185 protein-coding genes and 4 pseudogenes (2 of these 189 only partly in view) are annotated in these 230686 nt (G+C 71.0%); 94 read left to right on the forward strand and 95 right to left on the reverse strand.

Going from position 1 to position 230686, the window contains the following annotated elements; genetic code table 11:
- On the forward strand, positions 1-116 hold the 3' portion of the coding sequence (gene paaK / locus ACIHFB_RS03095; protein ID WP_365269182.1) for a phenylacetate--CoA ligase PaaK. The gene continues 1183 nt to the left of window position 1, outside the view; the window shows 116 of its 1299 coding nt (coding positions 1184-1299); its start codon lies off the left edge, out of view; the stop codon is at positions 114-116.
- On the opposite strand, the gene ACIHFB_RS03100 is transcribed toward paaK (ACIHFB_RS03095), so the two are convergent.
- A complete protein-coding gene (locus tag ACIHFB_RS03100; RefSeq protein ID WP_365269185.1) occupies positions 113-1606 on the reverse strand; it encodes an acyl-CoA synthetase in 1494 nt (497 codons plus the stop codon). The genes paaK (ACIHFB_RS03095) and ACIHFB_RS03100 overlap by 4 nt on opposite strands.
- A gap of 95 nt (positions 1607-1701) precedes the next feature.
- On the opposite strand from ACIHFB_RS03100, the gene ACIHFB_RS03105 reads away from it, so the two are divergent.
- Entirely contained in the window at positions 1702-4116 is a 2415-nt protein-coding gene (locus ACIHFB_RS03105) for a penicillin acylase family protein (protein WP_365269187.1), read from the forward strand.
- Between the two features lie 99 nt (positions 4117-4215).
- On the opposite strand, the gene ACIHFB_RS03110 is transcribed toward ACIHFB_RS03105, so the two are convergent.
- The gene (locus ACIHFB_RS03110; protein WP_365269190.1) at positions 4216-5757 is read right to left on the reverse strand and encodes an acyl-CoA synthetase; all 1542 of its coding nucleotides are present in this window, start codon (positions 5755-5757) and stop codon (positions 4216-4218) included.
- Positions 5754-6881, reverse strand: a complete 1128-nt coding sequence (locus ACIHFB_RS03115; RefSeq protein WP_365269193.1) for a nitronate monooxygenase — start codon at positions 6879-6881, stop codon at positions 5754-5756. The genes ACIHFB_RS03110 and ACIHFB_RS03115 overlap by 4 nt, the downstream gene beginning before the upstream one ends.
- Positions 6882-7050: 169 nt before the next feature.
- Between ACIHFB_RS03115 and ACIHFB_RS03120 the strand changes: the two genes are divergently transcribed.
- Entirely contained in the window at positions 7051-8832 is a 1782-nt protein-coding gene (locus ACIHFB_RS03120) for a serine hydrolase (protein ID WP_400125011.1), read from the forward strand.
- Positions 8833-8853: 21 nt separating this feature from the next.
- Here the strand turns inward: ACIHFB_RS03120 and ACIHFB_RS03125 are convergent, their stop codons facing one another.
- The 8 genes and pseudogenes from ACIHFB_RS03125 to ACIHFB_RS03160 all read right to left on the reverse strand — a co-directional run bounded on the left by ACIHFB_RS03125 (position 8854) and on the right by ACIHFB_RS03160 (position 17150).
- A complete protein-coding gene (locus ACIHFB_RS03125; RefSeq protein ID WP_400125012.1) occupies positions 8854-10419 on the reverse strand; it encodes a phytoene desaturase family protein in 1566 nt (521 codons plus the stop codon).
- 54 nt (positions 10420-10473) lie between these two features.
- On the reverse strand, positions 10474-12711 hold the full coding sequence (locus tag ACIHFB_RS03130) for a tetratricopeptide repeat protein (protein WP_400125013.1): 2238 nt from the start codon (positions 12709-12711) through the stop codon (positions 10474-10476).
- A gap of 116 nt (positions 12712-12827) precedes the next feature.
- Complete coding sequence (locus tag ACIHFB_RS03135; RefSeq protein WP_400125014.1) at positions 12828-13673, reverse strand: oxygenase MpaB family protein; 846 nt, start codon at positions 13671-13673, stop codon at positions 12828-12830.
- 9 nt (positions 13674-13682) lie between these two features.
- On the reverse strand, positions 13683-14861 hold the full coding sequence (locus tag ACIHFB_RS03140; protein ID WP_400125015.1) for an acyl-CoA dehydrogenase family protein: 1179 nt from the start codon (positions 14859-14861) through the stop codon (positions 13683-13685).
- A 105-nt stretch (positions 14862-14966) separates the two neighbouring features.
- On the reverse strand, positions 14967-15335 hold the full coding sequence (locus tag ACIHFB_RS03145) for a ferredoxin (RefSeq protein ID WP_365269210.1): 369 nt from the start codon (positions 15333-15335) through the stop codon (positions 14967-14969).
- Between the two features lie 94 nt (positions 15336-15429).
- On the reverse strand, positions 15430-15897 hold the full coding sequence (locus ACIHFB_RS03150; RefSeq protein WP_400125016.1) for an RpiB/LacA/LacB family sugar-phosphate isomerase: 468 nt from the start codon (positions 15895-15897) through the stop codon (positions 15430-15432).
- Positions 15898-15907: 10 nt separating this feature from the next.
- Positions 15908-16118: pseudogene (locus tag ACIHFB_RS03155) on the reverse strand (PPOX class F420-dependent oxidoreductase); the annotation flags it as partial.
- Positions 16119-16145: 27 nt separating this feature from the next.
- Positions 16146-17150, reverse strand: coding sequence for an alpha-L-glutamate ligase (locus ACIHFB_RS03160; RefSeq protein ID WP_365269216.1), 1005 nt, complete (start codon positions 17148-17150; stop codon positions 16146-16148).
- A 474-nt stretch (positions 17151-17624) separates the two neighbouring features.
- Between ACIHFB_RS03160 and dhaK the strand changes: the two genes are divergently transcribed.
- Genes dhaK through ACIHFB_RS03175 form a run of 3 tightly spaced genes read left to right on the forward strand, consistent with a single transcriptional unit; the run spans position 17625 to position 19667 of the window.
- The gene (gene dhaK / locus ACIHFB_RS03165; protein ID WP_365269219.1) at positions 17625-18617 is read left to right on the forward strand and encodes a dihydroxyacetone kinase subunit DhaK; all 993 of its coding nucleotides are present in this window, start codon (positions 17625-17627) and stop codon (positions 18615-18617) included.
- Positions 18618-18664: 47 nt separating this feature from the next.
- The gene (gene dhaL / locus ACIHFB_RS03170) at positions 18665-19264 is read left to right on the forward strand and encodes a dihydroxyacetone kinase subunit DhaL (RefSeq protein WP_365269222.1); all 600 of its coding nucleotides are present in this window, start codon (positions 18665-18667) and stop codon (positions 19262-19264) included.
- Positions 19257-19667 carry a PTS fructose transporter subunit IIA gene (locus ACIHFB_RS03175; RefSeq protein WP_365269225.1) on the forward strand — a complete coding sequence of 137 codons (411 nt, stop codon included), beginning with the start codon at positions 19257-19259 and terminating at the stop codon, positions 19665-19667. Before dhaL ends, ACIHFB_RS03175 begins: the two co-directional genes overlap by 8 nt.
- Positions 19668-19731: 64 nt before the next feature.
- Here ACIHFB_RS03175 and ACIHFB_RS03180 read toward each other — a convergent pair whose 3' ends face one another.
- Positions 19732-20370, reverse strand: a complete 639-nt coding sequence (locus ACIHFB_RS03180) for a TetR/AcrR family transcriptional regulator (protein ID WP_365269228.1) — start codon at positions 20368-20370, stop codon at positions 19732-19734.
- A gap of 153 nt (positions 20371-20523) precedes the next feature.
- On the opposite strand from ACIHFB_RS03180, the gene ACIHFB_RS03185 reads away from it, so the two are divergent.
- Entirely contained in the window at positions 20524-21285 is a 762-nt protein-coding gene (locus ACIHFB_RS03185; RefSeq protein ID WP_400125017.1) for an SDR family NAD(P)-dependent oxidoreductase, read from the forward strand.
- A gap of 7 nt (positions 21286-21292) precedes the next feature.
- On the opposite strand, the gene ACIHFB_RS03190 is transcribed toward ACIHFB_RS03185, so the two are convergent.
- A complete protein-coding gene (locus tag ACIHFB_RS03190; RefSeq protein WP_400125018.1) occupies positions 21293-21997 on the reverse strand; it encodes a glycoside hydrolase family 75 protein in 705 nt (234 codons plus the stop codon).
- 398 nt (positions 21998-22395) lie between these two features.
- Between ACIHFB_RS03190 and ACIHFB_RS03195 the strand changes: the two genes are divergently transcribed.
- The gene (locus tag ACIHFB_RS03195; RefSeq protein WP_400125019.1) at positions 22396-23385 is read left to right on the forward strand and encodes a fibronectin type III domain-containing protein; all 990 of its coding nucleotides are present in this window, start codon (positions 22396-22398) and stop codon (positions 23383-23385) included.
- Positions 23386-23409: 24 nt separating this feature from the next.
- On the opposite strand, the gene ACIHFB_RS03200 is transcribed toward ACIHFB_RS03195, so the two are convergent.
- Both ACIHFB_RS03200 and ACIHFB_RS03205 read right to left on the reverse strand, forming a co-directional pair.
- Positions 23410-24399, reverse strand: coding sequence for a CU044_5270 family protein (locus tag ACIHFB_RS03200; RefSeq protein ID WP_400125020.1), 990 nt, complete (start codon positions 24397-24399; stop codon positions 23410-23412).
- Entirely contained in the window at positions 24392-24940 is a 549-nt protein-coding gene (locus tag ACIHFB_RS03205; RefSeq protein WP_365269241.1) for a sigma-70 family RNA polymerase sigma factor, read from the reverse strand. The genes ACIHFB_RS03200 and ACIHFB_RS03205 overlap by 8 nt, the downstream gene beginning before the upstream one ends.
- A gap of 106 nt (positions 24941-25046) precedes the next feature.
- Between ACIHFB_RS03205 and ctaD the strand changes: the two genes are divergently transcribed.
- The 3 genes from ctaD to ACIHFB_RS03220 all read left to right on the forward strand — a co-directional run bounded on the left by ctaD (position 25047) and on the right by ACIHFB_RS03220 (position 27771).
- Positions 25047-26684, forward strand: a complete 1638-nt coding sequence (gene ctaD, locus ACIHFB_RS03210) for a cytochrome c oxidase subunit I (RefSeq protein WP_400125021.1) — start codon at positions 25047-25049, stop codon at positions 26682-26684.
- Positions 26685-26689: 5 nt separating this feature from the next.
- Complete coding sequence (locus ACIHFB_RS03215) at positions 26690-27016, forward strand: hypothetical protein (protein ID WP_400125022.1); 327 nt, start codon at positions 26690-26692, stop codon at positions 27014-27016.
- Between the two features lie 221 nt (positions 27017-27237).
- The gene (locus ACIHFB_RS03220; protein ID WP_400125023.1) at positions 27238-27771 is read left to right on the forward strand and encodes a hypothetical protein; all 534 of its coding nucleotides are present in this window, start codon (positions 27238-27240) and stop codon (positions 27769-27771) included.
- Positions 27772-27877: 106 nt separating this feature from the next.
- On the opposite strand, the gene ACIHFB_RS03225 is transcribed toward ACIHFB_RS03220, so the two are convergent.
- Together ACIHFB_RS03225 and ACIHFB_RS03230 are read right to left on the reverse strand one after the other, a co-directional pair.
- Positions 27878-28246 (reverse strand): hypothetical protein, encoded by a 369-nt coding sequence (locus ACIHFB_RS03225; protein ID WP_365271008.1) that lies wholly within the window; start codon positions 28244-28246, stop codon positions 27878-27880.
- A 105-nt stretch (positions 28247-28351) separates the two neighbouring features.
- Entirely contained in the window at positions 28352-29227 is an 876-nt protein-coding gene (locus ACIHFB_RS03230) for a hypothetical protein (RefSeq protein ID WP_400125024.1), read from the reverse strand.
- A 304-nt stretch (positions 29228-29531) separates the two neighbouring features.
- Here ACIHFB_RS03230 and ACIHFB_RS03235 point away from each other — a divergent pair, with 304 nt between their 5' ends.
- Together ACIHFB_RS03235 and ACIHFB_RS03240 are read left to right on the forward strand one after the other, a co-directional pair.
- Positions 29532-31598, forward strand: coding sequence for a SpoIIE family protein phosphatase (locus tag ACIHFB_RS03235; protein WP_365271011.1), 2067 nt, complete (start codon positions 29532-29534; stop codon positions 31596-31598).
- A gap of 130 nt (positions 31599-31728) precedes the next feature.
- Complete coding sequence (locus tag ACIHFB_RS03240; RefSeq protein WP_400125025.1) at positions 31729-32502, forward strand: hypothetical protein; 774 nt, start codon at positions 31729-31731, stop codon at positions 32500-32502.
- Positions 32503-32509: 7 nt separating this feature from the next.
- Here the strand turns inward: ACIHFB_RS03240 and ACIHFB_RS03245 are convergent, their stop codons facing one another.
- Positions 32510-33295, reverse strand: coding sequence for a putative protein N(5)-glutamine methyltransferase (locus tag ACIHFB_RS03245; protein ID WP_400125026.1), 786 nt, complete (start codon positions 33293-33295; stop codon positions 32510-32512).
- Positions 33296-33608: 313 nt separating this feature from the next.
- Here ACIHFB_RS03245 and ACIHFB_RS03250 point away from each other — a divergent pair, with 313 nt between their 5' ends.
- Positions 33609-34088 (forward strand): MarR family winged helix-turn-helix transcriptional regulator, encoded by a 480-nt coding sequence (locus ACIHFB_RS03250; protein ID WP_400125027.1) that lies wholly within the window; start codon positions 33609-33611, stop codon positions 34086-34088.
- Positions 34089-34109: 21 nt separating this feature from the next.
- On the opposite strand, the gene ACIHFB_RS03255 is transcribed toward ACIHFB_RS03250, so the two are convergent.
- Positions 34110-34871: a GNAT family N-acetyltransferase gene (locus tag ACIHFB_RS03255; protein ID WP_365269260.1), complete on the reverse strand. Its 762-nt coding sequence runs from the start codon at positions 34869-34871 to the stop codon at positions 34110-34112.
- A gap of 261 nt (positions 34872-35132) precedes the next feature.
- Between ACIHFB_RS03255 and ACIHFB_RS03260 the strand changes: the two genes are divergently transcribed.
- On the forward strand, positions 35133-35738 hold the full coding sequence (locus tag ACIHFB_RS03260) for a sulfite oxidase-like oxidoreductase (protein WP_365269263.1): 606 nt from the start codon (positions 35133-35135) through the stop codon (positions 35736-35738).
- Complete coding sequence (locus tag ACIHFB_RS03265; RefSeq protein WP_400125028.1) at positions 35731-36486, forward strand: ferredoxin reductase; 756 nt, start codon at positions 35731-35733, stop codon at positions 36484-36486. The genes ACIHFB_RS03260 and ACIHFB_RS03265 overlap by 8 nt, the downstream gene beginning before the upstream one ends.
- Before the next feature lie 54 nt (positions 36487-36540).
- Here the strand turns inward: ACIHFB_RS03265 and ACIHFB_RS03270 are convergent, their stop codons facing one another.
- Positions 36541-37923: an 8-oxoguanine deaminase gene (locus ACIHFB_RS03270; protein WP_365269268.1), complete on the reverse strand. Its 1383-nt coding sequence runs from the start codon at positions 37921-37923 to the stop codon at positions 36541-36543.
- A 103-nt stretch (positions 37924-38026) separates the two neighbouring features.
- Between ACIHFB_RS03270 and ACIHFB_RS03275 the strand changes: the two genes are divergently transcribed.
- The 3 genes from ACIHFB_RS03275 (at position 38027) to ACIHFB_RS03285 (ending at position 41141) form a co-directional block, all read left to right on the forward strand.
- A complete protein-coding gene (locus tag ACIHFB_RS03275) occupies positions 38027-38995 on the forward strand; it encodes an acetylxylan esterase (protein ID WP_365269270.1) in 969 nt (322 codons plus the stop codon).
- Between the two features lie 104 nt (positions 38996-39099).
- Entirely contained in the window at positions 39100-40266 is a 1167-nt protein-coding gene (locus ACIHFB_RS03280; RefSeq protein WP_365269273.1) for a serine hydrolase domain-containing protein, read from the forward strand.
- 131 nt (positions 40267-40397) lie between these two features.
- A complete protein-coding gene (locus ACIHFB_RS03285) occupies positions 40398-41141 on the forward strand; it encodes a GntR family transcriptional regulator (protein WP_365269276.1) in 744 nt (247 codons plus the stop codon).
- On the opposite strand, the gene ACIHFB_RS03290 is transcribed toward ACIHFB_RS03285, so the two are convergent.
- Both ACIHFB_RS03290 and ACIHFB_RS03295 read right to left on the reverse strand, forming a co-directional pair.
- Positions 41119-42093 carry a sensor histidine kinase gene (locus ACIHFB_RS03290; protein WP_365269279.1) on the reverse strand — a complete coding sequence of 325 codons (975 nt, stop codon included), beginning with the start codon at positions 42091-42093 and terminating at the stop codon, positions 41119-41121. The genes ACIHFB_RS03285 and ACIHFB_RS03290 overlap by 23 nt on opposite strands.
- Entirely contained in the window at positions 42090-42983 is an 894-nt protein-coding gene (locus tag ACIHFB_RS03295) for an MEDS domain-containing protein (RefSeq protein WP_365269282.1), read from the reverse strand. The genes ACIHFB_RS03290 and ACIHFB_RS03295 overlap by 4 nt, the downstream gene beginning before the upstream one ends.
- 104 nt (positions 42984-43087) lie before the next feature.
- Here ACIHFB_RS03295 and ACIHFB_RS03300 point away from each other — a divergent pair, with 104 nt between their 5' ends.
- The gene (locus ACIHFB_RS03300; protein WP_365269285.1) at positions 43088-45163 is read left to right on the forward strand and encodes an AAA family ATPase; all 2076 of its coding nucleotides are present in this window, start codon (positions 43088-43090) and stop codon (positions 45161-45163) included.
- 117 nt (positions 45164-45280) lie between these two features.
- On the opposite strand, the gene ACIHFB_RS03305 is transcribed toward ACIHFB_RS03300, so the two are convergent.
- The 6 genes from ACIHFB_RS03305 to ACIHFB_RS03330 all read right to left on the reverse strand — a co-directional run bounded on the left by ACIHFB_RS03305 (position 45281) and on the right by ACIHFB_RS03330 (position 49987).
- On the reverse strand, positions 45281-46009 hold the full coding sequence (locus tag ACIHFB_RS03305) for a class I SAM-dependent methyltransferase (protein ID WP_365269288.1): 729 nt from the start codon (positions 46007-46009) through the stop codon (positions 45281-45283).
- Between the two features lie 76 nt (positions 46010-46085).
- Complete coding sequence (locus ACIHFB_RS03310) at positions 46086-46667, reverse strand: hypothetical protein (protein ID WP_365269290.1); 582 nt, start codon at positions 46665-46667, stop codon at positions 46086-46088.
- Between the two features lie 138 nt (positions 46668-46805).
- A complete protein-coding gene (locus tag ACIHFB_RS03315) occupies positions 46806-47498 on the reverse strand; it encodes an MFS transporter (RefSeq protein WP_400125589.1) in 693 nt (230 codons plus the stop codon).
- A 184-nt stretch (positions 47499-47682) separates the two neighbouring features.
- Positions 47683-48936, reverse strand: a complete 1254-nt coding sequence (locus tag ACIHFB_RS03320) for an RNA polymerase sigma factor (protein WP_400125029.1) — start codon at positions 48934-48936, stop codon at positions 47683-47685.
- Positions 48933-49274 carry a YciI family protein gene (locus ACIHFB_RS03325; RefSeq protein WP_365269295.1) on the reverse strand — a complete coding sequence of 114 codons (342 nt, stop codon included), beginning with the start codon at positions 49272-49274 and terminating at the stop codon, positions 48933-48935. The genes ACIHFB_RS03320 and ACIHFB_RS03325 overlap by 4 nt, the downstream gene beginning before the upstream one ends.
- Positions 49271-49987: a YciI family protein gene (locus tag ACIHFB_RS03330; protein ID WP_365269298.1), complete on the reverse strand. Its 717-nt coding sequence runs from the start codon at positions 49985-49987 to the stop codon at positions 49271-49273. Before ACIHFB_RS03330 ends, ACIHFB_RS03325 begins: the two co-directional genes overlap by 4 nt.
- Before the next feature lie 129 nt (positions 49988-50116).
- Here ACIHFB_RS03330 and ACIHFB_RS03335 point away from each other — a divergent pair, with 129 nt between their 5' ends.
- The 3 genes and pseudogenes from ACIHFB_RS03335 to ACIHFB_RS03345 form a co-directional block, all read left to right on the forward strand.
- On the forward strand, positions 50117-50944 hold the full coding sequence (locus ACIHFB_RS03335) for a class I SAM-dependent methyltransferase (protein WP_400125030.1): 828 nt from the start codon (positions 50117-50119) through the stop codon (positions 50942-50944).
- Positions 50945-51236: 292 nt separating this feature from the next.
- Positions 51237-52379 carry a transcription termination factor Rho gene (rho, locus tag ACIHFB_RS03340; protein WP_365269304.1) on the forward strand — a complete coding sequence of 381 codons (1143 nt, stop codon included), beginning with the start codon at positions 51237-51239 and terminating at the stop codon, positions 52377-52379.
- Positions 52380-52466: 87 nt separating this feature from the next.
- A pseudogene (locus ACIHFB_RS03345) lies at positions 52467-53294 on the forward strand (D-alanyl-D-alanine carboxypeptidase family protein); the annotation flags it as partial.
- Positions 53295-53377: 83 nt separating this feature from the next.
- Here the strand turns inward: ACIHFB_RS03345 and ACIHFB_RS03350 are convergent.
- From ACIHFB_RS03350 to ACIHFB_RS03420, 15 genes are all read right to left on the reverse strand, one after another.
- Entirely contained in the window at positions 53378-54730 is a 1353-nt protein-coding gene (locus ACIHFB_RS03350; protein WP_365269307.1) for a glycosyltransferase 87 family protein, read from the reverse strand.
- The gene (mptB, locus tag ACIHFB_RS03355; RefSeq protein ID WP_400125031.1) at positions 54727-56127 is read right to left on the reverse strand and encodes a polyprenol phosphomannose-dependent alpha 1,6 mannosyltransferase MptB; all 1401 of its coding nucleotides are present in this window, start codon (positions 56125-56127) and stop codon (positions 54727-54729) included. The genes ACIHFB_RS03350 and mptB overlap by 4 nt, the downstream gene beginning before the upstream one ends.
- A gap of 165 nt (positions 56128-56292) precedes the next feature.
- On the reverse strand, positions 56293-57213 hold the full coding sequence (locus ACIHFB_RS03360; protein WP_400125032.1) for a glutaminase: 921 nt from the start codon (positions 57211-57213) through the stop codon (positions 56293-56295).
- 45 nt (positions 57214-57258) lie between these two features.
- The gene (gene aspA / locus ACIHFB_RS03365) at positions 57259-58668 is read right to left on the reverse strand and encodes an aspartate ammonia-lyase (RefSeq protein ID WP_365269314.1); all 1410 of its coding nucleotides are present in this window, start codon (positions 58666-58668) and stop codon (positions 57259-57261) included.
- Positions 58669-58788: 120 nt separating this feature from the next.
- Entirely contained in the window at positions 58789-59805 is a 1017-nt protein-coding gene (locus ACIHFB_RS03370) for an asparaginase (RefSeq protein ID WP_365271018.1), read from the reverse strand.
- 32 nt (positions 59806-59837) lie between these two features.
- Entirely contained in the window at positions 59838-61280 is a 1443-nt protein-coding gene (locus ACIHFB_RS03375; RefSeq protein WP_365269317.1) for an amino acid permease, read from the reverse strand.
- Positions 61277-61954, reverse strand: a complete 678-nt coding sequence (locus ACIHFB_RS03380) for a FadR/GntR family transcriptional regulator (protein WP_365271021.1) — start codon at positions 61952-61954, stop codon at positions 61277-61279. Before ACIHFB_RS03380 ends, ACIHFB_RS03375 begins: the two co-directional genes overlap by 4 nt.
- Positions 61955-62113: 159 nt before the next feature.
- Complete coding sequence (locus tag ACIHFB_RS03385; RefSeq protein ID WP_400125033.1) at positions 62114-62950, reverse strand: undecaprenyl-diphosphate phosphatase; 837 nt, start codon at positions 62948-62950, stop codon at positions 62114-62116.
- 72 nt (positions 62951-63022) lie between these two features.
- Positions 63023-63397, reverse strand: coding sequence for a fluoride efflux transporter CrcB (gene crcB, locus ACIHFB_RS03390; protein ID WP_400125034.1), 375 nt, complete (start codon positions 63395-63397; stop codon positions 63023-63025).
- Positions 63394-63774: a DUF190 domain-containing protein gene (locus tag ACIHFB_RS03395; protein ID WP_400125035.1), complete on the reverse strand. Its 381-nt coding sequence runs from the start codon at positions 63772-63774 to the stop codon at positions 63394-63396. Before ACIHFB_RS03395 ends, crcB (ACIHFB_RS03390) begins: the two co-directional genes overlap by 4 nt.
- The gene (gene crcB, locus ACIHFB_RS03400; RefSeq protein WP_365269328.1) at positions 63771-64220 is read right to left on the reverse strand and encodes a fluoride efflux transporter CrcB; all 450 of its coding nucleotides are present in this window, start codon (positions 64218-64220) and stop codon (positions 63771-63773) included. Before crcB (ACIHFB_RS03400) ends, ACIHFB_RS03395 begins: the two co-directional genes overlap by 4 nt.
- A 140-nt stretch (positions 64221-64360) precedes the next feature.
- Complete coding sequence (locus tag ACIHFB_RS03405) at positions 64361-65323, reverse strand: SMP-30/gluconolactonase/LRE family protein (RefSeq protein WP_365269331.1); 963 nt, start codon at positions 65321-65323, stop codon at positions 64361-64363.
- 35 nt (positions 65324-65358) lie between these two features.
- Positions 65359-65646 (reverse strand): helix-turn-helix domain-containing protein, encoded by a 288-nt coding sequence (locus ACIHFB_RS03410; protein ID WP_365269334.1) that lies wholly within the window; start codon positions 65644-65646, stop codon positions 65359-65361.
- A gap of 181 nt (positions 65647-65827) precedes the next feature.
- Positions 65828-67387 carry an arabinogalactan endo-1,4-beta-galactosidase gene (locus ACIHFB_RS03415; RefSeq protein ID WP_365269336.1) on the reverse strand — a complete coding sequence of 520 codons (1560 nt, stop codon included), beginning with the start codon at positions 67385-67387 and terminating at the stop codon, positions 65828-65830.
- Positions 67388-67505: 118 nt separating this feature from the next.
- On the reverse strand, positions 67506-69527 hold the full coding sequence (locus ACIHFB_RS03420) for a beta-galactosidase (protein WP_365269338.1): 2022 nt from the start codon (positions 69525-69527) through the stop codon (positions 67506-67508).
- A gap of 182 nt (positions 69528-69709) precedes the next feature.
- Here ACIHFB_RS03420 and ACIHFB_RS03425 point away from each other — a divergent pair, with 182 nt between their 5' ends.
- The 6 genes from ACIHFB_RS03425 to ACIHFB_RS03450 all read left to right on the forward strand — a co-directional run bounded on the left by ACIHFB_RS03425 (position 69710) and on the right by ACIHFB_RS03450 (position 74826).
- Positions 69710-71038, forward strand: a complete 1329-nt coding sequence (locus tag ACIHFB_RS03425) for an extracellular solute-binding protein (RefSeq protein ID WP_365269340.1) — start codon at positions 69710-69712, stop codon at positions 71036-71038.
- On the forward strand, positions 71035-71958 hold the full coding sequence (locus ACIHFB_RS03430) for a sugar ABC transporter permease (RefSeq protein ID WP_365269342.1): 924 nt from the start codon (positions 71035-71037) through the stop codon (positions 71956-71958). The genes ACIHFB_RS03425 and ACIHFB_RS03430 overlap by 4 nt, the downstream gene beginning before the upstream one ends.
- Positions 71955-72860 carry a carbohydrate ABC transporter permease gene (locus ACIHFB_RS03435; RefSeq protein ID WP_365269345.1) on the forward strand — a complete coding sequence of 302 codons (906 nt, stop codon included), beginning with the start codon at positions 71955-71957 and terminating at the stop codon, positions 72858-72860. The genes ACIHFB_RS03430 and ACIHFB_RS03435 overlap by 4 nt, the downstream gene beginning before the upstream one ends.
- Entirely contained in the window at positions 72857-73888 is a 1032-nt protein-coding gene (locus ACIHFB_RS03440) for a LacI family DNA-binding transcriptional regulator (protein ID WP_365269348.1), read from the forward strand. The genes ACIHFB_RS03435 and ACIHFB_RS03440 overlap by 4 nt, the downstream gene beginning before the upstream one ends.
- 144 nt (positions 73889-74032) lie before the next feature.
- A complete protein-coding gene (locus ACIHFB_RS03445; RefSeq protein WP_365269350.1) occupies positions 74033-74383 on the forward strand; it encodes a VOC family protein in 351 nt (116 codons plus the stop codon).
- A 53-nt stretch (positions 74384-74436) separates the two neighbouring features.
- The gene (locus tag ACIHFB_RS03450; protein ID WP_400125036.1) at positions 74437-74826 is read left to right on the forward strand and encodes a MarR family winged helix-turn-helix transcriptional regulator; all 390 of its coding nucleotides are present in this window, start codon (positions 74437-74439) and stop codon (positions 74824-74826) included.
- Between the two features lie 34 nt (positions 74827-74860).
- On the opposite strand, the gene ACIHFB_RS03455 is transcribed toward ACIHFB_RS03450, so the two are convergent.
- Positions 74861-75709, reverse strand: coding sequence for a LysR family transcriptional regulator (locus tag ACIHFB_RS03455; protein ID WP_365269356.1), 849 nt, complete (start codon positions 75707-75709; stop codon positions 74861-74863).
- 335 nt (positions 75710-76044) lie between these two features.
- Here ACIHFB_RS03455 and ACIHFB_RS03460 point away from each other — a divergent pair, with 335 nt between their 5' ends.
- Genes ACIHFB_RS03460 through ACIHFB_RS03500 form a run of 9 tightly spaced genes read left to right on the forward strand, consistent with a single transcriptional unit; the run spans position 76045 to position 84793 of the window.
- Positions 76045-76761: a lysophospholipase gene (locus ACIHFB_RS03460; protein WP_365269359.1), complete on the forward strand. Its 717-nt coding sequence runs from the start codon at positions 76045-76047 to the stop codon at positions 76759-76761.
- Complete coding sequence (locus ACIHFB_RS03465; RefSeq protein WP_365269362.1) at positions 76758-77597, forward strand: sulfurtransferase; 840 nt, start codon at positions 76758-76760, stop codon at positions 77595-77597. The genes ACIHFB_RS03460 and ACIHFB_RS03465 overlap by 4 nt, the downstream gene beginning before the upstream one ends.
- Positions 77594-78484, forward strand: coding sequence for an ABC transporter permease (locus tag ACIHFB_RS03470; protein WP_365269365.1), 891 nt, complete (start codon positions 77594-77596; stop codon positions 78482-78484). Before ACIHFB_RS03465 ends, ACIHFB_RS03470 begins: the two co-directional genes overlap by 4 nt.
- A gap of 4 nt (positions 78485-78488) precedes the next feature.
- Complete coding sequence (locus ACIHFB_RS03475; protein ID WP_365269368.1) at positions 78489-79205, forward strand: ABC transporter ATP-binding protein; 717 nt, start codon at positions 78489-78491, stop codon at positions 79203-79205.
- A complete protein-coding gene (locus ACIHFB_RS03480) occupies positions 79202-80170 on the forward strand; it encodes an ABC transporter substrate-binding protein (protein ID WP_365269371.1) in 969 nt (322 codons plus the stop codon). Before ACIHFB_RS03475 ends, ACIHFB_RS03480 begins: the two co-directional genes overlap by 4 nt.
- Positions 80171-80210: 40 nt before the next feature.
- Positions 80211-81308, forward strand: a complete 1098-nt coding sequence (locus ACIHFB_RS03485) for an LLM class flavin-dependent oxidoreductase (protein ID WP_365269373.1) — start codon at positions 80211-80213, stop codon at positions 81306-81308.
- Between the two features lie 10 nt (positions 81309-81318).
- The gene (locus ACIHFB_RS03490) at positions 81319-82320 is read left to right on the forward strand and encodes an ABC transporter substrate-binding protein (RefSeq protein WP_365269376.1); all 1002 of its coding nucleotides are present in this window, start codon (positions 81319-81321) and stop codon (positions 82318-82320) included.
- Positions 82317-83423 carry an acyl-CoA dehydrogenase family protein gene (locus ACIHFB_RS03495; RefSeq protein WP_365269379.1) on the forward strand — a complete coding sequence of 369 codons (1107 nt, stop codon included), beginning with the start codon at positions 82317-82319 and terminating at the stop codon, positions 83421-83423. Before ACIHFB_RS03490 ends, ACIHFB_RS03495 begins: the two co-directional genes overlap by 4 nt.
- Entirely contained in the window at positions 83420-84793 is a 1374-nt protein-coding gene (locus tag ACIHFB_RS03500; RefSeq protein WP_400125037.1) for an FAD-binding oxidoreductase, read from the forward strand. The genes ACIHFB_RS03495 and ACIHFB_RS03500 overlap by 4 nt, the downstream gene beginning before the upstream one ends.
- A gap of 13 nt (positions 84794-84806) precedes the next feature.
- Here the strand turns inward: ACIHFB_RS03500 and ACIHFB_RS03505 are convergent, their stop codons facing one another.
- The gene (locus tag ACIHFB_RS03505) at positions 84807-85205 is read right to left on the reverse strand and encodes an SseB family protein (protein ID WP_365269383.1); all 399 of its coding nucleotides are present in this window, start codon (positions 85203-85205) and stop codon (positions 84807-84809) included.
- Positions 85206-85301: 96 nt separating this feature from the next.
- Positions 85302-86543, reverse strand: a complete 1242-nt coding sequence (locus ACIHFB_RS03510) for an acyl-CoA dehydrogenase family protein (RefSeq protein WP_400125038.1) — start codon at positions 86541-86543, stop codon at positions 85302-85304.
- 267 nt (positions 86544-86810) lie between these two features.
- On the opposite strand from ACIHFB_RS03510, the gene ACIHFB_RS03515 reads away from it, so the two are divergent.
- The 3 genes from ACIHFB_RS03515 to ACIHFB_RS03525 are packed head-to-tail and all read left to right on the forward strand — an operon-like array spanning position 86811 to position 90388.
- A complete protein-coding gene (locus ACIHFB_RS03515; RefSeq protein ID WP_365269392.1) occupies positions 86811-88232 on the forward strand; it encodes a family 2B encapsulin nanocompartment shell protein in 1422 nt (473 codons plus the stop codon).
- A gap of 5 nt (positions 88233-88237) precedes the next feature.
- Positions 88238-89476 (forward strand): family 2 encapsulin nanocompartment cargo protein terpene cyclase, encoded by a 1239-nt coding sequence (locus tag ACIHFB_RS03520; protein ID WP_365269395.1) that lies wholly within the window; start codon positions 88238-88240, stop codon positions 89474-89476.
- 42 nt (positions 89477-89518) lie between these two features.
- Complete coding sequence (locus tag ACIHFB_RS03525) at positions 89519-90388, forward strand: geranyl diphosphate 2-C-methyltransferase (RefSeq protein WP_365269397.1); 870 nt, start codon at positions 89519-89521, stop codon at positions 90386-90388.
- A 40-nt stretch (positions 90389-90428) separates the two neighbouring features.
- Here the strand turns inward: ACIHFB_RS03525 and ACIHFB_RS03530 are convergent, their stop codons facing one another.
- On the reverse strand, positions 90429-91301 hold the full coding sequence (locus tag ACIHFB_RS03530; protein ID WP_400125039.1) for a helix-turn-helix transcriptional regulator: 873 nt from the start codon (positions 91299-91301) through the stop codon (positions 90429-90431).
- A gap of 175 nt (positions 91302-91476) precedes the next feature.
- Between ACIHFB_RS03530 and ACIHFB_RS03535 the strand changes: the two genes are divergently transcribed.
- From ACIHFB_RS03535 to ACIHFB_RS03555, 5 genes are all read left to right on the forward strand, one after another.
- Complete coding sequence (locus ACIHFB_RS03535) at positions 91477-92400, forward strand: alpha/beta hydrolase (protein ID WP_400125040.1); 924 nt, start codon at positions 91477-91479, stop codon at positions 92398-92400.
- A 57-nt stretch (positions 92401-92457) separates the two neighbouring features.
- Complete coding sequence (locus ACIHFB_RS03540; protein WP_400125041.1) at positions 92458-93426, forward strand: RNA polymerase sigma factor; 969 nt, start codon at positions 92458-92460, stop codon at positions 93424-93426.
- Positions 93427-93510: 84 nt separating this feature from the next.
- Complete coding sequence (locus ACIHFB_RS03545) at positions 93511-94443, forward strand: alpha/beta fold hydrolase (protein ID WP_400125042.1); 933 nt, start codon at positions 93511-93513, stop codon at positions 94441-94443.
- An 82-nt stretch (positions 94444-94525) separates the two neighbouring features.
- On the forward strand, positions 94526-95215 hold the full coding sequence (locus ACIHFB_RS03550; protein WP_365269412.1) for an alpha/beta hydrolase: 690 nt from the start codon (positions 94526-94528) through the stop codon (positions 95213-95215).
- A 119-nt stretch (positions 95216-95334) separates the two neighbouring features.
- Positions 95335-96177 carry a GNAT family N-acetyltransferase gene (locus ACIHFB_RS03555; RefSeq protein ID WP_400125043.1) on the forward strand — a complete coding sequence of 281 codons (843 nt, stop codon included), beginning with the start codon at positions 95335-95337 and terminating at the stop codon, positions 96175-96177.
- Here the strand turns inward: ACIHFB_RS03555 and ACIHFB_RS03560 are convergent.
- Genes ACIHFB_RS03560 through ACIHFB_RS03575 form a run of 4 tightly spaced genes read right to left on the reverse strand, consistent with a single transcriptional unit; the run spans position 96167 to position 103090 of the window.
- Complete coding sequence (locus ACIHFB_RS03560; RefSeq protein WP_400125044.1) at positions 96167-98995, reverse strand: ATP-binding protein; 2829 nt, start codon at positions 98993-98995, stop codon at positions 96167-96169. The genes ACIHFB_RS03555 and ACIHFB_RS03560 overlap by 11 nt on opposite strands.
- A gap of 39 nt (positions 98996-99034) precedes the next feature.
- On the reverse strand, positions 99035-100351 hold the full coding sequence (locus tag ACIHFB_RS03565; RefSeq protein WP_400125045.1) for an amidohydrolase family protein: 1317 nt from the start codon (positions 100349-100351) through the stop codon (positions 99035-99037).
- Positions 100352-100359: 8 nt separating this feature from the next.
- The gene (locus ACIHFB_RS03570) at positions 100360-100851 is read right to left on the reverse strand and encodes a hypothetical protein (RefSeq protein WP_400125046.1); all 492 of its coding nucleotides are present in this window, start codon (positions 100849-100851) and stop codon (positions 100360-100362) included.
- Positions 100844-103090, reverse strand: coding sequence for an MMPL family transporter (locus ACIHFB_RS03575; RefSeq protein ID WP_400125047.1), 2247 nt, complete (start codon positions 103088-103090; stop codon positions 100844-100846). The genes ACIHFB_RS03570 and ACIHFB_RS03575 overlap by 8 nt, the downstream gene beginning before the upstream one ends.
- Positions 103091-103238: 148 nt before the next feature.
- On the opposite strand from ACIHFB_RS03575, the gene ACIHFB_RS03580 reads away from it, so the two are divergent.
- On the forward strand, positions 103239-104183 hold the full coding sequence (locus ACIHFB_RS03580) for an AraC family transcriptional regulator (RefSeq protein WP_400125048.1): 945 nt from the start codon (positions 103239-103241) through the stop codon (positions 104181-104183).
- Here the strand turns inward: ACIHFB_RS03580 and ACIHFB_RS03585 are convergent.
- On the reverse strand, positions 104164-105102 hold the full coding sequence (locus tag ACIHFB_RS03585; protein WP_400125049.1) for a phosphotriesterase: 939 nt from the start codon (positions 105100-105102) through the stop codon (positions 104164-104166). The two genes, ACIHFB_RS03580 and ACIHFB_RS03585, sit on opposite strands and share 20 nt — an antisense overlap.
- 232 nt (positions 105103-105334) lie before the next feature.
- Positions 105335-105973 (reverse strand): HD domain-containing protein, encoded by a 639-nt coding sequence (locus tag ACIHFB_RS03590; protein WP_400125050.1) that lies wholly within the window; start codon positions 105971-105973, stop codon positions 105335-105337.
- 104 nt (positions 105974-106077) lie between these two features.
- Here ACIHFB_RS03590 and ACIHFB_RS03595 point away from each other — a divergent pair, with 104 nt between their 5' ends.
- Positions 106078-107046: a GlxA family transcriptional regulator gene (locus tag ACIHFB_RS03595; protein ID WP_400125051.1), complete on the forward strand. Its 969-nt coding sequence runs from the start codon at positions 106078-106080 to the stop codon at positions 107044-107046.
- 19 nt (positions 107047-107065) lie between these two features.
- Here the strand turns inward: ACIHFB_RS03595 and ACIHFB_RS03600 are convergent, their stop codons facing one another.
- Both ACIHFB_RS03600 and ACIHFB_RS03605 read right to left on the reverse strand, forming a co-directional pair.
- A complete protein-coding gene (locus tag ACIHFB_RS03600; protein WP_400125052.1) occupies positions 107066-108298 on the reverse strand; it encodes a glycoside hydrolase family 88 protein in 1233 nt (410 codons plus the stop codon).
- Positions 108299-108481: 183 nt separating this feature from the next.
- Positions 108482-111856 (reverse strand): pyruvate carboxylase, encoded by a 3375-nt coding sequence (locus ACIHFB_RS03605; RefSeq protein ID WP_400125053.1) that lies wholly within the window; start codon positions 111854-111856, stop codon positions 108482-108484.
- 177 nt (positions 111857-112033) lie between these two features.
- On the opposite strand from ACIHFB_RS03605, the gene ACIHFB_RS03610 reads away from it, so the two are divergent.
- The 12 genes from ACIHFB_RS03610 to ACIHFB_RS03665 all read left to right on the forward strand — a co-directional run bounded on the left by ACIHFB_RS03610 (position 112034) and on the right by ACIHFB_RS03665 (position 128476).
- Positions 112034-114109 carry a SpoIIE family protein phosphatase gene (locus ACIHFB_RS03610; protein ID WP_400125054.1) on the forward strand — a complete coding sequence of 692 codons (2076 nt, stop codon included), beginning with the start codon at positions 112034-112036 and terminating at the stop codon, positions 114107-114109.
- Between the two features lie 197 nt (positions 114110-114306).
- On the forward strand, positions 114307-116757 hold the full coding sequence (locus ACIHFB_RS03615) for a SpoIIE family protein phosphatase (RefSeq protein ID WP_400125055.1): 2451 nt from the start codon (positions 114307-114309) through the stop codon (positions 116755-116757).
- Positions 116758-116886: 129 nt separating this feature from the next.
- On the forward strand, positions 116887-118422 hold the full coding sequence (locus ACIHFB_RS03620; protein WP_400125056.1) for an AMP-binding protein: 1536 nt from the start codon (positions 116887-116889) through the stop codon (positions 118420-118422).
- 125 nt (positions 118423-118547) lie between these two features.
- Positions 118548-119849 (forward strand): phenylacetate--CoA ligase PaaK, encoded by a 1302-nt coding sequence (gene paaK, locus ACIHFB_RS03625; RefSeq protein ID WP_400125057.1) that lies wholly within the window; start codon positions 118548-118550, stop codon positions 119847-119849.
- Positions 119850-119904: 55 nt separating this feature from the next.
- The gene (locus ACIHFB_RS03630) at positions 119905-121053 is read left to right on the forward strand and encodes a GAF domain-containing protein (RefSeq protein ID WP_400125058.1); all 1149 of its coding nucleotides are present in this window, start codon (positions 119905-119907) and stop codon (positions 121051-121053) included.
- Entirely contained in the window at positions 121050-121670 is a 621-nt protein-coding gene (locus ACIHFB_RS03635; RefSeq protein WP_365269458.1) for a response regulator transcription factor, read from the forward strand. Before ACIHFB_RS03630 ends, ACIHFB_RS03635 begins: the two co-directional genes overlap by 4 nt.
- A gap of 120 nt (positions 121671-121790) precedes the next feature.
- Complete coding sequence (locus ACIHFB_RS03640) at positions 121791-122648, forward strand: ABC transporter ATP-binding protein (protein ID WP_400125059.1); 858 nt, start codon at positions 121791-121793, stop codon at positions 122646-122648.
- Positions 122645-123409, forward strand: coding sequence for an ABC transporter ATP-binding protein (locus ACIHFB_RS03645; protein WP_400125060.1), 765 nt, complete (start codon positions 122645-122647; stop codon positions 123407-123409). Before ACIHFB_RS03640 ends, ACIHFB_RS03645 begins: the two co-directional genes overlap by 4 nt.
- A complete protein-coding gene (locus ACIHFB_RS03650) occupies positions 123406-124281 on the forward strand; it encodes a branched-chain amino acid ABC transporter permease (RefSeq protein ID WP_400125061.1) in 876 nt (291 codons plus the stop codon). The genes ACIHFB_RS03645 and ACIHFB_RS03650 overlap by 4 nt, the downstream gene beginning before the upstream one ends.
- Entirely contained in the window at positions 124274-125362 is a 1089-nt protein-coding gene (locus ACIHFB_RS03655) for a branched-chain amino acid ABC transporter permease (protein ID WP_400125062.1), read from the forward strand. The genes ACIHFB_RS03650 and ACIHFB_RS03655 overlap by 8 nt, the downstream gene beginning before the upstream one ends.
- Positions 125359-126606, forward strand: a complete 1248-nt coding sequence (locus tag ACIHFB_RS03660; protein ID WP_365269473.1) for an ABC transporter substrate-binding protein — start codon at positions 125359-125361, stop codon at positions 126604-126606. The genes ACIHFB_RS03655 and ACIHFB_RS03660 overlap by 4 nt, the downstream gene beginning before the upstream one ends.
- A gap of 76 nt (positions 126607-126682) precedes the next feature.
- On the forward strand, positions 126683-128476 hold the full coding sequence (locus ACIHFB_RS03665) for a CocE/NonD family hydrolase (protein ID WP_400125063.1): 1794 nt from the start codon (positions 126683-126685) through the stop codon (positions 128474-128476).
- Positions 128477-128586: 110 nt separating this feature from the next.
- On the opposite strand, the gene ACIHFB_RS03670 is transcribed toward ACIHFB_RS03665, so the two are convergent.
- Together ACIHFB_RS03670 and ACIHFB_RS03675 are read right to left on the reverse strand one after the other, a co-directional pair.
- Positions 128587-129327, reverse strand: a complete 741-nt coding sequence (locus ACIHFB_RS03670; RefSeq protein WP_400125064.1) for a dienelactone hydrolase family protein — start codon at positions 129325-129327, stop codon at positions 128587-128589.
- Between the two features lie 292 nt (positions 129328-129619).
- A complete protein-coding gene (locus ACIHFB_RS03675; RefSeq protein WP_400125065.1) occupies positions 129620-132886 on the reverse strand; it encodes a family 78 glycoside hydrolase catalytic domain in 3267 nt (1088 codons plus the stop codon).
- Between the two features lie 468 nt (positions 132887-133354).
- Between ACIHFB_RS03675 and ACIHFB_RS03680 the strand changes: the two genes are divergently transcribed.
- Entirely contained in the window at positions 133355-136360 is a 3006-nt protein-coding gene (locus ACIHFB_RS03680; protein WP_400125591.1) for a family 16 glycoside hydrolase, read from the forward strand.
- A 168-nt stretch (positions 136361-136528) separates the two neighbouring features.
- Complete coding sequence (locus ACIHFB_RS03685; RefSeq protein ID WP_400125066.1) at positions 136529-137917, forward strand: MFS transporter; 1389 nt, start codon at positions 136529-136531, stop codon at positions 137915-137917.
- Between the two features lie 95 nt (positions 137918-138012).
- Here the strand turns inward: ACIHFB_RS03685 and ACIHFB_RS03690 are convergent, their stop codons facing one another.
- The 4 genes from ACIHFB_RS03690 to lnt all read right to left on the reverse strand — a co-directional run bounded on the left by ACIHFB_RS03690 (position 138013) and on the right by lnt (position 143038).
- Positions 138013-139959 (reverse strand): helix-turn-helix domain-containing protein, encoded by a 1947-nt coding sequence (locus ACIHFB_RS03690; protein WP_400125067.1) that lies wholly within the window; start codon positions 139957-139959, stop codon positions 138013-138015.
- 76 nt (positions 139960-140035) lie between these two features.
- Entirely contained in the window at positions 140036-140836 is an 801-nt protein-coding gene (locus ACIHFB_RS03695) for a 3-hydroxybutyrate dehydrogenase (RefSeq protein WP_365269490.1), read from the reverse strand.
- A 54-nt stretch (positions 140837-140890) separates the two neighbouring features.
- Positions 140891-141370 (reverse strand): NUDIX domain-containing protein, encoded by a 480-nt coding sequence (locus ACIHFB_RS03700; RefSeq protein ID WP_365269493.1) that lies wholly within the window; start codon positions 141368-141370, stop codon positions 140891-140893.
- Between the two features lie 57 nt (positions 141371-141427).
- Complete coding sequence (gene lnt, locus ACIHFB_RS03705) at positions 141428-143038, reverse strand: apolipoprotein N-acyltransferase (RefSeq protein WP_400125068.1); 1611 nt, start codon at positions 143036-143038, stop codon at positions 141428-141430.
- A 240-nt stretch (positions 143039-143278) separates the two neighbouring features.
- Here lnt and ACIHFB_RS03710 point away from each other — a divergent pair, with 240 nt between their 5' ends.
- Positions 143279-144346 carry a hypothetical protein gene (locus ACIHFB_RS03710; RefSeq protein WP_365269498.1) on the forward strand — a complete coding sequence of 356 codons (1068 nt, stop codon included), beginning with the start codon at positions 143279-143281 and terminating at the stop codon, positions 144344-144346.
- 31 nt (positions 144347-144377) lie between these two features.
- On the opposite strand, the gene ACIHFB_RS03715 is transcribed toward ACIHFB_RS03710, so the two are convergent.
- Together ACIHFB_RS03715 and ACIHFB_RS03720 are read right to left on the reverse strand one after the other, a co-directional pair.
- Positions 144378-144923, reverse strand: coding sequence for a hypothetical protein (locus ACIHFB_RS03715; RefSeq protein ID WP_365269500.1), 546 nt, complete (start codon positions 144921-144923; stop codon positions 144378-144380).
- Between the two features lie 106 nt (positions 144924-145029).
- Complete coding sequence (locus tag ACIHFB_RS03720) at positions 145030-145815, reverse strand: aspartate/glutamate racemase family protein (protein WP_365269503.1); 786 nt, start codon at positions 145813-145815, stop codon at positions 145030-145032.
- A 39-nt stretch (positions 145816-145854) separates the two neighbouring features.
- Between ACIHFB_RS03720 and ACIHFB_RS03725 the strand changes: the two genes are divergently transcribed.
- Positions 145855-147048, forward strand: a complete 1194-nt coding sequence (locus tag ACIHFB_RS03725; protein WP_400125069.1) for a glycosyltransferase — start codon at positions 145855-145857, stop codon at positions 147046-147048.
- Positions 147049-147055: 7 nt separating this feature from the next.
- Here the strand turns inward: ACIHFB_RS03725 and ACIHFB_RS03730 are convergent, their stop codons facing one another.
- Positions 147056-148297, reverse strand: a complete 1242-nt coding sequence (locus tag ACIHFB_RS03730) for a TerD family protein (protein WP_400125070.1) — start codon at positions 148295-148297, stop codon at positions 147056-147058.
- A 302-nt stretch (positions 148298-148599) separates the two neighbouring features.
- Between ACIHFB_RS03730 and ACIHFB_RS03735 the strand changes: the two genes are divergently transcribed.
- The 4 genes from ACIHFB_RS03735 to ACIHFB_RS03750 all read left to right on the forward strand — a co-directional run bounded on the left by ACIHFB_RS03735 (position 148600) and on the right by ACIHFB_RS03750 (position 153291).
- Complete coding sequence (locus ACIHFB_RS03735) at positions 148600-149034, forward strand: DUF6643 family protein (protein WP_400125071.1); 435 nt, start codon at positions 148600-148602, stop codon at positions 149032-149034.
- Between the two features lie 43 nt (positions 149035-149077).
- Positions 149078-149905: an MOSC domain-containing protein gene (locus tag ACIHFB_RS03740; protein ID WP_400125072.1), complete on the forward strand. Its 828-nt coding sequence runs from the start codon at positions 149078-149080 to the stop codon at positions 149903-149905.
- Positions 149906-150088: 183 nt separating this feature from the next.
- Positions 150089-150694, forward strand: coding sequence for a hypothetical protein (locus tag ACIHFB_RS03745; protein WP_365269518.1), 606 nt, complete (start codon positions 150089-150091; stop codon positions 150692-150694).
- Between the two features lie 161 nt (positions 150695-150855).
- On the forward strand, positions 150856-153291 hold the full coding sequence (locus ACIHFB_RS03750; protein WP_365269521.1) for a right-handed parallel beta-helix repeat-containing protein: 2436 nt from the start codon (positions 150856-150858) through the stop codon (positions 153289-153291).
- Here ACIHFB_RS03750 and ACIHFB_RS03755 read toward each other — a convergent pair.
- Positions 153261-155609 carry a hypothetical protein gene (locus ACIHFB_RS03755; RefSeq protein ID WP_400125073.1) on the reverse strand — a complete coding sequence of 783 codons (2349 nt, stop codon included), beginning with the start codon at positions 155607-155609 and terminating at the stop codon, positions 153261-153263. The two genes, ACIHFB_RS03750 and ACIHFB_RS03755, sit on opposite strands and share 31 nt — an antisense overlap.
- A gap of 330 nt (positions 155610-155939) precedes the next feature.
- On the opposite strand from ACIHFB_RS03755, the gene ACIHFB_RS03760 reads away from it, so the two are divergent.
- Complete coding sequence (locus ACIHFB_RS03760) at positions 155940-156770, forward strand: DeoR/GlpR family DNA-binding transcription regulator (RefSeq protein WP_365269527.1); 831 nt, start codon at positions 155940-155942, stop codon at positions 156768-156770.
- A 64-nt stretch (positions 156771-156834) separates the two neighbouring features.
- A complete protein-coding gene (locus ACIHFB_RS03765; RefSeq protein WP_400125074.1) occupies positions 156835-157308 on the forward strand; it encodes an SRPBCC family protein in 474 nt (157 codons plus the stop codon).
- 1 nt (position 157309) lies between these two features.
- Here ACIHFB_RS03765 and ACIHFB_RS03770 read toward each other — a convergent pair whose 3' ends face one another.
- The gene (locus ACIHFB_RS03770) at positions 157310-158434 is read right to left on the reverse strand and encodes a PLP-dependent cysteine synthase family protein (RefSeq protein ID WP_400125075.1); all 1125 of its coding nucleotides are present in this window, start codon (positions 158432-158434) and stop codon (positions 157310-157312) included.
- Between the two features lie 368 nt (positions 158435-158802).
- Between ACIHFB_RS03770 and ACIHFB_RS03775 the strand changes: the two genes are divergently transcribed.
- Positions 158803-159126, forward strand: coding sequence for a hypothetical protein (locus ACIHFB_RS03775; RefSeq protein WP_365269534.1), 324 nt, complete (start codon positions 158803-158805; stop codon positions 159124-159126).
- A 206-nt stretch (positions 159127-159332) separates the two neighbouring features.
- Positions 159333-159872, forward strand: a complete 540-nt coding sequence (locus ACIHFB_RS03780) for an ATP-binding protein (RefSeq protein ID WP_365269537.1) — start codon at positions 159333-159335, stop codon at positions 159870-159872.
- A 69-nt stretch (positions 159873-159941) separates the two neighbouring features.
- Here ACIHFB_RS03780 and ACIHFB_RS03785 read toward each other — a convergent pair whose 3' ends face one another.
- Genes ACIHFB_RS03785 through ACIHFB_RS03795 form a run of 3 tightly spaced genes read right to left on the reverse strand, consistent with a single transcriptional unit; the run spans position 159942 to position 163536 of the window.
- Entirely contained in the window at positions 159942-162503 is a 2562-nt protein-coding gene (locus tag ACIHFB_RS03785) for an ABC transporter permease (RefSeq protein ID WP_400125076.1), read from the reverse strand.
- Complete coding sequence (locus ACIHFB_RS03790; protein ID WP_400125077.1) at positions 162500-163249, reverse strand: ABC transporter ATP-binding protein; 750 nt, start codon at positions 163247-163249, stop codon at positions 162500-162502. Before ACIHFB_RS03790 ends, ACIHFB_RS03785 begins: the two co-directional genes overlap by 4 nt.
- Positions 163246-163536: an SHOCT domain-containing protein gene (locus tag ACIHFB_RS03795; RefSeq protein WP_365269546.1), complete on the reverse strand. Its 291-nt coding sequence runs from the start codon at positions 163534-163536 to the stop codon at positions 163246-163248. The genes ACIHFB_RS03790 and ACIHFB_RS03795 overlap by 4 nt, the downstream gene beginning before the upstream one ends.
- Positions 163537-163699: 163 nt before the next feature.
- On the opposite strand from ACIHFB_RS03795, the gene ACIHFB_RS03800 reads away from it, so the two are divergent.
- The 5 genes from ACIHFB_RS03800 to ACIHFB_RS03820 are packed head-to-tail and all read left to right on the forward strand — an operon-like array spanning position 163700 to position 166582.
- The gene (locus tag ACIHFB_RS03800) at positions 163700-164272 is read left to right on the forward strand and encodes a TetR/AcrR family transcriptional regulator (protein ID WP_400125078.1); all 573 of its coding nucleotides are present in this window, start codon (positions 163700-163702) and stop codon (positions 164270-164272) included.
- 14 nt (positions 164273-164286) lie between these two features.
- Positions 164287-164676 (forward strand): cupin domain-containing protein, encoded by a 390-nt coding sequence (locus ACIHFB_RS03805; RefSeq protein WP_400125079.1) that lies wholly within the window; start codon positions 164287-164289, stop codon positions 164674-164676.
- 13 nt (positions 164677-164689) lie between these two features.
- Positions 164690-165274, forward strand: a complete 585-nt coding sequence (locus ACIHFB_RS03810; protein WP_400125080.1) for a DUF4865 family protein — start codon at positions 164690-164692, stop codon at positions 165272-165274.
- Complete coding sequence (locus ACIHFB_RS03815) at positions 165271-166191, forward strand: phosphotriesterase (RefSeq protein ID WP_400125081.1); 921 nt, start codon at positions 165271-165273, stop codon at positions 166189-166191. The genes ACIHFB_RS03810 and ACIHFB_RS03815 overlap by 4 nt, the downstream gene beginning before the upstream one ends.
- Before the next feature lies 1 nt (position 166192).
- Entirely contained in the window at positions 166193-166582 is a 390-nt protein-coding gene (locus ACIHFB_RS03820) for a tautomerase family protein (RefSeq protein ID WP_400125082.1), read from the forward strand.
- On the opposite strand, the gene ACIHFB_RS03825 is transcribed toward ACIHFB_RS03820, so the two are convergent.
- Complete coding sequence (locus ACIHFB_RS03825) at positions 166579-168048, reverse strand: ketol-acid reductoisomerase (protein ID WP_365269559.1); 1470 nt, start codon at positions 168046-168048, stop codon at positions 166579-166581. The two genes, ACIHFB_RS03820 and ACIHFB_RS03825, sit on opposite strands and share 4 nt — an antisense overlap.
- Before the next feature lie 88 nt (positions 168049-168136).
- Between ACIHFB_RS03825 and ilvY the strand changes: the two genes are divergently transcribed.
- On the forward strand, positions 168137-168994 hold the full coding sequence (gene ilvY / locus ACIHFB_RS03830; RefSeq protein WP_365269561.1) for an HTH-type transcriptional activator IlvY: 858 nt from the start codon (positions 168137-168139) through the stop codon (positions 168992-168994).
- 4 nt (positions 168995-168998) lie between these two features.
- Here ilvY and ACIHFB_RS03835 read toward each other — a convergent pair whose 3' ends face one another.
- Complete coding sequence (locus ACIHFB_RS03835; RefSeq protein ID WP_365269563.1) at positions 168999-169706, reverse strand: SDR family oxidoreductase; 708 nt, start codon at positions 169704-169706, stop codon at positions 168999-169001.
- Between the two features lie 101 nt (positions 169707-169807).
- On the opposite strand from ACIHFB_RS03835, the gene ACIHFB_RS03840 reads away from it, so the two are divergent.
- Positions 169808-170647: a helix-turn-helix transcriptional regulator gene (locus ACIHFB_RS03840; RefSeq protein ID WP_365269566.1), complete on the forward strand. Its 840-nt coding sequence runs from the start codon at positions 169808-169810 to the stop codon at positions 170645-170647.
- On the opposite strand, the gene ACIHFB_RS03845 is transcribed toward ACIHFB_RS03840, so the two are convergent.
- Together ACIHFB_RS03845 and ACIHFB_RS03850 are read right to left on the reverse strand one after the other, a co-directional pair.
- Positions 170633-171877 (reverse strand): ROK family protein, encoded by a 1245-nt coding sequence (locus ACIHFB_RS03845; protein ID WP_365269568.1) that lies wholly within the window; start codon positions 171875-171877, stop codon positions 170633-170635. The two genes, ACIHFB_RS03840 and ACIHFB_RS03845, sit on opposite strands and share 15 nt — an antisense overlap.
- A 36-nt stretch (positions 171878-171913) precedes the next feature.
- Positions 171914-172555 carry an alpha-ketoglutarate-dependent dioxygenase AlkB gene (locus ACIHFB_RS03850; RefSeq protein WP_365269570.1) on the reverse strand — a complete coding sequence of 214 codons (642 nt, stop codon included), beginning with the start codon at positions 172553-172555 and terminating at the stop codon, positions 171914-171916.
- Between the two features lie 67 nt (positions 172556-172622).
- On the opposite strand from ACIHFB_RS03850, the gene ACIHFB_RS03855 reads away from it, so the two are divergent.
- Both ACIHFB_RS03855 and ACIHFB_RS03860 read left to right on the forward strand, forming a co-directional pair.
- A complete protein-coding gene (locus ACIHFB_RS03855) occupies positions 172623-173753 on the forward strand; it encodes a methyltransferase (RefSeq protein ID WP_400125593.1) in 1131 nt (376 codons plus the stop codon).
- Positions 173754-173764: 11 nt separating this feature from the next.
- A complete protein-coding gene (locus ACIHFB_RS03860) occupies positions 173765-174541 on the forward strand; it encodes a class I SAM-dependent methyltransferase (RefSeq protein WP_365269575.1) in 777 nt (258 codons plus the stop codon).
- Here the strand turns inward: ACIHFB_RS03860 and ACIHFB_RS03865 are convergent.
- Together ACIHFB_RS03865 and ACIHFB_RS03870 are read right to left on the reverse strand one after the other, a co-directional pair.
- Positions 174516-175370, reverse strand: a complete 855-nt coding sequence (locus ACIHFB_RS03865) for a class II fructose-bisphosphate aldolase (protein WP_365269578.1) — start codon at positions 175368-175370, stop codon at positions 174516-174518. The genes ACIHFB_RS03860 and ACIHFB_RS03865 overlap by 26 nt on opposite strands.
- Before the next feature lie 11 nt (positions 175371-175381).
- Positions 175382-176263 carry an SIS domain-containing protein gene (locus tag ACIHFB_RS03870; RefSeq protein ID WP_400125083.1) on the reverse strand — a complete coding sequence of 294 codons (882 nt, stop codon included), beginning with the start codon at positions 176261-176263 and terminating at the stop codon, positions 175382-175384.
- A 126-nt stretch (positions 176264-176389) separates the two neighbouring features.
- Between ACIHFB_RS03870 and ACIHFB_RS03875 the strand changes: the two genes are divergently transcribed.
- Entirely contained in the window at positions 176390-177169 is a 780-nt protein-coding gene (locus ACIHFB_RS03875) for a DeoR/GlpR family DNA-binding transcription regulator (RefSeq protein ID WP_365271030.1), read from the forward strand.
- A gap of 180 nt (positions 177170-177349) precedes the next feature.
- On the forward strand, positions 177350-179182 hold the full coding sequence (locus ACIHFB_RS03880) for a glycoside hydrolase family 15 protein (RefSeq protein WP_365269584.1): 1833 nt from the start codon (positions 177350-177352) through the stop codon (positions 179180-179182).
- Between the two features lie 30 nt (positions 179183-179212).
- Here ACIHFB_RS03880 and ACIHFB_RS03885 read toward each other — a convergent pair whose 3' ends face one another.
- Both ACIHFB_RS03885 and ACIHFB_RS03890 read right to left on the reverse strand, forming a co-directional pair.
- Entirely contained in the window at positions 179213-180874 is a 1662-nt protein-coding gene (locus ACIHFB_RS03885) for a carboxylesterase family protein (RefSeq protein ID WP_365269587.1), read from the reverse strand.
- 173 nt (positions 180875-181047) lie between these two features.
- Complete coding sequence (locus ACIHFB_RS03890; protein ID WP_400125595.1) at positions 181048-182334, reverse strand: lysine N(6)-hydroxylase/L-ornithine N(5)-oxygenase family protein; 1287 nt, start codon at positions 182332-182334, stop codon at positions 181048-181050.
- Positions 182335-182432: 98 nt separating this feature from the next.
- On the opposite strand from ACIHFB_RS03890, the gene ACIHFB_RS03895 reads away from it, so the two are divergent.
- A complete protein-coding gene (locus tag ACIHFB_RS03895) occupies positions 182433-183419 on the forward strand; it encodes a methionyl-tRNA formyltransferase (protein WP_400125084.1) in 987 nt (328 codons plus the stop codon).
- A gap of 127 nt (positions 183420-183546) precedes the next feature.
- Positions 183547-184554 (forward strand): iron-siderophore ABC transporter substrate-binding protein, encoded by a 1008-nt coding sequence (locus tag ACIHFB_RS03900; RefSeq protein WP_365269596.1) that lies wholly within the window; start codon positions 183547-183549, stop codon positions 184552-184554.
- A gap of 50 nt (positions 184555-184604) precedes the next feature.
- On the opposite strand, the gene ACIHFB_RS03905 is transcribed toward ACIHFB_RS03900, so the two are convergent.
- From ACIHFB_RS03905 to ACIHFB_RS03945, 9 genes and pseudogenes are all read right to left on the reverse strand, one after another.
- The gene (locus ACIHFB_RS03905) at positions 184605-188105 is read right to left on the reverse strand and encodes an amino acid adenylation domain-containing protein (protein ID WP_400125085.1); all 3501 of its coding nucleotides are present in this window, start codon (positions 188103-188105) and stop codon (positions 184605-184607) included.
- Positions 188106-188117: 12 nt separating this feature from the next.
- Entirely contained in the window at positions 188118-196016 is a 7899-nt protein-coding gene (locus tag ACIHFB_RS03910) for an amino acid adenylation domain-containing protein (protein ID WP_400125086.1), read from the reverse strand.
- Positions 196013-200539: an amino acid adenylation domain-containing protein gene (locus ACIHFB_RS03915; RefSeq protein ID WP_400125087.1), complete on the reverse strand. Its 4527-nt coding sequence runs from the start codon at positions 200537-200539 to the stop codon at positions 196013-196015. The genes ACIHFB_RS03910 and ACIHFB_RS03915 overlap by 4 nt, the downstream gene beginning before the upstream one ends.
- Positions 200536-203706, reverse strand: coding sequence for an amino acid adenylation domain-containing protein (locus tag ACIHFB_RS03920; protein ID WP_400125088.1), 3171 nt, complete (start codon positions 203704-203706; stop codon positions 200536-200538). The genes ACIHFB_RS03915 and ACIHFB_RS03920 overlap by 4 nt, the downstream gene beginning before the upstream one ends.
- A complete protein-coding gene (locus ACIHFB_RS03925) occupies positions 203706-203924 on the reverse strand; it encodes an MbtH family protein (protein WP_400125089.1) in 219 nt (72 codons plus the stop codon). The genes ACIHFB_RS03920 and ACIHFB_RS03925 overlap by 1 nt, the downstream gene beginning before the upstream one ends.
- A 3-nt stretch (positions 203925-203927) precedes the next feature.
- Positions 203928-204374, reverse strand: coding sequence for an aspartate 1-decarboxylase (gene panD, locus ACIHFB_RS03930; protein WP_400125090.1), 447 nt, complete (start codon positions 204372-204374; stop codon positions 203928-203930).
- 41 nt (positions 204375-204415) lie between these two features.
- A pseudogene (locus ACIHFB_RS03935) lies at positions 204416-205238 on the reverse strand (alpha/beta fold hydrolase).
- 14 nt (positions 205239-205252) lie between these two features.
- On the reverse strand, positions 205253-206530 hold the full coding sequence (gene entS, locus ACIHFB_RS03940; protein ID WP_400125091.1) for an enterobactin transporter EntS: 1278 nt from the start codon (positions 206528-206530) through the stop codon (positions 205253-205255).
- Positions 206531-206538: 8 nt separating this feature from the next.
- Positions 206539-207873: a salicylate synthase gene (locus tag ACIHFB_RS03945; RefSeq protein WP_400125092.1), complete on the reverse strand. Its 1335-nt coding sequence runs from the start codon at positions 207871-207873 to the stop codon at positions 206539-206541.
- Between the two features lie 209 nt (positions 207874-208082).
- Here ACIHFB_RS03945 and ACIHFB_RS03950 point away from each other — a divergent pair, with 209 nt between their 5' ends.
- From ACIHFB_RS03950 to ACIHFB_RS03960, 3 genes are read left to right on the forward strand one after another with little or no spacing between them, the layout of a single operon-like run.
- Positions 208083-209714 (forward strand): (2,3-dihydroxybenzoyl)adenylate synthase, encoded by a 1632-nt coding sequence (locus ACIHFB_RS03950; RefSeq protein WP_400125093.1) that lies wholly within the window; start codon positions 208083-208085, stop codon positions 209712-209714.
- A complete protein-coding gene (locus ACIHFB_RS03955; RefSeq protein WP_400125094.1) occupies positions 209701-210765 on the forward strand; it encodes a FecCD family ABC transporter permease in 1065 nt (354 codons plus the stop codon). Before ACIHFB_RS03950 ends, ACIHFB_RS03955 begins: the two co-directional genes overlap by 14 nt.
- Entirely contained in the window at positions 210762-211835 is a 1074-nt protein-coding gene (locus ACIHFB_RS03960; RefSeq protein WP_400125095.1) for a FecCD family ABC transporter permease, read from the forward strand. The genes ACIHFB_RS03955 and ACIHFB_RS03960 overlap by 4 nt, the downstream gene beginning before the upstream one ends.
- 13 nt (positions 211836-211848) lie before the next feature.
- On the opposite strand, the gene ACIHFB_RS03965 is transcribed toward ACIHFB_RS03960, so the two are convergent.
- Positions 211849-212775 (reverse strand): hypothetical protein, encoded by a 927-nt coding sequence (locus tag ACIHFB_RS03965; protein ID WP_400125096.1) that lies wholly within the window; start codon positions 212773-212775, stop codon positions 211849-211851.
- A 153-nt stretch (positions 212776-212928) separates the two neighbouring features.
- Here ACIHFB_RS03965 and ACIHFB_RS03970 point away from each other — a divergent pair, with 153 nt between their 5' ends.
- Together ACIHFB_RS03970 and ACIHFB_RS03975 are read left to right on the forward strand one after the other, a co-directional pair.
- Positions 212929-215151: a heavy metal translocating P-type ATPase gene (locus tag ACIHFB_RS03970; protein WP_400125097.1), complete on the forward strand. Its 2223-nt coding sequence runs from the start codon at positions 212929-212931 to the stop codon at positions 215149-215151.
- Between the two features lie 118 nt (positions 215152-215269).
- Positions 215270-216337, forward strand: coding sequence for a glycerophosphodiester phosphodiesterase family protein (locus ACIHFB_RS03975; protein ID WP_400125098.1), 1068 nt, complete (start codon positions 215270-215272; stop codon positions 216335-216337).
- A gap of 49 nt (positions 216338-216386) precedes the next feature.
- Here the strand turns inward: ACIHFB_RS03975 and ACIHFB_RS03980 are convergent.
- A pseudogene (locus ACIHFB_RS03980) lies at positions 216387-217476 on the reverse strand (DegT/DnrJ/EryC1/StrS family aminotransferase).
- Between the two features lie 71 nt (positions 217477-217547).
- The gene (locus ACIHFB_RS03985) at positions 217548-218660 is read right to left on the reverse strand and encodes a GNAT family N-acetyltransferase (RefSeq protein WP_400125099.1); all 1113 of its coding nucleotides are present in this window, start codon (positions 218658-218660) and stop codon (positions 217548-217550) included.
- Positions 218661-218843: 183 nt separating this feature from the next.
- Here ACIHFB_RS03985 and ACIHFB_RS03990 point away from each other — a divergent pair, with 183 nt between their 5' ends.
- Both ACIHFB_RS03990 and ACIHFB_RS03995 read left to right on the forward strand, forming a co-directional pair.
- Complete coding sequence (locus ACIHFB_RS03990; protein ID WP_400125597.1) at positions 218844-220298, forward strand: glyceraldehyde-3-phosphate dehydrogenase; 1455 nt, start codon at positions 218844-218846, stop codon at positions 220296-220298.
- A 42-nt stretch (positions 220299-220340) separates the two neighbouring features.
- Positions 220341-221021, forward strand: a complete 681-nt coding sequence (locus ACIHFB_RS03995) for a DUF4328 domain-containing protein (protein ID WP_400125100.1) — start codon at positions 220341-220343, stop codon at positions 221019-221021.
- Between the two features lie 99 nt (positions 221022-221120).
- Here the strand turns inward: ACIHFB_RS03995 and ACIHFB_RS04000 are convergent, their stop codons facing one another.
- The 3 genes from ACIHFB_RS04000 to ACIHFB_RS04010 form a co-directional block, all read right to left on the reverse strand.
- Positions 221121-221534, reverse strand: a complete 414-nt coding sequence (locus tag ACIHFB_RS04000) for a VOC family protein (protein WP_365269646.1) — start codon at positions 221532-221534, stop codon at positions 221121-221123.
- Between the two features lie 105 nt (positions 221535-221639).
- Positions 221640-222311 carry a class F sortase gene (locus ACIHFB_RS04005; protein ID WP_365269648.1) on the reverse strand — a complete coding sequence of 224 codons (672 nt, stop codon included), beginning with the start codon at positions 222309-222311 and terminating at the stop codon, positions 221640-221642.
- A gap of 117 nt (positions 222312-222428) precedes the next feature.
- Positions 222429-223013 (reverse strand): hypothetical protein, encoded by a 585-nt coding sequence (locus ACIHFB_RS04010; protein WP_365269651.1) that lies wholly within the window; start codon positions 223011-223013, stop codon positions 222429-222431.
- A gap of 362 nt (positions 223014-223375) precedes the next feature.
- On the opposite strand from ACIHFB_RS04010, the gene ACIHFB_RS04015 reads away from it, so the two are divergent.
- Positions 223376-224089 (forward strand): FAD binding domain-containing protein, encoded by a 714-nt coding sequence (locus ACIHFB_RS04015; protein ID WP_365269654.1) that lies wholly within the window; start codon positions 223376-223378, stop codon positions 224087-224089.
- A 7-nt stretch (positions 224090-224096) separates the two neighbouring features.
- Here ACIHFB_RS04015 and ACIHFB_RS04020 read toward each other — a convergent pair whose 3' ends face one another.
- The 3 genes from ACIHFB_RS04020 to ACIHFB_RS04030 form a co-directional block, all read right to left on the reverse strand.
- Positions 224097-227279: an amidohydrolase family protein gene (locus tag ACIHFB_RS04020; protein WP_400125101.1), complete on the reverse strand. Its 3183-nt coding sequence runs from the start codon at positions 227277-227279 to the stop codon at positions 224097-224099.
- 116 nt (positions 227280-227395) lie between these two features.
- On the reverse strand, positions 227396-228037 hold the full coding sequence (locus ACIHFB_RS04025) for a Rid family hydrolase (protein WP_400125102.1): 642 nt from the start codon (positions 228035-228037) through the stop codon (positions 227396-227398).
- A complete protein-coding gene (locus ACIHFB_RS04030; protein WP_400125103.1) occupies positions 228034-229644 on the reverse strand; it encodes a flavin monoamine oxidase family protein in 1611 nt (536 codons plus the stop codon). The genes ACIHFB_RS04025 and ACIHFB_RS04030 overlap by 4 nt, the downstream gene beginning before the upstream one ends.
- A gap of 226 nt (positions 229645-229870) precedes the next feature.
- Here ACIHFB_RS04030 and ACIHFB_RS04035 point away from each other — a divergent pair, with 226 nt between their 5' ends.
- Positions 229871-230686 carry the 5' portion of a serine/threonine-protein kinase gene (locus tag ACIHFB_RS04035; protein ID WP_400125600.1) on the forward strand. It continues 630 nt past the right edge of the window, so 816 of the gene's 1446 nt are visible here — the first part of the coding sequence; its start codon is at positions 229871-229873; its stop codon lies off the right edge, out of view.

Here is a 230686-nt window from a genome sequence, read left to right on the forward strand (position 1 = left end):
GGGCGGCCGTCAAGGACGGTATCGGCGTGTCGGTCGCCGTCGAGATCGTGGCCCCGGAGTCGCTGGAGCGGTCCGTGGGCAAGATCAAGCGGATCGTGGATCTGCGCACCGCCTAGGCGAACCGGTCCCTCAGCTCCCGCTTGAGGATCTTCCCGCTCGCGTTGCGCGGCAGCTCGTCCACGAACAGGACCCGCTTCGGGGCCTTGAAGTGGGCGAGCTTCTCGCGGGCGTGCTCCATGAGGTCTTCCTCCGTGACCTGACCCCGGCGCACCACGACCGCCGTGACGGCCTCGATCCAGCGCTCGTCGGGCAGGCCGATCACGGCCACCTCGGCGACCGCCTCATGTGTGTACAGCGCGTCCTCGACCTGACGTGACGCGACCAGCACACCACCGGAGTTGATGACGTCCTTCACCCGGTCGACGACGGTGAAGTAGCCGTGCGCGTCCCGCACGGCGAGGTCGCCGGAGTGGAACCAGCCCTCGCGGAAGGCGTCCGCGGTCTCCTCCGGCTTGTCCCAGTAGCCCTCGCACAACTGCGGGGAGCGGTAGACGATCTCACCCGGCGTGCCGTCGGGCACGTCCTTGCCGTCCTCGTCGACCACCCGGGCGTCGACGAACAGGACGGTACGGCCACAGGAATCCATCCGGCCCTTGTGCTCGCCGGGTCCGAGGACGGTGGCCAGGGGGCCGATCTCGCTCTGCCCGAAGCAGTTGTAGAAGGCCAGCTTCGGGAGCCGCTCGCGCAACCGCTCCAGTACGGGCACCGGCATGATCGACGCCCCGTAGTACGCCTTCCGCAGCGCGCCGAGGTCACGGCGGTCGAAGTCGGGGCGGTTGGCGAGGCCGATCCACACGGTGGGCGGGGCGAACAGGCTGTCCACACGGCCCGCTTCGATCAGGTCGAACAGCCGGTCGCCGTCGGGCGCGTCGAGGATGATGTTCGTGGCCCCGACCGCGAGGTACGGCAGCAGGAACACATGCATCTGCGCCGAGTGGTACAGCGGCAGCGAGTGCACGGGGCGGTCGCCCGCGCTGAGGTCGAGGGCGGTGATCGCGCTGAGGTACTCGTGCACCAGCGCCCGGTGCGTCATCATCGCGCCCTTGGGCAGGGCTGTGGTGCCGGATGTGTAGAGCAGCTGCACCAGGTCCTCGGAGCGCGGCTCCGGGCCGTCGTATGCGGGGGCCTGCGCCAGCCGCTCCGGCAGCGAGTCGGGGGCGTCGCGCAGCGGCATCGTACGGACGCCGTCCGGGAGCCGGTCGGCCAGGCCGGGGTCGGTCAGGACCAGGGCGCTGCCGGACTGGCCGACGATGTAGGCGAGGTCGTCGCCGCTGAGGTTCTGGTTGACGGGTACGTGCACCAGGCCCGCGCGGGCGCAGGCCAGGAAGCCGATGAGGTAGGCGTCGGAGTTGTGGCCGTAGGAGCCGACCCGGTCGCCCGGGGCGAGGCCCTGGTCGAGCAGCACGCTCGCCGCCCGCGAGACGGCGTCGTCGAGTTCCTCGTAGGTCCAGGATCGCTCGCCGTATTCGACCGCGATGCGCGCCGGGGTGCGCCGGGCGCTGCGTCGCAGGATCCCGTCAACCGTGCTGCCGTGTCCAGGCGTCATGACAGATGATCCTGGTTGTGGCGCTGACGGAGGTCAAGGCACATACCCGTCGGTACGCTCAACCGCCCCTTCCCTCAATGACGTTGGGAGGCACGATGCGCACCCGCCTGAGACGGCTCGCCGTCGCGGCCGTCGCCCTGATCACCGCGACCACCGCCCTGCCGGCGGCCGCGGCAGAACGCCAGAGCCCACAGCAGCATCCCTCGCACGGCGGACTGTCCGCCGTGATCCGGTACACCGAGTACGGAATTCCGCACATCGTCGCGAAGGATTACTCGAACCTCGGCTTCGGCACGGGGTGGGCACAGGCCGCCGACCAGGTGTGCGTGCTCGCCGACGGTTTCGTCACGCTGCGCGGCGACCGCTCGCGCTACTTCGGGCCCGACGCGGCCACCGACTTCTCGCTCTCCGACGCCTCCGACAACCTCTCCAGTGACCTGTACTTCCGCGGGGTGCGGAAGACGGGAACGGTCGAGCGGCTGCTCGCACAGCCTGCGCCCCAGGGCCCGAGCCGTGCGGTGCGGGACCTCATGAAGGGCTGGGCGGCCGGTTACAACGCATGGCTGAAGCAGAAGCGGATCACCGACCCCGCCTGCGCGGGCGCCGCCTGGGTACGCCCCGTCACCACGCTCGATGTCGCCACGCGCGCGTACGCGCTGGCCGTCCTCGGCGGCCAGGGCGGCCTCGTGGACGCGATCACCGCCGCGGGACCGCCGACCGCTGCCGCCGCCGGCACCGAAGCCCGCGTCCCGGACGCCCGGTCGGCAGCCGCCGGCGCGCGCGAGCTGTTCGGCATCACCGACATGGGCTCGAACGCCGTGGCGTTCAACGGCAGTACGACGGCAAACGGGCGCGGCCTGCTGCTGGGCAACCCGCACTACCCGTGGCAGGGCGGACGCCGGTTCTGGCAGGCGCAGCAGACGATCCCGGGTGAACTGAACGTCGCCGGGGGCTCGTTGCTGGGCTCACCGACGATCTCCATCGGCTACAACGCACATGTGGCATGGAGCCACACCGTGTCGACCGGCACGCCGCTCAACCTCCATCAGCTGAAGCTGGATCCGGCCGACCCCACGACCTATCTGGTGGACGGCAAGCCGGAGCGGATGACCCGGCGGACCGTGACGGTCCCGGTGCAGGACGGCGCCCCGGTGACCCGCACCCAGTGGTGGACCCGGTACGGCCCCGTCGTCGTGTCACCCGGCGGCGAACTCCCGCTGCCCTGGACCACGACGACGGCGTACGCGTTGAACGACCCGAACGCGCTGAACCTGCGCTTCTTCGACGCCTCCCTCGGCTTCGGCAAGGCGCGCGACACGGACGGCGTCGTCGAATCGCTCGGCCGGAGTCAGGGCATCCCCTGGGTGAACACGGTCGCCGCCGACTCCTCGGGGCACTCGCTGTTCGCCCAGTCGCAGGTCCTCCCTCGGATCACCGACGAGTTGGCGACGCGCTGTTCGACGCCGCTCGGCAAGGTCACCTATCCGTCGGCGGGGATCGCGATCCTCGACGGCTCGCGCGCGGACTGCGCACTCGGCAGCGACCCGGACGCCGTACAGCCCGGTATCTTCGGACCCTCGCGGATGCCGACGCTGAAGGACGCTCCGTACGTCGAGAACTCCAACGACAGCGCGTGGCTCACCAACCTCGACCAGCCGGTCACCGGCTATGAACGGGTCTTCGGTCCGGTCCGTACGGCCGCCTCAACGCGGACCCGCGGTGCCGTCGCCGATGTCGCGGCCCTTGCGGCGAAGGGCGGGCTCACCGTCGAGGATCTCCAGCGGCAGCAGTTCGCGAACCACTCGACCACGGGCGAGCTGGCCGCGGGCGACGCGGCCCGGGCGTGCGCGGCGCTGCCCGGAGGAACGGCAACCGGCAGCGACGGCAAGGCGGTCGACGTCAGCGAGGCCTGCGGTGTGCTGAAGTCCTGGGACCGCACGATGAACAGCGACAGCCGGGGCGCGCTGCTCTTCGACCGGTTCTGGCGCAAGGTGCGCGGCGCCGTGCCCAGCGCGCAGATCTGGAAGGTCCCGTTCTCGCCCACCGACCCGGTCGGCACGCCGAACACGCTCAACACCGACACACCCGGTGTCGTCACGGCCCTCGCCGACACGGTGACGGAGCTGCGTGCGGCGGGCATCGCGCTGGACGCCCGGCTCGGGGACCACCAGAACGTCGTACGGAACGGGCAGCGCCTGCCCGTGGGCGGTGGCACCGAGTCCCTGGGGGTGTGGAACAAGATCGAGCCCGTCTGGGACACGGCCAAGGGCGGCTACCGTGACGTCTCGTTCGGCTCCAGCCACATCCAGGCCGTGGGCTGGGACGGCAGCCGCTGTCCGGTGGCGCGCACGCTGCTGACGTACTCCCAGTCCTCGAACCCGGGCTCACCGCACTTCAGCGACCAGACCCGGTTGTTCTCGGGTGAGAAGTGGGTGACCGCCCGGTTCTGCGAGAAGGACATCTCCTCCTCGCCGGCACTGCGCGTGGTCCGGGTGACCGAACACCGGTGACGGTGGTGTGGGCCCGTCCCACATGGGGCGGGCCCACATGGGGCGAGCTCACATAGGGCGAGCTCACACATCGCCTCACGCCGGTATGGGCGTCGCCGCTCACACCTGCCGCGTCCGCCCCTCCCAATACGGATCCCGCAACCGCCGTTTGTAGAGCTTCCCGTTGGGATCCCGCGGCATCTCCGCGATGAAGTCCACGCTCTTGGGCCGCTTGTAGCCGGCGAGTTGCTCGGCGCAGTGGTCCAGGATCGCGGCGGCGAGGTCGGGGCCGGGTTCGTGGCCGGGTGCCGCTTCGACGACGGCCTTGACCTCCTCGCCCCAGTCGTCGTGCGGGATGCCGAAGGCGGCGGCGTCGGCGACGGCGGGGTGCGCGAGCAGGGCGGACTCGATCTCGGCCGGGTAGATGTTGACCCCGCCCGAGATGATCATGTCGATCTTGCGGTCGCGGAGGAAGAGATAGCCGTCCTCGTCGAGGAGGCCGAGGTCGCCGACGGTGAAGAAGTCGCCGATGCGGTTCTTGCGGGTCTTGGTCTCGTCCTTGTGGTATGCGAAGCCACCCGTGGTCATCTTCATGTAGACGGTGCCGAGTTCGCCGGGCGGCAGCCGGTTGCCGTCGTCGTCGAAGATCGCGAGTTCGCTGATGGGCCAGGCCTTGCCGACCGTGCCGGGCTTCTTGAGCCAGTCCTCGGCGGTAGCGAAGGCCCCGCCGCCCTCGCTGGCCGCGTAGTACTCCTCCACACAGTCGCCCCACCAGTCGATCATGGCCCGCTTGACGTGGTCGGGGCAGGGCGCGGCGCCATGGATCGCGTGCCGCATGGACGACACGTCGTAGGACCGCCTGGTGTGGTCCGGCAGGGCGAGCAGCCGGTGGAACTGTGTCGGGACCATATGGGTGTGCGTGCACCGATGGGTGTCGATCACACGGAGCATCTCCTCCGGCGTCCACTTGTCCATCAGGACCAGGCTGTGGCCGATGTGCAGGGACGCTCCGGCGAATTGCAGCACGGCGGTGTGGTAGAGCGGCGAACAGACGAGGTGCACGTTGTCGTCGAAGGGCCGGATGCCGAAGATGCCGAGGAAGCCGCCGAGGTAGGACTCCTCCGGGACCTTGCCGGGCAGCGGGCGGCGGATGCCGCGGGGGCGGCCGGTGGTGCCCGAGGTGTAGTTCATGACCCAGCCGAGGGTGCGGTCCGAGGGCGCCGACTCCGGCTGTCCGTCGAGGAGTTCGGCGTACGGCCGGAAGCCCTCGACCGTGCCGACCGCGTACCGGTGGGAGGGCGGCAGGCCTGCCTCGTCGGCGGCCTCACGCGCGGGACCGGCGAACCGCTCGTGGGCGAGCAGCACCTTGGCCCCGGAGTCGGCGACGATCCAGGCGATCTCGGGGCCGACGAAGTGGTGGTTGACGGGGACGAGGTAGAACCCGGCCTGGGATGCGGCCAGATACGCGGCGAAGAACTCGGGCCCGTTGGGCAGCACGACCGCGAAGGCGTCGCCGCGCTCCAGTCCGGCCGCACGCAGACCGTGGACGAGTCGGTTGGCGGCGGCGTGCAGGCGGCCCGCGGTCCATGGCTCGCCGTCCGGCGCGATGAGGACCGTGCGGCCGGGGTCTTCGGCGGCCTGGGCCCAGAATCCGGTGGTCACGACTGTCCGCTCCTTCCGGCGATGCGGTTGATGCGGTCCACGGCCTTCTCGAAGCCTCGGGTGAGGTCGTCGAAGACGGCCTGGACGCTGCGTTCGCTGGTCATCCGGCCGACGATCTGGCCGACGGGCGTGCCCAGCAGCGGTTCGACCTCGTGCTTCTGGATGCGTGAGACGGCCTCGGCGACGAGCAGCCCCTGCAAGGGCATGGGCAGGGTGCCGGGACCGTCCGCGTCGTCCCAGGCGTCGGTCCAGTCGGTGCGCAACTGGCGCGCGGGCTTCCCGGTCAGCGCGCGGGAGCGGACGGTGTCGCCGGAGCCGGCGGCGAGCAGTTTGCGGGTGAGGGCCGCCGAGTGGAGGTCCGCTTCTGTGGTGGTCAGCCATATGGAGCCCAGCCACACACCCTGGGCCCCGAGCGCTAGTGCGGCCGCCACCTGCTGCCCGCTGCCGATACCGCCGGCGGACAGCACCGGCAGCGGGTCGACGGCCTCGACGACCTCGGGCGTGAGGACCATGGAGGCGATCTCGCCAGTGTGGCCGCCCGCCTCGTAGCCCTGCGCCACGACGATGTCGATGCCACCCTCCTGGTGCTTGCGGGCATGGCGGGCGCTGCCCGCGAGGGCGGCCACGAGCACATCCTGGTCGTGGGCTCGGGCCACCACGTCGGCGGGCGGGGAGCCGAGGGCGTTGGCGAGCAGCTTGATCGGGTAGTCGAAGGCGACATCGAGCTGGCTGCGGGCGACCTGTTCCATCCACCCGGTGATGCGCCAGCCGGACACCTCGCCCTCGGCCAGCTCCGGCACCCCGTACTTGGCGAGGGTGTCCTGGACGAACTGCCGGTGCCCCTCGGGGATCATCGCCTCGACGTCGGCCTCGGTCAGTGTTTGATTTTTCGGGGCCTCGACCTTCTTGGCGGGCATGACGACGTCGAGGCCGTACGGCGCGCCGTCGACGTGCGCCTCGACCCAGTCGAGGTCGCGTTTGAGGTCGTCGGGGGCTGTATAGCGGACCGCGCCGAGCACTCCGAAGCCGCCGGCCCGGCTGATGGCCGCGGCGACGGCGGGGAACGGCGTGAAGCCGAAGACGGCGTGCTCGACTCCCAGTTTCTTGCTCAGCTCCGTCTGCATGGGCGCAGGATGCCGCAGTCCTCCGGACGACGGAAGACCTTTTCTGACGTTCCGTCAGATCTTTTGGGCCCGACGCCCGGTTGACAGCCGACACGCCTGACACAAAAGTTTCACCCCGCAAGGGCAATCCGGAAAGATACTTTCAGGTGGCTCAGCGGGAGGCATGTCGATGACCGAAGACGCAGTGCCCGACAGACGACGTGGACTGACCCGCCGTCAACTGGCCCGACGGACACTCGCCGTGGGCGGCGCGCTGGCCGTCGCCCCGTTCCCCGCCGGACCCGCGACAGCCGCCGCATCCCACGGCCACCCCACCCTGCGCCCCGGCTCCCCCGAGCGCGCCGGCCTGCTCTCCGCCCACCTGCGTCAACTCGTCACCGACGCAAAGGCTTTCCTCGGCCCCTCCCCCAAGTACCCCTGGTACGCGGGCGCCGTGCTGCTCGCCGGGCGTGGCGGCACAGTGGCCCTGCATGAGCCGATCGGCATGGCGGTGCGCTACGCGGCGTACGACGAAAAGACCGACACCGGCGTCGAGTTCCCGGCCGAGCAGCAGATCCCCATGGCCGAGGACACCGTCTTCGACCTGGCCTCCGTCTCCAAGCTGTTCACGTCGATCCTCGCCGTGCAGCAGATCGAACGGGGCGCCCTGGAGCTGGAGGCGACGGTCGCCTCGTACCTCCCGGAGTTCGGCGCCGCGGGCAAGCAGGACATCACGGTCCGTCAACTGCTCACCCACACCTCGGGGTTCCGCCCCTGGATCCCCCTCTACAGCGCACCGACGTACGAGGAGAAGCTCCAGCTCATCTGGGACGAGGCGCCGCTCAATCCACCGGGCACCACCTACCTCTACTCGGACCTCAACCTGATCTCGCTCCAGCTGATCCTGGAACACCTCACCGGCCGTGGCCTCGACACCCTCCTCCGCGAGGAGATCACCGCGCCGCTCCGCATGCACCGCACCCGCTACAACCCGCCCGCCTCCTGGAAGCCGAAGACCGCGGCCACGGAGGACGCGCGCGCACCGTGGTCGGGGCTGGACCGGGGGCTGGTGTGGGGCGAGGTGCACGACGAGAACGCCTTCAGCCTGGGCGGAGTCGCCGGCCACGCCGGGGTGTTCTCGAACGCGTGGGATCTCGCGATCCTCGGCCGGACCCTGCTCAACGGCGGCACCTACGGCCGCTCGCGCATCCTCCGTCCGGAGTCGGTGGAGCTGATGTTCACCGACTTCAACACCGACTTCCCCGGTGACGAGCACGGCCTGGGCTTCGAGCTCTACCAGCACTGGTACATGGGCGCGATGGCCACCCCGCGCACCGCGGGCCACACCGGTTTCACCGGCACCTCGCTCGTGCTGGACCCGACGACCGACTCGTTCCTGGTCGTGCTCGGCAACTCGGTTCACCCGGTGCGCAGTTGGCGCTCCGGCTCGGCACCCCGGGTGGCCGCCGCCAACGACCTGGCCCGCGCCGTGGCCGTCCGCCCGGCACACGGACGTACGGCCTGGTTCTCGGGCATGGCGAGTCTCACGACCGCCACCCTCGCCCTCCCCGCGCTCGACACCGACGCGGGTGCCCAGCTCGGCTGTGCGCTGTGGTGGGACACCGAACCCCGTTCGGACAACCTGTTCCTGGAATCCACGACGGACGGCGGCGCCACCTGGCAGCCCGTCCCGTTCAGCACCGAACGCCACGACGAGCAGCCGCAGCAGCACCCGGCGGGTTCGGTCACCGGCTGGTCCGGCCGCGTCTGGCACCGCCTGACCGCCGACCTGCCGCCCGCCCGACAGCTCACCCTGCGCTGGCGGTACGCCACCGACCGGCTGTACGTCGGCCGCGGAGCGTACGTCGACACACTGAGCGTCCGGACGGCCAAGGGCGTCCTCTTCGACGAGGCACGCCCGGCGGACGCGGCCCGCATCGAGGCGACGGGCTGGACCAGGTCGGCCGACTGACGCCGGCTCAGCCCGGACAGGTCAGCCGTCGCACCCCTGAAGGACCGCCATGGCTGCGTTGTGCCCGGGAACGCCGCTCACCCCGCCGCCGCGCACCGCGCCGGCCCCGCACAGCAGGACGTTCGCGTGCGCGGTCTCCACACCCCAGCGGCCGACGCCTTCCTGGGCGTACGGCCAGGCGAGGTCGCGATGGAAGATGTTGCCGCCCGGCAGCCGCAGGTCGCGCTCCAGATCCAGCGGCGTCTTCGCCTCGATGCACGGCCGTCCCTCCGCGTCGGTCGCGAGGCAGTCGGCGAGCGGTTCGGCGAGGTGGGCGTCCAGCTGGGCCAGCGTGGACTTCAGCAGTTCGTCGCGTACGGCGTCGTTGTCCTGTGCGAAGAGCCGGGCGGGCGTGTGCAGGCCGAACAGGGTGAGCGTCTGGTAGCCGCGCTCGGCCAGGGCCGGGCCGAGGATCGTCGGGTCGGTGAGCGAGTGGCAGTAGATCTCCGAGGGCGGCCGGGCGGGGAGTTCACCGGCGGCGGCCTGGGCGTGGGCGGCGGCCAGCTGCTCGTAGCCCTCGGCGATGTGGAAGGTGCCGGAGAACGCCTCCCGTGGGTCGACGGAGCTGTCGCGCAGCGCGGGCAGCCGCTTGAGCAGCATGTTCACCTTGAGCTGGGCGCCCTCGGCGGGCTCGGGCGGCGCGTCGCCGGTGAGGGCGGCGAGCGCTTGCGGGGAGGCGTTCACCAGGACGTGCCGGGCGGCGGCGACACCTTCGCCGTCGGCGGTCCGGTAGGTGATCTCGGCGGTACGGCCGTCCGTGGCGATCCGTTCCACCTCGTGGCCGGTGGCGATGACGGCGCCCGCGTTGCGGGCCGCGGCGGCAAGGGCGTCGGTGAGGGCCCCCATACCGCCGACGGGTACGTCCCAGGCGCCCGTGCCGCCGCCGATCACGTGGTAGAGGAAGCAGCGGTTCTGCCGCAGCGAGGGGTCGTGGGCGTCGGCGAAGGTCCCGATCAGGGCGTCGGTGAGGACCACACCCCGGACCAGGTCGTCGCTGAAGCGGTCCTCGACGGCGACACCGATCGGGTCCTCGAAGAGGGTCCGCCAGGCCTCCTCGTCGTCGACGCGACTGCGCAGTTCGTCGCGGGTGGGCAGCGGTTCGGTGAGGGTCGGGAAGACCCGCTCGGCGACCCGGCCGGTCATACCGTAGAACCGCTGCCAGGCCTGGTACTCCCTCTCGCCGCCGGTGAGCCGCGCGAAGGCCTCGCGGGTGCGCCGTTCGCCGCCGCCGACCAGGAGTCCTGTGGGCCTGCCGTCCCGCTCCACGGGCGTGTACGACGAGATGGTGCGTCCGCGCACCCGGAAGTTCAGCCCCAGATCCCGCACGATCTTCTTCGGCAACAGGCTGACCAGGTACGAGTAGCGCGACAGCCGTGCGTCGACGCCCGCGAACGGGCGGGTGGACACGGCGGCGCCCCCGGTGTGGTCCAGCCGCTCCAGCACCAGGACGGAGCGTCCGGCCCGGGCCAGGTAGGCGGCGGCGACGAGGCCGTTGTGGCCACCGCCGACGATGACGGCGTCGTACGTGCGTCCTTCGTGTGCAGGCATGGTTCTTCGTAACACGTGATGATCTAGGTCGGCCATAGGGAGGCGGGGCCGAGGTCAGGGTCCGCCGGACGCCCGCTGCTGTCGTAGCACCGCGACCCTGCGGTACAGCTCGACCGCCTCCGCGCCCCGGCCGAGCTGTTCGAGGCAGTGGGCCTCGTCGTTGCGGCTGGCGAGGGTGTCGGGGTGATCGGCGCCCAGGACGCGTTCACGGGCGACGGCGACCCGGCGGTACTCGGTGAGGGCGTCGGCCCAGCGGCCGAGCCAGCCCAGGCCGACGGCGACCTCGCGCCGGCTGACGAGGGTGTCCGGGTGGTCGGGGCCCAGCACCCGCTCGCGGATCGCGCACACGTCGCGGGACTCCGCCAGGGCTTCCTCCCACCGGCCGAGCCGACCGAGGTTGACGCCGAGGCCGTGGCGGGCGCGCAGGGTCTCGGGGTGGGCGGGGCCGTGGACGCGGCCGCGGTCCTCGATCAGGTCCCGGTACAGCTTGAGGGCGTCGGCGCTGCGGCCGAGGCGGCCGAGGCTGATGCCGACCTCGTAGCGGGCGGCGAGGGTGTCGGCGTGGTCGGGGCCGAGCGCCTGGGCGCGCGCCTCGGCGACTTCGACGTAGGTCTCCAGGGCTTCCGGCCAGCGGCCCAACTGGCCCAGCGCATAAGCGACTTCGTAGCGCGTGACCAGGGTGTCGGGGTGGTTCGGGCCCAGCACGCGGGCGCGCGCGGCGGCCACGTCGCAGGCCATGCGGTACGAGTCCTCCAGGCGTCCCAGGCGGCTGAGGTTGAAGGCGAGGTTGTGCCGGCAGCGCAGGGTGTCGGGATGGTCGGCGCCCATGGTGCGCTCCCGGGCCGCGAGGACCGACGCATAGACCTGATGGGCGTCGAAGTGCCGTCCCAACTGGCCCAGGACGTACGCCATCTCCTGGCGCACGGCGAGCGAGTCGGGGTGGTCGGCGCCGAGCACCCGGGTGCGGGCCGCGGCGACGTGCTTGTACTCGCGCAGGGCGTCGGCGGCACGGCCGGTGCGGCTGAGGGTGAAGGCGACCTCGTAGCGGCTGGCGAGGGTGTCGGGGTGGTCGGGGCCGAGGAGGTGCTCGCGCTCGGCGACGACCGCACGGTGCACTTCGCCCGCCTCGGCCCAGCGTCCGAGCCGCCCGAGGCTGAGGCCCGCGTTGTGCCGGCCGGCCAGCGCGGTGAGCGCCTGCGGGGGCGGGGCGGGCGGCTCCACCTGCACCGGCTCCTCGGTCCGGCCGGTGACCGGACGGGCGATCCACTCGCCGGTGAGGCCGGCTCCGGCGTCCGGGGGTGTGATCCTGAGGCCGGCGCCGGTCGCCTTGTGACCGGTGGTCATACCGCGGGTCCAGGACGGCAGCCGGGTCTCGCGGGGTGCCGGTTCGGGCGGGCGGAGCTCCGGCTGGGGTGTCACGACCGTCGGCACGTACGTCGGCGTGGTGCGGCCCGCGTCGATCCGGCGGCACAACTCGCGGGCGTCGTGCGGGCGTTGCTCGGGCCGTTTGGCCAGCAGGTCAAGGATGACCTTCTCGAAGTACTCGGGCAGCTCCGCGCGGTGGCTGCGGGGCGCCTGCGGCGGCGTGTCGCGGTGGCCGATGAGGATCGCCCAGGCGTCGTCCAGGTCGAACGGGGGTACCCCGGTGGCGATTTCGTACAGCACGCAGCCGAGTGAGTACAGGTCGCTGCGCCGGTCGACCTCCGTTCCGCTGATCTGCTCCGGCGACATGTAGTGCGGGGTGCCCATCGCGATGCCCGTGCCGGTCAGCCGTGAGGTGAAGCCGATGTCATGGCCCAGGCGCGCTATGCCGAAGTCGCAGATCTTCACCGTGCCGTCGGTGAGCCGCATGATGTTCGCGGGCTTCAGGTCCCGGTGCACGATGCCCTGCTGGTGGGTGTAGGCGAGGGCCGCGGCGACCTGGTCGGCGATCTCGACGACGTCCGGGACGGGCAGCGGATGGTGCTTGTTGTCCTCCAGGAGCTGACTGAGGTTGCGGCCCTCCAGGAGCTCCATGACGAGGTAGAGGACGCCGTCGTACTCCCCGAAGTCGTGGACGACGGTCACGCCGCGGTGCTGGAGCGCGGCGGCCACCCGGGCCTCGCGCCGGAACCGCTCGCGCAGGACACGGGTGAAGGCCTGGTCGTGGGACGAGCCGAGGGGCTTGAGGCACTTCACGGCCACCAGCCGGCCGAGCGACTCGTCGCGCGCCCGCCACACCTCGCCCATGCCCCCGCGCCCGATCAGGTCGAGCAGCCGGTACCGGCCCTGGATCAGCCTGGTCTCCGCCATCTCCTGCCGTCGCCCCCGTCGATGGTCGCCCCGCCCGCTGCCTCACGGATCCCGCCGCCGGCGATCGGTCGGACCCTTCCGTGACACTCCCCCCGTTGCTCGTCCAGTATGGCGACCTATCGTCCGAGTTTGTACGGTGCCGGGCGCGAGCCGGGGCCGAGGCGGGCCATCGCGCGGAGGATGTGTTTGGGCGGGAGTTGCCAACGCACACGCGCGGGAACACAGCGCAGCAGGGTGCCCGTGGCACACAACTGCCGGGTGACGACGGCGGATTGCGGGGCCGGTCTGCCGTACAGCGCATGGGCGTACGGTGGCAGGGCGGCATACGCCAGATGTGCCACACGCCGCCACAGCAGTTCGCGCGCCGGTATGAGCACCGGGTGCGTCGGCGGGTGGAGGAGGAAGTCGTCCACCGTGCGTGCTTCGGGTCCGGCGGCGAGTTCGGAGCGCACCTTTTCGAAGTAGGCGGCCATCTCCGCCCGGTTCGCGGGTACGGAGTCCGGGTCGAGGCCCACCAGCCGGGCGCCGACCCGCTGTTCGCGGATGTACCGGTCGGCCTGCGCGTCGGTGAGCCGGAAACCCGAGCGGCGCGCGACGTGCAGGTAGGAGTCTATTTCGGCGCAGTGCACCCACAGCAGCAGCTCGGGTTCGTCGACGCCGTACCGCTCCCCGGTGTCCGGGTCGGTCGCCCCGAGCATGCTGTGGATCTTCCGCACCCGGGCGCCCGCCCGCTCGGCGGCCTCGCTGGTGCCGTAGGTGATGGTGCCGACGAAGTTGGCGGTCCGCATCAGCCGGCCCCAGGCGTCGCTGCGGAAGTCGGAGTTCTGCATGACGCCGCGCACGGCGCGCGGATGCAGTGCCTGGAGATAGAGCGCGCGGACTCCGGCGACCCACATCATCGGGTCGCCGTGCATCTGCCAGGTCACGGAACCGGGGCCGAACAGGCCCGGATCACCCGTCATGTCCGCAGACTAACGCCGTACGCGCGGCATCCCCAGACCGATCCACGAGATGATCTCCCGCTGGATCTCGTTGTTGCCGCCGCCGAAGGTGAAGATCACGGCGGAGCGGTAGCCGCGCTCCAGCTCCCCGTGGAGGACCGCGCCCGCGGAGCCCTCCTTCAGGACGCCCGGGGCGGCGACGATCTCCATCAGCCAGGCGTAGGCGTCACGGCGGGCCTCGGAGCCGTACACCTTGACCGCCGAGGCGTCCTGCGGGGTGAGGGTGCCGTCGTGGACCGCGCTCACCATCTGCCAGTTGAGAAGTTTCATCGCGTCGAGCCGGGTGTGGGTACGGGCGAGGAGGCGGCTGACCCAGGGGAGGTCGACGACCCGGCGGCCGTCGGCGAGCTTGGTGTCCGTCGCCCAGCGCTGGACGTCGTGCAGGGCGCGGATGGCCATCGTGCCGTGGGCGGCGAGGGTGACCCGCTCGTGGTTGAGCTGGTTGGTGATCAGCCGCCAGCCCTGGTTCTCCTCGCCCACGCGGCGCGAGACGGGGACGCGGATGTTCTCGTAGTAGCTCGCCGTGGTGTCGTGCGAGGCGAGGGTGTTGATCAGCGTGCAGGAGTAGCCGGGGTCGGAGGTCGGCACCAGCAGCATGGTGATGCCCCGGTGCGGCGCGGCGTCCGGGTCGGTGCGCACCGCGAGCCACACCCAGTCCGCGGTGTCGCCGTTGGTCGTCCAGATCTTCTGGCCGTTGACGACGTACTCGTCGCCCTCCCGCACCGCACGTGTCTTCAGCGCGGCGAGGTCGGTGCCCGCGTCGGGCTCGCTGTATCCGATGGCGAAGTCGATCTCGCCGGAGAGGATCTTCGGCAGGAAGTACGCCTTCTGCTCGTCCGTCCCGTACTGCATGATCGTCGGGCCGACGGTGTTGAGCGCCATCAGCGGGAGAGGTACGCCGGCCTGGGCGGCCTCGTCGAAGAAGATGAACTGCTCCATCGCGGTCAGGCCGCGGCCGCCGTACTCCTCGGGCCAGCCGACGCCGAGCCAGCCGTCGGTGCCGAGCCGCCGCAGGGTGTCACGGTAGAACCGTTTCTGGGTGGCGGGGTCCGCGAACCGGGCCTGGGCGTGCTGTGGCACCAACTCCGCGAAATAGGCACGCAGTTCGGTGCGCAGCCGCTGCTGCTCGGGCGTGTAGTCCAGATGCACGGCGCCTCCAGGCTTCCCCAGGCCGGTCCTGACGGCGCACACCGTAGAACGTGTTTCAGAAATTGGGAATGGCAAAGGGCGAATGCCTGGCTGCTTCGAGCGCGGTCAGCCGAGGGTGGCGAGGAAGTCCGTGCAGGCCCGAGCACACTCCCGGCACGACTCGGCGGCCGCCTCGGCGTCCGGCTGCCCGTCGTACAGGTGCGCGCACTCCAGGCACACCGTCCGGCACCACTCCAGCTGCATACGCACCACTCCCTCGTCCTGGCCGCCCTGTTCGGACAGCACACGGCAGGTCGCGTCGCACACCTCCGCGCACATGATGCCCTTGCGCCGTGCGAGTTCCTGGTTCTGTGTCCCGTCGGGGTCCAGGAGGCTCGCGCGCAGGGCACACGCGCGTGCGCACTCGGTGCAGGCCAGCGCGCATGCGAAGCGGTCCTCCAGGAACCGGACGAGCTCCTGTTGGGATGTCGTCACCCGGGTCGGGTAGCCGGACCCGGCCGCGCCAAACCCGGTGCGGCCCGGACCTGCCGGGCGTCCTGGTCGTCCGGGAGTCCCGCAGGGCTCCTCGTCAGCTGTCGCCGCCCGAGGATGCCCTGCCGGCGTCCAGTCGTCCGACCCGGTCCACGTTCTCCCGGTCCTCGGCGTCCTCGCTGGCGTTACCGGCGAACCAGGCGTCGAGGATCTCCTTGAGCAGGGGTTCGGAGGTCAGCCGCAGGCTCAGCGCCAATACGTTGGCGTCGTTCCAGCGGCGGGCGCCGCCCGCGGTGTAGGCGTCGGTGCACAGCGCGGCCCGTACACCCGGCACCTTGTTCGCGGCGATCGACGCGCCGGTGCCCGTCCAGCAGCACACCACCGCCTGGTCCGCCGTCCCGGCGCCGACATCGCGTGCCGCCGCCTCCGAGCACGCGGCCCACTGCGGGTCGGCGCCGGGGTGCAGCGCCCCGTGTGTCACCACCTCGTGGCCCCGTGTGCGCAGCTCCGCGACGAGGGCGCGGGCCACGGGTTCGTCCATGTCCGAGGAGACGGAGATCCGCATGGCCCGGAGCCTACCGAGTGATTGAGGTGGACGCCTGGTCGCTGTCCTTCATCGCGCCCCGGCCGTGCCGGCGGTCGACCTCGATCCATGCGCTGACCCGGGCGCGAACGCGGTCCGGGTACGGCCGGCCGACCGACGTGCGTGTACCAGTCGTCCTTGTCCAGGATGCTCAGGGTCACGCGCGGATCGCGGCGCAGGTGCTTCAGGCGTACCCGGCTCTCGTACCGACTTCGACGGTGGGCCCGCCCTCATCGGCAGTCCAACAGAAGATCCGATTCCGGCCATCCGATTCCCGATGCGAGGGCGTCGAGGTGTGCCTGGACGTAGGGCTTGGCCACCGTGTCGAGTTCGCCGTCCACGAAGGCGGGCTGGACGTTGACCTCGAAGACGACGCCTCCGTTCTCGACGGCCAGGTCGACGCCGGCGAAGGGCAGACCGACCGAGGCGGTGGCGGCGACGGCGAGGTCGGTGAGGCGGGTGGGGAGGTCGTGCGGGGCGATGGCGACGGGCGTGGCGCCCTGGCAGGTGTTGCAGGGGGTGTCGGGCTCGGGCTGGAGGTGCTCCCGGGCATGGATGACACGACCGCCCAGCACGAAGACCCGGAACTGGTGACGCCGACCGTCGGGGGTGATGTTCCCGGCGTCCCGGGACAGGAGCCAGGCGGTGCGGCCGGCGGCGTAGAAGGCGGCGGCCCGCTCCAGCTGTTCGCCCGTCGTGATGTGGAAGACGTCGTTGCCGCCGGTTCCGACCACCGGACGGGCCCAGGCGTCCCGGCCGAGCTTGTCCAGGGCCGCGGCAGCCTCGTGCGGGTCGGGCGCGGACAGGACGACGGTCTCCATCTGGGCGATGCCGTCCCGCCGGAAACGCTCGACGGTGAGGTCCTTCTCCGTCGCGGTCCGCCAGGCGGTCACCCCGGTGCCGAGCGTCACCACGTCATGGCGGGCGAGGAGGCGCTGGAAGCCGGCGAGTGCGCGGCGGCGGTGCGGCGGAATCTCGTACAGCAGGACGATGTCGGGCACCAAGTGCAGCTGCTGTTCCGGCACTTGCAGGCATAAGCGGTCTCCGTCGCGGACGCCGAGGCCGGTACCGCCGACGGCGAAGTGCCGGGCGTCGACACGGACCGGCGGCGCGCCGGTGAGCAGCTCCACGGCCCGGGCGAGGACCTCGGCGCACCCTTCGGGCGAGGTCGGGTCGGCGATCAGGGCGATGCACGGTCGGTCCACAGCGGCCTCCAGCGGGTACTCGACGCGCACGGGTGCCGCGCACCGGCGGTGACGCGGCCCGGACGCTGTCACGGGGTGTCGTTTCGCGCGGGGCGGTCATCGGCACCCGTCGCTCTTCACGCCGCGCCGGTCGGCGAGCTGTGCCGGAACCGGACGGTGGCCGGGCCTGGATAGCCGGTGACCACGAGGTGGGGCTGCCCTGCCGGGATCCGTGGCGCAGGGCCGTGGCGCCACACTGTAGGCGCGCCGCGGGAGGCCGTACCAGGGCGCACGAGCAGCCGCCTGCTGCCCCTGCCTCTGCGCCGTCCGCCCCCTCCCGTGCGCCCTGCCGCAGGCGCGAGGGCCACGCCGCTACGCGCCGGGAGTGCCGCCCCACGTGACCAGCGCCGCTCCAGCGCCGATACTGCCAAAAGCGGCTTCCGGGACCGTCGATCCCCAGCACAGTCATGCCCGACGGTCCGCGGGGGCAGGTACGAGGTCAGCCTGGTTCATCAGGAGGTTCCCATGAAGATGTTGATCAATGTCCCGGAAACCGTGGTCACGGACGCCTTGCGGGGTATGGCCGCCGCCCATCCCGAACTGACCGTGGACGTGGAGAACCGGGTGATCGTACGGCGGGACGCGCCCGTCCCCGGGAAGGTCGCCCTGATCTCCGGCGGCGGCTCGGGGCACGAGCCGCTGCACGGCGGTTTCGTGGGTCCCGGGATGCTCTCGGCGGCCTGTCCCGGAGAGGTTTTCACCTCGCCGGTGCCGGACCAGATGGTGCGGGCGGCGGCAGCCGTGGACAGCGGGGCGGGCGTGCTGTTCATCGTGAAGAACTACACGGGTGACGTGCTCAACTTCGACATGGCGGCCGAGCTCGCCGAGGACGAGGGCATCCAGGTCGCCAAGGTGCTCGTCAACGACGACGTGGCGGTCACCGACAGCCTCTACACCGCCGGACGGCGCGGCACCGGTGCCACGCTGTTCGTGGAGAAGATCGCGGGGGCGGGCGCCGAGGCGGGGATGCCGCTGGAGCGCGTCGAGGCCCTGGCCCGGCAGGTCAATGAGAACTCCCGCAGCTTCGGCGTGGCGCTCAGCGCCTGCACCACGCCGGCCAAGGGCAGTCCCACCTTCGATCTGCCGCCCGGTGAACTGGAGTTGGGCATCGGCATTCACGGCGAGCCCGGCCGTGAGCGGCGGGCGATGATGACGTCGGGTGAGATCGCGGACTTCTCCGTGGAGGCGATCCTGGCGGACCTCAGCCCGCGCAACCCCGTCCTGGTGCTGGTCAACGGTCTGGGCGCGACGCCGCTGCTGGAGCTGTACGGCTTCAACGCGGAGGTGCAGCGGGTGCTCGCCACGCGGGGTGTCGCCGTCGCCCGCACGCTCGTCGGCAACTACGTCACGTCCCTCGACATGGCCGGCGCCTCGGTCACCCTGTGCCAGATCGACGAGGAAATGCTCGGGCTGTGGGACGCGCCGGTGAAGACGCCGGGCCTGCGCTGGGGTATGTGAGCCTGCCCAGGGACGCAGTCAACGCACCTACCACGCAAGGAGATCCAGTGCTCGACGCCGATTTCTTCCGCCGCTGGATGACGGCGACGGCCGCGTCCGTCGACCGCGAGGCGGAACGGCTCACCGACCTCGATTCGCCCATCGGGGACGCCGACCACGGCAGCAACCTTCAGCGCGGGTTCACCGCCGTGACCGCCACCCTGGAGAAGGAAGCCCCGGACACGCCCGGCGGCGTTCTCACCCTCGCCGGACGGCAGTTGATCTCGACGGTGGGCGGCGCGTCGGGGCCGCTGTACGGGACGCTGCTGCGCCGGACCGGCAAGGCGCTGGGTGATGCCGCCGAGGTGAGTGAGGAGGAGTTCGCGCAGGCGTTGCGCACCGGCGTGGACGCCGTGATGACGCTCGGCGGGGCCGCGCCCGGCGACAAGACCATGATCGACGCGCTGGTGCCCGCCGTGGACGCCCTCGACGACTCGTTCGCCGCGGCACGGGCCGCCGCCGAGGAAGGGGCGCTGGCGACGACGCCGTTGCAGGCCCGCAAGGGCAGGGCGAGCTACCTCGGCGAGCGCAGCATCGGGCACCAGGATCCCGGCGCCACCTCGTCGGCGCTGCTGATCGCGGCTCTCGCGGAGGCGGCCGGTGAGTGACGGCAAGCTGGTCGGGATCGTGCTGGTGTCGCACAGCGCCGAGGTCGCCGCGTCGGTGGCCGCGCTCGCGAAGGCCCTTGCGGGCGGCGGCACTTCCGTGCCCGTCGCCCCCGCGGGCGGCACCGAGGGCGGCGAACTCGGCACCAGCGCCGAACTGATCGCCGCGGCGGCCGCGTCCGTCGACCGGGGCGCCGGTGTCGCCGTCCTCACCGATCTCGGCAGCGCGGTGCTGACCGTGAAGGCCCTGCTCGCGGAGGGCGACGAGCTCCCGGACGGCACCCGCCTGGTGGACGCGCCCTTCGTCGAGGGCGCGGTCGCCGCGGTGGTGACGGCGTCCACGGGCGCCGACCTCGCGGCGGTGGAGGCGGCGGCCGTGGAGGCGTACACCTACCGGAAGGTGTGAAAACCCTTGGGCCCCGGCCGCTGGGGCCTGTCTCGCAGGGAGGCGGCTGCGTGCCCGACAGGCCCTAGGTGAGCCCTTCTCCCACGACGGCGAGCGCCGAGCGCATGGTCGCCAGCAGTTCGGCCTCCGCCGTCTCCGGGTCGGTCCGCGGGTCGGCGCCGCGCCAGGCGTAGTGCTCGACCGCCGCGCGCAGGGCCGCGTTGAACATCGCCGCCTGGATCGTCGGCCGCAGATCGTCGCCGCCGAGCCCGGCCCGCTCGGCGAGGGCGCGGGCGAACGCGGGCTCCGCCTCGTCGTACGTCTGGAGCCAGACCGCGCGCAGTCCCGGTTCGGTGCGGGTCAGCCGGACCAGGGACCCGATGGTGGTCCGGGCCGGTCCGGCGACGAGGTGGTGGCCGGTCGCGAGTTCCGGTGCGAAGGCCTCGTCGAGCGGCTGCCCGGGCCGCCACTCCCGCAGCAGGTCGGCGATCCTGTCGATGCCCGCCGAGAACAGCGGCGACACGCAGCTCTCCTTGCTCGGGAAGTAGCGCCACACCGTGCGCGCCGACACGCCGACCGCCTGGCCGATCTCCTCGCCGGTGGTCGCGGCCACGCCCTGCTCGACGAACAGGTCCACCGCGGCCTGGGCGATCTCCAGCCGGATCTCGGCCTTGCGCTCCTCGGTGAGGGGTGGGCGTCCCGTGCGTCCGCTGGGGGCGGTCATGTGGTCCTCCGGCTCCGGTGGCTGCTCCCCCGGAATTCTCCCCCACGACTTTATGTCACTGGCAGACAATAAGTCGTAGAGTGGCGCCGAACGGGCTCGACGCCCTGACACGCCAAGGGCTTCGGCCCCCGTACGCACAGACAGGAGCACCACATGGCCGGCGGACTGGACGGACGCAGCGTCATCGTCACCGGAGCGGGCTCGGGCATCGGGCGCGCGGCCGCTCTGGCCTTCGCCGCCGAGGGTGCCCGGGTGGTGGCGGCGGACCTCAACGCCGAGGGCGCCCAGGGAGTCGTCAAGGAGATCGAGCAGGCGGGCGGCACCGCGGTCGCCGTCATCGGAGACCTGAGCGAGCAGGCCGTCGTCGACCAGGTGACCGAGACCGCCGTCGAGCGCTTCGGCGGGGTGGACGTCCTGGTGAACAACGCCGGGATCATGGACCGGATGTCGGCGCTCGGCGAGGTGAGCGACGCGGAGTGGGAGCGGGTCATACGGGTCAACCTGACCGCGCCGTTCCTGCTGGCGCGCGCGGTGCTGCCGCACATGCTGGCCGCGGGCAAGGGTGCGATCGTGAACACCGCCTCCGAGGCGGGGCTGCGGGGCAGCGCGGCGGGCGCCGCCTACACCGCGTCGAAGCACGGCGTCGTGGGGCTGACGAAGTCCCTGGCCGTGATGTACCGCAAGCAGGGAATCCGCGCGAACGCCATCGCGCCGGGCGGTACGCAGACCGGCATCGCGGTGGACGCCGATCCGGGCGCACACGGCCCCGCCGCGCTCCGCCCGCACTTCGCCAACGTCGGCAAGCTGGCCCAGCCCGAGGAGCAGGCAGCAGCCATCGTCTTCCTCGCCTCGGACGCGGCGAGCAACATCAACGGCGTGATCCTGCCCGTCGACGACGGCTGGTCGGCCGTCTGACCCCGGCTCACCCGCCCCGGACGAACTGTCGCGCCAGCCGCTCCCCGACGAGGACGGCTCCGGCGTGGTCCTCGATGGGGTTCACCTGGCTGTCCTTGAAGACGATGTAGGTGACGCCGGAGCCCGTACCGCCGCTCTGCGGGTCGGGGTCGATGCCCAGGGCGCGGGCGGTGGCGTAGGACGCCTCGCCGATGATGTCGTGCGGGCCGGTGTCGCCGACGACGGCGTACTGGACCCGACCCTCGTGGATCACTGCGGCCACCGCTCCACCGCGGACTCCGTGGGCGCGGTGGTCCCAGATGCGGCTCGGGAGCGGCACGACGATGTACGGGAGGCGTTCGGCGTCCAAGTGGCGGCCGTCGGACTGCTGGTAGGCCGTGGTGTCGGTGAAGAACGGGTCGGTCCGGGCGTTGCATTCGAGGCCGGGCCGACCGTCGCAGTCGATGTCCATGTCGGCCTTCCAGAAGACGGCGTCCTCGGTGCCGCACACCGGGATGGTCGCGGGCGCGCCACTGTCGCTGCGATAGCGGCCCTGGGAGACGGGGGTGCAGTCCTGCACCCTGGCCAGCAGGTCGGCGGCGAGGACGTCACCTTCGCGCCACACCGCCGGCCGCCCGTCGGGGACCGCGGGTTCGGCTCGCGGCGCGGGCGACGCCGTGGGGGCCAGCACGGCACAACCGGCCACGACCAGTGCCAGGGACTGGACACGCACAATGAGGGACCCTCTCCTGGGGGACACAGGCGGACACGCGGCCCAATCTGGTGCCGTTTCGATCTTGCGTCCAGCATTAGGGGGCCGGACGGCGCATGCCTCTGAAGATCGGACAAACGCCGGAGTGTGTATGCCGAGGTCCGACGGGGGCCGGGCGGCCGGGCCCGAATCGGCTCCGGCCACCCGGCCGCCCGCGCCGGCGCGGGATCAGCGACGACAGCGTTCCGCGCCACCGGCATGAACTCCCGATCCCTCAAGGGGAATTCAGCCGTGAGGAGCTTCAGCATACGTAACCCCGCCGGGACCGCCACCAACGACCGCCCTCTTGATGTGATCGCATCACTGGCGTCATATTGGTCCGGACCATTGCTGCCGTGCCGTCCCCGGGAGGCAGAGCCGTGCGAGTCGTTCCCGCCCCCGCTCCATGGCGCGCGATCCTGGCGCTCTGCACGCTGACGCTGGTCGCTTCCTGCGGCTGGGGCGGGAAGGCTGACGGCGGCGGCGAACGGCTGCCCGGGGCGCCGGTGGGCGTGACCGCCGAGGCGGGGAGCGCCACCAGCGTGCACGTCATGTGGAACGCGGTCTCATCGGATCAGGGCATCAGCCGGTACGAGGTGTATCGCGGCACCACGAAGGTCAAGGAAGTACCGGGGTCCGAGCACATGGTGGATGTCACCAGGCTCCGGCCGTCCACCATGTATGTCTTCACCGTGCGGGCCAGAGACACCGAGGGGCGTCTCGGGCCGCAGAGCAAGGCGGTCCGGGCGAGGACACCGCGGGCCGTGGCGGCCGACAAGGTGGCCCCGACCGGCCCCGGGAGTCCGAAAGGCCGGGTGGTCGGCAGCCGGGCCGTCGAGCTCTCCTGGTCCGCGTCGACGGACGACCGGGACGTGGTGTCGTACGACATCTACCAGGGCACCACGAAGATCCACAGTGTGGGCGGGAACCAGACGGCGACCGTGGTGACGGGTCTGCGGCCGGGCACTCGCTATGTGTTCACCGTGCGGGCCCGGGACGCGGCCGACAACCTCTCACCGGCCGCCGGCACCGTCCGCCTCACGACCGCTCCGGGCGCCGACGACGGACGCGGCACGGCCCCGACCGACTTCCGCGCGGCGACGCACCTCGCCGACGGGGCCTACTACATCGACCTCTCCTGGGTCCCGCCCCTCACGGACGGTGTGGTCACGGAGTATCAGATCCAGCTCGAAGGGCAACCGGCCACCTCTCTCGTCTGGGGCGGCACCGCACCGCGCGACCGGGCGACCTACAGCTTCTACGTGGGCCGCGATGCCGGGGTCGCCCACCGCGTACGGATCCGGGCGAAGCTGCCGGACGGCACGTGGGGTGGCTTCTCGGCGGAACGGACGGTGACGACCGGCGGCTAGACCGTTCCGCCCGGGTCGCCGGTGTCAGCGCGTCCAGGCGCTGTAATCCATGACGTCGCCTGCCTTGACGCCGTACTCGGGCTGGGGCTTGGTGAACGTGGTCTCCAGTCCGAGGACGGCGCCGGTGCTCGTGTCGAGGATCAGCATCCGGCGGGTCCCCTGTTCGTCGTACACGTACGCCTGCCCGCGCCGGCCGAGCCGGTCGGTCACCTGTCCGACGGGCCGCAGCCCCTCCGCGTCGGCCAGGAGCCGCAGCAGTGCGGCGGACTCACGGGCGCCGAGGGTCCAGTTGTCGAGAAGGGTCTGCGTGGCGTCGAGAAGTTCGGACGTGCTCAGCGGCTTGCTGTGGTCGGACAGAAAGGCACGCTCCGCCTCTTCGAGGTAGTCGTGCAGCTTTGCCGCGTCCGAGGGCGGGGGCGACTGGGGCGGGGCGTCGCTCCAACTCGGCGGGTAGGTGCGGTCGCTGATGACGTGGCCGTCATCGACCAGGCGTGGTTCGCCGTCCTCGTCCGTGAGGACCTGCCGGCCCGGATGCTGTGGGTCGGTCGCCACGACGAGCTCGGTGTGGCTGTCGTCCGCCCGCCAGCGCACGATGCGTTCCTCGGGGAGGGTGATCGGCGGCTCGTCATCGCTCATGCCGAGGCTCCACGACTGGACGTGTGTGCCCTTGCGCAGGGTCGGTGAGCCTTCGCCCGTGGCCGCATGTGCACGCTCGGCCATCGCCTTGAGGGATACGGGGGTGGAGTCGGCCTGCACCACCAGCGGGCGGGGCGCGGCGACCGCCGGCGCGGTGGTCTGGCCGGTGAACAGCAGCGTCGAGACCAGAGCGGCCACCACGGCTGAGGCCGCGAGGGTCCATGCCCGTCGCGTACGGCTGCGGGGGCGGGCCGGCCGGTCGTGCAGCAGTCGGTCGAGGTGACGCTCGGCGGGGTGGTCCAGCGGTCCGTCGCCGAAGTGGGGACCGTCGCCCGGCACCGGGTTGGCGCGACGCAGGAGTTCGAGTTCGTCAGCCATGGCCGTGTTCCTTAGAGGGTGTCGCGTCAGCGGCGGTTGCGGGGCGCATCCGGTCGATCTCGCCTCTCAGCCGGCCGCGGGCCCGGTGCAGCCGCATGGACGCGGCCCGTCGGCCGCAGCCGAGGACGACGGCGACCTCCTCCACGCCGAGTTCCTCCCAGGCCGTCAGGCGCAGCACCTCCTGGTCGGCCGGGGCGAGCCGGGCGAGCGCGTCGTGCACCCAGGCGCCGGGCGACTCGGCGTCGGGCCCGGCCTCGATGTGCCGGTTGTGCGCGGCGTCGTCGTTGCCCATCCGGTCGACCAGTCGCCGCCGACGCCCGTAGCCGCGTACCGCGTTCGCCAGGCAGTTGCGTGCCACGCCGTACAGCCAGGGCAGCGGCGTGGCCGGCAGGTCCTCCCGGCGCCGCCAGGCGACGGTGAACACCTCCGCCACCACTTCCTCGACCTCACTCGTACGCCCGTCCAGTCGCCGCGCGACATAGCGGCTGACCGCCCAGTAGTGCTCGCGATAGGCAGCGGCGAAGATCTCGTCGTTGCTCATATTCCGTTCGTGTCCGGCACTCCGCCGATCGTCACACCCGATTTCTGTGACGCTCGTCGCCTCACTCGAGTGTGACGTCCGCCCGGGGCGCGGACACAGGCGGGGCGTGAAGAGCTTCGGAAACATCAAGGCCGTCCAGTGGCTGACGACCACTGATCACAAGACGATCGGAACGCTGTACCTCGTCACGTCCTTCGCGTTCTTCTGCATCGGTGGCGTGATGGCGCTGCTCATGCGCGCCGAGCTGGCCCGTCCGGGCCTGCAGATCATGTCGAACGAGCAGTTCAACCAGGCGTTCACGATGCACGGCACGATCATGCTGCTGATGTTCGCGACGCCGCTGTTCGCCGGCTTCGCCAACTGGATCATGCCGCTCCAGATCGGCGCGCCCGATGTGGCGTTCCCGCGGCTGAACATGTTCGCCTACTGGCTGTACCTGTTCGGCTCGCTGATCGCGGTGGGCGGCTTCCTCACCCCGCAGGGAGCGGCCGACTTCGGGTGGTTCGCCTACTCCCCGCTGTCGGACGCGGTCCGCTCGCCGGGCGTCGGCGCCGACCTGTGGATCATGGGCCTGGCCTTCTCCGGCTTCGGCACCATCCTCGGCGCGGTCAACTTCATCACCACCATCATCTGCATGCGCGCCCCGGGCATGACCATGTTCCGGATGCCGATCTTCGTGTGGAACGTGCTGCTCACCGGTGTCCTGGTGCTGCTGGCCTTCCCGGTCCTCGCGGCCGCGCTGTTCGCCCTGGAGGCGGACCGAAAATTCGGGGCGCATGTCTTCGACTCCGCCAACGGCGGCGCCCTGCTCTGGCAACACCTCTTCTGGTTCTTCGGCCATCCAGAGGTGTACATCATCGCGTTGCCGTTCTTCGGCATCATTTCCGAGGTCATCCCGGTCTTCTCCCGCAAGCCGATGTTCGGCTACATGGGCCTGATCGGCGCGACCATCGCGATCGCGGGCCTGTCCGTGACGGTGTGGGCCCACCACATGTACGTCACCGGCGGAGTGCTACTCCCGTTCTTCTCCTTCATGACGTTCCTCATCGCCGTACCGACAGGCGTGAAGTTCTTCAACTGGATCGGAACGATGTGGAAGGGCTCCTTGTCCTTCGAAACACCCATGCTCTGGGCCACGGGATTCCTGGTCACGTTCGTCTTCGGCGGTCTGACCGGCGTCATGCTCGCCTCGCCGCCGCTGGACTTCCCGACGTCCGACACCTATTTCGTCGTGGCCCACTTCCACTACGTCATCTTCGGCACGGTGGTGTTCGCGATGTTCTCCGGCTTCCACTTCTGGTGGCCGAAGTTCACCGGCAAGATGCTGGACGAGCGCCTCGGCAAGATCACCTTCTGGACGCTGTTCATCGGCTTCCACGGCACCTTCCTGGTCCAGCACTGGCTCGGGGTGAACGGAATGCAGCGCCGGATTCCCGACTATCTGGCGGTGGAGGGGCTGACGACTCTCAACACACTGTCGACCGTGTTCTCGTTCGTCCTCGGGCTGTCCCTGCTGCCCTTCTTCTACAACGTGTGGAAGACGGCCAAGTACGGCGAGAAGGTCGAGGTCGACGACCCGTGGGGCTACGGCCGCTCGCTGGAATGGGCGACGTCCTGCCCACCGCCGCGGCACAACTTCGTCGCCCTCCCCCGCATCCGCAGCGAGTCCCCGGCGTTCGACCTCCACCATCCCCGATACGGCACCCAGGCACCGGTCCCGGAGCGGGAGTTGACGACACGGTGACGGCCATGGACACCCGCGCGCTGATCAACGACATCGAGGGCCATCTGCTCCTGGCGGCCACCCGGGAGCAGGGGCGGGCCGCCGCAGCGCGTTTCACCGCCCCGCTGGACTGGCTGACGACCGGCGAGCGGGAGGAACTGGAGCGCCGGTTCGAGGCGGAGTACCTGGTGCTGGCACGCGACGCCTGGCAGTGCACGGCGCTGCGTGCCGGGCAGCTGCGGGGCGAGTACGACGAGACGTACCGCGGCCTGCGGCGGCGCCTGCTGGCCGGTTGCCTGCTGGCCTGGGCCCTGGTGATGGCCACGGGAGTCCTGGTGCTCTCCCACACCTAGGCCCTGCCGGCCGGGACCGGGGCGCTCGACGGCGCTTCGCTCGTCCACCGCGAAAAAGCGGCCGTCACCGCCGTACGAAGGAAACCGTCACCTGACCGGGGGCGGTCCGCATGCGGACCGGCGCCGGGGCGCGTTGGCTTCCCCTGTGGCAGCACGGGCGATTCCCGACCTCGGCGGCGCAAGGGATGTACCGCCAACCGTGCCGCCGGAGGGCAGTCAACATGCGCAACAGATCGCTACTCCTCCGCTCCGGCCTGACCGTGGCAGCCGCCGCCGCACTTCCGCTCCCCCTGGCCGCGGCGTCGTCCGCCGCCTCGGGGATCTCCGTGAGCACCAGCGGGTCCACGGTCTCCGTCACGACCAGCGCGTGCAGCCAGATCAACGGCAGCTGGGGCACCGCCTCACTGCTCAACAGCAGTCAGGCGAACTTCGCCCAGGGACGGCAGGTGGCGCTGTCGGGAACGAGTTCCCTCCAGACGGGTGCCTGGTCCAGCGTGAGTCCCGGTACGTACACCGTCATCGTCATGTGCTCCAACAACAACACCGCGGGCACCCAGTCCGTCATCGTCTCGGCGGCCACGACGCCCTCGATCTCCGCCACGGCCTCGCCGTCACGCGGCGTGATGGGCGGGGTGGGCGGAGGGGCCACGGACTACGGCACCATCACTCTGGTGGCCGGCGGGGCGCTGGTGGCCACCGGGGTCGCCGCCACCGTCTGGTTCCTGCGCCGCCGCTCGAAGCCCTACCGGCTCTGACCCGGGACGCAGTGGGCCGTCCGCCCGGCAGGTGCCGGGCGGACGGCCCGTTGCCATGCCCGCGCGCCACCGGAAGCGGCCGTACGACCATCTGGAACGGGTCCGGCTAACGGTTCTCCAGCCGCAGATGCAGCTCCGTCTCCTGGTCGCCGGACGCACCGGTGGCCTCGTGCACGGTGAACAGGGAGTCCAGGGTGACGCGGAACCGGTCGACCGCCCAGTAGCCGCCCTGCACATCGGCCTCGACCGATGACTGGAGCCGGGCCGGACGGGTGCCCTCGTGGGCGTCGGCGACGTCGAAGGTGCCGAGCCACACGGTCGGGCGGGTGTCCGAGGCCTCCTCCGGTACGTCCTCGGCGCATCGGTCGGACGTGAAGTACGCGCAGAGTGTGTCGAACACGATCCGGGCGTCGTCCTTGGAGCACCCGCTGATCTCGACCGAGACGTGTTCCGGGTGCGATCGTTCGCCGATCATCATGACCGCTCCTCTCGTGGCCGCGCTGCGGTGGGCGCGGGCCCCGAGTGACCGCGCCCACCTTCAGCAAACCACCATCTCGCCGAAGCGCACCACGGCGAGGCCTCAGCTCCGCGTGAACCTGTACGTCTTGCTGTCCGTCAGCACACAGAAGCCCGGGGAGACGACGATGACGCGCAGGGTGCCCGTCCGGCGGTCGTAGTCGATGCCCTCGGCCTCGAACGTGCCCGAGCACGAGCTGCGCAACGGCAGCTGGCGCAGCGCCGTGACATGGCCGGAGACGTCCCCCGACCCGCTCGGCGCGGCGGAGAGGTCGATCTGGAGCAGCGGCTTGGTGATGCCGAAGAGGGTGCCCGCCGGGTCGTCGGAGGAGCACAGCAGCGTCGTCGGGCCGGAGAAGTCGCAGCCCTGCACGTCCCGCACCGCGTGATCGAGGTTGACGGTCGAGGCCTGCGGGAGGTTCGCCGAGGGCGAGGTGCTCGAGTTGACGCCGGGGGTCGGGAAGACCAGGAGCCGGCTCATCGTGCCGTACTCGCCGGCCAGCATCCACTGGCCGTCGGGCGAGATGGCCACCCAGGAGTTGTTGAGCGCCTCTCCGGAGCTGAGGTTGTGGACGTACTCGGCCCAGCTCCCGTCCGGCTTCTGCACCCGGAACATCTTCGCGCCGCCCGAGTCCGCCTGGTACGGCTCGATGTAGTACCCGTTGTACGAGGCGTCGGGGTCGCCGACGTGGTTCCAGCCACGGCTGCTGAGGTCGACGGGGATGGTGCCGATGCCGGTGTAGCGGTTGGGGCTGTTCGCGGGAACCTCGACCGAGGTCAGGCCCTGGCTCTCGGTCAGCGGGTCGGCGCGGTCGGACCCCACCTCGGTCCAGGTGTCCGCGGCGGAGGCGGGCGGGGCGGCGGACAGCACGACGGCGGTGGCGAGGGCGACGACACCGGTCAGGGCTGCGTGACAACGTTGCCGGGCGGGCAGGCGCATGAGACTCCTCGGTGGGGGGTGGGGGCGGCGCTCGGCGGACAGTGTGGCGTGCGCCCGGTCGACATGTACAGACCAATGAACGGAACAGGGGCTGTCCGTTCGACGACAGATCGCTTATTGACGACAGATCGCTTACCGACGACTTCGATCGCTTCCTGATGACTTCACCGGACGGCCACCGCCGTGTTGAGGGATGGTGGAGGAGGGCGACCGCGGCACCACAGAAACGGTTGAACGCGGTAGAACAAGGGGAGTCGGCACGGGGGACGACGTGCCGTGGCAGAGAACGAAGGCGGTGCGTGCGATGGGTGCAGCCGGGCCTCCGGTGGCCGGAGGCGGCGGACCGGTGCGGCCGAGCGGACTGCTCGACGTGCTGGGCGTGGCCTCCGTGCTGCTCGACGCCCAGGGGCGGGTCGTGCTGTGGAGCCCCGAGGCCGAGGAGCTGTTCGGGTTCTCGGCGCAGGAGGCGCTCGGCCAGTACGCCGCCCGCCTGATGGTGAACGAACAGCACGCCGAGCTGGCCGTCAAGCTGTTCGCCGACGTCATGGACACCGGTGAAGGCTGGGCGGGGGCCTTTCCGGTACGGCGCAAGGACGGCGGCACCCGGCTCGTGGAGTTCCGCAACCAGCGGCTCCTGGACGACCAGGGCCAGGTCTACGCGCTGGGACTCGCGGCCGACCAGCAGACCGTGCGCGGCCTGGAGCGCGATGTGGCGCTGTCGACGCGGATGGTCGCCCAGTCGCCCATCGGACTGGCCGTCCTGGACACGGACTTGAAGTACGTCTCGGTCAATCCGGCGCTGGAGCGCATCAACGGCATTCGGGCCGAGGAGCACCTCGGCCGCACGATCCACGAGATGCTGCCGCGGGTGGACGCCGAGGCCATGGAGCGTGTGGCACGCCAGGTCCTGGAGACCGGGACTCCGCTCGTCGACCAGCCCACCTTCGGCCGGACCCCGGCAGACCCCGAGGAGGACCACGCCTGGTCCGTCTCGATGTACCGGCTGGAGGACGCCGTCGGGACCGTGCTGGGGGTGGCCGCCTCGGTCGTGGACATCACCGATCAGTACCGGGCGGGCGTCGAGGCCGAGGCCGCCCGGCGCCGGCTGGCGCTCATCGCCGACGCCTCCACCCGCATCGGCACCACGCTGGACCTGGACCGCACCGCCAGCGAACTGGCCGATGTCGCCGTTCCGGAACTCGCCGACGTAGCCGCCGTGGACCTGTTGGAGGCCGTGGTCGAGGGCAGACGCAGCAGCCTCGGCCCCAGCGAGGCGGCGGTGATCCGCGCCCTGGCCGTCCGCGCGGAGCACGACACCGAGGCCCTCCGCGCGGCCGACCCGCCGGGCCAGGTCGCGCGATACGGCCCGGACCGCCTGGTCACCGAGTGCGTACGCACCGGCCGGCCGGTCGTGGTGCCGCAGGTCAAGGACGAGGACCTGCCGCGCATCGCCCGCTCACCGGAGGCCGCGGACCTGCTGGCGCGGGCGGGCGTGCACTCCTATCTGGCCGTTCCGCTGATCGCACGCGGCGAGGTGCTCGGCGCCCTCGACCTCAAACGCACCCGCAATCCACTGCCGTTCAGCGAGGACGACCTGCTGCTCGCCCGTGAACTGGCGGCCCGCGCGGCCGTGCAGATCGACAACGCGCGCTGGTACCAGAACGCCCGCGACACCGCCCTGACCCTTCAGCGCAGCCTGCTGCCCAGTCATCCGCGTATGACGGGCGGCCTCGAGGTCGCCTCCCGCTATCAGCCCGCGGGGGCCACCAGCGAGGTCGGCGGCGACTGGTTCGACGTCATCCCACTGGACGGGGGCAAGACCGCGCTCGTCGTCGGCGATGTGATGGGCAGCGGCATCACGGCCGCCGCGACGATGGGCCGGCTGCGCACCGCGACGAACACGCTGGCCTCCCTCGATCTCGACCCGGCGGTGCTGCTCGATCACCTCGACCGGATCACCCAGGGCCTGGACCACTCCATCGCGACCTGCCAGTACGCCATCCACGACCCGCATCTGCGGCAGTGCCGGATCGCCAACGCCGGCCATCTGCCGCCGGTTCGCCTGCGCGCCGACCGCGCACCGGAGCTGCTCGAACTGCCCACCGGGGCACCGCTGGGCGTCGGCGGTGTCGCCTTCTCCACCACGACCGTCGACCTCGAACCGGGCGATCGGCTGGTGTTCTACACCGACGGTCTGGTCGAGACCCGGCAACACCCCCTCGACGAACGGCTGGACGCGCTGCTGGATCTGCTCGACGGGCCCGACCGGCCCCTGGAGGAGCTCTGCGACCTCCTCCTGCGCACACTGCACCAGCCGGACAACTCCGATGACGTGGCCCTGCTCATCGCCCGTGCGCAGAAGCCCGGGTAGCCGTACGGGACAGCGGGGACCGACGGCCGGATTCACAGGAACTGATTACCTCCGTCTTACCCGGCACATTCCACAATCACAGCAAGCCATGGCACAGGGATGCCGGGTGCCCTCCCGAGGGGAGCAAGCCGTGACGAGGAATCCGGACCAGGAACCCACCGCCGGTGGCGAGCCGCCCGACCGGCCCACAGAGCCGCCGATGGTTCCCGCTCAGCACGGACCGGACTGGGAAGTACTCATGGGGCCGGGCGGACCCGAGCCGGAGCGGACACCGCCGGGAGCGGCCCTGCGCGCACGGTGGCACAGTCGGTCCGGGCGGTTCCGCGCCCTGACCGCGACGGCCACGGTCGTCGTCCTGGCCCTCGGCGGCACGGTCGCCTACGCCGCCACCTCCTCGTCGGGCTCGGGCGACGGCGCCGCGCCCGCGGCCGGCGCGACCGGCTCCGCGTCCTCCTCCCCCGACGACCGCGGCCCCTGGCGCGGTCCCGGCAAGTGGTTCGGTCCCGGCGGCGACGCCGCGCACGGAGAGATGACCGTCAAGGACGGCGACACCGGCGACTGGGTCGTCCGGATCTGGCAGTCGGGCACCATCGAGGAGGTGAGCGGCGACCAGGTCACGGCGAAGAGCGAGGACGGGGCCGAGTGGACCTGGACGGTGAACGAGGACACCACCGTCTGGCAGGACGGCTCGTCGAGCTCGGGGACCGGAGGGCTCACGAAAGGCGAGACGGTGTACCTGGGCGGTATCCGTTCCGACGACGACACACGGACCGCCACCCGTATCCTTTCGGGCTTCTGGGAGGTCAAGGACGACGAACGGGGGCCGGGCGACCGGCACTTCGAGTTCCCCGGTCACCGGGACGGGAAGGTACCGGAGCCCTCGAAGAGCGGCGCGACGACCTGACCCCGCGTCAGCGGGTGCCCGTCACGACGTTCACGTACAGCTCCTCCGACACGGCCAGACGGGTCGTCAGACCACCGTCGGTGAAGGCCTCGACGGCCGCCGGTGCCTGGGCCTCACTCGTCTCGACCAGCAGACAGCCACCCGGCGCGAGCCACCGTGGCGCCTCGGCGGCGACGCGGCGCAGCACGTCCAGTCCGTCCGCGCCGCCGTCCAGCGCGACCAACGGCTCGTGGTCGCGCGCTTCCGCGGGCAGGAGCCCGACCTCGCCGGTGGGGACGTAGGGCACATTGGCCGCGAGGATGTCGATGCGGCCCCGCAGTTCACCGGGCAGCGCCTCGAACAGGTCGCCCGCGTGGACGTGTCCGCCGACGGAGGCGACGTTTCTTCGGGCGCAGCGCACCGCCGCCAAGTCGATGTCGGCGGCGTGCAGTTCGATCGGCCCGAGCGCGGCGGCCAGGGCCGCGCCGACCGCGCCGGAGCCGCAGCACAGGTCGACGACCACGGTGGCGTCCGGGGCCTGGGCAAGGGCCTGTTCGACGAGGAATTCGGTACGACGGCGAGGCACGAACACGCCGGGTTCGACCGTGATCCGCAGCCCACGGAACTCCGCCCAGCCGAGGACGAGTTCAAGCGGCAGCCCGTCCGCGCGACGGTGCACCATGGCGGCCACGTCGCCGGTGTCACGGGCGGCGCCGAGGATCAACCGGGCCTCGTCCTCGGCGAAAACGCAGCCCGCGGCGCGAAGAGCCGCGACGACGGCGTCGTAGGAGGACAGAGAGGAAAGAGAGGGCATGAAAGCCGAGAGCCTTTCGGGAGCCGAAGGGCGCTCTCGCGGCCGCCTAGCCTCGGCGATCCGCGCCGGTTCGAGGGGCGAGCACCCGAGCTGACACAGCGGTAATGGGTCTCACCTCCTCGGGCAGTCACGGCCGGGACACTCCACGGCCGGACGGCACATTACCCGCATCGGACGGCGGCTGTCTCGTCGTTTCCGCTCCGCGACATGGTGCTCCGGCCGGGCCTGCCGGGTGCCGTGGCGCAGCGGCGGTGACCTCATCCACTTCCGCCTCAAGTTGTATTCTGCAACCAGGAGTGGCGAGGGAGGTCCCGTGGATGCAGCCGAAGCGAACGATGAGACGGTTGCCACCGCCGTCGGGGCCGGTGCGGACACGGCCGTGGAGACCATCCAGCGCGAGATGACCGCGTTCGCCCGTCGCGCGCGGGCATCGGCGGGCCGTATGCACCCCGAGCTGTCGCTGGTGTCGTACACGCTGCTGGGGCACTTGGAGGAGAGCGGCGGCTGCCGGGCCACCGACCTGGCCGCGCACTACGCCCTGGACAAGTCCACCGTGAGCCGTCAGGTCGCCGCCCTGGAGCGAACCGGACTCATCGAGCGACGGCTCGACCCGGAGGACCACCGTGTGCAGGTGCTGCATCTGACGGAGGCCGGCCGGGACATCCTCGCCCAGGTCACCGAGAGCCGCCGGGCGGCGTTCCGGGAACGGCTGGCGGACTGGCCGGAGGAGGATCTGGAGCGGTTCGCGGCGTATCTCGAGCGGTACAACGGGTGGCCCGGCACGGGACGCTGAGCTCGGCAGTCCGGTGCTCGTTCATGCGTGCACCCCGGTCGCGGGCCGTCCTTGCGCCAGTCGTTCGGGAGCACGGGCCGCGAGGAACGCCGTGGTGCGGCGCACGCGGAAGCCCAGGGACTCGTACAGCCGGAGGGCGCTCGTGTTTCCGGCGCCGGTGTGGAGGAACGAGGTCTCGCCGCGTTCCCGTATGCCGTGCGCGACAGCCAGGATCAGACGGGTCGCCAGGCCCTCGCCGCGGACGGCGGGGTCGGTGCAGACCGCGCTGATCTCCGTCCAGCCCGGCGGACGCAGCCGCTCCCCCGCCATGGCGACGAGGGCGCCGTTCCGGCGTATGCCGAGGTAGGTGCCGAGCTCGATGGTCCGGGGCCGGAACGGGCCGGGCTTGGTGCGGGCGACGAGGTCGAGCATCTCGGGCACGTCGGCGGGGCCGAGCCGGACCGCTTCCGGGTCGGGCGCGGCCGCCGGCCCGTCCTCCACGAGCTGTACGCCCTCGATCCGGAACGTGACCTCCCAGTCGTCCGGGACCCGTCCCCGGAAACCGAGCAGGGGTATCTCGGCCCCGGGCCCGGCGAGTGCCGCGACATCCGCCCAGTCGACGGCGTCGGGCTCATCGGGCAGGGCCAGCCACGACGTCACGTCGACGGGGTAGCGCAGTACCCGGCCGCGCCGCTCGGCGAAGTGGGCGTGCGGACCGGTCAGGGCGGCGAGCGCGGGGTTGTCGAGGACGTGCCGCGTCGGGGTCTCCACCTCGAACTGCTCCGGCTCGTACGCCTGGGCCATCGCTTCTGCTCTCCTTCGCGGTCACCTGGGACACCGACGCGCGGGGCACCCATGTGCAGGCGCCATCGAACCCGGCACAGTCAGCAAGGAAGATCGGCTGGTGGCTATTCCCCGGGCGCCGGAGACTTCATACGGCCGTCATGATCGCGGGGGCGCCCCGGGTCCGGGCATTCCTGCGGGCCACGTACGGTTGAATGCGTAAGCACCGACCACGTCCGATCCACGGGCCGCCACGCGCGGCGGCCTGGAGGCAGCACCCGCATGAATGTCACCCGAGGCTTCACCGGACGCCCGCGCGTCGACGACCCGGGGCTCCCGCCCGGCCAGTACGACGCGGGCGACGACTGGCCCGTCCTGTCCGCGGAGGTCACCCCCGACCTGGCACCCGCCGACTGGACCTTCCGTATCGACGGCCTGGTCGAGGAGCCCCGCACCTGGAGCTGGGAGCAGGCCCACGAGCTGCCGTCATCGGCGTACGAGGGCGACATCCACTGTGTGACGAGCTGGTCGAAGTTCGGCGTGCGGTTCGGGGGCGTCTCGCTGGACGCCTTCCTGCATTTGGTGCGCCCACATGTGGCCGCCACACATGCCGTCGCCTACTCGCACACGGGATACACCACCAACCTGCCGCTCGCCGACCTGACCGGCGGGCGGGCCTGGATCGCCTGGGAGTACGACGGGCAGCCGCTGCCGCCCGAGCACGGCGGTCCGGCGCGACTGCTGGTGCCGCACCTGTACTTCTGGAAGAGCGCCAAGTGGATCGCGGGCATCCGGCTCCTCGACCACGACGAGCCGGGCTTCTGGGAGCAGAACGGCTATCACGGCCGCGGCAACCCCTGGGAGGAACAGCGGTACTCCGGTGACTGAGACCTTCACTCCCCCGTCGCGCTTCGCCGTGCCCGGGCGGATCGCGGTGAGCGAACAGGCCGCCGCGGTGTGGCAGACCGCCACGATCACCGAGATCCGCCGCGAGACCCCGCACGCCGCCACCTTCCGGCTCGCCGTGCCCGGCTGGCAGGGGCATCTGCCCGGCCAGCACCTGATGCTGCGGCTGACCGCCGAGGACGGCTATGCGGCCCAGCGCCACTACTCCATCGCGTCCGCGCCCGACGACTCCGGGCACATCGAGCTGACCCTCGACCACGTCGAGGGCGGCGAGGTCTCGGGCTGGTTCCACACCGTGGCCCGGCCCGGTGACCGGCTTGAGGTGCGCGGACCGGTCAGCGGCTTCTTCGCCTGGCCCGGCGACCGGCCGGCGCTGCTGATCGGCGCCGGGTCCGGCGTCGTACCGCTGATGTCGATGGTGCGGCACCACCGGGCTCGGGACCTGACCGTGCCGCTGCGGCTGCTGGTGTCCGCGCGCAGCCCCGAGGAGCTCATCTACGGGCGCGAGTACGGCGCCGAGACGACGCCCGTGTTCACGCGGAGGGCGCCACACGGCGTACCGGTGGGACGTATGGCGGCCGCACATGTGGCCCCGCTCCTGGCCGAGCAGCCTCCCAGTGGGTGGGAGGCCTATGTGTGCGGCTCCAACGGGTTCGCCGAACACGCCTCACGCCTGCTCGTCGCGGCCGGCCAGCCGGTCGATCGCATCCGGATCGAGCGCTTCGGCTGACGGACGCCGGTCTCCACACCTGATCGACCTCTACGCGTCGGTCGGCCTGTCCGGCTACGTCTGTCGCTCCTGCATCCGGCGTGCGATGCGCCCGTGTTCGCGCAGGGCGTCCCGCAGCCCCGGCAGGACCGGTTCGCCGCGGTCGACGAGGATCCGGCCGCCGACGACCGTGGTCCAGGCCCGGGCGGGTCCGCAGCGCAGCCATGCCTCCACGGGGTCGCTGAGCGCACCGGCCAGGGCCACCTCGTGCAGGTCCCAGACGACCAGGTCGGCGCAGGCCCCGGGCCGCAGATGGCCCAGTTCGTCGGCGCGGCCCAGACAGCGTGCCGAGCCGCGGGTCGCGATGTCGAGGGCATCCCGCGCGGCCATCGCCGCGGGCCCGCCGCGGTAGCGGCCCAGCAGCAGCGCCGCCCGGGTCTCCATCCAGAGGGAGGCGTGGTCGGTGGAGGCTGAGCCGTCGCAGCCGATGCCGACGGGCAGCCCGAGCTCGCGCATCTCGCGCACCGGGGCGGTGCCGCCGCCGATGAGCATGTTGGAGCTGGGGCAGTGCGCCACGCCGACGCCGGCGGCCGCGAGGCGGCGCAGTTCGTCGCCGTTCGGGTAGATGCAGTGCGCGACCCAGGTGCGGGCGCTCATCCAGCCGGTGTCCTCGAAGTACTCCACGGGCCGGCAGCCGTAGGTCTCGAGGCAGTAGATGTCCTCGTCGTGGTCCTCGGCGAGATGGGTGTGCAGCCGTACGTCGTACCGCTCGGCCAGTTCGGCGGTGGCCGTCATCAGCTCCTTGGTGACCGAGAAAGGCGAGCAGGGCGCGAGCGCGACCCGCACCAGCGCGCCCGGCGCGGGATCGTGATGCGCCTTGATCAGGCGCTCGCTGTCGGCGAGCACCTCGTCGGTGGTCTGGGTGACGCTCCTGGGCGGCAGCCCGCCGTCCTCCACGGAACGGGTCATCGAGCCGCGTGTGGCGTGGAAGCGGAAGCCGATGTCGCGGGCGGCGCGGATCTCGGCGTCCACGAGCCGCGGGCGCGGATGGACGTAGAGGTGGTCGGAGGAGGTGGTGCAGCCGCCCATGAGCAGTTCGGCCATGCCGACGTACGCCGACACGTACGCGGCCTCCTCGTCGAGGCCGGACCAGAGGGGGTAGAGCGTGGTCAGCCAGTCGAACAGTGAGCCGTTCACGGCGGGGGCGTAGGAACGGGTGAGGTTCTGGTAGATGTGGTGGTGCGTGTTGATCAGGCCGGGGGTGACGATCCGTCCGGCGGCGGAGACGGTCGTGGCGACCTCGGGTTCGGTGCCGGATGCGCCCACGTCGGTGACCCGACCACCCGTGATCGCAACCCAGCCGCCCGGGATCTCCAGGTCTGCGTCCACGACAAGCAGTTCGGCGTCCCTGACCAGTAGTTCGGTGTCCTGGACCGGCGGAGCATCGGCGAACGACATGGCCTCATGGTAGGCGCAGGGCAGATCAGAGATCTGGCCAGTCGTCGGACCACACACGTACGGTGTGATCGCCCGCAGGCATTCGACACAGAGGTGGTTGTCCATGGCCTTGTTCGACCTCTCCCTGGAGGAGCTCCACGCGTACCGCAGCGCCTCCGCAGAGCCCGGGGACTTCGACGCCTTCTGGTCCCAGACCCTGGAGGAGACGCGCGAGCACGATCTGGACGCCCGCTTCGATCCGGTCGACACCGGGCTGACGACGGTGCAGGTGTACGACGTGACGTTCGCCGGGTTCGGCGGTCACCCGGTGAAGGGCTGGCTGACGCTTCCCGTGGGTGCCGAGGCGCCGGTACCGGTGGTCGTGGAGTTCGTGGGCTACGGCGGCGGGCGCGGTCTGCCGCACGAGCATCTGCTGTGGGCGTCCACCGGCCGGGCGCACTTCGTGATGGACACGCGCGGACAGGGCAGCGCGTGGGGCGGCGGCGGGGGCACCGCGGATCCGGTGGCCGGCGCGCCCGCGTATCCCGGGTTCATGACCCGCGGCATCGACGCGCCCGAGAACTACTACTACCGCCGGGTGTTCACGGACGGCGTGCGTGCCGTGGAGGCGGCCCGTGCACACCCGCTGACCGACCCGGCGCGCACCGTCGCGCTCGGCAGCAGCCAGGGCGGCGGTATCACGCTCGCCGTGGGCGGGCTGGTCCCGGACCTCGCCGCGGTGGCGCCGGACGTGCCGTTCCTGTGCGACTTCCCGCGCGCGACGACCTTGACGGACCGCAACCCGTACCGCGAGATCGGCAACTACCTGAAGACGCACCGCGGCCGCAGTGCCGACGTCCTGCACACGCTCGCCTACTTCGACGCCGTGCACTTCGCGCCCCGCGGGAGCGCTCCCGCCCTGTTCTCGGCGGCCCTGGAGGACCAGACGTGCCCGCCGTCCACCGTCTTCGCGGCCTTCAACGCCTGGGCGCACGAGGACAAGGCGATCGAGGTGTACGAGTTCAACGACCATGAGGGCGGCGGGCCCTACCAGCAGGCGACCAAGCTGCGCTGGCTGCGTTCGCACGCCTGAGACTCCGCTCGGCGTCTTCACTCCGGTCCGACCAGTCGGTACGTTCATCGGGCCCGGGTCGCAGCGTCGCGGCCCGGGTTCGACGGCGAACCACGGAGGAGCCCATGCCCGAGCACGAGCCGCAGGTCGACGGCCACTGCGACGCCCGTTTCGCAGCGGTGCGTTCGGCGTTCGAGGAGAACTTCCGGGTGCGCGGCGAGCTGGGCGCCGCGGTCACCGTCACGGTGGACGGCAGAACCGTGGTGGACCTGTGGGGCGGATGGGCCGACGCGGCACGCACGCGCGCGTGGGAGCGCGACACGCTGGTCAATGTGTGGTCGACGTCGAAGGGGCCGGTGGCGTTGTGCGCGCACATACTCGCCGACCGGGGGTTGCTGGACCTGGACGCGCCGGTGGCGACGTACTGGCCCGAGTTCGCTGCGGCAGGCAAGGACAAGGTCCTCGTACGGCATCTGTTGTCGCACCGTGCCGGTCTGTCCGGTCCGCGTGAGCCGCACTCGCTGGAGCAGCTGTACGACTGGGAGTTCACCGTCGGGCGGCTGGCGGCGACGGAGCCCTGGTGGGAGCCGGGGACGCGGTCCGGATATCACGCGCTGACGTACGGCTTCCTGGTCGGCGAGGTGGTACGGCGCGTCTCGGGATTGCTGCCCGGCGCGTTCCTGGAGCGGGAGGTGACCGGGCCGCTCGGCATCGACTTCACCGTCGGGCTGCCGGAGAAGGAGGCCGGGCGGGCAGCAGAGCTGACGCATCCGCCGGCCGCGTCGTCCAGCGAACAGGCCGCGATCTTCAGCCAGTTGACGCCCCTGGCCCTCGCCGCGCTGGCCAACCCCCTGGCGGGCGCGAGCGAGGCCAACACTCCCGCGTGGCGGGCCGCCGAGATCCCCGCCGCGAACGGCCACGGCACCGCACGCGCGGTCGCCGCACTGTACGGAATCTTCGCGGGCCTCGGAGCGTACGACGGCCACCGGATCCTCTCCCCCGAGGCGGCCGAGCGGGTGCGCGAGGGACAGGGCAGCTGCCGGGATCTGGTGCTCGGTGCCGGGTTCGAGAACGAGACCGAGGTCGGGCTCGGTCTGTGGCTCAGCGGAGCCAACGGCTCGTACGGGCCGAACCCGCATGCTTTCGGACACGACGGCTTCGGCGGCTCGTGCGGGCTCGCCGACCCGGAGGCGGAAGTGTCGCTGGGCTATGTGATGAACCGCATGGGGCCTCATATAGCCGACGACCCACGGAAGACGGCGCTGATCGACGCCCTGTACAGCGCGTTGTGAGACGACTTCGGCGCCAGTGGGTTTCGGCCGAACAGGCGGGCCGGTCTTCCCTGGTGGTTTAGACCAATGCTAGATCTGGTGGCGCAATGAGCCCGCACGGCTACGGAACGTCACCTCACAGGAGGCGCGGCATGGCCCGCACCACCCCCCATGACCATCCGCTCACCGAAGGACAGCCCCTCTACTGGCACATCGCGACGGAGTTGCTCGGCGAGCTGAGCGACGGCACCATCCCGCCCGGCGAACGGCTGCCCGGGGAGCGGAAGTTGGCCGGCCACTTCGGCGTCAGCAGGGAGACCGTACGGCAGGCACTGGAGGTACTGCGCCGTGGCGGTCAGGTCGCCACCGACCGCCGGGGCAGCCACGCGGCGCTGCCCGGCCTGCCGGTCGAGACCCCGCCCACGCTCGCCTTCCCGGTCGGCGCCCGGACCGCCGATCCGGCCGCCGTCGGCCGGGCCACCGTCACCTGGGAGGCTCCCCCGCCCGATCATGCCGCGGCCCTGGGGCTCGCCCCGCACCGGCCGACCCTCGTCCACCGCTACGAGTCCGACACCGCCGACGGCCACGGACGGCGCACGGCCGTGACCTCCTTCTCGACCGTGGCCCTGACCGAGGTGGAGGAACTGGGGCGCTACCGCGACCGGGCCGACGGCGCCGCCGGGGCACAGCTGAGACGGGTCTACGACTGGATGCGCAAGGCGGGCCTGTCCCTGCACCACCGGGACTCGATCACCCGCCTCCCGGACACGCCGTCGGTACGGGTCACCCGGCAGGTGCGCGACCAGTACGCCCGGCCGCTGGAGATCACCGACCTCGTCGTGGACGCCCACCAGGACGCCCTCGTCTACGAGTTCACACTGCCTGCGGAGGGCTGACCACGCAGGAGCGCCGGAAGTACAGCCGCACCACGGAGCCCGTCGGATCGAGGTGCTCCGCCACCAGGTCGCTCAACTGCCGCACCAGCCACATGCCGTGACCGTTCGCGGCGCGCGGCTCGGGCGGGATGTGGCCGGGGAACGTGGGGCGGGGCACCGAGGTGTGGGCCCCGCCGTCACGGATCTCGCAGACGACGTGGTCGGGGTCGCTGCGCAGCCGGACCACGCCCTGTCCACCGCCGTAGCGCACCGCGTTGACCACGGCCTCGTGCGCCGCCGCCACCATGTCGTACGTCCGCTGCTCCGACATGCCGTGGCGGCGGGCGTACGCGGCTAGGGCGTGTCGGACGGCGGCCGAACGGCCGCGGCTGAAGCGGATGTCGTCCGGCCCGTCAGGCAGCGGGTCCGGGCGGCTCTGTGCGGTGACCTCCGCGGAGAAGGCCGCCGGGTTCGCGTAGTCGACGCTGGGCGCGGACGGGCGGGCGCCCAGGGCGAGTTCGGGGTGGGTCCGTCGCGCCGTGGACAGGACCGGGGCCGCGAGGTTCCGGGTGTCGTACGGGCACAGGATCCAGTGGGCGGTGCCGGCGAAGGCGACGTTCACGAGGGACTCGTAGCGCATCCACTCCCGTGTCTCGAAGTCGCTGCGGCCCGTCCAGACGGGTTCGCCGACGACGCGGACCCGGCGGGCCCCGCCCTGCCGGTGGCAGTAGGCGTGGTAGCGGCCCAGGGTGCGGGAGGGGTAGTCGTACCAGTCGCGGGAGTCGGCGAAGTCGACGTCCCCGGCCCGACTGCCGAGCACGTCGGTCAGCAGGGCGATGTGGTGGCCGCTCAGCACCGCGAGGACGGCGTCGCCGGCGTCGAGGCCGTCGCGGACGAAGCCGGCCGTGCCCCTGAGGAGTTCCTGGTCGGAGCCGTAGCACAGCGCCTGGTGCACGAAGCCCGTACGGGTCATGACGGCTCTCCTTCGGGTTCGATGCGCAGACCGGGGACCCGGTCCCAGCCGGTCACCCGCATCACCCGGCGGATGTGCGGGGCGACGCCGGACAGTTCGAGGGTGCCGCCGGCCGCGGACAGGTCGAGCGCGCAGAACACCAGCAGGCGCAGGGCACCCACGTCGATGAAGTGCAGGCCGCCGAGGTCGAGTCGGGTGCGGATCCCGTGCGCGGTGCGGGCCAGGGCACGGTTGCGCTCGGCGTGCAGGGCGCGGGCGACGGCGGTGACGTTCGATTCGTCGATCTCACCGGCGAGGGCGAGGCCCGGGGGGACGAAGGTACGGGTGATGGAGAGGAGGTCGTCGCGCCAGATGTGGTCGGCGCCGACCCGGCCGTGGTGCAGTCCGGCGATCGGGGCGAGTTCGGCGTCGTCGAAGACCCGGCGGTCGTACTGGCAGATGCCGAGCACCGGCAGCGAGGCGAACACCGAGTCCAGCAGCAACTCGCTGTCGTGCAGTGTCTTGAGTGCCTGGCCGGCCTGGGCGCGCAGGATCTCCGTGCCCACCCGCAGGCCGAGGAAGCCGTCACCGACCGCGCGGCGTGCCTCACGGCGGATCACTTCGTCGAGGTCCCACAGGCCTTCCGGGCCGGCCAGGTGTCCGTCGACGCACAGCCTGCCCACCGCGACCTCCTCGTCGACCCGGCAGCCGTGCACCTCCAGAAAGGACAGGGCGACACCCGCCGGGATGTCGGCGGGCGGCAGCAGGAGCCCGCGGTGGCCGCTGGCCAGGCCGTCGAGCAGGAACGCGGCGAGTACGGTCTCGCGTTCCTCGTCCGTGTCGTAGCCGAGGAGCAGATGGTCGCCGTGACGCATCTGTCCCACGGTTGTCAGAGCGGGTACGACCGTCATCCCGCACCTCCCTGGGTGGGCCGGGACCGCTTCCACGCTACGCCGGAAGCAGCCGTCCCGTGAGGGGTTAAGGTGACCGCCATCGGTTCCGTTGAGGGGGGACGATGGCGGCCTCTGTGCAGGGCGGCAGGACCGGCAACCTGCCTTCCGAGGCGAATGCGTTCGTCGGCCGCCGGACCGAACTCGCCGAGATCGCGGGGCTGTTGGGGACCGAGCGGCTGGTGACGCTGACGGGACCCGGGGGCGTCGGGAAATCCCGGCTGGCACTGCGTGCCGCCCATGCCGCGCAGACCGGATTTCCGGGCGGGACATGGCTGGTGGAGCTGTCGGCACTCCGTGATCCGGATCTGCTGGTCAATGCCATGGCACAGGCGACCCGGCTGACCGAGCAGACGCTGCGACCGCTGCTGGAGGCGGTCGGCGAGCATCTCGCGGGGGCGCCGCAGCTTCTCCTTCTGGACACCTGCGAGCATGTGCTGGACGAGTGTGCCCGTGTGGTGCAGGAACTCCTGGCGCGCGTCCCGGAATTGCGGGTGCTGGCCACCAGCCGGCAGCCACTGGGCATGCCGGGCGAGCATCTGCTGACGGTGGCGCCCCTGCCGCTGGGTGAACGCGACGACGCCGTGGCGCTGTTCGCCGCGCGGGCGGCGGCGGCCGTGCCCTCGTTCGCGCTCACCGAGGCCAACCGGCGCCATGTGGCCGCGGTCTGTGCCCGTCTGGACGGTATCCCGCTGGCCCTGGAACTCGCCGCCGTACGACTGCGCGGGTTCCCGCTCGACCGGCTCCTGGAAGGCCTCGACTCCCGCTTCGACCTGCTGGTCTCGCCCGCGCGGCCGCGGCTCGCCCGGCACCAGACGCTGCGCACGGCCATCGGCTGGAGCCACGAGCTGTGCACACCGCTGGAGCGGCTGCTGTGGGCGCGGCTGTCGGTGTTCGCGGGCGGCTGGGATGTCGAGGCCGCCGAATTCGTGTGCCACGGCGGTCCGCTGGACGCCGAGGAGATCCTCGCGCTGCTCGCCTCGCTCACCGAGAAGTCCATCGTGACCCGTGAGGACGACGGGGCGGCGGTGCGCTACCGCATGCTGGACACGGTCCGCTCCTTCGGAGCCGAGTGGCTCACCGGACTCGGTGAGGAGGAGGCCCTCCGACTGCGCCACCGTGACTACTACCGCTGGATCGCCCGCCAGGGCGAGGCGGAGTGGCTCGGCCCCGGTCAGCGGATGTGGGCCGAGCGGCTCAGCGCCGAGCACGCGAATCTGCGCCTGGCGATCGAGGGGTGCCTCACGGCGCCCGACTCCGAGACGGCGCTCGAACTGACGGGCAGCCTCTGGTACTTCTGGTTCGCCTGCGGTTTCACCGAGGAGGGGCGCGCCTACCTGGAACGGGCGCTGAGCCGCGCCACTCGCAGCGGCGGGCCCGAGCACACGCTCGCCGTGTGGGCGCACCGGCTGGTCACCGTCGTCCCGGAGGACCTGGAGGCGGCCGAGTCGGTGAGCGCCGCGTATGTGTGGCTCGCCGAGGAACGCCGACTGCCCGTTCCCGCCCTGCCGTTGACCGGGGCGAGTCTGGCCGTGCGGGGCGAGTCGGCGCGGTCCGCGGTGCTGTACGGCAGTGCCGGCCGGGCGCCCGCGGGGGACGGCGGCGCCGAGTTCTTCCAGCTGCTGACGCTGGCCGTGCAGGCGTATCTGCTGGCCGGCCAGGCCGCGTTCGAGCGGTGTGCGACGGTCGGCGAGCGGTTGCGCCAGGACTGCGCCAAGCGGGGCGAGCTGTGGATGCGGGCGTGGGGCGACTTCTTCGTCTCACTGGCCGGCATCGGCCTGGGCAACGCCGACGAGGCGGTGAGCACGGCCCGCGAGGCACTGGCCGCCAAGTGGCGCGTGCACGACCGGCTCGGCGCCGCCGCCGTCGCCGATCTCCTGGTCGCCGCTCAGGCCGCACGCGGCGAGGACGAACTCGCCGCCCGCCTCCTCGGCATCAGCAGACGCCTCTGGCACACCGCGGGCCTGCCACAGCTGGGCAGCCCCGACACGACCGTCTTCCACCGGGAGTACGAACGCCGCCTGCGCGCGACCCTGGGCGACGCCCGCTTCACCACCGCGGTCCGCGAGGGCCGGGAACTGGAGCCGAGCGCGGCACTGGCGCTGGCGCTGGGCGGCGCGTCCGAGGAACCGGACCTGTGACCTTGCGGGTACGGGACTCGGCTCCGCCGTGCCGGGGACGAGAGTTGGAGGAGCGCACCGCGCCGGACGGCGTCGGTGTCGGTGTCGGCCCTCGTGCTCACGCCACCCCTCACCCGGCTAAGTCGCCCGGCGTCGCGCCACGACCATCCGCACGCGCGGGCTGCCGTCCTGCCGCTGCCCGAATTCGGGCAGGGCGTGGAGGTCGACCTCGAACCCCGCCCGATCCAGCTCCTGACGGACGTCCGCAAGCCTGAAGGCCCGGTAGTACATGACGAACGGCGGCCGCCACACGGCGTTGCGCACGCGCATCACGGCGTCGAAGCCCAGCAGCATCCAGTAGGCGCGGGAGGCCGGAGGCGGCGGTGCGACCACCGGGAAGACGAAGGAGCCGCCCGGCCGCAGCACGGAGTGAACCTGTGCGAACAGTCCGGGCAGTTCACGGGGCAGGAAGTGCCCGAACGCCCCGAAGCTCACCGCCAGATCGAAGGCGGGTCCGAACGGCAGCGCTCGGGCGTCCGCACGGACCCAGTCGACTCGCGGCCCGCCAGACCGCGCCCGCTCCCGTGCCACGGCGAGCATCCCGGCACTGAAGTCGACCCCGGTGACGCTCTCCCGGCACACCCGCGTCAGCACGCCGACGCCCGCCCCGGTACCGCAGCACAGGTCGAGCCCGGCGTCGAAGGGGCCGATCCGGGCCAGCGCCCGCGCGACCGCGTCAAGCACCGGGTCCGGGGTCCGGAAGGGGGTGTGATCGAACTTCGGGGCGAGCAGGTCGTAGCCGCGCTCGACGGACGACAGCGCCTGGACGGCGAGTTCGCGGAGACCGGGACCTTCGGGGCTGAACATCCGCGTCAGCTTAGGCGAACGGGACGACGGGAACGCACGGCACAGGAGCCGGCCGCGCCCGTCCGCGACACCCTCCTCAGCCCGTCCTGCCACCTCGCCAGGTGTCGACGCGCTCCCACTCGGCATCCCACTGCGCCATCCTGCGCCGGTCCAGCACCACCCGAGCCCCATAGGCACCGCCGATCACGGCCGCGCCGATGACCACCCCGGCCAGCACGCCTGCCAGGGCCGCCTGGAGCCTTGCCTCACCGGGGGACACGGGCTCGGCCGCCAGGATCCCGGCCTGGTCGGTCCACACCGGCACCCGGGACCCGGCAGGGGCGTCGGGCCGTACCTTGGTCAGGCCCGTACGGGGTTGTCCGTCCGGTGCCGTCCAGCGGGCCTCGGCCCACACCAGGTCTCCGTCGGCCTCGCTCGCGGTCGGCCTGTCCCCCGCGTTCTCGACGAGGACGGCGGTGACCTCCTGGCGCTCCACCCGCTGCTGGTCGAGGTCGTGCTGCATGACGGCCCGCACCGCCAGCCCCGCCGGCACCGCGCACACGACGGCCAGGATCCACGCGCAGAGCACGAGCCAGGCCTCGACCACATCGATGCGCCGCCGGAGCGGACTGCGCCGCCACCGCCACATCCGCACCGTCGGATGCTCTGTCCTCGCCATCGGTCGACACCCCCTTGCCAGCGCCGACAACACACTCACCAGTGTCCTCCCGGAAGGCGATCCCGGCGCTGCGAGGGGTCGGACGCCGCTGAGCGGGACGGCCTCCGTGCATGAAGTCGGTGGCGCCGCCGTCGGCGATCACGAGCGCACTCGGCTCGCCCTGAGGCTCTCCGCCGGCCGGGGCTTCGCAGGTGGCCGGGGTCGGCGCAGCAGGACCAGTGCAGACGCCGGCCCGGCCGCCGCGAGGACGACACACGCCGTGAACGCGGCCCGGTACCCGGCGACGGGCCCCGTGTACGACACGGCGACCGATGTCACCACGGCCACGCCGAAGGCCCCGCCGATCTGGAACGCCGCGGTGTTGATGCCGGAGGCCACCCCGGACGCCCGCTCCTGCACTCCGGTGAGGGCGGCGATGGAGCCCGCGACCGCGCAGGCGCCGAGGCCGGGCCCGAAGAGGAGCAGCCCGGGGAGCAGGTCCCGGACGAACCCGCCGTCCACCGGCACCCCGGCCGGCAGCAGACTGCCCGCACCGACCAGCGCGAGCCCGCCGACCGCGACCGGACGCGCGCCGACACGGGTGACCAGGGCCTGCCCGGCGTACGAGCCGACGACGGCGCCGACCGGCATCACCACGTTGTAGAGGCCGAAGCGCAGCGGGGACAGACCGAGGGCGCCCTGGCCGTACTGCGACAGCGTGTACGACATCCCGAAGGCGCAGGAACCCAGCAGGAACACCACCAGGTTGCGGCCGCTCACCGACGGTGAGCGCAGCAGCCGCAGCGGTACGAGCGGTGCCGAGGAGCGCGTCTCGACGCGCAGGAAGAGCAGGGCCGGCGCGTCATGGTCAGCCTCCCAGGCGCGGCCCGGCGAGCCAGACGTCCGGGGTGCCCGGAGGCGTCTCCTCGCGTGGGGCGACGGGCTGCCGCAGCCGGGTGAGGAGCTTGCGTACAAGGGCGTTCATCGAAAGCCTCCGGTGTCGGTGAGGTGCTGTCACCCCACCGACGAACGGCCCCTACGCCGATCGACACTCCGCGAGCCGCTTTTCGAGGAATCGCCTCTCCGCGTCGTTCTCCACCAGTTCCAGCGCCCGTTCGTACGCCTCGGCCGCCTCGGTCGTACGACCGCTGCGGCGCAGCAGATCCGCGCGGGTGGCCGGCAGCAGGTGGTACCCGGCCAGTTCTCCCCCGGACTCCAGTTCCGCGACCAGGGTCAGGCCCGCGTCCGTTCCTTCCGCCATGCCGACGGCGACCGCGCGGTTGAGCCGGACCACGGCGGAGGGCACGAAGCGCGTCAGCTCGCCGTACAGCGCGGCGATGTCGGCCCAGTCGGTCTCCTCGGCCGTGGCCGCGGTGGAGTGGCAGGCGGCGATCGCGGCCTGGATCTGGTACGGCCCCGCACTGCCCCGGCGCAGAGCGGTCTCCAGGAGCATGGTGCCCTCGTCGATCTCGGTGCGGTCCCACGCCGTACGGTCCTGGTCCTCCAGTGTCACCAGCTCGCCCGCCGCGTCCACCCGGGTCTCCCGGCGGGCGTCGTGCAGCAGCAGAAGCGCGAGCAGGCCGAGCGCCTCGGGTTCGTCGGGCATGAGCCGGGCCAGCAGACGGGTGAGGCGCAGGGCCTCGGCGCAGAGGCTGGTGCGGATGAGGTCGGCGCCGGACGTGGCGGCGTACCCCTCGTTGAAGAGCAGGTAGAGCACGCCGAGCACGCCCGTGGTGCGTTCGGGCAGGAGGTGCGCGGGCGGCACGCGGTAGGGGATGCCGGCGTTGCGGATCTTCCGTTTGGCGCGCACCAGGCGCTGCGCCATCGTCGCCTCGGGGACGAGGAAGGCGCGGGCGATCTCGGGGGTGGTCAGTCCGGCGAGGGTGCGCAGGGTCAGGGCGACCCGGGCCTCGATGGGGAGCGCGGGATGGCAGCAGGTGAAGATCAGCCGCAGTCGGTCGTCCTCGACGCCGCTCGCGCCATGGTCGTCGTATTCGCCGTGCCCGTCGCGTGTCAGCACCGCCGCCTCCCGCAGCTTCGCCGCCCCCACGGCCTCCCGGCGCAGGGCGTCCAGGGCGCGGTTGCGGGCCGTCGTCGTCAGCCAGGCGCCGGGGCGGCGCGGCACTCCGTCGCGCCGCCACCGGTCGAGGGCCTGGGCGAAGGCGTCCTGCGCGCACTCCTCGGCGAGGTCCCAGTCGCCGGTCACCCGGATGAGGGTGGCGACGACCTGGCCCCATTCCTCGCGGAAGGCGGCCGCCACCGCCTCCTCGACGCCGTCCGCGGAGTTCACTCCCAGACCGGCCGGACCTCGACCGAGCCGCCGAACAGTGCCGCGGGGTGCCGGGAGGCGACCGCGATGGCCTCGTCGAGATCGGCCACCTCGATGATGTCGAAGCCCGCGACATACTCCTTGGACTCCACGAACGGCCCGTCGGTGAGCAGGACTTCGTCGCCCTGCACCCGGACGGTCGTGGCATCGGAGGAGGGACGCAGACGTGCGCCGCCCTTCACGATGTCGCGGCTGTGCACGAGGTCGATGTACTCGCTGAAACGGGGGTCCGCGGCGATTTCCTCGGGGCTGAGTTCTTCGCCGTCGACGGAGGTGCAGATCATCAGCACGTACTTCATGACCGGGCCTCCTCGATGGTGGCCGAGTGGTGCTCGTGGGCGATGAACCAGCGGTCGGCGAGCGTGCGGTAGCCGGTCGTCACACGCCGGGTCTCGTCCAGCGGCGTTCCGTCGGTGCGGGTCGCCCGGATGCGGATCAGCGCGTGGGAGAAGGCGACGCTCTCGTCCACGCGGAGGCGGAACTCCAGGACCTCGCGGGTCGCGGCGCCGGTCAGTCCCGCGTATCCGGTTTCCTGCGCCTTGCGCAGGGCGTCCCGGCTGTGGGCGCCACCCTCCGGGACGAACACCTCGGCGTCCGGCGCATAGCAGGCCAACGCCCGCTCGACGTCCCGTTCCCGGGCCGCCTCGGTCAGTTCCGCGTCCAGGCGGCGGATCGCGCCCGCCGGGTCCTCGTCCTCCCAGAACCGGCGCACTTCCATGGCACCGATGGTGGCCACGGGGTGCCTCGATGCGGCCTCGATCGCCTCTTCCAGGCTGTCGCAGTCGAGGATGTCGTATCCGGCGACGTACTCCTTCGTCTCCGCGAACGGCCCGTCGGTGCGCAGCACCTCGCCGCCGCGCACCCGCACGGTGACGGCTTCGGAGGGGAGTGCCAGGCGGTGGCCGTGCATACGGATGCCGCGGTCGCCCAGGTCCTCCACCCAGGGTTCGACAGGGGCCATGCCGGAGGCGTCGGCGGTGTCGTCGCCGCAGACGAGCAGCATGTACTTCATGGGTCCTCCCGGTGCTCATGAGCTTCCTACACCCCACCGACGAACGCACCGCCGCCGAATCGACACCGCCTCCCTTATTTTTCACGCGAGTTTTTTCGCCGGGCCGCCCGCGCACGGTTGGATGTCCCCATGACCACCGACGAGTCCACGCGGCTGATGCGTGCCAACCAGGCCAACTGGGACGCCCGTACCCCCGTCCACCTCGCCAGCCGGTTCTACGGCCTCGACCAGGACCTCGACCCCGATCGCTGGTTCGCCGCCTTCGAGTGGGAGGACCTCGGCGAGCTGGCGGGCCGCGATGTGCTCCATCTCCAGTGCCACCTCGGCACCGAGACGCTGGCGTTCGCCCGGCGCGGCGCACGGGCCGTCGGCCTCGACTTCTCGGCGGCGTCCGTGGCGGCGGCGACCGGCATCGCGGCGAAGGCCGGCCTCGACGTCACGTACGTACGGGCGAACGTGTACGACGCCGTGGAGGCCCTGGAGGGACGGCAGTTCGACGTCGTGTACACCGGGAAGGGCGCCCTGTGCTATCTGCCCGATCTCGATCGCTGGGCGGGCGTCGTCGCTCGACTCCTGCGGCCCGGTGGCCGGTTGTACGTGGTCGAGTTCCATCCGCTGCTCAACTCCCTGGGCCCCAAGCCCGCTCCGGGCGAGGGTCCCGAGCTGCTGCTGCGCCACGACTATCTGGGCGGCGACGGCCCCGTGCACCGGAGCGCGACGCACACCTACACGGACGGTCCGGCGGTCGAAGGCGCCACCGACAGTTACGAGTGGATGCACGGAATGGACGAGGTCCTCAATGCGTTGACGCATGCGGGACTGACCGTCCGACGACTGCGGGAGAGCGACGAGCTCCCCTGGCAGCGCTGGCCGCAGATGGTGCAGACGGCCTCCGGCTGGTGGCGGCTGCCACAGCCGCGTATCCCGCTCCTGTTCGGCCTGCTGGCCGGCCGCTGAGTCTCGTCTCACAGACACGGCAGCGCACTGGGTGCTACGCTGCCGTCAGCACTCGTGTTCGCCCCCTCTGTGGGCGCCGGTGCCAGTTCTTCTCTCCAGTTCGCCGAACCGCCCGCCCTTCCGGGACCGGTGCCTCGGCTTTCTGACACCACCTCGCGGCAGCGTTCGTCTGCCGTACCCGAGGTGATGTTCCCCGCCGCCCCGAGGCGCGTCGTATGCCCTCCGGTTCGCGGCTTCTCTCCCCTTCCTTCCGCATGTCCCATGCCTCCCGTCCGTGAAAGGACAGACCATCATGACCACCACACTCGAACACCCTCCCCTCCAGCAGGAACTCCCGGCCCGGGCCGCCACCGGCGTCCTCGACATCGACGCGGGCGGAAAGGGCCACCTGCGCACCGAGAGCTGCCTGCCCTCCCCCTCCGACCTCCAGGTCCCCGCGGCGCTGATCCGCCGTCACGGCCTGCGCAAGGGCGACCTCGTAGACGGCGTGCGCGGCACACAGCGGGCGCTGACCGAAGTCGTACGGGTCAACGGCCGCCCTGCCGAGGAGCTGCGCGGCCGCCGTCACTTCCGTGACCTCACGCCGCTGCACCCCCGCGAGCGGCTCCGCCTCGAACACCCGGCGGCCGGCTTCACCGGTCGTGTCGCCGACCTGATCGCGCCCGTCGGCAAGGGCCAGCGCGGGCTCATCGTGGCCCCGCCCAAGACGGGCAAGACCGTCCTGCTCCAGCAGATCGCCGCCGCCGTCGCCGGAAACCATCCCGAGTGCCACCTCATGGTGGTGCTGATCGACGAGCGGCCCGAGGAGGTCACCGACATGCGGCGCTCGGTGCACGGCGAGGTGTACGCCTCGACGTTCGACCGGGGGCCCAAGCAGCACATCGCGCTCGCCGAGCTGGTGATCGAGCGGGCCAAGCGGCTCGTCGAGGCCGGCGAGGACGTCGTCATCCTCTTCGACTCACTCACCCGGCTGTGCCGGGCGCACAACAACGCGGCCGCCGCCGGTGGCCGCACCCTCAGCGGCGGTGTCGACGCGACCGCGCTGATCGGGCCGAAGCGGTTCTTCGGCGCCGCCCGCCTGGCCGAGGAGGGCGGTTCCCTCACGATCCTCGCCACGGCGCTGGTGGACACCGGCTCGCGTGCCGACGACTTCTTCTTCGAGGAGCTCAAGGGCACCGGCAACATGGAGCTCCGGCTCAGCCGCGAGCTCGCCGCGCGCCGTGTGTTCCCGGCCGTCGAGATCAACCCCTCCGGCACCCGGCGCGAGGAACTCCTGCTGTCCCCGGCCGAGTTGACGGCCGTACGCGGGCTGCGACGGGTCCTTCAGTCCCGTGACGGTCAGGCCGGTCTGGAGACGTTGCTGGAGCGGATGCGCGACACCCCGGACAACGCGACCTTCCTGCGCCGGATCCAGCCGACGCTGCCCGCCGCCTGATCCGGCGTGTGCGGCATCCGGGTGCTCACGCGCCGCGCTCGGCCCGGGCAGCGCAGCTCAGGGCAGGTGCGTTTCTAGGTTGCCGGTATGACTTTCGGATTTGCGTCCCGTGTCGCCGTGTCGACCTGCGTGCTCTGTGCAGCGGGCCTGCTGGCCCTCGCGCCCGCCGCCGCCCACCCCGGCGTGGACCCGGACACGCCCGGATCGCGACCGGCCGCACCGCAGCCGTCCCTGCTCTACCGCTCCGGCACACAGGTCCGGCCGCACCCCCGGGTGCCCGAGATCCCGGAGGTCTCCGCGCTGTCCTGGGTGGTGGCCGACGCCCGCACCGGCGAGGTCCTCGCCGCGCACGACGCGCACCGGAAACTGCCGCCCGCCAGCACGCTCAAGACGCTGTTCGCGCTCACCGTGCTGCCCGTGCTGCCCGGCGGTATCCACCACACGGTCGACGCGGAGGAGCTGTCGGACCTCGGCCCCGGCAGCAGCCTGGTCGGCGTCGCCGAGGGCCGCACCTACCGGGTGAGCGACCTGTGGAACGGCGTCTTCCTCAACTCCGGCAACGACGCCGTGCACGTCCTGGCCAGCCTCAACGGCGGCTGGCAAACCACGGCCCAGCGGATGCAGGCCAAGGCCCGCGCCCTGGGCGCCCGCGACACCCACGTCCTGTCGCCGGACGGCTATGACACCCCGGGCCAGGTGTCCTCGGCGTACGACCTGGCGGTGTTCGGCCGGGCGGGGCTGCGCCACCGGGACTTCGCGCGGTACTGCGCCACGGTCGAGGCGCAGTTCCCCGGGGGCGGCGGCTGGTCGTACGACATCCACAACACCAACCGGCTGCTGTCCGGCGCCGACGGTGTGGACCCGTACCCCGGTCTGGTCGGCATCAAGAACGGCTACACCAGCAACGCGGGCTACACGCTCGTCGCCGCCGCCCGCCGCAGCGGGCACACCCTCGTCGTGACGGTGATGAACCCCCAGTCGGGCGGCGGGTCCGCGGTCTACGAAGAGGCGCGGTCGTTGCTCGACTGGGGGTTCGACGCCGCCGGGCGGGTCGAACCCGTGGGGTCGCTGGACGCGTTGCGCGTCAGGCCGAGGCCGGCTCCGGACGCCATGCCCGTGTTCGCCGCGGCCGCCCCGGACACCGGGCTGGGCTGGGCGGCGACCGGCGTGATCACCGCCGCGGCCGTGCTGGGCGCCGCTGCGGTGGCGCTGCTGCTGCGGCTCTTGGGCGTCCGGATCGAGCGGGGCTGACCGACCGGCAGCCACACGAGCAGGCCGAGCGTGATCCACGCGTAGGTGTTGCTGCCGAGGAATCCGTCGATGCCGGACGCGTCGTCGAACCACAGCCACACCACGCTGGTGCACAGCACCGCGTACAGGCCGGCCGCGACCCGCACGTGCCCGGCGCGGACCAGCACGGCGAACGCCGGCAGCAGCCAGACGAGATGGTGCACCCAGGTGATCGGGCTGACCAGGCACGCGGTCAGCCCGGTGAGGGCGAACGCCGCCGCCCAGTCCCCGGCGACGACCGCCCGGCGCGCCCGGACCACCCACACGCCCAGCAGCAGCACGACCACGGCGGCCCAGACCGTGCGGTCCGTCTCGCCGAGCCGCGCCAGGATCCCCTGCGCCGACTGGTTCGACACATAGTCGAGGCGGCCGATCCGGGTCGTGTCCCACATCGCCTCGGTCCAGTAGAACCGCGACGCGTTCGGCGCCACCAGGGCGGCGAGCCCCGTCGCCGCGACGGTGACGACCGTCGCGACGGCGGCCGCCCGCCAGCGGCGGGCGAGCAGCAGCAGACCGATGAACAGCGCCGGAGTGAGCTTGATCGCCGCCGCGAGGCCGATCCCCACACCCGCCAGGCGCCCGCGTCCCGTGGCCAGCAGCCAGGAGTCGAAGAGGACCAGGGCCAGCAGCAGAATGTTCACCTGGCCGAAGCTGAAGGTGTCGCGCAGCGGCTCGAACAGCGCCAGGGCGCAGACGCCGAGCGCACAGCCGTACCAGCCGTACTTCCGCCAGGACCGGCCGGCCAGGACGCGCACGACGACCGCGAGCGCCCCCAGGTTGAGCAGCAGTCCGACGGCGATCGCGGCGTGCAGGCCGAGCAGCGACATCGGCAGCATGGAGACGGCCGCGAAGGGCGGATAGGTGAAGCCGTACGTCGTTCCGGGCACCCGGTAGTCGTAGAGCCGGCCGCCGTGGTGGACCCAGGTGTCCACGGCCCCGTAGTAGACCCGCAGGTCGAACCAGTCACGCAGCAGCGGAACGGTCGCGGTGAAGACGATGACGACGACGGCGAGGGCGGCCACGAGCAGCGCGCGCCCGCGGTCGGTGCGGGGCAGTCTCATACGGTGCTCTCCCGCAACGGTGCCTGGGCCGCTTGGTGGGCCTGCCAGAGGACGACGACGGCGAGCACGCCGCCGGAGACGGCCAGTACCAGTTCCCCGGTGCCCGCCGGGAGGCCGCTCGGCATGGCGAGCAGCGCGACGACCCCGGTCACGGCCGCCAGCCGGTGCCGCAGCGAAGTGCTGGGCGCCGCCGCGGCGAGGAGGAACAGCCCCCACAGGGCGTACCAGGGCCGGATCGCCGGGCCGAGAACGACCACCGCGGCGAAGCTGAGACCCAGTGCGTAGACCGGGCTGAAGCGCGGACGGTGCAGCCATATGGCGGCGATGGCCACAGCGGTGGCCACGAGGCCGAGCACATGCCAGACCGGCACGGCGAGGGCGGCCAGATCACTGAGGCCCAGCTTGGTGAGCACGACTCCGGTCGCGCGGCCGAGGAGGCTGGTGAGCGCCCAGTTCTGCGGGGACACCGGGGTTTTCAGGGCTCCGATCCAGCCGTACCCCGTGCCGGCCAGGGTCGTTGCCACGACGGTGGTGGCGGCCGCCGCGGCGCCCGTGGAGAGCACCGCCCGTACCGGACTGCGGCCCGCGCGGATCTGTAGGGCCACGACCGCGGCGAGGCCCAGCACGGCGGGCGCCTTGACCAGCGCGGCGAGCGTGACGAGGACCGCGCCCAGTACCGGCCACCGGCCGAGGGCCGCGACCAGTCCGACGCCGAGCAGTCCGAGCATGATGGCGTCGTTGTGGGCGCCGGCCACCAGGTGCAGCAGCACCAGCGGGTTGAGGGCGCCCAGCCAGAGGGCGGCCGCCGGGTCGGCTCCGCTGTGCCGGGCGAGGCGGGGCAGCGCGGCCGCCATCAGCGCCACACCGAGCAGCGCGACGAGCCGCATACCGAACAGCCCCGCCGGAAGCTCACCCCGGGTGATGCCCGACAGGGCGGAGGCGACGGCGAGGAACACCGGACCGTACGGCGCGCCGGTCTGCTGCCACAGCGGGGACACCTCGTCCGCGAGCGGGCCGCCGAGCCGCGCCGGGCCGTGCGCGTAGACGTCCATGTGGGCGTCGACCATCGCGCCTTGAGCGAGATAGCTGTAGACGTCCCGGCTGAACAGCGGCGGCGCGAGCAGCAAGGGGGCCGCCCAGACGGCGAGGACGAGGAACAGGGGGCGCGGGGTGGGCGGTTGCTCACTGCGGATCAGCCGGCCGAGCAGCGCCCAGGCGGCGATCAGCAGAATGATGCCGAAGTACACGCCGACCACGCCCAGTGCCGCGTGCGCGGACGAGGGCGCGATCAGCTCACGGACCGGCAGGGCTCCCGCCGTCTCACCTCCCAGTGCGAGAAAGGCGGTACCGGCCAGACCGAGAGCCTGGCAGCGACGGAGATCGACGGGGAAAGCCATGGCCAACACTCGGTAAGCGTGTCAACGTCGGGTGGCCGGAAAGCGACGAGCCGCCCACGGGGCGGGGGCCGACGTGTTACCGGTGTGTGATTGTTGCAGGTCGTCGGTTGTCGACGGGTGTGCGAGGACCGACCACACCCCTCACCGGCGCTGCACAAGCCCCTCTCAGAACACCGACAGGCCCGTCAGTGTCGTGAAACGGTCCAACGCCGCCACGCCCGCCACCGAGTTGCCCCGCTCGTCCAGCCCGGGGCTCCAGACGCACAGCGAGCAACGGCCCGGCACGACGGCGATGATGCCGCCGCCCACGCCGCTCTTGCCGGGCAGGCCCACCCGGTAGGCGAACTCGCCTGCCGCGTCATAAGTGCCGCAGGTCAGCATCACCGCGTTGACCTGCTTGGCCTGGCTGCGGGTGAGGAGGCGGGTGCCGTCGGCGCGGATGCCGTGGCGGGCGAGGAAGCAGGTGGCCAGGGCCAGGTCGGCGCAGGAGGCCGTGACGGAGCACTGGCGGAAGTACTGGTCGAGGAGGACGGGTACGGGGTTGTCGATGTTGCCGTACGACGCCATGAAGTGGCCGAGGGCGGCGTTCCGGTCGCCGTGCGCGGTCTCCGAGGCGGCGACGTCCTTGTCGAAGTCCAGGTCCGCATTGCCGCTCTCGGCGCGCAGGAAGGCGAGCAACTCGCCGGCCGCGTCGCCGGTACGGGTGTGCAGGCGGTCGGTGACGACCAGCGCGCCCGCGTTGATGAACGGGTTGCGCGGGATGCCGTTCTCGTACTCCAGCTGCACAAGGGAGTTGAAGGGGTTGCCGGACGGCTCGCGGCCCACGTGCTCCCAGAGTGCGTCTCCTTCGCGGGCGAGGTCGAGCGCGAGGGTGAAGACCTTGGTGATGGACTGCGTCGAGAACGGCTGCCGCCAGTCCCCCACGCCGTACACGGTGCCGTCCGGCTCCGCGACGGCCATGCCGAAGCTGCGCGGGTCGCAGGCCGCGAGGGCCGGGATGTAGTCGGCGGGGCGGCCGCGGCCCGGCAGCCGCCGGATTTCGTCGGCGATGCGTTCCAGGACCGGTGCGAAGGTCGGGGACGTCATGATCACTATTGTGCCTCCGGACCGGTCCCGGTGCGCTTTCGCAGGTCAGACGAGAGGTGATCCGCTGCCCGCGACGACCTCCGGGCGCAGCAGGTCGGCGAGCCGCTCGGCGGGCAACAGGCCCTTCTCCAGGACGAGTTCGGCGACTCCCCGTCCGGTGGCGAGGGCTTCCTTGGCGATGTCGGTGGCCGCCGTGTACCCGATGTGCGGGTTGAGGGCGGTGACGAGGCCGATCGAGTTCTCCACGCTCGCGCGCAGCGCCTCCGTGTTGGCGGTGATGCCCGACACGCACCGCTCGGCGAGGGTGAGGCAGGCGGCGCGCAGATGCGTGATGCTCTCCGACAGCGAGTGCAGGATGATCGGCTCGAAGGCGTTGAGCTGGAGCTGTCCGGCCTCGGCGGCCATGGTGATGGTGACGTCGTTGCCGATCACCTCGAAGGCGACCTGGTTGACGACCTCGGGGATCACCGGGTTCACCTTGCCGGGCATGATGCTCGAACCGGCCTGCACCGGCGGCAGGTTGATCTCGCCCAGACCCGCGCGCGGGCCCGAGGACAGCAACCTGAGGTCGTTGCAGCTCTTGGAGAGCTTCACGGCGATCCGCTTGAGCACGCCGGACATCTGGACGAACGCGCCACAGTCCTGGGTGGCTTCGACCAGGTTGGCGGCGGTGACGAGCGGAAGTCCCGTGATGTCCGCGAGGTGGCGGCGCGCCGACTCGGCGTATCCGGCGGGCGCGTTGAGGCCGGTGCCGATGGCCGTGGCGCCCAGATTGATCTCATGGATCAACTCGACGGCCTCGTCAAGACGGCTGCGGTCCTCGTCAATCATGACGGCGTATGCGGAGAACTCCTGGCCGAGCGTCATGGGCACCGCGTCCTGCAACTGTGTACGGCCCATCTTGAGCACATCGCGGAACTCGACGGCTTTGCGCGCGAAGGCGTCCTGCAACACGGACATCGCCTTGAGCAACCCGTGCACCGCGAACACCGTCGCGACCTTCACCGCGGTCGGATACACGTCGTTGGTGGACTGGCCGAGGTTGACGTCCTCGTTGGGGTGCAGGTACCCGTACTCGCCCTTGGCGTGGCCCAGCAGCTCCAGCGCCCTGTTCGCGACGACCTCGTTGGCGTTCATGTTGGTCGAGGTGCCGGCGCCGCCCTGCACGACGTCGACGACGAACTGGTCGTGCAACTTGCCGTCGCGGATCTCACGGCACGCCTCGACGATGGCGGCGGCCTTCTTCGGCTCCAGCAGCCCGAGTTCCTCGTTCGCGAGAGCGGCGGCCTCCTTGACTGCGGCGAGCGCGTCGATCAGATGCGGGTAGGCGGAGATCGGGGTGCCGGTGATGGGGAAGTTCTCCGTGGCGCGCAGGGTGTGGATGCCCCAGTACGCGTCGGCGGGGACGTCACGGTCTCCGAGGAGGTCGTGTTCGCGGCGGGTGACGGCGGTCATGAGGGCGAGGGTCCTCTTTCTGCAGAGGGGGTGAAGGTGAGCGCCCCTTCAGGGGCGCGGGGAACTGCGCGACCAGCCACATACGGCCCGCAGCCGCCGAACAAGCAGTCCGGCACATCCTCAGGCGCAAGCCGAAACAGCAACAGGCTCCAGCGACCGAACGGGCCGCACACGCCCGACCTCCCGGCCGCCCCCGAGCAGCGCCTCCCCCTGGAACTCGGTGAGCACCTCCGGATCGACCCCGGCAAAGGCAAGCGCCGCCGCAGCCACCGGCACACGCGCCCGATTCGCCCCGTCCGCGATCTTCACGGCGACAGCCCGTCCATCGGGCAGCGCGGCGACCTGAACGCCCTCGAACCCGTCCTTGGCCAGCAGCCCCGGCACGGCCCGCATCAACGCGGCCACGTCACGGCCGGAACCGGACGCCATCTCGGCGTGCTCACGCATCGCGTCGGCCACGCGCGCCTCGGGAGTACCGGGCACGGCGGTCGTGATGCGGGCGGTGGCGCGGGCGAGTCCGTGCAGAGACACGGAGAACAGGGGCGCCCCGCAGCCGTCGACGGTCACCTGGGCGATCCGCTGCCCCGTGAGGTCCTCGACGATCTCCGCGATCGCCTGCTGAAGAGGATGGCCGGGGTCGAGGTAGTCCTCCAGGGGCCAGCCGTTGAGCCGGCAGGTGTACAGCATGGCCGCATGCTTGCCGGAGCAGTTCTGGGCGAGCCGGGAGGGCAGTCGGCCCTCCCTCACCCAGGAGTCCCGGACGACCGGGTCGAAGGGCAGGTCCGGGACGTTGCGGAGGTCGTCCTCGGTGACGCCGGCCAGCTCCAGGATCCGCCGGGACCCGGCGAGGTGGCGTTCCTCGCCGGAGTGGCTGGCCGCGGTGAGCGACAGCAGTTCGCCGTCGAGCGGGAGCCCGGCGCGCACCATGGCGACGGCCTGGACGGGCTTGAGCGCCGAGCGCGGATAGAAGGCCGCCTCGATGTCGCCGAGTTGGAGCTGGACCCGGCCGTCGGGGTCGAGGACGACGACGGAGCCGTAGTGGATGCCCTCGATCACCCCGCCGCGTATGAGGTGGGCGACGGGGGCGTGGAGGGGTTCACGGATCAGGGGTGCGTCCGCGAGGGAACTTCTGTACATCACTACCTGGTTGTGTTCGGCCGATACACGGGTCACGTGTCGGCTCCGGTGGGTGGCTTGCGCGTTGTACGGCCTCGGATGGCGTACCAACCCGCGACCAGCGCTGCGGCGATCAGCGGCAGGCACAGCACGGTGGTGCGTCCGGCGCCGCCGTCGGCGTACATGAGGACCAGGACGGAGGCCAGGAAGGCCAGCGTCACCAGTTCGGTCCAGGGGGAGCCGGGCAGACGGTAGTCCGGCCGGGTCAGTTCGCCCTTCTGGGTCTTCTGCCAGAAGAACAGGTGACAGAGCATGATCATGCCCCAGGTCGCGAGGATCCCGATCGCGGCGAAGTTCAGCACGATTTCGAACGCGTCGGCCGGGACGACGAAGTTGAGTCCGACGCCGAGGACACAGATACCGCTCGTCAGCAGGATTCCGCCGTACGGCACCTGGCTGCGGCTCATCACGGAGGTGAACTTGGGCGCGGAGCCGCTCATGGCCATGGAGCGCAGGATGCGGCCGGTGGAGTACAGGCCGGAGTTGAGCGAGGACATGGCCGCGGTGAGGACGACGAGGTTCATCACGCCGCCCGCCGCCGGGATGCCGATGTTGGACAGCACGGTCACGAAGGGGCTCTCACCCGCGCTGTACTTGTTCCACGGCAGCAGCATCGACAGCAGGACGACCGAGCCGACGTAGAACAGGCCCACGCGCCACATGATCGAGTTGATCGCCTTCGGCATGATCTTCTCGGGGTTCTCGGTCTCCCCCGCGGCGACACCGACCAGCTCGACGGAGGCGTAGGCGAACACGACGCCCTGGATGATCAGCAGCATGGGCAGCAGGCCGTTGGGGAAGATGCCGCCGTGGTCGGTGATCAGGGACGGGCCGGGGGCGGAACCGTCGACGGGGTGCTGGGTGACCAGCAGGAAGATCCCGATGCACATGAAGATCACCAGCGCGCTGACCTTGACGATCGCGAACCAGAACTCCAGCTCGCCGAAGATCTTGACCGAGATCAGATTGACGGTCAACACGACCGCGAGCGCGATCAATGCGATCACCCATTGGGGGATGTCGGAGAACATGCCCCAGTAGTGGGTGTAGGTGGCCACCGCCGTGATGTCGGCGATGCCGGTCGTCGCCCAGTTGAGGAAGTACATCCAGCCCGCCGTGTACGCGCCCTTCTCCCCCAGGAACTCCCGGGCGTACGACACGAAGGCGCCCGACGACGGCCGGTACAGCACGAGTTCACCGAGGGCCCGCACGACGAGGAAGGCGAAGATTCCGCAGACCGCGTAGGCGATGAACAGGGACGGTCCGGCGTCGGCGAGGCGGCCGCCCGCGCCGAGGAAGAGGCCGGTGCCGATCGCGCCGCCGATGGCGATCATGTTGACGTGCCGGGACTTCAGGGACTTGCTGTAGCCCTCGTCTCCGGCATCGACATGGACGGAACGTTTCTGCATGCCATCGCGCAGGGACTGCTCGCTCACGCCTCGGGTCCGCCTTCCGTGGGGGTGTCCGTGCGCGCGGAGCGCACGATGTCGGTGAGGGTCGTCTCGACCCGGTCGAGGTGGTGGGCCATGGCTTCCACCGCGTCCTGCTCACTGCCGTCGATCAGGGCCTCGACGATGGCCCGGTGCTCGCGGTTGGACTGCTCGCGCCGGCCGCCCAGTTCGTTGAGGAACGCCGACTGGCGGGCCAGTGCGTCGCGGATCTCCTCGATGACCCGGCGGAACACCGGGTTCTGGGCGGCCTCGGCGACGGCCAGGTGGAAAAGGGTGTCCATCGCGACCCACGCGGTGGTGTCCGTCTCCCGCTCCATGCGGTCGAGGAGGTGGTCCAGATGATCCAGGTTCTCCGGGGTGCGGCGCGCCGCCGCGTACCCGGCGACCGGGATCTCCACATGGCGGCGCACCTCCAGGAGGTCGCTGGCCGCGTAGTCGCCGAAGGTGGGGTCCTCCACGGCGTTGGCGACGACGAAGGTGCCCTTGCCGGTCTTGGAGACGGTCAGACCCATCGTCTGCAAGGCCCGCAGCGCCTCGCGCAGCACGGGGCGGCTGATCTCCAGGGTGCGGCAGAGCTCCGCCTCGGAGGGCAGCTTGTCGCCGATGGCGTACTCACCGCGCTCGATGGCGCCGCGGAGGTGGCCGAGCACCGCCTCCATGGCGCTGATCCGCCGCGGAGGCTGACTGGCTGTCCGGCTGTCTGACAGGTTCACGGGAGTGATACTCCGGGCCGCGGGAGGGTGCTGTCAAGGCGGGTGAAAGAAGAAGTTCAGGGGGTGTGAGGCGCGAATGCCACCTCACACCCCAAGGCCCCGCCGTCAGCTGTTCAGGACGCCGGTGCCGAGCAGACCGAACAGCAGCAGGCCGACGGCGATGCGGTAGATGACGAAGGCGTTGAACGAGTGCTTGGCGACGAACTTCAGCAGCCAGGCGATCGAGGCGTACGCCACGACGAAGGAGACCAGAGTGCCGACGATCAGCGGGGCAGGGTCCGCGCCCGTGCCGAGGGCGTCCTTCAGTTCGTAGATGCCGGCGCCGGTCAGGGCGGGGATGCCGAGGAAGAACGACAGGCGGGTGGCGGCCACGCGGTCCAGGTCGAGCATCAGCGCGGTGGACATGGTGGCGCCGGCGCGCGAGAAGCCGGGGAAGAGCAGGGCGAGGATCTGCGAGCTCCCGACGAGCATCGCGTCCTTGAAGGACGTGTCGTCCTCACCCCGCTTGTGCCGGCCCATCCTGTCCGCGGCCCACATCACTCCGCTGCCGACGATCAGCGAGCCCGCGACCACCCAGAGGGAGGCGAGCGGTCCCTGGATGAGCGGCTTCGCGGCAAGACCCACCACCACGATCGGGATCGTCGCGGCGATCACCCACCAGGCGAACTTGTAGTCGTGGTGGTACCGCTCCTCCCGGTCGGCGAGGCCACGGAACCAGGCGGTCATGATCCGCACGATGTCCTTGAAGAAGTACACGAGCACGGCGGCGATCGCCCCGACCTGGATGACGGCCGAGAACCCGACCACCGCGTCGTCGTCGACAGGGATGCCCATCAGGCCCTCGACGATCTTCAGATGGCCGGTCGAGGAGACGGGCAGGAACTCGGTCACCCCCTCGACTGCTCCGAGGACGACGGCCTGACCGACGTTGATGACGCTCATGGGATCCAGTTCTGGCGAGGTGACCGACAGTGCGGTGAACAGTCTTACCGGGCGCAGGTGTGATCCCGGGAGCTACACCCACACCGTCCGGGCGATCCACACCCCGGCGAACGCCGCGCCGAGCCCGGCCGCCACGCTCCCGGCGACGTTGGCGGCGGCGTAGAGCCCCGCCCCGGTCTCCGTGAGCCGCAGGGTCTCGTACGAGAAGGTCGAGTACGTCGTCAGGGCCCCGCACAGACCGGTGCCGAGCAGCAGCTGGACGTGGGAGTTCGCGACGCCGGCCGCCGCCGCGCCGGTCAGCAGGCCGAGGATCAGGGAGCCGGCGACGTTCACCGCGAAGGTGCCCCAGGGGAACACCGAGTCGTGTCGGGACTGCACCGCGCGGTCGGTGAGGTAGCGGAGCGGGGCGCCGACCATGGCACCCGCGACGACCAGCAGCCAGTTCACAACGACTTCTCACCCTTCGCGTCCGATTCACCCGATCCGGTGTCGCGGCCGATGTACCGGATGACCTCGCAGTCGTCGAGGATGACGAGTCCTTCGGAGACGAGTTCGTCGAGCTGCGGCAGAAACCCGCGGACGCGCGCCTCGCTGTCCACGATTACGATCGCGACGGGCAGGTCCTCACTGAGGGACAGCAGCCGCGAGGTGTGGATCAGGGAGGACGCGCCGAAACCCTCGATGCCGCGGAAGACGCTGGCACCCGCGAGACCGGCCGCGCGGGCCCGGTGCACGATCTCCGTGTAGAGCGGCTTGTGGTGCCAGGTGTCGTTCTCGCCGATGAAGACGGTCACCCGTAGAGCACCGCCGGTCAGCCTCGTCATGACTGCCTCCACTTCAGCACCCGGCGCGTCGCCGTGGCCGCGAGCCACACCGCTGTGAGCGCGGCGAGCAGGGTCGCTGCGAGGTAGGCCAGTGCGGTACTGGGATGGCCTGTGTCCACCAGTTTCTGGATGTCGACGGCGTACGTCGAGAAGGTGGTGAATCCGCCGAGCACGCCGGTGCCGAAGAAGGGGCGCACCAGGCGGTGAGCAGCCCATATGTCGGTGATCACCACCATGAAGACGCCGATCACGGCACAGCCGACGACGTTGGTCCAGAAGGTCGCCCAAGGGAACGCGCCCGAGTGCGCGGGCAACCAGAGGGAGACCGCGTAGCGCGCCACCGCGCCGATGGCTCCGCCGAGCGCGATCACCGCGACGACGGGCGCCTGACCGCGCAGGGCGATCCGGCGTGGCGTACGGAGGCTTGCGGTCCTGGGGGCTGTCATGTCGCGCGTCTCCTACTGCGGTCTCCAGTAGGGACCGTTGGCGGCACCGGTGCCGCGGTTCGAGTAAGGCGGGCCCCACCGCCGTGCCGCGAGAAGTGATCGCGGCCGGCCATCAGCGTAACTCCGGCCGTTCGCCGGGGTCACTTCGTGACCGGCGCCTCGCACACGGCCACGCCCCGCTCCCACAGGCTGCCGAGGATCAGATGGCCGTCGGTCTCGCAGACGCTGGTGACCATGCGGAAGCGCGAGTGGCGGCGGGTGAGGTGGTGCACGACGGCACCCTCGTCGTCGTACGCCAGCACTCCGGCCCACCCCGTCGGGCGGTACGGGGCGCGCACGGCGAGGCGCGCGGCGCCGCGGCGGACCGCGGGGGCGGCGCGGTGCAGCAGGTCGAGCGGAGGGACACGCGGTCCGGCCAGGGACACCCACACCGGCCCTTCCGGTCCGGCGCGCCAGATGTTGTCGGGCATGCCGGGGAGGTCCTCGGCGAACGGTTCGGGGCGTCCCGCCTTCGGCCCGGTGAGCCAGTAGCGGGTGAGGCGGCGGGCACCGGTCTCGGCGACGACCAGGAACGATTCGTCGCCGGCGGCGGCGAGCCCGTTGGCGAACTGGAGGCCCTCCAGGAGCACTTCGGGCGTGTCCGAGCCCGGGGCGAGGCGCAGGAGGCGGCCCGTTCCGGTGTGCTCGACGAGATCGCCGATCCAGTGCTCCAAGCGGTAACGGCGGCTGGAGACGGTGAAGAAGACGCTGCCGTCGGACAGGGCGATCACATTGCTGCACACCCCCAGCCGCTCCCCCGCCACCGAGTCGACGAGGATACGGACGACTCCGTCGGTGAGTCCGACGCGGAGCAGCCCGTGCACGGCGTCACACACCAACAGGGCGTCGTCCGTGAGGAGTTCGAGCCCGAGCGGCCTGCCTCCGGTCTCGGCGAGGACCTCGACGCGCGCGGCGGACGGCTCCGTGAGTCCGTCGAGGCGCAGGATACGACCGTCCTCGACGCCGGTCAGCACGCGGCCGCGGGCGTCGGCCACCACGTCTTCGGGGCCGCGGCCGCCGATCGCGACGTAGTGGCGGGGGACGAGAGCGGTGGGACGGTCCATGCGTGCCTGCCCTTCACCGTCGGAGGTGTACGCCGCTACCAGCCCTTCTCGAACATCCGCGCCACCTCGGCGATCCGCATCTCGTCGCGCCGGTAGTAGGTGCGCAGCCGGATCCTCCTGGTGCGCACCAGGCCGATGGCGGCGAGCAGGCCGAGATGGGTTTCCGCGACCTGACGTGACACGCCGAGCTTCGCGGCGACGGCGACCGCGGTGACTCCGTCCTCGACGGGGTCCGCGTGCCGCTGCGGCGGGAAGTGCGCGGCCGGGTCCTTGAGCCACTCCAGGATGTCCAGCCGCCGTTCACTGACGGGAGTCCTCAACATCTCGTCCCCTCCGTCCAGGCCTCCTCGGACCGCGTGTTCCCACTCTTGCGCAGACCGGGGCGTCCCGTCCGGGACTTCGCCACGTTTGTCCGACATGGAACGTCCGTGCGCTCGGCACGTAGCCGCACCCGGTCGGGAGGGCCCGGCCGCACACGGCGGCCGGGCCCCTTTTGTCACGCTCTCAGCGGTGGCTGAACCATGCCATCGCCGGAAGCGCCCTGTCGTCGTAGCCGAACAGGGCCTGGTTCTCCCAGCCGTTGCCGGAGGCGGCGTCGGTGGGGTCCCAACCGTTGCCGGTCACCGCGGTCCAGGTTGCCTCCCAGTAGAAGACGCCGAGGCCACGGCCGTTCGGGACGGCCTCCACGATGCTTGCGATGTCCTTCATCCACCTGGTCTGGCCGGCCGTCGAGGCCGGGTAACCGGAGACGAGTTCACCGCTCACGTCGATGATGTTCTCGAGCGAGTCCTCGCTGTCGAGACGGAACGGGTAGGCCGTCTCGGCGACGAAGACCGGCTTGCCGTAGCGGGCAGCCGCATCGTCCAGGGTCGTCTGGAAGTCGTAGAGCGAACCGTGCCAGTAACCGTAGTAGGACAGGCCGATCGCGTCGAACTTCACGCCGCCCGAGACGGCCGAGTCGAACCACCAGCGCGTGCCGGACAGGTCGCCGCCCTTGGCGAGGTGCAGCGCCACCGTGGTGGACGAGTTGACCGCCTTGACGGCGTCGTAGCCGGAGTTGAGCAGACCGGCCAGCTGCGTCCAGTTGTCCGTGGAACCCTCGGACCACAGCATGCCACCGTTGATCTCATTGCCCACCTGGACCATGTCGGCGGTGGTGCCCTGCGCCTTCAACGCGTTCAACACGTCGTACGTGTGGTTGTACACGTCCGTCTTGAGTTGACTGTACGAGTGGCCCGCCCACGCCGCCGGTTTGGTCTGGACGCCCGGGTCGGCCCAGATGTCCGAGTAGTGGAAGTCGACCAGCAGCTTCATGCCCTGGGCCTTGATGCGCTTGGCCGTCGCCAGCACGCGCGTCTTGTTGTTGTAGCCGTCGGCCGGGTTCACCCAGACCTTCAGGCGCGCGTAGTTCATGCCGTTCGACTTGAGGATGGCGAGGGCGTCGCCGGTGGTGCCGGAGCTGTTCTTGTAGACACCGCCCTTGGCCTCGCTCTTGGCGATCGAGGAGATGTCGGCGCCATGGATCGACGTACTGGACGTACCCGATGCGAAGCTCAGGTCGTCAACATTGATCCAGTTGCCCGCGTTCGCGTCACTGTTGATGCTGATGGTGCACTGGTTGTTCGTCACATTGATCGGCACGACGATCCGGATCCACCCGCTGGCGGACACCGGAAGGTCGGTGCGCTGTTCCGAACTCCCGCAGTTCTTCAGGGCTATGTACGCGGAGTTCTGCCCACCGCCGGAGCGGACCCAGGCAGTCAGCTTGTAGGCGCCGTTGGTCAGCCCGGACAGGTACTGGTACGTCTCCACCTTGTAGGCGGCGGACGAGTAGTGGCTCAGGCGGTAGCTCCCGCTGTGGCCGCCGGCCTCGACGTACGAGGCGCCGGTGCTGCCGTACTCCGACCAGCCGGCCGGTGTGGCGGCTCCCGCACCGTCCGATTCGAACCCGGTGTTGGTGAGGGTGCTTGCCGCCTGCGCGGTCTGCGCGGGCAGGGCGGTGAGGGCGAGTCCGGCGGCGAGCGGCAGCAGCAGGGCTCTCAGGGTGCGTCTGGGATGGAACATCGTCGTCCGTCGTCCCTTCGACGTGAATGGGGATGGTGGTGCTGCCCCTCGCCAAGGAGGTGAGGGGTCCCCCTCCGCCCGCGGCTCTCGTGGCACGCGCGGGCGGAGGGGAGTCGGCTCAGCCGTCGAGTCGTACGACCCGCACGGCTCCCGCGGGGACCGCGAGGCGGCCCGCGGCGCGTTCGCCCGTCAGCAGTTCGGTGCCGTGTGCCTCCAGCGGCACCTTGGCGTCGGACGGGCTGTGGTTGATGGCGAACAGGAACGTGCCCGACTCGCCGGTGCGGCGCACCACTTCGACGTCGTGCGGCAGGTCGGCGCGCGGTGCGATGCGGGCGTCCTCGGTGGCCCAGCCCAGCAGGGCGTCCAGGCCGTGCGCGTCGAGGCGGGTCGACACGTACCAGGCGGTGCCCTCGCCGAGGCGGTGCCGGGTGACGGCCGGGTGGCCCGCCGTGAGGCCCTCGGCGTACGTCCACACGGTCTCGGCGTCGCCCGGCACCACGAACTCGGTCCACACGTCACCGGTGAGTTCGGAGCCGTCCGGGCCGGTGATACGGACGGTGTCGCCCTTGAGGAGCGGTGCGAACTCCTCGACGGTCAGCCCGAGGACGTCCCTGAGCGGGCCCGGACAGGCGCCCTCGTGCACGGCGTCGTGCTCGTCGACGATGCCGGAGAAGTACGAGACGACGAGGGTGCCGCCGTTCTCGACGTACTCGCGCAGGTTGTTCCCGGCGGCCTCGGTCATCAGGTACAGGGCGGGCACGACGACAAGGGGATACCTCGACAAGTCGGCTTCCGGATGGGCGAAGTCGACCGTGAGATGGCGGTCGAAGAGGGCCTCGTAGAAGGAGTCGGCACGCTCGCGCGCGTCGTGGTCCTCGGTGGGGCGCCACTGGAGGTTCTGCGCCCACCAGGAGTGCCAGTCCCACAGGACGGCGACGTCGGCCTGTGTGCGGGTGCCGCGGAGCGGACTCAACGAGCCGACGGAGGCCCCGAGTTCGACGACCTCCCGCCATACGCGGGTGCTGGTGCCGCCGTGCGGCAGCATCGCCGAGTGGAACTTCTCGGCGCCGCGCCGGGACTGCCGCCACTGGAAGAACAGGGCACCGTCGGAGCCGCGTGCCACATGGGCGAGGGAGTTGCGGGCCATCTGGCCGGGGGCCTTGGCGGGGTTGCGGGCCTGCCAGTTGACGCCCGAGGTGGAGTGTTCGAGGAGCAGCCAGGGGGCGCCGTCGGCGACGGAGCGGGTGAGGTCGGCGGCCATCGCGAGATTGACGTGGGTGCGGCGGCCGTCGGTGATCAGATAGTGGTCGTTGGTGACGATGTCGACCTCGCGGCCCCAGGCCCAGTAGTCGACGGAGTCGCACTGGCTGAGCGCGGTCATGAAGTTCGTGGTGACCGGGATGCCGGGTGACAGTCGGTGCAGGATGTCCCGCTCCGTCACGAAGTTCTCGCGCATGGTGGCGTCGGCGAAGCGCTTGTAGTCCAGCGCCTGGGCCGGGTTGCCGACCGTGGGGGCCAGCCGCGGCGGGTTGATCTGCTCGAAGTCCCCGTAGCGCTGGCCCCAGAAGGCCGTGCCCCAGGCCTCGTTGACCGCGTCGACCGTCCGGTACGTCGTCGTCAGCCAGCGCCGGAAGTGGGCGGCGCAGGAGTCGCAGTAGCAGGACGAGACCGGGACGCCGTACTCGTTGTGCACGTGCCACATCGCCAGCGCCGGGTGGTCGCCGTAGCGCTCGGCGAGCCGCGTGGTGATGTGCGCGGCGGCCGCGCGGTACTCGGAGTTGCTGTGACAGATCGCGGCACGGGAGCCGAACTCGTAGCGCACGCCCTCCGCGGTCACGGGCAGCGCGTCGGGGTGCGCCCGGTAGAACCAGGCGGGCGGGGCCACCGTGGGCGTGCCCAGGTCGACGCGGATGCCGTTCTCGTGCAGCAGGTCGAGCACACGGTCGAGCCAGCCGAAGTCGTACTCCCCGGGCGAGGGTTCCAGCAGGGCCCAGGAGAAGATTCCGACGCTCACCATGGTGACGCCGGCCTCCCGCATCAGCCGGACGTCCTCGGGCCAGACGCTTTCCGGCCACTGCTCGGGGTTGTAGTCCCCACCGAAGGCGAGCCCGGTAAGGCCCCTGGGGTTGGTCTCCGGCATCGATCTCTCCCGATTTATCGATCATTTGGGAACGTGCACACACAACGGCGGCGCTTCGAGCCCAACATAACCGCACAGCAACAACCATTGACAAGTGTCCGGGATGTTTCTCTACTGTGAACGCTCACAGAAGCGTGGCAGGTCCTTGCGACGGGCGAGGACCCAGGTCAGGGGAGAGATCCATGCCGAACACAAAGCGCCGGCGGCTCGGGAAAATCGCAGCCACGACGGTCGCCGTCACACTTGGCGCCACCGCCCTCGCCGCCTGCGGTTCGTCCGAGGACGACAGCGAGACCGAATCGGGGCCGGTCTCGCTGACGTACTGGACCTGGACGCCCGGCATGGACAAGGTCGTCGACCTGTGGAACAAGGGCCAGGGCAAGAAGGACCAGATCACCGTCACGGTGAAGAAGCAGGCGTCCGGCGACACACTGGTCACCAAGATCCTCACCGCGCACAAGGCGGGCAAGGCGCCGGACCTGGTCCAGGCCGAGTACCAGGCGCTGCCGACCCTGGTCAGCAATGACGCGCTCGCCGACATAGCGGGCGATGTCGGCGACGCCAAGAGCAAGTTCGCCGACGGTGTCTGGCAGCAGACGACGCTGGGCACGGACGCGGTCTACGCGGTCCCCCAGGACATCGGGCCGATGATGTTCTACTACCGCGCGGACCTGTTCAAGAAGTACGACCTGACGGTTCCGACGACCTGGGACGAGTTCGCCGAGACCGCGCGCAAGCTGAAGAAGGCGGACCCGGACACGGACCTCACGACGTTCTCCGCCAACGACTCCGGTCTGTTCGCGGGCCTCGCCCAGCAGGCGGGCGCCAAGTGGTGGACCACCGAGGGCGAGAAGTGGAAGGTCGGCATCGACGACGCGGCGACGCAGAAGGTCGCCGACTTCTGGGGCGGCCTCGTCAAGGAGGGCGCCATCGACAACCAGCCGATGTACACCCCGGCCTGGAACAAGGCGCTCAACACCGGCAAGCAGATCGCCTGGGTCTCCGCCGTGTGGGCGCCGGGCACCCTGACGACGGCCGCGCCCGACACCAAGGGCAAGTGGGCCATGGCCCCGCTCCCCCAGTGGTCCGCCGGCGAGAACGTCACCGGCAGCTGGGGCGGCTCCTCCACCGGCGTCACCACGGACTCCAAGCACAAGGAGGCCGCCGCGAAGTTCGCCGCCTGGCTGAACACCGACGGCGACGCCCTCAACGCGCTGGCGAAGGAGGGCGGCATCTACCCGGCCTCCACATCCGCCCAGCTCAGCGGCGCCTTCCAGACCCCGCCGGACTACTTCTCCAACCAGGCCGACTTCTACACCGAGGCCGCCAAGATCGCCGGGACGACCGCGCCGTCCGCGTGGGGCCCGAACGTGAACGTCGCCTACACGACCTTCAAGGACGCGTTCGGCGCCGCCGCCAAGAACAAGTCGGACTTCGCCGCCGCCCTGAAGACGATGCAGGACGACACGGTCGCCGACCTGAAGAAGCAGGGCTTCGGAGTCTCCGAGTGACCAGCGCACGCCGGAAGTCGTACGGGGTCAAGGGGGCCCCGTACGCCTTCCTCCTCCCGGCCGTCGTTCTCTTCCTCCTGTTCTTCGCGCTGCCCATCGGGTACGCGCTGTGGCTCAGCTTCCGCAAGGTGAAGGTCTCGGGTCTCGGCCTCGGTGCCGGTGCCCGCTCGGAGGTCTGGGCCGGTGTGGAGAACTACACCGACGCCCTCACCGACAGCGAACTCGTGGCCGGCGCGCTGCGCGTGCTCGGCTACGGCTGCATCGTCGTCCCGGTGATGCTGGGCCTCGCCCTGCTGTTCGCGCTGATGCTGGACACCGACAAGGTGCGGCTCGCCCCCTTCACCCGGCTCGCGATCTTCCTGCCGTACGCCATTCCCGGTGTCGTGGCGGCGCTGCTGTGGGGCTTTCTGTATCTGCCGGACGTCAGCCCGTTCTACTTCGTGCTCGACAAGCTGGGTATGCCGCAGCCCGACCTGCTCGACGGGGGTCCGCTGTACATCGCCCTGTCGAACATCGCGGTCTGGGGCGGCACCGGCTTCAACATGATCGTCATCTACACCGCGCTCCAGGCCATCCCGGTCGAGGTGTACGAGGCGGCGAGGCTGGACGGCGCCACCCCGCTCCAGATCGCGCTGCGGATCAAGATTCCGATGGTGGCGCCCTCCTTGGTGCTCACCTTCTTCTTCTCGATCATCGCGACGCTCCAGGTGTTCAACGAGCCGACCACCCTCAAACCCCTGACCAACTCCGTGAGCACGACCTGGAGTCCGCTGATGAAGGTGTATGTGGACGCCTTCGGCAAGGGCGACATCTACTCGGCCGCCGCCCAGGCCGTGATCATCGCCCTCGTCACCCTCGTCCTGTCCTTCGGCTTCCTGCGGGCAGCGAACCGTCGTACCAAGCAGGAGGCAGCACGATGAGTTCTCTTGCCGTCCGCAAGGCCTCGCCCACCGCGGGCACCACGCCCGGCACCACCCAGGGTCCGCCGCTGCGGCGCCGGATCGCGCTGGTGCCGACGATCACGCTGCTGATCGGCGCGATCTACTGTCTGCTGCCCGTCGCCTGGGTGGTGATCGCGGCCACCAAGTCCGGCAGCGAGCTGTTCTCCACCTTCACCTTCCTGCCGGGCAGCGGCTTCGCCGACAACATCAAGGACCTCAACGCCTACCGCGACGGCGTGTACTGGAAGTGGATGGGCAACTCCGCCCTGTACGCCGGTGTCGGCGCCCTGCTGTCGACGGTCGTGTCGGCGTTCAGCGGCTACGCGCTGGCGATCTACCGCTTCCGCGGCCAGGAGACGATCTTCAACGTGCTGCTGGCGGGCGTGCTGATGCCGCCGGTGATCCTCGCCATCCCCCAGTACCTGCTGCTGGCGAAGGCCGACCTCACGGACTCGTACCTGTCCGTGCTGCTGCCGCTGATCCTGTCGCCCTACGGCGTCTACCTGGCCCGGATCTACGCCACCGCCGCCGTACCGACCGATGTGGTCGAGGCCGGGCGGATGGACGGCGCGGGCGAGTGGCGGATCTTCACCCGGGTCGCGCTGCCGATGATGGTGCCGGGGCTGGTGACGGTGTTCCTGTTCCAGTTCGTGGCCGTGTGGAACAACTTCCTGCTGCCGTACATCATGCTCAGCGACGACGAGAAGTTCCCGATCACGCTCGGTCTCTTCACGCTCCTCGAACAGGGCGCCAACACCCCGGCGCTGTACACCCTGGTGATCACCGGCGCGCTTCTCGCGGTCATCCCGCTGGTCGCGCTCTTCCTGGTCATCCAGCGGTTCTGGAGCCTCGATCTGCTCTCCGGAGCCGTAAAGTCATGACCATGAGCAATACGGGGGGCCGGCGGAAACCGCCGACGATCCACGACGTGGCGCGCGAGGCAGGGGTCTCACGGGGCACCGTCTCGCGTGTGCTCAACGGCGGGCACTACGTCAGCCCGACCGCCCAGGAAGCGGTCAACGCCGCGATCCGCAAGACGGGTTACGTCGTCAACCGGCACGCCCGCTCACTGATCACCGGGCGTTCGGACTCCATCGGCTTCCTGCTGACGGAGCCGCAGGAGAGGTTCTTCGAGGACCCCAACTTCAATGTGCTGCTGCGCGGCTGCACCCAGGCGCTGGCCGCGCACGACATCCCGCTGCTGCTGATGCTGGCGGGCACCGACGACGAACGGCGGCGCATCACGCGGTACATCACGGCCGGTCACGTCGACGGGGTACTGCTGGTCTCCAGCCACTCCGGTGACCCCGTCGCCGAGGAACTGCGCGAGGCCGGGGTGCCGTTGGTCGCGTGCGGCAAGCCGATCGGGCTGGGTTCCAAGGTGAGTTACGTGGCCGCCGACGACCGGGACGGCGCCCGCGACATGGTGCGGCACCTGCTGTCGCTGGGGCGCCGGCGCATCGGTGTCGTCACCGGTCCGCTCGACACCCCGGGCGGTGTCGAGCGCCTCGCGGGCTACAAGGAGGTACTCACCGAGGCGGGTGTCGGCGTCGACGAGCGCCTCATCGTCTCCGGCGACTACAGCCGGGCGAGCGGTGAGGCGGGCGCCGAGCGGCTGCTCACGCAGGCGTCGGACATGGACGCCGTGTTCGTCGCGTCCGACCTGATGGCGCAGGGCGTGCTGACGGCACTGGAGCGGGCGGGGCGACGGGTGCCGCAGGATGTCGCGGTCGGCGGCTTCGACGACTCGTCCGCCGCGCTGGCGGCCCGCCCCCAGCTCACCACCATCCGGCAGCCCTACGACCGCATCAGCGCCGAGATGGTCCGCGTGCTGCTGGCCCAGATCGGGGGCGAGGACCCGGCGGCGGTGATTCTGCCGACGGAACTGGTGAAGCGGGACTCGACGTGACCAGGTCGCGGGGAGCGGACCGGAGCAACCGATCAGGATCGAAGAAGCCGACCACCGCTCCCCCGTCCTAGCGTGAGACCAGTGCCGAAAACCTCGGCACGAACCCGACGCACCTCGTCGGCCCACGCTTCGAAGGAGTACGTCATGACCGCCGGTCTCCACACGATCATGTATCCCGTCAAGGACATCGCCAAGGCGAAGGCCCTGTTCAGCGCGCTGCTGGAGGTGGAGCCGTACGCCGACGAGCCCTACTACGTGGGCTTCAAGGCCGCCGGCCAGGACGTGGGCCTCGACCCGAACGGTCACGCGAAGGGGATGACAGGGCCGGTCCCGTACTGGACCGTCACCGACATCAGGGCCCGCCTCGCGGCCCTGCTGGACGCCGGCGCGGAGCTGCTCCAGGACGTCCAGGACGTCGGCGGCGGACGGCTCATCGCCTTCGTGCGGGACGCGGACGGCAACCTGGTCGGGCTCCTCCAGGACGCCTCGGCCTGAGTCCACCGTCGAGCACGTTCAGCTGTTGATGCATGTGCATTAACATTGCGTACATGGCAGTCGACACGGCCGAGGCCCGGCTCGAGGAACGCTGGCGGGACATCCTGTCGGTGCACGCGCGCACGATGTGCGAGATCGATCGCGTGCTGCATCCGCACGGGCTCGGGGCGAGCGATTTCGAGGTCCTCGACATGCTCGCCTCCGAGTCGACCGGGGAGGGCGACCACTGCCGGGTGCAGAACCTGGTCGGACGCGTCCACCTCAGCCAGAGCGCGCTGTCCCGGCTCATCGGCCGACTCGAGAAGGACGGCCTGGTGGAGCGCTCCATGTGCGTCGAGGACCGGCGCGGCGTCTGGGTCGCCCTGACCCGCAAGGGCCGCGACCTGCACTCGGAGGCGCTGCCACTTCAGCGGCAGGTGCTGGCCCGGATGCTGGCCGGCTGACACCGGACCGGCACGGTACGGACTCGGCGGCGCGTCAGCGCAGCAGATCCCGTACGGCCGCGACGGCGGCCTCCGCCGTCGCCGGGTCCGCGCCGGGCCGGGCGAGGGCGCTCATCGCGATGGGGTTGACCGGGGGCAGACCGTCGTAGGGCGCCAGTCCGTCGGGGGCCGGACCGACCGCCGCGAGCAGGGCCACACCCTGGCCGGTGCGGGCGATGTCCAGGACGCCCGCGAGATATCCGGCGTCGCCGACGACCGCGGCGGGCACGCCGTGCGCGGCGAGTGTCGCGATGGCCCGGCGGCGGATCGCGCACGGATCCTCGATGGCGACGAGCGGCACCGGAGCGGGCGCGGCCGGCGGCGCCCAGCCCGGGACGGCGTGCCAGGTGAGCGGGAGCCCGCCGACGGACGTGCCCTCGGTGGCGGCGGCCTCGGTGACGTACACCGCGACGTCGACGCTGCCACGTTCCACGGCCTCGACGAGCCGGGCGGAGCGGTCGATGCGGAAGCGGACCCGGCAGCCGGGGCGCACCTGCTGGACGGCGGCCGTCAGCCGGGGCAGGAACTGGTCGGCCGCGTGCTCGGTGGTGCCCACGGTGACGGTGTCCGCGTCCACGTCGAGCAGGGTGCGGACGGCCTCGTCGTGCACGGCGAGAATCCGGCGGGCCTGCTCCAGGAGCCGGCGCCCCTCCGGCGTGAAGCGGGTGCCGCGCCCTTCGCGTTCGACGATCGGCCGCCCGAGCGTCTTCTCCAGTCTGCGGACGTGCTGGCTCACCGCGGACTGGCTCAGTGCCAGCGTCCGGGCCGCACGGTGGAAGCCGCCGCAGTCCGCTATCGCGGTCAGACTGCGCAGGGCCACGAGGTCGAGGACGGGTCGGGACATGCAGGTGACGGTAGCCGCTCACGGAACCGATCGCGATTCCTGATCGGTTTCGATGCGGAATCTTCGTTGGACGCGGTCCCCCGGGGCCGGTCATGATGTCCGCATGCTGCACGCGACCGCTTCCGCTGCCCTTCTGACGCAGCGCCGAGTCATCGACTTCGGCGTGGCGTGCAGCGCGCTCTGTCGCTGATCACCCGCCGTACACCGGTATCCCCCTCCCGGCCCTGAGCCGGTCGCGCCTCCTGTCCGCCGATGGGTGACAGGCGTCGTCATCTGCCCTGGTCTGCCCTCTTCCGCACGGATGTCCGCTGCCCGAAAAACGGGAGTACTTCCTCATGCCCTCCTCGCAGTCCCCCCTGTTCTCCTGGGACGAACCCGAAGGTCTCGCCGCGCGCGGCACGCTCGTCGTGCTGGCCGGGCGGGGCGAACACGGCGATGTGTACGAGCGGTTCGGCCGCCGTCTCGCCTTCGACGCCTACCGGGTGCGCGCCCTCGGTGATCCGACCGCCGATCCGTCCGTGCTCGATCTGGCCGCCAAGGTCCTGGCCGACGAGTCGCTGCCCGGCCCGAAGGTGCTGGTCGGTTCGGACACGGGTGCCCTGTTCGCGGCTCAGCTGGCCGCGGAGCGGACCGTCGGTGTCGACGCGCTGATCCTGGCCGGTCTGCCCACCACCCCTTGGAATTCCGGCAGTTGGCAGGACGAGGTCGAAGCCCGCACCGCCTGCCCCACGCACCAGGCACGCCTCACGGAGGATTCGCACTTCCGGCGCGGGGCGCTCGACAAGACGCCGGAGCTGCCCGCGCTCCACCTCGACCGAGTGAACGTCCCGGTACTGGCCCTGCACGGCACGGACGACGCCGTCAGCCCGGTGACGGAGGCACTGAGCGCCTATGAAGGGCACGCGGGGGTACGGACGATCACCTTCCACGGCGGCCGGCACGACGTGCTCAACGACGCGCTGCACCGCACCGCCGCCGCCTCGGTCGTGCTGTTCCTGGAGCGGCTGCGGCTGTCCTCCGAACTGCCGGTGATCGCGGAGGTCGTGGGATGAGCGTGACCACCACTGTCGCCCGACTGCGCGAGCTGCTCGCCTCCGCGCAGCCGCCTGCTGTGCTCGACGTCCGCTGGGCGCTGGGCGATCCGCACGGCCGCGACCACTACGCCGCCGGACACATACCGGGCGCCGTCTTCGTCGACCTGGACGCCGAACTGGCCGCGCCGCCGAGCGCGGAGGGCGGACGGCACCCGCTGCCCGGAAGCGCCGACCTCCAGCGCGCGGCACGCCGGTGGGGGCTCCGTGAGGGGCAGCCCGTGGTCGTCTACGACGACTCGGGCAACACCGCCGCGGCACGGGCCTGGTGGCTGCTGAGGTGGGCGGGGGTCGCGGACGTGACGCTGCTCGACGGGGCGCTCGGCGCCTGGCGGTCGGCCGGGCTGCCACTGGCGACCGGGCTCCCCGCCGCCCCGCGGCCCGGGGATGTGGTCCTGCGGACGGGTGCCCTGCCCGTCACGGACGCTGACGGTGTCGCCGAACTCGCCGAGTCCGGGCTGCTGTTGGACGCGCGAGCCGCGGAACGCTATCACGGCGAGATCGAACCGGTTGATCCGCGGGCCGGACACATACCGGGCGCGGTCTCGGCGCCGACCGGAGGGAACCTCGCGGCCGACGGGTCCTTCCAGCCGCCCGCTGTGCTGCGCAAGCGCTTCGAGGGACTGGGCGCAGATGCGGCCGGTCGCATCGGGGCGTACTGCGGCTCGGGCGTCACAGCCGCCCACCAGATCGCCGCGCTGGAGATCGCGGGGTTCACGGCCGCGCTCTTCCCCGGGTCCTGGTCCGCCTGGTCCGCCGATCCCGCCCGCCCCGCCGCGAAGGGAGATCAGCCATGACGACGAACCCCCTGGACACGGCGGACACGGCGGTGCCCACGCAGCAGCCCACGCCTGCCGTGGAGGCTCCTCCGGCCACTCGTGTCACCATCCGCGGCACGACCAGGAGCACCCGCCGTGTCACCGTCCCGCGTTCCGTCCGCCGTGCCGCCGGACCCGTCGGCCTGGTTCTGCTCTGGTTCCTGACCTCGGCCACCGGCGTACTCCCCGAAACCGTGCTGGCGTCTCCCATGGACGTGCTGAAGCAGGCCGTGGACCTGACGCGGAACGGCGAACTGCCGAGCGCCATCGCCGCGTCCGGCCGCCGCGCCGCGACCGGATTCCTGATCGGGGCGGCCATCGCGCTGAGCCTGTCGCTGCTGGCCGGACTGTTCCGGCTCGGCGAGGACGTCATCGACTCCTCGATGGGCATGTTCCGGGCGATCCCCTGGGTGGGGCTGATCCCGCTGTTCATCGTCTGGTTCGGCATCGAGGAGACCCCGAAGGTCGCCCTCGTCGCACTCGGGGTGACCTATCCGCTGTACTTCAACATCTACGGCGGCATCCGCTCCACGGACGCCCAACTCGTCGAAGCCGCCCGGATGATGGGGCTGAGCAGGCTCGGGCTGATCCGGTACGTGATCCTGCCGAGCGCGCTGCCCGGGGCACTCGTGGGCCTGAGGTACGCCCTGTCCACCGCATGGCTCGCGCTCGTCTTCGCCGAGCAGGTCAACGCGGACGCCGGACTCGGCTACCTCATGAGCAACGCCCAGCAGTACTTCCGTACGGATGTCATCGTGCTCTGCCTCGTCGTGTACGCACTGCTCGGTCTCGCCTGCGACTTCGCCGTCCGGATCCTGTCACGCCGCCTGCTGACCTGGCGGGCCAACTTCGAGGGCGAGGCATAGCGCCATGGCCAACAGTGTGGAAATCAGGGGCCTTTCGCGGGCCTTCGACGACACCACCGTCCTGCACGACCTCGATCTCGACATCCGTGAGGGCGAGTTCGTGGCTCTGCTGGGACACAGCGGCTGCGGCAAGTCGACGCTGCTGCGGATCCTGGCGGGACTCGACGAGGAGATCGGCGGCGAGGTCACGGTGCCCGCCCGCCGGAGCGCCGCGTTCCAGTCGCCCCGGCTGCTGCCGTGGCTGAAGGTGTGGCGCAATGTCGTCCTCGGTCTGCCCGGCCGACCCGACCGCGCTCTCGCCGGGCGGGCGCTGGAGGAGGTCGGCATCGCGGACCGGGCGACCGTGTGGCCCAAGACGCTCTCCGGCGGCCAGGCCCAGCGGGTCTCGCTGGCCCGCGCCCTGGTGCGCGAGCCCGAACTGCTGCTCCTGGACGAGCCGTTCGGCGCCCTGGACGCGCTGACCCGGGGCAGGGTGCAGCAGCTGGTCGCCGAGCTGTGGCAGCGACACGGCTGCGCGATCCTCCTCGTCACCCATGACGTGGAGGAGGCGCTGCTGCTCGCCGACCGCGTCCTGGTGATGGACGAGGGCCGCATCGCCCACGAACTCACCGTCGACCTGCCCCGCCCCCGCGACCTCACCGCCCCCGAGTTCGTCACCCTGCGCGCCCGCCTCCTGAACTGGCTCGGCGTGACCCGCACCCTGGAAGGAACCCCCTCGTGATACGCCGACTCGCAGCCGCCGCGCTGAGCCTTTCCGCCCTGCTGGCGCTGACCGCCTGCGGCGCGGACTCCTCGGCGGACGCCTCCTCGTCGAAGCAGACCATCCTGACCATCGGCGACCAGGCAAAGACCCTCCAGACGATCATCGCCGCGTCGGATGCGCTCAAGGGCGCCGAGTACCAGGTGAAGTGGGCCGAGTTCGAAGGCGCCGCCCCGCTCTATCAGGCCGTGCAGGCGGGCGCCGCCGACACCGGTTACTCCGCCGATCTGCCGGCGCTGCAAGCACTCAGCGGCGGGGTGGCGATCAAGAACGTCGCCGCGCTCAAGAACGACGGCACCCATGTCGGCATCGTCGTCGGCAAGGACTCCGGCATCGACAGCGTCAAGGACCTCAAGGGCCAGAAGGTCGTGGTGTCCTCCGCCAAGGGCAGCATCTCGGAGTACCTGCTGGCCAACGTCCTCAAGCAGAACGGCCTCAGCTACCGGGACGTCCAGGTGCAGTACCTGCTGCCCACCGACGCACAGGCCGCCTTCGCCTCCGGGAAGATCAAGGCCTGGGCGACCTTCGGTGTCTACCAGGCCGTCGGACTGGAGCAGGGCGGAAAGCTCCTCGTCGACGGCGCGGACGGCCGGGTCAGCGGAATCGGTTTCATCAACGCCTCCGACAACGCCCTCGGCGACTCCGCGAAGAAGGCCGCGCTGGCGGACTTCCTGAAGCGCCTCGGTACGGCCCTGAAGTGGACCAGCACCCACCAGGACGACTACGCGAAGGCCATCGAGACCCGCAACGGCGCCGACGCCTCCGTGGCGAAGACGCTGGCCTCGGCGGCGTACAGCCAGGTCCTGCCGATCGATGACGACGTGACCACGACCGTGCAGGGCGTCGCCGACCTCATGAACGGCATCGGAGTCCTGGAACCGAACGTCGACGTGGCGAAGTCGGCCGACACTTCCCTCCTCAAGTAGCCGACCCAATCCTCCCTCAAGCAGCCGACTGGAGTTGCTCATGCCTGTCGAGTTCATCAGCGCCGTCCACACCGACTCCGGCACCAACAGCCCCTCCGCGAGCAGCCGGACCGGCTTCGACCCGGACTTTCTGCGCAAGTACGCCCGGGCCCTGGACGACGGCGGTTTCGACCACACCCTGGTCGCCTACCACTCGGCGTCCCCGGACGCCTTCCAGGTGGCCCAGTTCGTCGCCACCCACACCGAACGCATCCGCCCGATCCTGGCGCACCGGCCCGGCGTCATCTTCCCCACGCACGCGGCCCGGGCCCTCGCGACCCTCGACCTGATCAGCAGGGGCCGGTTGTCGGTGCACATCATCTCCGGCGGCAGCGACGAGGAACAGCATCGCGAGGGCGACTACCTCAACAAGGCGGAACGGTACGAGCGTTCGGACGAATACATCCAGATCCTCAGGAAGGTCTGGCAGGCCGAAGGGCCCGTCTCCCACGAGGGCAAGTACTTCAGGTTCGAGGGCTACGCCTCGGACGTGAAGCCCGTGAACGGGCTGGTCCCGATCTCGGTGGGCGGCTCCTCGCCGGACGCCTACCGGGTGGGTGGTCAGCAGGGCGACATCTTCGGGCTGTGGGGCGAGCCGCTGAAGGAGACGGCCGAGCAGATCGCCGCCGTCAACGCCGTCGCCGATGCCGCCGGGCGCCCGCACCCCAGGATCTGGGTCTCGTTCCGCCCGATCATCGCGCCCACCGACGAGTTGGCCTGGGAGAAGGCGCACCGCACTCTCGGCGTCCTGAAGGAGCAGACCGCGGGCACGGAGCTGCTGCGCCACTACCGCACCACCGGGCGCCCGGCCAACGTCGGCTCGCAGCGCCTGCTCGACATCGCCGAGCGCGGCGAGGTCCACGACCGCTGCCTGTGGACGGCCCCGGCGGTCGCCACCAACGCGGCCGGCGCGTCGACCGCACTGGTCGGCTCTCCGGAGACGGTCGCCAAGGCGCTGCTCGACTACGTCGACATCGGCTGCGACCTGCTCTCGATCCGCGGCTACGACCCGCTCAACGACGCGATCGACTACGCCCGTCACGTCCTTCCGCTGGTGCGGCAGGAGCTCGCCCACCGCGCCACGACCCAAGCCGCCTGATGGAGCTGCCGTGTTGTTCTCCCGCGCTCTGCGCACGTCCGCCGCCGCCCTGTTGCTCGCCCTCACCGCCGCCTGCGGCAGCCAGGCCCAGGCCGAGTCCCCCTCCGACGTCTCCTCCGTGACCCTCCGCGTCGGCGCCACCGGCTGGAAGGTCGAGGAGGCGATCCTGAAGTTCGCCCACCTCGACGACACGCCCTACGACGTGAAGTGGAGCCTGTTCCAGGGCGGCGACCAGCAGCTCCAGGCGATCCGCGCCGGAGCGCTCGACGTGGCCTCGTCCAGCGAGATCCCGCCCGTCTTCGCGGCCGCCGACGGCGAGCCGAACTTCAAGGTCGTCGCCGTGCAGCGCGGCGCCACCCTCAACCAGGAGGTCGTCGTTCCCCAGGGCTCGAAGGTGACCGGCATCGCCGACCTGAAGGGCAAGAAGGTCGGCTACGTCCAGAACACCACCGCCCACTACTTCCTCTATCAGCTGCTGAAGCAGGCGGGCCTGAAGTGGTCCGACATCGACGCCAAGCCGCTGCTCCCCAACGACGGCCTCGCGGCCCTGAACGGCGGCGGCATCGACGCCTTCGCCTCCTACGGCACCTCGATCATCACCGCCCACCAGCAGGGCGCCGTCACGGTCGGCACGGGCCGGGACATCCTGTCGGGCAACTTCCTGTGGTCGGCGCGCGACAGTGTGCTCGGCAGCCCCGCCCAGCAGGCCGCGACCGCCGATCTGATCGCCCGGATCACCAAGGCGTACGCGTATGTCAGGGACGGGCACGAGAGCGAGTTCGCCGAGGTGATCGCGCAGACCACGCATCAGCCGGTCGTCCAGGCGCGCAAGGACTTCGTGGACGCCCAGGCACAACGTCCGACGCAGGCCAGGACGGTGGACGACGCAGCGATCGCGTCACAGCAGAAGGTGGCGGATGCCTTCGCCGAACTCGGGGCGCTGAAGTCGCACTTGGATGTGAAGTCGTTCTGGACCACCGACCTCGACGCCGACCTGAAGCAGGCGCTGTGATCGCCCCCATCGCCGAACTGGCCGGCGAGTACGACCGTACGGGCGCCTTCCCCACCGAGTCCCTCCGGATCGCACACGAGGCCGGGCTCCTCACGGCGACCGTCGGGAAGCAGTACGGCGGCCGGGGCGCCGGAGTCGAGGAGACCGCGCGCATCCTGCACACGCTCGGGCAGGGCGACCCCTCCGTCGCCCTGATCACGGCCATGACCCTCGCCACGCACACCCGGCAGGCCGCACAGCCGCACTGGCCGGACGACCTGTACGCGCGCGTGCTGAAGGAGTCCCGGGAACGTCCGGTGCTCATCAACCACGCGCGCGTGGAGCCCGATCTGGGCTCCCCCGCCCGGGGCGGGCTGCCCGCCACGATCGCCCAGCGCACGGGCGCCGGCTGGGCGATCAGCGGACACAAGCGCTTCGTGACCGGCGCGGAGGGACTCGACTGGTTCCTGGTGTGGGCCACCACCGACGAACCCGAGCCACGGGTGGGCACCTTCCTGGTGCCGGGCGGCTCCCCCGGCTTCCGGATCACCGCCCGATGGGACCAGTTGGGCCTGCGCGCCAGCGGCAGCCACGACGTGGAGTTCCGGGACGTGGAGATCCCCTACGAGCACGTCGTCGGGCTCGGTCCGTACGGACCGGCGGCGGAGCAGGACAATCGGGCGGGCGCGGCCCTGCATCTCCCGCTCGCCGCCCTGTACCTGGGGGTGGCCCGGGCCGCGCAGTCCTTCTTCCACACCTTCGCCCACACGCGCGTGCCCGCCAACCTCGGTCATCCGGTGGCCCGCACCGAACGTTTCCGCAGGACGGCCGGTGAGATCGAGCTGTTGCTCGCCACGGCCGAGCACCTGGTGTTCGCCGGCGCCGCGAAACTCGACGCCGGCGACTCCGCGTACACCCCCGAACAGGCCCTCGGCGCACGTGTGCTGGCCGACCGGCACGGCGTACGGGCGGTGGAACTGGCCGTACGCCTGCTGGGAAATCCCGGCCTGGCCCGCGGCAATCCCCTGGAGCGGCACTTCCGCGACATCCAGTGCGCACCCGTGCACGCACCCCAGGAGGACATCTCCCTCCTCGCGATCGGAACGAAGGCGCTCAACCCATGACCGCACCTCCCACGACCACGTCCGCGCAGCTCCTCGGACTGCTCGCCCGCGATCTGCCACCCGACCGGCTCACCACCGACCCGGCCGCCCTGGCCGCGCACGCCACCGACCGCTCCGGCACCCGCCCCGCCGGCGACCCCCTGGCCGTGGTGCACGCCCGGCGGACCGAGGACGTGACCGTCACGCTGCGGCACGCGCATGCTCTGCGCGTGCCGGTGGTGCCGCGCGGTGCCGGCACCGGACTGTCCGGCGGGGCCACGGCGGACGAGGGTTCCCTGGTCCTCGACCTGTCCCGGATGAACCGCATCCTCGAACTGTCGGCCGACGACCAGCTCGCCGTCGTCGAACCGGGTGTGATCACCGCCGACCTGGACCGGGCGGCGGGTCCGCACGGTCTGCGGTACGCCCCCGACCCGGCGAGCGCGGCGCTCTCGACGATCGGCGGGAACATCGCGACCAACGCGGGCGGGCTGCGCTGCGCGAAGTACGGGGTGACCCGGGACAGTGTGCTGGGACTGGAGGCGGTCCTGGCCGACGGAACGGTCCTGCGCACAGGCCGCCGTACGGTCAAAGGCGTCACCGGATACGACCTCACCGGTCTGCTGACCGGCTCGGAGGGCACGCTCGCGGTGATCACCTCGGCGACGCTTCGGCTGCGGCCCGTGCCGGTGGCGACGGCCACGCTCGCCGCGTACTTCGACTCCTTCGAGGCGGCCGCGGAGGCTTCGTACGCCATCGCCCGGGCCGGGGTCGAGCCCGCGCTGGCGGAGCTGGTCGACGGGCCCGTGCTGCACGCCGTCGACCCCGCGCTGCGGGAGCGGGGCGCCGCGCTGCTGGTGGTGCAGTGCGACGGTGCGGGCGCGGCGGCGGAGGCGGCAGCGGTCGCGCGGCTGCTGGCACCGCCGGCCGTGGAGGTGGCGACGACACAGGATCCGGCCGAGGCCGAGGCGCTGCTCGCCGCTCGGCGTCTGGCCCTGCCCGCGCTGGAGCGGCTCGGCCGTCCGCTGATCGAGGACATCGCGGTCCCGCGCTCCCGGCTGGCGGCTGCGGTACGCGAAATCCGGGCCATTTCCGCACGTCACGACGTTCCCGTCTACACCATCGCGCACGCCGCGGACGGGAATCTGCACCCGATCGTCGTCGTGGACCCGGCCCTGGACCGGCTGCCGGACGCGGCGTGGGAGGCCGCGGGCGAGATCTTCGCGCTGGCACTGCGGCTGGGCGGGACGCTGACCGGTGAGCACGGCGTGGGGGTGCTCAAGCGGCAGTGGGTCGCCGAGGAACTCGGGCCCGCCGCCCACGGATTGCAGCGGCGGCTCAAGGAGGTGTTCGATCCGCGGGGGATCCTCAACCCCGGAAAGGGGCTCTGACCGCGACGGCGTACTACTGGCCGCCGTGGGCCAGCAGTGTCCGCACTCCCTCGGACGTGAGTGTCAGCGGATGCCGGGAGGCGCCGTCGATGGTGAGGGCCAGATCACCGGTCGGCCACTGCGCGGCCAGGGCACCCAGGGGCACCAGGCGGTAGCGGGAGACGAACGGCAGCAGCCCGGCGAGCTCCGGTTCCGAGGTGAACACGGGCACCGTCGGTTCGCCTCCCGGCTGCTCGATCACCGGCAGCGCCACCGCACCGGGATCGGTGGCGTCCTCCTCGCTGACGTCGTCTGGCACGGGCACCAGCACATCACTGCTCGCGAGCGTGGCCAGCGCCGTCGTGTCCTCGGTGTTCTGGGCCAGCGCGTCCAGTGCACGCTCGGCCGCGGTGGTCGTGTGGGGTGTCTCCATGGCAGATTCCCTGGTAGCAGCGGTGGTATGGGCCCGCTCCGAACAGAGCCGGGCCCTGCTCGCGTACCCCATCCGGAGCAGCGCATTCATCCGGGTTCAGGAGATCAGAGGGATGTGGTCCGAGGGCAGACCGAGGCGGTCGCAGCCGACCCGCCGGTGCAGCGGCTCGGTCATGCTCGGGCCCACGTGTGTCCAGTACGTGGCCGCGTCCCGGAAGTAGCGCTGCATCCGCTCGCCGTCGCGGGCGTGCCGCGAGCCGGCCGTGCGGAAGAGGATGCCCTGGAGTACGTCCCAGGCCATGCGTCCGGCGTTCAGGAACATCAGCGCGAGCCGGTTGTCGTCGGCGAGGGTGAAGGGGGCGCCGCCGGTCGCGTTGCTTTGGCAGGCCTCCATCCAGTCCTCCGCGGTGCGCAGCAGTGCGGCCTCGGCCGTGTGGACGACACCCAGCGCCTCGCCCAGGAGCCGCTGGTAGTCGTGGAGTTCGGCGCGGGTGCGGTCGGGCTCCAGGACGAGGGGACGGGCGGCGACGATCCGGGCGTACTCGTCGGCGGCGGCGTACGCGGTGCCGATCATGATGGCGGCCAGCTCACCGTGGAAGAAGCTCGGCGCACGCCCGGCGTACATCGGGTTGCCGTGCAGCCGGGATCCGATGCTGCCGCCCTCGACCGGCAGGTCGAGCAGGCTCGCCTCGATCGTGCAGTACGCGGGGATGCGGGCCTGTTCCATGTGGATGCTGTTGGATCCGGTGCCGCGCAGGCCGAGGACGCCGTACCAGTCGTCCAGGACCGTCCACACCGAGCGCGGGGCGACGAACAGCACCGGCGGTCCCGGTGGGCCGCCGGGCTTCTCGGGGGCGCGCAGGCTCTGGCCGACGTAGTGCGTGGAGTAGGGCGCGCCTGAGGAGTACGGCCAGGTGCCGTCGAGGACGATCCGGCCGTCGCCGTCGGGCTGTGCGATGCCGACGGGCATGACCGTGGACGCCGCCCGGAAGTCGCCGTCCGCGCCGTAGGTCTCGTCCTGCGCCCGCTCCTCGAAGACCGAGGCGACCTGCAGGACATGGGCGGCGGTGAGCGACAGGGCCCAGCCGGTGGAGGGGCAGCCGCGGGCGATCTCGGTGACGACGCGGTAGAACACGGGCAGCGCGAACTCGTAGCCGCCGTACCGGCGGGGCTGGAGCATCCGGTAGAAGCCGGCCCGCAGGAAGTCGTCGTGGGTGTCCTTGGGGTAGTGCGTCAACCGTTCGGTCTCCGGCTGGCGTTCGAGCAGCGCGGGCCGCAGCGCCGCGGCCCGTTCGATGATCTCGTGTTCGGTCAGTCCGGGTTCGGGAGCGGCGATCACGGTGTCTCCTGACGTGTCGGGCCGTGTCCGTTCGTGACGCGATATGAGCGATTGAACACGGCATTGCGCTTCGAGGTACCGACCGGATACCGCCAAGTAGGTGCAGATGAAGGAATCCCGGGTGGTGCGGGTGCACTTGGGTGCGGGGCGTGCCTCGTGCGCCGTCCGCCGGCATCACTCGACGGGGTCCGCCACGGGTAGCTGTAGCCGCGGAATATGACGGTCCGCAAATGGGCCGTCACACATCGCGACAGGAGAGAAGGAACCATGTCGGTCGAGACCGATACGGCGCCCCCGGCGGACACAGCGGAACGGGCGCAGCAGAGCCTCGGGACCGCCGCCGCGCGGAACCTCGCGACCACGACCAAGTCCGTACCCCAGATGCGGGAGATCAGCTCCCGGTGGCTGACCCGCATGCTGCCGTGGGTGAACGTGCCGGGCGGCACGTACCGGGTCAACCGGCGCCTGTCCTGCACGATCGGCGACGGACGGGTCACCTTCGTCAAGACGGGATCGGAGGTCAGGGTCGTCCCGGGGGAGCTGTGCGAACTCCCCTTGCTGCGCGGCTTCTCGGACGGTGACGCGCTCGGTGCGCTGGCCGAGCGGTTCGAGCAGCGGGAGTACGCCCCGGGCCAGGTCGTGGTGACCGCCGGCGGCCCGGCCGACCATGTGTATCTCGTGGCGCACGGCAAGGTGGAGAAGATCGGCGCGGGCCCCTACGGCGGTGAGGCGGTCGTGGGCCTGCTGGCGGACGGGGACACCTTCGGCGGCCATGTCCTCGCCGGGGCGGACGGGGCCTGGGACTTCACGGCGCGCGCCGCGACGGCCACCACGGTGCTGGCGCTGCCGCGCGCCGCGTACGAGGCGGTGGCGGGCCGGCATCAGGACCTGCATGCGCATGTCCTCCAGGCCGGTGCGGACCATCACCGGCCCACCAACCGGTCGGGCGAGGCCGCCATCGCGCTCAGCTCGGGGCATGTCGGCGAGCCGGACCTGCCGGGCACCTTCGTGGACTACGAACTCGCCCCGCGCGAGTACGAGTTGAGCGTCGCGCAGACCGTGCTGCGGGTGCACTCACGCGTGGCGGACCTCTACAGCCAGCCGATGAACCAGACAGAGCAGCAACTCCGACTGACCGTCGAGGCGTTGCGCGAGCGCCAGGAGCACGAGCTGGTCAACAACCGGGACTTCGGGCTGCTGCACAACGCGGAATACGACCAGCGGATCTCCACCCACTCCGGGCCGCCGACCCCGGACGACCTGGACGAGCTGCTGAGCATGCGGCGCGGCACGCGGTTCCTGTTCGCGCATCCGCGGGCGATCTCCGCGTTCGGCCGCGAGTGCAACAAGCGTGGCCTGTACTTCGGCAGCGTCGATCTGGGCGGCCATCATCTGCCGGCGTGGCGCGGGGTGCCGATCCTGCCGTGCGGCAAGATCCCGGTGAGCCAGGCGCGTACATCGACGATCATCGCGATGCGCACCGGCGAGGAGGACCAGGGCGTGATCGGCCTGTTCCAGACCGGGATCCCGGACGAGATCGAGCCGGGCCTGAACGTGCGGTTCATGGGCCTGGGCGAGCAGGCCGTCATCTCCTACCTGGTCAGCACGTACTTCTCGGCAGCGGTGCTGGTGCCGGACGCGCTGGGCCTGCTGGAGAACGTCGAGGTCTCCCGTCCGAGCGGGAGCTGACGCCGGTGTCCGTCATCTCCAGGGCCCTGGCGCCCCCGGCGAGCCGTGAACTGGCCGAGCTGGTGACGTCGTTGCTGTCGGCCCGGGTCACCGCGCCGCTGCGGCTCCCGTCCGCTCCGGCCGGACCGGGCACGTCGGCGGCACGGCCGGTCGCGACCGCTCTGCCCACGCCGCCGCCCGCAGGCGTCGTACGACTGCCGGGGCCCCGTCTGCCGACCGGTCCCGCCGGTCTCGGCACGTCGGCCGCCCGCGCGTTCGCGCCCGGTCCGCCGCCGGAGGCACCGCCCGTCGAACCCGGCGCGCGACTGCACTGTCCGCCCGCCGTCCGTGACGACCCCGCACTCGGCGAGACCGTCAACGAGCGGCTGGTCGAGTGGGCCGAGGAGGTCGGGATCTATCCCGGCCAGCTCGACAAGGTCCACCGGGCGGACTTCGGCCGGCTGATCATGCTGGCGCATCCCGAGTCGGACGATCCCGACCGGCTGCTGGCGGCGGCCAAGTGCGCGCTGGCCGAATGGTCCGTCGACGACCACTACATGGACGGCGAGGTGGAGGTGGCCCGGCCGGAACTGCTCGGGCAGCGCCTCGCGATCGCCCACTCGGTGATCGACCAGGCCCATCTGCCGCTGTCGTACGCCGCTCGGCTGGAGGAGGTCGTCCGGGCCGACCCGGTCATGCGGGCGCTGCGCTCCGGCCTCGACGGCCTCGCCCGGTACGCCACCACCACGCAGGTGCGTCGGCTCCGCCACGAGCTGGCGATCATGTTCGTGGCGTACAACCAGGAGGCCGTCTGGCACACGGGCGAACAGCGGCCGCCGGTCTGGGAGTTCCTGATGCACCGGCACGAGAACAGCTTCGTGCCCTGCATGGTGCTCGTCGACGCGGTCGCCGGATACGAGCTGCCGCAGGGCGAGTTCGCCGATCCCCGCGTGCGCCGGGCGTTCACCATGGCCGGATCGGCGAGCGTCATCGTCAACGACCTGTACTCCATGGGCAAGGAGAGTCCGACGGACTTCAGCCTTCCCCGGCTGATCGCCACCGAGGACGACTGCTCCCTGGAGGAGGCCGTCGACCGCACCGTCGACCTGCACAACGAACTCATGCACACCTTCGAGGCTGAAGCGGCCGCCCTCGCCCTCACCGGCTCCCCCGAGCTGCGCCGCTTCCTGGCCGGCACCTGGGCCTGGCTCGGCGGCAGCCGCGAATGGCACGCCCGTAGCGCCCGCTACTCCACAGCTGCCTGACGCCCTTTCATATCCCCTTACCAGCAAGGAGATCGATCCAGCATGTCCATCACCGAGATGCCCTCGAACACCGCACACCGCGTCCTGCGCACCGCCTACCAGAAGTCCGTCGCCGCCTACTGGAACGCCGAGAAGAACCCCGTCAACCTCCGCCTCGGTGAGGTCGACGACCTGTACCACCACCACTACGGCCTCGGCGAGTACGACCCGTCCGTCCTCGAAGGCCCGGCCGGCACCCGCGAGCAGCGCATGATCGAGGAGATGCACCGGCTGGAGACCTCGCAGGCCGACGTACTCCTCGACCACCTGGGCGAGATCGGCCCCGAGGACCGCCTCCTGGACGCCGGTTCCGGCCGCGGCGGCACCAGCATCATGGCGGGCGCACGCTTCGGCTGCCATGTCGACGGGGTCAGCATCTCCGAGCAACAGGTCGGCTTCGCCAACGACCAGGCCGGCCGGCACGGCGTCGACGACCGGGTGCGCTTCCACTTCCGGAACATGCTCGACACCGGTTTCGACACCGGCTCGCGGCGCGGTATCTGGACGAACGAGACGACGATGTACGTCGATCTCTTCGAGCTGTACGGGGAGTTCGCCCGGCTGCTGGAGTACGGCGGCCGGTATGTGTGCATCACCGGCTGCTCCAACGACGTCCAGGGGCTGCGGTCCAAGGCGGTCAGCAGGATCGACGAGCACTACACCTGCAACATCCACCCGCGCAGTGAGTACTTCCGGGCCCTGGCCGCCAACGGCCTCGTACCGATCGATGTGGTGGACCTGACGCCGGCGACGATCCCGTACTGGGAGTTGCGTGCACAGTCCGAGGTGGCGACGGGGATCGAGGAGTCGTTCCTGACGGCGTACAAGGAGGGCAGCTTCCACTATCTCCTGATCGCAGCCGACCGGATCTGACACAGGCGGCGCGGGGGCAGCGGAAACTCCGTTGCCCCCACTATTTCGCCGCCGTGTCCCGGCCGGTGGCCCACTGGAGGAGGAAGCGCAACGCGTCGTGGGACGGCGAGTCGGCCGGTGCGGTGTAGGCGACCAGGAGCTGGTCGGGGTGGGTGTCGACGGAGAACTGCTGGACGTCGAGGGTGAGGGTACCGGCGACGGGGTGGCAGTAGGTCTTGGTGAGTTGTCGCGCCCCACGCACCTGATGGTCGGCCCACCAGGTGCGGAAGTCCGGGTCACGGGCGTTCAGTTCGTCGGTCAGGGCGGTCAGCGCCGGGTCTTCGGGGTGCCGGCCCGCTTCCATCCGCAGGACGGCGACGCACTCGCGGGCGACGCGCGGCCAGTCCGCGTACAGGGACCGGAAGGCGTCGTCGAGAAACGTCAGCCGGATCAGGTTGCGCTCTGCCGGGGGCAGGGCACCGAAGTCGCCCAGCAGTGCGGTGGCCCCCCGGTTCCAGGCCACCACGTCCATGCCGCGACTCAGCACCAGCGCAGGCACATCGTGCATGGTCTCCAGCAGTTGACGCAGCCGCGGAGCGACCTCCGGCCGACCGGACCGTCGAGCGGGCGTGGCGGGTGCGACATCGGCCAGGGTGAAGAGGTAGCCGCGCTCGTCCGGGGCGAGTTGCAGCGCATCGGCGAGCGCGTCGAGGACGGGGCGGGAGGCCCGGCGGGTGCGTCCCTGCTCCAGCCGGACGATGTAGTCGACGCTGACGTGCGCGAGCTGGGCCAGCTCCTCTCGGCGTAGGCCCGGTACCCGGCGCAGCCGGCCGTCGTCGGGCAGTCCCGCCTGGTGCGGCTGGAGGGCGGCGCGCCGGGAGCGAAGGAATGCGCCCAGTTCGGTGTCGCTGGGAGAGATGCCGGGCTGTTCCATGCTTCCAGTGTGCGCAGGACCGCGATCGCGTGCCTGGTACTGATCTGCATAGGCAGGCCCCTCCCTGGCACGGGCCACCGGGCGGCGCGACGGTGAGGACATGGCTTCGGGGCTCAGGCAGTACCCCCCTTCCCGCCGATGCCCCCGATTTCTCGCGCACCTGGAGAGCACCACCATGAAGACAGACGTCACCTTTCCCAGCGCCGGCCTGCAGCTCGCCGGTCACCTGTACACGCCGGACCGGGCCTCGGCCGACCCGCACCCTGCGATCGTCGTCGGCCACCCGGGCAGCGGTGTGAAGGAGCAGACCGCCGGCCTGTATGCGCGGCGCCTGGCCGAACAGGGCTACGTCACGCTCGCCTTCGACGCCGCCTACCAGGGTGAGAGCGAGGGCGAACCGCGTGGTCTGGAGGACCCGGCCCACCGCGTCGAGGACATCAAGGCCGCGGTGTCGTTCCTCACCACCCGTGACGAGGTGGACCCCGAGCGCATCGGGGCACTGGGCATCTGCGCCTCCGGCGGATATGCCCTTTCGGCCGCCGCGGCCGACCACCGCATCAAGGTCGTCGCCACCGTCAGCGCTGCCGACATCGCCCGCCAGTTCCGTCTGGGCGCCGACGGTGCCCAGGACCCCGCAGTCATCCAGGGCATGCTGGACGTGGCCGCCGCGGCACGCACCGCGGCGGCCCACGGCGAGGAGATCCGGCGCTTCCCGCTCTTCCCGGACACGGCCGAGCAGGCCAGGGCCATGGGCGGCCGGCACGGCTGGGAGGGCTTCGAGTACTACTGCACCGACCGCGCATTCCATCCGCGCTCGCTGAAGTCCCTGCCCTGGATCAGCGTCGACCGGATGGTCTCCTTCGACGCCTTCCGGTTCGTCGGCCTCATCGCGCCGCGCCCGCTGCTGATGATCGTCGGAAGCGAGGCCGTGACCTCGTGGATGAGCATCGAGGCCTTCCAGGTCGCCGGCGGCCCCAAGGAACTGCACTGGATCGACGGCGCCAGCCATGTCGACCTCTACGACAAGGAGCAGTACGTGGGCCCCGCGGTCTCCAGGATGGCCGACTTCTTCGGGGCCCACCTGGCACAGACCCGGTAGGCCGCGCGCAGTACGGTCACCACGCGGGACGCCGGACGCTGGAAGAGGATCACCCCCATGAGCCTGAACGCGGGCGAGGTCGCACGCATCGAGGACGCGGTGCTCACACGCGCCGCGCAGGCGGGCGACGTGACGGCGCTGGGGCTGCTGCTGGAACGGCACCGGGCGGGTATGCGCGCGGTGGCGCTGAGCATCCTGGGACCGGGGCCCGACGTCGACGACGTACTCCAGGACGCCGCCGTGAGCGCGCTGCGGCGCGTGGGTGGCGTCCGGGACCCGGCGGCCGTGGGCGCATGGCTGCGGATGATCGTGCGCAACGCCTGCCGTTCCCTGGTGCGGGGCTCCGTTCCCCTCCAGCCGCTCGACGACCTGCACCTGCCCGCCATGGACTCCGGTCCGGAGCGACTGCTGGAGCAGCACGCGATGCGGGACTGGATCTGGGAGGCCGTCGAGGAGCTGTCCCCGACCCTGCGTCTGCCGCTGGTGCTGCGTCACTTCAGCACCACTGTCACGTCGTACGAGCGGATAGCCGACGTCTGCGCAGTCCCGGTCGGAACCGTCCGCAGCAGACTGAACCAGGCACGGGCCAAGCTCGTGACAGCCCTCGCCGCCAAGGCGGACACCTCGCACGCGGACATCGCGCAACGGACCCGTGCCAGCCGTATCGAGGCGCGCGAGACGCTGGACGCCGCCGAGAGCGGACACTTCGGCAAGCTGCTGACCGAGTGCTGGTCCCCCGAGATCGCGCTCCTTCAGGGGGACGACCGGGTGGGTGGCCACAGCCTGCTGGTGCACGCCATGGACAGCGATGTCGAGGTCGGCGTACGACAGCGTCTCGTCCACGTCGTGGCCGGGCGGTCGCTGGTCATCTGGGAGATGGACATCACCAATCCCGTCGACGCTCCGGAGCACTGCCCGCCCTCGGTGGCCTGGCTGATGACCCTGGACGACGTCGGCCGGGTGCACCGGCTGCGGCTGTTCCACCCCAAGCCCTACCGGGCCACCAGCCCACTGCTTCCCGTGTGACGGTCATCACACGATTCGGGTCGAACTTCGTTCTGTCTCCAGCGTCCTGCCGGTGTCGTCGACATCTGCGGGACAGGAGACCCCATGACCACCACTTCGACCAGTTCAACCAACTCGACCACTTCGACCAATTCATCTGATCCACTGGCCATCGGCACGCACACCGTCGAAATCGACGGAGTCGTGCAGCGCTATCACGTGCACGGCACGGGACCGGTGTGCGTCGCCCATTCCGGCGGACCGGGCATTTTCTGGGAGTACCTGCGCATGCCCGCGCTGGAGCGGCACCTGACGGTCGTCTACCCGGAGCCCATCGGCTCCGGCGCCTCCGGCCGCCTGTCCTCCCACCCCAACGGCTACACGCGGCCCCGCTACAGCCGGTTCCTCGATGCACTGATCGAGCACTTCGGTGTCCCGCAGGTGCACCTTCTGGGGCATTCGCACGGCGGCTTCGTCGCCCAGTACCACGCCCTGCACCGACCCGAGCGCATCGCCGGGGTGATCCTCTACGAGAGCTCGCCGGTGACCGGACCCGAGCACGGCGCCGAGACCATGCGCCAGGTGGAGTCGTTCGCGGCACTCCATGCCGACCACCCCGAACTCCCGGAGATCCTGGCGGCTTTCCAGACGATTCCCACCATCTCCGACGACGCGGCGCAGACGGCCGTCGCAAAGGCGCTGTTCCCCGCGTACTTCGCCGACTACTGGGGCCGGGAGGAGGAGTACGCACTGTTGCGTGCCTCCCTCAAGGCCACCCATATCTCCTGGTTGGACGAGGATCTCGCCCCGACCGTCGTCGACGACCGTGCGGACCTCGGCTCACTCACCGTGCCCGCCCTCGTCGTCGTCGGCCGCCACGACTTCATCTGCGGGGTGCGCTGGGCCGAGGAGTTGCACGGGCTGATCCCCGGATCGGAACTGCTGATCCTGGAGAACAGCGGGCACTTCGGTCACATCGAGGAGCCGGAGGTCTTCGCGCAGGCAGTGGCGCGTTTTGTGAAGGCCCACGGCAACTAGGTCATTTGGTCGAAGCCGGAGCGGGCAGTGCGCCCTAGCTTGTAACTGTCCGGAAGGTTTCCGGCAAAAGAGGAGCAATCACATGAGTACCGTGAAGAACGTCGTGCTCGTCCATGGAGGATTCGTCGACGGCTCCGGCTGGCAGTCGGTGTACCGCATCCTCACCCGCGACGGCTTCAACGTCAGCGTCGTCCAGAACCCGACCCACTCCCTCGAAGGCGACGTGGCGGTCACACACCAGGTCCTCGACGCCCAGGAGGGGCCGTCCGTGCTCGTCGGCCACTCCTACGGAGGCGCCGTGATCACCGAGGCCGGCCGGCACGAAGGAGTGGCCAAGCTCGTCTACATCGCGGCCTTCGCGCCGGACAAGGACGAGTCGGTCAACACCCTGATCTCCGACCCGCCTCCCGGTGCGCCCGTTCCGCCGATCCTGCCGCCCCAGGACGGATTCCTGTTCCTGGACCGGGAGAAGTTCGCCGCGTCGTTCGCGGCCGATGTGCCGCCCGAGGACGCCCGGTTCATGGCCGACTCGCAGGTTCCGTGGGGTGTGGGAGCGCTCGGCGGGACCGTCACGGAGGCCGCCTGGCGTACCAAGCCGAGCTGGTATCTCGTCGCGACCGACGACCGTATGATCCCCCCGCCGGCGCAGCGCTCCATGGCCGAGCGCGCCGGAGCCACCGTGAGCGAGGCCGCCGGAAGCCACGCCATCTACGTCTCCCAGCCGGAAGCGGTGGCCGACCTGATCAAGCAGGCCGCTGCCCACCAGGTCTGATCGTCAGCACCGCAGAACCCGAGCGACAGCCCGCCTCATGCCAGGTGGGCTGTCCGCATCCGCTCCCGAATTCGCTCCGCTCCCGTTCCAGAATTCGCTCCTCGAAGAGAAACAGGTTCATGAGTACCGTCGTTCAGCCGTCCGTCGCCGAACAGTCCGAGGCCGAAGCGCTCTACCAATTCGAGACCGGCGCCCCCGAGACCGTCCGCACCGCGCTGGGAATGCGCGGCACGCGGATCGGTGGCGGAGTGGTGCTGTCGATGCGCAACGACCCCACCCGCTACTGGAGCAAAGCGCTCGGCTTCGGTGTCACCGCCCCCGTCACCGCCGAACTGATCAGGGAAGTCTGCGACTTCTACCGGGCCGAGCAGACTCCGCGGGCCGCTTTCCAGATCGCGCCCGCCTTTCTTCCCGAGGAGTGGCCGGAGATCTGTGAACGGGAGGGCATCGTCGCGGAATCGTCCTTGGTGAAGCTCGTGTGCCCGACCGACGAGGCCGTCGCCCGCGCCGACGCCCTGGACGTGCCTGCCGACGGAATCCGTGTTGCCCGCTTGGAGGCCGGCCGGGCCCTCGAGTGGGGCGCGGTCATGATGCGCGCCTTCGGTGCGCCGGTCGCGCACTACTCGGGGATGGGCGCCGCGTCCGCGACCCGGCCGGGGTGGCATCCGTTCGCCGCCTGGCTGGACGGGCAGATCGTAGGGACCGGAACCATGCTCGTCCGGGGTGAGACGGCGCAGATGTTCGCCGGCGGTGTGCTGCCGCATGCGCGCAAGCGAGGTGGCCAGACGGCCCTGCTGGCGGCCCGGGCCCGGCTGGCGCAGAAGCTCGGGTGTCGGGTGTTGATCGCCGAGACCGGCGCCGAGGACCCCGGGACCCACAACTCCTCCCTGCACAACATGCTCCGCCTCGGCTTCCAGATGGCGTACGAGCGCCGCAACTGGAGTTGGCGCCTCATGGCGTGACGCCGCTCAGCGCGTCGCGCAGTCCGGCACGCGAGGTGACGTTCAACTTCCGGAACACTCCCCGCAGATGGGCGGCCACGGTGCGGGGAGACAGGAAGAGCTGGGCGGCTATCTGCTTGTTGGTCAGTCCTGTGGCCGCCAGCTGTGCCACCTGCCGTTCCTGCGGGGTCAGTTGGGAGGACTGGCCCGCGCCGGGTATCACGGTCCTGGTGAGGATCCCGCTCGCCCGCAGTTCACTCGCGGCTCGCGCACTCCAGGGCGCCGCTCCCAAGCGTTCGAACGTACCGAGCGCGGCCTCCAGGTGTACGCGGGCCGCGACACCCGACTTGGCCCGGCGCAGTCTCTCACCGTAGGCCAGACAGATCCGGGCCCAGTCGAACGGCCAGCGCTCGGCGCCGGGCGTGGCGATGGCCGCTTCGAACAGCTCGTGGTCGATGAAGCCCGCGGTGGCCATGGCCTCGGCGGCATCGGTCAGCATGGCCAGACGTGGGGAGATCGACGGGATGTCGGTCTTTCTGATCCCCTTCACGTGCGCGGCCGCCTCGTCGCGGTGATCGGTCCGAGTCGCGGCTTCAGCGAAATCCAGCAGGAGCCACAGCGCGTGCGGCTGGTACCGCGGCACCTCACCGGGTGCGCCAAGGGCCCTCAACAGGCGGTAGCCGGTGTCGAAGTCCGCGCTGCCGAGCGCCGACAGCGCCCGGATGTGAGCGGCGTAGACACGGAGTGCCCCCAGTCCTCGGGGATTGCCCCAGGAGACGAGGCGGTCCGCGATCTCGCGTGCGGTGGAGCCGTCGCCTCGCGCGGCGGCCAGCATCCCCCGCAGGAAGTGGCCCGACGACGCCGGCAGACGGTAGTTGTACGTCGCGCACCACCCGAGGCCCTCCTCGGTCATCCCCAGCAGGTCGTCCCACTGGCCGCCGGCGTAGGCGTCGTTCGCCAGGAGGAACTGCGCCTGGATCGCCAGGGCCATGGCTCCGCCGTTCCGGCCGTCGTCGATGACACGCCGCAGTGCACTGCGGCAGCCCGACAGGCGGTCGACATAGGCGGCCGAGAGTGCGACACCGAAGACGCGTACGGGGTCGGACTCCTGATGGAGGCCGGAGATCAACTCGTCGAGACGGTCGAGTACGGGCATGGCCGCGTACGCGGGATCGCCGAAGGCACCCAGGATCACCGGCAGCATGCGGTTCGAAGAGGGCGGCCGGCAGCGCCTCACGACGCTGTCGAAGGAGTGCCACAGTTCCGGCCGTCCGCTGAAGAAGCACACCATGAGGAGGCTGTTCAGGGCTTCGCGGAGGATGTTGTCGTCTGTGTCCCCGGGCCGGGCGTGGGTGTCGATGGCGGTGACGAGCAGCCGATGGGCCGTGTCCACGTCGCCCTCGCCGTTGAGGAGTTGACTGGCCGCCGCGGTTGCCGCCGCCAGGGACTCGGTACCGGCCGGATCGGCGCGGCCGGCATTCTCGAGCAGAGCGCGTACGTTGCCGAGATCGCCGGTGATGTTGGCGCCGAGACAGGCCGCTTCAGCCAGCCGTCTGCCCTTGGCCTCCCCTGTGCTGCTCAGCTCGGAGGCGCGCAGCAGGGTGGAGATGGCGCCGACGGCGTCGCCGCGGTGCAGGGTGCTGTAGGCCACCTCGTGCAGAAGCGCGGCCACTTGGTCGTCGGGGCCGATGGCGGCGTCGGCGAGGTGGCGGGCCCGGCGTTCGGACCCTTCGGGGAGTTCCCCGGCGAGCGTCAGGTGTCCCCACCGGCGCTCGGCGCTGGTCGACAGATCCATGACCGCGGAACGGGTGAGCGGGTGCCGGAAGACCAGCCGGCCCGTAAGGCTGTCGACCTGCACGAGTCCGGCCCGCTCGGCGGGGCACAGCCCGCGCAGCCCGTCCGGGTCGGCCGCGGCCCGCTGGAGGATGTGCAGATCGCCCGAGCCGTCCAGGACGGCGAGCAGCAGCAGTCTCCGGGTGGCGTCCGGGAGCGCCTCGACCCGGGAGGAGAAGATCCTCTTGAGGCGCTCGGTCAACGGCAGTACGGCCGGCAGCGTTCCGCGCTCCGTCTGCTGTGCGTCATTGAGCGGGACGGGCAGCTCCAGCAGCGCCAGGGGGTTTCCCCGGGCTTCGGCGACCAGCCGCCGGCGGACCCTGGCCGCCATGGCGGGGAACCGCTCGCTCACCAACTCGTGCGCCGATACGTCGTCCAGGGGCTGAACCTCGTGTGCGGCCGTCCCGGTGCTGCTCAGGAAGGACTCGTCGCCGGTCCGGGACGCGGCGAGCAGGGCGAGGGAGCCGGTGTGAACGGAGCGGGCGACGGTGGCCAGGACCGCGGCGCTGGGTCGGTCCAGCCACGTCACGTCATCGACGATGAGCGCAATGGGACTGCTCGCGCCGGCCGCCCGGGTCAGCAGGCCTTGCACAGCGTTCGCGATCACGAGCAGTTCGGTGGGCTGCCCTTCGGACAACCCCCGGACTGCCTGGAGGGTTTCCGCCTGCCGGGACGGCAGAGCCGGGATCTCCCCGGCCAGCGGCTGCAGGATCTGGTTCAGTGCCGAGAAGCTGACACCTTCCTCGAACTGCGAGCCGACGACACGCAGTACCCGGAAGCCGGCCTCGGACGCACGCAGCGCCGCGGCCTCCAGCAGCGCGCTTTTGCCCACCCCGGCCTCTCCGGTCAGCAGCAGCGCGCTTCCGCGCGTCACGGCCGAGCCGAAGAGGCCGTCGACGACCGCCAGTTCCGCTGATCGACCGACGAGACGACCGGCGGCTCTCCCATGGGAGTCGTCGGCGCTCTTGTCGTTGCCCTTCGGGTCAGGCGGTATCGGGGATGACATGAAGCCTCCCAAGTGAGTGTCCTGCTTCACGTAGGTGGTTCACCCAAGGCGTGCTGCTGCTTCACCGGCGGCACGCTGCGCGGCGATCCGGTCGACGCGGACCGTCTCACCGTTCTCGACGACGGCCTCACCCGCGACCCAGACGTCGCTGACCGCGCGAGAGCCGGCCGCCCACATCAGATTGGCGAGCAACTGGCTGTCCGCGACATCCAGACCTGCCGCGAAGTGAGGGCCGTCCACGGAGATATGAATCATGTCCGCCCAGTTTCCGGTGCGAAGAGATCCGATGTCCGTCCTGCCCAAAGCCGCCGCTCCGCCCGAAGTCGCCATGAGGAAGGCGTCCTGGGCCGTGAGGGCCAACGGGTCGCCTGTGGAAAGGCGGCAGAACATCATGGCAAGCCGCGCCTCCTCCCACAGGTCGAGATCGTCGTTGCTCGCAGGTCCGTCGGTACCGAGACCGACGGGAACGGACGCGGCGCGAAGCGCCCCGAGGGAGGCCGTTCCGGAGGCGAGTTTGGCGTTCGAGCCCGGACAGTGCGCGACACCGGCCCCTGACTCCGCGAGCAACTGGATGTCGCTGTCGGAGAGATGCACGGCATGGGCCGCGAGCAGCCGACCGTCGAGGAGGCCGCTGGTACGCAGCAGTTGAGGCACCGACCCGTGTCGCTCGCGCTGTGCGACGTCCTCGTCCAGGGTCTCCGCGACGTGGATGTGCACCAGGGCCCCGCGTTGCGCGGCCTCCTCCGCGGTTGCGTAGAGGGCCTCGGGCGGCAGGGTGTAGGCGGAGTGCGGCCCGTAGCAGAGTTCGATGCGATCGCCCGGCCCGAAGCGCAGGCCGTCCGCGTCCATCCACTTCCCTATCGCCGCGAGGTCACCGCGCCAGTCCCCTCCGGGCCGGTCGAAGTAGGCGGGTGCGACGAGGACACGGCTTCCCGCCCGGAGCGCCGCGTCGACCACGTGTTCAGCGTGTGCGTACATCTCGGCGCTGGTGGTCACGCCGTAGCCGAGCATCTCGACGCATCCCAGCAGCATCCCCGCTTGGGCATCCTGCGGCCGCATGCGTGCCTCGGCCGGCCAGATGACGTCCTGGAGCCACGCCATCAACGGCAGGTCCCCGCCGAGTCCCCGCAGCAGGGTCATCGGAGAGTGCGCGTGGGTGTTGACCAGGCCGGGAGCGAGTATGCCGGACAGGGAGCTGCGCGGGATGTCGTCCGGGATCGAAGGGGCGGTGGCAGCCGGGCCGCAGTAGGTGATGCGCCCGTCGGGTCCGACGTCGACCACGGCATCACGCAGTACGGAACAGGCGGGGTCGGCCGGCAGAACCACCGGCGCGACGAAGCGTCGTGTCATAGACATGGATGGAATCACCCCGCCGTCGGAGGCGAGGGAAGACCCCATTGCGAGAAGTCCAACTCGCCATTGCCGCTCTTCGTCAGGACGTCCTTCTTGCCGGAGGTCCAGGCGATGGCGATCTTCTCACCGCTCGCTATTTCGATGGTGCCCTTCACACGGTCCTGGCTCTTGTCGACGCACTTGAGCAGGATCGACTGCTCCTGCTGAAGAAGGCCCTCGCATGCCTGGCGCTTCTTGCCGTCCGTGCTCTGAAAGGCGAGCATGACCTTCTTGCCCTGAATGATCATGGCCGTCCGGTCGACATCGGAGTCGCCGAGCCAGCCGCCGTCAAGGGTGGTGCTCGACGGTGCGGCAGCGCTCGGAGACTCCGCGATCGTGCTCGTCGTCGGCGTCGACGACTTGGTGGCTGACGCGTCGTCGGCAGAGTCGTCGCTCGTGCAGCCGGTCAGCAGAACAGTGCAGAGACCGGCGGTGGCGATGCTGAACTTCGCAAGGTCACGCATTCCTTGCAGCCCCCTTCATGGACATTCCGTCGTGGGTTTCTGATGCGGCGAAGGCGTGGGTGGCCGTGGGGTCGCTCTCGCTGATCCCGAAGCGCTGGTGGAATCTGCGCAGAGGTCCCGGGGCGTACCAGGCCGAGCGGCCCAGCAGACACATCGCGGCCGGCAGCAGCACTCCGCGTACGGCGATGGCGTCGATGAGGATGGCCAGCCCGCTTCCCAGGCCGAACATCTGCATGAAGCTGACCTTCGCCGTGGCGAAGGCGAAGAATCCGACGGCGAGCAGACAGGCCGCGGCGCTCACGATCCTTCCGGTGTGCCCGAGGCCGTGGACGACGGCGGTCTCGGTGTTCTCACCGGCGTCGTGGAGTTCCTTGATCCTGCTGGTGACGAACACCTCGTAGTCCATGGACAGACCGAAGGCGATGCAGAAGAGCAGGACCGTCATGGAGGTGTCCATGGGCTGGGGGGTGAATCCCAGTACGGAGCTGAGATGGCCGTCCTGGAAGATCCAGGTCATGGCGCCGATCGCCGCGGCGAGGCTGATCATGTTCAACACCAGCGCGCGGAGCGGCTGGACGATGCTTCCCGTGAACAGGAAGAGCAGGATGAAGGTGGTGACGGCGACGAGGCCGGCGGCGAAGGGGAGGCGGCTCGCGATCGAGTCCTTGGCGTCGAGCAGTTCGGCGTCCCCGCCTCCCACCAGGACCTCCTCGGAGCCGGCGGGTGCCTTGGCCTCGCGGACCAGTTGGACGAGAGACTGGGCGCCGTCCGACTTGGGCGGTGCGGAGCCGATGATGCTGAGGCGCTGCGCGTCGCGGCCGTCCAGGGCTTCGTTCGCCGGGCCGGGGGCCTGCGCGCTTCCCTGTTGATAGGTGCCGGTCGACGCCTCGACCCGTACGACCCCGTTGAGGAGCGCCAGTTGCTGCGCGTAGGCGTCCACGGTCTCGTAGTCCATGGACCCGCGGGCGACGACCTGGACGGCCGCCTCGTCATCTCCCTGGAAGTCGGCCTGAAGTGCCGTGGACACCTGTCGGCTCGGCGCGTCCTCGGGGAGGACCCGTTCGTCGGGGGTGCCGAACGTGACGCCCATCAGCGGGGCCGCGGCGAGTAGAAGCACCGCCAGGACCGGTACGGCGGTCAGCACCGGCCGGCGCATCACATTCCCGGCCAGTCGGCCCCAGAACGGTGCCCGCCGGCGATGGCGGTCGGCCTTGGGCCAGGGGAGCCTGCCGCTGTTGATGCGATGCCCCAACAGCATGAGCAGGGCAGGCATCACGAACAGGGTGCCGATGGCGGCGATGACCACGACGCCCACGCCGGCATAGGCGAAGGAGCGCAGGAAGTACTGCGGAAAGACGAGCAGTGCGGTGAGCGCGACGGCGACCGTACCCGCCGAGAACACGACCGTACGTCCGGCGGTGTGCACGGTCGAACGAACCGCGTCGGCGACGCTCATGCCGTCGGCCAGCTGTTCCCGGAAGCGGCTGATCATCAACAGCGCGTAGTCGATGCCGAGCCCCAGCCCGAGGGCCGTGGTCAGGTTGATCGCAAAGACCGACACGTCGGTGACGCTGCCCAGGAGGGAGAGTTCCGCGAAGGTCCCGGCGACCGCCACCGTGCCGATGGCGAGCGGCAGCAAGGCCGCGACCACACCCCCGAACACCACGAGCAGGAGCAGCAGCGTCACGGGGACGGCGATGATCTCCGCAAGGAGGAGGTCCTTCAGAACCTGCTCCGACAGCTCGGCGCCCACCGCGGTACCGCCGCCGGCCCGCACGGTGAGTCCCTCGTACCGGCCCGTGTACGCGTCGATGATGTCGTGTGCGTGCTCTTCACGCGTGGACTCGTCGCCCTTCACATGGGCGAGGACCATGGCCGAACGGCCGTCACGGGCCAGCAGGGAGTCACTGCGCGTGTCCCAGTACGAGACGACGTTGCTGAGCTCCGGTTCCTTGCGCAGTTCGGCCACCAGTTGCTCGCCGTCCTGCTCGACCGCCGAGTCGGTGACACGCTGGGCGCCGCCGCCGACCAGCAGCACCAGGTTCGCTTCTCCCCCGAATTCCTCATCGATGACCTCACTCGCACGTGTCGACTGCGAGTCCGGGTCATCGAAACCACCGCCCACCAGTTTCCCGAAAGCGCCCACACCCACGACGCTCATCGCAGCAACGAGGACGGCAGCTACTGCAAGCACAACTCTGGGCCGCCGGACCGTAAGGCCCGCAACGCGGTCGAACATGCCTTTCCTTTCGACTCGTTCGGAGATCGACGTACTCTTTTTCTGTGTCTGTGCATCGCCGAGCGCAGACAAGACGGATGACGGACCTCAGAGTTCGATCCGGAAGATGTGACCTCGATCACGCCCTCTCGGGCGGATGGGACGACCTGTGTCTTCGAGGAGCCAAGCGCTCACCCTCTCCTCGGCGAGTGCCTGGGACGAGGTCTTCACCGGCCTCCACGGCGCGAGCCGGATCAAGGTGCCGGATCGGCACGCTCCATGGGCCGGACGCCTGGAATGGCAGCAGTCGAAGACGTACGGACTCGCCCTGTGCTCCGGCGGTGAGGAAGAGGTCGACAGGGACACCCGGCACATCCGGTCCGACCCCCGGGGCACCTACGAACTCCTCGTACCGCTGGCCGGGACGGCCCGGGTGGAGCAGGGGGCGTCGTCCGGCGAGATCGGGCCCGGCAGCATGGTGCTGTGCGACATCGACCGCCCGCTGACGTTCGCGCACGGTGACGATCTCCTGAGCATCTCCTTCATGGTGTCCGGCGAGAACGTCGCCGCACGCAGTCCGCTCGCGGCCACGGGGCCGCACCTGCTCGGCGGTGTCCGCGGACTGGGCCGAATCATCCGGGAGTTGACGACGACGCTGCACGAGGAGCGCGAGCAGCTCTCCGAAACCGGCTTCGACATGGCGTGCGACCGGCTGCTGGACCTGGTCTGTCTGGCCGCGGAGGGCGCCGGCGACACCGCGCCCACAGGCCAACGGGCCACGGTCGAGGCCGCGATCCGCCGCTACGTCCGCCGGCACGCCTGCGACAGAGATCTGGACGTCGTCGGTATCGCGCGGGCGCTCGGCTGGTCGGTTCGCTATGTCCAGCAGGTGTTGCAGGCGGCCGACACCACCGCACGCGATCTCATCCGCCGCGAACGGCTGGACGTCGCCCGAACCCGGCTGGTCAGCGCGGGTTGGGCCACGTATTCGATCGCCGAGATCGCCCATTCCTGCGGCTTCGGCAGTCACGCCTCGTTCGCCACGGCGTTCCGGGCGGAGTTCGGCATGACGCCTCGCGAAGCCCGGCAGGGCATCAGCCGTCGGAAGAGCTGAAGTACCGCCGTGGATTGTCGACCAGCATGGTGGTCAGCTGCGCCTCGGTGACGCCGGCCCGGCGCAGCGCCGGGAGTACCTCGTCGTGCAGGTGGGTGTGATGCCAGTTCGGCGCGATCTGCTCCCGTACGCCGGGCGGGAACCAGTCGATGTGGCACGACGCGTCGTGCGACAGGACCATGCGTTCGGCGAAACCTTCGCCCGCGAGCGTCGCGACGGTCGCCACCCGCTGGTCGGAGGGCAGGAGGATGTCGAGGCCGAAGCGGTCCATGCCGACGTACGAGCCGTTGTCGATGAGCTCGTGCAGATAGTCCAGGTCGGCGGTGTCACCGCTGTGGCCGATGACGACCGCGCCGAGGTCCACGCCTTCGCTGCGCAGGACGTTCTGCGCGACGAGTCCCGTACGGGAGCCTGCGCTGGTGTGCACCGTGATCGGGGCACCGGTGCGCAGATGTGCCTGGGCCACCGCTCGCATCACCCGCTCGACGCCCGGGGTGAGTTCGTCCTCGATCGCGCACTTCAGGAACGCGGCCCTGATGCCGGTGTCGGCGATGCCCTGGGTGAGTTCGCGGACGAACAGGTCTGTCATGGCTTCGGGGCCGCCGAGCAGCGTTCCCGGCCCGTGGTAGCGGAAGTAGTCGGGGACGTCGGCCAGCGTGTAAAGGCCCGTGGCGGCAACGATGTTGAGGTCCACTTGTTCGTTCACCAGGGCCACGCGCGCGACGTTGCGGCCGAGTCCGATGACCGTGGGGTCGACGATGGTGGTGACGCCGGTCGCCGCAAGTGCCTTGAGCCGGGTGACGGCGTCGCTGATGCGCTCCTGTTCGTCCCAGGTCTCCGGAAGGCTCTGCCGGAGTTCCTCGCTGAGCACGAAGACGTGCTCGTGCATCAGTACGGTGCCGAGGTCATCAACTGCCACAGGGCCGCGGACAGTCTGAACCTGCGGGGTGGACGTCATAGGGATCCTTCAGTGCCGTGGGGTGAGGTGCGGTCTCGCGGCTCGGTGAACCTGTGCAGGACTCTGCCAAGCCCACGGCACCGACGTCTTTCGCGTCGGCGCGCAGTTCTTTCGCCTGGACGTGACGACGGCGAGGGGGTCTTGAGTCCCCCTCGCCATCGCCGGGCACCGTGCTGTCGGCACGCCCGGGCCGCTACTCGGGCCAGTCGGAGTTCTTGATGACCTCCACGAAGTCGCCGCGTACGAATCCGGGGCTGAAGTGGGCCAGCACATCCGCCTTGACGTTGCCGAAGGTCGTCTCGGGGCGGTCCTTGATGCCCTCGGTGAAAGCGGCGAGGATCCGGTTCTTGAAGTCCGGGCGGGGGTGGGCCGCGACGACGGCCGCGCGCTGTTCGTCGGAGACGGCGTGGTAGCCGATTCCCAGGACGTCCAGCTCCACGCCACGGGTCACCAGGGCCACTTCGGGCGCCATGTGCAGGGGGATCTCCGGGGTGGTGTGCAGGGCGATGGCCGTCCAGACCCGGTCGGCCGGCTCATCGGCGATGCCGTGGGCCTGCAGGAAGCGGCGGGCCTCGTCGGCACCGTCGATCTCGAAACGCCGGTCGGTGCGGCCGAAGCGCTCCGTCAGCCCCAGGTCGTGGAACATCGCGCCGACGTAGAGCAGCTCGGGGTCGAAGTCCAGCTTCTGCTCCCCGCCGCGCAGCGCCCCGAACAGGAACACCCGCCGGGAGTGGTCGAACAGCAGCGGCGAGGCGACGTCCCGTACCAGCTCCGTCGCCGCTCGCGTCAGTGTGCTGTCCGGGATCCGCACGCCTGCAATCGATTCGCCCATGATGACGGCCTTCCTGTCCTTGCTCGATCGGTTCTCCTTCAGCGTCGTCCGGTGCCCTATCCTGGGGCCATGTCCCTGCGGCCATCCATCCCACACATTCAGACATGACGCATCGGGTTGCGTTCCTGGCGTTCGACGATGTGACCCTGCTCGACGTCAGCGGCCCCTTGGAGGTGCTGCACCAGGCGGGACGGCTCGGCCACCCCTACACACCGGTGCTGGTCTCCCCATGCGGCGGCGACGTCACGACCTCCTCGGGCCTGGCGCTGGCCCGGACGACGACTCCTGCCGAGGCCGGGCCGGTCGACACCCTCGTGGTCGCCGGAGCCGACCGGCTGGCCGAGCAGTCACCGGAGGCGGAGCTGCTGGCCGCGGCCGCCATCCTCGCCGAGCGGGCGCGACGCGTCGCCTCCGTCTGCACCGGCGCTTTCGTCCTCGCCGAGCTGGGCCTGCTCGACGGGCGCAGGGCGACCACACACTGGCGGCATGCCAAGACGCTCGCCCATCGCTACCCCGCAGTGCAGGTCGAACCGGACGCCCTCCACATCCGCGACGGGCGGTACGTCACCTCCGCCGGCATCAGCGCGGGCATCGATCTGGCCCTTGCGCTGGTCGAGGACGACCACGGAGCGGACGCGGCCCGGGAGGCCGCCCGCGAACTGGTCGTCTTCATGCAGCGCCCGGGCGGACAGTCGCAGTTCTCCACGGCGCTGGCGACCCCGCCGGCCCGCAGCGACCTGCTGGGCTCGGTGACCGCGTCGGTGCTCGCCGACCCGGCCGCGGACCACAGCCTGCCCGCGATGGCCGCATCCGCCGCCGTCAGCACGCGGCATCTGACCCGGCTGTTCCGGACGGAACTGCACACCACGCCCGCCCGCTGGGTCGAACGCGTCCGTCTCGACCGGGCGCAGCAACTCCTGCTCGACGGGCACAGCGTGACCTCGGCAGCCCATCGCAGCGGGCTCGGCAGCGACGAGACCCTCCGCCGCGCCTTCGCCCGCCACCTGGGCACCACCCCGACCGTGTACCGCAGACGCTTCGCCACCACGCGTCCACACGACTCCCCGGCGTGATGCCGTCGCCGACCGGCGGTCAGACCGTGGACAGGTCGATCGCCCGGTCGACGTCCTGCGGCTTCAGCACTCGCAGGATTCCTTCCAACAGGTAGTAGTCGGCGTACGGAAGGGAGATCTCGATCCCGTCCTCAGCAGGCCGGTTGCGCGTGCACCGGGCCACGACCGCCTCCGCACGGGCCGAGTTCTTCGTCAGACAGGTCTCCGACAACGCGGTGAGCAGCCGCAGCGCCACCGCGTGGTACGCATCGCTGCCGGTGGCCGTGGCGAGGTCGAGCAGACCGCACGCCATGATCGCGCCGGCCGATGCGTCCTTGATGTCGTACGGCTGTTGCGGAGCGCGGTAGTCCCACACGGGAACGTCGTCCGGGCTCAGGGATCGCACCGCGAAGTCCGCGAGTCTGCGCGCGGTGGCCAGGAACTCCGGGTTCCCGGTACGTCGGTACATCGTGGTGAACCCGTAGAGCCCCCACGCCTGTCCGCGCGACCAGCAGGACGTCGGGCTGTACCCCTGCACGGTGTTCGGGCCGATCGGCGCGCCACTGGCCGGGTCGAAGTCGTAGACGTGCGGGGTCGATCCGTCCGGGCGCAGGAAGACCCGCTGAGCGGTCTTGGCGTGCTCCACGGCGATGTTCAAGTACTTCGCGTCGCCGGTCTGCCGGCTCGCGAAGGCCAGCAGGTCGAGGTTCATCATCGTGTCGATGATGACGCGGCCCGCGTTGTTCTGATCGGTCAGTGCGCCCCAGGCTCTGATGAAGCGGCCGCGCGGGTTGTACCGCTGGATCAGGGAGTCGGCCGCCCGTACGGCGCCCGTCCGCCATTTGTCGTCGCCCGTCAGCCGCCAGGCGGTGACCCATGACGGGTAGAAGAGGAACCCGAGGTCATGCGTGCCGGTGTCGTACTGGCGCGGGGCCAGCTTCTGCGCGGATGCCAGTGCCCAGGTGCGGAAGGCGTCGTCCTTGCTGTGGAGCCAGGCCATCCACAGCGCGCCCGGCCAGAACCCGCCCACCCAGTCGCCGTTCTGCGAGTGGACCCACTTCTCGAACTTCGTGCCGACGGGGAAGGCGGTCACGGTCGGGGCCACGGCACGGAGCTTCTGGACGGCGTAGTCGGCCGCAGTGCTGAGGGATTTCAGGCTCGGTGCCGGTGTCGGACCCGTGGCTGCGTCCGCGGCCGCGGCCGGTGTCGAGGAGGCGTACACCGCTGCGGCACCGGCCGCCGTAGCCAGCACAGTGCGACGGGAAACACTCATACCGATCACTCCAACTGGTCAACGGGGGAAAGGAGTTGCTTGAGCCTTGCATGACAGAAGCCGCCATGTACACCCACGTGAGCGATGTTCATCACCATGAACGGGACAAGAGACCGCCCCCCGCGCAGGTGTCTTTGCGCGAGGGGCGACGGGTTGCGGTGACGACGTGCGGCGGCAGGCGGCTCAGGCGAGTTCCACGAGCAGATCTCCGCCCTCGACCTGCTGGATGCGGTTGATGGCCAGTCGCGTCACCCTGCCGGACTTCGCGGCGGTGATCGACGCCTCCATCTTCATCGCCTCGATGGTGGCCACCGTGGCACCGGCCGCCACCTCGTCCCCCTCGGCGACGGTGAGGGTCACCACGCCGGCGAACGGCGCCGCGACATGACCGGGGTTCGCCCGGTCGGCCTTCTCGGTGGCGGGGACGTCCGAGGCGGCCGCCCGGTCGCGGACCTGGATCGGCCGCAACTGGCCGTTCAGGGACGACATCACGGTGCGCATACCGCGCTCGTCCGCGTCACCGACGGCCTGCAACTCGATCAGCAGCCGCACACCGCGTTCGAGGTCGACGGCGTACTCCTTGCCCGGGCGCGGCCCGTAGAAGAAGTCCTTGCTGTCCAGCACGCTGGTGTCGCCGTAGGCGTCACGGTGGGTCTCGAACTCGCGCGCCGGTCCAGGGAACAGCAGCCGGTTGAGTGTCGTCCGCCGGTCCTTCGCCAGCCCCTCACGGTCGTCGGCGCTCAGCTCCCGCATCGGCTTGGCCTCGGCGCGGCCCCGCAGCGCCTTGGTGCGGAACGGCTCGGGCCAGCCGCCGGGCGGGGTGCCCAACTCGCCGCGCAGGAAGCCGATGACGGAGTCGGGGATGTCGAACCGGTCCGGCTCGTCCTCGAAGTCGGCCGGGGACACGCCGGCACCCACCAGGTGCAGCGCCAGGTCGCCGACCACCTTCGAGGAGGGGGTGACCTTCACCAGTCGGCCGAGCATCCGGTCGGCGGCGGCGTACATCGCCTCGATCTCCTCGAAGCGGTCGCCCAGGCCCAGCGCGACCGCCTGGGTGCGCAGGTTGGAGAGCTGCCCGCCGGGGATCTCATGGTGGTAGACACGGCCGGTCGGCGCGGCGAGGCCCGCCTCGAAGGGCGCGTAGACCTTGCGGACGCTCTCCCAGTACGGCTCGAGGTCGCCGACCGCCTGGAGGTCCAGGCCGGTGGGCCGCTCGGAGTGGTCGGTCGCGGCCACGATCGCGGTCAGCGAAGGCTGCGAGGTCGTCCCGGCCATGGACGCCACCGCCCCGTCCACGGCGTCCGCGCCGGCCTGCACGGCGGCGAGGTAGGTGGCGAGCTGGCCGCCCGCGGTGTCGTGGGTGTGGATGTGGACCGGCAGGTCGAACTCCCGGCGCAGGGCCGACACCAGCTTCGCCGCGGCCGGTGCCCGCAGCAGACCGGCCATGTCCTTGACGGCGAGCACATGGGCGCCCGCGTCCACGATCTGCTCGGCCAGCCGCAGGTAGTAGTCCAGGGTGTAGAGCTGCTCGGACGGATCGGACAGGTCGGAGGTGTAGCACAGGGCCACCTCCGCGACGGCCGTCCCGGTCTGCCGTACGGCGTCGATGGCGGGCCGCATCTGGTCGACGTCGTTGAGGGCGTCGAAAATGCGGAAGATGTCGATGCCGGTGGCCGCCGCCTCCTGCACGAACGCGTCGGTCACCTCGGTGGGATACGGCGTGTAGCCCACGGTGTTGCGGCCGCGCAGCAGCATCTGGAGGCAGATGTTCGGGACGGCCTCCCGCAGCGCCGCCAGGCGCTCCCACGGGTCCTCGGCGAGGAAGCGCAGGGCGACGTCGTAGGTGGCGCCGCCCCAGCACTCCAGGGACAGCAGCTGGGGCAGGGTGCGGGCCACCACCGGGGCGACGGCGAGCAGGTCCTTGGTGCGCACCCGGGTGGCGAGCAGCGACTGGTGGGCGTCACGGAACGTGGTGTCGGTGACGCCGATGGTCGGCGAGGCGCGCAGCCGGCTCGCGAAGCCCTCGGGGCCGAGTTCGGCGAGCCGCTGCCGGGACCCGGCGGGCGGCTCACCGGCCGGCAGCGCGGGCAGCTTGGTCAACGGGTCGATCAGGGCGGGCCGTTCGCCGTGCGGCTTGTTGACGGTGACATCGGCGAGGTAGGTGAGCAGTTTCGTGCCGCGGTCGGCGGAGTGGCGGGCGGTGAGCAGGTGCGGGCGCTGCTCGATGAACGATGTGGTGACCCGGCCGGCCTGGAAGTCGGGGTCGTCCAGCACGGCTTGCAGGAAGGGGATGTTGGTGGCCACGCCGCGGATGCGGAACTCGGCGACCGCACGCCGGGCACGGCCCACCGCGGTGCTGAAGTCCCGGCCCCGGCAGGTGAGTTTCACCAGCATGGAGTCGAAGTGGGCGCTGATCTCCGTACCGGCGTGGGTGGTTCCGCCGTCGAGGCGGATGCCCGAGCCGCCCGGCGAGCGGTAGGCGCTGATCCTCCCGGTGTCCGGGCGGAAGCCGTTGGCCGGGTCCTCGGTGGTGATACGGCACTGGAGCGCGGCGCCGTGCAGCGTGACGGTCTCCTGGGCGAGGCCGAGGTCGGCGAGCGTCTCGCCGGCGGCGATGCGCAGCTGCGCCTGCACCAGGTCGACGTCGGTGACCTCTTCGGTCACGGTGTGCTCGACCTGGATGCGCGGGTTCATCTCGATGAAGACGTGGTTGCCTTCGCGGTCGAGCAGGAACTCCACGGTGCCGGCGTTGCGGTAGCCGATCTGGCGGGCGAAGCGCACAGCGTCGGCGCAGATGCGGTCGCGCAGCTCCGGGTCGAGGTTCGGTGCCGGCGCCAGCTCGATCACCTTCTGGTGCCGGCGCTGCACGGAGCAGTCCCGCTCGAACAGGTGGATGACGTTGCCCTGTCCGTCGGCGAGGATCTGCACCTCGATGTGGCGGGGCTCGACGACGGCCTTCTCCAGGAAGACCGTGGAGTCGCCGAACGCGGACGCCGCCTCACGTGATGCCGCCTCGATGGCCTCCCGCAGCTGGGCGGGCTCCTCGACGCGGCGCATACCGCGCCCGCCGCCGCCCGCGACGGCCTTGACGAAGACGGGGAAGCCGACGCCCTCGGCGGCGTGGACGAGTTCGTCCACGTCGGTGGAGGGCGCCGAGGAACCCAGCACCGGCACGCCGGCCTCCCGAGCGGCCGCCACCGCGCGGGCCTTGTTGCCGGTCAGCTCCAGGATGTCCGCGCTCGGTCCGACGAACGTGATGCCCGCCTCTTCGCACGCCTTGGCCAGGTCGGGGTTCTCGGACAGGAATCCGTACCCCGGGTAGACGGCGTCCGCTCCCGCACGGCGTGCCGCGCGGACGATCTCCTCCACGGACAGATAGGCCCGCACCGGGTGCCCGGGCTGCCCGATCTCGTAGGCCTCGTCGGCCTTGAGCCGGTGCAGGGAGTTGCGGTCCTCGTGCGGGAAGACGGCGACGGTGCGCGCACCCAGCTCATAGCCCGCCCGGAACGCACGAATCGCGATCTCGCCGCGGTTGGCTACCAGCACCTTGCGGAACATCCTTGATCCCTTCAGCCTGCCCGGTGACGGAGCACCCATGGTGTCGGTGACGCCCACCTCACGCCATGTGAGCCCGGCCACTTATCGATGATCGATCACAGGCTGTCGTTCGCCCGGACGGGCCTAGGCTGTCCTTGAGCCTCCTGTGGTCAAGGGCGATGTGAGCGAGGTGCCCCTATGGCCGACGCGAGTCACCGCGGTGCACGTGCCCACGACACGATCGGTGAAACGCCGGATCGGCGTGCGTCCGGGGCGGGACATGCGGGGGTGTTCCAGGACCTGCTCCCGCTCGCGCTCTGGGTGGTCGATGCCGACGGGCGCCTGGTGCAGTGGTCGCTCGCCGCGCAGGACCTGCTCGGTCACACACCGGAGCAGATGGTGGGCGAGGACGCCAGGCGCGTACTCGTGCCCGAGGAGAACCTGGAGCTGGCCGACCGTCTGACCCGGACACTGCGGACGGGTGCGGCGGTGGTCGCACGGCTGCCGGTCCGGCATCGCGACGGATCCCTGGTCGACATGGAGATGTGGCACTGTCCGATCGCGGATGTGCGGGGGCGTACCGGTGTGCTGGCCATCGCGGCGGAGACCTCCGCCGTGGAGCGGATGCGGGACGCGCTGGCCGCGCTGGAGGGACTGTTCACCCAGTCCCCGATCGGCCTGGCCATGCTCGGACCCGACCTGCGGTTCCTCCGGGTCAACGAGGCGCTGGCCAGGATGGACGGTGTCCCCGTGGCCGAGCACGTGGGCCGACGCGTGACCGAGGTCGCCCCCGGCGCCGGGGCGCTGGAGTCGGTGATGCGGCAGGTCCTCGACCGGGGTGAGGCGGTGGTGGACTTCCGCCACACCGCCGGCGCGGGCGACCCGGGCCGGCGGCGGACATGGTCCTGCTCCTACGCCCCCTTGCTCGGCGGGGCCGGCCAACGGGTGGGAGTGATCGCTTCGCTGATCGACATCACGGAGGGGCAGCGCGCCCACCTGGAGGCGGAGCGGGCACGGCGGCGGCTTGCGCTGTTGGCGGAGGCGGGAACGCAGATGGGTGCCACCCTGGATCTGACGCAGACGGCGCAGGACGTGATCCGCGTACTGGTGCCCAGGCTGGCCGACTCCGCCGACGTCCAGTTGCTGGAGGAGGCGATGGCACCGGACGAGACCGCCGCGTCGGCGCACGGCGTGGTCCGCCGTGTCGCGGTGTCGTTCACCGATCCGGCCGCGCCGGCCGAACACCTCGCGGTCGGCACGACCCTTCAGGTCCCGCCCGGCTCGGTGTACGAGAAGGTCATCAGCGCGGGGCTGCCCATGAGCCTCTATCTCAGCGACATCGACCGCCTGATCCCGGCCGCCGGCGCCGACCGGCTGCGGGAGTTCCTGCACGCGCGCGTGGGCTCGGCGCGCCTGGTCCCGCTGGTGGCGCGGGGCACCGTGCTCGGCGCGGTCGTGGTCACCCGGACCCGGGATCGAGAGCCGTTCGACGAACAGGACACGCTGCTGATCGACGAACTGATCGCCCGGGCGGCGCTGAACATCGACAACGCTCGCATGTACGGCCGCGAACGCGACGCGGCACTCACCCTCCAGCGCAGCCTGATGAACACCTCCCTGCCGACCGTCAGCGGACTGGAACTCGCCGGGCGCTATCTGCCGGCCGGCGACCACGAGGTCGGCGGCGACTGGTTCGACGCGATCGCCCTGCCGGACGACCGGACGGCACTGGTGATCGGCGACGTCATGGGGCACGGCATCCACGCCGCGGCGGTCATGGGCCAGCTGCGCACGGCGGTGCGGACCCTGGCACGCCGGGACACCGCGCCCGACCAGGTGCTGCGCTTCCTGGACGCCGCCGTGGCCGACCTGGGCGACAACGAGATGGCCACCTGCCTGTACGCCGTTCACGATCCGGTCGAGGGCCACTGCCTGATCGCCAGGGCCGGCCATCCGCCGCCCGTGGTCGCCGACGGGCACGGAACGGTCGCCTTCCTGGACGGACCCGCGGGCCCGCCCCTCGGCGTGGGCGGACAGGACGGCGTGGTCCAGCGGGTACTCCTTCCGCCGCACAGCCTCCTGGTGACCTACACCGACGGTCTGATCGAGACCCGTGGCACGGACCTCGACCAGGGCATGCGCCGGCTGGCACAGGCACTGCGGCACCCCGGCCGTCCTCTGGAACAGCTCTGCGACGACCTCCTGGCCCATGTCATGCCCGAGGTGGCGGACGACGACGTGGCGGTGCTCCTGGCCCGGGCACTCCCCCGGTGAGCCGGTGAAGCGGGGAGGTCGGACCGTCGCGACCAGCGCCCGACGAACCGTCCCGGCCGCGACGACGAGGCACGTCCTGCCCGCACGGCCGATACTGGAAGTGAGCCACTGCAAAGGCAGGCAAGCGGAACGGCAGGAGCGCCCCGGGGCACGCCACGACGGGCCCCGGCCCCGCGAACGACGCAAGATGGGTGGCGATGCACAACACATCCCCGACGTCGCTCAGCGAGAGCCCGGAGGATCCGTTCTCGGTCATCCGATCCGCATCGGCCGTCCTGGACGGCCGCGGACGGGTCGTGGCATGGAGCGACCAGGCCACCGCGCTCCTCGGGCACCGGGCCGACGAGGTGCTGGGCAGGACCGTGCGTGAGGTCCTGATCGACCCCGGGGACGAGGCCGTGATCGCCGAGGCGAGCGCCGCATGCGTGCGGGACGACGGATGGTTCGGGCTGCTGCCGGTCCGGGATCGCGATGGCAACCGCGTCTACGTGGGGTTCCGAGCCCGGAGAGTGCGGCGGCTGGACTCCACCGTCGAGTGGCTCCTCGTCGGCTCGCTCGCCGAGTACATCACCCAGTGGGAGATCGACCGGGCCGTACTGGACGGCTTCTTCAGCCGGTCCCCGGTCGGTGTCGCGGTACTGGGGCCGGATCTGCGCATCCTGCGGGTGAACCGGGCGATCGCACGGTTCGGCGGGCTGCCGGCCGAGGCGTACCGCGGGCTGCGCACCGCCGACTTCCTGCTCGGCCTGGACACGGATCTGGTCGAGGAAAGGCTCCGGCGGGTGCTGGAGACGGGCCGGCCCATGATCTTCGCCGAGCAGCCCTGCCGCTTGCTGCGGGACCCCCGGAAGGAACTGTTCGTCTCCGTGTCCGCGTTCCGGATGCAGGACCCCTCCGGCCGCGTCCTGGGCGTCACCGAGATCGTCGAGGACGTCACCGACCGCCATCGGGCCCGCCGTCGACTCGCGCTGCTCAGCGAAGCCGGCGCCAGGATCGGAAGCACCCTGGATGTGGCCAGGACGGCGCACGAACTGGCCGAGGCCGCGGTCCCCGAGCTCGCCGACGCCCTCTCGGTGGACCTGCTGGAACCCGTGACCCGCGGGGAGGAGCCGGCTCCCGACGCCACGGACCCGGTGCTCAGGATGGCGGTGCGCAGCATCCGGCCCGAGGCGCAGCAGGTGATGTATCCCGTGGGCCATCTGTTCTCCTTCCCCGAGGACACGGGGCCGGCACGCTGCCTGGCCGAACGGCGTCCGATCCTCCAGCCCACCCTCCAGGAGGGCAACAGCGGATGGTTCTCGGCCGACTCGGCACGGGCCGAGAGGGCGCTCACGATGGGTGTCCACTCGCTGATGGTGGTGCCGCTGGCCGCGCGCGGTGTCATCCTCGGCCTGGTCTGCCTGTGGCGCTCGCAGCGGCCGGAGCCCTTCGAGGAGGACGACCTCACCCTGGCGGAGGAGTTCGCGTCCAGGGCCGCGGTCTGCATCGACAACGCCCGCCGCTACACCCAGCAGCACAACGCCGCCGAGGCCCTCCAGCGCAGCCTGCTGCCGAGTGAGGTGCCCGAGCACCCGGCGGTCGAGACGGCGCACCGCTATCTGCCCGCGCATATCTCCGCAGGTGTCGGCGGCGACTGGTTCGACGTCATCCCGCTGTCGGGGGTGCGTGTCGCACTGGTCGTCGGCGATGTCGTCGGTCACGGCATGCACGCCTCGGCGACCATGGGCCGGCTGCGCGCCGCCGTGCGCACCCTGGCCTTCCTCGACCTGGCACCGGACGAAGTCCTGGCCCGCCTCGACGACCTGGTGGACCAGCTGGCCACCGAACAGCTCCAGACCGACGGGAACACCCCCCAGATCGTCGGTGCAACCTGTCTGTACGCGATCTACGACCCGGTCTCCCGGCACTGCGCCATCGCTCGCGCGGGACACCCGCCGCCGACCGTGCTGGGCCCGGACGGCCGGGTGCGCCCGATCGACGTCCCCGCCGGACCACCGCTCGGCCTGGGCGGCCTGCCGTTCGAGATGACCGAACTCGAACTGGACGAGGGCAGCCTGATCGCCCTGTACAGCGACGGCCTCCTCCTCGCCGACCACCGTGACGTCGACGAGGGCCTGGCGCTGCTGCGCTCCGCGCTGGCCGGTCCGTACCCCTCGCTGAAGCACACCTGCAAGGCGGTGGAGGACGCGATGCTGCCCGACCGGCCCGCCGATGACGTCACGCTGCTGCTGGGCCGGACCCGGGTACTCGCGGCGGAGAAGGTGGCCAGCTGGGAGCTGCCGGCCGAGCCCACCGCGGCCGGTCGGGCGCGGACGCTGGTGCGGGACCGGCTGACCGAGTGGGGGCTGGAGGAGTTCGCCTTCACCACCGAACTGATCGTGAGCGAACTGGTCACCAACGCCTACCGCTACGCCGGCGGCCCGGTGCTGCTGCGGCTGATCCGGGACCGCCATCTCATCTGCGAGGTCTCCGACAGCAGCAGCACCTCCCCTCACCTGCGGCAGGCCCACAACAACGACGAGGGCGGACGTGGTCTCTTCCTGGTGGCCCAGCTGTCCGAGCGGTGGGGCACACGCTACGGCCGCAACCGGAAGACCATCTGGGCCGAGCAGCCACTGCCGGCGCATCAGACGGAGGCGGGTGCCTGACCTTCACGACTACCGACAGGGGGTGTACCAAGACACCCCCGCCCGGGGGTACCCGTCCTTCTGGGAACCGGATCGGATGGCAGTCTGATCCACCATGCAGCGTCACCTCGCAGCGCCGGGAGGCCCCTTATGTTCGTTCCCTTCGGGGTGCGTGACTTTCTGGACCGCGCCACGACCGTGTATCCGGACCGCGTCGGCATCGTCGACGAACCCGACCAACCCGCCGTCCCCTGGCGGGAGCTGACCTACCGTCGCGTGGGCGAACTCGCGCGAGCCCAGGCCGCGGGGCTGGACGCACTCGGGGTTCCGCACGGGGCCCGGGTCGGGATCGTCTCGCAGAACAGCGCGCGGCTGCTCACCTCGTTCTTCGGTGTGTCCGGCCACGGCAGGGTGCTGGTGCCGGTCAACTTCCGGCTGTCCGCCGAGGAGGTGGACTACATCGTCGGCCACTCCGGGTGCGACGTGCTCCTGGTCGACCCGGACGTCGCCGAGCGTCTGGCCGGGGTCGCCTGCAAGCACCGCTTCGTCATGGGGGCCGAGTCCGACGCGGAGCTGTACCGGTTCGACGTCGAGCCCGCGCCGTGGGAGGCCGAGGAGGACGCGACCGCGACGATCAACTACACCAGCGGCACCACGGCGCGCCCCAAGGGCGTACAGATCACGCACCGCAACATCTGGGTCAACGCGATGACGTTCGCCCTGCACGCCGGTGTCTCGGACCGGGACGTCTATCTGCACACCCTGCCGATGTTCCACGCGAACGGCTGGGGCATGCCCTTCGCGATGACCGCCCTGGGAGTCCCCCACATCGTCCTGCGGAAGGTGGACGGCACCGAGATCCTGCGCCGGGTCGCCGAGCACGGCGTGACCGTGATGTGCGCCGCGCCCGCGGTGGTCAACGCCGTGCTCACCGCTGCGGAGAGCTGGCCGGGTGAGATCCCCGGGCGGGACCGGGTGCGGATCATCTGCGCCGGCGCACCGCCACCGACCCGGACCATCGCGCGGGTCGAGAGCGAGCTCGGCTGGGAGTTCATCCAGATCTACGGCCTGACCGAGACCTCGCCCCTTCTGACGATCAACCGCTCTCGCGCGGAATGGGACGACCTGCACCCGCAGCAGCGGGCGGAGAACCTGGCGCGGGCCGGCGCTCCCGCCCTCGGCGTGACCCTGCGGACCTCGGCCTCCGGCGAGATCCTGGCCCGCTCGAACGTGATCCTGGAGAGCTACTGGCAACAGCCCGAGGAGACGGCCGAGGCGCTGGCGGACGGCTGGTTCCACACCGGAGACGGCGGCACCCTCGGCGACGACGGCTACCTCACCATCAGCGACCGCAGGAAGGACGTCATCATCACCGGTGGCGAGAACGTGTCCTCCATCGAGGTCGAGGACGCCCTCTTCAGCCACCCCGAGGTCGCCGAGGTCGCCGTGATCGGCGTACCGGACGAGAAGTGGGGCGAGACCATCAAGGCCCTGGTCGTCCGCGCCCCCGGATCCGAGGTCACCGAGGCCGAGCTCATCCGGCACTGCAAGGAACGCCTGGCCGGCTACAAGGCGCCCACCTCCGTGGAGTTCCGCGGTGCCCTGGAGCGGACGGCCACCGGAAAACTCCAGAAGTACAAGCTCCGCGCGCCCTACTGGGAGGGGCGCGAACGCGGGGTGAACTGACGGGAGTCCGGGTTCGTCGTCGGGATGTGAGCACCTCTCCACATGGGGGTTCTGAGGCGGCCTTCGCCTGCCGCACGATGCGGCGGGTCGGGCGAGGTGCCCGCGTCCCGGGAGGTGTGCGAGCCGTGCAGCGATGGAGCCGCAGTCAGTCGTCGATCCCCGCCCCGCAGCCGGAGGAGCTGCGTGAGCTGCAACTGGAACGGTTGCAGTGGACGCTGCGGCACGCGTACGACCATGTCCCCTTCTACCGGAAGAAGTTCGACGCGGCCGGGGTGCGTCCCGAGGACTGCCGGGACCTGGACGATCTGGCCCGGTTCCCGACGACCACCAAGGAGGACCTGCGCGCGAACTATCCGTACGGGATGTTCGCCGTGCCGCGGAACCAGGTGAGGCGTGTGCACGCGTCCAGCGGCACCACCGGGCAGCCGACGGTGGTCGGCTACACGGAGGGGGATCTCTCCGTGTGGGCCGAGGTGATGGCGCGCTCCCTGCTGGCGGCCGGTGTGCGGCCGGGTGACACGGTCCATGTCGCGTACGGATACGGGCTGTTCACGGGCGGGCTCGGCGCGCACTACGGAGCGGAGCGGCTCGGCTGTACGGTGATCCCGGCGTCCGGCGGGATGAGCGCGCGGCAGGTGCGGCTCATCACTGATCTCCAGCCGGAGGTCATCATGGTCACGCCGTCCTATCTCCTCGCGCTGGCGGATGAGTTCGAGCGGGCCGGCATCGATCCGCGGACCAGTTCGCTGAAGGTGGGCGTCTTCGGCGCCGAGCCGTGGACCGAGGGGATGCGCGCGGAGATCGAGGAGCGTTTCGGGCTGGACGCGGTCGACATCTACGGGCTGTCCGAGGTGATCGGTCCGGGCGTGGCCCAGGAGAGCGTCGAGACCAAGGACGGTCTGCACGTCTGGGAGGACCACTTCTATCCGGAGGTCGTGGACCCGGCCACCGCGGACGTACTGCCTCACGGCGGTCATGGCGAGCTGCTGTTCACGTCGCTCAGCAAGACCGCGATGCCGGTGATCCGCTATGCGACGCGCGATCTGACCCGGCTGCTTCCCGGCACGGCGTATCCCGCATTCCGCAGGATCGAGAAGATCTCCGGACGCACCGACGACATGATCATTCTGCGGGGCGTCAATGTGTTCCCCTCGCAGATCGAGGAGATCGTGCTCACGACGGCCGGCGCGTCGCCGCACTTCCGGATCGTTCTGACGTCCTGTGACCGCTTGGATCAGCTGACGGTGGAGGTGGAGGCTCGCGCGGAGCTGCGGACGCCGGTCGCACGGTGCATCGCCGACATGGCGAAACGGGACATCGGCATTCGCGTCGATGTCGAGGTGGTCCCGCCCGGGTCGCTGGAGCGGTCCACCGGCAAGCTGCGCCGGGTGGTCGACCTGCGCGAAGGCCGGGTCGGGAGCGCCTGAAGATATCTCCATCTGGGGATGTCCCGCACCTGTGTCCCTGTGTCACCCTGCCGCCATGAGGCAACGGCCCGTCGAACGTGCCGTCGAGCAGATCAACGTGCTCGACGCGCTGCTGTGCGAGCGGGACGGTCTGCTCACGGTGATGGACCGCATCGTGGCGCTGCACGGCACCGCCCGGCTCATTCGGGCCACCACCGGTGTCGACTCCGGGTTCGTGGCCGATCTGGAGAGCCCCGGCCAGGCGGTGGTCCGGTGGATGTCGGGCACCAGAACGGACCTGCTGCAAGGTCTCACCGTCCCCGTCGGCCAGGGCATCGGCGGCCGGGCCATGGCGCTCGGCCGGGCCGTGCGGGTGAGCGACTACGTCACCTCACCCGAGATCACGCACCACTTCGACGCGCAGGTGCGCGGCGAGGGCCTCGGCGCGATGATCGCCGTGCCCGTGATCAGCAAGTCCCGGACGGTCGCGGTCGCCTACGCCGCGATGCGTTCGGCGACCGACTTCGGTGACATGGCCGTGCAGCGGATGGAGAGCATCGCCGAGCAGGCCGCGACCGCGCTGCAGATCGCCGGCGCCGCCGAGTCCAAGGCGACCGGCGCGGTCACGGCGGAGCGGCAGCGGATGCAGAACGCGCTGCACGACTCGGTGGGGGCACTGCTGTTCTCCATCGGGGTGCAGGTCCGTGACCTGCACCACGCCATCCACGACAATCCGGCCCTCGAGACACGCCTGTCCCGCCTGGAGTCCGATATTTCGGCGGCGTCCAGCGCTCTGCGGGAATCACTGCTGGCCCTGTCGGACACCACGCCCGAGCGTGCGCTGCCGGTGGAACTCACCGCGTGCACACGGTCCTTCGAGGCCCGTACCGGTGTACCCGCCCGGTTCGTGGAGCTCGGGCAGATCGCCCCGATGGATTCCGAGCGCACCGCACTGCTGCTCGCCGCGGTCAGGGAAGGACTGCTCAACGTCGAGAAGCACGCGCGACCGCACTCGGTGATCGTCAGCCTCGGCCCGTGTGACGGCGGCGTCCAGCTGGTGGTCGCGGACGACGGCGGGGGCGCATCGGCGGCGGAGACGAACGGCACGGGGATGGGCGTACGGTCGCTGGCCGAGCGCGCCGCGCGGATGGCGGGCCGGGTCAGCCTGGTACGCGACGAGGACGGCGGGTGCACCCTGCGCGCCTGGCTGCCGGATCCCGCGTGACCGGGTCCGTGCTCGTCGTGGACGACCACCCCGTGGTGCGGGACGGCGTGACACTGCTGCTTCGCTCGGATCCGTCCCTGGTGTTCGTCGGCTCCGCCGAATCCGGGCTTGCGGCGATCGAGCAGGCGATGGAGCTGCAACCCGATCTGGTGCTGCTCGATCTGCGGCTGCCGGACATGCTCGCGCCGGAGGTGGTGACCCGGCTGCGGCAGGTCCATCCGGCGGTCAAGATCGTGGTGTTCACCGCGCACGCGGACCACGGCGGAGTCATCGCCGCGATCGAGGCCGGCGCGGACGGCGGCCTGCTCAAGGACGTGGCCGGTACCGATCTGGTCAGCGCGCTACGGCGGGTGCTGCGCGGTGAACGCGTGGTGGATCCGCGGATCTTCCCGGACACCTCGCAGCGCTCCGACAACCTCGCTCGCAGCGGCTTGACGCGGCGCGAGTACGAGGTGCTGCGGTTCGCCGCGCAGGGCAAGACGAATCCGGAGATCGCCGACTCGACCGGTCTCACCCGCAACACCGTGAAGACCTATCTCCAGTCCGCGCTGCACAAGCTCGGTGCGCGCAACCGGGTCGAAGCGATCAGAAAGGCCAGCGAGGCCGGGTTGCTCTGACCACCCGCCGACTGGCACAGATCGCCCTATCCACCTCTCCACTTGGGGGTATGGCCCGCGCAGAGCCCTTCGCACAATACGGCCACTGGCAACGCCGCCAGTTCGCAGCGGAGGCTCAGCGTGCTGACCATTCAAGGACTGTGTGTGCGGTACGGCCGGTCGGCCGCCGCATTGCACGACATCCGATTCGATGTGGCCGACGACCAAGTACTCGCCTTGCTCGGAAACAACGGAGCGGGAAAGTCGACGGTACTCCGGTCGATTTCCGCGACGCTGCGCCTGCACCGGGGTGCGGTCACCGAGGGAGAGATCCACTACGACGGCCGGCGGATCGACCGACTCGATCCGGCCGCGATCGTACGGATGGGTGTGGTCGGCGTTCCCGAGGGGCGCCAGGTGTTCGCCCGGATGACCGTCGAGGAGAACCTCCGGGCCGGCGGCGTCACCGTCTCCTCCGCCTCCGCACGCGCCGCGGCCAAGGAGCGGGTCCTGGACCTGTTCCCGGTGCTCGCGGAGCGCTCGCGGCAGCGGGCGGGGCTGCTGTCCGGCGGTGAACAGCAGATGCTCGCCATCGGACGGGCGCTGATGTCCGGCCCCCGGCTGCTGCTGCTCGACGAGCCCTCGCTCGGTCTCGCGCCGAAGATGGTCGAGCGGATCGCGGCGACGATCCGGGAGATCCACGCCCAGGGCACGGCCGTGGTGCTCGTCGAGCAGAACGCCATGATGGCGCTGAGCGTCGCCGACCGGGTCGTCGCGCTCGACGTCGGGAAGGTGGCGCTGTCCGGGCAGGCGGCGGAGGTCTCGGGCAGCGAGGAGCTGCGGCGGTTGTACCTCGGGGGCCACGCGGGCGGCGGCCAGGCGAACGGTGCGGACACGGGCGCCGGTGACACGGCGACCACCACCGCACCGGACCGGCGGCGCACCCTCCCTGCCTGGACGCCGCCCAAGACGCGCTCCCTCGCGAGGTGGTCCCGGTGACGGAACTCCGCGTGGCGAACGTCGGTTTGCGCTTCGGCGGCCTACGGGCGCTGGACGACGTGTCGTTCACCGTCACCCGGGGCAGCCTGCACGCCCTGATCGGGCCGAACGGCGCCGGAAAGTCCAGCTGCTTCAATGTGATCGGCGGGCTCTACCGCGCCACCGAAGGCGCCCTGACCTTCGACGGCAAGGACCTACGCGCTCTGCGGCCGCACCAGCGGGCCGGACTCGGGATCGGCCGGGCGTTCCAGAACACCGCGCTCTCACCCCATTCCACGGTCCTCGACAATGTGATGCTCGGGCGGCACTCCCTGACCCGCGGCGGATTCCTGTCCTGCGCCCTGAAGCTGACCGCCCGGCAGGAGCGCGTGCACACGGCGCGGGCGGCGGAGATCTGCGCGTTCCTCGGACTCGGCGACATCCTCGACGCCCCCGTCGGCTCGCTGCCGTACGGAAAGGCGAAACGCGTCGACATCGCCCGCGCCCTCGCGGTCGAACCCTCGCTCCTGCTGCTCGACGAGCCGGCCGCCGGCATGAACACGGCCGAGACGGAAGAACTCGCCGACACCATCCAGTCGGTCAACGAGCGGCTCGGTATCTCGGTGCTCCTGGTCGAGCACGACATGAACCTCGTGATGGGCGTCGCCGACCGCGTCACCGTTCTCGACTTCGGCCGGGTGATCGCCGACGGAACGCCGGCCGAGGTCCAGAACGATCCCCAGGTCATCAAGGCCTATCTCGGTACGGAGGCTGCGGCGTGAACACATTCGTCCAACTGTCGGTCAACGGGATCGGCAAGGGCGCCGTGTTCGCCCTGCTCGCCCTCGGCTTCGTGGTGATCTTCAAGGCGACCGGGGTGGTCAACTTCGCCCACGGCTCGTTCGTGATGTTCGGCGGCTGTGTGGTGGTGGCCACCCGGGACGAGGTCGGCTGGGTGGCGGCGGCCGTCATCGGGATCGTCTGCGCCGGGCTGCTCGCGCTGTGCCTGGAGCGGCTGATGGCCCGGTCCCGGCACGCCGATCCGTTCAGTCTCGCGCTGTTGACCATCGGCGCGGATGTGGTGATCACCGAGGAGATCGTGCGCCGGCTCGGGGTGTCCGTGCCGTTCCTCGGCGAAGGCTGGGACTCCCACCCGGTCACCGTCGGCGGCATCACCCTGTTCCGGACCCATCTGGTGGCCCTGGTCGTGGCGACCGTCCTGATCGGCGCGTTCTTCCTGGCCTTCCGCTACTCGACCTGGGGCATCCGTATCCGCGCCCAGGCCGAGAACCGCGAGGCCGCCGCGCTCGCCGGTATCCGCAGCTCCCAGGTGACCGCGGCGGCCTGGCTGGTGGCCGGTGTACTGGCCGGTGTCGCGGTGCTGTTCATCGCCACCCAGGACTTCTCCGGCGCGGGCCTGTCGCGCGGCACCCACTCCATCGCGCTCGCCGCCTTCCCCGCGGCGATCCTCGGCGGCCTGGACTCGACCGCGGGCGCGGTGGTGGGCGGGCTGATCGTCGGCCTGGTGGACGCACTGTCCGCGCACTACATCTCGTTCGCCTTCGCCAAGAGCGCGGTGTTCCTGGTGATGCTCGTCGTCCTGGTCGTCCGCCCCGCCGGACTCTTCGGTACGGGGGAGACGGCCCGTGTCTAGATTCGCGATACCCGCTTCCGGGCTCAGAGCGGCCGGCTGGGCCGGGGCCCTCGTGGTGCTGCTCGTCCTGCCGCTGTACCTCACCGCGCCCTGGCTGAAGGCCGGGCAGTTCATGATGGTGGGCGCCGTCGGCGCCATCGGGCTGACCCTGCTGAGCGGTCAGGCCGGTCAACTCTCCCTCGCCCACGCCTTCTTCGTGCTCGCCGGAGCCACCTCGTACACCGTCCTCGCCGGGCCGTCGACCGGCGGCCTGGTCGGGCTCGGCTGGAATCCGCTGCTCGCGCTCGTCGGCGCGGTCGTCATCACCGCGGCGCTGGGGCTGGCGTTCGCTCCCGTGGCGGGACGACTGCGCGGGATCTATCTCGGTGTCGCCTCGCTCTCCCTGGTGTTCCTCGGCCTGTATCTGGGCCAGGAGATCACCTCGTTCACCGGCGGTACGTCGACGGGCCGGCCGCCCGCCGCCTTCGAGCTCTTCGGCTTCTCCTTCTCCGACGAGGGGAACCTGGCGATCGCGGGTGTGCCCCTCGGGGAGACCGAGCGGGTCTGGTACCTGTTCCTCGCCCTCGTCGTCCTCGCCTACGCCCTTGCCCGCGGAGCCGTGACCGGACGGGTGGGACGGGCCTGGCGGGCGGTACGGGACAACGAGGCGTCCGCGGCGGCGATGGGCGTCGACGTGGGCCGCGCCAAGGCCGGCGCGTTCGCGGTGTCCTCCGCGTATGCCGGGCTCGCCGGCGTGATGACCGTGCTGTGGTTCGACATCCTCAAGCCGGACGAGAGCGAGTTCGGCACCTACGGGATCAATATCTCCATCGCGTATCTCGCGATGGCCATCATCGGCGGCCTCGGCTCGGTGCCGGGTGCGCTGGCCGGTGCCGCCCTGGTCAACGGCCTGCCGCAGATCCTCGCGCTGTACTCCGTGGATCTGGGCTGGTTCGCCGGCACGGGAGAAGGCGCGTTCACCCCGGTCCTCGTCGGTTCCTTCGTGTACGGCACGGCGATCGTCCTGATCGTGCTGTTCGCACCGGGCGGACTGGCCGCGATCGGCCGGGGGCTCACACAGTCCATAAGGAGACGGGCATGAAACGGTTCGCGGCGTGCTGCGCCTTGCTGATCCTCGCCACCGCCTGCAGCACCAAGGCGGCGGACAACGAGGAGGGTTCGTCCGGGGCCGACGGGGTGAAGACCGGGGTCGGGGTGACGGACAAGACCATCACCCTCGGTGTGATGACCGACAAGACCGGGGTGTTCAAGAGCCTCGCGACCGCCATCACCCGCGGCAACGAGCTGTGGGTGAAGGACCTCAATGCGGCGGGCGGGGTGTGCGGACGCCAGGTGGACCTCGAAGTCGTCGACCACGGCTACAAGGCCGATACCGCCAAGACCCTGTATCCGCAGCTGGAGCCGAAGGTGCTCGGCTTCCTTCAGCTCACCGGCTCCCCGATCGTGGCGGCGCTGGCCGGCGACGTGCAGTCCGACAAGGTCACCACCACGCCGGCCTCCTGGTCGTCCGAGCTGCTGAGCAACCCGTACGTCATGGTCGTCGGCACCACGTACGACATCGAGATGATCGACGGGCTGTCCTACCTCCAGAAGGAAGGCATGATCAAGGACGGCGACACGGTCGGGCACATCTATGTCGACGGCGAGTACGGCGCCAACGGGCTGCGCGGCGCGCGCTATTACGCGGAGCAGCACAAGCTGAAGCTGCGCGATGTCAAGATCACGTCGACGGACACCGATCTGACCAACGTCGTGACCAGCCTGAAGGGCGACGGCGTCAAGGCGATCCTGCTCACCACGACGCCGGGCCAGACCGGATCGGCCCTCGCCGCCAACAAGGCGCTGGGTCTGGACGTGCCGGTGCTCGCCAACAACCCGGCCTTCGACCCGGTGCTGCACGAGGGGCCGGCCGCGAAGGCCCTGGACAAGCTGTACGTCGCGGCGAGCACCGTGCCGTACTCCGCCGATCTCCCGAAGGCCAAGGAGATCGCCACGGCGTACAAGGCGGCCGGGTACGCGGAGCCGCCCAACGCCGGTGTGCCGTACGGCTATGCGGTGGCCGAGGTGTGGGGCTCGATCCTGAAGACGGCGTGTGACAACAAGGATCTGACCCGCGACGGCATCCTCGAGGCCATGCAGCAGACCACCTCCGCCGACACCGGCGATCTCGTCGCCACCCTCGACTACTCCAAGCCGGGTGCCCCGGCCACCCGCCAGGTGTACATCGCCCGGCCGGACGCCGCGGTGGAGGGCGGACTCCGCTCAGCGCAGCCCCTGTTCGAGGCCGACGAAGCGAAGGCGTACAAGGCCCCGCACGAGAAGTAGCCACCCCGGCACACCGGCCGGCGCCCGAGTCCGGGGCCGGCCGGCTCGAACCCGCATGAAGAAAGGCAGGACCCTCGTGACGCAGGCCACGACCAGCGGCAGACACCGGCTGCCGCGTACCGTCTCCGTCCTTGCGGGCGCTTCATCGGCCCTGATCCTGGTGGTGGCCGGACAGACCACGACGGCGGCCGCACCGGCGAAGACCCCCGCCTGGCAGCCGCCCAGGGCAACGTACGGTGCCGGCGAACCGATCCCGATGACCGTCACGATGGACGACGGCGTGAAGATCGCCGTGGACGTCGTCTACCCGACGGATCCGGGCACCGGCCAGCGCGCGTCGGGCGACTTCCCCGTGCTGCTGACGCAGAACCCGTACGGCAAGCAGCGCTCCGACCCCACCGACAGCGGCACCTACTTCGTGCAGCGCGGCTACATCTATGTGGCGTCCGCGGTGCGCGGCACCGCGGCCTCCGGCGGACAGGCCGACTGGTTCGGCGACCGGCAGGCCGAGGACGGCGCCGACCTGGTGAACTGGGCGGCCCGTTCACTGGACGACACCAACGGCAAGGTCGGTCTGGACGGCTGCTCCTACCTCGGGGTCAACCAGTGGTTCACCGCGGCGGCCGTGGGCAGGAAGTCGCCCCTCAAGGCCATCGCGCCCTTCTGCACCGACTCGGACTTCTACAACGACCTCACGGCCAACGGCGGTATCCCCACCGACTTCGTCGCGTCCATCGGGCAGGGCCTGCCGCGCGGACCCGAGGACGATCCGGCGACGGACCCGCTGTCCGAGACGATCGCCCAGCAGGCGAGCGGCGGCCCTCGCGCGTACAACAACGCGTACTGGCAGGACCTGAACGTGCAAAAGCTCATGCCGCGGATCATCCGCAACGGGATTCCGGCACTCTCGCAGGCAGGCTGGTACGACCTCTTCCCCGGCGGAAACCTCGGCGCGTACGCGGCTGCCCAGAACGCCTACTTCGGCAGGCCGTTGACCGATCCGATCGAGAACTCCGACGCCGTCACCGGCCGGTACCAGGCGATCGTCGGACCATGGACGCACGGTGAGCACGTCGACGAGCCCACCTTGCAGTCCATCCGTCTGAAGTGGTTCGAGACCTGGCTCAAGAACGCCCCCACCCCAATGGCTGCCACCTCAACTCCCCTACATCTGTTCGAGAACGGCGCGAACAGGTGGGTCGACAGCGCCGCCTGGCCCCTGTCGACGGACGCCCGGACCTACTACCTCGGAGACGGTTCACTCACGGCGACGAGACCGACAGGCCAGGGCCGCGACAGCCTCACCTGGGCGGCAGCGACCGCCGACAACACCCTCACCTACAGCACGGCTCCTCTCACGAAGCCGAGCCTGCTGAACGGGCCGGCCGACGTCACCGTCTACGCCACATCGACCACGCCGGAGACCCAGCTGTCAGCCACGCTGAGCATCGTGGCGCCGGACGAGACCGTCACCAAGCAGGCCGACGGCGTCCTCCTCGGCAGCCAGCGTTCCGTGGACCGTCGCGGAAGCTGGTACGGCAGCAACGGGGCGCTCCTCAAGCCGAGTCACCCCTTCACCGAGCAGTCCCGTCGGCCGGTCGTGCCGGGGACGACCACCCGCTACGACATCGCCCTGCTCCCGAGCCTCACCGAGATCCCGGCCGGGTTCCGCATCCGGATCGCCCTCACCAGCCAGACACCGGCCGACTTCCACTACCCCGTGGCTCCGACCCCACAGCAGCTCGCCGATCTCTCCGGCGGCGTCTACTCCATCGAGCGGTCCGCGGGTGCGGCGTCCCATGTCAACCTGCCGCTGACCTCCACCCGCGCGGCACGTCCGAGCACTCAGAGTTGGGGGCCGGCGTCCTGAGCAGGGAGATCACCATCTCCCGGATCACCAGATCCTTGCTTCACGCAGTATGGGCCCCTGCCGAGAGTTCGGCAGGGGCCCACGGTGCAGAGGCCGACGGCCCCCCGGCCTCACTTCAGATGTCGGGTGAAGAACTGGGCCGCGGCGTCCCCCGCGGACTGCGGGACGCCGGCGTGTCCGCCGAGATGGGCGTGCAGGGACTTCTCCTTGGAGCCGAAGGCGTCGAACAGGTCCAGGGCCGCCTGCCGGTCGTTCCCTTCGTCGTCCCACTGCAACAGGACGTGCAGTGGAATGGTGACCTGCCGGGCCTCCTCGAACAGGGCGCGAGGCACAAAACTCCCGGCGAACAGAACGGCGGCCGAGATACGAGGCTCGACCACCGCGAGCCGGATGCCGATGGAGATCACTCCCCCCGAGAACCCGACCGGGCCGCCGATCTCGGGCAGCGAAAGGAGGGCGTCCAGTGCGGCCTGCCATTCCGGGACCGCCTTGTCGACCATGGGGAGGACCAGGGCGTCGACGATCTCGTCGCCGACCGGCTCGCCGGCCTCCATCGCCCGGCGCAGATCGGCGCGGGCCTGCTCGGCGGCGGGCGAACGGGGCCGGTCGCCGCTTCCGGGGAGTTCGATGGTGGCCGTGGCGAAGCCCTCCGCCGCGGAGTGCCGGGCCCGGGCCACCAGTCGGGGGTACATCCCGCGCAGCCCGAGGGGAGGGTGGCCGAGCAGGATCAGCGGCACCGGCGCGGATGCGGGTGTGGGGGTGGGTGTCCACAGGATTCCGGGGATCTCACCGAGGGTGAATTCGCGTTCGAGGACGCCGTCGTCAAGGCGCTGCTCGGAAGTGAAATGCATGGTCGTGCCTTTCGGGAGTGCACTGGAACGGCGCTCCCGGACGACCTGCCTATCGCCCGACCGTGACCCCGGAGGGGAGCACCCATGTCGATACTGTGTTCACGGGTACCACCTCCTCGATCTCTCGCACGGCCTCCGGAAACGTAACAGTGGCCGCACTCGTCCGCCAACGGGTTTTTGCATCGGCCCGACAGGCTACGGACCTGGCCAGACCGTTCCGGTGCCGCGGATCGGCGCCGGAACGGCCTGGAGCAACTCCCGCATGTTCAGGCTGCGTTCTGCCCGCGCACGGTCAGACGGACCCGGCCTTCGCAGCGAACTCCCACTCGCCGTGCGGCACGCGGTAGACGGTGTGGCCCGGCTCCGATCGCACGAACTCCGCTCCACGGGGCGCAGTTGTGTCCAGTCGCCGGGCCGCCGGCACATGGACTTCGGCCTCCGCGCCCACCGGCACCTCGACCGTGAGACGCAGCCGGCCCCCGGAGCGGGCCCAGTCGACCGAAGCCCTGCCCCGCACCGTCCGGATCGACGTACGCGCCCAGTCCACTCCCGTACGGGCATCGGGGCGCACGGTGAAGGTGCGGTATCCCGCGTCACCGGGACGCAGACCGGCGACGTTCTCGTGGAGCCACTGGGCGACCGTGCCGTGGAAGTAGTGGTCGCGCGAGCGTGAGTCGAGCTGCCACATCTCCCACATGGTGTCGGCGCCCTGGTCGAACCAGTATCCCCAGCTCGGATACGTTCGCTGGGTGGCCAGGGCGTGGGCGACCTCCGGGTGTCCCCCGGCGGTCAGTGCCCGCAGCAGCACGCTGGTGCCCAGCGCGCCGGTGTTGAGGTGGTTGCCGCGGGCGGTGATGTCGTCGACGAGGCTCTGGGTGACGCTCGCGCGGGCGGACGTGGGAACGAGGTCGAAGACCAGGGGTATCGCGTTGCTGGTCTGTCGGTACTCAGGGTCCTTGCTGGTGCGGTAGTGACCGGCTGCCGAGTCGAGGAAGGCCGTGTTGAAGGCGGACCTGAGCTTCTCCGCCGCCGCGCGGTAGTCGTCCGCGGTCGCCGTCTCACCGATGACTTCGCCCATCTCCGCGGTGTGGATGAGGGCCCGGTGAAGATAGGCGGTTGCGGTCAGCCGGGTGTCTTCGGGAGGAAGGCCCTCGTAGCCGGGGGGCAGGAAGTCGCCGAGCGCGGTGACGGCGAGACCGTCGCGCAGCCGGGAGAGCTCCCAGTCGAGATAGCGGGTGAGTGTCGGCCAGTGGACCCGGGCGAGGTGGTCGTCGCCGTAGGCCCGGTACATCTCCCGGATCACGAAGGGGTAGACGGTCGTCCACTCCGGCGACGGTCCCAGTTCGTTGTATCCCCAGCCGCCGCTGGGGACGATGACCGGAAGATGCCCGTCGGCGAGCTGGCTGTCCGCGAGGTCGCCGAGCCACTTGGAAAAGAAGCGGTGGACCCCGAACGCGTACGCCATGACGGGCGCCCCCAGCTGGGCGTCACCGGTCCAGCCGTTCTTCTCGTACATGGGCGTGTCGGTCGGGATGCCGTGAAGGTTGTTGAGGATCGTGCGCCGCATCGCCTGGTCGAGCTTCTCGTAGAACGGCTCCGAGCACCGGAACCGGCTCACCTCCTCGACCTTGGTGTGCACGACCCTGCCGAGGACCTGATCGGGCGTGGGGCGCTTGGGCAGGCCGCTGATCTGGACGTAACGGAAGCCCTTGTAGGAGAACTTGGGTTCCCAGACCTCTTCACCGCTTCCCGCGCACACGTATTCGTCCGTCTGGAAGCGTCCCGGGACATGGTCCGTCTGGGCATGCACGCTGCCGTCGTCCTTGAGTTTCTCGCCGTGCACCAGCCGGATCGTGGTCCCGGCGTCGGCGGTGACGGTGAGCCGGGTCCAGCCCGCCAGAGTGCGGCCCATGTCGACGACGTACACGCCGGGGCTCAGCTCGCTGATGGCCGTGGGACGGACGGTCTCGGTGATCTCGATGGGGTCGTGCGGCTGGGCGCGTACGGTGCCCTTCGGGGCACTCAGCACTGCGGCGGCCCCCCAGTCGCGGTCGTCGAAGCCGGGCCGGGTCCAGCCGCTCGCCGCGCGCCGTGCGTCGTAGGTCTCGCCCGCGTAGAGGGAGTTGCTGAGAGTCGGTCCCTCGGTGAACCGCCAGTCGGGGCCCGTGGCGACGATGGTGCGGGTGTTGTCGGGGTGGTCGATCTCCAACTGGGCGAGGAGCCGGGGCTCCCCGTGCCAGGGAGGAGTGTGCCAGTTCCACACGTTCGGAGTGGTCATGCCGAAGAAGCCCCGGCCCAGGGTGACTCCGAGGGCGTTGACTCCGCGGTTGATCCGTTCCGTGACGTCGTGGACCGCGTACAGGACGGTCTCGTCGTAGTCGGTGAAGCCGGGGTCGAGGACCTGCCGGCCGACCCGTCTGCCGTTGATCTCCGCGTCGTAGTAGGCCAGTCCGCTGATGTACAGGCGGGCGCGCGCGATCGGCTTGCCCACGGTGAACTCCCGGCGCAGCAGCGGCGCGGGCAGCTCCGGGGTGCCGATGCTGACGCCCCGGCCCCACGGCCCCTCGCCGTACGGCGCGAGAACGGTGGCCGCGGGCCAGTCGCCATCGTCGTGGTCGGGCCGCTGCCAGCCTTCCCGCTCGGTCTCGATCGCCCGCCATCCCTCGCCCGTGACGAGCTCGTGGCGATCTGCGCTCGTCTCCACGTCGAGCCGGAGCAAAAGCCCGGCCGGATTGACGCCGCTGCCACGGTTGGTGGCGACGACCGCCACCACGATCCGCCGGCCCGCCGCACGCACCAGCTCGGTGACATCGGCCGTGAGAGCGGTGCGCCAGGCGTCCGTGCGCTCCGGCTGGTGCAGCACCTGCCGCCCGTCGAGATGGAGGGTGAAGTCGTCGTCGGCGGTGGCGGTCACTCTCGCCCGGGTGACGTCGGCGTCGGCAGGCAGCTCGAGTGCCGCCCGGAACCAGCGCGATCCGACCGGCGTGCTCCAGACCGGTGGGCCCGGCGCCCAGATCCATGAGGTGCCCTCGACGCCCGGCGGTGCCGGTGGCGCTTCCGCGCCGATCCAGCGGGCCTGCCAGCCATCGGCGGGCAGCGCGGTCTCCCACCAGCGCACCGCACTCCAGGCCGAGGCGCGCCCCTGCTCGTCCCAGGCGCGGACCTGCCAGTGATAGCGGGTACGGTCGCGCAGCGCAGGACCTGAGTACGGGATCCCCACCGTACGCTCGGAGTTGACGCGGCCGGAGTCCCAGAGCGGCCGACGGCTCAGGCCCTCCCGATCGTCGGCCACCCGGACCTGGTAGGCGCTCTGCCGCGCCCCCTTGCCATCGGCGGCCAGCTCCCAGCTCAGACGAGGAGTCGCGGAGTCCGTGCCCAGGAGATTCTCCGCGTACTCCACCGTGGTCCGCTCCACACGCAGCCGTCCTGCTCTCAGTGCGGGCTCGTGAGGAGCCTGCGCGGCTGCTTGGTTCACGGTGGCGAACGCCGATGCCGCTCCCGCTGCCGCGGTGGTCACGGCGGCGCGCAGGAAGACACGACGGTTCCAGTTTCGGCTCATGACGCTTCGCTCTCTTGGTAGGCGATCTCGACGAACTGTGCGGGCCGAAACATGGGAGCTCCTCACCACGAGTGGGCCGGCATCCCCCGACATCATGAAAGGTTTCAAAGAGGTTGCGCCTCGGAAGCTAGAGGTGACGCCCTTACGAAGTCAATGGGCCTGCATGCCCCAGTCTTGCGTGAGGTGAGCTATCGCCTGATACCCAGGGGGATCCATCCCTCGGCGCTTCCTGATGATGTTTCAGGGCGGCATCAATGAAACGATTTAAGTTCGAGCCCGAGGCAACCTCCTCCGACCGCCTCACCCACCGACGGCAGTTTTTCCTTTCTGTGGACAAAGTGTGGACGCACAGGAGTCACGTCCCTACGCTGAGCGTCGCTTTGCCACAGAAGTCTGCGTGCGTCGCCCCCGAACAACGCAGGAGGAAGAGTGAAGCCACGCCCCGAGCGCCACGAATCCCCCGGGCACATATCCCGCCCCTTCCGGCACAGATTTCGAAGAGCCACGGGACTGCTGCTCACCGCGCTCCTCGGCGGCGCCCTCGTCACCCCCGCCGCGGCCGACGACGATCCCCGGCCCTTCGCCGACCTTCCGCCGCAGGAACCAGGCGTCACCCTGCGGGTGTTCGACATCCAGTCCCCGCTCGGCAAACTGTGCGATCTCAAGCCCGCACAGACGCCCAATGTCGACAAGCTGATTCCGACGGCCGACTGGACGTCCACCGACGGCTTCGGTTTCAGCGACAACTTCGTGTCGCAGATCATCGGCAATCTGAACGTGCCCGAGTCCGGCGGGTACACCTTCCGGCTGATCAGTGACGACGGATCCCGGCTCTTCCTCGGCGACCAGCAGGTCATCGACCACGACGGACTGCACGGCGCCGAACCCAAGGACGGCGAGATCACGCTGAACCCGGGCTACACCTCGCTGCGCATCGACCACTTCGACGCGGGCGGCGGTCAACAGGTCACGTTGCAGTGGAAGCCGCCGGGGGCAGCTGAGTTCACGGTCGTGCCGAACTCCGTGCTGAGCACGGACGCCGGGGTCGTCAGGGTCACGGCTCCCGGACGCAAGGAATGCGAGGGGACCTACGACACCCCGGGCGACGGGCTGCCCCTGACCGAGGTCAACCCCGGCTACACGCTGACGAATCTGCGGCCCGAGGGCTTCGAGCCGCAGGTGTCCGCGATGGACTGGCTGCCCGACGGCCGGCTCGCGATCTCCACGTGGGGCGGCAGTGAGCAGACCAGGGGCGAGGTGTATCTCCTGGACCACGTCACCGGTGACACAGGACCCGACAAGGTCACGTACAAGAAGATCGCCGACGGGCTCAAGGAACCCATGGGCATCAAGTACGTGGACGGGAAGCTGTATGTGTCGGAGAAGCATCAGCTGACCGAGCTGAACGACACCGACGGCGACGATGTGACGGATGAGAAGAAGAAGATCGCCGAGTGGCCGTTCGGCGGGAACTTCCATGAGTTCGCCTTCGGACTGCTCTACGACAAAGGCGACTTCTATCTGAACCTGTCCGTCGCCATCAACTACGGCGGCGCGACCACCGACCCGCAGCCCGCCGCCAACCGCGGCACCACCATCAAGGTCAACAAGGCCACGGGCAGGGTCAGTTACTTGGCCGGCGGCCTGCGCACCCCGAACGGCATCGGCCGCGGCCCCGGCAACGATCTGTTCGTCACCGACAACCAGGGCGGCTGGCTGCCCGCCTCCAAGCTGGTGCACATCAAGCAGGACCGGTTCTTCAACCACTACATGAACCCGGACGGCCCGTACGACGACAAGCCCGTCACCAAGCCGGTGCTCTGGCTGCCGCAGAATGAGATCGCCAACTCGCCCAGCACACCGATGCAGTTGAAGAAGGGCCCGTTCGCCGGACAGATGGTGTTCGGTGACGTCACCTATGGCGGACTGCAACGCGCCGACCTCGAGAAGGTCGACGGCGAGTACCAGGGCGCGGTGTTCCGGCACACGCAGGGCCTGGAGTCCGGCATCACCCGGATCAGCGAGGGGCCCGACGGTGCGATCTACACCGGCGGTCTGGGCGCCGACGGCAACTGGGGGCAGGCGGGCAAGCTCCGCTTCGGCCTGCAGAAGCTGACCCCGAACGGCGAGACCGCCTTCGACATCAAGACGATGCGCGCGACCCCGAGCGGCTTCGACCTCACCTACACCAAGCCCCTGTCGGAGGAGACCGCGGCCAAGCTCACCGAGGGCGCGTACTCCGTCGAGCAGTGGCGCTACGCACCTACCCCGGCGTACGGCGGCCCGAAGATCGACGAGGAGTCACTGCCGGTCACGTCGGCGAAGCTCTCCAAGGACCGCAAGAAGGTCCAGCTCACCATCCCCGGGCTCAGGACCGACCGCGTCGTACATGTCCGCTCGCCGCGCCCGTTCTCCTCCACCGAGGGCGAGCAACTGTGGTCCACCGAGGCCTGGTACACGCTCAACGCGAAGCCCGGACCCGATGAGCCCGTCACTATGTACGACGCCGAGTCCGGCCGCCTCTCCGGCAGCGCGGGCACCGCCACCGAGCACGCCGGGTACACCGGCGGCGGCTTCGTCGACGGCTTCGGTGAGCAGGGCGCCGAGGTCAGCGTGGACGTCGAGGTCGGCGAGCAGGGCGCATACGAGGTGGGGTTGCGCTACGCCAACGGCCCCCACCCCGCCCCGGGCACGAAGACGATCAGCGTCTCCGTCAACGGCGGTGAGGCGAGGCAGACGAGCCTGCCGTCGACGGACGTGTGGAACCGCTGGTCGACGAAGACCGAACGCCTCGATCTCCGCAAGGGCCGCAACACGATCACGTACTCCGTGGGCGAAGGCGACACCGGCCACGTCAACCTCGACGCGGTCGACATCCGCCGCCCGGGCACACGGATCGACCTGTTCTCCGGCGGCAGCATCTCCACGGCCTGGCAGCACACCGACGGCCGCAGCGCCGAATGGCCGCACACCGCCGAGAAGTCCATGGAAGTCTGCTGCGGCGACCTGCGCACGAAGCAGCACTTCGGCGACTTCAAGCTGCATGCCGAGTTCCGCGTCCCCAAGCTCCCGGACGACGTCACCGGCCAGGACCGGGGCAACAGCGGTGTCTACCTCCAGGACCGGTACGAGGTGCAGATCCTCGACTCGTACGAGGACACGGATCTCGCGAACAACGAGGCGGCGTCGATCTACCTGAAGAAGGCAGCCGACCTCAACGCCGCGAAGGCTCCCGAGACATGGCAGACGTACGACATCACCTTCCGTGCCGCGCGCTTCGACGGAGACGGCAAGAAGACTTCGGACGCGCGGGTCACGGTGATCTGGAACGGCGAGAAGGTCCACGACGACGTGGCCGTCGACGGGCCGACGGGTGGAGGTGACCCCGAGTCGGCCGCGCTCGGTGCGATCCGCCTCCAGGACCACGGCAACAAGGTCCGCTTCCGCAATGTCTGGGTGGAGCCGCTGTCCTGACCGAGAAGCGATCAAGCCCGCGTGTCGGCCCTCGAAGTGCAGACATAGGGCCGACACGCACACCCCACCCAAGAACTATGTAGTCCCACCACATGTGACGCTGACCTGCAGATTCCTACCGTGTGCGAACACATACCCGTCCCCACGGCACACGAGGAAGTGGCGCACATGGCCTCGACAGCAGAAACCGCTCCACCACCCCCGTCCAACCTCAAGCGCATCGTCGCCGCCAGCCTCATCGGCACCACCATCGAGTGGTACGACTTCTTCCTGTACGGCTCCGCAGCCGCCCTCGTCTTCAACAAGCTGTTCTTCCCGGACTCCGACCCGCTCGTCGGCACCCTGCTGTCGTTCCTGACATACGCGGTCGGATTCGCCGCGCGGCCACTGGGCGCGCTCGTCTTCGGGCACTACGGCGACCGGCTCGGGCGCAAGAAGCTGCTGGTGCTGAGTCTGCTGCTGATGGGCGGGGCGACCTTCGCGATCGGGCTGCTGCCCACGCACGCGACCATCGGCTCCGCCGCTCCGGTGCTGCTGACCGTGCTGCGTCTGGTCCAGGGCTTCGCGCTCGGCGGCGAGTGGGGCGGGGCCGTGCTGTTGGTGTCCGAGCACGGGGACGCTCGGCGGCGCGGATTCTGGGCCTCATGGCCGCAGACGGGGGCGCCCGCGGGACAGCTCCTGGCCACCGGCGTGCTGTCGTTCCTGACCGCCGTGCTGTCGGACAGCGCGTTCGGCAGCTGGGGATGGCGGATCCCGTTCCTGCTCTCCGGCGTGCTGGTGATCGTCGGTTTGTGGATTCGTCTGTCTGTCGATGAATCGCCTGTCTTCAAGCGGGCGTTGGCGCAGGCCGAAGCCCGCAAGGCCACCGGGGCCGCCGCGGCCGAGAAGCTGCCGCTCGTCTCCGTGCTGCGGCACCACTGGCGCGATGTGCTGGTGGCGATGGGCGCGCGCATGGCGGAGAACATCAGCTACTACGTCATCACCGCCTTCATCCTCGTCTACGCCACCACCTCGGCCGGCGTCTCCAAGCAGACCGCGCTGAACGCGGTACTCATCGCCTCCGCCGTGCACTTCGCCGTGATTCCCCTGTGGGGCGCGCTGTCGGACCGGATCGGCCGCCGACCGGTGTACCTGCTGGGCGCCGTCGGAATCGGGCTGTGGATGTTCCCGTTCTTCTCGCTCATCGACACCGGCGGCTTCGGCAACCTGATCCTCGCCGTGACCGTCGGTCTGGTGCTGCACGGGGCGATGTACGCGCCCCAGGCCGCCTTCTTCTCCGAGATGTTCGCGACGCGGATGCGCTACTCCGGTGCCTCCATCGGCGCTCAGTTCGCCTCGGTCGCGGCGGGCGCGCCGGCGCCGCTGATCGCCACGGCGCTGCTGTCGGACTACGGCAGCTCCACGCCGATCGCGCTGTACGTCATCGGCGCGTCCGTCCTGACGATCGTGGCTGTCGCACTGGCCAAGGAGACCCGCCATCGTGACCTGGCCGAGGTCGAGCAGCCCTCCGACGCGGCGCCCGCCGCAGCGCAGGCCGCGGACGCGCGTACGGCCTGATCGGCTCCCTGCTCCCTGCTCCCTGCTCCCTGCTCCCTGCTCCCTGAGGCAAACGGCCCCGTACGCCCGTGCGCGCGGGGCCGCCGTCGTGGTCGTCACTTCGGTGGCGGTGCCGACAACCGGTGCAGCCGCAGGGCGAGTTGGATCTCCAGGGCACGGGCCGGGCTCTGCCAGTCGTCGCCGAGGAGACGGCCGACACGCTCCAGGCGCTGGGCGACGGTGTTCACATGGACGTGCAGATCGTCCTTGGTACGGGCCGGGCTCATCCCACAGGCGAAGTAGGCGTCGAGGGTGCGCAGCAGGTCGGTGCCGCGGCGTTCGTCGTAGGCGACGACCTGGCCGATGGTGTGGTCGACGAATCCCGCGATGTCCCGGCCGCCGGCGAGGAGCAGTCCGAGGAATCCGAAGTCCTCGGCGGCGGAGCCGTCGCCGTGGCGGCCGAGCAGCCGCAGGGCGTCGAGGCAGCGGCGGCCCTCCTCGTAGGCCGCCGCGACCGCGTCCGGGCGGGCGGCGAGATCCGCCACGGGGGCGGAGGCGCCGACGGTGACCGCCTCGTGGACGGCCGTGCCGAGGTGTACGGCGGTGCGGCGGGCCAGTTCGGTGGCGGTGTCCCCCTGGTCTAGGGGCAGCAGGAGGACCGTGCCGCCGTCGCGGGCCGCGGCGAGCCCGTGCCGGGTGGCGGCGAGGTGGGAGGCGGCGGACCACAGGCGCCGTCGGGCCGCGGCCTCCTGGTCGGCGTCGGCGGCAACGCCGTCGAGACGGGCAGCGAGGACCACGTGGGCGGCGTCGAGGTCGGCGTGGAGTCGCTCCGCACGCTCACGCAGCAGGCGGGGATCGCGGTCCCGGGCGTCCAGCAGGTCGTCGAGGAGTTCACCGCGGACCCGCTGTTCGGCCTCGGACGCGGAGCGTCGGGCGAGCAGCAGAAGAGAGGTGACCATCGCGGCGCGTTCCAGGGTGCGCTGGTCGACGGGGTCGAGGCCGGGATGGCCCCGCAGCACGAGCGCGCCGAGCAGTTCGCCGCCGGCGGCCACCGCGGCGATCCAGTCGTCCGCGTGCCGCACGGCATGCCCTTCGGCACGGGACGCTTCCAGGGCCTGGGTGGGTGTGGAGGTCGCGTCGGTGAACTGGACCGTGCCGTCGAGGACTTCGGAGACGGCGGCGGCCACGTCGTGGACCCCGCCGCCGCGCAGCACGAGTTCGGCGAGCCGGTCGTGGACGTCGGAGGCACGCTCGATGACGCCGCTGCGGTCCTGGATGATCTCGTTGGCCCTCTCCAGGTCGGCCAGGGCCGAGCGGGTCTCGGCGAGCAGGTTGGCGGCGTCGATGGCGGCCGCGGCCAGGGCGGCGAAGGAGCCGAGCAGCGCGATCTGCTCCCGCTCGAAGACCCGGGCCCGTCGGTCGGCGGCGAAGAGCACGCCGATCACGTGGTGCCCCAGCATGAGGGGCACACCGAGGATGGCGACCAGCCCCTCGTCGCGCACGCCCGCGTCGATGGTGAGGGTGTGCTGAAAGCGGCCGTCCTTGAAGTAGTCCTCGGTGACGTACGGCCGGGCCGTCTGGGCGACGAGGCCGCCGAGCCCCTCCCCCATCCCGAGCCGCAGCTGCTGGAAGCGTGCCGCGACCGAGCCCTCGGTGACCCGCATGTAGGTGTCGCCCTGCGCCGGGTCGTTCAGACTCAGGTAGGCGACGTCCGTGCCGAGCAGGGAGCGGGCGCGCTGCACGATCGCCTGGAGCACGGCGTCCAGGTCCCGCAGTCCTGCCAGGTCGTGGGCCGTCTCGAACAGGGCGGACAGCTCGGCCTCGCGTCGGCGTCGTCCCTCCAGCTCCGCGCGCACGCGCAAGGCGCTCAGTTTGGCGCGCTCGAGCGCGGCGACCCACTCGGCGGGGCGGCCCTCAGCGCGGGCCTGCAAGACCGGCTGCTCGTAGGCCTCGGCGGAGGCGCCGCGGGCCAGCAGGTCGAGGAACGGTGCCTCTGCGCTGCCGACGGTCGCTCCGGAACGGGCGGCGGAACGTTCGGCGGACTGCACGTGATCGCGGGACATGGTCACAGGATTCCCCATCGCACCGTCGCCCCGTCAGCCCTGTGGACAACTCGACGGCGTCTCGGCGACGGCCCGCTCAGTGGGCGGTCCAGCCGCCGTCGAGGACGAGCGAGGTGCCGGTCACGAAGGAGGCCTGCGGGCCGCACAGATAGGCCACGGCCTCGGCCACCTCCTCCGGTTCGATCAGCCGTTTCACCGCGCTGTCCTGGAGCAGTACCTCGGACAGGACGCGCTCCTCGGGAATGCCGTGCGCCCGGGACTGGTCGGCGATCTGCTTCTCGACCAGTGGTGTGCGCACATAGGCGGGGCACACACAGTTCGAGGTGACTCCATGGGCTGCGCCTTCGAGGGCCGCGGTCTTGGACAGTCCTTCCAACCCATGTTTGGCGGCCACATAGGCCGACTTGAAAGCTGAGGCGCGCAACCCATGGACGGAGGACACATTCACGATCCGGCCCCAGCCCTGTCCGTACATATGGGGCAGGGCGCCGCGGATGAGCCGGAACGGTGCCTCCAGCATCACGGTGAGCACGGTGTGGAAGACGTCCGGCGGGAAGTCCTCGATGGGGCGGACCAGTTGCAGCCCAGCGTTGTTGACGAGGACGTCCGTACCCGCGGCGGCGACTTCCGCGGCGTCCAGGTCGGTGAGGTCGAGGACATGCGGTTCGACCGTGCCCGCGAGGTCTCGGGCCCCTTCGGCGAGTGACTCCAGGCCCTCGGCCTCCCGGTCGACCGCTCTCACCTTGGCCCCGGCGGCCGCGAGCCGCAGCGCACAGGCTCGGCCGATGCCGCCGGCGGCTCCGGTGACGAGGGCGGTACGGCCACCGAGGTCGAGCGAGGGGGTATGGGGTCCCGCGAGGGCGTTGCTTGCCGTCATGGCACGACCCTAGGCAGCGTCCACTCCCCGCCACATGTGCTCAGAACCCATACTTCAGCTGGAGCTCATAGGGTCGAACCATGTGGGTGCGTCCGACAGGGCCTGCTTGATCCGCAGCACTGCGAACTCGTTCAGCTCGGGCAGGGCGTCCACGTCGAACCAGCCCACCTCCAGCGACTCGTCGTCGTTGACCCGCGCCTCACCGCCGACGGCCCGGCAGCGGAAGGTGATGTCCATGTACTGGCAGACATCGCCGTTGGCATACGTGACCTGGTCCAGCGCCTGCACCAGGACGACCCGCTCGGGGACGCAGTGCACCGCGGTCTCCTCCTGGACCTCCCGCACCGCGCAGGCCGCGGGCTGCTCACCCGGATCGGGGATGCCGCCGATCACCGACCACCGACCGTTGTCGGAACGGCGGCCCAGCAGCACTCTGCCGTCGTCGTCGAAGACGATGGCGGTGACTCCGGGGAGCCACAACAGCTGCTGACCGGCCGAGGCCCGAAGCGTGGAGATGAAGTCAGGGGTAGCCATGCGCCCGACCCTAACGGGCCGGTTCCCCCACCTCGAGATCGTTCCGAGGGCGTACGGCTACATGTCACGGGCGCGTCGCCCGCGCACACCCGCTCCGATCGCCCAGCCGAGTCCGCCCGCGGCGACCAGGACCAGAGCGATCTCCGGCAGGATGCCCAGCCGCGTGGCGGGTGTCTCGGAGGAGCGCAGCGGCACCTTCTGGACCAGCGAGTCGGCCACGAACATGCCCGTCTTCTGGGTGATCCTCCCGTCCGGCATGATGATCGCGCTCACGCCGCTGGTCACCGGCACGGTGACGGTCCGGCTGTGCTCGACGGCGCGGACCCGGGACATGGCGAGCTGCTGGTAGGTCATCTCGCTGCGGTCGAAGGTCGCGTTGTTGCTCGGTACGGAGATCATCTGCGCGCCGTCGGTGACCTCGGAACGTACGGCCCAGTCGAAGGCAGCCTCGTAGCAGGTGACCAGGCCGACCTTGGCGCCGTCCATGGTGAAGACACCCGGCTTGCTGCCCCGGCTGAAGTCCTGGCGGACCATGCTGGTCCAGTCACTGTTGATGGCCCCGATGAGCGAGCGCAGCGGGAGGTACTCGCCGAACGGCTGGATCTGCCGCTTGTCGTAGGTGTCGATCGGCCCCTTGGCCGGGTCCCACAGGATCTGCTCGTTGAAGAGCTTGCCGTCCCGTTCCACGACGCCGCCGACCGAGATGGGCACGCCGATCGCGTTGGCGGCCCGGTCGATGACGGCGCGAGCGTCGGCATTGGCGAACGGGTCGATGTCCGAGGAGTTCTCGGGCCACAGCACGAAGTCGGGCTGGGCGACCTTGCCCGCCTTGACCTCGGCGGCCAGCCGTTCCGTCTCCTTGGCGTGATAGTCGAGTACGGCCCGCCGCTGGGCGTTGAACTCCAGCCCGGCCTGCGGCACGTTGCCCTGGATGACGGCGACGGTCGCGGTGCCGTCCTCGGCCTTGTCGCTGACCAGCGGCCGGGCGGCCACGGCCCCGATCACCGGGACGGCCACGCTCAGCAGCGCCGCGGCCGCGGCGCCCCGCCGGACGACACGGGTACGCCGGCCCTCGACGGCCAGGCGTACGACCTCGTACAAACCGAAGCCGCACAGGACGACCGCGAAGCCGAGCACCGGGGTGCCGCCGACCGCGGCGAGCGGCAGGAAGATCCCGTCCGCCTGTCCGAACGCGATCTTGCCCCACGGGAAACCCTCGAACGGGACACGCGCGCGTGCCGCCTCCGAGGCGACCCACACAGCGGCCGCCCACACCGGCCAGCCGGGCAGCCGGGACACCGCGGCAATGCCTGCGCCTGCCAGTGCCACGAAGATCGCTTCGATCGCGGCCAGCGCGAGCCAGGGCCCGGAGCCGACCTCCACACCGGTCCACACCAGCAGCGGCAGCAGGAAGCCGAGGCCGAACAGATAGCCGAGGCCCAGGCCCGCCTTCCAGCTGCGGCCGCGCAGCACCCAGCCGAAGACCGCGAAGGCCGGCAGGGCGAGCCACCACAGGGTGCGTGGCGGAAAGCTGACGTAGAGCAGCACTCCGGAGAGCGCCGCGACGGCGGCCGGAACGAGGCGCGCGAGCCGCGCCCGGCGTGAGACGGGCGCGTTCTGCGGTGGCAGCTGGTCCGACTCGTCCACGGAGGTTACGGTGACGGTCACTCCCGGAGTGTACGGCGGGTGACCTTGCCGCCGACAGCGCGGTCCGCGGGCCGGTACGGGCGTTCCCCCAGCTCGGGCGCCACATCATTCCTGCGCAACCCGGCGCAACTCATCCACAAAGTCTTCATCAGCCGTTACGGTGTGCCGGAGCCTTTGTCGTACGGCTTCTTTCAGCCGGACGGCCGGGGTACGTCACAGGTCGGGGGACCGGGTTCGGGGGGCGGGGTGGGTTCCACGGGGATGACGTCTGCGGCCGGTTCGGAAGGGGTCGGCGACAGACGAAACGTTTCGGACGCGGCAGGCGTGGCAGTGCTCGGGGCCTGCGCCGTCTGGTCGCTGGTCACGGCGACCGTGCACGGCGGCCGTCCCGAGGGCGTGCTGCTCGCGATCCTGGCGGTGGCGGCCGGCTATGCCGCGGGGCGGATCACCGGGGTGCTGCTGCCGGTTGCCGCGCCCTGTGCGGCGGCGCTGGCCGGACTGACCCTGACGGTGGCCGTTCCGCATCTGGCGCCGGGGCCGGAGATCGTCGCACCGCTCGGCCATACCGGCGCCACCGCCGCCGTACTGACCCTGTCCGCCGGCTTTGCGTGCTGCGCCGCCTGGGCGACGCCCGCGCCCGCGCTGCGGCTCGCCCTGCGCGGACTGGCCGCCGGAATCGCGGTGACCGCGGGCGTCCTGGGCTCCACCACCGGTTTCGTCCTCTGCGTGGCGGTGCTGCTGTGTTCGCTCGCCGCGGGCCGTATGCAGCGGCGGGGCCTTGGCATCACGGGGCTGGCCCTTGCGGCGGGCCTGGTGACGGCCCTGCCCTGGGCGGTGGCCGAGAACGCGGTGCCGGACGGGCTCGCCGCGTCCCTGGAGGGCCAGCTGACCCCGCACCGGATCGGGCTGTGGCACGACGCCGTGCACATGGTTCACAGCGATACCGCCCTGGGCGTCGGCCCGGGACGCTTCGGGGAGCTCAGCACCACGGCCACACAGACTCTGCTGTCCGATGGCAAGCCCCACTCGGCGCCCCTGCAACAGGCGGCCGAACAGGGTGTCATCGGCGTGATCCTGCTGGCGATGGCCTTCTGCTGGGTGCTCCACGCCTTGTGGCGCACCCCCCGTTCCACGCCGATCGCACTCACCGCGGGCGCCGCACTCACCACGTTGGCGGCGATCGCGGCGGTCGGCAACGCGCTCAGCTTCACCGCGGTGTCCGTGGGTGCTGGGCTGCTCGCGGGACTGGCCACGGCACGCCCACTCACCGACGAGGCACCCCAGCAGACCTGGGACACCCGCCCGCGCGGTGACCGCCTGGCGCCATGACGTCGAAGAACGGACCCGCGCGCGTAAGACTTCAGTGCACCGGTCCGGCTGTGCTCGGCCGCAGTCGGGCACGAATGGCCCGTACGGCGGCCTCCGCGTCGTCCACCGTGATCGTGAACGTATGGCCGTCCCACAGCCGGAGCACCACGCCCTCGCCACGCCGTACGACGACCGCGGTGCCCTTCTCGGGCCGCCAGCGGTAGCCCCAGCCGCCCCAGTGCCGCGGGGTGATCTGCGGGTCGAAGTCGGCGCCGGCGACATGGGCCAGCGGAATGCGGCGGCGCGGCAGACCCATGTGGCCGCAGCGGACCTCCACGCACTCCTTGTCGAGCTTCAGGTCGACGTGGACGAAGGCCAGGGTGCCGAAGAGAACCAGCAGGCCCGCGGCGATACAGCCGACGACCGCCATGACGAGGGGGGCGATGCCCGACGTCCACGCCGAGTCGACGGCCAACTCGACCCCGAGCGCCATGCAGCCCGCGCCGACGAGCGCGAGCAGCCATTGGACACGGTTCGTGGCACGTCCGGTCCAGATGTCGGGGTGCGGGGCCTTCGCATCGCGGGGGTGGTCCCTCATGGCTAAGAGGTTACTCAGGTTTCGCTGCGCGGGTACCACGTTGCACAGGGTGACTGCTCCGGGAGGGTGCCCGTCGGAGCACCGACGTCCGTTTTGTGACTGTCGGTCACCTGGCGGGGCTGACCGCCTGGAGCAGCCTGCCCTCGGCGTAGGCCAGGGCGGGCACGGGCAGCGCCCCCTCCCGTCCGCTCAGCAGCACCGTCAGGGTGCCGTCGGCGGAGGCCTCGGGAGCGGGCTGTTCACCGATCCGGCGCAGCGCCTGGGCGGCGACCGCTCCGGCGGACCCGTGCAGGACGAGCGGCGGACGGCCGGGGCGCTGCACGGCGGCGCGGATGCGCTCGGCGACCAGTTCGTAATGGGTGCAGCCCAGGACGACGGTCTTTACATCGTCAGGGGTGAGTGCGGCGGCCGCGGCGACGGCGGCGTCGATGGCGGCCTCGTCGGCGTGTTCCACGGCCTCGGCCAGGCCGTGGCAGGGCACCTCGGTGGCTTCCACTCCGTCGGCGAAGTCCCGGATCAGACCGCGCTGGTAGGGACTGCCGGTGGTGGCCGGGGTCGCCCAGATCGCAAAGGGGCCGCCACCGGCCGCGGCCGGCTTGATCGCCGGGACGGTGCCGATGACGGGGATACCGGGTTCGAGGCGGGAGCGCAGGGTGGTCAGCGCATGGACGGTCGCGGTGTTGCAGCCGACGATCAGCACGTCGGGCCGATGGGCGGCGGCCGCCTCGGCGACGGCGACAGCGCGCTCCGTGAGGTCCTCGGGGGTCCTGGGTCCCCAGGGCATACCGTCGGGGTCCAGGGAGAGGACGAGATCTGCGTCGGGTCGCAGACGCCGTACCGCGGCGGTGGCTGCCAGCAGACCGATTCCGGAGTCCATGAGCGCGATCTTCACCCGGCCACGATAGACGATGGGCCGTGTGGGGCCTGGCCGGTGGGGCAGACTGCGCGGGTGAGTGCCATCGTGTGGATCGCCGCCGCAGCACTGGCCGCCTGGCTGTGGCTGCTGCTCGGCCAGGGCTTCTTCTGGCGTACGGACGTACGCCTGCCACCGCGTCGCGAGCCGGGGTCGTGGCCCCCTGTCTGTGTCGTCGTCCCGGCCCGGGACGAGGCCGCCGTACTGCCCGACAGCCTGCCGTCGCTACTCACCCAGGACTATCCGGGGCGGGCAGAGGTCTTCCTGGTCGACGACGGCAGCTCGGACGGCACCGGGGAACTGGCCCGGGAGCTGTCGGGGCGGCACGGCGGCCTGCCGCTGACCGTCTCGTCACCCGGCGAGCCGCCCACGGGCTGGACCGGCAAGCTGTGGGCGGTGCGCCATGGCATCGACCTGGCACGCGCGCGTGACCCCGAGTATCTGCTGCTCACGGATGCCGACATCGCGCATGCGCCGGACAGCCTGCGGGAATTGGTCGCGGCGGCGCACACCGGGGGGTTCGACGTCGTGTCGCAGATGGCCCGGTTACGGGTCGCGAGTGTGTGGGAGCGGCTCGTCGTCCCCGCCTTCGTCTACTTCTTCGCCCAGTTGTATCCCTTCCGCCGGATCGGCAAGAAGAGGGCGCGGACGGCGGCCGCGGCAGGTGGCTGTGTGCTGTTGCGTGCCGACGCGGCGGAGCGGGCGCGCATCCCGGACGCCATCCGGCACGCCGTCATCGACGACGTGGCACTGGCGCGTGCCGTGCAGGCCAGTGGGGGACGCATCTGGCTGGGGCTGGCGGACCGGGTGGACAGTGTGCGCCCCTATCCACGGCTGCACGACCTGTGGCGGATGGTCTCGCGCAGCGCGTATGCGCAGTTGCGGCACAATCCGCTGCTGCTCGCCGGTACGGTCGCGGGTCTCGCGCTGGTCTATCTGGTGCCGCCCGTGGCTCTGGTCTGGGGCCTGGCCGCGGGGGACACGGCTGCCGCGGTCGTCGGTGCCCTCGCGTGGCTGGTGATGACAGGGACGTACGTCCCGATGCTCCGTTACTACCGGCAGCCCTGTTGGCTCGCTCCTCTGCTGCCGTTCACCGCGTCCCTGTATCTCCTCATGACGGTCGATTCCGCGGTCCAGCACTATCGGGGGCGCGGCGCGGCCTGGAAGGGCCGCACCTACGCACGTCCGGGCGCCGTCCCCGACGAGGGCTGAGAGCGGCTCACTTCCTGCCGGGGGTCCAGTTCATGCCCCATCCATAGGCGTAGTCGATCGTCCGCTGCGGGCTCACCCCGCGCTCGGGCACCAGATAGCGGGCCTCGCGCTGGACGACCAGATCGCTGCCCGTGTTCGTGATGAGGGCGAGCGCGCACACCGTGGAGGGGACGGTGCACTCGTCGAGCGAGAAGTCGATCGGGGCGCCGTGCTGCGGTGTGAGGGTGACCGTGGCGTGCAGATCGGCGAAGGAACGCGCTCCTTCGTAGATCGTCACGAAGACGAGGATGCGCTGGAAGGCCTGCTTGTGGTCGAGGTTGACGGTGAGGTTCTCGCCGCTCGCCATGGCTCCGGTGCGGTCGTCGCCGTCGAGGTGGATGAACGGGGGCTGGTGCAGGGCGCCGAAGGCGTTGCCGAGCGACTGGACGATTCCCTTGCTGCCGTCGGTGAGTTCGTACAGCGCGCAGAGGTCGAGGTCGAGGTCGGAGTGCATGGCCACGGCACGGCCGAGCTTGCTGCCCCAGCCGGAGAACTGCTTGCGCACCTCCCAGTTGAGGTTCACGCGCATGGCACCCGAGGTGCCGCCCTGCTTGGTCAGCGAGACCGAGGGCGATGCCTTCGTCAGCGTCACCTTGCTGAGGCTGATCGGTGCCGCGGGGGGTGCGGCAGGAGGAGGCGGCGCGGTCACCGGCGGTGCGACGGGCGCGGACGCAGGGGCGGCGGCCTGTTGCGGCTCGTCCACCGAGATACCGAAGTCCGTGGCGAGGCCCACGAGCCCGCTGTCGTACCCCTGGCCTACGGCACGGAACTTCCAGGCGCCCTGGCGACGGTAGAACTCGCCGAGGACGAAAGCGGTTTCCACGGTCGCGCCCGTGCTGTCGAACCGGGCGACCACGGTGTTCTGGGCGGCATCGCGGACCTCGATGTAGAGGTCCGGCACCTGTCCGAACGTACCGCCGTCCGCGGATGCGGCCAGGACCAGCGTCTCGATCGCGGGCTCCACGCGCGCGAGGTCGACGAGGAGAGTGTCGACCACCACGCCGCCGATGTCCCGTTTGCCCTCGTGGCGGACCGCGCCGGAGGAGTGCTCCGGCTGGTTGTAGAACACGAAGTCGCTGTCGGACCGCACCTTGCCGCCCACCAGCAGCAGCGCCGACGCGTCCGCGTCGGGCACACCCGGTCCGGATCGCCGGCCCAATTCGACCCGCAGCGCCGTCGTCGGCACCGGAACATTCGATCCTTTTGGCATTGACATGTCCGCCCCCATCACCAGTCACCGCGCCAGGTCGTCGCACCCCGGCTGCCCATTGGGTTCACCACATGACCAACCTATTCCCCGGTGCGGCGAACTCCCATGAGGAGCCACCGGGAGATCGCCGTCCAATCCCCGGTAACCAGCGCGGAACTCGGCCTTTACAGGATCCGAACGTCGACCGCCGCCCCTTTTTGCCGAGTTCGCTCGCATTGGGGATCCCGCGTCACTGCCGACACGGAAAACAACCCTCTTATCGGTCTCCCCAACCAGCACATCGTGGGCTTAACTTATGTGCCATGACCTCCCCCCGCTCCACTTATGGCGGCGGCTACTACTCCGCCTCCTTCCCGGACACTCCGATCTACGACAAGCTCGTGGCCGAGCGGGGTACCCCGCAGATCGCCCCGATCCGGGTTCCCGCGGCGTACGACATGCCGGGCAGCCATCTGCCCGCGCTGCCGTCGGCGCTTCCGGCCCTCCCGGCCGGCCCGTCCCAGGCTTCGTACGGCTACCCGCAGGCACAGCAACCCTCTCCTCTCCAGCAGGCGCCCGCGGCGTACATCCCGCAGCAGGCGTCCGCGCCCCGCGGCTATCCCGGACCGCAACAGCAGCAGCCGCGCCAGATGGCCCCCGGCACGGGCTACGAGGCGATGCGCCCCGCGGCTCCCCGGCCCACCCCGGCTCCGTACCAGGACCCGTACAACAACCAGCAGCAGTACCGCGGCTACTGATTCCTCCACCGGGACTGTCGGTGCCTGCTGGCACGATGGCCTCATGGGGTACGCGCAGCTGCAGTCGATTCACGTTCATCCGGTCAAGGCGGTCCGGGGCCAGGCGCCCCGGGAGGCCGTCGTGGAGCCCTGGGGCCTGGCCGGAGATCGGCGCTGGGCGCTGATCGACGACGGGGGAAAGGTCGTCACGCAACGTCAGCAGCCGCGCCTCGCGCTGGCCGCCGCCGAGCTGCTGCCCGGCGGCGGCGTCCGTCTGTCCGCACCCGGCATGGCCGCTCTGACCGTGCCCGTCCCGGAGCCCATCGGCACCGTGATGGTGGAGATCTTCCGCGACAAGGTCGAGGCATTCCCGGCCACGGACGCCGCGGCGCACACCTGGTGCAGTGACTATCTCGGCATCGAGGTGCGCCTCGTGCACATGGACGACCCGGCCATGCGCCGGCCCGTCGACCCGGAGTACGCCCTGCCCGGCGAGACCGTCACCTTCGCCGACGGCTACCCACTGCTGCTCGCCTCGGCCGCCTCCCTCGACGCCCTCAACTCCCTGATCGCGCAGGGTGACCACCCGGACGAGGGCCCCCTGCCCATGAACCGCTTCCGGCCGAACGTGGTCGTGTCGGGCACCGCCGCCTGGGCCGAGGACGACTGGTCACGCCTGGCCGTCGGCGAGGTCGTCTTCCGCGTCGCCAAGACGTGCGGGCGGTGTGTCGTGACCACCACCGACCAGGGCACCGCCGGACGCGGCAGAGAGCCCCTGCACACCCTCGGCCGACACCGCCGCCTCGGCGGCAAGCTGGTCTTCGGACAGAACCTGGTGCCCGAGTCCCGCGGCACGATCCGGGTGGGCGACCCGGTCACGATCCTGGACTGACCAGGACCCGCTCCGACTCCGTGGGCGGGAACTCGGCTCGGGGGTCGGCGCGTTGTGATGGTGGATTTCGTGAGAAGTTCATGAGAGGCCCCGATCGGGGTGATTTCGCTCTCTCTTGACCGGGCCGTTGCGTGAACGGCTCCGCGGGGGGTTATCACGGAGCGGGAAGGGGGTGCCAAAACCGTGCGAACCATCAGCGGACTCTGGCGCTGGCGACACAATCCGCTGCGCCGCAAGACCGATCTGACCGAGGCCTGGGTCGCCCTGGTCGCCCTGCTGCTCATCCTGTTCGCCGCGCCCATGACGGGTTCCGTGGTCGGCAGTGTCGCGCAGGACGCTCTCCAGCAGTCGGTCCGGGACCAACGGGAGTCCCGCCACGTGGTGACGGCCACCGTGGTCCGCAAACTCAACCGCTCCCCACTGGACGCCGACCCCGAGACGTCCACCGGGCGGGACATACGAAGTCGCGTCCTCGCCGACTGGACGGCCCCGGACGGCACCGCGCAGCACGGGCCGGTCATGGCCCATGTCGAAGACCCGCACGCGGGCGACAACTTCACGCTCTGGACGGACGACCACGGCCGCGTCGTGGCCCGCCCGCTGGATCCCGCCACGGCGACGACGCACGCGGTCCTCGCCGGATTCGGCGCCACTCTGCTCGCCGCGGGCCTGATCGACGGCCTTCGGCGGCTGATCGTCTGGCGCATGGTCCGCCGCCGGTACGCCCGTTGGGACCAGGCATGGGACCGGGCGGGTCCCGACTGGGGCCGGACCGGCACCGGTAGTTGACGGCCTTCCAGCTCTGGTCAACCCACTGCCTGCGCGCACGCTACGGTGGACCGGCCGGACTCGCTTCGGCGTCAACCCGCGCGAGTGAGCCGCAGGGGCCGCTTCAGCGTCCCGAAGGCGACGAGCCATCAGCACGACCGAGGTGGGGGCACAGCAACGCCATGGCACAGGGCACGGTCCAGGTGACGCACACCGGCACATCGCGGTGGCGTCGCCGCACGGGTGAGTACGCATCGCTCGCCGCCGCCCTGGAGGCCGCGGCCGACGGCGACGTCCTCACCGTCGCCCCCGGCACCTACCGGGAGAACCTCGTGGTGCAGCGGGCGGTGACCCTGCGCGGCCCGGAGGGCTCCCCAGGCTCCGTGCGCATCGCGCCCGTGGACGGGGTGCCGTTGACCGTGCGCGCCTCCGCGGTGGTCCAGGACGTGCATGTGGAGGGCCAGGACACGGCCGCGCCGGCACTGCTCGTCGAAGAGGGCGCCCCCGAGTTGTCCGACGTGCGGATCGTCACGCGGTCCGCGGCCGGCATCGAGGTGCGCGGCGGCGCCCGGCCGACCGTGCGGCGCTGCACCGTGGACAATCCGGCCGGCGTGGGCATCGCCGTACTCGACGGCGGGGGCGGGGTGTTCGAGGAGTGCGAGGTCGTCGCGGCCGGGCAGTCCGGCGTCGCGGTGCGCGGGGGCGCCCACCCGCGCCTGGAGCGCTGCCGCATCCACCACACCTCGGGCGCGGGCCTGTCGGCGACCGGCGAGAACTCCGCGCTGGAGGCCGTGGGTTGCGAGGTGTACGAGATCCGGGGCAGCGGCGTACAGGTCACCGGCCGGGCCACCGCGCACCTGACCGACTGCGATGTGCACCGCACCACCGCCGACGGGGTCACCCTCGACACGGACGCCGTGCTGACCCTGGCCGACTGCCGCATCCATGACATCCCGGAGAACGCGGTCGACCTGCGCTCACGTTCCGTGCTGACGCTGACCCGGACGACGGTGCGTCAGTTCGGCCGCAACGGCCTGTCGGTCTGGGACCCGGGCACCCGCGTGGACGCCAACCAGTGCGAGATCTTCGACAGCACCGGCGACTATCCGGCGGTGTGGGTCAGTGACGGCGCCACCGCGGTCCTCGACTCCTGCCGGGTGCACGACGTGCCGGACGCGCTGTTCGTCCTGGACCGCGGCTCCCGCGCGGACGTCGTCGACAGCGACCTCTCGCAGGTGCGCAACACGGCCGTGTCGGTGAGCGACGGCGCCACCGCGCAGCTCGACGACTGCCGCATCCGGGACGCGGCGACCGGCGCCTGGTTCCGTGACCACGGCAGCGGCGGCACACTCAACGGCTGCTCGCTGGACGGCATGCAGACCGGCGTGATCGTCACCAAGGGCGCCGACCCCACCATCGAGCGATGCACGGTCGACTCCCCCGCGGAAGCCGGTTTCTATGTGTCGGCGGGCGGACGCGGCACCTTCCTGAACTGCCGGGTGACGGGCAGTTCCGGCTACGGCTTCCATGTGATCGACGGCTGCCGTACGACGCTGAAGAAGTGCCGTACGGAGCGATGCGCGCGCGGCGGGTACGAGTTCGCCGACGCCGGCCCCGAGGCAGCGGGCGCCGGTCCGGTCGTGGAGGACTGCACCAGCGACGAGAGCGGGGGCCTCAAGCCGCCCGCCGCGCGGGAGCCCGCCACGCAGACGGTCAGCCAGTCGCCGGGCCTGCTCGGCGCGATCCCGGGGCAGCGCACCACCGAGCAGGAGCCGCTCGTCGCCGCCACCATGCCCGAGAAGCCGACGCGGACCTCGAAGGCGGTCCTCGGTGAACTCGACGCACTGGTCGGCCTCGAGAGCGTCAAGCGTGAGGTGCGGGCGCTGACCGACATGATCGAGGTGGGCAGGCGCCGCCAGCAGGCGGGCCTCAAGGCGGCATCCGTCAAGCGCCACTTGGTCTTCACCGGCTCGCCCGGCACCGGCAAGACGACGGTCGCCCGTCTCTACGGCGAGATCCTGGCCTCGCTCGGTGTGCTGGACAAGGGCCATCTCGTCGAGGTGTCCCGCGTCGACCTGGTCGGCGAGCACATCGGCTCCACGGCTATCCGCACCCAGGAGGCCTTCGACCGGGCGCGCGGCGGTGTGCTGTTCGTCGACGAGGCGTACGCGCTGTCCCCGGAGGACTCGGGCCGGGACTTCGGCCGCGAGGCCATCGACACGCTGGTGAAGCTGATGGAGGACCACCGGGACGCGGTCGTGGTGATCGTCGCGGGCTACACGGCCGAGATGGAGCGGTTCCTGTCGGTCAACCCGGGCGTGGCCTCGCGCTTCTCCCGGACCATCACCTTCAGCGACTACACCGCCGAGGAACTGCTGCGTATCGTTGAGCAGCAGGCCGAGGAGCACGAGTACCGGCTGGCACCCGGCGCCTCGGACGCCCTGCTGAAGTACTTCACGGTGATCCCCAAGGGCCCGGCCTTCGGTAACGGCCGTACCGCCCGCCAGACCTTCGAGGCCATGGTGGAACGGCACGCGAGCCGGGTCGCGCACTTCGAGGAGCCGAGCACGGACGACCTCACGCTTCTCTACGCCGAGGACCTGCCCGAGTCGCCCTGAGCGTCCCGCTTGCGGCGCGGTGCGGGCAGCTCCGGCCGCAACCGCGCCAGCAGCCGCTCCCGTTCCACGGCGAACTCCGGGTCGGCCTGGTAGTCGGAGTGGCCGAGGATGGGGGCGGGCAGCGGATGCGTCTCCGTGCGGCCGTAGGCCAGGGGGTCCTTGAGGGCGTCGTGGTCCACCTCGGGGCCGCAGTCACCGGGCAGCCGCACCGGGCCGCCGATGGGGTCCGTCAGTCGGTAGAGGTTGCGCCAGCAGTCGACGTCGTGGTGCAGCGAGCTGAGGGCGGCCGGTCCGAAGTGGGCCGGGAACCAACGGCCGTAGAGGCGCTCCAGCGGGGAGCCGTACGTCAGCAGCGCGACCCGCTTGCGCACGGGCGGAGAAAGCTGCCAGGCCGCGGCGGCTGCGAGCACGCTGCCCTGGGAGTGGCCGGAGATGACGAGCCGTCCGCCGGTGGCGTCGGTCCAGGTCGCCATGCGCCAGGTCAGGTCGGGCACGGCCCGCTCGGCGTAGCAGGGCGGGGCGAAGGGGTGGGCGGCGCGCGGCCAGAACGTGCCGACGTCCCACAGGATGCCGATGGTGCGCCGCGCGGAGGCGTCCTTGTAGGCGCGTCGGCCCCAGGTGACGAACAGTATGAAGCCGAGCCCGATCAGCCAGGAGCCCAGGGCCTGCGCCGTCTCGGCGGCGCCGTGGAGGAAGGGGTGTGTCGCCTCGGTGGCCGCGCTGGGCACCTTGTCGCTCACCATGGCGCCCACGAGTGCTCCGGCGCCCAGGAGCAGGGTCGTGGTGGAGATGACGGCGACGAGGAGCGGCGCCCGGTCGGTGAGCGTGGCCATGGCGAGGGTGTTCGCGATGCGGCGGGTGCGCGTGGGGTCCTCGGGGGCGTCCGGGCGGTCGGTTCGCACCGCTGCCAGTTCGGTACGGCGCAGCAGCCAGGTGCGCCATCCCAGCAGGCCGCAGAGCAGCAGCAGGACGATGAGCAGCGGCGGGATCACGGACGACTGCCAGGTGAGCAGGACCGGCGGACCGGGAACGGACGTGCGCGTGCCGTCCAGCCAGTCGGCGACCCGCTGCGACAGCCCGCCGGACATCACCCCGCCGAGTGCACAGGCCAGCATCGCCACGGCGGGTCCCCCGAGGCCGTGCATCGCGGCGCGGGGTTCGGGGTGGGTGCGGTAGAGCAGGTGGGCGACCACGGCCAGGACGATGACGAGCAGTCCCTGGAGCAGGGCGATTCCGCCGAAGGTCGCGTCGCCCGGCAGGCGGCCCTGTGACACCCAGCCCGGGCGTTCCCACCCGGCGTACAGCATGGCGAGGGCGAGCAGGAGGAGCGCGCCGAGCGGCAGCCGTCGTACGAGGTGCTCGTCGAGTTCCCGGTCGAGGCGGTTCTCGCTGCGGCCCCTGCGGCAGACGACCCACAGGACGGCGGCCGCGCCCGCGACGACGGCCCCGGCGAGGAGCCAGCCCAGCGTGTCGAGAAGGGCGGGCCCGCCGGGCCTGCGGTCGAACCCGGCCGCCGGAGTGGACACCGCGGCAGCGACCGTCAGCAGGCCCGCCGCGGTGTGTGCGGCACGCAGTCGGGCCACCAGGCGCCGCCCGTACCAGAAGCCGGGCCGGCCCAGGGCGGTGCGGCCGGTGTCCTCGTCGGGCTCGGCGGTGCGGGAGATCGGCTGCTGCGACTCGTACGCGCTCCAGGTGCGGCGGGAGAGGTACCACAGCAGGCCGGTGAGCGTGGCGGGCACCAGGGCGGCGAGCGCGAGCCGGCGGCCTGGCGGGCTCCACCAGCCGCCGTCGGAGTCCGTCGGGGACAGGAAGCCCAGCCAGGTGTGCCGTTCGGCGCACGCGCGCGTGCCCGCGCACTGCCACGCCGTCAGATCGAGGGCGACCTCGCACGCGGCCGCGACGAGCAGCACCGTCAAGGTCAGTCCGGCGAGCCGCACCAGCAGCCCGTACAGCCGCACCGTGCGGTCACGGCCCCGGGCGCTGGGGCGCATCCAGTGGGCGAGGTTGACCACCATGAACGGCAGCAACAGCAGCCACAGGGCGCGGGCGCTGTTGCCGGATGTGAGGTTGGACCAGACGTAGGCCTCGGGCACCGGTCCGCTGCGGGGCTCGCCGGGGCTGGTCTCGGCTTCGGCGTCGTCGGCGCGCCGGTAGACGGCCGCCGTGTCGTCGCCGGTGATCCGGACCGTCCGTGGATCGTCGAGCATCTTCTCGGGTGTGGCGCCGCCCACGCCGTGGACCAGGAGTTCCAGGGCGATGCCGGGGTTCCCGGACTTCTGGGCGGGTCCGTCCGCCCCCTCGGACAAGACACGTTCCACTGTTCTCGCACTTCCCCCGTGACGCGCCGTCGGCTTGTGCCCGTGCGGGCCTAAGGATCTCCGCTTCGTGTGGTCCGCACACCTCTCGTCACGGAATCTCCCCGATCCGAGTGACAGACGGACAACGGATGGTGCGCGAGTGACATGCGCGCGACGATACGGGCGGTGACGCGATGCGCACCGACACATGAAAGGATGGGTCGTCTACGCCCCGGACCGGGGACAATGTGCTGTCGATGGGCTCTCCCGGGCTCGAGCGGAGTCGAGAGCTCGGGGGAGGGTGTTCCGGGCGTGTCGGACGGCCCTTGAACGAAAGGAACCGGAGCGTACGTGAGTGAGAATCAGAACCTCCTCGCGGAGCAGCGGCGCGCCCTGATCCTGGACGAGGTGCGGCGTCGCGGCGGCGTCCGGGTGAACGAGCTGACCCGCAAGCTCGGCGTGTCGGACATGACCGTGCGCCGCGACCTGGACGCACTCGCGCGGCAGGGTGTGCTGGAGAAGGTGCACGGCGGCGCGGTCCCGCTGGTCGAGGCGAGCACGCACGAGCCGGGGTTCGAGGCCAAGTCCGGCCTGGAGCTGACGGCCAAGGAGGACATCGCACGGACCGCCGCGCAACTGGTCGCGCCGGGCACCGCGATCGCCCTGTCGGGCGGCACGACGACCTTCGCGCTGGCGCACCATCTGCTCGACGTGCCGGACCTGACGGTCGTCACCAACTCGGTCCGGGTCGCCGACGTCTTCCACGCCGCGCAGCGCACCTCGGGCCCACGGCAGGGCGCGGCGACGGTGGTCCTGACCGGAGGTGTACGCACGCCCTCCGACTCCCTCGTGGGTCCCGTGGCCGACCAGGCGATCGCCGCGCTCCACTTCGACGTGCTGTTTCTCGGTGTGCACGGGATATCGGTGGAGGCCGGCCTGTCGACGCCGAACCTCGCGGAGGCCGAGACCAACCGGCGGCTCGTGCAGTCGGCGCGGCGGGTCGTGGTGGTCGCGGACCACACCAAGTGGGGGACGGTGGGCCTGAGTTCGTTCGCGGCGCTGGAGCAGGTCGACACCCTGGTGACGGACGCGGGACTGCCGGCCGAGGCACGCGACGAGGTCGCGGAGCATCTGCGTCGGCTGGTGGTGGCGGGCGAGCCCGAGGAGGACGCAGACAGCTGACGGCACGTCAGCTATGGTGAGGCTGCCCGGTCAACGCCCGCCTCTCTGATGAAGGTTGTCGTCCATGGCTCACCGTCTGCGCCCGGTGGGGCTCGACTTCATCGGCTCAGCGCCCGTACGTCTCGTCTTCGCGCGGGAGATCTCCGCACCGCCCGAGGCGGTCTTCTCCGCGCTCGCCGAGGATGTGCCGGGCTGGGCGGAGTGGTTCTCGGCGGTGACGCTGGCCCGGCCCACCAACGACGGCGCCGGGCGTGAGATCCGGCTCAAGGGCGGCACACGCTTCCAGGAGACGATCCTCGCCGCGAAGGGCCCCGAGGTGTACGCCTACCGCGTCGACGAGGGCAACGCGCCCGGGGCACGTGCGCTGGTCGAGGAGTGGCGGCTGACGCCGGCCGGGACGGGCACCCGCGTGCAGTGGACGTTCGCCGCCGACGGCACGCCGCCGTTCCGCATGGTGCTGAAACTGGCCCGGACGGGACTGGGCCGGGCGTTCCGGGACGCGGTCACCGCGCTGGACCGGCGGCTGGCGGCGCGCTGACTCAGGACGGCCAGATCCCCGTCTCCAGCAGCGAGTCGATCGCCGCCGTGTACGGCGCGATGTCCAGGCCCTGCTCGGCCAGCCACGCGTCCGAGTAGTACTTGTCGAGATAGCGGTCACCCGGGTCGCACAGCAAGGTAACCACGCTCCCCTGCCGCCCCTCGGCCACCATCTCGGCGACGATCTTCAGCGCGCTCCACAGCCCGGTGCCGGTCGAGCCGCCCGCTCTGCGGCCGATGGCCTGCGCCAGGGCGCGGACGGCCGCCACGCTCGCCGCGTCGGGCACCTTCATCATCCGGTCGATGGCACCGGTCACGAAGCTCGGCTCCATGCGCGGCCGGCCGATGCCCTCGATACGCGAGCCGCAGTCGCAGGTGACGTCCGGATCGCCGGTGGTCCAGCCCTCGAAGAAGCATGAGTTCTCCGGGTCGGCGACACAGATGCGCGTGTCGTACTGCATGTAGTGCACATAGCGCGCGAGGGTCGCGGAGGTGCCGCCGGTGCCGGCCGTGGCGACGATCCACGCGGGCTCCGGGAACCGCTCCAGCTGAAGCTGACGGAAGATCGATTCGGCGATGTTGTTGTTTCCGCGCCAGTCCGTGGCCCGTTCGGCGTAGGTGAACTGGTCCATGTAGTGGCCGCCGGTCTCCACCGCGAGGCGGGCCGACTCCTCGTACATCTTGCGCGAGTCGTCCACGAAGTGGCACTGCCCGCCGTGGAACTCGATGAGGCGGCACTTCTCGGCGCTCGTCGTGCGCGGCATGACGGCGATGAAGGGCACGCCGATGAGCCCCGCGAAGTACGCCTCGGAGACGGCCGTGGAGCCGCTGGACGCCTCGATCACCGGGCGGCCCGGCCGGATCCAGCCATTGCACAGGCCGTACAGGAACAGCGAGCGGGCGAGCCGGTGTTTGAGGCTGCCGGTCGGGTGGGTGGACTCGTCCTTGAGGTACAGGTCGATGCCCCACTTCTCCGGCAGCGGGAAGCGGAGCAGGTGCGTGTCGGCCGAACGGTTGGCGTCGGCCTGGACCTTGCGGACGGCTTCTTTGAGCCAGCGGCGGTACGCGGCGTCACTGTGGTCGACATCGAGGGTCACGCCGGTCGGGGTCTGCTCGGCAGTGCTCACGGCGGTGCTCCTCACGGCTGTCGTCCACGACGGTTCGCGCGGCCGTAGTACCGATCATAAACACCTTCCGCACGCTCCTCACCTGCATAAACGTACCTTTGAGCACCCCAAAGGCCACCCTGGAGGCAGCCTGGGGGCGCATTCGCGCGAGTGCTCCGCACGCCCAGGCCGAGCGTGACGTGCGTACTGGTGCTGGACGTCGGCTGCGGGCAGACTGCACCGGACGGACAGGGGCCCGGTCGGGGCGCCGGTCCGGAAGGGGACACGGACCCTGCATGGGGACGCACACTGGATCACGACAGGAGCCGGTCCACGGCCCACGGAGGGTCATGGCCGGCACACCGATACGCACGAGGGGGCGGGGCGGAATGGCGGAGCCGGAGTTCAAGGCAGACGGAGTGCGGATCGGGAAGCGGCTGCGCTCGCTCACCCGGGCCGGACAGGTCCGGATCAGTGGCGGCAGGCTTGAGTTGCTCACCAGTTACGGCAGCGAGATCGACAGCGCGCCGGTACAGGCGGTGCGCGCGTCCCGGCCCTGGTTCGCGCCCGAGGACCGGGCACTGGCGGACCTCAACGGCAAGCGGTACCTGCTGACCCTGGGCGACCACGACCCCGCACCGGGCGAGCCGGGCCCGCCCGCGGCGCGCCGGTTCATCGAGGCGGTACACCGGGCCGCGGGACGTAATCGCTGAGCCGTTGCACGGCACGTCGGCCGAACCACCGCGAGTTGCGGTACTGCACCCCTTGCGTCACGCTGGTCTCACGTCACTCTGGGTTTACCGGCGATAACGCTGCGAACCAGCCCGCCGGCCACGACAGCAGGCGGCCGCTTCACGCACGCATCCTGCTGGATCCGTACGTTCGTGTTCTTCCCACCTCACGTCGGGGAGTCGCAGCCGTGATCAGTCACCCAAGCAGACACTGCACGGTGGAGCTCCAAGCCCTGCCGTCGCGGATCGGACAGGTCCGCAGAATCGTATCGGCACAGTTGCGGTACTGGCACTTGGACACTCTCATCGACCGGGCCGCGCTCGGTGTGACGGAGTTGTTGACCAACGTCCACCAGCACGCGCAGCCCGACAAGATGTGCACCGTGGAGATAGAACTGCTCCTCGACCGGCTCATGGTCTCGGTGCGCGACCACGACCCGCGTCTCCCTGTGGTCAACGACGCCGATGCGCTCGCGACCTGTGGGCGAGGTCTGGCGATGGTGGCCGCGGTCAGCGAGAGCTGGGGAGTGCGACCGGACGGGGAGTCAGGCAAGGTCGTGTGGTTCACGCTGCCCACTCCCGCGGCCGCGCGTTCCGCGGCCGCCGCGTGCCCCCCGCGTCGCCGCGCGGAGAGCACCACGCCCGTGCCCGTGTTCGCGGAGGTCGAGCGCACGGTCGACGCCCATCGGTCCGGACATGCTCCCGCCCGGTCGGCCGTTGCCGGCTGACCGGGCGGTGAGGGTTCCTTCGTTACGTGCCGACGCGTCGGCACAGTGGGCGATGGTGAGCACTCGCCGTCATTCGGTCGCTATCGCCCGCAGGACGTCCAGCCGAGCCGCGCGCCTTGCCGGACGCAGGCCCGCCAGGGCTCCGGCCGCCAGTCCGACCAGGGCCACCACCGCCAGTTGCAGCGGCGGCATCGCGAAGGCGAAGGCACTGTCGCTCGCACCGTCGGAGGCCTTCACCAGTACCCAGCCGAGGAAGGCGCCGAGGCCGAGGCCGCCCACCGTGCCGAACGCGGCGACCAGGACCGACTCCCAGCGGACCATGGCCCGCAACTGGGAACGGGTCTGGCCGACGGCCCGGAGCAGGCCCAGTTCGCGGGTGCGCTCGTGGATCGCCAGGGTCAGCGTGTTGGCGATGCCGAGGAGGGCGATGAGGACCGCGAGGGCGAGCAGCGCGTAGACGAGCGTCAGCATCATGTCGATGCCGCCGGCCGCGGACTGGGCGTAGTCGTCGCGGGTCTGCACCTCCGGGCTGCCGTACTGGTCGGCCACCTTCTCCACCGCGGCCTTGCCCGCGTCCGCGCTCACGCCGTCCTTGAAGGAGACTGCGGTGAGGGTGTCGGAGTCCTGGGTGCGGTGCGGGGCCCAGGCGGCGCGGGTGATGACGTAGTCGCCCGCGAGCTCCGACCGGCCGTAGACCGCTCGGACGGTGAACGTCTCCTTCTCGCCGTCGGTGAAGACGAGTCGGGCGGTGTCGCCGGTCTTGAGGTTCTGCTTGTCGGCCTCGCTCCTGGTGATGGCGATGCCGTCGGTGCCGAGGTCACGCAGGGAGCCCTGCACGTTGCCGAGGTCGAAGGTGCGCTCCAGGGCGACCGGGTCGGTGACGGTCAACGCTCGCCCCTTGCCGTCGACTTCGGCCACGCCTCGGCCGAGTCCTACGGCCGTGTCGACCTCGGGGAGGTCCTGGACGGCTCCGGCGAGCCGGGGGCTCAGTCCGCTGCCGCCCGCCCCGAACGACGGGGTGCTCACGGCGACGTCGCCCGCGAAGGACCGCGACACGGTCTGGTCCATGGTCGCCTTCAGCGAGGCCCCGAACACGGTGAACAGCGAGACCACGGCCACGCCGATCATCAGGGCGCTCGCGGTGGCGGCCGTCCGCTTCGGGCTGCGCAGGGCGTTGCGCCGGGCGAGCCCGCCGGTGACGCCGCGCAGCCGGTCGAGCGGAACGCCGAGGATCCGTACGGCCGTCGAGGAGGCGACCGGGCCGAGGACCACGAAGGAGACCAGGGCCAGGACGGCGCCGGTGCCGGCCAGCCAGATGGACGGGGACACGAGCACGCCGGTGAGCGTCACCGCGACGGCCAGGGCGGCCAGGCCCGAGCCGAGGACGGCGCGCGGGCGGGAGGCGCCCGACTGGTCGACTGCGGTCTCGCGCAGCGCGGCCAGGGGTGCGGTGCTTCCCGCGCGTACGGCGGGCAGCACGGCGGAGCCGAGACAGACCACGACGCCGACCGCCAGCGGCAGCGCCATCGACAGTGCCTTGATGACCAAGTCGCCCTCGGGGAACGGGAACCCGATCGCCGGGAACAGCAACTGGAGCCCCGCGGCGATGCCGATCCCGCCTGCCAGACCGGCCACCGACGCGGTCAGGGCCACAACGCTCGCCTCGACCAGGGTCGATGCGGTCACCTGCCGGCGGGACGCACCGAGCGCACGCAACAGGGCGTTCTCCCGGGTGCGTTGGGCGACGACGATCGCGAAGGTGTTGTGGATGGAGAAGGTCGCGACCAGCAGGGCGATGCCGGAGAACACCAGCAGAAGGGTGGTGAATACGGCCAGGAACTGGCTGGAGATCATCTCCGTGTTCTCCTCGGCCGACTCCTGTCCGGTGATGGCCTCAACCCCCTTGGGCAGTGCGGGAGTCAGCCGGTCGACCAGGTCCTGCTCGCTGACGCCGGGACCGGCCCGCACGAGAATGCTCGACGCCTCACCGGGGCGGGCCGTGAGGTACTTCTCGGCGTCGGCGCGCGTCATCCCGGTGTACGTCACCTGCGCCATGCCGTCCTCGCCGCCGAAGGTCGCGAGGCCGACGATCTTCACCTGCACGGGGTCGGGCGTCCGCAGGACCGTCGTGTCGCCGATCTTCAGGTCGCCCTGTTCCGCGGCGCCGCGGTTGACGACGACCTCTCCGGACTTCTTCGGGGCACGGCCTTCGGCGAGTTGGTACGAGTTGAGCTCCGGGTCGGTGATCCAGTTCCCGGCGAGGGTGGGCGGGCCCTGGCCCCCGATGGGGTCGCCGTCCTTGCCGACGAGCTGGCCGGCGCCCTGGATGTCTGGTGCCGCGGCCGCCACGCCCGGCACCTGCTCGACGGTGTCCGCCAGGTCCGCGGCGACCGGCTCCCGCACGCCCTCGCTCTCACCGGGCGTGGTGATGGCGTCGGCGCTGCGGACCACGGCGTCGGTGCCGCTGGTGGCGTTGCCGAACATGGTGTCGAAGCTGGCGCGCAGCGTGTCGCCCATGACGAGCGTCCCGGCCAGGAAGGCAACGCCGAGGAACACCGCGAAGAACGTACCGGCGAAGCGGCGCTTGTGTGCGCGCAGGGAGGACACGCTCAGGCGTACTGAGGCGTTCATGAGGGCACCTCGAAGGCTTTCAAGCGGTCAAGGATCTTGTCGGCGATCGGGGCTTCCATACGGTCGACCAGCCGGCCGTCCGCGAGGAAGACGACCTCGTCCGCGTGGGCGGCGGCGGCCGGGTCGTGGGTGACCATGACGACCGTGCGGCCCGTGTGGCGGACGGCGCGGCCGAGCAGGCCCAGGACCTCCTCGCCGGAGCGGGAGTCGAGGTTGCCGGTCGGCTCGTCGGCGAAGACCACGTCCGGCTGTCCGGCGAACGCCCGGGCCACGGCGACGCGTTGCTGCTGGCCGCCGGAGAGTTCGGAGGGCCGGTGGTGGAGCCGGTCGCGCAGGCCGACCACGTCGATCAGCGCGTCGGTCCACTCCGGGTCGCCCTTGGTGCCCGCAAGGTCCAGCGGCAGCATGATGTTCTCGGCGACGGTCAGCGTCGGCACCAGGTTGAACGCCTGGAACACGAAGCCCACGCGGTCGCGGCGCAGGAGCGTGAGGCGGCGGTCGTCGAGGGAGCCCAGCTCGGTGTCGCCGATGTAGGCGGCACCCGAGGTGAGGGTGTCGAGGCCGGCCGCGCAGTGCATCAGGGTGGACTTGCCGGAGCCCGAGGGCCCCATGATCGCGGTGAAGCGACCGGCCGGAAAGTCGACGCTCACGCCGTCGAGGGCGCGTACGGCGGTGTCGCCACCGCCGTACACCTTCACTGCGTCGACGACACGTGCGGCGGTGCGCACCTCGGTCGTGACCGTCATGCCGCACCGTCCTTGCCCGTGCGGCCGAACTGCTCGTCGAGGACGGACAGCCGGCGCCAGTACTCGTCCTCGTCGATCTCGCCGGAGGCGAAGCGCCGGCCGAGCATGGCGATCGGCGAGTCGCCGGACGGCCGGTGGTCGTCCATGGGGCGCCACGGTCCGCGGCGGCCGCGCCAGACGGTGCGGCGCAGCAGCGTGACGGCGCCGACGACGACGGCCGCCCAGATCAGCGGGAAGAACAGGATCCACGGGCCGGGCCCGCCGTCCCAGTTCGCCAGGGTCTGCATCTCGGTTCATCTCCCTAGAGGGGTCTTCCGGTGATGCTTCGAGACTGGCTCCGGGGAGGGGTGCGGGTCGTCGTACGGCCAGCGGCAGTGCGTGTACCTCCCGGGGAGTACGAAGGCTGTCCTGTGCTGCTCCGCGCGCGCCTCGACTTCTGTAACTACTAGTATGTACAGTGATCGCATGAGCACCCCGGAGCGACTGATCGAGTCCACCCGTGAGCTGCTGTGGGAGCGCGGTTACGTGGGCACCAGCCCCAAGGCCATCCTGGAGCGCTCGGGCGCCGGACAGGGCAGCATGTACCACCACTTCAAGGGGAAGCCCGACCTCGCCCTGGCCGCGATCAGGCGCACGGCCGAGGAGATGCGGGCTACCGCCGAGGGAGTACTCGGCGGGCCGGGCACTCCGTACGAGCGCATCGAGGCGTACTTGCGGCGCGAGCGAGATGTGCTGCGCGGCTGCCCGGTCGGACGGCTGACGATGGACCCGGACGTCGTGTCCAGCCCCGAGCTGCGCGCCCCCGTGGACGACACGCTCGACTGGCTCCGCGAACGGATCGCAGGGATCGTCGAAGAGGGCCAGGAACAGGGCCAGTTCGCGCCCTCCCTGGACGGCGAGGAGATCGCGGCGGTCATCGTGGCGACCGTCCAGGGCGGCTACGTCCTCGCCCGCGCCTCCGCCTCCCCCGCCGCCTTCGACACCGGTGTCCGCGGACTGCTCTCCCTGCTCGCCCCTCGATAGGAGACCGGAGACACATGCACATCACGAGGACTCGGCCCGACACCCGGCAGGGCCCGGCGGAGAACTTCGCAGGGACGGTGTGGATCGACGAGATCGCCGCGCCCGCCGCTCCGTCCCGACTGCGCATGTTCAACGTCCACTTCGCGCCGGGCGCACATACCGCGTGGCACCGGCATCCGCACGGTCAAGTGCTGCATGTCCAGGAGGGCGAAGGGCTGGTGCAGCGCAGAGGCGGTGACGTCGAGTCGATCCGGGCGGGCGACACCGTGTGGATCGAGCCGGGTGAGTGGCACTGGCACGGCGCCGGGCCGCGCGCCTTCATGACGCATCTCGCGGTCGTCGAGGCCGCAGCCGACGGCACCACCGCCGACTGGGACGCGCACGTGACCGACTACCCGGCCTGAGAAGGGACTTGGCATGCATGCCATGCAGTACGAGTTCACCCTGCCCGCCGACTACGACATGGGCATCGTCCGCTCCCGCGTCGCCCGCGTAGGGCATCTGCTGGACGACTGGGACGGCCTCGGCATCAAGACGTACCTGCTGCGCGAGCGCGGGGTGCACGGCTCGCCGGTCAACCAGTACGGGCCGTTCTACCTCTGGAACACCCTGCGGGGCATGAACAGCTTCCTGTGGGGCGGCGCCTTCCAGGGGCCCGTCGACGACTTCGGGCGGCCGCGGGTCCACCAGTGGACGGGGCTCGCGTACGAGGAGGGCGGTGCGGCCCACTCCCCCGCGGCGTCGGCTGTGCGGCGGCGCCGACCGGTGCCGGACGGTGTGGAGTTGGCCGCGTTCATGGCGGACGCGGTGCGCGAGACCGAGCGGCTGGCCCGGGAGGACGGCGCCGTCCTGGCGGCGGCCGTCGTCGACACGCGCGCGTGGGAGGTCGTCCACTTCTCGCTCTGGGAGCACGACACGCCGAAGGCCGAGGGCGAGGTGTACGAGGTCCTGCATCTGTCGTCGCCGGAAAGGGGCGACCTGCCGCGGGGTCGGCAGTGGTGACGGCCGTCCGTACGGTTCTGGGGGACGTGCGCCCCGAGGAGCTGGGCGTGGTCGACGCACACGACCATCTGTTTCTCCGCAGCCCGCACCTGCCCGGCCAGGAGTTGAACGACGCCTCGACTGCCCGGGCCGAGCTGGAGGCGTTCCGCGGGGCCGGCGGGTCGGCCGTGGTGCAGTGGACGCCGTACGGCATGGGGCGGCGGGCCGCCGATCTGCCGTTGCTGTCGCGCGAGACGGGGGTGCATGTCGTCGCCGCGACCGGGCTGCACCAGGCTGTGCACTACGACGACGCGACACTCGCCGGGCTGCGCGGCACGCTCGCCGACGTGTTCGTCGCGGAACTGACCCAAGGCATCGGGACGTCGGGGGTGCGTGCCGGGTTCATCAAGGTCGCGGGCGGGTTTCACGCCCTGGACGCGCATACGCGGTGGACGATGAGCGCGGCTGCCGAGGCGCACCGCGCGACCGGAGCGGCCGTCGCCGTGCATCTGGAGCTGGGCACGGGTGCACTCGACGTACTCGACTTGCTGTGCGGTGAGTTGGGTGTATCGCCCGAGCGCGTCATCCTCGGTCACCTCAACCGCTCCCCCGACCTGGTCGTGCACCGCGAGGCCGCATCCACCGGCTGTTATCTCGCCTTCGACGGTCCGTCACGCGCCCACCACGCCACGGACTGGCGCATGCCGGAGGCCGTACGGGCTCTCGCCGACGCCGGCTTCGGCGCCCGTATCCTCATCGGCGGTGACACGACGACCGCAGCGGCCCGCTCGGTCAACGGCGGCCCGGGCATGCCTTGCCTTCTGCGCCGGGTGCGTCCACGGCTCGAAGTCGCCCTGGGCGCCGAGCTGGTGGTCCGGATCCTGACGGACAACCCGGCCCGCGCCTTCGCCCGGCCATCATCGAAGGAGGACCGCTGACATGCCCTTCGTACGCATCGACGCCCTCAGCGCAGACCCGGACCGGCTCGACGCACTCGGCCGCGCCGTGCACGACGCGCTCGTGGAGACCATCGGCATCCCGCCCGACGACCGCTTCCAGGTCCTGACCGGTCACGACAGCACCACGAGCACACTGCGCTACGACGACTACCTCGACGTCCACCGCGACGACGGCATCGTCTTCGTCGCGATCACGCTGCGCGCCGGCCGCACGCCCGCCCAGAAACAGGCGCTGTACCGGCGGATCGCCGAACTCGCCCACGACTACGCGGGGACCGAGCCGCGGAACGTGTTCGTGACTCTGACCGAGAACGAGTCGGTCGACTGGTCGCTGGGACATGGAGCGGCGCAGTACGTCGACGGGGACTAGGCCACGGCGATGTCCACGGACGGCCGGAGCTTCGCCGCCGCGGCCAGGGCGTCGTGGACGGGGTGGGTGTCGAAGGCCGCCAACAGGGCGGTGTCCGCCGGGTGTTCGGCGGCCGGGAAGGCGATCTGCTCGTAGGCGGCCTGGAAGCGCGGCCCCCAGCGGCGGGCGCCGAGGCGGGCCGTGCGGGAGCAGTTGTCGACCATGTGGGCCACGTCCCGGGCGTGCATGTACGGCAGCAGCGAGTCGACGGCCTCGATGACCGACTCGTTGACGATCTCCGACCAGGGATGGCCGCGCTCGGCGAACTCGTCGATCTGCGCGGTCATGGTGGCGACGAAGACGCCGGCGGTGAACGGGTCCACGGGCAGGTCGCGTTCGGCTCGTCGTGAGCGCACCCGCTCCCCCGCCGCCCACATCGGCGAGCCGCCGATCTCGCTCATCGGGCGGGCGCCGAGCCGCCGTTCGGCCAGGAGCACGCTGCGCAGCTCGGTGCCGTCGGCGACTTCGTCGTAGATCTCCGCGACGATCTCGCGGGCCGGCCGGTACGTCGCCGAGTACGCACGGTCGAAGACGTCCCGTCCCGCCGCGTCGAGCCCCTCGCGCACCGCACGCAGCCCGGCGCGCGAGATGGTGCGGGCGATGGGGCCGGTGACGTTCTCGCAGGACCGTTCGTACGCCGTCGTCTCGTCGTCCCCGGCGAGGCGGCTGCGGGTGTGGAGGCTCTCGACGATGCCGTGCACGGCGCCGAGCAGGATGGCGCGTTCGCCGACGATGTCGGAGAGGTACTCGCTGTCCAGAGTGGTGCGGAAGGTGTACGGCGAGCCGAGCGCGACCGACCAGCCGAGCGCGAGGTCGGTGGCCCGCCCGTCGGGGTCGGCGTGCACGGCGAAGCTGCTGTTGATCCCGGCGCCGTTGATCTCCGCGCCCTGCTGGTACAGGCGCCGCACGGAGTCGCCCATGCCCTTGGGGCAGACGGCGATCACCGGGTGTCCGGGCGGGAAGTCGCCGCCGGTCTCACGGAGGTGGCCGAGCAGGAAGCCGTGCGAGAGGCCGATCGCGGCGCCCGGTCGCAGCGCGCTGAAGATCTGCGGATGGTGGGCCGCCAGCGCGGCGTCCGAGATCAGCAGGATCACCAGATCGCTGTCGGCCGCGACCGCGAGCCAGTCGCCGAGCGTGCCGTTGTCCTCGGTGAAGCCGTGGGCGCGGGCGTCGGCGGCCGAACGGGAGCCGGGGCGCAGGCCGACGGCGACCCGGATGTCCGTGCCGGCCAGCGAGTCCCTCAGGTTGAGGGCCTGGGCGCGGCCCTGCGGGCCCCAGCCGACGACGCCGATGCGGCGCACGCCCGCGAGGGCCTTCGGCAGCAACGGGAACAGGTGCCGGCCGCCGCGCAGGATGGTCTCCGTGCCGCCGGGGACACCCATCGTTTCGAGCGGGAAGACGCGGGAGGTGTACGTGGTCGAGGTCATGGTGGAGTTGTAGGCTCCCGCCGGGAATTGCGGCAAGCGCAACTTGTGGAGCGCGGTGTTGCGGGAAGTGAAAGGGCCAGGTGACGGCGTGCGTGACGATCATCGGGAGCTGCGTCTCTTCCTGCATCTGGTACAGACGCTGAACTTCGGCCGGACGAGCCTGGACTGTCATGTCAGCCCGGCGACGCTGACGCGGACCGTGCAGCGGCTGGAGGCGGAACTCGGGCACCGTCTCTTCGACCGGGGGCCGCGCGGGGTGTCGCTGACGGCGGAGGGGCATCGGTTCCGCGAATACGCCGTCCAGGCACTGGAGTTGTGGCGCTCCTATCGGGTGGAGCACCCCGACCCGGCCGAACTGACCGGCCGTCTGGCCGTGTTCGCCACGGTGACCGCCTGCCAGGCGCTGCTGCCCGACCTGCTGGCGCCGTTCCGCGCCGCCCACCCCCAGGTGCGGCTCGATCTGCGCACCGGTGACGCGGCGGCCGCGCCGGCCCGCCTCGACGAGGGCGAGGTCGATGTGGCCGTCGCGGGGATTCCGGCCAGGCTGCCGGAGCCGCTGGTGAGCCGGACGGTCGCGGTGACCGAGCTGGTCCTGGTCACCGCACGGGAGCGCCCGGACCCGGGGCTCGACGGGCCTTTCGTCCTCCCCCACCGTGGTCTGGTCCGCGAGGCGGCCGACCGCTGGTTCCGCGTCCGCGGTACGACCCCCGACGTGGCCTGCGAGCCGGACGGCCACGAGGGACTGTTGACGCTGGTCGCCCTGGGCTGCGGCACGGGCGTGGTCCCCCGTCTCGTACTGGAGCACAGTGCGGTGCGCGAGCGGCTCTCGGTGCTCCCCGCCGATCCGCCGCCGGAGCCGTTCCCCATCGGGTTGTGCGTACGGCGGGCGGATCTGCGGCGGCCGTTGGTGGCTGCCCTGTGGAGCCTGACGGGTCAGGCAGCTTGAGGGCTCACCAGGGAATCGGACCTTCCGCGTCGAAGTAGCCGCCGGTCGGGCCGTCCGGGGCGACCTGTGCCATGCGGACGATGATCTCGGCGCCCTGCTCGACGGTCTGGGTACCGGTGTGTCCGTTGAGGTCGGTCGCGGTGTAGCCGGGTTCGACCGCGTTGATCCGCATGCCGGGGAACGCCTTTGCGTACTGGACGGTGAGCATGTTGACCGCTGCCTTCGACGCCGGGTAGGCGACGCCGGGGTAGGCGTGCGCCGGTGTGCCCTCTTCGGCGACGCGGGACAGGGAGGCCAGTCCGCTGCTGACGTTGACCACGACCGGTGCGGCGGAGCGCTGGAGGAGCGGCAGGAAGGCGTGGGTGACGCGGACGATGCCGAAGACGTTCGTATCGAACGTGTGGCGCATCAAGTCGGCGGTCACCTCGGCCGCGCCGATGACACGGTTGCCCTCGCCGCGCGCCTCGACCCCGGCGTTGTTGACGAGGACGTCCAGCCCTCCGTCGGCCTCGACGGTCTTCACCGCGGCGGCGACGGAGGCGTCGTCGGTGACGTCGAGGACAACCAGCCGGGCGCCCAGCTCGTCGGCGGCCCGCCGGCCCCGTTCGGGGTCGCGGCTGCCGACGTAGACGGTGTGGCCCGCGGCGACGAGGCGGCGGGCGGTCTCGAAGCCGAGACCCTTGTTCGCTCCGGTGATCAGTGTTGCTGTCATGACTCCACGGTCCCTCGCGGCGGCGCGGACAGCCAGGAGTCCCGTCTTCCTGGGACTCCCAGTACCAGGCACATGCGTGTCCGTCGGTGTTCACTGGGGGCATGACGTCGACGGACTTCGGGCAGGCGCTGCGGCGCTGGCGGGATCGCGTCCGACCGGAGGCCGCCGGGTTGCCCGTGGGTGGGCAGCGGCGCGCGGCCGGGCTGCGCCGCGAGGAGCTGGCCATGCTCGCCGGCATCTCCGTCGACTACGTCACCCGCCTCGAACAGGGCCGGGCGGTCAACCCGTCGACGCAGGTCGTCGAAGCCCTGGCCCGGGCGCTGCGCCTCTCCGGGGAGGAGCGCTCGTTCCTCTTCCGGACCGCCGGGCTCGTGCCGCCGGGACCCGACACGGTGCCCGGATACATCACCCCGAGCGTGCAGCGGCTCCTGGACCGGATGACGGGCGCCGCTGTCTCCGTCTCCGACGCGGCCTGGACGCTGCTGCTGGCCAATCCGCTGTATGCGGCGCTCAAGGGCGACCCGTCGGGCTGGCGCGGCTATGAACGCAACGGCGTGTGGCGCCATTTCCTGGGCGACGACAGCAGGATCCGGCAGACGCCCGAGGAGAAGCGGGTCTTCCAGGCGGCGCTGGTGGCCGACCTGCGCGAGACCGCCGCACGTTATCCGGCCGACGCCCAACTGCGCGGCCTGATCTCGGAGTTGCGGGCCAAGAGCCCACGGTTCGCCGAGATGTGGGACGCGGGTGCGGTGGGCCGGCACACGGCCGCCCGCAAGACCGTCCACCATCCGCAGGTGGGGGCGGTGACGCTGGACTGCGATGTGCTGAGCGTCGCGGGCAGCGACCTGCGCATCATGGTCTTCACGGCCGAGCCGGGCACGGAGGACGCCGAACGCCTCGCCCTGCTCGGCGTCGTCGGCACCCAGTCACTCGTGGACTAGCGCCCCCAGCGGATCGTCCAGCACCGGCTGCCAGGCCAGCTCCGCCGCACCCACCAGGCTGTTGTGGTCGAGCGTGCACGCGAGGATCGGCACACCGCCGCTCTGCCCCCACAGACTGCGGTCGGCGACGACGGCACGCAGCCGCCCCGGGTCCGCGTCGAGCAGCGTGCGGTGCAGTCCGCCGAGGATGATGCGGTCCGGGTTGAGGATGTTCACCAGGCCCGCGAGGCCGAGACCGAGCCGGTCGATCAGCGCCTCGGTGGCCCTGCGGACGGTCGGGTCGGCGTAGTGCAGCCGGATCAGGTCGATCGCCTGCTGCAACAGCGACACCTCGGGACCCGGGTCGCGCCCCGCCGCGGTGAGCAGCGCCAGCGGATCGGCCTCCACGTCGAGACAGCCGCGGCTGCCGCAGTGGCAGGGGCGGCCCTCCGGGTTGACGGTGAGGTGGCCGACCTCCAGGGCCAGGCCCGAACTGCCGGTGTGCAGGCGCCCGTCGAGGACCAGCGCGCCGCCCACACCCCGGTGCCCGGTGGCCACGCACAGCAGGTCCCGGGCGCCGCGTCCCGCGCCGTGCCGGTGTTCGGCGAGCGCAGCGAGGTTGACGTCGTTGCCCGCGAACGCCGGTCCGGTGATCCCGGCCGCGCGCACGCACTCCGCGAAGATCCGGCGGACGGGCGCACCCACGGGCCAGGCCAGGTGCAGCGGGTTCAGGGCCAGACCGTCGGGCTCGGCGACCGCGGACGGCACGGCGAGCCCGGCGCCCACGCAGCGCCGCCCGGTCGTGCCCAGCAGGTCGGCGCCCGCCTCCACCACGGACCCGAGGACCTTCGCGGGGTCGGCGTCGACGGTCTCGCAGCCCGGCGCGGTGGCGACGATCCGGCCGCCGAGACCGACCAGCGCCGCCCGGAACCCGTCGGCGTGCACCTGTGCGGCGAGGACGACCGGCCCGTCCTCGGCGACCGACAGCCGGTGCGAGGGCCGCCCCTGCGAACCGGCCGCCGCGCCGGGGCGGGCGTCCACCCGGATCAGCCCGAGCGCCTCCAGCTCCGCGGCCACCGCGCCCGCCGTCGCCCGAGTCACCCCCAGCTCGGCGGTGAGCACGGCCCGGGTCGGCGCCCGCCCGGTGTGCACGAGTTCCAGTGCGGGCCCGAGCGCACCGCGCCCCCGGTCCAACCGTGTCCTCGAGGTGGTTCCTTCCCCCGCCGTCCGGGGGTCCGCCTTCCCGCTCATGAGGGCGAGTCTCCCATGATCCGCCGGTACGGAGGGCTACAGGCCGCTGACTCTGAGCGTGACGTTCAGCCGCCCGGTCAGCCCCAACTCGGGCGGCGCGGTGCCCGGGTGCACCCGCGGCACCCCGTGGTAGGCGAGCCGGGACGGTCCGCCGAACACGAACAGATCGCCGCTGCGCAGCTCCACGTCCGTGTAGGGCCGGGCCCTGGTCCCGGTGTTGCCGAAGCGGAACACGCACGTGTCCCCGAGGCTCAGCGACACCACGGGCGCGTCCGACTTCTCGTCGCTGTCGCGGTGCATGCCCATACGGGCGTCGGCGTCATAGAAGTTGATCAGTGCGATGTCGTACGGCGGCGGCTGCTTGCCGAGGGCGTCGCTCACCGCGCTCCGGCCCAGCTCCCCCAGCCAGTCCGGGAACGGCTTCACGGGCGCGCCGTCGCCGTCGACGACGGTGCGGGCGTAGGCGTACGGATACCAGTGCCAGCCGAGGCAGACCTGCCGGGCGGTCATCTTGCCGCCGCCGGGTGTGCGGACGGTGCGCAGCCCGGCGGGCGGGCGCGCCCAGGCCCGGCAGGCCTCCAGCAGCTCGCGCTGCCGCCCCTGATCCAGCCAGCCCGGCACGTGCACCGCGCCCGGCGCGACCTCCGTACGGCCCCTGGGGAACAGCTCGGCGTCCATGCCCCCATCCTGCCCGACCGGCCTTCACCTGCGGCTCGGCTAGCCTGGTCGCACGATGAACGACCGTATGACGACGCCCTGGGGCGAGCTCGCGCCGATCCGCTTCCCCGACGACCCGCGCGAGCAGCTGCGCGCCTGGGACGCCTCCGACGAGTACCTTCTGCGGCACCTCGCGGAGCAGGGGGTCCCGCTGTCCGGCACGGTCGTGGTCCTCGGCGACCGCTGGGGCGCCCTGGTCACCGCGCTCGCGGCGCACCGGCCGGTGCAGATCACCGACTCGTACCTCACCCAGGAGGCGACGCGCGCGAACCTCGCACGCCACGACATCGAGACGGGCACCGTCACCCTGCTCACCACCCAGGATCCGCCGCCCGCCCGGGTCGACGTCCTCCTCGTCCGGGTGCCGAAGAGCCTGGCGCTCCTGGAGGACCAGTTGCTGCGGCTGGCGCCCGCCGTGCACAAGGGCACGGTCGTCGTCGGCACCGGCATGGTGAAGGAGATCCACACCTCCACGCTGAAGCTGTTCGAGCGGATCCTCGGCCCTACCCGCACCTCGCTCGCCGAGAAGAAGGCCCGCCTCATCTTCTGCACGCCCCGGGCCCAGGAGACGCCCGCCAGCCCCTGGCCGTACAGCTACACGCTCCCCGACGGCATCGGCGCGGCCTCCGGAGGCACCGTCGTCAATCACGCGGGCGTGTTCTGCGCCGACCGGCTCGACGTCGGCACCCGCTTCTTCCTGAAGCATCTGCCGAGCAGCGGCGGCGGCACCCGCGTCGTCGACCTCGGCTGCGGCAACGGCGTCGTCGGTACGGCGATGGCGTTGGCCGATCCCGAGGCCGAGGTGCTGTTCACGGACGAGTCGTTCCAGGCCGTGGCCTCGGCGGAGGCGACGTACAAGGCGAACGGCGTGCCCGGGCACGCCGAGTTCCGGGTCGGGGACGGGCTGGCAGGGGTGCCGGCCGGCAGTGTCGACCTGGTGCTCAACAATCCGCCGTTCCACTCCCACCAGGCGACGACGGACGCGACGGCGTGGAGGATGTTCAGCGGGGCGCTGGGCGCGCTGCGGCCCGGCGGTGAGCTGTGGGTGATCGGCAATCGGCATCTGGGCTACCACGTGAAGCTGCGGCGGCTGTTCGGGAACAGTGAACTCGTCGCGAGCGACGCGAAGTTCGTCGTACTGAAGGCCGTCAAGCAATAGCCGAGGTGAGCGTGTCCGACGATTCGGTGCGGGACTTCTACGACGAGCTGGCCCCGGACTACCACCTGATCTTCCCGGACTGGGACGCGAGCATGGCGCGCCAGGCGACAGCGCTGGACGCTCTGATCCGGCCGCGACTCGGAGCCGGACCGCACCGGGTCCTGGACTGCTCCTGCGGAATCGGCACCCAGGCGATCGGGCTGGCACGGCAGGGACACCGGGTCGTCGGCAGCGACCTGAGTCCCGTCGCGGCCGCACGCGCGGCCACCGAAGCGACCACACGTGGCCTGCGCCTTCCCGTGGCCGTCGCGGACATGCGGATGCTGCCGTTCGCACGGTCCGTCTTCGACGTCGTGGTCTGCGCCGACAACTCGCTCCCGCACCTGCTGTCGGCGCGGGACGTCGAGGCGGCGCTGACGGGCGTCCGACGGGTGCTGCGCGAGGACGGGCTGCTGGTGCTCACCGTCCGGGACTACGACGAGGCCCGTCGGACCAGGCCCGCGGCGACCCCACCCCAGGTCTCGCACACCTCGGACGGCGAGGTGATCACCTTTCAGCTGTGGCACTGGCAGGAGGACGGTGAGCGCTACGCCCTGGAGCACTTCCAGCTGATCCCGACGGGCGACGGCCGGCAGGTCCGCGTCCGTCGGACCGCCTACTGGGCGCTGACCCGCGGGCAGTTGACGGAGTTCGTGACCGCGGCCGGATTCACCGATGTCACCTGGCACGCTCCCGCGTCCAGCGGGTTCTACCAGCCGGTGCTCACCGCCCGTCCAGCACCCGGATGATCGCCGCCACCGTCCGCACCATCGCCTCCCGCCCCACGCTCAGGTATTTCCGCGAGTCGACGGCCTCGGGGTGGGCGGCCAGGTGCTCGCGTATCGCGCCGGTCATGGCGAGGTTGAGGGCGGTGCCGACGTTCACCTTGGCGATGCCGCCCGCGACGGCCGCGGTGAGTTCGGCGTCGGGGAGGCCGCTGGAGCCGTGCAGGACCAGCGGGACGTCCAGGACGGCGGCCAGCCGCTTGAGGAGGTCGTGGTCGAGGATGGCCGTGCGGGTCGTCATGGCGTGGGAGCTGCCGACGGCCACCGCGAGGGCGTCGACGCCCGAGTCGGCGACGAAGGCGCGGGCCTCGGCGGGGTCGGTACGGGCGCCGGGGGCGTGGGCGTCGAGTGGCGGCGCCCCGTTCTTGCCGCCCACCTCGCCCAACTCGGCCTCGATCCAGAGCCCTTGGGCATGCGCCCAGTCGACGGCGGCCCGGGTCGCCGCGAGGTTCTCCTGATACGGCAGCCGTGACGCGTCGTACATCACGGAGCTGAACCCGGCGCCCGGGGCCTGACGCAGCAGCTCGTCGCTCTGTACGTGATCGAGGTGCAACGCGACCGGTACGGCGGCCCGTTCGGCGGCGGCGAGGGCGGCGCTGGCGAGGGGCAGCAGGCGTCCGTAGCGGAACTTGACCGCGTTCTCGCTGACTTGGAGGACGACCGGCGCGTCCACGGCTTCCGCGCCGGCGATGACGGCCTCGACGTGTTCCAGCGTGATGATGTTGAAGGCGGCGACTGCGGAGTGCGCCGCGGCGGCCCGGGTGACGAGCTCGCCGGTGGTGGTCAGGGGCACGGTCGGTCCCTTCAGTCGGCGAGGATCACCGAGCGGGTGAGGTGGCGGGGCCGGTCCGGGTCCAGTCCGCGGGCCGCGGCGACGGCGACCGCGAGGCGTTGGGCGCGGACCAGTTCGGCGAGCGGGTCGAGATCGCCTGCCACCCACGACCCGCCGGTGGCCCGCACCTGTTCGGCCAGGCCCTCGGGCGGCTCCCCGAACATCCAGGTCGCGGTGGACTGGGTGGTGATGCTGATGGGGCCGTGCCGGTACTCCATCGCCGGGTAGGCCTCGGTCCACGCCAGCGAGGCCTCGCGCATCTTCAGTCCGGCCTCATTGGCCAGCCCCACGGTCCAGCCGCGGCCGAGAAAGGTGAACTGCGTGCAGTCGACCAGCCCTTCGGGCAGCGGGGCGGCGAGCGCGGTGCGGGCGTCGGCGACGACCGAATCGGTGTGCAGGCCAAGGTGGGCGCGGAAGAGGGTCAGCGCGGTGGTCGCGAACCGGGTCTGCACGACGGAGCGCTCGTCCGCGAAGTTCAGCACGACGACGTCATCGGCGGCCGCCATGACGGGCGTTTCGGGGTCGGCGGTGACGGCGGTCGTGCGTGTACGGCCCTTCAATCGCCCGAGCAGTTCGAGGACTTCGGTCGTGGTACCGGAGCGGGTGAGGGCGACGACACGGTCGTACGGGCGGCCGCAGGGGAACTCGGACGCGGCGAACGCGTCCGTCTCGCCCTGTCCCGCGCCCTCGCGCAGGGCCGCGGCGGCCTGCGCCATGAAGTACGAGGTGCCGCATCCGACGATCGCGACCCGCTCCCCCGGAGCCGGGAGCACCCCGCCGTGCTGCCCTGCCTCCGCCGCGGCCCGCGTCCAGCACTCGGGCTGGCTCGTCAGCTCGTCCTCGACATAAGTCATGCCGTGCCCCTCCCTCGCAATGATTGTTCTTGCAAGATATAGCCAGTTTCCAAGCACAATCAAGCATTCACACTCGATGGATGTGCGCTAGGGTCACCGGAAGATCGAGGATCGGAGAGGGTGCGGATGTCGCGCGACGCCCGTTGGAAGGCGCTGCTGGAACTGCTCGTCGAGCGCGGCCGGCTGGACGTCGAGGAGGCGGCGGCCGACCTCGAGGTGTCGGCGGCGACGATCAGGCGCGACTTCGATCAGCTCGCCGAGCAGCAGATGCTGGTGCGCACCCGGGGCGGCGCGGTCGTGCACGGGGTGTCGTACGAGCTTCCGCTGCGCTACAAGACCGCCCGGCACGCCTCCGAGAAGCAGCGCATCGCCAAAGCGGTCGCGGAACTCGTCGCGCCCGGTGAGGCGGTGGGGCTGACCGGCGGCACGACCACGACCGAGGTGGCGCGCGCCCTCGCGGTACGCAGTGATCTCTCGTCCGGCTCCCCCGCGCTGACCGTCGTCACCAACGCCCTCAACATCGCCAACGAGCTGGCCGTACGGCCGCAGTTCAAGATCGTGGTGACCGGCGGGGTCGCGCGGGCGCAGTCGTACGAGCTCATCGGCCCGCTCGCGGACGGCGTGCTCGGTCAGATCACGATCGACGTGGCCGTGCTCGGCGTCGTCTCCTTCGACGTGGCCCATGGGGCGGCCGCGCACGACGAGGCGGAGGCCGCGATCAACCGGCTGCTGTGCGAGCGGGCGGAGCGGGTGATCGTCGCCGCCGACTCCAGCAAGCTGGGGCGTCGGGCGTTCGCCCGGATCTGCCCGGCCGATGCGGTGGACACGCTGGTCACGGACACGGCGGCCGGGTCGGAGACGGTACAGCGGTTCGAGGAGGCCGGGGTCAGGGTGATCACCGTCTGAGACCGTGGCCGATTGTCCCGACATGACACGCGGACGGATCAGGGCAGCCTTGGCGAAGTCCGGTGCGCTATCGCGCCCCGTAATGGGCGCGGGGCCGCATATCGATGCAGCATCACCGCGCTTCCAGCGGAGCGCTTAGGCTGACAGTGACGCGGTGCGGGCCGGGCCAGGGAGGCTGCGATGGGCGGAACACCGAGCGATCAGGACGTACCGGGGGCTTCGCCCTATCTGCCGATCGCCGAGCACGGGCTGATCGGCGATCTGCGCAGCGTGGCGTTGGTGGGGACCAACGGGACCATCGACTGGTACTGCTGCCCGTCCTTCGACGCGCCCAGCGTCTTCGCCGCGATCCTGGACTCGGAGCGGGGCGGCGCCTTCGAGCTCGCGGCCTCCGTGCCGGCGCGGACCAAGCAGTTCTACTTCCCGGACACCAACGTCCTGATCACCAGGTTCTTCACCGAGGAGGGCGTCGGTGAGGTGCAGGACTTCATGCCGGTCGGCGGCGAGGCCGACGAGGAGCGCCACCGGCTGATCCGGCGGGTGCTGTGCGTGCGCGGTTCCATCCCGTTCCGCGCGCGGGTGGCGCCCCGCTTCGACTACGGCAGCCGGCCGCACACCGTGCGCATGGAGGGTGACGTGGCGGTGTTCGCCTCCGACGGTCTGTCGCTGGGGCTGACCGCGACCGTGCCCCTGGAGGCCGACGGCCTGGACGCGCGCGCCGACTTCAAGCTCGCCGAGGGCGAGTCGGCGGTCTTCGCCCTGGACCAGGTCGGCGGTGCGGTGTTTCCGCGCGGGTGTGCGCGCACCGAGGCCGAGCGCGAGTTCAACACCACGGTGACGTACTGGCGGCGCTGGCTGTCCCAGTCGAAGTACCGGGGCCGCTGGCGGGAGATGGTGCACCGCTCCGCGCTCACCCTGAAGCTGCTCACGTATGCGCCGACCGGGGCGATCGTGGCCGCGCCGACGACGAGTCTGCCCGAGCAGATCGGCGGCGAGCGCAACTGGGACTACCGGTACGTGTGGGTGCGCGACGCCGCCTTCTGTGTGTACGCGCTGCTGCGGCTGGGCTTCACCGGCGAGGCCGAGGCGTTCATGAACTTCGTGACCCGGCATGTCAGTCCGGGCGACGGCAGGCCTTCGGGACCGCTGCAGATCATGTACGGCATCGACGGACGCACCGACCTCACCGAGCAGGAACTCGACCACCTCGAAGGCCACTTGGGGTCCGCGCCGGTACGGGTCGGCAACGCCGCGGCCGAACAGCTCCAGCTCGACATCTACGGCGCGCTCATCGACTCGATCTACCTCTACGACAAGTGGGCGAAGCCCATCTCCAGCGACCAGTGGGACGATGTGTGCGCCCTGGTGGACTGGGTCTGCGAGAACTGGGACCAGCCCGACGAGGGCATCTGGGAGACCCGCGGTGGCCGCAAGAACTTCCTGTACTCGCGGCTGATGTGCTGGGTGGCCATCGAGCGGGCCATCCGTATGGCCAACCGGCGCGGTCTGCCCGCCGAACTGATCCGCTGGCGGCAGTCCCGCGACACGATCTACCGGCGCATCATGAAGCACGGCTGGTCCGAGACACGGCAGGCGTTCGTGCAGTACGAGGACAGCGACGTGCTGGACGCGGCGGTCCTGATGATGCCGCTGACGAAGTTCATCGCGCCCACCGACCCCAAGTGGCTGTCCACCCTCGACGCCCTCACCCACGACCTGGTCTCGGACTCCCTCGTCTACCGTTACGACCCGCAGGCCAGCCCGGACGGACTGCGCGGCGACGAGGGCACGTTCTCGATCTGCTCGTTCTGGTACGTCGAGGCCATGGTCCACGCCGGCCGGATCGACGAGGCACGCCTCGCCTTCGAGAAGATGCTCACCTACGCCAACCATCTCGGCCTGTACGCCGAGGAGATCAGCCACACCGGCGAGCAACAGGGCAACTTCCCGCAGGCGTTCACCCATCTCGCGCTGATCAGCGCCGCGTTCAACCTCGACCGCGCCCTCGGCTGAGAGCCGAGGGCGCGGCGGGTCCACACGTCGTCAGGGCGAAAGGCTCTCCCAGAAACCGAGGTTGTGCTCCTCGCCGAAGTCCCGGCTCGCTTTGGAACAGGCCGCCGGCGCCGCACCGCTGGACGGTGCCGTGTCGCAGGCGACCAGCGACATCAACTCCTCGGTCCTCTGGCCGTACTTGGGCCAGTGCGGCGTACGGGAGCCATTGGGGTCGCCGGTGGCCGCGAACCTGCCCCAGTACGTGATCATCTGCTCGGACAGCTCCAGTTGGTCGTCGTCGTAGGGCAGGGTCTGGCCGAGGTAGTCCCAGAGGTAGCCGAGGTCGTCGACGTGGATCGCGCCACCGAACGGGAAGGTGCGGGCGGCCTCGCTCTTCTGCTGGATGAGGTAGATGGAGGTGAAGTGCGGGGTGTCGCTCTCGGCGAACTCGTACGCATACGTCGGCACCCACTTCGACAGCGTGGCGAAGAGCTGCTGCCGGGTGTAGGAGGTGGAGCCGTTCTGGGCGGCGGTGAAGGCCTCGCCCGGGGTGTCGTAGGCGCTGAGCGGATACTCGGCGAGCACCGCGTCCGCGTCGTCGCCGTACGCGGAGCGAACGGCCGCCTCGTAGGTCGCGGCCGTCATCGGGGTGCCGAGATAGTCGTAGTTCTGGAAGGTGAACAGGCCGCGTTCGCTGTCGGTCTGCCCCACCATGACGGGTACGCGGTTGAACTTCCCCGACTGGACGGCCGTTGCGGGGTTGACCGGGAAGGCGCTGCCGCCGACGGAGAGCGAGACGCCCGCCTTCTTCTGTGCGGCGAGCAGGTCGGCGGCGGGCTTGGTACGCAGACAGGCCACGGTGTCGGAGGCGGTGGCGCAGCCGATCTCCTTCACGAAGGCCGCGCTCTGCGCCTGGCCGGAGGCGGCGGTCTGGAGGTTGCAGCCGCCGCTCATGATGCCGGCGCGGGCGAACAGGCCCTTGGCGGTGGGCGAGGCGAGGTGGTCGCAGACCGAGCCGGCGCCGGCGGACTGGCCGGCGATGGTCACGTTCTTCGGGTCGCCGCCGAAACGGGAGATGTTGGCCTTGACCCAGCGCAGGGCCGCCTGCTGGTCGAGGAGGCCGTAGTTGCCGGGGCCGTCCTTGCTCTCGGCCTGGAGCTGGGGCAGGTTCAGCGTGCCGAGCACGCCGAGGCGGTAGTTGATGGTGACGACGACGGCGTCGGTCTGCCCGATGAACTTGCGCGGGTTGGTGTCCTGGCCCGCGCCGCCGGTGAAGCCGCCGCCGTGGATCCACACCAGGACCGGGGTCCTGGCCCGGGCGCTGTCGGGGACGTAGACATTGAGGGAGAGACAGTTCTCGGTGGTGATGGTCTTCTCGTAGCCGGGGTCCCAGCCGCTGTTCTGGGCGCAGCGGTTGCTGAACGCGGTGGCGTCGCGCACTCCGGGCCACTTGGTGACCGGCTGCGGGGGCTTCCACCGGTTGGCGCCGGAGGCGTCGGCGGCGTAGGGGATGCCGAGCCATTCGTCGTAGCCGGTCCGCTGGGCGCCGCGGACCTTGCCGTCGGAGGTGGCCACCGTGGTCGAGGTGGGCCGCGACGCCGGGTCCGGCGACTGGGCCCGGGCCACGACGGGTGCCGTGAGTCCCAGGGCGAGGAGGCTCACGACGGCGAGGGTCGCGCGGACTCTGCCGCGCAGGGCGGTGATCGCTCTCATTGGTGTCCCTGCTCTCTGCGTGCGGGCTGATGGCAAGGGGGCTGGCGAGAACGTAACCGCGCGGCACAGTGCCAGCAAGATACGCGACAGGATTGTTTACAATACTTGGAACACTCTTCCGGGCGACCGACGTGAAGGGTTCACCGGGTGAAGGGTTCACGGAGTGAAGGGGTTCAGTCCGCCCGCAACTCCAGCGAGCGATGGATCTCGCCCGCGCGGACCGCGGTGTTCGACAGCAGGGTGGACGTGATTCCGTGCGTGTGCTCGGTGCCGCCCTGGAGATAGATGCCCGCCTGCACATCCGGGGTGGTCTCCACGCGGTGGTCCCGGGTCACCCGGATCTGGTCCTCGTCGTCGCGCAGACAGACCTTGGCCGCCTCACCGAGCACGGTCGTCAGATCCCGGGGGCGGTACCCGGTCGCATGGACGAGCAGGTCGGCCTCCAGCATCTGCTGCTCGCCGGTCGGCAGGAACTCCACGGCGATCTCGAGCGAGTCGCCCGCGCGGGGCTGCACATCACGGATCCTGGAGACGTTGAGGAAGCGCAGCCGCTCGCGGCCGGCGACCTTCTCCTGATACGCGGTCGCGTAGAGGGACTCGATCAACTCCATGTCGACGACCGAGTAGTTGGTGGAGCGGTGGTAGTCGAAGAGGGACTGTTTGACCTCGGAAGGAGCGGTGAAGTACAGGTCCACCGCGTCCGGGTCGAAGATGCGGTTGGCGAACGGGCTGTCGTCGGCCGGGGTGTAGCCGTACTTCGCGAAGACCGCACAGATCTCGGCGTCCGGGAAGTTGCGGTGCAGATAGTCGACCGTCTCGGCGGCGCTCTGCCCCGCACCCAGCACGACGGCGCGTCGCACCGGCCTGCCCGAGGCGCGCAGTTCACGCACCCGGGACAGCAACTCGCTGTTGTGCCAGACCCGTTCGGACAGCTCGGCGCCCGGCGGCACATGGGGCTCGAGACCGACGGCCACGCTGAGGTCGCGCGCCCGGTAGGTCACCCCCGGAGAACCACAGACCACGTCGAAGCAGACCACGGCACCGCTCTCGTCGCGCACCGGATCGATGGCGGTCACCTCATGGTCGTAGGCCACGAGGTGCCGCACCCGCTCCGCCGCCCACTCGAAGTACTCGTGGAACTCCACGCGCAGCGGGAAGAGGGTCTTCTGGTTCAGGAAGTCGATCAGTCGGCCGCGTTCGGCCAGGAAGCACAGAAAGCTGAAGTCGCTGGTCGGATTCCGCAACGTCACCAGGTCCTTGAGGAAGGACACCTGCATCGTCGCGTCGTCGATGAGCATGCCCCGGTGCCAGCCGAAGCGGGGCTGTCGTTCCAGAAAACGTGCGTCGAGCCGCCGTCCGGGCGGGAGTTGCGCGTTGTGTTCCTCAATCGCTATGGCCAGTGCGAGATTTGACGGTCCGAAGCCAATTCCGAGGACGTCGTGGGTGGTATCCGGTCCCATGAGCGGTGACTTCACCGTTGCATCGCCTCCCTCAGGCAGCCACATGTTAGATAAGGTAAGCCTAACCTTGCAATGGAGCCGCCGGAGGGAAGAACCGCATGCGCGTCGCCATGTTCGGCTACCAGACCTGGGGTCACCGCACACTCCAGTCACTGCTGGACTCCGACCACGAGGTCGTTCTCGTGGTCACCCACCCCAAGAGCGAGCACGCCTACGAGAAGATCTGGGACGACTCCGTCGCCGAACTCGCCGAGAAGAACGACGTTCCCGTCCTGCTGCGCAACCGCACCGACGACCCCGAACTCCTCACCGCGCTGCACGAAGCCCGACCCGACGTCATCGTCGCCAACAACTGGCGCACCTGGCTGCCGCCCGAGTTGTTCGACCTCCCCCCGCACGGCACGCTCAACATCCACGACTCGCTGCTGCCGGCCTACGCGGGCTTCTCGCCCATCATCTGGGCCCTGATCAACGGCGAGGAGCGGGTCGGCGTGACCGCGCACCGCATGAACCCCGAGCTCGACGCCGGGGACATCCTGGTGCAGCGCGCGGTGCCGGTCGGGCCGGCCGACACCGCGACCGACCTGTTCCACCGGACCGTCGACCTCATCGCGCCCATCGTCCGCGAGTCCCTCGACCTCATCGCCTCCGGCCGGGCCACCACACACTGGCAGCCACAGGACCGCAGCCGGGCCAGCTTCTTCCACAAGCGGTCCGCAGAGGACAGCCGCATCGACTGGAGTTGGCCGGCGGAGCGTCTGGAGCGCCTTGTGCGCGCCCAGTCGGACCCGTACCCGAACGCGTACACCTTCCACCGGGGACAGCGCCTGAGGATCGTCTCGGCCACGGCCTCGGAGGGCCGCTACGGCGGCACACCGGGCCGCATCTTCATCCGCGAGGGCGACGGCGTCGTCATCGTGGCGGGCCCCGACTCCCACACCGGACACGGCCGGGGACTCCTCGTACTGCGGCTGCGCACGGACGACGGCACGGAACATGCCGCCACCGACTACTTCCACGCCATGGGCGGGTACCTCACCGTGCGGCCCCAGGAATCCAACACCCGTACCCCGCAGGGGGCGTGAGGGGCCGCCAGTGCGCCAGCCACGGACTCCGACATGTCCGAAAGTCATTGCTAAGGCAAGCCTTACCTTGCTTTACTGGCGGCCGTACTGACTCGTGCCCGTGCCTGGCGAAAAGGGATGCATGGCCATGTCGAGATCGTTCCGCACGACCCTTCTCACCATCGTCCTTGCCGCCGGGCTGGCAGCCTGCGGCTCCGTGGACGACGAGGACGACGGTTCCTCCGCGAACGCGGCGGCCTCGTCGTCCGCGTTCCCGGTGACCGTCAAGCACAAGTTCGGCAGCACCCAGATCAAGACGGCGCCCGAGCGGGTCGTCGTGGTCGGCAACGGCGGCACCGACGACATCGACGCGCTCTACGCCCTGGGTGTCACGCCGGTCGCCATCTCCAAGGACGCCCTCAGCTCCGACGGCGTCTATCCGTGGCTGAAGGACAAGATCGACACCAAGAAGACCAAGCTCCTCGACACGCTCAACGCCGTCGACTACGAGGAGATCGCCGCTCTCTCGCCGGATCTGATCCTGGCCACCTCCGACTTCACCCTGGACAAGGACTACAAGAAGCTCGCCGCGGTGGCGCCGACCATCGGCTACGAGACGGCCTGGGGCCAGCAGACCTGGCAGGAGCATGTGCAGGTGGTCGGCAAGGCCCTCGGCAAGGAGAGCGAGGCCGAGAAGGTCATCCAGGACACCGAGGACAGCGTCGCCGCGGTGAAGACGAAGCACCCGGGGCTGGACGGCAAGACCTACAGCCTGTCCATCGGCAACACCCCGGCCAAGATCTTCACCATCGCCTCCGAGGACGACTTCGCCGCCAAGCTGATGAGCGAGCTCGGCCTGGGCCTGACCCCGTCGGTCAAGGACATCAAGACGGTCAACGGCAGTCCCACGGGTGAGCTGTCCTTCGAGCAGCTGGACAGGCTCGACGCGGATCTGGTCGTCATCGCGTTCACCACACCGGAGCTGAAGAAGGCGTTCGAGTCCAGCGCTCTGGTGAAGAACATGGCCGCGGTGAAGTCCGGCAACTACGTGGTGACGGACGTCGCGACGATCAGCCAGCTGCGCAGCCCCTCGGTGCTGGGCATCCCCTGGGCGCTGGACAACCTGGAGCCCGGGTTCGCGAAGCTCGACAAGTGACACGACGGCAGTGACACGACGGCGGGGCGCCGAGGGCGCCCCGCCGTTCGCTATGCCTCCCGCAGCGCCGAGTCGACCTCTTCGGCCGACATCCCCTCTATCTCCAGGTGGATGGCGGCGACCTGCTCCAGCCGGCCGGGGGTCTCCTCCTCGGCCGTGAGCCGCTTGGCCATGCCGCCGGCCGTGAGCGTGGCGAACAGCGACCGGACGGAGACCTCCGAGGTGTCGAGCGCCTCACGGAGCCTGCCGACGATCACCGTGGCGAGCACCGAGTCGCCGCCGAGGGCGAAGAACCCGTCGTCGAGGCCGACGACCTGCACGCCGAGGACATCCGCCCACACTCGCGCGACGACCGTCTCCAGTGCGGTTCCGGGCGTACGGTGCGCACGTTCCGCCACCGCCTCCCACAGCTCGCCGACGGCGCGCCGGTCCAGCTTGCCGTTGGCGGTGAGCGGCAGGTCCCCGGTGACGGCGATCCGCGCCGGGACCATGTGCGGGGGCAGCACCGACCGTGCCCAGTCGCGGAGTTCGTCCTCTGTGACGTGTGGCTCCGCCGCCACCGCCGCGGCCAGCTGGACACCCGGCGCCCGGGTCAGTCCGGCCACGGCCCGCCGTACGCCGTCATGTCCGGCGAGCGCGGCCTCCACCTCGCCCAGCTCGATCCGGAAGCCGCTCAGCTTCACCTGGTGGTCGCGGCGGCCGAGGAACTCCAGTGAGCCGTCGGGCCAGTAGCGGGCCAGGTCGCCGGTGCGATACCAGCGCACGCCGTCCCGCTCGGTGAACTTCTCGGCCGTTCGCGCCGGATCGGCCCGGTAGCCGAGCGCCACTCCGTCCCCGCCGATCCACAGCTCACCGGGCACCCAGTCGGGGCAGTCCCGGCCGCGGCCGTCGACGACCCGGCAGCGGACGTTGCGCAGGGGTGTGCCGTACGGCACCGACCGCCAGTGCGCGGGCACTTGAGCACCCGTCACCTCGCAGACGGTGGAGTGGATGGCCGTCTCCGTCGTACCGCCAAGTCCCGTGAACCGGCAGCCGGGCGCCCTCCCCCACTCTCGGCTTCGCTCGAGCGGGGGGACCCCCATGGCGAGCCGTCCCGGCAGATCGATGCCCACCCAGTCGCCGCCGAGCAACACCGCCCGCAGTCCGGCGAGTTCGCCGGGTGCGGTGGCGAGCAGCAGCATGTCCAGCAGCGGCGGGACGCAGTTGAGGATCGTGACCCGGTGGGTCCGTACGAGGTCGGCCCACTGCCGCGCCTCGCGACGGTCGGCCTCGTCGACCAGGACGACCGCGCCGCCGGCGCTCAGCAGCCCGAACAGGTCGTAGACGGAGAGGTCGAAGTCCAGCGCGGAGAGGGCCAGGCAGCGATCCGAACGGCCCACTTCGAAACGGTCGTTGAGGTCGTCCACGGTGTTCATGGCCGCCCGGTGCGGCACCTCGACGCCCTTGGGCTCGCCGGTGGAGCCGGAGGTGAACAGCACATAGGCGGGCTGCTCCTCGTCCCCCATGAGCGGTTCCGGCAGCGGGTCGTGGCCCAGTGCCTCGGCCACCGGAAGGGCATCCAGGCCCGTCACCTCACGTCCGTCGGTCAGCGCGACACGGAACCCTGCCGTGGCCCGGATGCGGTCCCGGCGGGCGGCGGGCTGCTCCACGCCGATCGGGACGTAGGCGGCGCCCGCCGCCAGCACGCCGAGGACGGCGGTGATCTGGTCCGGCCCCTTGGGCAGGCTGACCGCGACCGTGTCCCCGGGGCCTACCCCGCGCCCTGCCAGGGCGGCGGCGGTGCGCAGCGCGCGGTCCGCCAACTCGGCGTAGGACAGCGCTCCTTCGGTGCCCCACAGCAGGGCGGGCGCGTCGGGCCGCTCGGCCGCACGTGTGAAGAAGCCCTGGTGGAGCAGCCGGTGGCTGCGTGGCCCGGCGGTGCCGTTCACGGTGGACCGGACGGCGGTCTGCTCGGCGGGCAGCAGGGCGGGGACCGGCCGTTCCCAGATCTCGTCCTCGGTGCCGAGCCGGGTGACGAGCCCGTGGAAGGCGGCGAACATCGCGTCGATGAGCCCGGCGGGGAAGGCGTCCTCGCGTGCGTCCCAGTTGACCAGCAGTCCCCCGTCGACCTCGGTGACCTGGGCGTCGAGCAGGACCTGCGGGCCCTGGGAGATGATCCAGGCGGGCGTGCCGAAGGAGTCCCGCACACCCGCGTCGAACAGCTCCCCGAGGTTGAGCGCGCTGGTGAACACCACCGTCGCCAGGACCTGTTCGCTGCGGTGGCGGGAGAGGTCCCGCAGCACTTCCACGCCGGAGTAGTCGGCGTGTGCGGCATCGGTGTGCATACGGTCCTGGAGGCACCGCGCGTGCTCGGTGAACGTGGCCTCGTCGGCCACGTCGACGTCGAGCAGCACCGAACTGGTGAAGTCGCCGACCAGCAGGTCGACGTCGGGGTGGGAACCCCGGCGGTCGAACATCGGCACATTCAGCAGGAAGCGGGACTGGGCGCTCCAGGCGGCCAGCACCTCCGAGAACGCGGTCGCCACGGCCATCGCGGGGGTCAGACCGTGCCGGTGGGCGCGGGCCGTCAGCCGCTGCTTCTCCGCCGGCGGCAGCCAGTGGTGGCGCCGGGTCACCCGGGTCGGGGCGGCGCGCTCCGCCTCGGGGACGAGCGGGAGTTCGGGAGCGCTGGGCAGCTCGGGGACCCGGCGCCGCCACCACTCCTGGGACTGCTCACGGCTCAGCCTCCGTACGGTCGCACGCTCCGTCAGATACTCGGGGTAGCTGGTGCGGATCGGCGGCAGCGGGTCTTCCGGGTTCCGGTAGAGCTTGGCGAGGTCGGAGAGGAGCACGCGGTAGCTGAGCGCGTCCGCGGCCAGCATGTCGACGTCGACGTGCAGCCGGGTGTGCCCGTCCGGCAGCAGGGAGAGCCGTACGGCGAACACCTCACCGGCCGCGACATCCAGCCGGGCGTGCGAGGAGGAGTGCCGGGCCTTCTCCAGAGCGGCTTCCACGGTCTCGGCGTCCAGCGCCCGCAGGTCGTCGACCGTCGTCGCGGGGCGGGTGAGTTCGGGCAGGATCTGCTGGCGGCCGTCGTCGGTGAAGCGCGCCCGCAGCATGCCGTGCCGCGCCACCAGGGCCCGTACGGCCGTGTCGAGCCGCTCGGGGTCGACGCCGGTGCCGTCGAACTCGACGTACAGGTGGGCGGCGACGGAGCCGAGGGTGGTGTCGTCGCCACGGCCGATCCAGTACGCGTGCTGCATGACGGCGAGCGGGAAGGGCTCGTCGGGGTCGGCGGCGGGGGCGACGGTGGCCGTGGGGGCGGGATCGGGCGCCGCGGGCGGCTGGACCTCCGCCAGCAGCGCACGCCAGGCGCGCAGGGTGGGTTCCTTGGCCAGTTGGGCGAAGCTGACCCGGACGCCCTGCCGGCGCCAGCCGCTCGCGATCTTCATCAGGGTGATCGAGTCCAGGCCCCAGGAGATGAGGCTGTCGTCCTCGCTCGGCGGCGTCTCAGATCCGATTGTGTCGGTGACCGAACGGAGCAGTTCGTCCGCGGTCGGGGGGTGCGTCACCGGTTCCTCCGCTCAGAAATCGTCGTGTCCGAAGTCGTCGTTCTCGAAGTCGTCGATGTCTTCCTGGGTCAGCGTCAGCAGGGGCAGGTCGGAAGGGGTGAGTCCGCCCGTCGGGGACTCCTCGGCATGCCGGACGAGTCCGCGCAGGGCGCGCTGCCACAGCGTGAGCAGTTCGTCCGCCTCGGAGTCCGTGAGGAACTCCTCGGGCCAGGCCGCGTGGATGTGCAGCCGTGCGCCGTCCGTCTCCTCGACGGCGACGGCGTTGATCTCCAGGCCGAACCGGGAGGCCGGCGCGGGCACGCTGAGCATCGGGGCCTCCGGGGCGAGGTCCCAGTGGCCGTCGTGCGACGCCGCGAAACGGCCGAGGTAGTTCAGGGCGACCTGGGGCTCCGGCAGCTTCTCCATCTCGGGCGCGGTGTCGGGGTTGAGGTGGCGCAGCAGGCCGTAGCCGAGGCCGTTGTCCGGCACCGCGCGCAGTTGTTCCTTGACGCGCTTGAGGGCGGTCCCGGCCGCGGTTCCCCCGGACAGCGCCTCGTCGAGGTCGAGTGGTCCGGGGTCGACGGCCACCGGGTAGAACGTGGTGAACCACCCGACGGTGGCCGACAGATCCACACCCTCGGCGATGCCCTCCTCACGTCCGTGGCCTTCGAGGCCGATGAGCAGCGGTGCCGGGCCGCCCTGCCAGGCGCCGGCCGCGAGGGCGAGCGCCGTCAGCAGGACGTCCGGGACGGCGGCGTGGTAGGCGGCGGGCACCGCGGTCAGCAGCGGTTCGGTGACGTCCTCGGGCAGCACCAGTGTCCGTTCCCGCCGCCCCCCGGAGACCGCCCGGTCCCGCAGCGGCCGCGTCTCCGCCAACGTCTCGGTCCACCACCGCAGTTCGGGCACGCGCGCCCGTGCCTGCTCCGCGAGCAGCCTGCTCCACCCTCGGAAGGAGGTTCCCGTCCGTTCCGGCCGCGGTGTCGCACCGGCCCGCACCGCCTGCCATGCGTCGGCGAGTTGGGAGCCGATGATGCGCCAGGACACTCCGTCGACGACCAAGTGGTGGGCGACGAGAAGGAGTCGGCCGGGCAGCCCGTCGAACCGGACGGCGTCCAGCATGCGCCCGGCACGCGGATCGAGGCGTGCCACAGCGGCGGCCAACTCGCCCTGAACGTCCTCGCCGGGCACCCGCCGCACCAACTCCCCGGCGCGCACGGTCCCTTCGGCGGGTACGACGAGCCGGTCCCCGTCGAGCCTCGCGCGCAGCATGTCGTGCCGGTCCAGGACTGCCTGGAGTACGGCGACGGCGGCGTCGTCGGTCAGTTCGGGCGGGGTGACGAGCAGGACGGCCTGGGCGAGGCCGTCGTGGGAGCCGGCCGTCCAGCGCATGACGGGGGTGAGCTCCACCTCGCCGACGGGTTCGTCGGCGGGGGCGGTGGAGGGCGCGTCCGAGGCGCGGGCGGCAGCGGCGGCCAGACCTGCCGGAGTGGGTGTCTGGAATACCTGGCGCGGGCTGATCGCGATACCCGCCTTGCGGGCCAGGGTCACCAGCCGGATGGAGACGATGCTGTCGCCGCCCAGCTCGAAGAAGTTGTCGTCCACGTCGACGCGCGGCAGCCCGAGGACTGTCGCGAACAGCTCGGTGAGCCGCCGCTCGCGTGCGTCGGCCGGAGCCCGTGTCGGTGCGGCGGCGGCGATCTCGGGGGCGGGGAGCCCGCCGCGGTCCACCTTGCCTGAGGGCAGCAGCGGGAAGGCGTCCAGGACGGTGAGCGTGGCCGGGACCATGTGCTCGGGCAGCCGCTCACGCAACCAGCCGCGCAGGTCGGCGGCGAGCTGCTCACCGGCGCCCAGGCAGTATCCGGCGAGCCGCTTCACGCCGGGCGAGTCCTCCCGGATGACGACGACTCCGCGCCGTACGCCGGGATGCTGTTCGAGGATCGCCTCGATCTCCTCCAGCTCCACCCGCATACCGCGGATCTTGACCTGGTGGTCCGCGCGGCCGAGGAACTCCAGCGTGCCGTCCCGCTGCCACCTCACCAGGTCCCCGGTGCGGTACAGCCGTTCGCCGGGCGGGCCGAAGGGGTCGGCGACGAAGTGGTCGGCGGTGCGGCGCGGGTCGTTCACATAGCCGCGGCCGAGGTAGACGCCACCGGCGTACAACTCCCCCGGTACGCCGACCGGGACGGGCTGGAGCCGTTCGTCGAGGGCGTACAGCCGGGTGTTGCCGTTGGGCCGCCCGATGGAGACGGCGCTGCGGATCGCGCCGGTGCGGTAGACGACGTGGCTGACGCCGATGGTGGCCTCGGCCGGACCGTACCCGTGGTACATGATCGCCCCGCTCGCGGCCCGGAAGCGGGCGAACAGCTCGGGGGTGAGCACCTCGCCGCCGCACCACACGTGCTTCAGCGAGCCGGCCCGCGCCGCGAAGCCGTCCAGTTCGAGGAGCAGGTCGAGCATCGAGGAGACCAGGTAGGTGAAGGTGACCCGGTGTCCTTCGATGGTGTCGAGAAGGTAGTCGACGTCGCGTTCGCCGCCGGGTTCGGCGATCACGACCCGGGCGCCGTTGGCGAGCGGCAGGAAGATCTCGTTGATGGAGATGTCGAAGCCGAGCGGCGCCTTGAACAGGGCGGCGTCCTCGGTGCCGAAGCGGAGCAACTCCCGTTGCCACAGCAGCCGGTGGGCGATGGCCCGGTGCCGGATCATCGCGCCCTTGGGGACACCGGTCGAGCCGGAGGTGTAGATGACGTAGGCCAGTCCCTCGGGGTCGACCGTGACGTCGAGGTTGTCGTCGTCGGGCACCGCGCCTCGCAGGTCGACCACGACGACCGGCGGGCCGTCGGGGCCGAAGTCCTCGCCGGGCCGGCCCAGCACCGCGGTCAGGGCCGCGCTGCGGGACACCTCGTTCTTCCGCAGGGCCGGCCAGGACGGCTCCAGCGGCACAAAGGCCCCGCCCGCCTTGAGGACGGCGAGCAGCCCGACGACCATCTCCACGGACCGTTCGAGATGGATGCCGACGCAGGCCTCGGAACCCACCCCGAGTGCCGTCAGCCGGCGGGCGAGGTGGTTGGCGCGGGCGTTGAGTTCGCCGTACGTCAGGTCCTGCGTCCCGTACTCCACGGCCGTGAGGTGCGGGGTCTTCGCCGCCTGCTCCTCGACCAGGGCGGTGAGGGTGGTGGCTGGCATCGGGTGCGCGGTGTCGTTCCACTCCCCGAGCAGCTGCGTGCGTTCGCGCGGTGTGAGGACGTCGGCGGCGCGCACGGGGGTGTCCGGCCGCCGGGCCAGCTCGCCGACGAGCCGTACGTAGCGCTCCACCCAGTCCTGTGCGGTGGCACGGTCGTACAGGTCGCTGCCGTAGACGAGCGAGCCGCTGATGCCGCCGCCGTCCGCCCGCTCGAAGAGATGGAAGGCCAGGTCGGTCTTTGCGGTGTAGAAGTCGACGCGCAGTTCGCGGAGCGTGAGACCGGCGAACTCCCGGTTGTCGTCGGGTGCTTGCTGGTGGGCCAGCATCACCTGGAACAGCGGGTGCCGTCCTATGGAACGGGTCGGGCTCAGCGCGTCGACGAGCCGCTCGAACGGCAACTCCTGGTGCGCGTAGGCGTCGACGTCGGCCTCGCGCACCCGGGCCAGGAGGGTACGGAACGTCGGGTCGCCGGAGACGTCGGTGCGCAGCACGAGCGTGTTGACGAACAGGCCGACGAGGTCGTCGAGGGCAGGGTCGCCCCGTCCGGCCACCGGGGTGCCCAGCGGGATGTCGTCGCCCGCGCCGAGGCGGCTGAGCAGCACGGCGAGTGCGGCCTGGAGCCCCATGAAGGCGGTGCCGCCCACGTCCGCCGCCAGCGCCCGCAGGGCCTCGTGAGTCTCCGCGTCCACTGTGAAGTCGACCGCCCCGGCTCCGTAGTCGTGGATGGCCGGGCGTGGGCGGTCCACGGGGAGTTGGAGTTCCTCCGGAAGAGCGGACAACCGGCCGGTCCAGTAGTCCAGTTGCCGTGACGTCGTCTCGTGGAGGAGTGCCTCCTGCCAGAGCGTGACGTCGGCGTACTGCACGGCAAGCGGCGGCCACTCGGGGCGCTTGCCGTCCCGTCGGGCGGCGTAGGCCGTTTCCAGGTCGCGGAGCAGCGGCTCCGCCGACCAGCCGTCGGTGGCGATGTGGTGCACGAGCAGCAGCAGGACGTGCTCGTCGGCTGCCAAGCGCTCCGCGGGCCCGATATGGCTGGTCGCGCCCCCTCGGGGCGTTGCCGAAGCGCGGCTGACTTCGCCGGGGCCGCTCAGCGCGTACAGCGTCGCCCGTACGGGGATCTCGGCGTCCAGCGCGAACCAGTGGGCGGCGGCTTCGCGGAGCAGCGCGTCGAGATCGTCGGCGCGGGCGGGCACCACGTCGAAGGGCACGGCGGCCTTTTCGTGCGGCAGGACGGCCTGGCGGGGTGTGCCGTCCTCGTCGGGGAAGACGGTGCGCAGGCTCTCGTGGCGGCCCACGACATCGTCCAGCGCCGCGTGCAGCGCGCCGGGGTCGAGCGGTCCGGTGAGACGGATCGCGGTGGGGATGTTGTACGTCGGACTCGGGCCTTCGAGCCGGTGCAGGAACCACAGCCTTGCCTGCGCGGACGACAGCGGCACGGTATCGGGGCGGGGCAGCGCCGTGAGAGCCGGACGCCGCTCGGAGGGGATGTCCAGCATCGGGGCGAGCGCGGCCACGGTGGGGGTGTCGAACACGGCCCGCAGCGGGACGACGGCACCGAGTTCGGCCCGGATCCGGGCGACCAGGCGGGTGGCGAGGGCGGAGTGGCCGCCGAGGGCGAAGAACTCGTCGTGGATGCCGACGTCGGGCAGCCCGAGCAGCTCCGCGAACAACTCGCAGAGCCTTGCCTCGGCCGGGGTGCGGGGTGCGGTGGCGGTGGTGAGGGCGGCGAGGTCCGGGGCGGGCAGCGCGGCGCGGTCCAGCTTGCCGTTGGGCGTCAGGGGCAGTTCGTCGAGGACGACGACGACCGCGGGCACGAGGTGGTCCGGCAGGGACGCCTTGAGGTCCTGCCGGACCTGGAGGGGTTCCAGCCGGACGCCGGGCCGCGGGACGGCGTACGCCACCAGCTGCGGCTCTTCCTCGCGTGCGGTCACCGCCGCCTGGGAGACGCCGGGCAGTGCGGCGAGCGCGGCCTCCGTCTCACCCGGCTCGACCCGGAAGCCGCGGATCTTGACCTGGTCGTCGGACCGGCCGAGGAACTCCAGCATGCCCTCCGCGCTCCAGCGGACCAGGTCACCGGTGCGGTAGAGGCGGGCGCCGGGTGGGCCGTAGGGGTCGGCGACGAAGCGGTCGGCGGTCAGGGCGGGGCGGGCGAGATAGCCGCGGGCCAGCTGGGTTCCGCCGAGGTAGAGCTCTCCGGGCACGCCCGGCGGCACCGGGCGCAGCGCCGTGTCCAGGACCAGGGTGCGGGTGTTCCAGACGGGCCGCCCGATCGGTACCGAACCGGCGGCGGACCGGGTGCCCTCCGCGCACGGCCAGGCGGTCACGTCGACCGCGGCCTCGGTAGGACCGTAGAGGTTGTGGATCTCGGTGCCGTCCAGCAACCGCGCACACCGCTCGGCCAGTTCGGAGGGCAGCGCCTCACCGCTGCACACCACCCTCCGCAGCACGCCCCGGACCCCTTCGGCGGCCGGGTCGTCGAGGAAGGCCCGCAGCATCGAGGGCACGAAGTGGGCGGTCGTCACCCGCTGTTCACGGATCAGCTCGGCGAGGTGGCCGGGGTCGCGATGTCCGCCGGGACGGGCGAGCACGAGCACCGCGCCGGTGATCAGCGGCCAGAAGAACTCCCAGACGGAGACGTCGAAACTGGCCGGTGTCTTCTGAAGCACCCGGTCGTCCGGCCCCAGCGGATACGCGTCCTGCATCCACAGCAGCCGGTTGACGATCCCTGCGTGCGGTACGACGGCTCCCTTGGGACGGCCGGTGGAGCCGGAGGTGTAGATGACGTAGGCGGGGTGCTCGGGGCGCAGCGGCCGGAGGCGCTCCTCGTCGGTGAGTTCACCGCCGTCGGTTGCCGCGAACTGCTCCTGTACGGCGGGATCGTCGACGAGGAGGAGCGGCACCGCGTCCGCGGGCAACGTGCGGGCGGCGGCAGTGGAGGTGATCACCAGGGCCGGTGCACTGTCCTCGACCATGAACGCCAGCCGCTCGGCGGGGTACCCGGTGTCCAGCGGGACGTAAGCACCGCCCGCCTTGACCACCGCGAGCAAGGCCACGACGAGGTCGGGGCCGCGGTCCAGGGCGACGCCCACCAGTCGTTCCGGGCCGACTCCCTGGGCGACGAGAAGGCGGGCGAGACGGTTGGCGCGGGCGTGGAGAGCGGCGTAGTCGAGCCGGGTGTCGGCGATCAGCGCCGGGGCGTCGGGGGTTCGTACCGCCTTCTGACCCAGCAGCTCGGTGAGCGTCGTGGCGGGTACCGGGTGAGCGGTGGCGTTCCAGGCCTCCAGGACGCGCTGTTGCTCGTCCTCGGCCATCAAGGGCAGGGCGGAGACGCGGTGTTCCGGGTCGGCGAGCGCGGCGGCCAGGAGGGTCTCCAGGTGCCGGAGCAGCCGGTCGACGGTGTTCGGGGTGAACAGGGGGGTGCGGTAGGTCGCTTCGATCCGCAGCCGCCCGTCCGTGAGGAACGCTTCGAGGGAGAGGTCGAACTGGGTGGTGTCGTTGTGGACGGTCTCCCATTCGGTGGTGATTCCGGGGAGCTGTGGGCCCTGGAGTCCCTGCGTGAGGAACAGCAGCATCACGTCGAAGTAGACGGAGCGGGCCGGCTGCCGCGGCGGGCTCAGCTGCTCCACCAGCTTGTCGAAGGGCATGTCCTGGTGGGCGTAGCCGTCGGTGCAGACCTGGCGTACGCGCTCGACGAGTTCGGCGAAGGCCGGGTCGCCGTCCAGGTCGGCGCGCAGGGCGAGGGTGTTGCCGAAGTTGCCGATCATCCCTTCGAGGCCGGGCAGGTCGCGGTTCATGACGGCCGAGCCGATCGGAACGTCGGTGGCGCCGGTGGTGCGGTGGAGCAGCGCGGTCAGGCCGGCGAGCAGCACCATGAAGGGGGTGACGCCCGCGTTCCGTGCGAAGTCGGTGAGGCGCCCGGTGACTTCGGGCGCGAAGGTGCGGTGGCGGCGGTCGCCCTCCGCGGTGGGCTGGGCGCCGCGCGGAGCGTCGATGGGCAGCGCGAGCGGCTGCGGCGACGGAACCAGCGCGCCGCGCCAGTGGTCCAGGTGCTCGGCGAGCCGTTCGTCGCTCCAGGTGGTGCGCTGCCAGAGCGCGAAGTCGCCGTACTGGACGGGCAGGGGTTCCAGGCCCGAGGGCTCCTCGGTGACGGCCGACCGGTAGAGGGCGCTCAGATCGCGGGAGAGAGCGTTGAAGGTCCCGCCGTCCCAGACGATGTGATGCACCGTCAACACGAGGCAGTGGTCCTGTGTGTCGCGACGGATGAGCAGGGCCCGCAAGGGATGCTCCTCGGCGAGATCGAAGGCCATGGCCGAGGCGTTCCGCGCCAGCTCCGCCGCTCGCAACTCCCTCCGCTCCGGGTCAAGTTCACCGATGTCGGCCGTGGCGAAGTCCACCTCCGCCGCACCGTCGACCACCTGTTCCGGCGTACCGTCCTCGGCGGCCGGATAGCGGGTGCGCAGCACTTCGTGCCGGGTGACCAGGCCCTGGAGGGCGGTGTGCAGCGCGGCCGGGTCGAGCGGGCCGCGCAGCCGGATGGCGAGGCACACGTTGTACGCCGGACTGGCCGGGTCGAGTTGCTGGAGCAGCCACATACGGGACTGCGCGAAGGACAGCGGCAGTGAACGGACGTCTGCCGGGCGGGGAGGAATGCTCTCGGAGTGGGCCAGGCCGGCGCTCTCCAGCCTGCGGCGCAGCAGTGCGCGCTTGCGGGCCGCCAGGTCGTCGCCGGGCAGGGCGGCGGGTGTCTGCGTCACCGGACTTCGCCTTTCAGCAGCCGTTGGAGAGAGCTGGTCCACAGCTCGGCCAGCCGTTGGATCTCACGCTCGGTGAAGAGCCGTTCCGGCCACTGCCAGCACACGCTGAGGGCCGGCCCTTCGGTGATCACCGCGTCGACGACAAGGGGGTAGGGCGCGGCCATACCGGGGTCCGCGCCGCTGCCCATGGCCCCGGTCTCGGGTGCGCTGGTGAAGACAGCCGAGTCCTCGCGCTCACCCACGGTCATCCTGCCGAGGTAGTTGAACTCGATCTGCGGCTCGGGCAGTTGAGCCAGTTCCGAGGCCGTGTCCGGGTTGAGGTGGCGCAGCAGTCCATGGCCGATTCCCTTGTCGGGCAGGACCGCCAGCTGGTCGCGGATGCGTCGCACCTGGTCGGCTTCCGGCGGCGGGCCCGGATCGAGCCGGACCGGGAACACGGTGGTGAACCAGCCGAGGGTGGCGGACAGATCCGAACCCGGCAGCACCTGTTCCTCCCGGCCGTGGCCCTCCAGTGCTATCAATACCGACGTGTCCTGCGAGCTCCGCCAGTCCGGGACGGCGAGTGCCAGCGCGGTCAGCAGGGTCTCCCGGACCGGGCCGGAGATCAGTGGTGCGGTGACATCGGAGTCGAGGGTGGTCCAGTGCCTGCGGACCGTTGCCCTGGTGTCCCGGGCGGGGTCGAGCGGTCCGGCACCCAGGGGTGGTTCAGGTCGGTCCAGGATCCCCTTCCACAGGGCGAGTTCGGCCGTTCGCCGGGATGTCCGGGCCTCGGCCCGCAGTGCCTGCGCCCACTCCTTGACGCTGGTGCCGCGCGGCGACAGCGGAGCACGCTCCCAGGCGGCGGCGAGGTCGGCGACCAGCACGCCCCAGGACGCCGCGTCGGTCACGAGGTGGTGCAGCACGACCAGCAGCCGCCCCTCGCGGCCCTCCCCTGCGTCGAACCACAGGAACCGAGCCACCGCCCCGGCCGCCGGGTCGAGTTCGGCCACCAGCTCGTCGAACGCGTCGGGCACCAGCGTGCCCATCGCGGTGTGGTCGAGTCCCTCGGCCGCGATCCGACGTACGCAGTCGGCTGCGCGGACCGCGCCCACGGGAGCGGCATGGAACCGCCACGTCCCGTCCGCGGCCGCCCCGAACGTGGCACGGAGCAGATCGTGCCGGTCCAGCACGGCTTTTACGGTGCGATGCAGGCCGTCGAGGTCCAGCCCGGCCGGGGTCCTGAGGAAGCGCGCCTGGCTCAGCCCCCGGAAGGGTCCGCCCTGTTCGATGAGCCAGCTCAGCATCGGGGTGAGCGGGATGTCGCCGGTGCCCGCGTCCGGGTCGGCCACCCGGCTGGGACCGGTGTCCGCGCGTCGGGCGAGTCCCGCCACCGTCGGCCCCTCGAAGACGTCACGCGGCGAGATCGCCAGCCCGGCCGCGCGCGCCTGGCTGACCAGCCGCATGGACACGATGCTGTCGCCGCCGAGCGCGAAGAAGCTGTCGTGCACGCCGACCGCGTCCAGTCCGAGCACACCGGCGAAGAGCGCGGCGAGGCGCTCCTCGACCGCGTCGCGGGGCGGCTCTCTCACCGGTCCGTCGGACCGGGACGGGGCCGGCAGCGCGGCGGTGTCCAGCTTGCCGTTGAGGGTGAGCGGGAAGCCGTCGACCGGGACGAAGGCCGACGGCACCATGTAGTCGGGCAGTACGGCGGCCACGGCCCGGCGGAGCAGCTCCGCCGTCCCTTCGTCGGACGCGGGCGTGATGACGTACGCGATCAGTCGGCGTACTCCGGGGGTGTCCTCCCGTACGATCACCGCGGCCCGTTCGACCAGCTCGTGGTCGAGCAACACGGCCTCGATCTCGCCGGGTTCGATCCGATAGCCCCGGATCTTCACCTGGTCGTCGACCCGGCCCAGACATTCCACCAGACCGTCCTCGGTCCAGCGGGCGATGTCGCCGGTGCGGTACATCCGGGCGCCGGGCCGGTCGCTGAAGGGGTCCGCCATGAAGCGGCTCGCGGTGGCGCCCGGTCGGCCGAGGTAGCCGCGGGCGAGTCCCTCCCCCGCGATGTACAACTCGCCCTCGACACCCGTCGGCACCGGGTTCAGATGCCCGTCCAGGATGTAGAGGCGCCCGCCCGCCACGGGGCGGCCGATCGCGGGGCGGTCACTGAGCGAGAAGTCGCAGTCGGCCGAGTCGACCGTGCACTCCGTGGGTCCGTAGAGGTTGTGGGCGACCAGTCCGTCCGTGTCCCTCAAGGTCCGCCACAGATCCGGCGGTACGGCTTCGCCGCCGACCCCCAATACCTTCAACTCGCCCTGCCAGTCGCCGCCTTGGGCCACCAGCTCGCCCAACAGGGACGGGGAGAGTTCGATGAACTCGATGCGGTGCTCGGCGAGGAAACCACTCAGGGCGTCCGGGTCGCGACGGATGTCCTCCGGAACCAGGTGGAGTTCGTGGCCGGCGAACATCCAGAGCATGGGCTGCCAGGAGGCGTCGAAGGCGGTGGGCCAGGCGTGGCCGATGCGGAGGGGGTGGCCTGCGGCCGTTTCGGCAGGGTTGAACAGGGCGGCGTCGTGGGCTGTGAAGAGGTTGGTGATGGCTCGGTGGGGGACGACTACGGCCTTGGGGCGGCCGGTGGAGCCTGAGGTGTAGATGACGTAGGCGGGGTGTTCCGGGAGGAGGTTCGTGGCGGTGAGGTTGGTGGTGTCCGTGGAAGCCAGCCTCTGTTGAGTGGCAGGGGCATCCAGGAGGACTACGGTCGTATCAATACTGCGGGTCCGCTGTGGCTGGTCGCGCAGTTCCCCGCGCCCCTGACGGGGCGCTGTAGTCGTCGTCGCTATCAGCGCTACCGGGGTTGCATCCGCCAGCATCCCGGCGATTCGATCCTCAGGCCACTCCGGATCCAGTGGCAGATAAGCGGCCCCTGCCTTCTGGATGGCCAGAAGCGTGGTGATTGTCTCCGGAGTTGGGGGCAAGGCCATCGCCACGATTCGCTCCGGGCCCGCGCCCAGCTCTATCAGCATCCGGGCCAGGCGGTTGGCCTCGGAGTTCAACTCCGCGAAGGTCAGCCGCTTCCCCTCCCCCACCACCGCAATCGCATCCGGCGTCCGTGCCGCCTGTGCCTCCAGCACCTGCGGCATGGTCGCGTGACGCACCGGCAGCCGCTCACCCGCACCTGCGGCCAGCAGCGCCGCGCGCTCCTCCACTTCGAGCACGTCCAGTGCGGCCAGCGGTGTGTCCGGTGCCGCCACCACCTCCCGCACCAGTCGTTCGAAGCGGCGGGCCAGGCGCTCCACGGCCGGACGGTCGTAGGAATCGGGCCGGAACTCGAAGACGACACCCAACTGCCGCTCAGCCAGCACCGCCAGCGTGAGTGGATAGTGGGTGGCACCGGCGCCCTTCACCTCGGCGATGCGCAGTCCGGCGGCCGTCTCGGCCTCGGCCACCGCCGCCTGGTCGATGGGGTAGTTCTCGAAGACCAGCAGGGTGTCGAACAAGTCCCCTGCTCCTGCTACGCGTTGGATCTCCGTGAGACCCATGTAGTGGTGGTCCATCAGCCGGGACTGCTCGTCCTGTACCCGGCGGAGGAACGCGTCCGCGGGCTCATACGGCGGTACGGACACCCGTACCGGCACGGTGTTGATGAACAGCCCGATCATCGACTCGACACCGGCGAGTTCGGCGGGTCGGCCCGCCACGGTGGCGCCGAAGACCACGTCGTCCCGGCCGGTCAGGCGGGCCAGCAGCAGGGCCCACAGGCCCTGTACGACCGTGTTGACGGTGATGCCGCGGCTGCGGGCCAACGCCTGGATGTCGGCGGTCAGTTGCTCGGAGAGGCGCAGGGTGTGCAGCTCGGGCTGTACGGGGACGAGCCCGGCCGCCGAGGGTGCCAGCAGCGTCGGAGTCACCCCGGCCAGCGCCTCCTGCCAGGCTCCGGCGGAGGCTCCGCGGTCACGCGCGGCGAGCCAGGCGAGGAAGTCACGGTAGGGGCGTACGGCGGGCAGGGGGGCCGAACGGCCGGGGGCGAGCTGGGTGGCGTACAGCTGGAGCAGTTCCCGTACGAGCAGCGGGATCGACCAGCCGTCGAGCAGCAGATGGTGGTTGGTGAGGATGAGGAGCCAGCGTTCGGCGCCCCGGTTCACCAGGGTGAGGCGCAGCAGCGGTGGGTCGGTCAGGTCGAAGCGGGTCGTGGTGTCCGTGGTGCAGAGACGGGCCAACTCGGTCTCGGGGTCGGCGTGTTCGGAGAGGTCGACGTCGGTCCAGTCGGCGGTGATCTGTTTGAGGACGACCTGAACCGGTTCGTCCAGGTCCTCGTGGAGGAAGGCGCTGCGCAGGTTGGCGTGCCGGGCGAAGAGTTCCTCGGCGGCGATGCGCAGCAGCGCGGGCCGCAGCGGGCCCTCGATCTCCACCAGCGACTGCATGGTGTAGACGTCCTGGGCGCCCTCGTCGAACAGGGCGTGGAACAGCAGGCCCTGTTGCAGCGGGGACAGCGGCAGGACGTCCTCGACCAGGGAGCCGTCCTCCCCAGGCGCGTTGCTCATCGGGTCCTCCACCTCGCCTTGACGTTGTCGAGTTGCGACTGGCTGAGCGACACGAGCGGTGCCGCGGTCGCCGTGAAGCCTTCGAGGGCGGGTCCCTCGTCGGCATGGGCGGCGAGGCCGGCTGCCGTGCGGTGGGTGAACACGTCCCGGGGAGTGAGGGGCAGGCCCGCTCTGCGGGCGCGGTCGGCGAGGCGGACCGACACGATGCTGTCGCCGCCGAGTTCGAAGAAGTCGTCGTGCACGCCGACCTGTTGCAGCCCGAGCACCTCGGCGAAGAGCCCGCAGAGCACCTTCTCCCGTTCGGTGCGCGGGGGTTCGAACGTGCTCGCCCCGGTGAAGTCGGGGGCGGGCAGGGCGCGGCGGTCGAGCTTGCCGCTGGGAGTACGGGGTAGCGCGTCCAGGACCACGACGGCGGACGGTACGAGGTGGCCGGGGAAACGTTCGGCCAGCGCCCGGCGCAGGGCCGACGGGTCGACGGCGGCGCCGGATTCCGGTACCACGTAGGCCACCAGCCGCCGGGGCGACGGGCCGTCCTCACGGGCCACGACCGCGACGCGGCCCACTCCCGGCAGCTTCCGTGCGGCCGTCTCGATCTCTCCGGGCTCGACCCGGAAGCCCCTGATCTTCACCTGGTCGTCGGCACGGCCGAGGAACTCCACGGTGCCGTCGGCGCGCAGCCGGGCCAGGTCTCCGGTCCGGTAGAGGCGGCTGCCGGGAGGGCCGAAGGGGGCGGCGACGAAGCGTTCGGCGGTGCGACCGGGCTGGTCGAGGTAGCCGCGGGCGAGTCCGACCCCGGCGAGATACAGCTCACCGGTCGCGCCGACGGGGAGCGGTTGCAGGAACGGGTCGAGGACGTGGACGCGGGTGTTGGCGATCGGCCGGCCCAGCGGGACGGGGCCTTCGTCACCGCCGTACTCCTGCATGAGGCTGTCTCCGGCGGCTTCGGAGCAGCCGTAGAGGTTGATCAGCCGGGCGTACGGCCACCGGCGGGCCATCGCCTCGGCCAGCTCGCCTGGGAGGGGTTCGCCGCTGGAGATCCAGGTGCGTACGGAGGTGAAGGTGTCCGGCGGGGCGGATTCGACCAGGGTCGTGTACAGGCTGGGGACCGCGGTGAGAAGGGTGGCGCCGTGCCGGTCGGCCAGGGCGGCGAGGGCGGTCGGGTCGCTGGTCGCCTCGTCGTCGGCCAGGGCGACGGCCTCGCCCGCGGTCAGGGCACCGAGGAGTTCGGTGAGTCCGTCGATGAAGCTGATCGGGCTCTTGGCCACGCGGACGCCGGGCGCGTTCCGCCGCAACTCCCTGCCCCAGGCGAGCCGGTTGGCCAGCGCTTGCTGGGTGCCGACCACGCCCTTGGGGCGGCCGGTGGAGCCGGAGGTGAAGATGACGTACGCCGGGTGCTCGGGCGACACGGGGGCACGCTGTTCCGGTACGGCGGCCACCGCGTCCGGGCTGCACACCAACTCCTGGTCGATGCCCAGCTGTTGAGCCGTCGCCGGATCGCAGATCACCAGGCGGGGGTCCGCGTCGCCGAGCATCAGGGCGATGCGCTCGGGCGGAAAGCCGGGGTCGACCGGCATACAGGCGGCCCCTGCCTTGAGTACGGCGAGCAGCGCGGTCACCAGGTCGGGACCGCGGGGCAGGGCCACGGCGACGATCGACTCGGGTCCGGCGCCGCGCGCGGTCAGGGCGGCGGCCGACCGGTCGGCGCGGGCGTCGAGTTCCGCGAAGGTGACGGTGTTGTCGCCGTCCAGGACGGCGGGGGCGTGCGGGGTGCGGGTGGCCTGGGCCTCGAACAGGGCCCGGACCGTGGGGTGGGTGAGGGGCTCCGTGCGCCCGGACAGGGCCCGGGGTTCTTCCTCGATGAGCCGGGCGACAGGGCGCGCCGGGTCCTCGATGAAGGTCCGGATCAGCTCGTGGAGCCGTTCGGCGAGGGCCGTCGCCGTCGGTCGGTCGACGGCAGCGGGCTGGTGGGCGAGGGTCAGCGTCAGCCGGGCACCCGGCAGGGCGGTGAGCGTCAGCGGGTAGTGCGTGGCGTCGCGTACGGAGACGTCGGCCATGCGGAGGCCGTCGTCTCCCAGGGCGCGGGCGATGCCGTCGTCGTCGATGGGGTAGCTCTCGAAGACCAGCAGGGTGTCGAAGAGGACGCCGTGTCCGGCGGCGCGCCGGATGTCGGCGAGGCCGAGATGCCGGTGGTCGAGCAGCGCGGACTGTTCGGCCTGGAGGCGGGAGAGCAGAGCGGCGACCGGTTCCGCGGGCCGCAGCCGAACCCGTACCGGCAGGGTGTTGATGAAGAGGCCGACCATCGACTCGATGCCGGGGACTTCGGCGTCGCGGCCGGACACGGTGGCGCCGAGGACCACGTCCGTGCGGCCGGTGAGTCTGCCCAGCAGGACGGCCCACAGGCCCTGGAGCACGGTGCTGACCGTCAGTCCGTGGGCGCGGGCGGTGTCCGTGAGCGCCGCGGTGTCCTGTTCCGACAGCTCCAGGACGAGCCGCTCGGGCTGCTCGGCCGCGAGTTCGCGGGCCTCGGGCGCGATGAGTGACGGTTCGTCAAGTTCCGTCAGGGCGGCCCGCCATGCCTGCCGTGCGGCTTCGGGGTCCTGCCGGGACAGCCAGGCGAGGTAGTCGCGGTAGGGCCGGACCCGGGGCAGGGCGGCGGGGTCACCGCCCGCGGTGTACAGCTGGAAGAGCTCGCGCACGAGGACGGGGGCGGACCAGCCGTCCCAGAGCAGATGGTGCGAGGAGAGCACCAGCCGGTGGTCCCGCTCGCCGCACACCACCAGCCGGAACCTCAGCAGCGGCGGGCGGGCCAGGTCGAACCGTTCGTCCCGGTCCGCTGCCAGCAGCCGCTCGAACTCCTCCTCGCGCTCCCCCGCCGGCCGGGCCGACAGGTCGGTGACGCACCACGGCGTCCTGACCGTGGTGCGGACCACCTGGACCGGGCGCCCGGACCGCTGGGTGCGGAACGCGGCCCGCAGATTGGCGTGCCGTGCGACCAGCGCCTCGGCGGCCGTGCGCATCCGCTCGGGGTCCAGCGGCCCTTCGAGACGGAGCGTGAGCTGTCCGGTGTAGACGTCCCGGGCGTGTGCGTCGTAGAGCGCGTGGAAGACCATGCCCTCCTGCATCGGCGACAGGGGGAGTACGTCCTCCACGCCCGGGCGGGCCGCCATCAGGACCCGGCCTCGCGCATGGCCTCGGCCAGGCTGCGCGGGCGCATGTCCGTCCACTCGCGCTCGATGTACTCCAGGCAGGCGGCCCGGCCGTCGATACCGTGCACGCATCGCCAGCCGGCGGGGACGAGGGCGAAGTCGGGCCACAGGGAGTACTGGCCCTCGTCGTTGACCAGGACGCGGAAGAGGCCGTTCTCGTCGTCGAACGGGTTGACCATGGATCAGTTCCTCTCCTGTGCACGCAAGGGCCCGGATTCGCGGAAGGATCCGGAGAACTGGCCGGGTGCACCGGGTACCGGTTCGGCGGGGTCCGCGCCGAGGGCGACGATCCGGTTGGCCTTGTCGACGTGGACCACCCGGGGCCGGTGGGCGGCCCGCTCGGACTCGTCGAGCGCGGCGAAGGACATGATGATCACGAGGTGACCGGGGTGGATGAGATGGGCGGCGGCGCCGTTGACCCCGATGACGCCGGTGCCCCGGTCGCCCGCGATGGCATACGTGGCGAGTCGGGCGCCGTTGTCGATGTCGACCACCTGGACCTGCTCGCCCTCGACGATGTCGGAGGCGTCCATGAGGTCCTGATCGATGGTCAGGGACCCCACGTAGTGCAGATCGGCCTGGGTGACGGTGGCGCGATGGATCTTTCCATTGAGCAAGGTGCGGTGCACCAGTACCCCCTGAATCGAAACTTAGGTGAGGCTAACCTAATTCAAGCTGTTCGCGTGCGGAAGAAGTCCAGCACCACACGGTTCACCTCGTGCGGCCGCTCCAGGTAGCCGTAGTGGCCCGCAGCCCTTGATCTCGTGGTACGTCGCCGAGGGGATGGCTTCGGCGACCTCGCGGCCCAGGTGCGGGGGCAGGATCACGTCGTCCGCGAAGCCGAGGACCAGGCAGGGCACCTCGATCCTCCGGTAGGCCTCCAGCCTCCCGTCCGGAACACGCAGCTCCAGCTGGGCTCTTGCGCCGGGGCCGGTCGCCGGTGGCGCGTACTCGAAGAGCTCCAGCCAGTCCTGTAGCTGCTGTTCGTCGTCCAGGGTGACCGGCGACAGGTTGGTCAGCGCCCGCACCCAGGCCGCGTAGGCCGGCGGCAGCTCCACGCCGCTGTCGCACAGGGCGCGTTCGGCGGCAGCCATGGCTTCGCGCTGTGTGTCCGTGCGGCCGCGCGTGGCCATCAGCACGCCCTGGCTGAGGAGTTCGGGGCGGGCGAGCATCAACTCCTGGACGACGTACGCCCCCAGGGAGACGCCGACGACCCGGCACGGCGCGAGGTCCAGGTGCTCGATCAGTCCGGCCGTGTCGGCCACCAGGTCGTCGATCGTGAAGCCCTCGGGGCACTCGTCGCTCGGCGGGATACCGCGGTTGTCGAAGGTGACGACCCGGTGTCCGGCCTCGACGAGCGCGGGCACCTGGTGGAGATGCCAGGAGCGGCCGCCGGCGGACCGGCCCATCACCAGGACCACGGGGTCGCCGGTGCCGACGGCGCCCCTGTCCTCGTAGTGCAGCCGGATTCCGTTGATCTGCGCACTCGGCATGGCAGGCGCCCACCTCACGTCTTCTCTATGGAGTCGGCGGGCTCCTCGGCGTCCGAGAGCTCGTGCAGGGTGGCCTTCCGCAACCCGGGCATGGCGACGGCAAGGGTCGCCACGCCCGCCAGGCAGACGACGCCCCCGAGGACGGCCGCACCGGCGGACGACCCCAGCGCCCTGGCCACCAGGCCCGCTTCCAGGTTGCCCACGGACGGTCCCGCGGTCGCCTGGGCGAGCCACAGGCTGCCGACCCTGCCCTGAAGACGGTCCGGCGTGTAGTGCTGGAGGAGCGCCCGGCGCAGGATCTCCGAGGCGGTGTCGCCGAGCCCGGCCAGCGCCAGGAAGGCGAGCGCCAGCCACAGGTTGGAGCTGAGACCGAAGCAGGAGATCGCCACGCCCCACACCGCCACCGCACCGATCAGCGCCCGCCCGGTGTGGTGCACCCGCCCGGTCCAGCCGCTGGTCAGCGCGCCGAAGAACGAGCCGACGGCGGGGGCGGTGTAGAGCAGTCCGACGGTGGAGGGTCCGCCGCCGAAGTGTTCGGTGCCCAGTTCGGGGAAGAGCGCGTACGGCATGGCGAAGACCACGGCGCACACGTCGATCAGCAGCAGCCCGGACACGACCTGGTTGCCGCGCAGAAAGCGCAGCCCCTCGGTCATCGCCTTCAGCGGATGCTGCACCTCGGCCGTCCCCTCGGGCGGCAGCGCCGGCAGCGGAGCGAGCAGGGCCAGTCCTACGACGTACACCGCCGCGTCGATCGCGAAGCACATCGCGACCCCGGGGCCGGACGCGATGACGCCCGCGAGCGACGGACCGATCATGCCGCCGAGTTGAGCGGTGAGCGTGGTCAGCGCGCCGGCCGCGGCGAGCTGGCCGGGCTGCACCAGGGACGGTGTGGCCGCCATCATGGCGGGCCCGCCGAGTCCGGCCGTCCCGCCGGCGAGGACGGCCGCCACGAAGACGAACCACACCTTGGGGTCGGGCAGGGCGGCGTTCACCGCGAGTCCCGCGACCACCACGGCGGTGATCGACCGGGTGACGAGCATCAGCCGGCGCCGGTCGACCCGGTCGGCGAGCACACCGCCCGCGACCAGTCCGACCAGCAGGGAGAGGCCCAGCACCAGGCTCATCAGGCCGACTTGGACCGTCGATCCGGTCAGGGCGTACACCTGGAGGCTCGCCGCCACCGAAGTCAGATGAGTGCCGACCATGGAGATCGCCTGGGTGGCGAACACCAGCCGGAAGTCCCTGCTCGACCTCAACGGAGCGACGTCGACGACGACTTCTCCCAGTCTCACCCCGGCCCCTAACGCCCGAGCGAGGGTGCGACGACCCGCGCGGGCACCACATAGGGGGCGACGCTGCGCAACTTCTCGCAGGTCTCCTCCAGTTCGCGTTCCGGAACGGACCCGGAGAGGATTCCGGCACCGGCCCGCAGCCAGGTGCGGCCGCCCTCCTCGAACAGGCTCCGCAGCACCAGGGCCGCGTCGAGCGCTCCGTCACTGCCCGCCATCAGGACGGCCCCGCTGTAGATCCCGCGCGACTCGGTCTCCAGGCGGGAGATGCAGTCGTACGCCGGACCCTTGGGTATGCCCGAGGCGGTGACGGCCGGGAAGACCGCCCGCAGGACGTCCCAGGCGGTGGTGCCCTCGCCCAGCAGGCCGTGCACGCTGGATCCGAGGTGCTGCACGCTGCCGCGCTGACGGACGCTCAGCAGATCGCGCACCGAGACCGTGCCGGGCCGGCACACGGCCGCCATCTCCTCCTCCGCCAGCTTGACGGAGAGCACATGCTCGGAGATCTCCTTGGGGTCGGCGAGGAGTTCGGCGCGCAGCCGCGCGTCCTCGGCGTCGCCCAGGCCGCGGGCGCGGGTGCCGGCGAGTGGCTGGGTGACGACCTCGCCGGCCGCGTCGACCTCGGCGACGGTCTCGGGACTGAAGCCGACGACCCGGCGGCCGCCCAGGTCGAGGAAGAAGGAGCGGGCCGGGGTGTTCCTGGAGCGGCCGTGCACGAAAGTGGCGGCGAAGTCGACCGGGAAGGGCACCTCCACGGTCCGGGAGAGGATGACCTTCTGGAGATCGGTGGTCCGGATCTCCTCGATGGCACGGGCCACCACCCCCGGGTAACTCCCCGCGGAGTCCTCGACGTCGATCGGGCGGGGGTCGACCGGACGCGGCGCCACCGGCTCGGCCAGGTGCAGCAGGACGGCGTCCAGCATCCCCTCGTCGACACTGCGGACCAGGGCGCCGCTGCGCCGGAGCCTGACCTCGGTGTGCGGTACGACCAGATGCAGGAGGTCCTCGTCGCCCGCGCGGTGCGGCCGGTCGGTGTACAGGTGGGAGAACTCGAAGGCCATCCAGCCGTAGGCGTTCCACGCCCCGACGCCCATCTCGTCCAGTTTCTCCTGGACCTGACGGAGTGGATGCGGTCCGAGCGGCGCGGTGGACTCCTCGGTGAGCCATCGGGAGCGCACCCCGGAGCGGCCGACAACGACCTCGCCGAGCGCCCCTCCGGCGAACCAGCAGTCGCCCTCCCGCTCATACACCACGTATTGGTCGAACAAGGCGGACTCGGCCAGCTGTGCGGCCAACTGGACGGGGTCCCCCGGCAGTTCCGTCTCCGCGCTCCGATAACGCAGCAAGGGACCTACCTCCCAGGCGAACTTAGGTTAACCTAACCTAACCGACAATGACCGTAGCCTCCGCATCGACGGCGCGTCCAGGGTGCCGCCCCGATCACACCCCGCTTGACCCCTGTCACACCTTCAGACTCGACCGCGATCACACCCCCAGGCTTGACCCCGATCGCACATTAGGCAAGCCTTTCCTAAATAGCAGGCGGGAGTTGAGGATGCTCGACGGTTGGGTGCCCTGGCCTCAGGAGTTCGCCGAGCGGTATCGGGACGAGGGGTACTGGGCGGGGCGGCCACTGGACCGGCTGTTGCGGGATCGGGCCGTGAGCTCTCCGGAGCGGGTCGCGCTCGTGGCCGGCGACGGCAGCAACCGGTGGACGTACGCCGAACTCGATCTGCGGGTCGACCGTACGGCGGCGGGACTACGGCGGCTGGGCATCGGCGACGGCGACCGCGTGGTCGTCCAACTGCCCAACACCGACGCCTTCGTGGTGCTGTTCTTCGGTCTGCTGCGGGCCGGTGCGATCCCGGTGCTGACGCTGCCCGCGCACCGGGAGAGCGAACTCGTCCATGTCGCCGAGGTGTCCGGTGCCACCGCCCTCGCGGTCCCGGACACGCTGGACGGCTTCGACCACCGTGGGCCGGCCCGGGCCGTGCGCAAGGCGGTGCCGGGCGTCGAACACGTCCTGGTGGCGGGCGACCCGGCGGAGTTCACCGCGCTGGCCGACGTGGACGCCGACCCGGTCGAACTGCCCGCGCCGGATCCCGGCGATGTGGCGGTGCTGCTGCTGTCCGGTGGCACCACCGGCAAACCGAAGCTCATCCCGCGAACCCACGACGACTACACCTACAACGTGCGGGCGAGCGCCGAGGTCTGCGGCTTCGACGGCGACACCGTCTACCTAGTCGTCCTGCCGACCGCGCACAACTTCGCGCTGGCCTGCCCGGGACTGCTCGGCACGCTGATGGTGGGCGGCACGGTGGTCCTCTCCCCCACGCCGAGCCCCGACGACGCCTTCGCGCTGATCGAACGGGAGAAGGTCACGGCCACCGCCGTGGTCCCACCGATCGCCCTGCTGTGGCTGGACGCGGTGGAGTGGGAGGAGGCCGACCTGTCCTCGCTGCGGCTGCTCCAGGTCGGCGGCTCCAAGCTCGGCGCCGAGCCCGCGGCCCGTGTGGAACCCGCTCTCGGCTGCACGCTCCAGCAGGTCTTCGGCATGGCCGAGGGGCTGCTCAACTACACCCGCCTCGACGATCCCCCCGAGCTGCTGACCGGCACCCAGGGCCGTCCGCTGTCCCCCGCCGACGAGGTCCGCGTGGTCGACGACGAGGGACACGACGTACCCCCGGGCGGGACCGGCGAGTTGCTCACCCGCGGCCCGTACACCCTGCGCGGCTACTACCGGGCGGCCGAGCACAACTCCCGGTCCTTCACCCCGGACGGCTTCTACCGCACCGGCGACCTCGTGCGCGTCCTGCCCTCGGGCCATCTGGTCGTCGAGGGCCGGGCCAAGGACCAGATCAACCGTGGCGGCGACAAGATCTCCGCCGAGGAGCTGGAGAACCACCTTCTCGCCCACCCCGGCGTGCATGACGCCGCCGTGGTCGGCATGCCCGACGAGACGATGGGCGAACGCACCTGCGCCTACCTCGTCCCGCGCGGACAGGCCCCGACCCAGCGCGAACTCGCCGCCTTCCTCACCGACCGGGGCGTCGCCGCGTACAAGCTGCCCGACCGCGTGGAACTGCTCGACATCTTCCCCCGGACCTCGGTGGGAAAGATCGACAAGAAGTCGCTCGGCCGCCTGATCACCGCGCGGCTGAGCTCGGAGGGCAGTGGTGAAGGGTGAGCCGGGCGGTGGCACCACCGCTCTTGTACGACCGGACCCGCAACCCGCACGCCACCGGCACTCGACCCGCACCCTGGCGGTGGGGGGTGCCCTGCTCCTGCTGATCGTGGCGGCCCTGCTCAGCCTGGCGGTCGGTTCGCGTTCACTGCCGGTGTCCGTCGTGGTCGACGCGCTGCTGCACGACGACGGCTCGACCGCGAGTTCCGTGATCTGGGACGTACGGCTGCCGCGCACCCTGGCCGGGATCGCCGCCGGCGCCGCGCTGGGCGTCGCCGGTGCACTCATGCAGGCGCTGACCCGCAATCCGCTGGCCGATCCCGGCCTGCTCGGGATCAACGCGGGCGCCGCCACCGGAGTCGTCCTCGCCATCACTGCCTTCGGGCTGACGAGCCTGTGGTCGTCGGTGTGGTTCGCCATGGTGGGTGCGGTGCTGGCGGGGCTGCTGGTGTACTCGCTGGCCTCGGGCGGACGCGGCGGTGCGACTCCCGAGCGGCTCGCTCTGGGCGGCGCGGTGATCGCCGCCGTGTTCACCGGCCTCAGCCAGACCATGATGCTGCTGGACGCCCAGACCCTGGACCAGATGCGATTCTGGAGCGTGGGTTCGCTCGCCCGGGCCGACAGCTCGACGCTGACGGCGACCACCCCGTTCGTCGTGGCGGGCCTGCTGCTCGCCCTCTGTCTGGTGCGCCCGCTGAACGCGGTGGCGCTGGGCGACGACACCGCCCGCGCCCTCGGCGCCCGGCTGCACCGGACCCGGCTGCTCGGCATGCTGGCCGTCACCGTGCTGTGCGGCGCGGCGACCGCGGCCGTCGGCCCGCTGGTGTTCGTCGGCCTCGCCGTGCCGCACATCGCGCGTTCACTCGTCGGAGCCGACCAGCGCTGGACGCTGCCGATGTCCATGCTGCTGGCCCCGGCCCTGCTGCTCTGCGCGGACATCCTCGGACGGGTCGCCGTCCGCCCGAACGAACTCGACGCCGGGGTGGTCACTGCGGTGCTCGGCGCGCCCGTCTTCATCGCCCTCGTGCGCTACCGCCGCGTGGTCGCCGCGTGACCGGCACGGCCTCGCCCGCCCGTCCGGCCGAGCGGCGCGCGCGGATCGTACGGAGCCGGTCGCATGCGTTCTCGCTTCGGGTCGACGTGCGCGCGGTGTCGGTCTGTCTGGTCCTGCTGGTCGCGACCGTCGGGGTGGGCGTACTGGCGCTCGGCACCGGGGAGTTCGCGATCTCGCCGGCAGACGTGGTCCGCACCCTGCTGGGCAACGGCAGCCGGCAGACGAACTTCGTGGTCAACGAGCTGCGCCTGCCCCGGCTGCTGACCGGCATCCTGGTCGGTGCGGCGCTCGGACTGAGCGGCGCCCTGTTCCAGAGCCTGTTCCGCAATCCGCTGGGCAGCCCGGACATCGTCGGCTTCACCTACGGCTCGGCCACCGGAGGACTGCTGATCATCCTGCTCGCCTCCGGCACCGGAGGAGCGGTCGCGTTCGGGGCCGTGGGCGCCGGCCTGGCGACCGCTCTGCTGGTGTATCTGCTCGCCTGGCGGCGCGGGGTGCACGGCTACCGGCTCGTGCTGGTCGGCATCGGCGTGAGCACGCTGCTCCAGGGCGTCAACGCCTACCTGCTCGCCCAGGCCAAGATCACCGAGGCGGCGCAGGCGATGGTGTGGCTCAACGGCAGCCTCAACGGGCGGGACTGGACGGACGTCCGCCCGGTCGCGGTCGGGCTGCTCGCCGTCCTGCCGCTCGTTGCGCTCGGCGCGGGCAGGCTGCGGATCCTCGAGATGGGCGACGACGTGGCGGGCGGTCTGGGCGTCCCCGTCCAGCGCACCCGGCTGATGCTGCTCGTGCTGGCCACCGCGGCCTGCGCCGTGGCCACCGCCGCGGCCGGCCCGATCCCGTTCGTGGCCCTCGTCGCGCCCCAGGTGGCCCGCCGCCTCACCCGCGCCCCCGGCCCCAACCTGTCCACCGCCACCTGCGCCGGCGCCCTCCTCGTCGTCACCGCGGACTTCACCTCCCAGCACATCCACGCCTCGGCCCAGCTGCCGGTGGGCGTGGTGACCGCGGTGGTCGGCGGGCTGTATCTGGGACTGCTGCTACGGCGCCGGCGGCGGGCGGGGCAGATCTGACCGGCCTGCCGCCTCAGTGGCCGTGGCCGGCGTCGTGCGTCGGCTCTGCTGCGGACGCCTGTCCGGCACGGACCGTGAACGCCGCGGTGTGGACGGTGCCTTCGTGCTTGAAGTCGAGGAACAGGCGATAGGTCCCGCTGCTCGGTGCCGTGGCCGTGAAGGAGATGTCGGGGCCGGGCTTCGTCGTGCTGTTGGGGTGCACGTGGAGGTAGGCGAGGTCGCCCGAGCGCAGGACGACGAGATGGCCGTATGCGCCGAGGTAGGGCTGGAGGTCGGTGACCGGCCGGCCGTTCCGGGAGACGGTCAGCTTCAGCTCGCCCTCCTTGCCGGGGCGCAGACCGCCGGACAGTCCGACCTCGTAGCCATCGGTGGAGGCGGTGGAGGCAGGCGACGGCATGTCCTTCGGCTCGTAGGGGCCCGAGGCGGCCAGATCCGCGCCGAGGGTGAGGTTCTCGGCACCCTTCTTCCCCGGGGTGAAGTCGGCGAAGACCCGGTAGCCGCCCGCGCGGGGCAGTTCGACGGAGATGCTCCAGGTGCCGTCGGCGGCGCGGGTGGGGTGCAGGTGACGGTAAGTGACCAGATCGCGAGAGGCCACGATGAGGTGCAGTTCCTTCTCGTGCTCCCGCCGGTACGCGGTCACGGCGCGGCCGCTGTCGTCGCGGATCGCGAAGCGCAGCTCGCTCTGCTTCCCCGCGGTGACACGCGGTGTCCGGAGATCGAGGGTGTAGCCGCCCTCGGAGATCTGTAGCCCGCCGGCCGGGGTCGCCTCGTGCCCGCCATGGCCGTCGCCTCCCTCCGGTGACACTTCGGTGTGCCTGTCGTGGCTCGCGGGCGGGCGATCCTCCACGACGGGAGCGACGCCTTGGCCGACGCCGTAGGCGGTGCCGAAGGTGGCGGCCAGCGCGGCGGCGAAAGCGCCGATCTTCAGTCCGGTGTGCATGGGGCCCTCCGATCTCGAGATCTCTATACGACCGACCATACCCCCAGGGGGTATGAAGTCAAGGCCCTGCCGCGCTTGCGCTCGATACCCCACAGGGGTATACAGGATCACGAACGAAGGATACCCCCACCCCGTATGCAATCAGGAGCGATGATGGCCGGTAACCAGGTCGAACTCGTCATCGGCGGCATGACCTGCGCCTCGTGCGCGGCGCGCGTCGAGAAGAAGCTGAACCGCATGGGCGGGGTCACGGCCACCGTCAACTACGCCACCGAGAAGGCCAAGGTCAGCTACACCGGCGAGGTCTCCGTCCCCGATCTGATAGCCACGGTCGAGGCGACCGGGTACACCGCGCAGGAACCCGCGCGGGCCGACCCCGAGCCCGAGCAGGTCGACCATGAGCTCCAGTCCCTCCGGCAGCGGCTGCTCACCTCGGTCGTTCTCGCCGTCCCCGTGATCGCGATGGCCATGATTCCCGCCCTCCAGTTCGACAACTGGCAGTGGCTGTCCCTGACGCTCGCGGCGCCCGTCGTGACGTACGCGGGATGGCCCTTCCACAAGGCGGCGTTCACGAACGCGCGCCACGGTGCGGCCACCATGGACACGCTGATCTCGGTCGGTACGTCGGCCGCGTTCCTGTGGTCCCTGTGGGCGCTGTTCTTCGGCACCGCGGGCACGCCGGGCATGACGCATCCCTTCGAGCTGACCATCGCCCGCGGCGACGGCGCCGGAAACATCTACTTGGAGGCCGCCGCGGGAGTCACCGCGTTCATCCTGGCCGGGCGCTACTTCGAGGCCCGCTCCAAGCGCACGGCGGGAGCCGCTCTGCGGGCGCTGCTGGAGCTGGGCGCGAAGGACGTCACCGTGCTGCGCCCGGACGGCGGTGAACGGATCGTCCCCGTCGCCGAGTTGAAGGTCGGCGACCGTTTCCTGGTGCGTCCCGGGGAGAAGATCGCCACCGACGGCACGGTCGTCGAGGGTTCCTCCGCCGTCGACGCCTCCATGCTCACCGGCGAGTCCGTGCCGGTGGAGGTGTCCCAGGGCGATCCGGTCACGGGCGCCACGGTCAACGCGGGCGGGCGGCTGGTCGTCGAGGCCGTCCGGGTCGGCGCGGACACCCAACTGGCCCGGATGGCCAAGCTGGTGGAGGACGCACAGCACGGCAAGGCTGCCGCGCAGCGGCTCGCGGACCGGATCTCCGCCGTGTTCGTGCCGGTCGTGATCGCCCTCGCGCTGGGCACCCTGGGCTTCTGGCTGGGCAACGGCGCCGGGCTGACGGCCGCGTTCACGGCCGCCGTCGCGGTCCTGATCATCGCCTGTCCGTGTGCCCTGGGCCTCGCCACGCCGACCGCGCTGCTGGTCGGCACCGGGCGGGGTGCCCAGCTAGGAATCCTGATCAAGGGCCCGGAGGTGCTGGAGTCCACGCGCAAGGTCGACACGGTCGTCCTCGACAAGACGGGCACCGTCACCACCGGCCGGATGACCCTGCTCGCCGTGCACAGCACCACGGATGAGTCCGAAGTCCTGCGACTGGCGGGCGCGTTGGAGCACGCATCCGAGCACCCGGTGGCCCGTGCCGTGGCCGCCGGCGCCATGGACAAGCTGGGTCCGCCGCCCACGCCCGAGGACTTCGCGAACGTGCCCGGCCTGGGTGTGCAGGGCGTCGTCGACGGTCACGCCGTCCTCGTGGGGCGTGAACAACTGCTCGCCGACTGGGCGTTGGAGCTGCCGGCGGAGCTGAAGCAGGCCAAGTCCGAGGCCGAGGCGGCCGGACGCACCGCGATCGCCGTCGCCTGGGACGGCGAGGCACGGGCGGTCCTCGAAGTCGCCGACGCCGTTAAGGAGAGCAGCCCTGAGGCGATCGAGCGGCTGCGCGCCCTCGGTCTGCGGCCGATCCTGCTGACCGGCGACAACCGGACCGTGGCCGAGTCGGTCGCGGCCCAGGTCGGCATCGCGCCCGAGGACGTGCTCGCCGAGGTGCTGCCGCAGGACAAGGCCGCCGCCGTCAAGCGCCTTCAGGGCGAGGGCCGTTCGGTCGCCATGGTCGGCGACGGCGTGAACGACGCGGCCGCGCTCGCCCAGGCCGACCTGGGACTGGCCATGGGCACCGGCAGCGACGCGGCGATCGAGGCGGGCGACCTGACCCTCGTACGAGGCGATCTGCGCGCCGCCGCCGACGCCATCCGGCTGGCCCGCCGGACCCTCGGCACGATTCGGTCCAACCTCTTCTGGGCCTTCGCCTACAACATCGCCGCCCTTCCGCTCGCCGCGGCCGGACTGCTCAACCCGATGATCGCCGGTGCGGCCATGGCGTTCTCCTCGGTCTTCGTCGTCGCCAACTCCCTGCGTCTGCGCACCTTCAGGTCCCTCGGATGACGGACGCGCGCGTTTCCCCAGCGTTCACAGCGCCCTCATATCCAGGTCGTCGTACGCTCCCCGGGACCGCACTAGCGTCTTCGGGTCGCCCCCCGAACCGAACAAGAGTGAGGTTTCGATGTCCTCAAGACATGTCCTCGCCGGCCTGGCCCTGGTGCCGGCGCTCGCCTTCCCGGCGGCCGCTCACGCGACGACGACGCACACCCCCGGGGGACCTCACCACAGGCCCTCCTTCGACCTCCAGGCCCACCGCGGCGGCATCGGGATGACGACCGAGGAGTCCCTGGAAGGCTTCGGCAAGGCCCTGCGCCTCGGCGTCTCCACCCTGGAGCTGGACACCCAGATCACCAAGGACGAGAAGGTCGTCGTCACCCACGACCGCCAGGTCAGCGCCCAGAAGTGCAAGGACACGGCGCCCCTCACGCCGGGCGACCCGATGTACCCGTACGTCGGCAAGTACATCAAGGACCTGACGCTGGCCCAGATCAAGACCATGGACTGCGGATTCCAGCAACTGCCGGGCTTCCCCGAGCAGGAGCAGATCAAGGGCCTGCGGATGGTGGAGCTCAGGGACGTCCTGAACCTGGTCAAGCGCTACAAGGCCAAGCAGGTCACCCTGAACATCGAGACGAAGGTCGAGGCGGGCGCCCCCGAACAGACCGCGCCCCGCGAGCTGTTCGTGCGCCGCGTCCACGAGGAGATCCACCGTTCCGGCATCGAGCGCCAGGTCACCATCCAGTCCTTCGACTGGGGCGCGCTCAAGGCGATGCACAAGCTCGCGCCGAGGTGGCCGCTGGTGGCGCTCACCAACTACGACTTCCTCCAGGTCGGACAGCCCGGCGCCTCACCCTGGCTCGGCGGCATCGACGCCGACGACTACGGCGGCGACTTCGTGAAGGCCGCCGACAGCATCGCCGGCGTCACCACCCTCTCCCCCAACTACGGCTTCCCGCAGAGCGGCAAGGTCGGCGACCCGGGATTCCGCTTCTACGCCGATGAGGCCATGGTCGACTCGGCCCACGCCCGGGGCCTGAAGGTCGTCCCCTGGACCTGCGACGACCCGGCGACCGTGGAGGCGCTGATGGACTTCGGGGTCGACGGCATCATCACCAACTACCCCAACAAGGTACGGGAGATCATGGCCGAGCGCGGTATGCGGCTGCCGAAGGCGTACGGACCTCGCTGATCGTCACGGTGACGGGACCGGGGCGCTGCCGCCCGGTCCCGCCACTGCCCTATCGCCCGATGGGCGTGCGCCGCTTGAGGTCCGGGACGGGATCGGGAAACGCGGCCGATGCCCGTTCCTTCGTGAGCGCACCGGTGGCCCTCCGTGCCAGGTGCGGATCGACCGGGAGCACATGGGAGGCGAACCAGCGGGCGGCCGACGGGTCGGGGGACGGTTCCACGAACTCCGCGCCCGCGTGGTCGTCGAGCAGCGGGTCGTAGACGCAACCGCAGACCATGCCGTGGAGCACCAGACGTTCCACCAGGGCGTCGCGATCGTCGACCAGGAACGGAACGCGGAACAGGGGCGGAGGGCCGTCGTGTGCCGCGCTGTCGAGCCGGGACAGCCGCAGCGTCAACTGCCCCCGGACGACGGGCCCGTGGCGCTCCCGGAAGCCGTGCAGATCGACGCGGACCCATGACTCGAACGCGGCCAGGCTCGGCGCCTCGCGCGCACAGCCGCTCAGTCGCGGCGTCTGCAGGGCCATCCGGAACGCGTCCCGCTCCAGCAAGCCGAGGCGCTGCATGGTCCGCCACACCGGACGCACCAGATGCAGGGCACGGACGGAGGAGCGCGCGAGCGGCCGCAGCGTCACGGCCAGGTCGGCGCGCAGCCGGCCCGGCACCGGGAGATCATCGCGCAACAGCTCCAACTCCCGTCGGGTACGCGCGTCCTCGACGGCGAGGAATCCCCCGGCCAGCCCCGCCACATGCTTGGACAGACTGAACGCGGCCGCGTTCCCGAAGGTCCCGATCCGCTGTCCGTCCACGTGCGTGCCGATGGCGTGCGCCGCGTCCTCGATCAGCGGGATCCCCAACTCGTCGCAGTGGCGGCGCAGTTCGACGACCCGGTCCGGCATGCCGTACAGGTTGGTGGTCAGGACGGCGTCCACGTTCCGCCAGGTCGATTCCGGTACGGCGTCCGGGTCGATGTTTCCGTCCCACACGGAGACGGGGGCCTGCACCGGGCGCAGCCCGGCCGCCCGGGCGACACCAGCGCCGCAGGGCGAGGTAAAGAGCCAGCCGCGCCGAGGGCGTGTAGACGCATTCGCGTCCGAGTCGCCGTGTCACCATCGCGGCGAGCCGCGATCCGTACGGCATCGTCACCTGCTTCCGTCAAGGGCCGTCGAACGGCCGTAGAAGGACGTAGAAGGACGTACGAAAGACTCAACTCAGGGCGCTCGCAGGCCCGACGTACGGAGCGTGCCGACCGTCTTCAGTAACCGGTCGGCCGGCTCCCGCAGTCCGGGGTGGGCCAGGACCGTGTTCCGCAGACCGCGCACCGGTCTGCGCCACAGCCGATGCGCCGCCGCCACCGGGTGCGGGCGGGTGGCGAACCCTTCGCCCACGCGCAGTTCGCGGGTCTTCAGCCAGTCCTTGTACTCCTTGTCGCCCCGCCCGAAATCCATGAGCCGCACCCCGTGGCCGCCCGCGGCATGCGCCATGTGCAGGTGCATCATCAGGCCGGGCGAGTAGTAGCGGAGCTCCGGGTCGTACGTGGTGAACCAGGCCGCGAACACCGTGCGCGATCTCGGGCCGAAGTGCGCGGCCACCGGCCGGTCGCCGGCGTAGAGCACCGACAGCACACCGGTGAAGTGCTCTTCGCGGACCTGGAAGAAGTGGTCCACCAGGTCCACGATCCAGGGCCGTGAGAACCGGTCCATCCGGCCCGTCCTGCGGTACTGGGCGGACTTCCACTCCATGAGCCGGTGCAGCATCCGGGGGTCGCGCTCGTCGAAGACGAAGCGCACCTCGCCGACGTCGCGCCCCAGCCGGCGTTCCTTCTTCAGCGTCGTCTTGGCCACCCCGGGATAGGTGGAGCGCAGCCAGTCCGCATAGCCGCCCGCGCCGTCCGTCAGGTCGACCACGGGTGAGGCGAACGTCCCGGTGACGAACCTGCCGAACGGCTTCTGCTCGTCGACGAGATGGTCGAACTCGAAGACGGACAGCCCGCAGGCCCGCAGCAGTTCCTGCATGTCCCAGATGACCCCGGGGCGGTGCACGAGCGCCTGGCAGTCGGAGAGACCGAGGCCGATGGCCCGGCCGACGCCGAAGGAGTTGCGCTCGTACGGCAGGAAGCCGACCGGCTCCCCGCCCTGATGCAGGACGGCCACGTGCGCCCCACCGCGGTGCATGCCGATCCCGGCCGCGAACTCCGGCGACAGGAAGGGATTGGCGTAGTCGGGCGACTCGTCCATCGCCTCGTGCCAGACCCGGCGCAGCGGGGTGCTCAGCTCCTCGGGTCTGTGGATGGTGATGTCCCGTTGCTTCCCCCTGGATCGCATGGGCGACCCCTCCCCCCAGTTCCCCCTTGCAGGGATCAAACGTCGCGAAACAGCATGCACACTGTCAAGGGTGTCCAGTGCAAAGGAACGGTACGTACCGGATATCCGGCGACCCGACTGCGTTGATCGAAATCTCGTCCGGTTAGCATCTGAGCGCTACCTAGCTCGGAAGAGATGGATCCTGTGACTGTCAACGAGGACTCGTTCACCAACTGGAAGAACCGCGAGGAGATCGCGGAGTCGATGATCCCGATCATCGGGAAGCTGCACCGCGAGCGGGACGTGACCGTCCTGCTGCACAGCCGCTCCCTGGTGAACAAGTCGGTGGTGAGCATCCTCAAGACACACCGCTTCGCCCGGCAGATCGCCGGCGAGGAGCTCTCGGTGACGGACACCCTGCCCTTCCTGCAAGCCATCACCGCGCTCGATCTCGGCCCCTCCCAGATCGACCTCGGCAGGCTGGCCGAGACATACCGGGCGGACGACCGCGGTCTGTCGGTGGCGGAGTTCACCGCCGAGGCCGTCGCCGGCGCCACGGGAGCCAACAAGATCGAGCGCCGCGAGCCGCGTGATGTCGTCCTCTACGGCTTCGGCCGCATCGGCCGCCTCGTCGCCCGGCTGCTGATCGAGAAGTCCGGTTCCGGCAACGGCCTGCGACTGCGCGCGGTCGTCGTCCGCCAGGGGGGCGAACGGGCCGTCGAGGATCTCGTCAGGCGCGCCTCGCTGCTGCGCCGCGACTCCATCCACGGCCAGTTCCAGGGCACGATCACCGTCGACGAGGCGAACAGCACGATCATCGCCAACGGCAACGAGATCAAGGTGATCTACGCGGGCGACCCGTCCGAGGTCGACTACACGGCGTACGGCATCAGGGACGCCATCCTCATCGACAACACCGGCAAGTGGCGCGACCGCGAGGGCCTGTCCCAGCATCTGCGCCCCGGGATCGACAAGGTCGTGCTGACCGCGCCGGGCAAGGGCGATGTCCCCAACATCGTGCACGGCGTCAACCACGACACGGTCAAGCCGGACGAGCAGGTCCTGTCCTGCGCGTCCTGCACCACCAACGCGATCGTGCCGCCGCTGAAGGCGATGGACGACGAGTTCGGCGTGCTGCGCGGCCACGTGGAGACCGTGCACTCCTTCACCAACGACCAGAACCTGCTGGACAATTACCACAAGGCCGACCGCCGCGGCCGCTCCGCGCCGCTGAACATGGTGATCACCGAGACCGGTGCCGCGTCGGCCGTCGCCAAGGCGCTGCCCGACCTCAAGGCGCCGATCACCGGCAGCTCGATCCGCGTCCCGGTCCCGGACGTCTCGATCGCGATCCTCAGTCTGCGGCTCGGCCGGGAGACCACACGCGAGGAGGTCCTCGACCACCTTCGGGACGTCTCGCTGACCTCGCCCCTGCGGCGCCAGATCGACTTCACCAACGCCCCCGACGCCGTCTCGAGCGACTTCATCGGCTCGCGCCACGCCTCGATCGTCGACGCCGGCGCCACGAAGGTCGACGGCGACAACGCGATCCTCTACCTCTGGTACGACAACGAGTTCGGCTACTCCTGCCAGGTCATCCGGGTCGTCCAGCACGTCTCCGGCGTGGAGTACCCGACCTACCCGGCGACGGCGATCTGATCACGCGGAGTTCCTGAAACGCCTGTACGCCATCATGACCGAATGAAAGATCAAATAGCCGAGTCGGCTCTGCGCCCGGTCCGGGCAACCGCCCATTGCGCCGTCGCCGCCTTCGCTCTCGTCGGCGCCGCCTGGACGGCCCGAGCGGTCTGGCAGATCCGCCTCGCGGCAGCGGGACAGCCGTCGTCCGGACCACCGGACCAGGGCGACGGCTGGCACCGCCCGCTGACCGCCCTGGAGGACGCGTACCACTTCGTCAGTTCCCTGGGTGACGCGGCCACGGTGCTCTGCGCCATCGTGTTCCTGATGTGGCTGGGGCGCGTCCGGGACAACGCACTCGCTCTTTCCTCGCAGCGGCTGCGCTACTCCTGGCCCTGGGCCTACCTCGGCTGGATCGTCCCCATCGCGAACCTGTGGATTCCCCGCGCCCTGATCGCCGACATTCACCGCACCGGCGCCCCGGAGCGGCCCCTGCCCAGCGTCGTGAACTGGTGGTGGGCACTGTGGCTGGTGGGGCTGGTCAGTGGAGTGGGGTTGATGTACACCGACTCCACGGATGAGGTCATCGCGCGTGCCTACAGCGATCTCGGGCTGCTGCTGGCGGCCGACGCGGCCCTCGTGGGTGCCGCCGTGGCCGGCGCCCTGATGGTCCGTGCCCTCAGCGCGGTCCAGGAGGACCGTATGGAAGAAGTCTCGCGGCACGGCGCCACGCCGACCGACTAGGCCGCGGCACACGAGCAAGCGGCGCGACGCTCTCCCCGCACCCGCACCCACGCCCGCCGGCGGTCCCGTACACACAGGACCGTCGGCGGGCGGCTGCGTTCAGGCGCTCCGCTGGACGATGTCGACCATCCAGGGAATGCCGAAGCGGTCCGTGCACATGCCGAACACGTCGCCCCACATCTGCTTCTCGAAGGGCACGGACACCGAGCCGCCTTCGGAGAGCTTCTCCCAGTAGCCACGCAGTTCGGCGTCGTCGTCGCCGCTCAGGCTCACCGAGAAGTTGGTGCCGGGGTTGACCGGCATCCCGGGCGGACTGTCGGCGCCCATCAAGGTGAACCCGCCCGGGGTCTCCAGCATGCCGTGCATGATCTTGTCGGCGTTCGGCGCGTCCCCCTGGCCGAACTCACCGTAGGTGTTGACGGTCAGCGTGCCGCCGAAGACCTCCTTGTAGAACTCCAACGCCTGCCTGGCGTCGCCGTCGAAGTTGAGGTACGGGTTGAGGCGCGAGGCCATGGATCCTCCCGGAATGTGGCTGGAAAGCCGCTGTCAAGGACGCTAGCGCGCGGCACTGACAACGGCCCGTCCCGGAGGCCCACACGGGGCAAACACCAGCCGTCGTCAACTCAGGTGCGCGAAGACCACGAGGTTCTCCGTGTAGTCCTTGGCCTGGCGGTCGTAGTCCCCGGCGCAGGTGATGAGACGGACCTGCGCCTGCGGGGTGTCGGCGTACACCCGCTTGCTGGGGAAGTCGTCCTTGTGGAAGGTCTCCACGCTGTCGACCACGAACGTCGCCCTGCGCCGGTCGGCCCGCTTCACATAGAACCGGTCGCCCTCCTCCAGCTCGCCGAGCTCCGCGAACACCGCCGGAGACGTCGCCGTGTCCACGTGCCCGGCGATGATCGACGTGCCCGGCTCACCGGGGGAGACGCCCTTGGCGTACCAGCCCACGAGATTGACGTCGTCGGCCGGAGGGGGTTCGAGTTCACCGGACGAGCCGATGGCGAGCGAGGTGAAGGGCGCGTCGACCGAGATCTTGGGGATGCGCAGACGGGTCGGTCTGGCCCGGGGCAGATGTTTTCCGGCCCGGGGCGTCACGGACGGGGACGACGTGGCGGCCGGAGCCGCATGGTGCGCGTGCCCGGTGGCGGGCGGCTGGTCCTCACCGCCGAGCACGCTCACCGCCACGACGACGACGGCAACCGCGCTCCAGAAGATCGTCGAGCCTCTGCGGGATCTCAGCCACGAAGGCACTGGTTCAGCATCGGTAGGGGAAGGAGGGCTGGCTGACATCGGACACCATCTCACTCGGGCGGGGCAGCGGAGACATCACGCAGGAGGGGCGAGCCGGGCCGCCGCGACGTGAGAGGTACGTGCGGCGGCCGCGGCGGTTATGTCGTCGGGCATCGGTCAGGCCATGCCTTCGGAGGCCTTCTTCCGCCGCAACACGTACAGACCGGTACCGGCCACCGCCAGCACCGCCAGCCCGGCGGTCGTCACCTCCGGTGAGGCGAGCGCGCCGCCTCCGGTGTGCACACCACCGTGCGGCTTGTCGTGGTCGGACTTCCAGGGCTCCTCGTGGTCGCCGCGCCCCGCGTCCCGGTCGTGGTCACCGCCGTCGTGCCCACCCTCGCGACCGCCGTCGTGCTCGCCCTCGCGGCCACCGTCGTGGTCGCCGCCCCAGTCCTTGCCGTGCTCACCGTCGTGGTCGTCACGGTAGGTGTCCGGGTCGTGCTTGGGGTCCTTGGCCTCGGCCCAGCCGTCCTCGTTGTTCACCAGGGCCAGCGCTCCGCCACCCGTGTGCATTCCGCCGCGCGGCGAGTCGTGGCTGCTGTCCTTGTCGTGCTTCTTGCCGTAGGAAGAGTCTTCGTCGTGCTCCTTGCTGTAGGAGGAGTCCTCGTGGTCCCACTCACCCGTCGAATCGGCGTAGGCGGGTGCGGCGATCGCGAGCGCGGCCGTGGCCGCAGCCGCGGCCAGCATGCGTGCTGAACGCATCTGTGAATCCTTCCGTCACACCCGGGCAGCTGACGCTTCGCCAGCTGAAGTGACCCGGCCTTGACGTGATCCACCGTCAGCCGAACCCGACCGTCCCACCATCCGGGGCGATCACACGGGTTAAGCCCGCACCCCGGACGGCGGCATGCCGCCGCGGCGAGCCGACCCGGGAGGGCCGTACGAACGCAACGAAGCAGTCGTTATGGATGACCTCGCCGCCCAGGGGGCGCACGAGGTGCTGGGTTGAGCCCTGTATGCGCCCCGCAGGCGTGGGTAAGAATGCGCCATAGGAGTGATCATGTGAGCGGGGTGTCCTGGTACCTCCCCCACCGCGAACTTTCCGGGAAAGCAGGTCGGTTGCCGTGCAGTTGCGTCTGCCCACGTCCATACCCGAAGCGCAGGAGTGCCTCATTGACGGGGCGGTGCCGATAGGCGGGGCGACTCTCGTGTGGGCCATCTGGCAGCGGGACGGGTTTCCCGAGCAGGCCGTGTCGCTGCGTCGGCTGCCGGAGGCGAACACGATCGGGCCCGTGGAGCTGGGCGCGGCCGTCGTGCTGCACGAGGTCGACGACCGTGTGCCGGAGGTACTGCGCCAGGCGGCGTCCGGTGTCGGGACCGGAGCGGTGCGCCGCACGGCCACGGTCGGCGGCAATCTGGTCGGCAGCACACTGCGCTGCCTGCTGCCCGCGGCATCCGTACTGGACTCCCGTGCCGTGGTGCTGGAACCGGACGGCGTCTACGAAACCGACCTCGCCGAGGTGCTGGCCAAGCGCCTCCTGCTGGTCGGCCTGCGCTGGCGCGAGCCGATCGTCAGCGGCTACCGCAAGCTGGAGGGCGAGGCCGGCGGACCGCCGCCCTTCGTCGTCGCCTCCGCCGTGCACGCCGAAGACGGCGAGCGCAACCGTCTGCGCGTCGCCGTCCGCGACGGCTACGAGGTCCTCACCGGCAGCACCCCATGTGCCGCCGACACCGCGGACGTGCTCGACGCCCTGCACCGCACCGACCTCGGCACCCTGCACGCCACCGCATGGGATGCCGTCCGGCACCACGTCACCGAACAGCTGGCCCGCGTCTGAGGGTGGCTCAGGCCCCGCTCTCCGGGTCACAGCACCCTTCGCGCCGCATCCGGTGACTGACCTCCAGCCAGTCCTGCGCGGAGGACGCGCCGTACGGCCGCGCGGAGTCGAAGGCGTCGACCAGGTCCGCCTGCTCGAAGAGGACGCCGCCGCGCAGGACCGCCGGCGTGCGGATCAGGGTGGCGAAGTCGGTGAACGGGTCGCCGTCGACGAGGGTGAGGTCGGCGAGCTTGCCCTCCTCCACCGTGCCCAGATCGGCGTCGGCGCCGAAGACCCTCGCGGGCAGCACAGTCGCGGTACGCAGCGCTTCGACAGGCGACAGTCCGGCGCGGTGCAGTGCGCGCAGCACCAGGTGCAGATGCAGCCCGACCGGGACGATCGGCTGATCGGTGCCGAGCGCGATCAGCCCGCCGCCCGCCAGGATCCGCCGGTACACGTCCATCTCCACGGACAGCGTTGCCAGTTGGGCGTCGGTGGGCGCCAGCGCGGCCTGCTGCCGTACCAGTGCGGTGTCCCACGGCGGCATGAGCACGGTGACGCGTGGGTCGTCCGCGAGCGCGGGATCGGCGCCCAGCAGGGGAAATGCCGTGAACGGGGTGGCGACGAGATGGAAGCCGGCCCGGGTGTAGATCTCCACGACGTCCTGGTAGGCCCGCCCCGAGGCGCTGGTCGCATGCCCGAACTCCAGTCGCTGCGTGGCCTGTAGATGGGTCGTCAGATCCTGGCCCAGCTGCACTCCCGGGGAGCACAGATGGCTGCCGCTGCGCACACCGAGCCGGTCGTGCCCGAAGTCGGCGGCCTCTTTCATCACCCAGCCCGGGGCACGTACGTACGTCTTCACGAAGTCCCAGTCCAGCGCGGCCCCACGCTCCAGTGAGCGGCGCAGGCCCTCGGGGGTGCGGTGGGCGCGGCCCATGCTGTAGGCGACGCGTGTGCCGTCCAGGAGTTCGCCGGTGGCCAGCAGCCGGGGTCCGGCGAGGGCGCCGGCGGCGACCGCCTCCCTGACGCGGGCCTGCTCGTAGGCGAATCCCCCCAGCGAGACGGCCGTCGTGACGCCGTAGGCGACTTGGAGCGCGGTCTGGCGGCCACCGTAGGTGGACTGCCAGGGGTGGGTGTGCGCGTCCCACAGCCCCGGGATCACCGTGCGCTCGCTCGCGTCGATGTGGCGTGCGGCCCGGCGTCCGGCGCGGTGGGCGGAGACCTCCGCGACACGGCCGTCACGGACCACGACATCGATGTCCTCGCGGACCTCCGACCCCGTGCCGTCCCAGAGGCGGCCCGCGTGCACGACCGTGTCGGCCGGCCGCGGTCGGCGGTAGTCCAGCGGGACGCGGACGGTGCGGGCCTTGCCGCTTGCGATGTCGATCAGGCGCAGTGTGCCCGCGGAGAGATACAGCAGGGTGCGGGAGTCGGCGGACCAGGACGGGTGGTCGGCGGGTTCGGTGGTGAGCGGGCGGGGCTCGCCGTCGGGGGTGCCGTCGGGCCGGACCGGCAGCAGCCACAGCGCCGACTCGACGACCACGGCCATCCAGCGGCCGTCCGGGGACCAGACGGGCCCGGAGTCGTAGCGGTCGGAGAGCGAGGTGTGCCGGGCGAAGGCGTGCAGGGCGGCGGTCCCGGTGGTCGTGTCGACGACTCGGATGAGGTTGTAGCCCTCGCGGAAGCGCTGGTTGAGGCGGTTGCGGTCGCACAGCGCCAGGTACCGGCCGTCGGGCGACCAGCTGGGGCGGCCGGGCAGCCCGCCCGATCCGAGCGGGGCGGCGAGGATCCGTTCGGTGCCGTCGGACAGCTCGCGCAGCACGAGGTTGCCGGACATGTCCAGGCAGGCCAGCCGGGTGCCGTCGGGTGAGAGGGCGGGGAAGACCCGGCCGCCCTCGGCGAGCACGGTCTCCTTGCCGGAGGCGAGGTCGTGGCGCCGTACGCCGAACAGGCCGTCGCGGTCGTCGGCGTACACCAGCGCGGTTCCGTCGGGCGTCCACGTCGGCGCCAACACATAGCGGGTGGTGGGGACTTGGAGGACCTTGTGCGGTGCGCGGCCGCCCTTGGTGTCGGCGGTCCACAGCGCGTTGAGCGCGGCGAAGGCGACGGTGCGGCCGTCCGGGGACAGGGCGGGCAGGTGCAACGCGCGGACGGGTCGGGTGCCGGCGCCGTCGAAGTCGTACGCCTTGCCCCGGTAGCGCGGCCGGTCCACGGACAGCGTGGCCGCGAAGGGGATCTCCTCGCCGTCGCCGGGTGTGCCGGGGTCGATGAGCCGGAAGTGGCCGTCGACGGTGAGGAGCAGCCGCTCGTCGTCCGCCCAGCGCGGCGGTGCCGGCAGGACGTCGCCCTCGACGGCGACCGGCTCACCGTCCACGACCAGGGTGCAGGAGGCGGCGGGTGCGGCCGTGGTGCGCAAGTAGGCCAGGCGTCCGGCGGGCGAGACGGCGGGGGTCATGACCTGGGCGCCGGTGTCGTCCTTGTGCTCGGTGCCGACACGGCCCGAGCCGTCGGCGGCCACCGACGCCACGGTGGTCGCGCTGAGGGTGCCCGCGGCGGTGACGGCCCCGCGGACGAACAGCACCCGCTCACCGTCCGGCGACCACGTGGGGTCGAAGTCCTCCCAGCCGGCGTCCTGCCCGGGACCTTCCTGGCCGGGACGCCCGGTGAGCCGGGTCAGCGCTCCGGTGCGCACGTCCACGATCCAGATGCGGTACGGGGCACCGGTCACGGTGTCGCCACCGCGTTCGGAGGCGAACGCGATCCGGGTGCCGTCCGGTGACCAGGCCGGAGCCCGGTCGTCCCACGGCCCGTCGGTGAGCTGTACCAGACCCGTGCCGTCGGGCCGCAGCGTCCAGAGGTGGAAGCCTCCGCCCCGGTACGCACACACGACGAGCCGGCTGCCGTCGGGCGAGAACTGCGGGCGCGTGGGTTCGAGGCCGGGCGGGGTGAGCGCGACGGCCGGGCCGCCGTCGCGCGGGACGGACCAGAGCACGTTCTGGACCTCGGCGATCAGCCGGTCGCCGGAGGGGGCGAGGGTCGCGGAGCCGCCGGTGGCCGCCGTGAAGGAGAGGGTCGTACCGGAAGAGGAGGCGGCGGCCGCGACCGGCGTGGTGACGGTGGCGAGCGCCGTGGCCGTGGCGGTGACCTGGAGGAATCTACGGCGGGAGAGGGGGCCGAAACGGAGGGCGGCCGAGGTGCCTTCGGTGTCCAAAAGAGCTCCCAGTGCACGGAGTTGGAGTGCCGGACAGGAGAGACCACTGAGGGCAACGTACGGGGCGGAGTCCGGCTGAGGACCCCGCCCCGGCGTTTCTCGGCCGATCTTGGCCTTCAGCGTTTCCGGTACACCGCGGTGACCTCGACCTCCACCAGCCAGCCCGGGACCGCCAGGGAGGCGACCTCCATCGTGGCCCGCGCCGGGCGGGCCTTGTTGGCGAGCAACGGCGGCTTCGGGGCGGAGGTACCCATGGGCACCGGGACGACCTGATGGGTCGTCAGGTCGATGTTGGCGAAATACTGCCGATAGGCGCGGTTCCAGCCCGCGTAGTCGGCGGTCGCGGCGCCGGGCGGCTTCATCAGATAGCACTTCATCGTGATGACGTCGGACGGGGTGAGCCCCGCCGCCGTGAGGTTGGACCTGATGTTGCGCAGCACGACGAGCGCCTGCGCCTCGGTGATCGTCACACCTTCGGCGCCCTCGGTGAGGGAGGGGTCGGTGTAGCGCTCCGGAGTGCCCTCCGGCGCGGCGGGGTTGAGCGCCGAAGGCCCGAGACCGCTGCTCTGGTACACGGCCACCTCGCCGCCCGTCGCCACGCCGTTGGCGATGGCCGGGTTGGACTGCCCGTCGGGCAGCATGACGCGCACCTCCTTCGAGCCGGGCCACCAGCCCCGGGCGTCGGCGAGCGCGCTGCCGCCCGTGAGGAGGGATGCGGTCAGTGCCGTACCGATGACGACCTTCGTACGTCGGTTCATGCGGCCATCGCCCTCTCATGGATGTCGGTCACGACCTTGCGGGCCGAGCTGAACGCGCCGTGCTGCCAGGCGATGACATGGCTGAGCCAGTCGCCCGCGAAGTGCACATGTCCCGCGGGCTGGTTGAGGAGCTTGTACTCGGGGCCGTTCTGCGAGGGCCAGGCCACCCAGCCGGCCTCGATGTACGGGGTGCGGTGCCAGGCCACGCTGAAGGAACGGTCGAGTTCGGTGCGGTACTTCTCACCGTGGATCCGCACACCGCGGCTCACCGCCCGCGCGAGGCGTTCCTCGTGCGGCAGGGCGCTGTACGCGAGGGCGTCGGCGCCGAAGTTGTAGTAGCCGATGAGGGTGCCGCGGCGCCCGAAGTGGCCGTAGGACGGGTACCAGATGGTGGCCAGGTCCGTGTCGGTGGGCGTGATGCCGCCGTAGATGTGCTCGTCGGTCTCCCACCAGCGGCTGCGGTACTCCAGGCCGATCTTGCCGACGGGTGTCGCGACCGGATACTTCAGTGCGGCCGTGATGTCCGCGCCGAGGTTGTGTGTGATGCGGGCCATGACCATGGGCGGTAGGGCGGCGACCACGAAGTCGGCGTGCCGGGTGCGGGTACGGCCCCGGGCGTCCCGGTAGGTGACGTCGGCGCCGTCCGCGAGGTTCTTCACCTCGAGTACCTGGGCGCCGTAGGTGATCCGGTCCCGTCCGATCGCCTCGGCCAGGGCGTACGGGATGGCATCCATGCCGCCCACGGGCTGGAACATGAGCATGGCCTGGTCGTAGCCGAACTCGAAGGAGAAGCGCTGTCCGACGCCGCTCGCGATGACGTCCGACAGCGAGGGCACCGGCCCCAGCACCGTGCCCTCCTCGAACGCGGCCCCCGGCTCGACGGAGTAGCCACGCCGGTCGGTGCCGGTGTAGGCGTAGCCGTCCGCCTTGCCCTTGATGGCGCCGAAGTTCTGGAGGAACGCGATCAGCCGCTCCTTGTCGGCGGTGGTGAGCTGCGCGTCTAGGGCGCCCTGGTCGGTGGCCTTGGCGAGGAGTTCGGAGACGTAGCCGTAGACGTCGGCCTTCGCGGTGCGCCAGCGGATCGGCTGTCCCGCGAGGGCTGCGCTGCGTTCGTGGTAGATGTAGGCGTTGGCGTTCTGATTGGTGAACACCTCGACGGGGACGCCGAGTTCACGGCAGTACTCGAGCGTGATGTGCGACTGGGGCAGCCGGGCGGGCCCCGCGTTCATGTACTGGCCCTTGGAGAACGACGCGGTCTGCTTGCGGCCGTCCAGATCGGTCAGGGTCGTGCCGCCGCGCACCGTCCAGTTGCGGCCGCCGGGCCGGTCCTTCGCCTCCAGGATGCGGCAGTCGTACCCCGCCTTGCCGAGTTCGTACGCCGTGGCCAGGCCGGCGATGCCGCCGCCGAGGACCAGGACCTGCTTCGCACTGCGCCCGCTGAGTGCGAAGTCGCTCTTGCGAGGCGCCCGGTACTCCGCGGCCCGTACGTCCGGCACCGGCGCGAGGCCCAGCGCCCCCATCGCCGAGTAGAGCACCCCCGCACCGCCGGCCATCCCCACGGAACGCAACAGGTCCCGCCGAGATGCCATGGATCTCTCGTCCGCCATGCAGTCCTCCCAGCCCGCGCCCACGGTCCGGACGCGACATCGTCCGATCAACCCGGTCACGTGGGGGGCGAGTTGTTGCTGAGACCGGAGGTACCGCACGAGCCTCCGTCAGGAGTGTTACAGCGCCGCACCAATGACGTATCCATGGCATGAGCATGCGAGCGGACCGAACGCGCCCGGGAGCCGGCCGCTGCCCTAATCTGTGCGGGTGAACGCACCAGGGGACATGGTCGACGGACGCTTCGAGCTGCTCGAACGGCTCGGCAGCGGGGGGATGGGCACGGTGTGGCGGGCCCGGGACACCGTGCTGCATCGCGAGGTCGCCCTCAAGGCCGTACGCCCGGACGCGGAGGCCTCCCCGGTCGTACGCGAGCGGGTCATGCGCGAGGCCAGGGCACTGGCGCGGCTCAACAGCCCGCATGTGGTGACGGTGCATCAGATCATCGAGGCGGAGCCCCACCCGTGGATCGTGATGGAGCTGGTGCCGGGCATTTCGCTCCAACAGCGGCTGGCCGACGGTCCGTTGGACCCGGTGGAGGCGGCGCGGATCGGCCGTCAGGTGCTCTCCGGTCTGCGCACCGCGCACGCGGCCGGCATCCGGCACCGGGACGTCAAACCCGCGAACATCCTGCTCGGTCCCGACGGCACGGCCGTGCTCACCGACTTCGGCATCGCCGCTCTCCAAGGCGCCGGCACGCTGACGGCCACGGGCGAGTTCGTCGGCTCACCCGAGTACATCGCTCCCGAATGCCTCCGCGGGCGCGACGACAACCCGGCGTCCGACCTGTGGTCCCTGGGGCTGGTCCTGTATGTGTGCGTGGAGGGGGTGAGTCCGCTGCGCCGCGCGAGCACGCTCGCCACGCTGACCGCCGTGCTGGAGGACCCGGTGCCCCCACCCGTGCGCTCCGGCCCGCTCGCCCCCGTGCTCCAGGCCCTTCTGGTGCACGACCCGGCGGCCCGCCCCCGCGCCGAGCAGCTGGACGCGATGCTGGAGCAGGTCGAGTCCGGCGCCGCACCGCTCTGGGTGCGGCCGACGCTCACC

Origin of the sequence: Streptomyces sp. NPDC051963, from assembly GCF_044593495.1 — a bacterium.
Lineage (GTDB): Bacteria > Actinomycetota > Actinomycetes > Streptomycetales > Streptomycetaceae > Streptomyces.

Bases quoted from the DNA above. Each gene is read 5' to 3' on its own strand.
- ACIHFB_RS03470 (WP_365269365.1), top strand. From the start codon at position 77,594: ATGACGACGAACCCCCTGGACACGGCGGACACGGCGGTGCCCACGCAG.
- ACIHFB_RS03715 (WP_365269500.1), bottom strand. From the start codon at position 144,923: ATGAGGGACCACCCCCGCGATGCGAAGGCCCCGCACCCCGACATCTGG.
- ACIHFB_RS03360 (WP_400125032.1), bottom strand. From the start codon at position 57,213: ATGACGTCCCCGACCTTCGCACCGGTCCTGGAACGCATCGCCGACGAA.
- ACIHFB_RS03380 (WP_365271021.1), bottom strand. From the start codon at position 61,954: ATGGAGGCGGTGCTCGGCCACCTCCGCGGCGCCATCGAGCGCGGTGAG.
- ACIHFB_RS04000 (WP_365269646.1), bottom strand. From the start codon at position 221,534: ATGGCCTCGCGCCTCAACCCGTACCTCAACTTCGACGGCGACGCCAGG.
- ACIHFB_RS03130 (WP_400125013.1), bottom strand. From the start codon at position 12,711: ATGGCGGAGACCAGGCTGATCCAGGGCCGGTACCGGCTGCTCGACCTG.
- ACIHFB_RS03840 (WP_365269566.1), top strand. From the start codon at position 169,808: ATGACGTCGACGGACTTCGGGCAGGCGCTGCGGCGCTGGCGGGATCGC.
- ACIHFB_RS03800 (WP_400125078.1), top strand. From the start codon at position 163,700: ATGTACAGTGATCGCATGAGCACCCCGGAGCGACTGATCGAGTCCACC.
- ACIHFB_RS03515 (WP_365269392.1), top strand. From the start codon at position 86,811: ATGTCGGTCGAGACCGATACGGCGCCCCCGGCGGACACAGCGGAACGG.
- ACIHFB_RS03455 (WP_365269356.1), bottom strand. From the start codon at position 75,709: ATGTCCCGACCCGTCCTCGACCTCGTGGCCCTGCGCAGTCTGACCGCG.
- ACIHFB_RS03505 (WP_365269383.1), bottom strand. From the start codon at position 85,205: ATGGAGACACCCCACACGACCACCGCGGCCGAGCGTGCACTGGACGCG.
- ACIHFB_RS03560 (WP_400125044.1), bottom strand. From the start codon at position 98,995: ATGTCATCCCCGATACCGCCTGACCCGAAGGGCAACGACAAGAGCGCC.
- ACIHFB_RS03555 (WP_400125043.1), top strand. From the start codon at position 95,335: ATGAGTACCGTCGTTCAGCCGTCCGTCGCCGAACAGTCCGAGGCCGAA.
- ACIHFB_RS03660 (WP_365269473.1), top strand. From the start codon at position 125,359: ATGAAACGGTTCGCGGCGTGCTGCGCCTTGCTGATCCTCGCCACCGCC.
- ACIHFB_RS03545 (WP_400125042.1), top strand. From the start codon at position 93,511: ATGACCACCACTTCGACCAGTTCAACCAACTCGACCACTTCGACCAAT.
- ACIHFB_RS03475 (WP_365269368.1), top strand. From the start codon at position 78,489: ATGGCCAACAGTGTGGAAATCAGGGGCCTTTCGCGGGCCTTCGACGAC.
- ACIHFB_RS03735 (WP_400125071.1), top strand. From the start codon at position 148,600: ATGACCTCCCCCCGCTCCACTTATGGCGGCGGCTACTACTCCGCCTCC.
- ACIHFB_RS04030 (WP_400125103.1), bottom strand. From the start codon at position 229,644: ATGGCGGACGAGAGATCCATGGCATCTCGGCGGGACCTGTTGCGTTCC.
- ACIHFB_RS03125 (WP_400125012.1), bottom strand. From the start codon at position 10,419: ATGCCTGCACACGAAGGACGCACGTACGACGCCGTCATCGTCGGCGGT.
- ACIHFB_RS03620 (WP_400125056.1), top strand. From the start codon at position 116,887: ATGTTCGTTCCCTTCGGGGTGCGTGACTTTCTGGACCGCGCCACGACC.
- ACIHFB_RS03180 (WP_365269228.1), bottom strand. From the start codon at position 20,370: ATGACCGCCCCCAGCGGACGCACGGGACGCCCACCCCTCACCGAGGAG.
- ACIHFB_RS03335 (WP_400125030.1), top strand. From the start codon at position 50,117: ATGACCACCGACGAGTCCACGCGGCTGATGCGTGCCAACCAGGCCAAC.
- ACIHFB_RS03900 (WP_365269596.1), top strand. From the start codon at position 183,547: ATGTCGAGATCGTTCCGCACGACCCTTCTCACCATCGTCCTTGCCGCC.
- ACIHFB_RS03565 (WP_400125045.1), bottom strand. From the start codon at position 100,351: ATGTCTATGACACGACGCTTCGTCGCGCCGGTGGTTCTGCCGGCCGAC.
- ACIHFB_RS03850 (WP_365269570.1), bottom strand. From the start codon at position 172,555: ATGGACGCCGAGCTGTTCCCCAGGGGCCGTACGGAGGTCGCGCCGGGC.
- ACIHFB_RS03925 (WP_400125089.1), bottom strand. From the start codon at position 203,924: ATGGTCAACCCGTTCGACGACGAGAACGGCCTCTTCCGCGTCCTGGTC.
- ACIHFB_RS03295 (WP_365269282.1), bottom strand. From the start codon at position 42,983: ATGACGGTCGTACCCGCTCTGACAACCGTGGGACAGATGCGTCACGGC.
- ACIHFB_RS03790 (WP_400125077.1), bottom strand. From the start codon at position 163,249: ATGACGGTCACGACCGAGGTGCGCACCGCCGCACGTGTCGTCGACGCA.
- ACIHFB_RS03845 (WP_365269568.1), bottom strand. From the start codon at position 171,877: ATGAGCGGGAAGGCGGACCCCCGGACGGCGGGGGAAGGAACCACCTCG.
- ACIHFB_RS03995 (WP_400125100.1), top strand. From the start codon at position 220,341: ATGAAAGATCAAATAGCCGAGTCGGCTCTGCGCCCGGTCCGGGCAACC.
- aspA (WP_365269314.1), bottom strand. From the start codon at position 58,668: ATGACCGCCGTCACCCGCCGCGAACACGACCTCCTCGGAGACCGTGAC.
- ACIHFB_RS03975 (WP_400125098.1), top strand. From the start codon at position 215,270: ATGTCCTCAAGACATGTCCTCGCCGGCCTGGCCCTGGTGCCGGCGCTC.
- ACIHFB_RS03530 (WP_400125039.1), bottom strand. From the start codon at position 91,301: ATGGAACAGCCCGGCATCTCTCCCAGCGACACCGAACTGGGCGCATTC.
- ACIHFB_RS03895 (WP_400125084.1), top strand. From the start codon at position 182,433: ATGCGCGTCGCCATGTTCGGCTACCAGACCTGGGGTCACCGCACACTC.
- ACIHFB_RS03215 (WP_400125022.1), top strand. From the start codon at position 26,690: ATGGACACCCGCGCGCTGATCAACGACATCGAGGGCCATCTGCTCCTG.
- dhaK (WP_365269219.1), top strand. From the start codon at position 17,625: ATGAAGATGTTGATCAATGTCCCGGAAACCGTGGTCACGGACGCCTTG.
- ACIHFB_RS03855 (WP_400125593.1), top strand. From the start codon at position 172,623: ATGACGACGCCCTGGGGCGAGCTCGCGCCGATCCGCTTCCCCGACGAC.
- ACIHFB_RS03570 (WP_400125046.1), bottom strand. From the start codon at position 100,851: ATGCGTGACCTTGCGAAGTTCAGCATCGCCACCGCCGGTCTCTGCACT.
- ACIHFB_RS03690 (WP_400125067.1), bottom strand. From the start codon at position 139,959: ATGTCCCGCGATCACGTGCAGTCCGCCGAACGTTCCGCCGCCCGTTCC.
- ACIHFB_RS03595 (WP_400125051.1), top strand. From the start codon at position 106,078: ATGACGCATCGGGTTGCGTTCCTGGCGTTCGACGATGTGACCCTGCTC.
- ACIHFB_RS03915 (WP_400125087.1), bottom strand. From the start codon at position 200,539: ATGAGCAACGCGCCTGGGGAGGACGGCTCCCTGGTCGAGGACGTCCTG.
- ACIHFB_RS03200 (WP_400125020.1), bottom strand. From the start codon at position 24,399: ATGGCTGACGAACTCGAACTCCTGCGTCGCGCCAACCCGGTGCCGGGC.
- ACIHFB_RS03235 (WP_365271011.1), top strand. From the start codon at position 29,532: ATGGGTGCAGCCGGGCCTCCGGTGGCCGGAGGCGGCGGACCGGTGCGG.
- ACIHFB_RS03205 (WP_365269241.1), bottom strand. From the start codon at position 24,940: ATGAGCAACGACGAGATCTTCGCCGCTGCCTATCGCGAGCACTACTGG.
- ACIHFB_RS03120 (WP_400125011.1), top strand. From the start codon at position 7,051: ATGACCGAAGACGCAGTGCCCGACAGACGACGTGGACTGACCCGCCGT.
- ACIHFB_RS03540 (WP_400125041.1), top strand. From the start codon at position 92,458: ATGAGCCTGAACGCGGGCGAGGTCGCACGCATCGAGGACGCGGTGCTC.
- ACIHFB_RS04005 (WP_365269648.1), bottom strand. From the start codon at position 222,311: ATGTCAGCCAGCCCTCCTTCCCCTACCGATGCTGAACCAGTGCCTTCG.
- ACIHFB_RS03810 (WP_400125080.1), top strand. From the start codon at position 164,690: ATGCATGCCATGCAGTACGAGTTCACCCTGCCCGCCGACTACGACATG.
- ACIHFB_RS03675 (WP_400125065.1), bottom strand. From the start codon at position 132,886: ATGAGCCGAAACTGGAACCGTCGTGTCTTCCTGCGCGCCGCCGTGACC.
- ACIHFB_RS03445 (WP_365269350.1), top strand. From the start codon at position 74,033: ATGACCGCCGGTCTCCACACGATCATGTATCCCGTCAAGGACATCGCC.
- ACIHFB_RS03920 (WP_400125088.1), bottom strand. From the start codon at position 203,706: ATGGCGGCCCGCCCGGGCGTGGAGGACGTACTCCCCCTGTCGCCGATG.
- ACIHFB_RS03440 (WP_365269348.1), top strand. From the start codon at position 72,857: ATGACCATGAGCAATACGGGGGGCCGGCGGAAACCGCCGACGATCCAC.
- ACIHFB_RS03150 (WP_400125016.1), bottom strand. From the start codon at position 15,897: ATGCGGATCTCCGTCTCCTCGGACATGGACGAACCCGTGGCCCGCGCC.
- ACIHFB_RS03535 (WP_400125040.1), top strand. From the start codon at position 91,477: ATGAAGACAGACGTCACCTTTCCCAGCGCCGGCCTGCAGCTCGCCGGT.
- ACIHFB_RS03420 (WP_365269338.1), bottom strand. From the start codon at position 69,527: ATGCCGGAGACCAACCCCAGGGGCCTTACCGGGCTCGCCTTCGGTGGG.
- ACIHFB_RS03880 (WP_365269584.1), top strand. From the start codon at position 177,350: ATGGGCGGAACACCGAGCGATCAGGACGTACCGGGGGCTTCGCCCTAT.
- ACIHFB_RS03875 (WP_365271030.1), top strand. From the start codon at position 176,390: ATGTCGCGCGACGCCCGTTGGAAGGCGCTGCTGGAACTGCTCGTCGAG.
- ACIHFB_RS03685 (WP_400125066.1), top strand. From the start codon at position 136,529: ATGGCCTCGACAGCAGAAACCGCTCCACCACCCCCGTCCAACCTCAAG.
- ACIHFB_RS03405 (WP_365269331.1), bottom strand. From the start codon at position 65,323: ATGGACCGTCCCACCGCTCTCGTCCCCCGCCACTACGTCGCGATCGGC.
- ACIHFB_RS03550 (WP_365269412.1), top strand. From the start codon at position 94,526: ATGAGTACCGTGAAGAACGTCGTGCTCGTCCATGGAGGATTCGTCGAC.
- ACIHFB_RS04025 (WP_400125102.1), bottom strand. From the start codon at position 228,037: ATGAACCGACGTACGAAGGTCGTCATCGGTACGGCACTGACCGCATCC.
- ACIHFB_RS03435 (WP_365269345.1), top strand. From the start codon at position 71,955: ATGAGTTCTCTTGCCGTCCGCAAGGCCTCGCCCACCGCGGGCACCACG.
- ACIHFB_RS03350 (WP_365269307.1), bottom strand. From the start codon at position 54,730: ATGAGACTGCCCCGCACCGACCGCGGGCGCGCGCTGCTCGTGGCCGCC.
- ACIHFB_RS03450 (WP_400125036.1), top strand. From the start codon at position 74,437: ATGGCAGTCGACACGGCCGAGGCCCGGCTCGAGGAACGCTGGCGGGAC.
- mptB (WP_400125031.1), bottom strand. From the start codon at position 56,127: ATGGCTTTCCCCGTCGATCTCCGTCGCTGCCAGGCTCTCGGTCTGGCC.
- ACIHFB_RS03805 (WP_400125079.1), top strand. From the start codon at position 164,287: ATGCACATCACGAGGACTCGGCCCGACACCCGGCAGGGCCCGGCGGAG.
- rho (WP_365269304.1), top strand. From the start codon at position 51,237: ATGACCACCACACTCGAACACCCTCCCCTCCAGCAGGAACTCCCGGCC.
- ACIHFB_RS03670 (WP_400125064.1), bottom strand. From the start codon at position 129,327: ATGCATTTCACTTCCGAGCAGCGCCTTGACGACGGCGTCCTCGAACGC.
- ACIHFB_RS03105 (WP_365269187.1), top strand. From the start codon at position 1,702: ATGCGCACCCGCCTGAGACGGCTCGCCGTCGCGGCCGTCGCCCTGATC.
- ACIHFB_RS03300 (WP_365269285.1), top strand. From the start codon at position 43,088: ATGGCGGCCTCTGTGCAGGGCGGCAGGACCGGCAACCTGCCTTCCGAG.
- ACIHFB_RS03280 (WP_365269273.1), top strand. From the start codon at position 39,100: ATGCCCGAGCACGAGCCGCAGGTCGACGGCCACTGCGACGCCCGTTTC.
- ACIHFB_RS03285 (WP_365269276.1), top strand. From the start codon at position 40,398: ATGGCCCGCACCACCCCCCATGACCATCCGCTCACCGAAGGACAGCCC.
- ACIHFB_RS03500 (WP_400125037.1), top strand. From the start codon at position 83,420: ATGACCGCACCTCCCACGACCACGTCCGCGCAGCTCCTCGGACTGCTC.
- ACIHFB_RS03230 (WP_400125024.1), bottom strand. From the start codon at position 29,227: ATGCGCCTGCCCGCCCGGCAACGTTGTCACGCAGCCCTGACCGGTGTC.
- ACIHFB_RS03485 (WP_365269373.1), top strand. From the start codon at position 80,211: ATGCCTGTCGAGTTCATCAGCGCCGTCCACACCGACTCCGGCACCAAC.
- ACIHFB_RS03820 (WP_400125082.1), top strand. From the start codon at position 166,193: ATGCCCTTCGTACGCATCGACGCCCTCAGCGCAGACCCGGACCGGCTC.
- ACIHFB_RS03245 (WP_400125026.1), bottom strand. From the start codon at position 33,295: ATGCCCTCTCTTTCCTCTCTGTCCTCCTACGACGCCGTCGTCGCGGCT.
- ACIHFB_RS03950 (WP_400125093.1), top strand. From the start codon at position 208,083: ATGCTCGACGGTTGGGTGCCCTGGCCTCAGGAGTTCGCCGAGCGGTAT.
- ACIHFB_RS03610 (WP_400125054.1), top strand. From the start codon at position 112,034: ATGGCCGACGCGAGTCACCGCGGTGCACGTGCCCACGACACGATCGGT.
- ACIHFB_RS03590 (WP_400125050.1), bottom strand. From the start codon at position 105,973: ATGGGCGAATCGATTGCAGGCGTGCGGATCCCGGACAGCACACTGACG.
- ACIHFB_RS03605 (WP_400125053.1), bottom strand. From the start codon at position 111,856: ATGTTCCGCAAGGTGCTGGTAGCCAACCGCGGCGAGATCGCGATTCGT.
- ACIHFB_RS03700 (WP_365269493.1), bottom strand. From the start codon at position 141,370: ATGGCTACCCCTGACTTCATCTCCACGCTTCGGGCCTCGGCCGGTCAG.
- ACIHFB_RS03970 (WP_400125097.1), top strand. From the start codon at position 212,929: ATGGCCGGTAACCAGGTCGAACTCGTCATCGGCGGCATGACCTGCGCC.
- ACIHFB_RS03825 (WP_365269559.1), bottom strand. From the start codon at position 168,048: ATGACCTCGACCACGTACACCTCCCGCGTCTTCCCGCTCGAAACGATG.
- ACIHFB_RS03270 (WP_365269268.1), bottom strand. From the start codon at position 37,923: ATGTCGTTCGCCGATGCTCCGCCGGTCCAGGACACCGAACTACTGGTC.
- ACIHFB_RS03785 (WP_400125076.1), bottom strand. From the start codon at position 162,503: ATGAACGCCTCAGTACGCCTGAGCGTGTCCTCCCTGCGCGCACACAAG.
- ACIHFB_RS03220 (WP_400125023.1), top strand. From the start codon at position 27,238: ATGCGCAACAGATCGCTACTCCTCCGCTCCGGCCTGACCGTGGCAGCC.
- ACIHFB_RS03885 (WP_365269587.1), bottom strand. From the start codon at position 180,874: ATGAGAGCGATCACCGCCCTGCGCGGCAGAGTCCGCGCGACCCTCGCC.
- ACIHFB_RS03890 (WP_400125595.1), bottom strand. From the start codon at position 182,334: ATGGGACCGGATACCACCCACGACGTCCTCGGAATTGGCTTCGGACCG.
- ACIHFB_RS03985 (WP_400125099.1), bottom strand. From the start codon at position 218,660: ATGCGATCCAGGGGGAAGCAACGGGACATCACCATCCACAGACCCGAG.
- ACIHFB_RS03415 (WP_365269336.1), bottom strand. From the start codon at position 67,387: ATGTTCCATCCCAGACGCACCCTGAGAGCCCTGCTGCTGCCGCTCGCC.
- ACIHFB_RS03465 (WP_365269362.1), top strand. From the start codon at position 76,758: ATGAGCGTGACCACCACTGTCGCCCGACTGCGCGAGCTGCTCGCCTCC.
- ACIHFB_RS03410 (WP_365269334.1), bottom strand. From the start codon at position 65,646: ATGTTGAGGACTCCCGTCAGTGAACGGCGGCTGGACATCCTGGAGTGG.
- ACIHFB_RS03330 (WP_365269298.1), bottom strand. From the start codon at position 49,987: ATGAAGTACATGCTGCTCGTCTGCGGCGACGACACCGCCGACGCCTCC.
- ACIHFB_RS03135 (WP_400125014.1), bottom strand. From the start codon at position 13,673: ATGACGGGTGATCCGGGCCTGTTCGGCCCCGGTTCCGTGACCTGGCAG.
- ACIHFB_RS03795 (WP_365269546.1), bottom strand. From the start codon at position 163,536: ATGCAGACCCTGGCGAACTGGGACGGCGGGCCCGGCCCGTGGATCCTG.
- ACIHFB_RS03100 (WP_365269185.1), bottom strand. From the start codon at position 1,606: ATGACGCCTGGACACGGCAGCACGGTTGACGGGATCCTGCGACGCAGC.
- ACIHFB_RS04010 (WP_365269651.1), bottom strand. From the start codon at position 223,013: ATGCGTTCAGCACGCATGCTGGCCGCGGCTGCGGCCACGGCCGCGCTC.
- ACIHFB_RS03615 (WP_400125055.1), top strand. From the start codon at position 114,307: ATGCACAACACATCCCCGACGTCGCTCAGCGAGAGCCCGGAGGATCCG.
- ACIHFB_RS03575 (WP_400125047.1), bottom strand. From the start codon at position 103,090: ATGTTCGACCGCGTTGCGGGCCTTACGGTCCGGCGGCCCAGAGTTGTG.
- ACIHFB_RS03370 (WP_365271018.1), bottom strand. From the start codon at position 59,805: ATGTACAGAAGTTCCCTCGCGGACGCACCCCTGATCCGTGAACCCCTC.
- ACIHFB_RS03775 (WP_365269534.1), top strand. From the start codon at position 158,803: ATGGCGGAGCCGGAGTTCAAGGCAGACGGAGTGCGGATCGGGAAGCGG.
- ACIHFB_RS03750 (WP_365269521.1), top strand. From the start codon at position 150,856: ATGGCACAGGGCACGGTCCAGGTGACGCACACCGGCACATCGCGGTGG.
- ACIHFB_RS03695 (WP_365269490.1), bottom strand. From the start codon at position 140,836: ATGACGGCAAGCAACGCCCTCGCGGGACCCCATACCCCCTCGCTCGAC.
- ACIHFB_RS03385 (WP_400125033.1), bottom strand. From the start codon at position 62,950: ATGAGCGTCATCAACGTCGGTCAGGCCGTCGTCCTCGGAGCAGTCGAG.
- ACIHFB_RS03275 (WP_365269270.1), top strand. From the start codon at position 38,027: ATGGCCTTGTTCGACCTCTCCCTGGAGGAGCTCCACGCGTACCGCAGC.
- ACIHFB_RS03525 (WP_365269397.1), top strand. From the start codon at position 89,519: ATGTCCATCACCGAGATGCCCTCGAACACCGCACACCGCGTCCTGCGC.
- ACIHFB_RS03225 (WP_365271008.1), bottom strand. From the start codon at position 28,246: ATGATCGGCGAACGATCGCACCCGGAACACGTCTCGGTCGAGATCAGC.
- ACIHFB_RS03185 (WP_400125017.1), top strand. From the start codon at position 20,524: ATGGCCGGCGGACTGGACGGACGCAGCGTCATCGTCACCGGAGCGGGC.
- ACIHFB_RS03835 (WP_365269563.1), bottom strand. From the start codon at position 169,706: ATGACAGCAACACTGATCACCGGAGCGAACAAGGGTCTCGGCTTCGAG.
- ACIHFB_RS03115 (WP_365269193.1), bottom strand. From the start codon at position 6,881: ATGCAGACGGAGCTGAGCAAGAAACTGGGAGTCGAGCACGCCGTCTTC.
- ACIHFB_RS03255 (WP_365269260.1), bottom strand. From the start codon at position 34,871: ATGGCCCAGGCGTACGAGCCGGAGCAGTTCGAGGTGGAGACCCCGACG.
- ACIHFB_RS03290 (WP_365269279.1), bottom strand. From the start codon at position 42,093: ATGACCCGTACGGGCTTCGTGCACCAGGCGCTGTGCTACGGCTCCGAC.
- ACIHFB_RS03740 (WP_400125072.1), top strand. From the start codon at position 149,078: ATGGGGTACGCGCAGCTGCAGTCGATTCACGTTCATCCGGTCAAGGCG.
- ACIHFB_RS03395 (WP_400125035.1), bottom strand. From the start codon at position 63,774: ATGACGAGGCTGACCGGCGGTGCTCTACGGGTGACCGTCTTCATCGGC.
- ACIHFB_RS03600 (WP_400125052.1), bottom strand. From the start codon at position 108,298: ATGAGTGTTTCCCGTCGCACTGTGCTGGCTACGGCGGCCGGTGCCGCA.
- ACIHFB_RS03710 (WP_365269498.1), top strand. From the start codon at position 143,279: ATGACGTCTGCGGCCGGTTCGGAAGGGGTCGGCGACAGACGAAACGTT.
- crcB (WP_365269328.1), bottom strand. From the start codon at position 64,220: ATGACAGCCCCCAGGACCGCAAGCCTCCGTACGCCACGCCGGATCGCC.
- ACIHFB_RS03870 (WP_400125083.1), bottom strand. From the start codon at position 176,263: ATGACTTATGTCGAGGACGAGCTGACGAGCCAGCCCGAGTGCTGGACG.
- ACIHFB_RS03260 (WP_365269263.1), top strand. From the start codon at position 35,133: ATGAATGTCACCCGAGGCTTCACCGGACGCCCGCGCGTCGACGACCCG.
- ACIHFB_RS03425 (WP_365269340.1), top strand. From the start codon at position 69,710: ATGCCGAACACAAAGCGCCGGCGGCTCGGGAAAATCGCAGCCACGACG.
- ACIHFB_RS03630 (WP_400125058.1), top strand. From the start codon at position 119,905: ATGAGGCAACGGCCCGTCGAACGTGCCGTCGAGCAGATCAACGTGCTC.
- ACIHFB_RS03310 (WP_365269290.1), bottom strand. From the start codon at position 46,667: ATGGCGAGGACAGAGCATCCGACGGTGCGGATGTGGCGGTGGCGGCGC.
- ACIHFB_RS03730 (WP_400125070.1), bottom strand. From the start codon at position 148,297: ATGCCAAAAGGATCGAATGTTCCGGTGCCGACGACGGCGCTGCGGGTC.
- ACIHFB_RS03325 (WP_365269295.1), bottom strand. From the start codon at position 49,274: ATGAAGTACGTGCTGATGATCTGCACCTCCGTCGACGGCGAAGAACTC.
- ACIHFB_RS03305 (WP_365269288.1), bottom strand. From the start codon at position 46,009: ATGTTCAGCCCCGAAGGTCCCGGTCTCCGCGAACTCGCCGTCCAGGCG.
- ACIHFB_RS03765 (WP_400125074.1), top strand. From the start codon at position 156,835: ATGGCTCACCGTCTGCGCCCGGTGGGGCTCGACTTCATCGGCTCAGCG.
- ACIHFB_RS03965 (WP_400125096.1), bottom strand. From the start codon at position 212,775: ATGCACACCGGACTGAAGATCGGCGCTTTCGCCGCCGCGCTGGCCGCC.
- ACIHFB_RS03460 (WP_365269359.1), top strand. From the start codon at position 76,045: ATGCCCTCCTCGCAGTCCCCCCTGTTCTCCTGGGACGAACCCGAAGGT.